This window comes from Massilia agri (assembly GCF_024753255.1).
GTDB lineage: Bacteria > Pseudomonadota > Gammaproteobacteria > Burkholderiales > Burkholderiaceae_D > Telluria > Telluria agri.
Genome location: NZ_JANUHA010000001.1, coordinates 169,829 through 397,966, shown reverse-complemented (window position 1 = coordinate 397,966; position 228,138 = coordinate 169,829). Strand labels below are relative to the sequence as shown.

At 66.9% G+C, this 228,138-nt stretch carries 198 protein-coding genes and 1 pseudogene (2 of these 199 only partly in view); 96 read left to right on the top strand and 103 right to left on the bottom strand.

Annotated elements, in window-relative coordinates; translation table 11 throughout:
• The 10 genes from fliO to fliF form a co-directional block, all read right to left on the bottom strand.
• Window positions 1-424 carry the 5' portion of a flagellar biosynthetic protein FliO gene (gene fliO, locus NX780_RS25305; RefSeq protein WP_258826153.1) on the bottom strand. Its footprint begins 212 nt before the window's first position, so the window shows 424 of its 636 coding nt (coding positions 1-424); its start codon is at window positions 422-424; its stop codon lies off the left edge, out of view.
• 245 nt (window positions 425-669) lie between these two features.
• A complete protein-coding gene (fliN, locus tag NX780_RS01780; protein ID WP_258826152.1) occupies window positions 670-1,107 on the bottom strand; it encodes a flagellar motor switch protein FliN in 438 nt (145 codons plus the stop codon).
• Window positions 1,108-1,150: 43 nt separating this feature from the next.
• Window positions 1,151-2,134: a flagellar motor switch protein FliM gene (fliM, locus tag NX780_RS01775; protein WP_258826151.1), complete on the bottom strand. Its 984-nt coding sequence runs from the start codon at window positions 2,132-2,134 to the stop codon at window positions 1,151-1,153.
• Between the two features lie 28 nt (window positions 2,135-2,162).
• Window positions 2,163-2,693, bottom strand: a complete 531-nt coding sequence (gene fliL / locus NX780_RS01770) for a flagellar basal body-associated protein FliL (protein ID WP_258826150.1) — start codon at window positions 2,691-2,693, stop codon at window positions 2,163-2,165.
• Between the two features lie 177 nt (window positions 2,694-2,870).
• On the bottom strand, window positions 2,871-4,172 hold the full coding sequence (locus NX780_RS01765; protein WP_258826149.1) for a flagellar hook-length control protein FliK: 1,302 nt from the start codon (window positions 4,170-4,172) through the stop codon (window positions 2,871-2,873).
• A gap of 31 nt (window positions 4,173-4,203) precedes the next feature.
• Window positions 4,204-4,647, bottom strand: coding sequence for a flagellar export protein FliJ (fliJ, locus tag NX780_RS01760; protein ID WP_258826148.1), 444 nt, complete (start codon window positions 4,645-4,647; stop codon window positions 4,204-4,206).
• A gap of 46 nt (window positions 4,648-4,693) precedes the next feature.
• Window positions 4,694-6,100 (bottom strand): flagellar protein export ATPase FliI, encoded by a 1,407-nt coding sequence (gene fliI / locus NX780_RS01755; protein ID WP_307732571.1) that lies wholly within the window; start codon window positions 6,098-6,100, stop codon window positions 4,694-4,696.
• A gap of 219 nt (window positions 6,101-6,319) precedes the next feature.
• Complete coding sequence (fliH, locus tag NX780_RS01750; protein WP_258826147.1) at window positions 6,320-7,051, bottom strand: flagellar assembly protein FliH; 732 nt, start codon at window positions 7,049-7,051, stop codon at window positions 6,320-6,322.
• On the bottom strand, window positions 7,051-8,055 hold the full coding sequence (gene fliG, locus NX780_RS01745; RefSeq protein ID WP_258826146.1) for a flagellar motor switch protein FliG: 1,005 nt from the start codon (window positions 8,053-8,055) through the stop codon (window positions 7,051-7,053). Before fliG ends, fliH begins: the two co-directional genes overlap by 1 nt.
• On the bottom strand, window positions 8,048-9,745 hold the full coding sequence (gene fliF, locus NX780_RS01740) for a flagellar basal-body MS-ring/collar protein FliF (RefSeq protein ID WP_258826145.1): 1,698 nt from the start codon (window positions 9,743-9,745) through the stop codon (window positions 8,048-8,050). The genes fliG and fliF overlap by 8 nt, the downstream gene beginning before the upstream one ends.
• 197 nt (window positions 9,746-9,942) lie before the next feature.
• Here fliF and fliE point away from each other — a divergent pair, with 197 nt between their 5' ends.
• Window positions 9,943-10,311 carry a flagellar hook-basal body complex protein FliE gene (gene fliE / locus NX780_RS01735; RefSeq protein WP_258826144.1) on the top strand — a complete coding sequence of 123 codons (369 nt, stop codon included), beginning with the start codon at window positions 9,943-9,945 and terminating at the stop codon, window positions 10,309-10,311.
• An 86-nt stretch (window positions 10,312-10,397) separates the two neighbouring features.
• Here the strand turns inward: fliE and NX780_RS01730 are convergent, their stop codons facing one another.
• Window positions 10,398-11,006 carry a PH domain-containing protein gene (locus NX780_RS01730; protein ID WP_258826143.1) on the bottom strand — a complete coding sequence of 203 codons (609 nt, stop codon included), beginning with the start codon at window positions 11,004-11,006 and terminating at the stop codon, window positions 10,398-10,400.
• A 226-nt stretch (window positions 11,007-11,232) separates the two neighbouring features.
• Between NX780_RS01730 and NX780_RS01725 the strand changes: the two genes are divergently transcribed.
• Window positions 11,233-11,754, top strand: coding sequence for a hypothetical protein (locus tag NX780_RS01725; protein ID WP_258826142.1), 522 nt, complete (start codon window positions 11,233-11,235; stop codon window positions 11,752-11,754).
• On the opposite strand, the gene NX780_RS01720 is transcribed toward NX780_RS01725, so the two are convergent.
• A complete protein-coding gene (locus NX780_RS01720; protein ID WP_258826388.1) occupies window positions 11,751-12,212 on the bottom strand; it encodes an RrF2 family transcriptional regulator in 462 nt (153 codons plus the stop codon). The two genes, NX780_RS01725 and NX780_RS01720, sit on opposite strands and share 4 nt — an antisense overlap.
• A 162-nt stretch (window positions 12,213-12,374) precedes the next feature.
• On the opposite strand from NX780_RS01720, the gene NX780_RS01715 reads away from it, so the two are divergent.
• Window positions 12,375-12,995 (top strand): response regulator transcription factor, encoded by a 621-nt coding sequence (locus tag NX780_RS01715; RefSeq protein WP_258826141.1) that lies wholly within the window; start codon window positions 12,375-12,377, stop codon window positions 12,993-12,995.
• Between the two features lie 9 nt (window positions 12,996-13,004).
• Here the strand turns inward: NX780_RS01715 and NX780_RS01710 are convergent, their stop codons facing one another.
• Window positions 13,005-13,469: a carboxymuconolactone decarboxylase family protein gene (locus tag NX780_RS01710; RefSeq protein WP_258826140.1), complete on the bottom strand. Its 465-nt coding sequence runs from the start codon at window positions 13,467-13,469 to the stop codon at window positions 13,005-13,007.
• A 181-nt stretch (window positions 13,470-13,650) separates the two neighbouring features.
• On the opposite strand from NX780_RS01710, the gene NX780_RS01705 reads away from it, so the two are divergent.
• Window positions 13,651-14,604, top strand: coding sequence for an IS1595 family transposase (locus NX780_RS01705; RefSeq protein ID WP_258826139.1), 954 nt, complete (start codon window positions 13,651-13,653; stop codon window positions 14,602-14,604).
• A 54-nt stretch (window positions 14,605-14,658) separates the two neighbouring features.
• On the opposite strand, the gene NX780_RS01700 is transcribed toward NX780_RS01705, so the two are convergent.
• The 14 genes from NX780_RS01700 to NX780_RS01635 all read right to left on the bottom strand — a co-directional run bounded on the left by NX780_RS01700 (window position 14,659) and on the right by NX780_RS01635 (window position 30,240).
• Window positions 14,659-16,290, bottom strand: coding sequence for a PAS domain S-box protein (locus NX780_RS01700; protein ID WP_258826138.1), 1,632 nt, complete (start codon window positions 16,288-16,290; stop codon window positions 14,659-14,661).
• A 103-nt stretch (window positions 16,291-16,393) separates the two neighbouring features.
• Window positions 16,394-17,143, bottom strand: a complete 750-nt coding sequence (locus NX780_RS01695) for a flagellar brake protein (protein ID WP_258826137.1) — start codon at window positions 17,141-17,143, stop codon at window positions 16,394-16,396.
• The gene (locus tag NX780_RS01690; protein WP_258826136.1) at window positions 17,136-17,495 is read right to left on the bottom strand and encodes an EscU/YscU/HrcU family type III secretion system export apparatus switch protein; all 360 of its coding nucleotides are present in this window, start codon (window positions 17,493-17,495) and stop codon (window positions 17,136-17,138) included. The genes NX780_RS01695 and NX780_RS01690 overlap by 8 nt, the downstream gene beginning before the upstream one ends.
• Complete coding sequence (gene fliK, locus NX780_RS01685) at window positions 17,492-18,631, bottom strand: flagellar hook-length control protein FliK (protein WP_258826135.1); 1,140 nt, start codon at window positions 18,629-18,631, stop codon at window positions 17,492-17,494. The genes NX780_RS01690 and fliK overlap by 4 nt, the downstream gene beginning before the upstream one ends.
• 26 nt (window positions 18,632-18,657) lie before the next feature.
• Complete coding sequence (locus NX780_RS01680) at window positions 18,658-18,987, bottom strand: flagellar protein FliT (RefSeq protein WP_258826134.1); 330 nt, start codon at window positions 18,985-18,987, stop codon at window positions 18,658-18,660.
• A gap of 3 nt (window positions 18,988-18,990) precedes the next feature.
• The gene (gene fliS / locus NX780_RS01675; protein WP_258826133.1) at window positions 18,991-19,455 is read right to left on the bottom strand and encodes a flagellar export chaperone FliS; all 465 of its coding nucleotides are present in this window, start codon (window positions 19,453-19,455) and stop codon (window positions 18,991-18,993) included.
• Window positions 19,456-19,476: 21 nt separating this feature from the next.
• Entirely contained in the window at window positions 19,477-22,149 is a 2,673-nt protein-coding gene (gene fliD, locus NX780_RS25300; protein ID WP_258826132.1) for a flagellar filament capping protein FliD, read from the bottom strand.
• 156 nt (window positions 22,150-22,305) lie between these two features.
• The gene (locus NX780_RS01665; protein ID WP_258826131.1) at window positions 22,306-22,665 is read right to left on the bottom strand and encodes a flagellar protein FlaG; all 360 of its coding nucleotides are present in this window, start codon (window positions 22,663-22,665) and stop codon (window positions 22,306-22,308) included.
• A gap of 75 nt (window positions 22,666-22,740) precedes the next feature.
• A complete protein-coding gene (locus tag NX780_RS01660; RefSeq protein WP_258826130.1) occupies window positions 22,741-24,225 on the bottom strand; it encodes a flagellin N-terminal helical domain-containing protein in 1,485 nt (494 codons plus the stop codon).
• A gap of 321 nt (window positions 24,226-24,546) precedes the next feature.
• A complete protein-coding gene (gene fliB / locus NX780_RS01655; RefSeq protein WP_258826129.1) occupies window positions 24,547-25,773 on the bottom strand; it encodes a flagellin lysine-N-methylase in 1,227 nt (408 codons plus the stop codon).
• 54 nt (window positions 25,774-25,827) lie between these two features.
• Complete coding sequence (locus tag NX780_RS01650) at window positions 25,828-27,402, bottom strand: GGDEF domain-containing protein (protein WP_258826128.1); 1,575 nt, start codon at window positions 27,400-27,402, stop codon at window positions 25,828-25,830.
• A gap of 131 nt (window positions 27,403-27,533) precedes the next feature.
• Window positions 27,534-28,187: a response regulator gene (locus NX780_RS01645; RefSeq protein ID WP_258826127.1), complete on the bottom strand. Its 654-nt coding sequence runs from the start codon at window positions 28,185-28,187 to the stop codon at window positions 27,534-27,536.
• The gene (locus tag NX780_RS01640; protein WP_258826126.1) at window positions 28,184-29,635 is read right to left on the bottom strand and encodes a sensor histidine kinase; all 1,452 of its coding nucleotides are present in this window, start codon (window positions 29,633-29,635) and stop codon (window positions 28,184-28,186) included. Before NX780_RS01640 ends, NX780_RS01645 begins: the two co-directional genes overlap by 4 nt.
• Entirely contained in the window at window positions 29,632-30,240 is a 609-nt protein-coding gene (locus NX780_RS01635) for a hypothetical protein (protein WP_258826125.1), read from the bottom strand. Before NX780_RS01635 ends, NX780_RS01640 begins: the two co-directional genes overlap by 4 nt.
• Window positions 30,241-30,299: 59 nt before the next feature.
• On the opposite strand from NX780_RS01635, the gene greB reads away from it, so the two are divergent.
• From greB to NX780_RS01620, 3 genes are all read left to right on the top strand, one after another.
• The gene (greB, locus tag NX780_RS01630; protein WP_258826124.1) at window positions 30,300-30,869 is read left to right on the top strand and encodes a transcription elongation factor GreB; all 570 of its coding nucleotides are present in this window, start codon (window positions 30,300-30,302) and stop codon (window positions 30,867-30,869) included.
• 46 nt (window positions 30,870-30,915) lie between these two features.
• Window positions 30,916-31,509 carry a biliverdin-producing heme oxygenase gene (locus NX780_RS01625; protein WP_258826123.1) on the top strand — a complete coding sequence of 198 codons (594 nt, stop codon included), beginning with the start codon at window positions 30,916-30,918 and terminating at the stop codon, window positions 31,507-31,509.
• A gap of 106 nt (window positions 31,510-31,615) precedes the next feature.
• Window positions 31,616-32,041, top strand: coding sequence for a YciI family protein (locus tag NX780_RS01620; RefSeq protein WP_258826122.1), 426 nt, complete (start codon window positions 31,616-31,618; stop codon window positions 32,039-32,041).
• A 4-nt stretch (window positions 32,042-32,045) separates the two neighbouring features.
• On the opposite strand, the gene NX780_RS01615 is transcribed toward NX780_RS01620, so the two are convergent.
• Entirely contained in the window at window positions 32,046-34,250 is a 2,205-nt protein-coding gene (locus NX780_RS01615; RefSeq protein ID WP_258826121.1) for an O-linked N-acetylglucosamine transferase, SPINDLY family protein, read from the bottom strand.
• A 255-nt stretch (window positions 34,251-34,505) separates the two neighbouring features.
• On the opposite strand from NX780_RS01615, the gene NX780_RS01610 reads away from it, so the two are divergent.
• Both NX780_RS01610 and NX780_RS01605 read left to right on the top strand, forming a co-directional pair.
• A complete protein-coding gene (locus tag NX780_RS01610) occupies window positions 34,506-36,110 on the top strand; it encodes a methyl-accepting chemotaxis protein (protein WP_258826120.1) in 1,605 nt (534 codons plus the stop codon).
• 72 nt (window positions 36,111-36,182) lie between these two features.
• Window positions 36,183-36,749 carry a hypothetical protein gene (locus NX780_RS01605; RefSeq protein ID WP_258826119.1) on the top strand — a complete coding sequence of 189 codons (567 nt, stop codon included), beginning with the start codon at window positions 36,183-36,185 and terminating at the stop codon, window positions 36,747-36,749.
• A gap of 90 nt (window positions 36,750-36,839) precedes the next feature.
• On the opposite strand, the gene NX780_RS01600 is transcribed toward NX780_RS01605, so the two are convergent.
• From NX780_RS01600 to NX780_RS01585, 4 genes are all read right to left on the bottom strand, one after another.
• Window positions 36,840-39,080 carry a RelA/SpoT family protein gene (locus NX780_RS01600; RefSeq protein ID WP_258826118.1) on the bottom strand — a complete coding sequence of 747 codons (2,241 nt, stop codon included), beginning with the start codon at window positions 39,078-39,080 and terminating at the stop codon, window positions 36,840-36,842.
• A gap of 197 nt (window positions 39,081-39,277) precedes the next feature.
• On the bottom strand, window positions 39,278-39,481 hold the full coding sequence (gene rpoZ, locus NX780_RS01595; protein WP_005665923.1) for a DNA-directed RNA polymerase subunit omega: 204 nt from the start codon (window positions 39,479-39,481) through the stop codon (window positions 39,278-39,280).
• A 53-nt stretch (window positions 39,482-39,534) separates the two neighbouring features.
• The gene (gene gmk, locus NX780_RS01590; protein ID WP_258826117.1) at window positions 39,535-40,179 is read right to left on the bottom strand and encodes a guanylate kinase; all 645 of its coding nucleotides are present in this window, start codon (window positions 40,177-40,179) and stop codon (window positions 39,535-39,537) included.
• Window positions 40,180-40,365: 186 nt separating this feature from the next.
• Entirely contained in the window at window positions 40,366-41,253 is an 888-nt protein-coding gene (locus tag NX780_RS01585) for a YicC/YloC family endoribonuclease (protein WP_258826116.1), read from the bottom strand.
• 95 nt (window positions 41,254-41,348) lie between these two features.
• Here NX780_RS01585 and NX780_RS01580 point away from each other — a divergent pair, with 95 nt between their 5' ends.
• From NX780_RS01580 to rph, 3 genes are read left to right on the top strand one after another with little or no spacing between them, the layout of a single operon-like run.
• Window positions 41,349-42,335 carry a serine/threonine protein kinase gene (locus tag NX780_RS01580; protein ID WP_258826115.1) on the top strand — a complete coding sequence of 329 codons (987 nt, stop codon included), beginning with the start codon at window positions 41,349-41,351 and terminating at the stop codon, window positions 42,333-42,335.
• A 27-nt stretch (window positions 42,336-42,362) separates the two neighbouring features.
• A complete protein-coding gene (locus NX780_RS01575) occupies window positions 42,363-43,283 on the top strand; it encodes a PP2C family protein-serine/threonine phosphatase (RefSeq protein ID WP_258826114.1) in 921 nt (306 codons plus the stop codon).
• Window positions 43,284-43,294: 11 nt separating this feature from the next.
• Complete coding sequence (rph, locus tag NX780_RS01570) at window positions 43,295-44,029, top strand: ribonuclease PH (protein WP_258826113.1); 735 nt, start codon at window positions 43,295-43,297, stop codon at window positions 44,027-44,029.
• Window positions 44,030-44,038: 9 nt separating this feature from the next.
• On the opposite strand, the gene NX780_RS01565 is transcribed toward rph, so the two are convergent.
• Window positions 44,039-44,632, bottom strand: coding sequence for a tetratricopeptide repeat protein (locus NX780_RS01565; RefSeq protein WP_258826112.1), 594 nt, complete (start codon window positions 44,630-44,632; stop codon window positions 44,039-44,041).
• Between the two features lie 130 nt (window positions 44,633-44,762).
• On the opposite strand from NX780_RS01565, the gene rdgB reads away from it, so the two are divergent.
• Window positions 44,763-45,347: an RdgB/HAM1 family non-canonical purine NTP pyrophosphatase gene (gene rdgB, locus NX780_RS01560; RefSeq protein ID WP_258826111.1), complete on the top strand. Its 585-nt coding sequence runs from the start codon at window positions 44,763-44,765 to the stop codon at window positions 45,345-45,347.
• Window positions 45,344-46,585 (top strand): radical SAM family heme chaperone HemW, encoded by a 1,242-nt coding sequence (gene hemW, locus NX780_RS01555; RefSeq protein WP_258826110.1) that lies wholly within the window; start codon window positions 45,344-45,346, stop codon window positions 46,583-46,585. The genes rdgB and hemW overlap by 4 nt, the downstream gene beginning before the upstream one ends.
• A 4-nt stretch (window positions 46,586-46,589) precedes the next feature.
• On the opposite strand, the gene NX780_RS01550 is transcribed toward hemW, so the two are convergent.
• The 3 genes from NX780_RS01550 to NX780_RS01540 all read right to left on the bottom strand — a co-directional run bounded on the left by NX780_RS01550 (window position 46,590) and on the right by NX780_RS01540 (window position 48,807).
• Window positions 46,590-47,309, bottom strand: a complete 720-nt coding sequence (locus tag NX780_RS01550) for a zinc-binding metallopeptidase family protein (RefSeq protein WP_258826109.1) — start codon at window positions 47,307-47,309, stop codon at window positions 46,590-46,592.
• A gap of 108 nt (window positions 47,310-47,417) precedes the next feature.
• Complete coding sequence (locus NX780_RS01545; protein ID WP_258826108.1) at window positions 47,418-47,858, bottom strand: thioesterase family protein; 441 nt, start codon at window positions 47,856-47,858, stop codon at window positions 47,418-47,420.
• A 52-nt stretch (window positions 47,859-47,910) separates the two neighbouring features.
• The gene (locus tag NX780_RS01540) at window positions 47,911-48,807 is read right to left on the bottom strand and encodes a LysR substrate-binding domain-containing protein (protein ID WP_258826107.1); all 897 of its coding nucleotides are present in this window, start codon (window positions 48,805-48,807) and stop codon (window positions 47,911-47,913) included.
• Between the two features lie 123 nt (window positions 48,808-48,930).
• On the opposite strand from NX780_RS01540, the gene NX780_RS01535 reads away from it, so the two are divergent.
• Window positions 48,931-49,326 carry a RidA family protein gene (locus tag NX780_RS01535; RefSeq protein ID WP_258826106.1) on the top strand — a complete coding sequence of 132 codons (396 nt, stop codon included), beginning with the start codon at window positions 48,931-48,933 and terminating at the stop codon, window positions 49,324-49,326.
• A complete protein-coding gene (locus NX780_RS01530) occupies window positions 49,326-50,447 on the top strand; it encodes an NADH:flavin oxidoreductase (protein WP_258826105.1) in 1,122 nt (373 codons plus the stop codon). The genes NX780_RS01535 and NX780_RS01530 overlap by 1 nt, the downstream gene beginning before the upstream one ends.
• A 269-nt stretch (window positions 50,448-50,716) precedes the next feature.
• On the opposite strand, the gene NX780_RS01525 is transcribed toward NX780_RS01530, so the two are convergent.
• The 3 genes from NX780_RS01525 to NX780_RS01515 are packed head-to-tail and all read right to left on the bottom strand — an operon-like array spanning window position 50,717 to window position 56,643.
• A complete protein-coding gene (locus NX780_RS01525; protein ID WP_307732560.1) occupies window positions 50,717-52,144 on the bottom strand; it encodes an efflux transporter outer membrane subunit in 1,428 nt (475 codons plus the stop codon).
• Complete coding sequence (locus tag NX780_RS01520; RefSeq protein WP_258826104.1) at window positions 52,141-55,302, bottom strand: efflux RND transporter permease subunit; 3,162 nt, start codon at window positions 55,300-55,302, stop codon at window positions 52,141-52,143. Before NX780_RS01520 ends, NX780_RS01525 begins: the two co-directional genes overlap by 4 nt.
• Before the next feature lie 27 nt (window positions 55,303-55,329).
• Window positions 55,330-56,643: an efflux RND transporter periplasmic adaptor subunit gene (locus NX780_RS01515; RefSeq protein WP_258826103.1), complete on the bottom strand. Its 1,314-nt coding sequence runs from the start codon at window positions 56,641-56,643 to the stop codon at window positions 55,330-55,332.
• 155 nt (window positions 56,644-56,798) lie between these two features.
• Between NX780_RS01515 and NX780_RS01510 the strand changes: the two genes are divergently transcribed.
• Window positions 56,799-57,419: a TetR family transcriptional regulator gene (locus NX780_RS01510; protein ID WP_258826386.1), complete on the top strand. Its 621-nt coding sequence runs from the start codon at window positions 56,799-56,801 to the stop codon at window positions 57,417-57,419.
• Between the two features lie 174 nt (window positions 57,420-57,593).
• Here the strand turns inward: NX780_RS01510 and tal are convergent, their stop codons facing one another.
• The 6 genes from tal to pgi form a co-directional block, all read right to left on the bottom strand.
• Window positions 57,594-58,535 carry a transaldolase gene (tal, locus tag NX780_RS01505; protein WP_258826102.1) on the bottom strand — a complete coding sequence of 314 codons (942 nt, stop codon included), beginning with the start codon at window positions 58,533-58,535 and terminating at the stop codon, window positions 57,594-57,596.
• 21 nt (window positions 58,536-58,556) lie between these two features.
• Complete coding sequence (msrC, locus tag NX780_RS01500) at window positions 58,557-59,054, bottom strand: free L-methionine (R)-S-oxide reductase MsrC (RefSeq protein WP_258826101.1); 498 nt, start codon at window positions 59,052-59,054, stop codon at window positions 58,557-58,559.
• Window positions 59,055-59,111: 57 nt separating this feature from the next.
• Window positions 59,112-59,966 (bottom strand): SIS domain-containing protein, encoded by an 855-nt coding sequence (locus NX780_RS01495; protein WP_258826100.1) that lies wholly within the window; start codon window positions 59,964-59,966, stop codon window positions 59,112-59,114.
• A 15-nt stretch (window positions 59,967-59,981) separates the two neighbouring features.
• Complete coding sequence (gene zwf / locus NX780_RS01490; RefSeq protein ID WP_258826099.1) at window positions 59,982-61,451, bottom strand: glucose-6-phosphate dehydrogenase; 1,470 nt, start codon at window positions 61,449-61,451, stop codon at window positions 59,982-59,984.
• A 218-nt stretch (window positions 61,452-61,669) separates the two neighbouring features.
• On the bottom strand, window positions 61,670-62,569 hold the full coding sequence (locus NX780_RS01485; protein WP_258826098.1) for an SMP-30/gluconolactonase/LRE family protein: 900 nt from the start codon (window positions 62,567-62,569) through the stop codon (window positions 61,670-61,672).
• A gap of 20 nt (window positions 62,570-62,589) precedes the next feature.
• On the bottom strand, window positions 62,590-64,233 hold the full coding sequence (gene pgi, locus NX780_RS01480; RefSeq protein ID WP_258826097.1) for a glucose-6-phosphate isomerase: 1,644 nt from the start codon (window positions 64,231-64,233) through the stop codon (window positions 62,590-62,592).
• Window positions 64,234-64,459: 226 nt separating this feature from the next.
• Between pgi and edd the strand changes: the two genes are divergently transcribed.
• From edd to NX780_RS01465, 3 genes are read left to right on the top strand one after another with little or no spacing between them, the layout of a single operon-like run.
• A complete protein-coding gene (gene edd / locus NX780_RS01475; protein ID WP_258826096.1) occupies window positions 64,460-66,379 on the top strand; it encodes a phosphogluconate dehydratase in 1,920 nt (639 codons plus the stop codon).
• A 20-nt stretch (window positions 66,380-66,399) separates the two neighbouring features.
• Window positions 66,400-67,023 carry a bifunctional 4-hydroxy-2-oxoglutarate aldolase/2-dehydro-3-deoxy-phosphogluconate aldolase gene (eda, locus tag NX780_RS01470; protein WP_258826095.1) on the top strand — a complete coding sequence of 208 codons (624 nt, stop codon included), beginning with the start codon at window positions 66,400-66,402 and terminating at the stop codon, window positions 67,021-67,023.
• Between the two features lie 52 nt (window positions 67,024-67,075).
• Complete coding sequence (locus NX780_RS01465; RefSeq protein WP_258826094.1) at window positions 67,076-67,585, top strand: Rhs element Vgr protein; 510 nt, start codon at window positions 67,076-67,078, stop codon at window positions 67,583-67,585.
• On the opposite strand, the gene NX780_RS01460 is transcribed toward NX780_RS01465, so the two are convergent.
• Window positions 67,564-69,165 (bottom strand): diguanylate cyclase domain-containing protein, encoded by a 1,602-nt coding sequence (locus tag NX780_RS01460; protein ID WP_258826093.1) that lies wholly within the window; start codon window positions 69,163-69,165, stop codon window positions 67,564-67,566. The genes NX780_RS01465 and NX780_RS01460 overlap by 22 nt on opposite strands.
• A gap of 51 nt (window positions 69,166-69,216) precedes the next feature.
• Window positions 69,217-69,657, bottom strand: coding sequence for a response regulator (locus tag NX780_RS01455; protein ID WP_258826092.1), 441 nt, complete (start codon window positions 69,655-69,657; stop codon window positions 69,217-69,219).
• Between the two features lie 402 nt (window positions 69,658-70,059).
• Between NX780_RS01455 and NX780_RS01450 the strand changes: the two genes are divergently transcribed.
• The 3 genes and pseudogenes from NX780_RS01450 to NX780_RS25295 form a co-directional block, all read left to right on the top strand.
• A complete protein-coding gene (locus tag NX780_RS01450) occupies window positions 70,060-71,067 on the top strand; it encodes a cyanophycinase (protein ID WP_258826091.1) in 1,008 nt (335 codons plus the stop codon).
• Window positions 71,068-71,293: 226 nt separating this feature from the next.
• On the top strand, window positions 71,294-72,121 hold the full coding sequence (locus NX780_RS01445; protein WP_258826090.1) for a hypothetical protein: 828 nt from the start codon (window positions 71,294-71,296) through the stop codon (window positions 72,119-72,121).
• A gap of 84 nt (window positions 72,122-72,205) precedes the next feature.
• Window positions 72,206-72,607 (top strand): annotated as a pseudogene (locus NX780_RS25295) (DUF1203 domain-containing protein); the annotation flags it as partial.
• Window positions 72,608-72,713: 106 nt separating this feature from the next.
• On the opposite strand, the gene NX780_RS01440 reads toward NX780_RS25295, so the two are convergent.
• The 4 genes from NX780_RS01440 to NX780_RS01425 are packed head-to-tail and all read right to left on the bottom strand — an operon-like array spanning window position 72,714 to window position 76,342.
• Complete coding sequence (locus tag NX780_RS01440) at window positions 72,714-73,151, bottom strand: GNAT family N-acetyltransferase (RefSeq protein ID WP_258826089.1); 438 nt, start codon at window positions 73,149-73,151, stop codon at window positions 72,714-72,716.
• A complete protein-coding gene (locus NX780_RS01435; protein WP_258826088.1) occupies window positions 73,144-74,367 on the bottom strand; it encodes an ABC transporter permease in 1,224 nt (407 codons plus the stop codon). The genes NX780_RS01440 and NX780_RS01435 overlap by 8 nt, the downstream gene beginning before the upstream one ends.
• On the bottom strand, window positions 74,364-75,113 hold the full coding sequence (locus tag NX780_RS01430) for an ABC transporter ATP-binding protein (protein WP_258826385.1): 750 nt from the start codon (window positions 75,111-75,113) through the stop codon (window positions 74,364-74,366). The genes NX780_RS01435 and NX780_RS01430 overlap by 4 nt, the downstream gene beginning before the upstream one ends.
• The gene (locus tag NX780_RS01425) at window positions 75,113-76,342 is read right to left on the bottom strand and encodes an efflux RND transporter periplasmic adaptor subunit (RefSeq protein WP_258826087.1); all 1,230 of its coding nucleotides are present in this window, start codon (window positions 76,340-76,342) and stop codon (window positions 75,113-75,115) included. The genes NX780_RS01430 and NX780_RS01425 overlap by 1 nt, the downstream gene beginning before the upstream one ends.
• A 151-nt stretch (window positions 76,343-76,493) precedes the next feature.
• Here NX780_RS01425 and rpiA point away from each other — a divergent pair, with 151 nt between their 5' ends.
• Together rpiA and NX780_RS01415 are read left to right on the top strand one after the other, a co-directional pair.
• Window positions 76,494-77,171: a ribose-5-phosphate isomerase RpiA gene (gene rpiA, locus NX780_RS01420; protein ID WP_258826086.1), complete on the top strand. Its 678-nt coding sequence runs from the start codon at window positions 76,494-76,496 to the stop codon at window positions 77,169-77,171.
• A gap of 14 nt (window positions 77,172-77,185) precedes the next feature.
• On the top strand, window positions 77,186-77,533 hold the full coding sequence (locus NX780_RS01415) for a hypothetical protein (protein ID WP_258826085.1): 348 nt from the start codon (window positions 77,186-77,188) through the stop codon (window positions 77,531-77,533).
• A 6-nt stretch (window positions 77,534-77,539) separates the two neighbouring features.
• Here the strand turns inward: NX780_RS01415 and NX780_RS01410 are convergent, their stop codons facing one another.
• The gene (locus NX780_RS01410; RefSeq protein ID WP_258826084.1) at window positions 77,540-79,360 is read right to left on the bottom strand and encodes a phytase; all 1,821 of its coding nucleotides are present in this window, start codon (window positions 79,358-79,360) and stop codon (window positions 77,540-77,542) included.
• Window positions 79,360-81,852, bottom strand: coding sequence for a TonB-dependent receptor (locus NX780_RS01405; RefSeq protein ID WP_258826083.1), 2,493 nt, complete (start codon window positions 81,850-81,852; stop codon window positions 79,360-79,362). Before NX780_RS01405 ends, NX780_RS01410 begins: the two co-directional genes overlap by 1 nt.
• A gap of 278 nt (window positions 81,853-82,130) precedes the next feature.
• Between NX780_RS01405 and NX780_RS01400 the strand changes: the two genes are divergently transcribed.
• The gene (locus NX780_RS01400) at window positions 82,131-82,991 is read left to right on the top strand and encodes a GGDEF domain-containing protein (protein WP_258826082.1); all 861 of its coding nucleotides are present in this window, start codon (window positions 82,131-82,133) and stop codon (window positions 82,989-82,991) included.
• Window positions 82,988-84,016 carry an AraC family transcriptional regulator gene (locus NX780_RS01395; protein WP_258826081.1) on the top strand — a complete coding sequence of 343 codons (1,029 nt, stop codon included), beginning with the start codon at window positions 82,988-82,990 and terminating at the stop codon, window positions 84,014-84,016. The genes NX780_RS01400 and NX780_RS01395 overlap by 4 nt, the downstream gene beginning before the upstream one ends.
• 42 nt (window positions 84,017-84,058) lie before the next feature.
• Here the strand turns inward: NX780_RS01395 and NX780_RS01390 are convergent, their stop codons facing one another.
• Together NX780_RS01390 and argA are read right to left on the bottom strand one after the other, a co-directional pair.
• A complete protein-coding gene (locus tag NX780_RS01390) occupies window positions 84,059-84,334 on the bottom strand; it encodes an oxidative damage protection protein (protein ID WP_258826080.1) in 276 nt (91 codons plus the stop codon).
• Window positions 84,335-84,387: 53 nt separating this feature from the next.
• Window positions 84,388-85,701, bottom strand: coding sequence for an amino-acid N-acetyltransferase (argA, locus tag NX780_RS01385; RefSeq protein ID WP_258826079.1), 1,314 nt, complete (start codon window positions 85,699-85,701; stop codon window positions 84,388-84,390).
• 55 nt (window positions 85,702-85,756) lie between these two features.
• Between argA and hrpA the strand changes: the two genes are divergently transcribed.
• Window positions 85,757-89,938 carry an ATP-dependent RNA helicase HrpA gene (hrpA, locus tag NX780_RS01380; protein WP_370663569.1) on the top strand — a complete coding sequence of 1,394 codons (4,182 nt, stop codon included), beginning with the start codon at window positions 85,757-85,759 and terminating at the stop codon, window positions 89,936-89,938.
• A 70-nt stretch (window positions 89,939-90,008) separates the two neighbouring features.
• Here the strand turns inward: hrpA and NX780_RS01375 are convergent, their stop codons facing one another.
• From NX780_RS01375 to NX780_RS01340, 8 genes are all read right to left on the bottom strand, one after another.
• A complete protein-coding gene (locus tag NX780_RS01375) occupies window positions 90,009-90,683 on the bottom strand; it encodes a PRC-barrel domain-containing protein (protein WP_258826078.1) in 675 nt (224 codons plus the stop codon).
• Window positions 90,684-91,040: 357 nt separating this feature from the next.
• Window positions 91,041-92,069 carry an SDR family oxidoreductase gene (locus NX780_RS01370; RefSeq protein ID WP_258826077.1) on the bottom strand — a complete coding sequence of 343 codons (1,029 nt, stop codon included), beginning with the start codon at window positions 92,067-92,069 and terminating at the stop codon, window positions 91,041-91,043.
• Window positions 92,070-92,152: 83 nt separating this feature from the next.
• Window positions 92,153-93,868, bottom strand: a complete 1,716-nt coding sequence (locus tag NX780_RS01365) for an MFS transporter (protein ID WP_258826076.1) — start codon at window positions 93,866-93,868, stop codon at window positions 92,153-92,155.
• A gap of 39 nt (window positions 93,869-93,907) precedes the next feature.
• A complete protein-coding gene (gene nagA / locus NX780_RS01360; protein ID WP_258826075.1) occupies window positions 93,908-94,996 on the bottom strand; it encodes an N-acetylglucosamine-6-phosphate deacetylase in 1,089 nt (362 codons plus the stop codon).
• On the bottom strand, window positions 94,997-95,764 hold the full coding sequence (locus NX780_RS01355) for a DeoR family transcriptional regulator (protein ID WP_258826074.1): 768 nt from the start codon (window positions 95,762-95,764) through the stop codon (window positions 94,997-94,999).
• Between the two features lie 35 nt (window positions 95,765-95,799).
• Window positions 95,800-97,125, bottom strand: coding sequence for a D-tagatose-bisphosphate aldolase, class II, non-catalytic subunit (locus NX780_RS01350; RefSeq protein ID WP_258826073.1), 1,326 nt, complete (start codon window positions 97,123-97,125; stop codon window positions 95,800-95,802).
• 12 nt (window positions 97,126-97,137) lie between these two features.
• Window positions 97,138-98,076, bottom strand: coding sequence for an ROK family protein (locus NX780_RS01345; RefSeq protein ID WP_258826072.1), 939 nt, complete (start codon window positions 98,074-98,076; stop codon window positions 97,138-97,140).
• A complete protein-coding gene (locus NX780_RS01340) occupies window positions 98,063-99,199 on the bottom strand; it encodes an AgaS family sugar isomerase (protein WP_258826071.1) in 1,137 nt (378 codons plus the stop codon). The genes NX780_RS01345 and NX780_RS01340 overlap by 14 nt, the downstream gene beginning before the upstream one ends.
• A 323-nt stretch (window positions 99,200-99,522) precedes the next feature.
• On the opposite strand from NX780_RS01340, the gene NX780_RS01335 reads away from it, so the two are divergent.
• The 5 genes from NX780_RS01335 (at window position 99,523) to NX780_RS01315 (ending at window position 109,315) form a co-directional block, all read left to right on the top strand.
• Window positions 99,523-102,831 (top strand): TIM-barrel domain-containing protein, encoded by a 3,309-nt coding sequence (locus NX780_RS01335; RefSeq protein WP_258826070.1) that lies wholly within the window; start codon window positions 99,523-99,525, stop codon window positions 102,829-102,831.
• 93 nt (window positions 102,832-102,924) lie between these two features.
• Entirely contained in the window at window positions 102,925-104,286 is a 1,362-nt protein-coding gene (locus NX780_RS01330; protein WP_258826069.1) for a Gfo/Idh/MocA family protein, read from the top strand.
• Between the two features lie 53 nt (window positions 104,287-104,339).
• Window positions 104,340-105,593 (top strand): DUF3472 domain-containing protein, encoded by a 1,254-nt coding sequence (locus NX780_RS01325; protein ID WP_258826068.1) that lies wholly within the window; start codon window positions 104,340-104,342, stop codon window positions 105,591-105,593.
• A 37-nt stretch (window positions 105,594-105,630) separates the two neighbouring features.
• On the top strand, window positions 105,631-108,603 hold the full coding sequence (locus tag NX780_RS01320) for a TonB-dependent receptor plug domain-containing protein (RefSeq protein ID WP_258826067.1): 2,973 nt from the start codon (window positions 105,631-105,633) through the stop codon (window positions 108,601-108,603).
• Between the two features lie 82 nt (window positions 108,604-108,685).
• Window positions 108,686-109,315, top strand: coding sequence for a TetR/AcrR family transcriptional regulator (locus NX780_RS01315; protein ID WP_258826066.1), 630 nt, complete (start codon window positions 108,686-108,688; stop codon window positions 109,313-109,315).
• 194 nt (window positions 109,316-109,509) lie between these two features.
• Here NX780_RS01315 and NX780_RS01310 read toward each other — a convergent pair whose 3' ends face one another.
• On the bottom strand, window positions 109,510-110,412 hold the full coding sequence (locus tag NX780_RS01310; protein ID WP_258826065.1) for a LysR family transcriptional regulator: 903 nt from the start codon (window positions 110,410-110,412) through the stop codon (window positions 109,510-109,512).
• Window positions 110,413-110,516: 104 nt separating this feature from the next.
• Here NX780_RS01310 and NX780_RS01305 point away from each other — a divergent pair, with 104 nt between their 5' ends.
• Window positions 110,517-111,737 carry an MFS transporter gene (locus tag NX780_RS01305; RefSeq protein ID WP_258826064.1) on the top strand — a complete coding sequence of 407 codons (1,221 nt, stop codon included), beginning with the start codon at window positions 110,517-110,519 and terminating at the stop codon, window positions 111,735-111,737.
• Here NX780_RS01305 and NX780_RS01300 read toward each other — a convergent pair.
• From NX780_RS01300 to NX780_RS01285, 4 genes are all read right to left on the bottom strand, one after another.
• On the bottom strand, window positions 111,721-114,477 hold the full coding sequence (locus NX780_RS01300) for an Hsp70 family protein (RefSeq protein WP_258826063.1): 2,757 nt from the start codon (window positions 114,475-114,477) through the stop codon (window positions 111,721-111,723). The genes NX780_RS01305 and NX780_RS01300 overlap by 17 nt on opposite strands.
• Window positions 114,474-116,312, bottom strand: a complete 1,839-nt coding sequence (locus NX780_RS01295; RefSeq protein ID WP_258826062.1) for an Hsp70 family protein — start codon at window positions 116,310-116,312, stop codon at window positions 114,474-114,476. Before NX780_RS01295 ends, NX780_RS01300 begins: the two co-directional genes overlap by 4 nt.
• A gap of 2 nt (window positions 116,313-116,314) precedes the next feature.
• Window positions 116,315-116,896, bottom strand: a complete 582-nt coding sequence (locus NX780_RS01290; protein WP_258826061.1) for a DUF2760 domain-containing protein — start codon at window positions 116,894-116,896, stop codon at window positions 116,315-116,317.
• Window positions 116,897-117,115: 219 nt separating this feature from the next.
• On the bottom strand, window positions 117,116-118,633 hold the full coding sequence (locus NX780_RS01285) for a BCCT family transporter (protein WP_258826060.1): 1,518 nt from the start codon (window positions 118,631-118,633) through the stop codon (window positions 117,116-117,118).
• Window positions 118,634-119,067: 434 nt separating this feature from the next.
• Between NX780_RS01285 and NX780_RS01280 the strand changes: the two genes are divergently transcribed.
• Window positions 119,068-119,265 carry a hypothetical protein gene (locus NX780_RS01280; RefSeq protein WP_258826059.1) on the top strand — a complete coding sequence of 66 codons (198 nt, stop codon included), beginning with the start codon at window positions 119,068-119,070 and terminating at the stop codon, window positions 119,263-119,265.
• Window positions 119,266-119,396: 131 nt separating this feature from the next.
• Window positions 119,397-119,783 carry a VOC family protein gene (locus NX780_RS01275; RefSeq protein WP_258826058.1) on the top strand — a complete coding sequence of 129 codons (387 nt, stop codon included), beginning with the start codon at window positions 119,397-119,399 and terminating at the stop codon, window positions 119,781-119,783.
• Window positions 119,784-119,795: 12 nt separating this feature from the next.
• On the opposite strand, the gene NX780_RS01270 is transcribed toward NX780_RS01275, so the two are convergent.
• Entirely contained in the window at window positions 119,796-120,695 is a 900-nt protein-coding gene (locus NX780_RS01270; protein WP_258826057.1) for a DUF2145 domain-containing protein, read from the bottom strand.
• A gap of 124 nt (window positions 120,696-120,819) precedes the next feature.
• Window positions 120,820-121,293 carry a hypothetical protein gene (locus NX780_RS01265; protein WP_258826056.1) on the bottom strand — a complete coding sequence of 158 codons (474 nt, stop codon included), beginning with the start codon at window positions 121,291-121,293 and terminating at the stop codon, window positions 120,820-120,822.
• 141 nt (window positions 121,294-121,434) lie between these two features.
• Here NX780_RS01265 and NX780_RS01260 point away from each other — a divergent pair, with 141 nt between their 5' ends.
• The 3 genes from NX780_RS01260 (at window position 121,435) to NX780_RS01250 (ending at window position 123,843) form a co-directional block, all read left to right on the top strand.
• Window positions 121,435-122,103: a class I SAM-dependent methyltransferase gene (locus NX780_RS01260; RefSeq protein WP_258826055.1), complete on the top strand. Its 669-nt coding sequence runs from the start codon at window positions 121,435-121,437 to the stop codon at window positions 122,101-122,103.
• 113 nt (window positions 122,104-122,216) lie between these two features.
• Window positions 122,217-123,329 (top strand): endonuclease/exonuclease/phosphatase family protein, encoded by a 1,113-nt coding sequence (locus tag NX780_RS01255; RefSeq protein ID WP_258826054.1) that lies wholly within the window; start codon window positions 122,217-122,219, stop codon window positions 123,327-123,329.
• A gap of 16 nt (window positions 123,330-123,345) precedes the next feature.
• Window positions 123,346-123,843 (top strand): hypothetical protein, encoded by a 498-nt coding sequence (locus NX780_RS01250; RefSeq protein ID WP_258826053.1) that lies wholly within the window; start codon window positions 123,346-123,348, stop codon window positions 123,841-123,843.
• 126 nt (window positions 123,844-123,969) lie between these two features.
• Here NX780_RS01250 and hepT read toward each other — a convergent pair whose 3' ends face one another.
• Complete coding sequence (gene hepT / locus NX780_RS01245; RefSeq protein ID WP_258826052.1) at window positions 123,970-124,389, bottom strand: type VII toxin-antitoxin system HepT family RNase toxin; 420 nt, start codon at window positions 124,387-124,389, stop codon at window positions 123,970-123,972.
• A 19-nt stretch (window positions 124,390-124,408) separates the two neighbouring features.
• On the bottom strand, window positions 124,409-125,647 hold the full coding sequence (locus NX780_RS01240) for a putative Na+/H+ antiporter (RefSeq protein WP_258826051.1): 1,239 nt from the start codon (window positions 125,645-125,647) through the stop codon (window positions 124,409-124,411).
• Window positions 125,648-125,876: 229 nt separating this feature from the next.
• Here NX780_RS01240 and imuA point away from each other — a divergent pair, with 229 nt between their 5' ends.
• Both imuA and NX780_RS01230 read left to right on the top strand, forming a co-directional pair.
• Window positions 125,877-126,584 (top strand): translesion DNA synthesis-associated protein ImuA, encoded by a 708-nt coding sequence (gene imuA, locus NX780_RS01235; protein WP_258826050.1) that lies wholly within the window; start codon window positions 125,877-125,879, stop codon window positions 126,582-126,584.
• Entirely contained in the window at window positions 126,514-128,034 is a 1,521-nt protein-coding gene (locus NX780_RS01230) for a Y-family DNA polymerase (RefSeq protein ID WP_258826049.1), read from the top strand. Before imuA ends, NX780_RS01230 begins: the two co-directional genes overlap by 71 nt.
• Before the next feature lie 31 nt (window positions 128,035-128,065).
• On the opposite strand, the gene NX780_RS01225 is transcribed toward NX780_RS01230, so the two are convergent.
• Entirely contained in the window at window positions 128,066-128,605 is a 540-nt protein-coding gene (locus NX780_RS01225) for a hypothetical protein (protein WP_258826048.1), read from the bottom strand.
• Window positions 128,606-128,727: 122 nt separating this feature from the next.
• Between NX780_RS01225 and NX780_RS01220 the strand changes: the two genes are divergently transcribed.
• A complete protein-coding gene (locus tag NX780_RS01220) occupies window positions 128,728-130,116 on the top strand; it encodes a GntP family permease (protein WP_258826047.1) in 1,389 nt (462 codons plus the stop codon).
• A 162-nt stretch (window positions 130,117-130,278) separates the two neighbouring features.
• Window positions 130,279-130,719 carry a response regulator gene (locus NX780_RS01215; RefSeq protein ID WP_258826046.1) on the top strand — a complete coding sequence of 147 codons (441 nt, stop codon included), beginning with the start codon at window positions 130,279-130,281 and terminating at the stop codon, window positions 130,717-130,719.
• A 7-nt stretch (window positions 130,720-130,726) separates the two neighbouring features.
• Here the strand turns inward: NX780_RS01215 and NX780_RS01210 are convergent, their stop codons facing one another.
• Both NX780_RS01210 and arfB read right to left on the bottom strand, forming a co-directional pair.
• On the bottom strand, window positions 130,727-131,437 hold the full coding sequence (locus tag NX780_RS01210; RefSeq protein ID WP_258826045.1) for a GNAT family N-acetyltransferase: 711 nt from the start codon (window positions 131,435-131,437) through the stop codon (window positions 130,727-130,729).
• Between the two features lie 434 nt (window positions 131,438-131,871).
• Window positions 131,872-132,267, bottom strand: a complete 396-nt coding sequence (arfB, locus tag NX780_RS01200; protein WP_258826044.1) for an alternative ribosome rescue aminoacyl-tRNA hydrolase ArfB — start codon at window positions 132,265-132,267, stop codon at window positions 131,872-131,874.
• Between the two features lie 194 nt (window positions 132,268-132,461).
• Here arfB and NX780_RS01195 point away from each other — a divergent pair, with 194 nt between their 5' ends.
• The 3 genes from NX780_RS01195 to NX780_RS01185 all read left to right on the top strand — a co-directional run bounded on the left by NX780_RS01195 (window position 132,462) and on the right by NX780_RS01185 (window position 137,558).
• Window positions 132,462-134,846, top strand: coding sequence for a sensor domain-containing protein (locus NX780_RS01195; RefSeq protein ID WP_258826043.1), 2,385 nt, complete (start codon window positions 132,462-132,464; stop codon window positions 134,844-134,846).
• A 133-nt stretch (window positions 134,847-134,979) separates the two neighbouring features.
• Complete coding sequence (locus NX780_RS01190) at window positions 134,980-137,196, top strand: DOMON domain-containing protein (protein WP_258826042.1); 2,217 nt, start codon at window positions 134,980-134,982, stop codon at window positions 137,194-137,196.
• Window positions 137,197-137,237: 41 nt separating this feature from the next.
• Complete coding sequence (locus tag NX780_RS01185; RefSeq protein ID WP_258826041.1) at window positions 137,238-137,558, top strand: hypothetical protein; 321 nt, start codon at window positions 137,238-137,240, stop codon at window positions 137,556-137,558.
• On the opposite strand, the gene NX780_RS01180 is transcribed toward NX780_RS01185, so the two are convergent.
• Together NX780_RS01180 and NX780_RS01175 are read right to left on the bottom strand one after the other, a co-directional pair.
• A complete protein-coding gene (locus tag NX780_RS01180; protein WP_258826040.1) occupies window positions 137,555-138,679 on the bottom strand; it encodes a metallophosphoesterase in 1,125 nt (374 codons plus the stop codon). The two genes, NX780_RS01185 and NX780_RS01180, sit on opposite strands and share 4 nt — an antisense overlap.
• Window positions 138,680-138,706: 27 nt before the next feature.
• Window positions 138,707-139,399, bottom strand: coding sequence for an aspartate/glutamate racemase family protein (locus tag NX780_RS01175; RefSeq protein WP_258826039.1), 693 nt, complete (start codon window positions 139,397-139,399; stop codon window positions 138,707-138,709).
• A 223-nt stretch (window positions 139,400-139,622) separates the two neighbouring features.
• Between NX780_RS01175 and NX780_RS01170 the strand changes: the two genes are divergently transcribed.
• From NX780_RS01170 to NX780_RS01155, 4 genes are all read left to right on the top strand, one after another.
• Complete coding sequence (locus tag NX780_RS01170; RefSeq protein ID WP_258826038.1) at window positions 139,623-140,078, top strand: Hsp20 family protein; 456 nt, start codon at window positions 139,623-139,625, stop codon at window positions 140,076-140,078.
• 276 nt (window positions 140,079-140,354) lie between these two features.
• A complete protein-coding gene (locus NX780_RS01165; protein WP_258826037.1) occupies window positions 140,355-141,887 on the top strand; it encodes a Do family serine endopeptidase in 1,533 nt (510 codons plus the stop codon).
• A gap of 47 nt (window positions 141,888-141,934) precedes the next feature.
• Window positions 141,935-142,597: a response regulator gene (locus NX780_RS01160; protein ID WP_258826036.1), complete on the top strand. Its 663-nt coding sequence runs from the start codon at window positions 141,935-141,937 to the stop codon at window positions 142,595-142,597.
• On the top strand, window positions 142,594-143,997 hold the full coding sequence (locus tag NX780_RS01155; protein WP_258826035.1) for an ATP-binding protein: 1,404 nt from the start codon (window positions 142,594-142,596) through the stop codon (window positions 143,995-143,997). The genes NX780_RS01160 and NX780_RS01155 overlap by 4 nt, the downstream gene beginning before the upstream one ends.
• Here the strand turns inward: NX780_RS01155 and NX780_RS01150 are convergent.
• Genes NX780_RS01150 through NX780_RS01140 form a run of 3 tightly spaced genes read right to left on the bottom strand, consistent with a single transcriptional unit; the run spans window position 143,994 to window position 146,323 of the window.
• The gene (locus NX780_RS01150; protein WP_258826034.1) at window positions 143,994-144,425 is read right to left on the bottom strand and encodes a hypothetical protein; all 432 of its coding nucleotides are present in this window, start codon (window positions 144,423-144,425) and stop codon (window positions 143,994-143,996) included. The two genes, NX780_RS01155 and NX780_RS01150, sit on opposite strands and share 4 nt — an antisense overlap.
• A 30-nt stretch (window positions 144,426-144,455) precedes the next feature.
• Complete coding sequence (locus NX780_RS01145) at window positions 144,456-145,235, bottom strand: LytR/AlgR family response regulator transcription factor (RefSeq protein WP_258826033.1); 780 nt, start codon at window positions 145,233-145,235, stop codon at window positions 144,456-144,458.
• Window positions 145,232-146,323, bottom strand: a complete 1,092-nt coding sequence (locus NX780_RS01140; RefSeq protein WP_258826032.1) for a sensor histidine kinase — start codon at window positions 146,321-146,323, stop codon at window positions 145,232-145,234. Before NX780_RS01140 ends, NX780_RS01145 begins: the two co-directional genes overlap by 4 nt.
• A 149-nt stretch (window positions 146,324-146,472) precedes the next feature.
• Between NX780_RS01140 and NX780_RS01135 the strand changes: the two genes are divergently transcribed.
• The 4 genes from NX780_RS01135 to NX780_RS01120 all read left to right on the top strand — a co-directional run bounded on the left by NX780_RS01135 (window position 146,473) and on the right by NX780_RS01120 (window position 151,240).
• Window positions 146,473-148,623, top strand: coding sequence for a TonB-dependent receptor plug domain-containing protein (locus tag NX780_RS01135; protein WP_258826031.1), 2,151 nt, complete (start codon window positions 146,473-146,475; stop codon window positions 148,621-148,623).
• 93 nt (window positions 148,624-148,716) lie between these two features.
• Window positions 148,717-149,856, top strand: coding sequence for a branched-chain amino acid ABC transporter substrate-binding protein (locus tag NX780_RS01130; RefSeq protein WP_258826030.1), 1,140 nt, complete (start codon window positions 148,717-148,719; stop codon window positions 149,854-149,856).
• Window positions 149,857-149,868: 12 nt separating this feature from the next.
• Complete coding sequence (locus NX780_RS01125; RefSeq protein WP_258826029.1) at window positions 149,869-150,114, top strand: antitoxin Xre/MbcA/ParS toxin-binding domain-containing protein; 246 nt, start codon at window positions 149,869-149,871, stop codon at window positions 150,112-150,114.
• Window positions 150,098-151,240: an amidohydrolase family protein gene (locus NX780_RS01120; RefSeq protein WP_258826028.1), complete on the top strand. Its 1,143-nt coding sequence runs from the start codon at window positions 150,098-150,100 to the stop codon at window positions 151,238-151,240. Before NX780_RS01125 ends, NX780_RS01120 begins: the two co-directional genes overlap by 17 nt.
• 104 nt (window positions 151,241-151,344) lie before the next feature.
• On the opposite strand, the gene NX780_RS01115 is transcribed toward NX780_RS01120, so the two are convergent.
• The 6 genes from NX780_RS01115 to NX780_RS01090 all read right to left on the bottom strand — a co-directional run bounded on the left by NX780_RS01115 (window position 151,345) and on the right by NX780_RS01090 (window position 160,293).
• Window positions 151,345-151,542 carry a hypothetical protein gene (locus NX780_RS01115; RefSeq protein ID WP_258826027.1) on the bottom strand — a complete coding sequence of 66 codons (198 nt, stop codon included), beginning with the start codon at window positions 151,540-151,542 and terminating at the stop codon, window positions 151,345-151,347.
• A gap of 75 nt (window positions 151,543-151,617) precedes the next feature.
• Complete coding sequence (locus NX780_RS01110; RefSeq protein WP_258826026.1) at window positions 151,618-153,327, bottom strand: response regulator; 1,710 nt, start codon at window positions 153,325-153,327, stop codon at window positions 151,618-151,620.
• A complete protein-coding gene (locus NX780_RS01105; RefSeq protein ID WP_258826025.1) occupies window positions 153,314-154,804 on the bottom strand; it encodes an ATPase domain-containing protein in 1,491 nt (496 codons plus the stop codon). The genes NX780_RS01110 and NX780_RS01105 overlap by 14 nt, the downstream gene beginning before the upstream one ends.
• A 170-nt stretch (window positions 154,805-154,974) precedes the next feature.
• Window positions 154,975-157,380, bottom strand: a complete 2,406-nt coding sequence (locus NX780_RS01100) for a TonB-dependent receptor plug domain-containing protein (protein WP_258826024.1) — start codon at window positions 157,378-157,380, stop codon at window positions 154,975-154,977.
• A gap of 171 nt (window positions 157,381-157,551) precedes the next feature.
• Window positions 157,552-159,384 carry a M61 family metallopeptidase gene (locus NX780_RS01095; protein ID WP_258826023.1) on the bottom strand — a complete coding sequence of 611 codons (1,833 nt, stop codon included), beginning with the start codon at window positions 159,382-159,384 and terminating at the stop codon, window positions 157,552-157,554.
• A 114-nt stretch (window positions 159,385-159,498) separates the two neighbouring features.
• On the bottom strand, window positions 159,499-160,293 hold the full coding sequence (locus tag NX780_RS01090) for a PhzF family phenazine biosynthesis protein (protein ID WP_258826022.1): 795 nt from the start codon (window positions 160,291-160,293) through the stop codon (window positions 159,499-159,501).
• A gap of 99 nt (window positions 160,294-160,392) precedes the next feature.
• Here NX780_RS01090 and NX780_RS01085 point away from each other — a divergent pair, with 99 nt between their 5' ends.
• From NX780_RS01085 to NX780_RS01060, 7 genes are all read left to right on the top strand, one after another.
• The gene (locus NX780_RS01085; RefSeq protein WP_258826021.1) at window positions 160,393-163,587 is read left to right on the top strand and encodes an error-prone DNA polymerase; all 3,195 of its coding nucleotides are present in this window, start codon (window positions 160,393-160,395) and stop codon (window positions 163,585-163,587) included.
• Window positions 163,588-163,895: 308 nt separating this feature from the next.
• The gene (locus NX780_RS01080) at window positions 163,896-164,192 is read left to right on the top strand and encodes a PAAR domain-containing protein (protein ID WP_258826020.1); all 297 of its coding nucleotides are present in this window, start codon (window positions 163,896-163,898) and stop codon (window positions 164,190-164,192) included.
• Between the two features lie 18 nt (window positions 164,193-164,210).
• Window positions 164,211-164,453, top strand: coding sequence for a hypothetical protein (locus NX780_RS01075; RefSeq protein ID WP_258826019.1), 243 nt, complete (start codon window positions 164,211-164,213; stop codon window positions 164,451-164,453).
• Between the two features lie 81 nt (window positions 164,454-164,534).
• The gene (locus tag NX780_RS25375; protein ID WP_441294988.1) at window positions 164,535-164,810 is read left to right on the top strand and encodes a DUF2515 family protein; all 276 of its coding nucleotides are present in this window, start codon (window positions 164,535-164,537) and stop codon (window positions 164,808-164,810) included.
• Complete coding sequence (locus NX780_RS01070) at window positions 164,807-165,559, top strand: hypothetical protein (RefSeq protein ID WP_258826018.1); 753 nt, start codon at window positions 164,807-164,809, stop codon at window positions 165,557-165,559. The genes NX780_RS25375 and NX780_RS01070 overlap by 4 nt, the downstream gene beginning before the upstream one ends.
• Window positions 165,560-165,609: 50 nt before the next feature.
• Window positions 165,610-166,134 (top strand): gluconokinase, encoded by a 525-nt coding sequence (locus NX780_RS01065; protein ID WP_258826017.1) that lies wholly within the window; start codon window positions 165,610-165,612, stop codon window positions 166,132-166,134.
• A 120-nt stretch (window positions 166,135-166,254) separates the two neighbouring features.
• Window positions 166,255-166,764 (top strand): c-type cytochrome, encoded by a 510-nt coding sequence (locus NX780_RS01060; RefSeq protein WP_258826016.1) that lies wholly within the window; start codon window positions 166,255-166,257, stop codon window positions 166,762-166,764.
• A gap of 10 nt (window positions 166,765-166,774) precedes the next feature.
• On the opposite strand, the gene NX780_RS01055 is transcribed toward NX780_RS01060, so the two are convergent.
• Both NX780_RS01055 and NX780_RS01050 read right to left on the bottom strand, forming a co-directional pair.
• Window positions 166,775-169,075, bottom strand: a complete 2,301-nt coding sequence (locus NX780_RS01055; protein ID WP_258826015.1) for a penicillin-binding protein 1A — start codon at window positions 169,073-169,075, stop codon at window positions 166,775-166,777.
• Between the two features lie 227 nt (window positions 169,076-169,302).
• A complete protein-coding gene (locus tag NX780_RS01050) occupies window positions 169,303-171,003 on the bottom strand; it encodes a methyl-accepting chemotaxis protein (protein ID WP_258826014.1) in 1,701 nt (566 codons plus the stop codon).
• A gap of 304 nt (window positions 171,004-171,307) precedes the next feature.
• On the opposite strand from NX780_RS01050, the gene NX780_RS01045 reads away from it, so the two are divergent.
• The gene (locus tag NX780_RS01045) at window positions 171,308-172,642 is read left to right on the top strand and encodes an amidohydrolase (protein WP_258826013.1); all 1,335 of its coding nucleotides are present in this window, start codon (window positions 171,308-171,310) and stop codon (window positions 172,640-172,642) included.
• 102 nt (window positions 172,643-172,744) lie between these two features.
• Here the strand turns inward: NX780_RS01045 and NX780_RS01040 are convergent, their stop codons facing one another.
• The 3 genes from NX780_RS01040 to NX780_RS01030 all read right to left on the bottom strand — a co-directional run bounded on the left by NX780_RS01040 (window position 172,745) and on the right by NX780_RS01030 (window position 176,778).
• A complete protein-coding gene (locus tag NX780_RS01040) occupies window positions 172,745-174,430 on the bottom strand; it encodes a methyl-accepting chemotaxis protein (protein WP_258826012.1) in 1,686 nt (561 codons plus the stop codon).
• Window positions 174,431-174,575: 145 nt separating this feature from the next.
• Window positions 174,576-175,637: a M48 family metallopeptidase gene (locus NX780_RS01035; protein ID WP_258826011.1), complete on the bottom strand. Its 1,062-nt coding sequence runs from the start codon at window positions 175,635-175,637 to the stop codon at window positions 174,576-174,578.
• A gap of 7 nt (window positions 175,638-175,644) precedes the next feature.
• Window positions 175,645-176,778, bottom strand: a complete 1,134-nt coding sequence (locus NX780_RS01030; protein ID WP_258826010.1) for a YjgN family protein — start codon at window positions 176,776-176,778, stop codon at window positions 175,645-175,647.
• A 224-nt stretch (window positions 176,779-177,002) separates the two neighbouring features.
• Between NX780_RS01030 and pyrG the strand changes: the two genes are divergently transcribed.
• The 5 genes from pyrG (at window position 177,003) to NX780_RS01005 (ending at window position 181,604) form a co-directional block, all read left to right on the top strand.
• Window positions 177,003-178,682 (top strand): CTP synthase, encoded by a 1,680-nt coding sequence (gene pyrG, locus NX780_RS01025; RefSeq protein ID WP_258826009.1) that lies wholly within the window; start codon window positions 177,003-177,005, stop codon window positions 178,680-178,682.
• Window positions 178,679-179,533, top strand: a complete 855-nt coding sequence (kdsA, locus tag NX780_RS01020; protein ID WP_258826008.1) for a 3-deoxy-8-phosphooctulonate synthase — start codon at window positions 178,679-178,681, stop codon at window positions 179,531-179,533. The genes pyrG and kdsA overlap by 4 nt, the downstream gene beginning before the upstream one ends.
• An 87-nt stretch (window positions 179,534-179,620) precedes the next feature.
• A complete protein-coding gene (gene eno / locus NX780_RS01015; RefSeq protein ID WP_258826007.1) occupies window positions 179,621-180,904 on the top strand; it encodes a phosphopyruvate hydratase in 1,284 nt (427 codons plus the stop codon).
• 50 nt (window positions 180,905-180,954) lie between these two features.
• On the top strand, window positions 180,955-181,308 hold the full coding sequence (gene ftsB / locus NX780_RS01010) for a cell division protein FtsB (protein ID WP_258826006.1): 354 nt from the start codon (window positions 180,955-180,957) through the stop codon (window positions 181,306-181,308).
• A gap of 26 nt (window positions 181,309-181,334) precedes the next feature.
• Entirely contained in the window at window positions 181,335-181,604 is a 270-nt protein-coding gene (locus tag NX780_RS01005; RefSeq protein WP_258826005.1) for a helix-turn-helix domain-containing transcriptional regulator, read from the top strand.
• Window positions 181,605-181,667: 63 nt separating this feature from the next.
• Here NX780_RS01005 and NX780_RS01000 read toward each other — a convergent pair whose 3' ends face one another.
• Window positions 181,668-182,174 carry a Dps family protein gene (locus NX780_RS01000; protein WP_258826004.1) on the bottom strand — a complete coding sequence of 169 codons (507 nt, stop codon included), beginning with the start codon at window positions 182,172-182,174 and terminating at the stop codon, window positions 181,668-181,670.
• Between the two features lie 193 nt (window positions 182,175-182,367).
• On the opposite strand from NX780_RS01000, the gene NX780_RS00995 reads away from it, so the two are divergent.
• Complete coding sequence (locus NX780_RS00995) at window positions 182,368-183,111, top strand: hypothetical protein (protein ID WP_258826003.1); 744 nt, start codon at window positions 182,368-182,370, stop codon at window positions 183,109-183,111.
• 56 nt (window positions 183,112-183,167) lie between these two features.
• On the opposite strand, the gene NX780_RS00990 is transcribed toward NX780_RS00995, so the two are convergent.
• Genes NX780_RS00990 through NX780_RS00980 form a run of 3 tightly spaced genes read right to left on the bottom strand, consistent with a single transcriptional unit; the run spans window position 183,168 to window position 185,095 of the window.
• Window positions 183,168-183,590: an acyl-CoA thioesterase gene (locus tag NX780_RS00990; RefSeq protein ID WP_258826002.1), complete on the bottom strand. Its 423-nt coding sequence runs from the start codon at window positions 183,588-183,590 to the stop codon at window positions 183,168-183,170.
• A gap of 13 nt (window positions 183,591-183,603) precedes the next feature.
• Complete coding sequence (gene hslO, locus NX780_RS00985) at window positions 183,604-184,566, bottom strand: Hsp33 family molecular chaperone HslO (RefSeq protein WP_258826001.1); 963 nt, start codon at window positions 184,564-184,566, stop codon at window positions 183,604-183,606.
• 4 nt (window positions 184,567-184,570) lie between these two features.
• Window positions 184,571-185,095, bottom strand: coding sequence for a gamma carbonic anhydrase family protein (locus tag NX780_RS00980; RefSeq protein ID WP_258826000.1), 525 nt, complete (start codon window positions 185,093-185,095; stop codon window positions 184,571-184,573).
• Window positions 185,096-185,237: 142 nt separating this feature from the next.
• On the opposite strand from NX780_RS00980, the gene NX780_RS00975 reads away from it, so the two are divergent.
• From NX780_RS00975 to bamC, 10 genes are all read left to right on the top strand, one after another.
• Window positions 185,238-186,131: an alpha/beta fold hydrolase gene (locus tag NX780_RS00975; RefSeq protein WP_258825999.1), complete on the top strand. Its 894-nt coding sequence runs from the start codon at window positions 185,238-185,240 to the stop codon at window positions 186,129-186,131.
• 132 nt (window positions 186,132-186,263) lie between these two features.
• Complete coding sequence (locus tag NX780_RS00970) at window positions 186,264-186,935, top strand: hypothetical protein (RefSeq protein ID WP_258825998.1); 672 nt, start codon at window positions 186,264-186,266, stop codon at window positions 186,933-186,935.
• A gap of 8 nt (window positions 186,936-186,943) precedes the next feature.
• Window positions 186,944-187,489 carry a FlgO family outer membrane protein gene (locus NX780_RS00965; protein WP_258825997.1) on the top strand — a complete coding sequence of 182 codons (546 nt, stop codon included), beginning with the start codon at window positions 186,944-186,946 and terminating at the stop codon, window positions 187,487-187,489.
• A 91-nt stretch (window positions 187,490-187,580) separates the two neighbouring features.
• Window positions 187,581-188,408: a 3',5'-nucleoside bisphosphate phosphatase gene (locus NX780_RS00960; protein WP_258825996.1), complete on the top strand. Its 828-nt coding sequence runs from the start codon at window positions 187,581-187,583 to the stop codon at window positions 188,406-188,408.
• Between the two features lie 211 nt (window positions 188,409-188,619).
• The gene (gene htpX / locus NX780_RS00955; protein ID WP_258825995.1) at window positions 188,620-189,504 is read left to right on the top strand and encodes a protease HtpX; all 885 of its coding nucleotides are present in this window, start codon (window positions 188,620-188,622) and stop codon (window positions 189,502-189,504) included.
• Window positions 189,505-189,516: 12 nt separating this feature from the next.
• Window positions 189,517-190,140 carry an L-threonylcarbamoyladenylate synthase gene (locus NX780_RS00950; protein WP_258825994.1) on the top strand — a complete coding sequence of 208 codons (624 nt, stop codon included), beginning with the start codon at window positions 189,517-189,519 and terminating at the stop codon, window positions 190,138-190,140.
• 75 nt (window positions 190,141-190,215) lie between these two features.
• Window positions 190,216-190,869: a site-2 protease family protein gene (locus NX780_RS00945; protein ID WP_258825993.1), complete on the top strand. Its 654-nt coding sequence runs from the start codon at window positions 190,216-190,218 to the stop codon at window positions 190,867-190,869.
• Entirely contained in the window at window positions 190,866-191,444 is a 579-nt protein-coding gene (locus tag NX780_RS00940) for a class I SAM-dependent methyltransferase (protein ID WP_258825992.1), read from the top strand. Before NX780_RS00945 ends, NX780_RS00940 begins: the two co-directional genes overlap by 4 nt.
• 65 nt (window positions 191,445-191,509) lie before the next feature.
• On the top strand, window positions 191,510-192,391 hold the full coding sequence (gene dapA / locus NX780_RS00935) for a 4-hydroxy-tetrahydrodipicolinate synthase (protein WP_258825991.1): 882 nt from the start codon (window positions 191,510-191,512) through the stop codon (window positions 192,389-192,391).
• A 33-nt stretch (window positions 192,392-192,424) separates the two neighbouring features.
• A complete protein-coding gene (gene bamC, locus NX780_RS00930) occupies window positions 192,425-193,576 on the top strand; it encodes an NlpB/DapX family lipoprotein (RefSeq protein ID WP_258825990.1) in 1,152 nt (383 codons plus the stop codon).
• 152 nt (window positions 193,577-193,728) lie between these two features.
• Here bamC and NX780_RS00925 read toward each other — a convergent pair whose 3' ends face one another.
• The 3 genes from NX780_RS00925 to NX780_RS00915 all read right to left on the bottom strand — a co-directional run bounded on the left by NX780_RS00925 (window position 193,729) and on the right by NX780_RS00915 (window position 195,935).
• The gene (locus NX780_RS00925; RefSeq protein WP_258825989.1) at window positions 193,729-194,010 is read right to left on the bottom strand and encodes a hypothetical protein; all 282 of its coding nucleotides are present in this window, start codon (window positions 194,008-194,010) and stop codon (window positions 193,729-193,731) included.
• A 290-nt stretch (window positions 194,011-194,300) separates the two neighbouring features.
• The gene (locus NX780_RS00920; RefSeq protein ID WP_258825988.1) at window positions 194,301-194,789 is read right to left on the bottom strand and encodes a DUF7931 domain-containing protein; all 489 of its coding nucleotides are present in this window, start codon (window positions 194,787-194,789) and stop codon (window positions 194,301-194,303) included.
• Window positions 194,790-194,813: 24 nt separating this feature from the next.
• A complete protein-coding gene (locus NX780_RS00915; RefSeq protein ID WP_258825987.1) occupies window positions 194,814-195,935 on the bottom strand; it encodes a cupin domain-containing protein in 1,122 nt (373 codons plus the stop codon).
• Window positions 195,936-196,013: 78 nt separating this feature from the next.
• On the opposite strand from NX780_RS00915, the gene NX780_RS00910 reads away from it, so the two are divergent.
• Complete coding sequence (locus NX780_RS00910; RefSeq protein ID WP_258825986.1) at window positions 196,014-196,547, top strand: FKBP-type peptidyl-prolyl cis-trans isomerase; 534 nt, start codon at window positions 196,014-196,016, stop codon at window positions 196,545-196,547.
• Window positions 196,548-196,597: 50 nt separating this feature from the next.
• Here NX780_RS00910 and NX780_RS00905 read toward each other — a convergent pair whose 3' ends face one another.
• The gene (locus NX780_RS00905; RefSeq protein ID WP_258825985.1) at window positions 196,598-197,563 is read right to left on the bottom strand and encodes a hypothetical protein; all 966 of its coding nucleotides are present in this window, start codon (window positions 197,561-197,563) and stop codon (window positions 196,598-196,600) included.
• On the bottom strand, window positions 197,563-200,271 hold the full coding sequence (mutS, locus tag NX780_RS00900) for a DNA mismatch repair protein MutS (protein ID WP_441294987.1): 2,709 nt from the start codon (window positions 200,269-200,271) through the stop codon (window positions 197,563-197,565). The genes NX780_RS00905 and mutS overlap by 1 nt, the downstream gene beginning before the upstream one ends.
• 194 nt (window positions 200,272-200,465) lie before the next feature.
• On the opposite strand from mutS, the gene NX780_RS00895 reads away from it, so the two are divergent.
• A complete protein-coding gene (locus tag NX780_RS00895) occupies window positions 200,466-201,107 on the top strand; it encodes a PEP-CTERM sorting domain-containing protein (protein ID WP_258825983.1) in 642 nt (213 codons plus the stop codon).
• 14 nt (window positions 201,108-201,121) lie between these two features.
• On the opposite strand, the gene NX780_RS00890 is transcribed toward NX780_RS00895, so the two are convergent.
• From NX780_RS00890 to NX780_RS00880, 3 genes are all read right to left on the bottom strand, one after another.
• Entirely contained in the window at window positions 201,122-201,970 is an 849-nt protein-coding gene (locus NX780_RS00890; protein WP_258825982.1) for a MaoC/PaaZ C-terminal domain-containing protein, read from the bottom strand.
• Window positions 201,970-204,540 (bottom strand): cyanophycin synthetase, encoded by a 2,571-nt coding sequence (gene cphA / locus NX780_RS00885; RefSeq protein WP_258825981.1) that lies wholly within the window; start codon window positions 204,538-204,540, stop codon window positions 201,970-201,972. The genes NX780_RS00890 and cphA overlap by 1 nt, the downstream gene beginning before the upstream one ends.
• A gap of 75 nt (window positions 204,541-204,615) precedes the next feature.
• Window positions 204,616-206,790, bottom strand: a complete 2,175-nt coding sequence (locus NX780_RS00880; RefSeq protein WP_258825980.1) for a cyanophycin synthetase — start codon at window positions 206,788-206,790, stop codon at window positions 204,616-204,618.
• Window positions 206,791-207,103: 313 nt separating this feature from the next.
• On the opposite strand from NX780_RS00880, the gene NX780_RS00875 reads away from it, so the two are divergent.
• The 16 genes from NX780_RS00875 to NX780_RS00800 form a co-directional block, all read left to right on the top strand.
• A complete protein-coding gene (locus NX780_RS00875; protein WP_258825979.1) occupies window positions 207,104-209,380 on the top strand; it encodes a cyanophycin metabolism-associated ABC transporter in 2,277 nt (758 codons plus the stop codon).
• Between the two features lie 3 nt (window positions 209,381-209,383).
• Entirely contained in the window at window positions 209,384-209,851 is a 468-nt protein-coding gene (locus NX780_RS00870; protein WP_258825978.1) for a cyanophycin metabolism-associated DUF1854 family protein, read from the top strand.
• A gap of 67 nt (window positions 209,852-209,918) precedes the next feature.
• A complete protein-coding gene (locus NX780_RS00865; protein WP_258825977.1) occupies window positions 209,919-210,986 on the top strand; it encodes an SDR family oxidoreductase in 1,068 nt (355 codons plus the stop codon).
• Window positions 210,987-211,060: 74 nt separating this feature from the next.
• Window positions 211,061-211,942 carry an alpha/beta hydrolase family protein gene (locus NX780_RS00860; protein ID WP_258825976.1) on the top strand — a complete coding sequence of 294 codons (882 nt, stop codon included), beginning with the start codon at window positions 211,061-211,063 and terminating at the stop codon, window positions 211,940-211,942.
• Window positions 211,929-212,369, top strand: a complete 441-nt coding sequence (locus NX780_RS00855; protein ID WP_258825975.1) for a MarR family winged helix-turn-helix transcriptional regulator — start codon at window positions 211,929-211,931, stop codon at window positions 212,367-212,369. The genes NX780_RS00860 and NX780_RS00855 overlap by 14 nt, the downstream gene beginning before the upstream one ends.
• 91 nt (window positions 212,370-212,460) lie before the next feature.
• Window positions 212,461-212,997, top strand: a complete 537-nt coding sequence (locus NX780_RS00850) for a pyridoxamine 5'-phosphate oxidase family protein (protein ID WP_258825974.1) — start codon at window positions 212,461-212,463, stop codon at window positions 212,995-212,997.
• Between the two features lie 18 nt (window positions 212,998-213,015).
• Window positions 213,016-214,257 (top strand): glycosyltransferase, encoded by a 1,242-nt coding sequence (locus NX780_RS00845; RefSeq protein WP_258825973.1) that lies wholly within the window; start codon window positions 213,016-213,018, stop codon window positions 214,255-214,257.
• 81 nt (window positions 214,258-214,338) lie between these two features.
• Complete coding sequence (locus tag NX780_RS00840; protein WP_258825972.1) at window positions 214,339-215,070, top strand: PEP-CTERM sorting domain-containing protein; 732 nt, start codon at window positions 214,339-214,341, stop codon at window positions 215,068-215,070.
• 54 nt (window positions 215,071-215,124) lie between these two features.
• Entirely contained in the window at window positions 215,125-217,677 is a 2,553-nt protein-coding gene (gene uvrA, locus NX780_RS00835; RefSeq protein ID WP_258825971.1) for an excinuclease ABC subunit UvrA, read from the top strand.
• Between the two features lie 134 nt (window positions 217,678-217,811).
• Window positions 217,812-221,306 (top strand): response regulator, encoded by a 3,495-nt coding sequence (locus NX780_RS00830; protein ID WP_258825970.1) that lies wholly within the window; start codon window positions 217,812-217,814, stop codon window positions 221,304-221,306.
• A 50-nt stretch (window positions 221,307-221,356) separates the two neighbouring features.
• Complete coding sequence (locus NX780_RS00825) at window positions 221,357-222,148, top strand: CheR family methyltransferase (RefSeq protein ID WP_258826383.1); 792 nt, start codon at window positions 221,357-221,359, stop codon at window positions 222,146-222,148.
• Window positions 222,145-222,762 (top strand): chemotaxis protein CheB, encoded by a 618-nt coding sequence (locus NX780_RS00820; protein ID WP_258825969.1) that lies wholly within the window; start codon window positions 222,145-222,147, stop codon window positions 222,760-222,762. The genes NX780_RS00825 and NX780_RS00820 overlap by 4 nt, the downstream gene beginning before the upstream one ends.
• Window positions 222,759-223,973, top strand: a complete 1,215-nt coding sequence (locus tag NX780_RS00815) for a hybrid sensor histidine kinase/response regulator (RefSeq protein ID WP_258825968.1) — start codon at window positions 222,759-222,761, stop codon at window positions 223,971-223,973. The genes NX780_RS00820 and NX780_RS00815 overlap by 4 nt, the downstream gene beginning before the upstream one ends.
• A 386-nt stretch (window positions 223,974-224,359) precedes the next feature.
• The gene (gene ahpC / locus NX780_RS00810; RefSeq protein WP_258825967.1) at window positions 224,360-224,923 is read left to right on the top strand and encodes an alkyl hydroperoxide reductase subunit C; all 564 of its coding nucleotides are present in this window, start codon (window positions 224,360-224,362) and stop codon (window positions 224,921-224,923) included.
• A gap of 123 nt (window positions 224,924-225,046) precedes the next feature.
• The gene (ahpF, locus tag NX780_RS00805) at window positions 225,047-226,630 is read left to right on the top strand and encodes an alkyl hydroperoxide reductase subunit F (RefSeq protein WP_258825966.1); all 1,584 of its coding nucleotides are present in this window, start codon (window positions 225,047-225,049) and stop codon (window positions 226,628-226,630) included.
• Window positions 226,631-227,121: 491 nt separating this feature from the next.
• A protein-coding gene (locus NX780_RS00800) for a RecQ family ATP-dependent DNA helicase (protein WP_258825965.1) crosses the window boundary here: on the top strand, window positions 227,122-228,138 show its 5' portion. Its footprint extends 690 nt past the window's final position; only the first 1,017 of its 1,707 coding nucleotides appear in the window; the start codon lies at window positions 227,122-227,124; its stop codon lies beyond the right edge, outside the window.

The following is a 228,138-nucleotide window of genomic DNA, read 5'->3' as shown; positions in this document are numbered from 1 at the left end:
GCGCGCCAACGAGCTTGACGTTGGCGCCGCCCATCATGCCGCGCGGACCGAAGCGCTTCAGGAACCAGGCCAGGCCCAGCAGGATGCCGAGCACCAGCACCAGGGCGAGGATGGTCTGCAGCAGGCCGCCGGTGCTCGGCGCGGCGGACGCCGGCATCACGACCTGGGGCGGACGCTGTACGGGGGCGGGTTCGAGCGCGGGGGCGGTGGCCGGCGCTTCGGTGGCGGGCACGTTCGCGGGATCGGCCGGGCCGCTCACCTGGACCGGCGTCGAGACCGGGCCGGACGGGGCAGGGCGCGCCGGGGTGGCCGGGCGGCCGGCGGTGGTGGCGCCGCGCGGGAGCGGCTGGGTTTCCTGGGAAGCGGGAGCGGGCGCGGGGATCGGCGCGGTGGCAGCAGGAGCGGGAGCTGGTGCGGCCTGCACCGGTTGCGCAGTGGCCTGTTGCTGAACCGGAGCGCTTTGATCGGCAACCACCGGCGCGGCGCACGCCGCCAGAGGCAGCAGCAGAAGCGCCGCCGCAATCCGTAGGGGTAATCTGGTCCGGTGGACCAGATTACGCTTCGCCGACCGCGCGTTCAAATACACGGTGCAAACTGGCGCATCGTCCATCTTCGCGCTGTTTGAACGCGCGGACGGGAGACCCGTCCACCCTACGTGATTGCTTGGCGTCATTTATTCAGTTTTCTGATCCGTTCCGATGGCGTAATGATATCAGTGAGTCGGATGCCGAACTTGTCGTTCACGACGACGACCTCGCCCTGCGCGATCAGGCAGCCGTTGACGAGCACGTCCATCGGCTCGCCGGCCAGGCCGTCGAGCTCGACCACGGAGCCCTGGGCCAGCTGCAGCAGGTTCTTGATCGCGATCTTGGTGCGCCCCAGCTCCACGGTCAGCTGGACCGGGATGTCGAGGATGAAGTCGATGTCGTTCGGGGTCTCGTTGCGCGCGCCCTTGTTCGAGAAGTCCTTGAACACGGCCGCGGTCGGGGCCGCTGCCGCCGCCTGCTGCTGGCGCTCGAGCGCCGCCGCTTCGGCCGCGGCCTGCTCGGCAATCGCCGCGCCCCAATCGTCGTCGAGGCTGCCCTGGTCGTCCTGGGTATCAGACATGATGCTCTCCTGTTACTCGCCGGCGCGAGGCGCCGGCAGAAAATTATTTGTTGAAGCTGTCGCTGTTGGCCAGCAGTTTCTCGACCTTCAGGGCGTACTGGCCGTTGAAGACGCCGTAGCTGCAGTCCATCACCGGCACCCCGTCCACTGTCGCCTGCAGGGTCTCGGGGATGGTAATTGGAATCACGTCGCCGACCTTCATGTTGAGGATCTCGTCGAAGTTGGCCCGGCCTTCGCCCAGCACCGCCACCAGCTCGACCTCGGCAACCTGGATCTGCTGGGTCATCAGGCGCACCCAACGCTTGTCGACTTCCAGGGCCTCGCCCTGGATGCTCGAGGTCAGCGCATCGCGGATCGGCTCGATCATCGAGTAGGGCATGCAGAAGTGGATCTGGCCCGACACCGAACCGAGTTCGATGGTGAAGGTGCAGGACACCACGACCTCGTTCGGGGTCGCGATGTTGGCGAACTGCGTGTTCATCTCGGAACGGATGTACTCGAACTCGATCGGATACACCGGTTCCCAGGATTTCGCATAGGCCTCGAACACGATGTCGAGGATGCGCATGATGATGCGCTGCTCGGTCTGGGTGAAGTCGCGGCCTTCCACGCGGGTGTGGAAGCGGCCGTCGCCGCCGAACAGGTTGTCGACCAGCAGGAACACGAGGCCCGGGTCGAACACCATCAGCGCCGTGCCGCGCAGCGGCTTCATGTGGATCAGGTTGAGGTTGGTCGGCACCACCAGGTTGCGGATGAACTCGCTGTACTTGGACACCCGCACCGAGCCGACCGAGACTTCGGCGCTGCGGCGCAGGAAGTTGAACAGGCCCACCCGCAGATACCTGGCGAAACGCTCGTTGATGATCTCGAGCGTCGGCATGCGGCCGCGGACGATCCGCTCCTGCGTTGCCAGGTTATAGGTGCGTACCCCCGAGGTATCTTCAGGCGCCGCGATGTCGTCCTGATCGCCGTTGACCCCTTTTAAGAGGGCATCGACTTCTTCCTGGGAGAGGAAATTATCGGCCATGGTGCTTCAGTTTTACTCGATCAATGAATCACTGGATGATAAACGAGGTGAAGAGTACGTCGCTGACTTCCTGCTCGTCGCCACCTTTCTCGAAAGGATCGGTGACGACGGCCTGGATCTCGGCGGCGAGCTGCTGCTTGCCTTCGAGCGTGCTGATCTCCGATGCCTTCTTGCTCGACAGGAGCAGCAGCACGCGGTTGCGCACGATCGCCATATTGTCCTTGATGACGGTGGCCTGCTCGGCGCCCGCGACCTGCAGGGTGAACTGCACCTGCAGGTACTGCTCGCCGTTCTCCGGCTGCAGGTTGACGGTGAAGGCCTCGACCGGCACGTATTCCGGCTTGGCTTCCGGGTCCTTCTTTTTCTTCTTGCTTTCCTTCGACGGTTCCTCGTGCGCGGCCCCGGCGGCGCCATCCAGGAAGTACCAGGCCGCGCCGCCGCCGCCGCCCAGCAGCAGCACGGCTGCGGCGATGATGATGATCAGCTTTTTCTTGGAGCCGGCCGGTGCTGCTGGGGCTGCGTCTGCTGCAGGGGCGGCTTTCGGTTTTGCAGTTGCCATCAAAAATACCTTTTTACTGCTAGAAAGATTGTGTCCGTCATTATGGCATTATCGTGCGGGTCCGAAGACAGCCATGCCCGGAAAAGAGGGCATAACAGTCGGCAATCCCGACGATTGTTGCGCCAGGGAGATGACGGTTTAAACATTGGGCGGCTGCGGGCCGCCCATTCATGCGCCTCAGGCGAAGATATCGACCGCGCCGCGGTCGCCCACGGCCACGGTGCGCGTCACGGGACGGGCATTGTCGTTCGCGGCGACATTGCCCTGATCGACACCCGAACCGGAGCCATCGGCGCCATTGCCGCCACGGCCGCGGCGCTCGCCGTCCTGCTGCGCCTGGCGCTGGTCCGGGACGCCCGCATCCACGGTCGCATTGCCCAGGGCAATGCCGTTCTCGCCCATCATTTCACGCAGGCGGGGCAGGGCGTTTTCCAGGGCCTGGCGCACCTCCAGCTGGCTGGAGGAGAAGGCTACGCTGGCCTGGTCGTTGCTCACGTTCAGCACGATCTGCACCGGGCCGAGATCCGGCGGATTCAGGGTGAGGGTCGCGGCCTGTTCCTTGCCGACCATGTAGACGATGCGCTGGCTGACCTGGTTGTCCCAGGCCTGGGTGCCGACCCGTGCCGGGATGCGGTCGGACGGCGCGGCGGCAGGGTTGAGCGCCTCGAGCTTGGCGGCCTGGGCCTGCAGCTGGACGGTGGCCGGGGCCGGCGCGGACTCGGTCGTTGCGGCGGCCTGGGCGGCAGTCTCGCGCGCCTGGCCCTGCAGCTTGCCGGCGTCGGCCTGGACGGCGTTCTGGGCGCCTTGCTGGAGCGCGCGCAGGTCGGCGCTCTCGTCGGCGGCAGGCTGGACGCCCGCGCTCAGGGCAAAGCCGGTGTCGGCCTCCGCTTCGGTGGCGCCTGCCAGGCCGGCATCGGTGGCGGCGGCATCGGCGCCGTCGAGCTTGGCAAAAGCGGACTGGAGCGCGGCGAGCTGCAGATCGGCGCCGCCGGCGGCGAGGGGCGCCTCGGTGCCGGCCGGCGCTGCCTGGGCCGGCTGGGCCAGGCTGGCCATGAAGGCCAGCATGTCCGTGACCGGGTTGCTCGCGGCGGCGGCTGCCGACTCGGCTGCGGCGGCATCCTCGGCGCCGTCGGCGGACTCGGCCGACGCTGCCCCCGCCTGCGCCGTTGCCGGGGCATCGGTGGCGTCGTTCTGTTTCGCCGGCTCGCGCGCGGCGGCTTTCGGACCCTGGGCGGCCGGCTTGTCGGCGGCAGTCGGCTTGCCCTGGGCGCCCTGGGCCGGACGGTTGGCCTGGCTGGCGGGGGCCGGCGCGGCGTTCACGCCCGGCGCGGCCTGGCGCTGGGCGATCTCGCGCGAGAGCGTGGCGCCGAAGTTCGATTCGGGCGCCTGCATGCCGGCGGCCGCATTGCGCTGCGGCGGCTGGCTCAGTGCGTTGCCGCCGGAGACCTGGAACGGAAGGGTAGTCGTCTGCATCGTCATGGTTGTTCTGCCTCGGTTCGGCCCTGCTCGTTCAATTCTGCTTGTAGCGGGCGCCACGGGCCGCGTGGTCGTCCATCAGTTTCTGGTCGCGCTTGTTCTCGATCGCCAGCGCTTCCGCAGCCGCGCGTTCGTTCAGGGTGCGGTAGGACAGGCGCTTGCGCTCGCTTTCCTGCCATGCCTTCTTTTCCACATCCGCCTTGTACTTCGCATGCTTGATCACCTCGCGCTGGCCGATGATCGCGTTGTCCAGCTTGCCGATGAAGGCGACGAAGTTCTGGTAGGCGAAGGGCGTGATGCCGTTCATCTGAGCCGCGTCCAGCTTGCGCACGTACTCGTCGCGGTAGCCATCCAGCATCACCAGCTTCTGCTCGGCTTCCTCCACCGCCTTGAGGGCGACGCCCAGGCGCTTGGCGATCGCATCCGAATCGCGCTGCGCGAGGTCGATCAAGGTCTCTAAGGCGGAAGTCTTGGCCATACTTATTCACACTAAAGGAACACAGTATAGTTCCGCCCGGCATTTTTTAACCTTGGAATAGAGAGGTCAATTGCCCCAAGCTCTCCAGCATGCCCGCGTTGTCGTGGATTTCCTGGCACAGGAAATTCTCGATCTGCTCGTGCTTGGCGATGGCCTGGTCGAGCACCGGGTCGCTGCCGGCGGCGTAGGCGCCGACGCTGATCAGGTCGCGCGAACGCTGGTAGCGCGAGTACAGCTGCTTCAGCTTGCGCGCCGCCAGCTGGTGCTCGTGGGTGGTGATGCCGTGCATGGCGCGCGAGATCGACTGCTCGATGTCGATCGCCGGGTAGTGGCCGGCCTCGGCCAGGTGGCGGTTCAGCACGATGTGGCCGTCGAGGATACCGCGCGCCGCGTCGGCGATCGGGTCCTGCTGGTCATCGCCCTCGGACAGCACGGTATAAAAGGCGGTGATCGAACCGCCGCCCTCGACGCCGTTGCCGGCGCGCTCGACCAGCACCGGAAGCTTGGCGAACACCGATGGAGGGTAGCCCTTGGTCGCGGGCGGTTCGCCGATGGCGAGGGCGATCTCGCGCTGGGCCATCGCATAGCGGGTCAGCGAATCCATGATCAAGAGAACATTCTTGCCCTGCTCGCGGAAGTGCTCGGCGATGGCCGTGGCATAGGCCGCGCCCTGCAGGCGCATCAGGGGCGGGGCGTCGGCCGGCGCCGCCACCACCGCCGAGCGCGCGCGGCCCACCGGGCCCAAGATCTGCTCGATGAATTCCTTCACCTCGCGGCCCCGTTCGCCGATCAGGCCGACCACGATCACGTCGGCGGTCGTATAGCGGGCGATCATCCCCAGCAGCACCGACTTGCCGACGCCGGTACCGGCGAACAGGCCCAGGCGCTGGCCGCGGCCCACGGTGAGCATGGCATTGATGGCGCGCACGCCCACGTCCAGGGTTTCCGAGATCGGCGCGCGGTCGAGCGGGTTGATGGGGCGGGCATTCAGCGGGCCGACCTCATCGTTGCTGAGCGGGCCCTTGCCGTCCAGCGGGCGGCCGGCGCCGTCGACCACCCGGCCCAGCAGCTGCATGCCGACCGGCAGGTGGCGCGCGCGGTCGCTCGGGCGGCGGCGCGGGTGGGGCACGGAGCCCGGCTTCGGCAGGGCCGACTCGACCGGGAACACGCGCGAGCCCGGCACCACGCCCTCGACATCGCTCTGCGGCATCAGGAACAGGCGCTCGCCTTCGAAGCCCACCACCTCGGCCTCGATCCTCAAGCCGTTGGCGACGGGGATGGTGCAGGCGCTGCCGACGGCCAGTTTCAGGCCGACGCACTCCATCACCAGGCCGGCCACGCGCGTGACCCGGCCCGAGACCTGCATCGGCTCGGCAAAGCCGACGAGGGCGTCGCAGTCCTTGATAAACGATTTCCAGCGGGCGGTGTGGCGGTCGGGAGTAGCGGTGGACATGGGGTGGCGGGATCCGGAATGGGGGAAGCATCGCCATTATTGCGCAGGAGAAGGATTGCGCAAGGAGAGAAAAGCGGCGGATTTACCCGCTTTCTCGTAGGGTGGACGGCTCTGCCGTCCGCGCGTTCAAATCACGGCCGAGCAGAGTATCGTTTATTCAAGAGCCGGTTGAACGCGCGTTCGGCGAAGCGTGGTTCAGTCCACTGGACTGAACCACCCCTACGACCCCAGCCACTCGATGTTCTGGCCCAGCGAATGTGTCAGGCGCTGCCACCGGGCCGTCGCCTGGGCATCGATCTGGTTCGACGCCGTGTCCACCTTGCAGCCGCCGCGCGCCATCGAGGCATCCTCGGCGATGCGCCAGCCGCCCTTGATCAGTTCCTGGCCCATGGCGTCGCGCACGATCTCCGCGTCCTGCGGGTTCAGGGTGAGCACTGCCGGCTGGGCCAGCACCGGCAGGTAGCCGATCGCTTCCTGCACCACCGGCAGGATCAGTTCCGGGCGCACGTCGAAGGCCGTGCGCACCATGCCGCGCGCCAGGCGCAGGGCCAGCTCCAGCACGTCGTGGGCGATGGTCTCGTCGGCCTGCACCACGGCGTCGCTGAAGGTCGCGGCGATCGCGCGCAGGTGTTCGAGTTCGGCGCCGGCTTCCTGCTGCCCCTGCGCGGCGCCTTCGGCATAGCCCTGGGCATGGCCTTCGGCGCGGCCTTCCGCCAGGCCCTCGGCGTACCCTTCCGCGCGCGCCTGCTCGCGGATCGCTTCCAGTTCTTCCGCGGTCGGCAGGGCCACGTGCGGAACGACCTCGATCGGTTCCGCAGGGGGGGCAGAAGCGGGAGCGGGGGCGGGGGCGGGCGCCATGGCGGCGCGGCGCGCCACGGTACTCGGGCGTTCGTCGCCGAACGAGGTCATTTCCCAGCGCTGGTAAGCGCTTTGCTGTTCCTTCGGGATCATCAGACGAACGAATCCTCACCCTTACCACCCAGCACGATCTGGCCTTCGTCCGCCAGGCGGCGCACGATCTGCAGAATCTGTTTCTGCTGGGATTCCACTTCCGACAGGCGCACCGGACCCTTCGACTCCAGGTCTTCGCGCATCATCTCGCTGGCGCGCTGCGACATGTTCTTGAAAATCTTGTCGCGCAGGTCCTGTGATGCGCCCTTGAGCGCGATGATCAGCATCTCGGACTGGACTTCGCGCAGCAGCAGCTGGATGCCGCGGTCGTCGATGTCGATGATGTTGTCGAACACGAACATCTCGTCCATGATCTTCTGCGCCATGTCGTTGTCGTAGTTCTTGATGTTGTCCATGACGGCCGCTTCCTGCTCGCCGCTCATGAAGTTCAGGATCTCGGCCGCGGTGCGCACGCCGCCCAGCGACGATTTCTTGATGTTCTCGTTGCCCGACAGGAGCTTGGTCAGCACGTCGTTCAGTTCGCGCAGTGCGGCCGGCTGCACGCCGTCCAGGGTGGCGATGCGCAGGACCACGTCGTTGCGCAGGCGCTCGGTGAAGTTGGCCAGGATCTCGCAGGCCTGGTCGCGCTCGAGGTGCACCAGGATGGTGGCGATGATCTGCGGGTGCTCGTTGCGGATCAGTTCCGCCACCGACGGCGAGTCCATCCACTTCAGGCTTTCGATGCCGGAGGCGTCCTTGCCGCCCAGGATGCGGTTGAGCAGCACGGCGGCCTTGTCGTCGCCCAGCGCCTTGGTCAGCACCTGGCGGATGTACTCGTCCGAATCCAGGCCCACGGTCGAATGCAGGTTGGTCTCTTCCACGAACGCTTCCAGCACCTTGACCACTTCGCCGTGCTGCACCGCCTTCATCTGCGCCATCGCGGCGCCCAGCTTGAGCACTTCACGCGGGCCCAGGAACTTCATCACCTCGGCCGCTTCGCCCTCGCCCAGGGCCAGCATCAGGATCGCCGCCTGGGTTACGCCTTCCTTGTCCTTGTCACTCATTTGATCCCAACCATGCTTTCACAACGTTAGCCACGATACGCGGGTCCTGGCGGGCCAGCTCCTGCGCCATTTCCAGGTTCTTCCGATAGCCCTGGTTCCTGCGTTCGACTTCCTGTTCTTCCAGTTCTTCCTCGGCCAGCTCGGCCGCGATCTCTTCGGCGATCTCGTCTTCGACTTCCGGTTCCGGTTCCGGCGGCAGCGCGGTGACCTCGTCGAACTTCTTGATCGCCGGGCGCATCAGCGGCAGCAGGATGCGGTAGTAGAGGAAGGCCAGCACCGCGAACAGCAGCACGTACTTGCCGATCTCCTTGGCCAGCGGCAGGTTGGCCGGGTCGCGCCACCAGTCCGGCGCCGGCGGGGTGTCGTCCGGACGGTCGATGCCGTCGAAGGGGGCATTGGTCACGTTCAGGGTGTCGCCGCGCTGCTGCGAGTAGCCCATGGCCTGCTTGACCAGTTCATTGATCTGGGCGACCTCGGCGGCGGACAGCGGCTTGATGGTGATCTTGCCGGTCTTCGGATCGACGCTGCGGCGGTAGTTCACCACCACGCCCACGGTCAGGCGCTTGATGCCGCCCATCTGGCGCTGTTCGTAGCGGATGGTCTTGTCGACTTCGTAGTTGGTGGTCGCGTCCTTGCGGGTCGGGCCGGCGGCCGGGGCAGGGGCCACCGGCGCCTGTCCGTCGATCGGCGCGGTGGCCACGCCCGGCGGCTGGTTCGACAGCGCGCCCGGGATGCCCGAGGCGCCCGCGCCCGGCTGGGTCGATTCCGAGGTCTGCTGGCTGCGGATCGCCTGCGGCTCCGGCGGCGAATTCGGCTTGTACATCTCGGCGGCGGTGTCGACCTGGGCGAAGTCGATCTCGGCGGTCGCTTCGGCGCGCACGTTTTCCTTGCCGACCAGCGGGGCGATGATCGATTCGACCTGCTTGATGATGTTGGCCTGGACCTGGTCGACGTACTTCAGCTGGGTCGGGTCGAGCTGCTTGGCGCCCGGGGTCTTGTTCGAGGTATCGGACAGCAGGTTGCCGGTCTGGTCGACGACGGTGACGTTACCGATGGTCAGTTCCGGCACGCTGGAGGCGACCAGGTGGACGATGGCGCTGACCTGGCCCGGATCGAGGGCGCGGCCGGCCTGCAGGTTCAGGACCACGGAGGCGGTGGGCTTCTGCTGCTCGCGCACGAAGACCGAGGGTTTCGGCATGGCCAGGTGCACGCGCGCCGAGCTCACCGGGCCCAACGACTGGATCGAGCGCGCCAGCTCGCCTTCGAGCGAACGCTGGTAGTTCACCTGCTCGACGAACTGGGAGGTGCCCAGCTTCTGGTTTTCCAGCAGCTCGAAGCCGACGTTGCCGCCCTTCGGCAGGCCTTGGGCGGCGAGCTTCAGGCGCAGGTCATGGATCTGCTCGGCCGGGACCAGGATGGCGGTGCCGCCTTCCGAGAACTTGTACTGGACTCCCATCTGGTCGAGCGAGGCGGTAATCGCGCCCCCGTCGCGGTCGCTGTAGTTGGAGAACAGCACGCGGTATTCCGGCGCCTGGCTCCACATCCAGAGCGCGACCATGATGGCGACGACGAGGGCGATGCCGCCGCCGAGCGCGACGCGCTTGCCCATGGTGGTCTGGAAAAAGCCTTGCGGACCCGTCTGTTCGGCGGGCGCCGGGGTGTCGATCAATTCTTCAGCAACTGCTGCCATGGTGGTCGGTTGGTTCCAGGATGGAGGGAGTAATTACGGACTAAACGGAATTATGAAGCCGTAGGGCAACATTCAAACCCTGAAACAGGGGGGAGTTTCCCCTCTTCTTCGAGTGAGGAAGTTGCCGGGGGACTGGTATTCTGACAGCCTGAAACAAGCGATGTGCAAAACGTGCCTTCGACGAGCAGGAGAAAACGATGAGTATTGGTGGAATCGGCGGAATCGACAGCAGCCGCATCCAGGCGATGATGGAGCAACTCAAATCGGCGGCGACCAGGCCGGCCGCGAGCCCTGTCGCGCCTGCGGGCCTTGGCGGTGTCGCGCCCCAGGGCGGCGTGGCCAAGCTCGATTTCGCGGATGCGCTGAAGACCTCGCTGCAACAGGTCAGCAATACCCAGAAGCATGCGCAGGAACTGGGCCAGCGTTTCGCGATGGGGGATGATACCGTGAGTTTGTCGGACACGATGATCGCCATGCAGAAATCCAGCATCGCTTTCCAGGGAACGGTGCAAGTACGCAACAAACTGGTAGCAGCCTATCACGACATCATGAACATGCAGGTGTGAGGCTGGCAAGCAGCTTCCATTCTTGCGAGGATGAACCGGCCGCATGGCCGGTTTTTTTTCGTCCTGGGTACTTGGCCCACTGCGTATCAGTTGTGGATGTACTTCGCGAACACGTCGCTGAAGTCGCGCTTGGTGTGCGTATCCAGCATGGCCGTGTTCAGGGCCTCCAGCAGTTCGCCGTACTGGCTGACCAGGGTGCCCGCACCCGGGGCGATGTTCAGCTTGTGCACCGAGGCCGTGGCGTCCAGGGTGCGCAGGGCGTTGTCGCGGCAGACCGCGTCGCGCTTTTGCTGCTTGCCGATCGAGATCAAGGCCTTGTAGATGTCCTTGAGCTGTTCGATGTGGGCCTTCTTGACGTCGATCGAGAAGCGCACGTCGTCCAGGTTGAACTTGAGCTCGATGTCCAGGTCGAGCGTGCCGGCGGTCTCGATGCTGACGTTCGACACGGCATGGGAGGCATAGTCGTAGCGCTTGATCGAGCGCTTCGAGGACACGGCCGAGTCGCCGTCGACGTGGATCAGGGCCAGGTTGGTGAAGCAGTACTCGTCCTTCTTGCTCTTGATGAGGAAGAAGATCTGCTCGCCGTCCTCGTTGAACAGGTAATCGTCCGCGTCGACCTTGCTGTAGTCGGCAGGGCCGACGATGACGCCGATATCGCTGATGCCCAGTGCTTCCGCCGCCAGTTTCTTGAACATGTCCGTCCTCCCGTGATGAAAGCGATCACATTAGCACTATTTGGTTACGGCAACTATTTTATCGACGGCCGATTGTGTGTCCCGACACGGCGAGGACGCGATCCTATGCCGCGTGCATGCTGCGTCGCGAATGAGAGGCGCGATCACAGGAAAATGGTGAGTTTTCGTTAGCTTTTTCCGTAATGCAACTGTTAAGCTTGGCATTTTTACCTTGCAACGATTGCCCATGCCTGCCGCACCTTCCAAGCCGCCCGCCGTTTTCTCTCCCCGGACCGTCCTGCTGTGGACCGGGCTCATCGTGGCAATGCTGCTGCCCGTCTGCGCCGGCCTCCTGCTGGGCTTGAGCTCGCTGATGCCCGGCTGCCATGGCGGCGGGTCGAGCGGCTCGGCCATGTCGGGTTGCGAGCTTGGCGGTTTCAATCTCAACTGGCTGCTCGAGCTGCTGACGCCCTCCATGCTTCTGTCCCTGGTCACGATCCCGGTGGGCCTGCTGCTGTGCCTGGTCGGCCTGTTCATGCCGAGGAAGAAGGCGGCCGTGCCGGCCGTGGACAACGAAGTCGAGACCCAGGTGCTCGCCGCCCTGCGCGACCTGCGCGAGGGTCGTGCGGCCCGCACCCGCTGCCCGCGCTGCCGCGCCGTCATCCTGCTCACGGCTGGCCGGACGCCGGATGGCGCGCTGCGGGTCAATTCCGCCTGCGCCTGTGGCGCCTGCGATGACAGTCTCGAACTGGCGGGGAAGGCGGCTTAGGCGGCCTGTTCTTCCTTGCGGTGGAAGGTGATGGGGATCGCGCCGTCGCGCGGGGCCGGCTCCGGCAGCAGGGAGGCCAGGGTGTGGCGGTCGAGCTCGGCCAGATAGGCCGCCGTGGCGTTGCTCAATACGCCCTTGAGGGAGCAGTCCTTGACCAGGCCGCAGGGATTACCGTTCGGGTCGAAGCACTCGGCCATGTAGAAGTCGCTCTCGCTCTGGCGGACGACGGCGCCGATATTGATGTCCTCGGGTTTGTGCGCCAGGCGGAAGCCCCCGTTGCGGCCACGGACGGTTTCGATGACGCCGTTGCGGCCCAGCTCGTGGACCACCTTCATGAGGTGGTTCTTCGAGATGCCGTGCAGGTCCGCGATCTCCTGGATGGTCACCAGGCGGCCCGGATTGCTGCCCAGGTGGAGCAGGGTCCGCAGCGTGTAATCGGTAAAGGAAGTCAGGCGCATCGAGGGAGTATACCCCATTGCCCTCGTGATCGCCCGACATGCATATAAACCAGCAATTACAAACGATTACTTGTCTTCCTGTTCTTGCCGTTTCAATATGTCGGCAGGCGGGGACCGCGTGCGGCCGCGCCGTTGTCCGCTGCCAGATGCAGGAGTATGCACATGCAACCGCTTTCTACCGCCGTCCACATCATGCATGCCGACCCGATCATGACGGTTGGCATCCACGCCGTCCTGGCCGACCAGCCGGGACTGCGCGTCACTACCCACCTGCGCCAGCCGGAGGCGCAGCGCGTCGCCCGCGTGCTGGTGACCGACTACGACAACGGCGTCGCGCTGGCGCGCCAGGCCGGCGCCGCCAGCCAGGCGCCCGGGGTGCTGGTCGTGACCCAGTTCGACAAGGAGTGGGAGGTGCGGCTGGCGATGGACGCCGGGGTGGCCGGCTACCTGCCGCAGTCCTGCGGCCCGGACGAGCTGGCGCACGCGGTGGACCTCTTGGTGCGCGGCCAGCGCTACCTGAGCGAATCGATGACGCGCAGCGTGGCCGACAGCCTGACCCGCGAGGCGCTCACCGGCCGCGAGACCGACGTGCTGCAGCTGCTAGCGCAAGGCTGCTGCAACAAGTCGATCGCCCGCAAGCTCGGCATCGGCGTGGGCACCGTGAAGACCCACGTCAAGGGCGTGATGAGCAAGCTCGACGCCACCGCGCGCACCCACGCGGTGGTGGTGGCGACCCAGCGCGGCCTGATCCGCCCCGGGGCGGGTTCCGCGATCCAGCTCTGACCCGGCCGTTTACATGCCCGGCGCCGGATGTTCCGGCATCGGGTTGCGCAGGCTGAAGTTGAGCGCATTCCAGCCGCGGATGGCGGCGATCGCATAGCCCAGCTCCGCGATCTCCGTGTCGCTGAAGTGCTCGCGCAGGGCGGGCCAGGCGCTGTCCGTGTCGTCGCGGCCGGGCAGGGCGTTGACGGCGTCGGCCCAGGCCAGGGCGGCGCGCTCGCGGGCGCTGAAGAAGGGCGCCTCGCGCCAGGCGGACAGGGCGTTCAGGTGGCGCGGATCGAGGCCTTGCTTGACCAGGTCGCGCCAGTGCATGTCGACGCACACCCCGCAGCCGTTCACCTGCGAGACGCGCAGCTGCACCAGTTCCACCAGGCGCGGTCCCAGCGAGCTGTTCTTGGTGGAGGTGGACAGGGCGATCATCGCCTTCAGGTTGTTCGGCGCCAGGGTGAAGAGGTTGATGCGGGCGGCTTGCGTCATGATGTTGTCCTTTCAGGTTGGAAGAGAGGCGCACCGTGCGCCCTCCATGCCTGCAAGACGAGCCAGCCGCGCACGGTGTGACATGCGCCGCAAAAAAATGGCTGTGTTCGCGCTAATTGGGTGAACCAAATTGTGTTGTCGAAGTCTTACGCATCGTCGCGTTAACTCATCCGGAGTGACGATGCAAAGCCTGAGCTTCGACGAATTGTTCGCCTGCCTGTCCGCAGCGCCACTGTCCAGCACCGATCTGGCCCGGCTGCGCGAGTGGGTCGACAGCATCCGCGACCCGGCCGAGTGCCTGGCGCTCATCGAAGCGGCCGCAACAGGCCGGCCATGTCCGCATTGTGCTTGCGCTCGCCTGCACCGGTCGGGCTTTGCCAGCGGCCTGCAGCGCTTTCGCTGCCTGGCTTGCCACCGTTCCTTCAATGCGCTGACCGGCACGCCACTGGCCCGGCTGCGCAAGCGCGAGTGCTGGCTGCCCTATATCCAGTGCTTGCTGGAATCGCGCACCGTGCGCGACGCGGCGCTCGCCACCGGCGTGCATCGCACCACCAGCTTTCGCTGGCGCCACCGGTTCGCGCCGGGCGCCGCGCGCCACCGTCCGGTTATCCTGTCGGCAATCGTCGAGGCCGACGAAACCTACCGGCTGGAATCGCAGAAGGGGTCGCGCAGCCTGACGCGCCCGCCGAGAAAGCGCGGTGGCCTTGCCCGTCGGCGCGGCATCAACCGCGAGCATGATTGCCTGCTGGTGGCGCGCGACCGCAGTGGTGCGACGCTGGATTTTCATACGGGACGGGGTCCCGTGACCGCGCCGCAACTACGCAGCTGCCTGCAACCGGTACTGCCCCACGACGGGCTGCTCATCAGCGATGGCGCCGCGGCCTATGTCCGGTTTGCCGCCGACGCCGGGATCACGCACGAGCCCGTCAATGTCCGGGCTGGGCGGCGCGCGCGCGGCGCGATCCACATCCAGAACGTGAATGGCTGGCACAGCCGCTTCAAGGGTTGGCTCGTGCGCTTCAAGGGTGTGGCCAGCCGCTACCTGGCGAACTATTCGGGATGGCGGCGATTACTGGACGCGCAAGCGTTGCGTACGCCAGCGCAGTGGCTGTGTACTGCGGTACGACAAGCTTAGTGAAGGTAGCTGCGAGAGCAGAATTAACGCGAACACAGCCAAAAAAATCGACATTCAGCCCGGACGCACCGTCCACTCGCCGCGCCGCCCGAAGGCATAGCGGTTCTTGCCCGCATTCTTGGCCGCGTACATCGCCGCATCGGCGCGCGCCAGCAGGGCGTCGACGCCTTCGCCCTGGGCGGCGATCGCCAGCCCGATGCTGGCGCCCAGGGGTGTGCGCCCGTCCAGCTGGGGGTAGGGCTGGGCGGCGGCGCCGAGGATGGCCGCGCACAGCGGCTCGGCCCCGTCCCCCGTCTCGAGCAGGACCACGAACTCGTCGCCGGCCAGGCGCGCCACCTGGCCCCGCTCCCGCACCGCCCCGGAGAGGCGCCGCCCGAACTCGATGAGCACCGCGTCGCCCGTCTCGTGGCCGCAGATGTCGTTGACCGCCTTGAAGCCGTCCAGGTCGATGAACAGCAGGGCCGGCGCGGCGCCAGGGAGCGCGAGGCTGCGCTGCAGGCGGTTCATGAACTCGTAGCGGTTGGGCAGGCCGGTGAGGAAGTCGTGGGTGGCGCGATAGTGCAGCTGGTCGGACATGCGGCGCTGCTTCGAGACGTCGCGGAGAAAAGCGTGGAAATAGGGTTCGCCGTCGAGCTGCACCACGCCCACCGTGAATTCGACCAGGATCTCGCTGCCGTCCTTGCGCAGCGCCGGCACCTCCACGCGCTTCCTGGCCTCGCGCGTGCCGGCGCGCAGGAAAGCCGCCACGCCGTCGAGGTGGGCCTGGCGCAGGCGCGCCGGCGCCAGCAGCTCGGCCATCGGCTGGCCGATGGCTTCCCCGGCGCTCCAGCCGAAGGTGGTTTCGGCCTGGCGGTTCCATTCGGTGATCGAGCCATGCCGGTCCATGCCGAGGAAGGCGTCGTTGGCGTGTTCGATGAGCAGGCGGATCTTCTGCTCCTGGCCGCGCAGGCGCGCCTCGTTGTCGATCTGCTCGGTGACGTCGCGCCCCGAGCAGAACATGGAGCCATTGGCCGCGATCCGGGTGCTCCATTCGATCCAGCGCCAGCCGCCATCCGCGTGGCGGACACGGTTGCGAAAGCCGCGCACCTGGCCGCCCCCGGCCATGCGTTCTACAGCCTCGCGCGTGCGCGCGAGGTCCTCGGGATGGAGCAGGTCGTAGAAGGGACGCGCCTTCAGGGCGGCGTCGTCCCAGCCGAGCAGCTCGTGCCAGGCGGGATTGACCTGGAGCAGGTAGCCCTCCGGACTGCTGATCGCCAGCAGGTCGGGTGACAGCGCGAACAGGGCGTCGCGTTCTTCCAGCGCGTGCTTCTGCGCCGTGATGTCGACCACCTGCACGATGAAGCAGTGGGGCGCGCCGTCCGCGCCGCGGCTGAGCGTGACGCTCAGCAGGCCCCAGACGACGGCGCCGCCCGGCTGGCAATAGCGCTTCTCGACCTGGAAGGACGCGATGTCGCCGGCCAGCATGCGCTCGGTCAGCGCCAGGTCCTGCGCCAGGTCGTCGGGGTGGGTGACGTCGTGGAAGGTCAGCTCGAGCAGCGCCTCGCGCCGGTAGCCGAGCATGGCGCACAGGGCCGCATTCACGTCCAGCCAGTGGCCCTGCAATCCGACCAGGGCCATGCCGACCGCCGACTGGGCGAAGGCGGCGGCGAAGTGCTCGGGCGAAGGGAAGCTGGTCGGCATCGGCATGGCATCGACATCGTCGTAAACGGAGTCGCGTAGTGTAGCCGAATTAACTTGCCGGCAAGCGCCAACCTTGCTACGTAGCAATACGTAGAGATCGACGGAAACGTCAGGCCAGGCCGGCCAGGCGCGCGTTGCGCTCGCGCTCGAGCTTGGTGATGTAGCGCTGCACGGCGGCATCGCCGCCGCGCGACATGTCGATGAACTGCAGGCCGATGCGGCGGCTGGTCTTGTTGTTCAGCATGGTCACGTCGAGCGAGTTGCGGATCTGCAGCGTCACCGTCACTGGCCCGATCTCGGGTAGCTCGATGCGGCAGTTCGGCAGGTTCTCGCCGATGACGGTGCTGAGCTGGTTCTTGTGGTCCATTACCGCGATGCCGCCGCAGCTGATGTCGTGCAGCGGGAAGACGGCGGTGCCCAGGCCCAGTTCGGCCGGCAGCGGCAGGATAGCGCGCACCGGGTTCGAAACCGGGGTCTCCATGCGGTAGTACTCGCGGCGCTGCAGGCGGATCAGGGTCGGCGGGATGTCCGCGCGCAGCGCGGCATTGCCCTCGAACAGGGTCGGGGCCAGCTCCTCGGCCGTGAACAGGATGCGGATCTTGTCGAGGTAGGTTTCGCAGCGCACCCGGCCGGCAGCCACGATGCGTTCGTTCTGCTCGCGGTCGATCGAGCGGTCCAGCACGACGGTATTGGTGTCGGGATCGACGTCGAGGATGGAGGTGACGCAGACGTCGGCCTCGCCCTTGACCAGCATGCGGATCAGCTGGTTCTTTTCGCCGATCTGGCGCAGCAGGGCAACGATCTCACGGCGCGACTCCACCTCGTAGTCGTGCCAGTTCTCCAGTTCCTGATTATTCATTGCTTGTATCGGCCTTGGCCGCATCTTCCAGGTTGAGGTGGGGCGTCGGATCGGGCGGGGGCGGCAGGGGCGCTCCCTGTTTTTGAGCCGACTCAATATGATATAGCCACGCCAACAGTTCCGCAATTGCGCGATACAGGGCGGGCGGAATCTCGCGGTCGAGGTCCACGCCCATCAGGAGCTGGACCAGTTCCTTCGATTCGTGCACGAAGACGCCGGCTTCCCTGGCCCTGCGCATGATCTGTTCGGCGACCAGGCCCTGGCCCTTGGCCACGACCTTCGGCGCCGGGTCGCCCTTGCCATAGGCGAGCGCGACGGCGCTCTGGCGCCGCTTGTCCTGGGGCGCGTTCACGGCTTGCCCTTGTCCGGTTCGCCCGTGCTGCGCACCTCGAATGCGGCCAGCGGCGTGCCGGCGGCGTCCAGCGCGCCGGCCAGGCTCGGCTGGTTGTGGCGCAGCAGGGCGGCGCTGTCCTCGCTGGCGGACACGCGCAGCTGCAGGGCGCCGCCGACCAGGGTCAGGCGCGCATCGACGTCGCCGAGGCCGGGGAAGGTCAGGCGCAGGCGGCTGTGCCAGGCGCGCGCCGCGGCTTCCTCGCCTTCGCCTTGTCCTTCCTGTTCCTCGTCCACTTCGCGCCGCACCTCGAGCTGCATCGGCTGGCCGGGCCACAGATTGCCCTGCCAGCTCAGGTGCGCCTGCTCCTGGGTGGCCAGCTGGAGGTTGATGAACTGGGCCGTGGCCGGGTCCGTCGGAAGCGGGCGCTGGCCTTCGCGCGCGGCCTGCTGCTGCGGTTCGGCGTTCAAATCCGCGAGCGCACGGGCGCCCTGGGCCCACTCGGCCACGTGCGATTCGTAGAACAGGCCGCTTTTGCCCACGGCCTGCTGCAGGCCCTGGGCGATGCTGGCGGCATCAAGGCTGGCCGCGGCCACGACGGGCGTGCGCCCGAGCGCCGCCGTCTGCGGCGTCTCGGCCTTGGCGGCGGCCGCCAGTACCCCGCCGATGGCCTGGCCGGTCCGGCTCAGGGTGGTGTGCCGGCTTTCCGCGCCGCCCGCCAGGCTGGCTGCGCCGGCTGCCGCGGCCTGCAGCAGGGCGGCGGCGCGGCCGACGCCGGCGGCCGTGGCGCCCTCGCGCATGAGGAGCGGCGCCTTGGCCGGATCGGCGCCCTCGGGCAGGGGCGGTCCGGCTTCGCTGAACACGGGCGTGCCGGTGCCGATCTGGAAGGTCGGGCGCGGCTGCACCGCGACCAGGGTCAGGGGCACGTCGGCGCCGACCCTGGCCCCGGGCGGGAGCAGCATGCGGGTGGGGATGTCGGCGACCTTGACGACGAAGCTGCCGTCGGTCAGTTTGGCGAGGACCTCGCCGTGCAGCGCCTTGCCCAGCTGGGGGGCAAGGGCGCGCTGGAGGGCTTGCTGGCGCGGATCGGCGAGCTGCTCGGCCGGACGGCCGGGCGTGATCGGGCCGACGGTGGAGACGAGCTCGCGCGGCAGCATGCTGTGCTACAGGAGGGCCGGGGCCCCTAGATACCGTAGGCGCGCGCGACGCGGCGTTCGGTCGAGGTGTTGCCGATCATGGCCGACAGCTTGGCCATCCATGGCGTGGTCAGGTCGCGGATCTGGCGGTCGGCGTCGAGCATGCGGCGGATCGCATCGACCTTCTTGACGCGCTGGGCGCCGGCCAGTGGCTGCGGCTCGCTTTCCTTCAGCTGGCGCACGTGCAGGGCGCACTGCTGCTCCAGCAGGGCCAGGCGGTCCCAGTCGTTGTCGTTGGCGGCGCGCAGCATCTGGTCAGTGATGACCGCCATGGTCTCGTAGGTGTCGACGATGTCGTCGCTGGTCATGTGCGGCATGGTTCAGGCACTCATCAGGGTCGGGGCGCGCAGCGGCGCGGTCGGGGCGGCGGCGGCCGGCGCGGCGGCCTGGCCGGCCTGCGGGTCGATCGCGTTCCAGGCGTCGCGCAGGTCGGTCAGCAGGGCATGGGCTTCGTCCAGGATCGCCGGGTCGTTTTCCAGGTTGGCCTTGAACAGGCGCGCGCTGATGTACTCGTACAGGGCGTCGAGGTTCTGGGCGATCTCGCCGCCCACCTTCTTGTCGAGGGCGGCGCGCAGGCCGTTGTCGACGATGTTGATGGCTTTCGAGATGGCGGCGCCCTTGGCGGCGACGTTCCCGGATTTCAGGTTGGCGGCGGCGTTCAGGATCGACACCAGGGCGCCGTCGTACAGCATGACGATCAGCTTGTGGGGCGAAGCCGCGCTCACGCCGGTTTCGAGACCGACCTTGGCATAGGCGTTGACGCCGCGTTGCATGGAACCAAACATATTCTTCTCCAAAAATATGGATTAACTATTGGCCGCCAGGGCGGCCAGTTGCTGCGTGAGGTAACTCGAGGTGGCCTGCATCGAAGCCAGCATCGAGTCGAGCGCGGTGAACTGCGCCCGGTAGCGTTTTTCGGTTTGCTCGAGGCGTTCGGTGAAGCGCACGCGCTCCTTGTCGACCGCCTTGATCGAGACGTTCAGGCCGTCGGCCTTGTTGGTGATCAGGCCTTCCTTGCCCAGGAAGCTGGTGGCCAGGTTGTTCAGCTGGTAGGCGTAGCCCTGGGTGAAGCTGATGGTGCCGCGCTCGCCGGCGACGCCGTCGGTCACGTCGATCTTCAGGCCCTCGGCCTTCGAGCCGGCGGCGGCGGTCAGGGTCTGGCCGCTGCCGGTGGCGGGCGCGCCGCCGATGGTGCCGGCCACGTCCTTGCCCTTGTTGAACACGGCGCCGGCGCCGAACACATCGTCCACCGAGCTGCCGGTCATGGGCTCGATCTTGAGGTTCGAGCCGCTGCCCCAGCGGGTCGAGGAAAGCGACAGCTTGCCGTCCTCGATCTTGGTCTCGACCGTGTCGCCGTTCTCGACGAAATTCGAGTTGCCGTTGATCGCCGCCCGGATCATCGAGGCCAGCTCCTCCGGCGTGTAGGTGCCGGCATTGAGCTTGACGGTCGCGGTGCGGCTGGCGGTCTCCGGGTCGGTCTGGTTCAGCGTCACCATCCAGCTGGTGTTGGGGGCGATGGTCGTGGTGGCGCCCAGCGCCGCGGTGCTGGTGACATTGCCCTTGCTCGCCATCTCGGTGATGCTCACCGCGTAGGTGCCCGGCTGGGTCTTGGAGGTCGAGGCGTTGAACTTGATGTTGGCGTCCGAGGCCTTGCCGACCGCCGCGAACAGGCCGGCGATCTCGCCGAAGTTCTCGGTCATCGCCTTGTTCAGCTTGCTCGAATCGACGGCCAGGCTGCCGTCCTTCTGGAAGGTGATGCCGACCTGGCTCAGGGTGTTCAGCTTGCCTTCACCGACCGCGTTGCCGAGCAGGCCGCGCAGCTGGGTCTGCACCGAGCGCACGGTCGAATCGCCCACCAGCGGGCCGCCCTTCTTGGTTTCGGGGTCGTAGCTGGTCAGGCTTTTCATGGTGCTGTTGAGCGTGTTGTAGGCCTTCACGAAAGCATCGACGCTGGTCTTGACCGCGTTGGTGTCCTTGGCGATCGTGACGTTGCTTTTGCCGGTCTGGCTCACGTCCAGGGTCACGCCCTGGATCGCACCGCTGATGTTGTTGGTGTCGCTGGTGACGGCCACGCCGTTCACGTCCAGCTTGGCGCTCTGTGCCGCGCTGGTCTGTTTCATGCCCTGGGCGCCGGCCGGGTCGTAGCCGAGCAGGGCCTGCAGCGCCGGGTCGGCCGTGGTGCCGTTTTCGCCGCTGAGGGTGATCTTCATCGACGACTTCTCGCCGGTCTTGGTCGAGGTCAGCACCAGGCGGTAGGGCGAGGCGCTGCCGTCCGAAACAATGCTGGCCTGCACGCCGATATTCGCCTTGTTGATGGCGTCGCGGATGCCCTGCAGGGACTGCTCGCCAGGTTCCAGCGTGACTACGCCACTGGCCTTGTCGCCGTCCTGGGCGAAGCTGGCGCCCAGGTAGCTGCCGTTGCTGCCGGCGGCGAGGCCGGCCAGGGACGGGTTGCTGCCGGCGACCGAGATCGCGCTGCCGTTGTTCGAGCTCAGGCTGATGCCGGCGGTGACGGTGGTCGTCATGCCGTTGTTGGCCGTGCCGCTGTTGTTCAGGCCACCGGTGACGCTGCCTTCGACGCTCTCGCTGACCGTGATGTTGGCGCCTTCGACCGAGAAGAACTGCAGGTCGCCGTTGGCGGCGGAACCGGTGAACGTGATGCCGGCCGCGGCCAGCGCCTGCGTGGTCGCATTGTTGCCGGTAAGGGCGTCGTCGATCGACGCCGCGCTCACGCTGCCGGCGGCGCCGGCGGCGATGCCGGCGGCCTGGGCGGCGATCTGGACACCGCCCACGGACAGCGAGTAGCTGGCGCCGGCAGTGGTGGTCACACCGCCGAAGCTGGCGCTTCCCGCGCCGCCGAACAGGGTCGCGCCCGTCGCGGTCTGCTGGGCGACGGCGGTGACGCCGGTGTCTTCGGTTTCCGCATTGATGGCCGCCGCCAGCGCCTGGGCGCTGCGGGTGGTGTTGCTGGTGGTGATCGCGGTGCCGTTGATGGTGAGCGAACCGTTGGCAATGCCCGTGGTCGCCACCGCGCCGGACAGGGCGCTGGCATCGACGCCATAGCGCCCGCCCGAGGTGGTGCCGAACTGGAAGGTGAGGGTGGTCTTGGCGCCACCGCCGATCGAGGACGTCATGCTGGCATAACCGGCGCTGTTGAGTGTCTGGGCCTGGGCCAGCTGGTTGACCGAGACCTTGTAGGTGCCGGCCGCCGCTTCCGCGGTGGCGCTGCCCTTGAGCACGTCGCTGTTCGAGACGCTTGCGCTCAGGGCCTTGAAGGTCGCGCTCGAGGTCAGCGAGGACAGCGAGCCCTGGAAGCTGCCCACGGCGCTGCTCAGCTTGCTCAGCGCGTCGAGCTTGGTCTGGAAGGCGGCGGTGCGCGCATCGTATTTGGTAAGCGGCGCAGACTCGGCCGCCATCAGTCTACTGACGAGGTCGTCTACATTGAGACCGGAACCGATGCCGGCTGAGGAAATGGCCACTTGTTTCTCCTACGAAAGTAGATAATGTAAGTCATTATCGACAGGAGCAAACGGGACTTGAGAGCAGGAATTACCTGCTTATTTGTGGCTTGGGAAATTCGTACAAGAAACACAACGCGCCCTCCGTAGGGGAGGGCGGCGTCGGCAAGCCGGGAATCAGGCTTTCTGGCTGATCAGGCGGCCCATCGCCTTGTCGAGCGACTTGGCGATCTCGAGCGCTTCGACCGAAGGAATCTGGCGCACCACTTCCTTCGTGCTCAGGTCGATGATCTTGACGACGGTCTGCTTGCTCTCGTCGTCGACCGAGAATTCCAGGCTCTGCGAGGAAGCGGGCAGGGACTGGTTGATCTTCTTGACCGCTTCGTCGAGTTCCTTGCGCGAAGGCTGCTGTGCTTCCTGGCCGGCACGGGTTTCCTCGGGCTGGCGCGCAGCGGGTGCGCGGGTGGCGATGCTGTCGGGTGCCGGCCGTTCGTCGAGCTTCGGCGTGGCGGGCGCACCAAAAGGCTGGATGTTCATCGTGGGACCCCAAAGTGAAAAACCCCGGCTGATCGAAATCAGCCGGGGAGCTTACAGCGCTAGGTTGTCAGCGGATTAGCCACGCAGCAGGGACAGCACGCCGTTCGGCAGCGAGTTGGCCTGGGCCAGCATCGCGGTACCGGCTTGCTGCAGGATCTGGCCGCGGGTCATGTTTGCGGTTTCAGCTGCGAAGTCGGTGTCGACGATACGGCTCTTCGATGCCGACAGGTTCTCGGTGCTCGACTGCAGGCTCGAGATGGCCGACGAGAAGCGCGATTGCAGTGCACCGAATTCGGCGCGCTTGGTGTTCACGGTGCCCAGTGCGGCATCGGCAATCTTGATGGCTTGCTGTGCGCCGGCGAAGGTGCTGATGTCCAGCGAAGCAACCGACTTCAGTTCCGAGCCCTTGCCGTTGACAGCGAGGCCCGATGCGTTTGCAGCGTCGACCATCGCGAAGCTGCCTTCCGAATCGAAGGTGACGTGGCCGTTGGCGACAATCCGGTCGTTGGCAGTGCTCATGCTTACCGCGGTACCAACCAGTTCGCCCTGGGTGGTGGTAGTGTCGGTCTTGTAGTTCGACACGTCCAGCTTGGTGTTGCCGCCGGTCTTGACGTTCTTCAGGTCGATGTTTTCGCCGCTGGCATGGGTCAGCTTGATGCCTTTGCTCTTGGAATCGTACTCGGCGGTCACGCCAGTTTCGGCCGAACGGGCATTGAAGGCTGCGATACCGGCTTGCATGTCGGTAGCCGAGGTGCCGGTGCCGGTCGTGAAGGAGATCTTCACGGCGGTGCCATTGTCGCCTTTCAGTTCCAGGCTGTAGCTTTCGTTGGTGGCCAGGCTCAGGTTGGTCTGGGTCTGCGCGCTGGCGCTGACGCCAGTGGTGCCCGAGTTCTGGTTCGTCGAGGCGGCAATCGCCTTGGCACTGGTGCCGCTGACGGTCGCGCTGCCACGCGAGCCATTGATGGTGATAGCGGCGCCCGACGCCAGGTTCGAAGTGGCGCCCGCCGTGCTCAGAGCGACTTGTGCCGCATCGACTGCCACCTGATTGTTGCCGTAGGCGCTGGTGGTGAAGTTCGAGCCCGACATCGAGATCAGTTCGTTCGCGTTGGCGCCGACCTGGAAGTTCGAGGTGCCGCCGGTGCCGTCCAGCAGTTGCTGGCCGTTGAACGAGGTGGTGTTGGCGATGCGGTTCAGTTCCGAGGTCAGCTGGGTGACTTCGGTCTGCAGTGCCTTGCGGTCGCCGGCCGAGTTCGAGGCGTTCGAGGACTGGACTGCCAGTTCGCGGATACGCTGCAGGATGTCGCCCGAGTTAGCCAGAGCGCCTTCTGCGGTTTGGGCCATCGAGACGCCGTCGTTGGCGTTACGGGAAGCTTGGTTCATCCCGCGGATTTGCGAATTCATGCGGTCCGAAATCGCCAGGCCGGCTGCATCGTCCTTGGCGCTGTTGATGCGCAGACCCGAGGACAGACGCTGCAGGGAAGTGGTCAGCGAGGTCTGCGACGAGGTCAGGTTACGTTGCGAGTTGAGCGAAGCGATGTTGGTGTTGATGACGGATGCCATGGTAATTCTCCAGACTTACTACTTTATGGGGCGGGCGACTGTACCCTGTTCACTTTGGTGCGCCACGCTGTTCCGTGACGATCACACCGCTGTTGATGCTGGTAACGGAGTGCCCCGTAAAAGCTTTATGGTGGGCAACGAAAATAAATCGCGAAAGTTTTGCTCAAGTTTGCCGACGCGGCGCGTCTAGACGACGGGGTTTGGGGGAACTTTAGGGCCAAAAAAAATTTATTTTTTCTTCGGAAAAGGCCTCAAGCGAGTGGCGCGGGCATAAAAAAACGCGGCCGGAGCCGCGTTTCGATGCCATCCTGCCAAGGAAAATCAATGGCGCAGGAAGCCGTAGAGCTTGTCCAGGCTGTCCCAGCCCTCGCTGCGCAAGGCCTCGCTGGCGCGCCGGGCGAACTTCGGGTCGTGGCGGAAGCGCCGGCAGAAGACCTGCACGGTCTCGACCAGCGTGTCGGGATCGGGCAGGGGACCCTCAGGGACGCAACGGGCCGCCAGCATCAGGCGCAGCAGGCCATAGCGCGACACCAGCTGCAGGTAGCTCTCGTAGGCGTCGCGGGCGTCGAAGGGGAAGACGTGCAGGAACATCTCGTTCAGGAGGTAGTGTTCCAGCAGGTGGGGCGCCGCCGCCAGGGCCTGCGGCAGGCGCTGCACGCCGCGCGTGTAGGCGGCGACCAGGTCGTCGATCGCCGTGACCCCGGTCTCCGGGTCGGCGCCGAGGTTGCCTGCCACCGCGTCGATCACGGCGCGCTGGCGCGCGGTGCGGCCGGGCGCCTCCTTTTCGCTCCATAGCGTGGCGAAGACGATGGCCTGGGCCGCATGGTTCGGCTGCAGCTGGCCCAGGGCGTCCAGCATGGCCCCGCTTTCGACCAGGCGCGCGAATTCATCCATCAGCGGCGCGATACCGGCTGGGCCGGTCTTGCTCAATTGTTCACAGAAGACTCCCAGCATGGCCAGGCGTTGCCACAGTTCGATTCCCTCGGCGCGCATCAGCTGCAGGCAGAAGATGCGCACGTCGCGCAGCAGTTCGCTGCCTGCCTGTCCCGAGGCCTGCACACTGCCGAGTTCGCCGCTGCGGACGGTGATCCTGTCCTCGATGAAGTCGAAGGCGTCGGGCGCCAGCAGGGCCTGGCGCGCCGCTTCGGGGCAGGACAGCTGCAGGGCCTGCTGGACCTGGCCGCCGAGGCTGGTGGCGATGCGGGGATAGGTAAAGCAGGTGTTCGACAGGTGGCTCTCATCCATGTGCTTCTGCACGCCGCACAGGCCGCCCTGCATCAGGGGGCAGGCGATGTCGCCGGCGGTCATCTCGATGCGGCCGTAGTTCAGGTCGCTGCCCTGGCTGCGCTGGCGGCGCAGGCTGGTGTCGAAGATGTCCTTCAGCTCCGGGTGCCGGCTCTGGCGATAGGCGGTGAAGGTTTTCTTGTCGAGGGTAACCGACCAGCCGGTGCAGCAGGTATCCGGGCAGGCCGAACCGCTGCAGCGGAAACGGCTGACGTAGCGCGGCAGCAGGGCGGGATAGGTGCGGGTCGGATGCAGGATGGCCATGGTGCGGGCGAGGAAGAGGAGAATGCGGCCAGTCTACCTTCCCCCCGTCCGGCATCAATCGGCGATCACCACCCGATTCTTGCCGCTATTCTTGGCTTGGTACATGGCGCGGTCGGCGCGCGCGGTTAGGCTGGCCTGGTCCTCGTTCGGGTGGCGCAGCGCGACGCCACAGGAGAAGGTGATCAGCATCTTCTCGTTGTCGTGCAAGAAGAAGTGGCGGGTCAGCTCGCGCTGCACGCGCACCATGGCGGCCGCGGCCGCTTCGACCGTGGTCTCAGGCAGCAGGATGAGGAATTCCTCGCCGCCGAAGCGGGCGATCACATCCATCGAGCGCAGGGTGTCGCGCACCACTTTGACCAGGTGTTTCAGGGCGCCGTCGCCGGCCAGGTGGCCGTAGGTGTCGTTGAGCTTCTTGAAATTGTCGAGGTCGAGCATGGCCACGCACAGGGGCATGTTGCGGCGGTCGGCGCGCGCGCTCTCGCGCTCGAACACATCGTCCAGGCCGCGGCGGTTCAGGCTGCCGGTCAGCTGGTCTTCGCGCACCAGCTCGCTCATATGCTGGAGTTCGGATTCCAGGACACGGATGCGCTCCTCGGCTTCCTGCACTTCCTGGTGCACCTGCACCATCCGGTCGCGCGAGGCCAGGGCCTCGTCCTGGGCCGCGCGCATCTCGCGCAGCACTTCTTCCATCACCTCGTTCAGCTCGCCGATATTCGCCGCGCGGCCGATGCGCTCGGCGTAGCCGGCCAGCTTCGCGTGGTGGTCGCCCGTCGACGCCGCCACCGAGCCGAGCCGGTCGATGAAGGTCATCATCATGTTCTTCATGGTGGCGCGCACGTCGGAGATGCTGTGGCGCAGCTGGCCCTGCTTGAGGATGACGTCCTTCAGGCTGCGGGTCGCGTCTTCCAGCGCGCGCGCGTCCAGGGGGCCGGCGATCAGGTCCTGCACGGCGGCGATCTGGCCGCGCATCCAGCTGTCGTCGTCGAGCAGCTCGGTGACGTTGTCGAGCAGCAGGCGGAACAGGCGCAGCAGCAGTTCCTGCTCCTCGGCCGAGTCGCCGCTGCGCAGTTCGATCTGGTAGCACAGCTGCTTCAGGCGGCTGGACAGTTCAGCCATGTCGGCTTCGCCGCGCGCGACCTTGACGGCGGCGCCCAGCGATTCGGCTTCCGCCACCTGCTGCGGGTCGCCGGCCAGTAAAGTGGCCAGGGCATAGACCAGGGTGCGCCCCAGCATTTCGCGCAGGTGGCGCGCATCGGGATCCTCGTCGCCCAGCGCCATCACCGGGGTGTTGCGGCGCAGGTGGCGCTCGGCAACCTGGCTCAGGACCTGGGCATAGCCGGTCCAGTCCTCGGTCTTTGCCGCGCGCAGCAGGCGGCGGCCGTATTCGGACACCTCGCCCGGCGTGTCGGCCAGCTTGCGGGCGAAGGTGGAGAGCACTTCCGCGGCGCCACTTCCTGCCGGGGGCGCCGGTGCGACCGGCGGGATGCCGGCGATCTCGTCGTAGATGGCCCGGTAGGCGTCCGGCGTCGGCGCGATGCGCCGCGTCGCCAGGCGACGGAAGGCTTCGCGGGCGATGTCAGCGGGATTCAACTTCGGGTTGACGGACGACGGGGACGACGTGATGGACATGACTGTAATGACGCGAATGGCGGGCTGTCGACATGATAAGCAGCTTTCTTGCCAACCATCAATTAAAAAACGGTAACAAAATCCCCTTATCCCGCTTTACAACACACCATCCGTGGTGGAAACGTGCTTTTTCAGCCGACCAACTGGTTGCGAATGGCGTAATGCGTCAGTTCCGCGCTGTTCTTCAGCTTCATTTTCACCAGCAGCCGCGCCCGGTACTCGCTCACCGTCTTGACCGACAGCGACAGCTCGCGCGCGATGTCGCTGACCGACATGCCGGAGGCGATCATGGTCAAGGTCTGGTACTCGCGGTCCGAGAGGGTTTCGTGCAGCGGCGCCTCGTGGTCCTCCCCGATCTGGGCGGCCAGGGTCTGGGCCAGGGCGGCGCTGACGTATTTCTGGCCCGCCGCCACCTGGCGGATCGCCGTGACCAGTTCCTTCGGCGCGCTCTGCTTGGTCATGTAGCCGGCCGCGCCCGCTTTCAGCGAGCGGATCGCGTACTGGTCTTCGCGGTGCATGGACAGCATCAGCACGGCCAGTTCCGGCTTGTCCTTGCGTACCTGCTTGAGCACCTCGATGCCGTTGCGGTCGGGCAGGGAGATGTCGAGCAGCATCACGTGCGGCCTGGCCTTGCCGACCAGCTTGACGGCGTCCAGCCCGGTCTCGGCTTCGCCGGCCACGATGATGTCGCGCTGCTCGGCCAGGATCTGCTTCAGGCCTTCGCGGACGATGGCATGGTCGTCGGCGATGAACACGCGGATAGTTGCTGTTGCTTTGTCACTCATTCTTCTTTTGCAATGGCGCTGGCCAGCCTGATCTTGATAGTCACCATCGTGCCACCTCCAGGCGATTGCGACAAGGCCAGCGTGCCGCCCAGGGCCTTGGCGCGCTCGCTCATGCCACGCAGGCCGAAGGAGTGGGGCTTGAGGCGGTCGGCCGCCTGGATGCCGCGGCCATTGTCGCAAATGCTGAGTGTCAGGTGGGCGCGCTGGCGCCGCAGGCTCACCGTCACCCGGGTGGCGCCGGCATGCTTGGCGATATTGGTGAGTGCTTCCTGGAAGATGCGGAACAGCGCCGCCGTGTGGTCGTCGTCCAGGTTGACGTCTTCATTCGGGCCGCGGAACACGCAGGCGATCCCCATCTGCTTCTCGAACTCGCGCGCCTGCCATTCCAGCGCCGCGACGATGCCGAGATCGAGCATGGTGGGGCGCAGGTCGAGCGAGATGCGGTGCACCGCCTCGATGGTGCGGTCGACCAGGTCGTCGAGGTAGTTCGCCTTTTCCAGCAGCTGGGGCTGGTCGTCCGGCAACCGCGCCGCCAGCATGGACAATGCCATCTTGATGGCGGTGAGGTTGCCGCCCAGGTCGTCGTGGATCTCGCGCGCGATACGGGTGCGCTCCTGTTCCTTGACCTGCTCGATGTGCTCGGTGAGCTCGGCCAGGCGGGCGCGCGAACGGACGACCTCCTGCTGCTCCAGCTTGCTGGCCGTGATATTGCTCATGATGCCATCCCATTGCACCGCGCCGTCTTCGAGCAGGTGGGGCGTGGCGCGCAGGTTGATCCACTTGACGTCCTTCCAGGCGTCGATCCAGATCCGGCCTTCCCAGTTCCAGCTGGAGAGGTTGTCGCGCGAGGCGCGCATGCAGTCCAGGTAGCCCTTGCGGTCCTCGGGCAGGATCAGGCCCTCGAACAGGGTGGCATCGTGCTGCAGTTCCAGGCTCGACAGGCCGAGCAGGGCCGAGCAGCCATCGCTCAGCCAGGGGAAGGCCATGCGCCCGTCCGGATAGAGCAGGAACTGGTAGACCAGGCCCGGTGTGTTGCGGACCACCGCGTCGAAGCGCGCCTGCGACTGGACCAGCGCCAGGGCGGCGGCGTCCTGCAGGGTGAGGTCGTCGGCGATCGCCAGCAGCAGGGCATGACCGTCGCGCACGATGCGCAGGAAGGTCAGCTTGACCGGATAGCGGCTGCCGTCCAGGCGCTGCAGCTGGGCGCGGATACCCACCTGGGCGCCGATTTCCTCGCCCAGGCTTCCCAGGAGCTGCGCCAGTTCGGCGCGCTTGATCCCTGGTGCGATGGCGTAGAAATCGCGCGCCTGGAGCGCGGACGCATCCATCTGCAGGTTCAGGCGCGCCGCCTGGTTGGCGTCGACCACGGCCAGGGTCGCGGCATCCAGCAGGTAGATTTCGGAGGCGGCGCCCTGCATTTCGGCGGCCAGGGTGGGGGAAGGACTCATGGACGTTCGGAATCAAGCTGTTCCTGGCGGCGCATGTGCCGGCGCGCCCGGAAGCGGGTGGTGAAGCGGCGCAGCACGCGCGCCAGGTGGCTGGGCTGGCGGCCGGCGCGGCGCAGCAGCCGGCGGCCATTGCGGCGGATCGCGGCGACCGCGGCGCGGGTGCTGCGCCAGAAGCGGCTGGCGCGCAGCAAGCCCAGCCAGCGGTCGCGCAGCGCCAGGAAGCCGCCGTGGCAGCGCGCGAACCAGCCCAGGGTGAGCAGGGTCGGCAGGGTCAGCACGTAGATGCGCGCCACCACCACCGCGCCGCCCAGTTTGGCGGCAACAAACGCGGCGACGCCGGACAGGGCGTGGCCGTGGGCGATGGCAAGCAGGGCCAGCAGTTTGACGGGAAACAGCAGCAGCCCCGGCAGCACGAAGGCCGACAGGGCGGCCCAGGGCGGCAGGACGCGGATCCGGCTTTCCAGCCAGCGTAGCGGACCCCAGCGTGCCATGGCGGCGGCGATCCGGCTGCCGGTTTCCCAGAACCAGGCCTCGGCGAGCAGGACCAGCGCCGCCAGGTGGACCAGGGGCGCGAGCAGGCGGGGGCGCTGGTGGGCTCGTCTCATGCTGCGCATGATACGGCAAGCATGGGCGGAAGGGCGCCAGTTGCCGTTAGAATAAGGCCATGAACAAGGCATTCGTAAAAGAGAGCGACAACGATGACGACGACGCGGACGCGTCGGCGCTGGCCCAGGCCATTCCCGCCGGGGCCAAGAACTACATCACCCCGGCCGGCTACAAGGCCATCAAGGACGAGCTGCTGCAGCTGATCGACGTCGAGCGGCCCGAGGTGGTCAAGGTCGTGCACTGGGCGGCCTCGAACGGCGACCGCTCGGAAAACGGCGACTACATCTACGGCAAGCGCCGGCTGCGCGAGATCGACCGCCGCATCCGCTTCCTCACCAAGCGCATGGATTCGGCCTTCGTGGTCGATCCGAGTGTGCACTATGGCAACGACCAGGTCTTCTTCGGCGCCACCGTCAGCTACCTGAACAAGGCGGGCGAGGAGCACACCGTCACCATCGTCGGCGTCGACGAGCTCGACCCGCTCAAGGGCAAGATCAGCTGGGTCTCGCCGGTGGCGCGCGCCCTGACCAAGGGGCGCGAAGGCGATGTCGTCACGCTGCAGACGCCGCTCGGCGTCGACGAGCTGGAGATTCTTTCCGTCGACTATCCGGAACCCGTCACCGACTGAAGCGGCCGGCTGGTAAGATAGGCGATTCGCCGCTTACCACGCACTCATGAACCGTCCCATCGACTCCGCGCGCGACACCGATGTGTTGGCCGCGCTGCGGACCGCGACTGCCTCGCGGCACGAGCGGCTCGACAGCGGCCTGCCGCTGTCCGCACCCGATCCCTCCCTCGACGACTACGCCGCCCACCTGCGCATGGTGCGCGACTGGCTCGCGCCGCTGGAAAGCTGGCTGGCCGGCTTCGCCGACGGACCGCAGGTAGAGCCCGCGTTGCCGCCCCTGGGGCGCCTGGCGCTGATCCAGGCCGACCTGGCCGAGCCGGGCATGCCGGAGGTCCCGCCGATGCGGCCGGGAGCCGCCTGGCCGCCGGACGCCAGCCCCGCATGGCGCTGGGGCGTCGCCTATGTGATCGAAGGCTCGCAACTGGGCGGCGCCGTGCTGTATAAAAGTCTGGCGGCGCGCTTCTCTCCGCACCCGCTGCGCTACCTGCGCGGCGAGGAGGGCGGGCCGGGGCCGCGCTGGCGCGTTTTTCTGGGAGCCTTGCGCACGCAGGTCGACACCCCGGAAGCGATCGCGGACGCCTGCTCGGGCGCCTGCGCCGCCTTCGACGCCATCCTCGCGCTGGCGCCGCTGAAAAAATAGTGGTGAAAAATCCGGAAGCCGTGTCGAATCCGCGCCATCCGGATCGTCGTACTGTCAAAGGCGGGCCAATCACGCCGATTGTTCAAACAACCAGACGGAGGATGCGATGCGTTTCATGATTTTGCTGAAAGCGGACAAACACAGCGAAGCGGGCGAGATGCCCGACGAGGCACTGCTCACGGCCATGGGCAAGTTCAACGATGAACTCATCCAGGCCGGGGTGATGGTCGGCGGCGAGGGCCTGCATCCGTCCTCGCGCGGTGCGCGGGTACACTTCAGCAAGGACGGCGGCGTGCGCGTGACGGATGGTCCCTTCGCCGAAACCAAGGAATTGCTGGCCGGTTTCTGGATCTGGCAGGTCAAGTCGAAGCAGGAGGCGATCGACTGGGTCAAGCGGGTCCCGATGCCCATGCTCAGCGGCGAAGCCGAGATCGAGATCCGCCAGATCTTCGAGATGGACGATTTTGGCGAGGCAATGACGCCGGAACTGCGCGAACAGGAAGAACGCCAGCGCGCCGCCCTGGCCGGCTGAAGCCTCAGCCCTGCGCTGCCGGCTGCGTCGGCGGCAGCGTTACTGCGAAGCTGTCGGCCGGCAGGCCGGCGCACCAGCGCCGCCACATCGCGCGCAGCGCGAGCTCCACGCCGTCGGCGACGCGCCGCATGGCATCCTCCGTGGGCCTGGCCATGTGGGCGCGCATCTTCGCGCGCATATTCGTCAGGCCTGCCAGCCTCCCCGGGAAGCTGAGCCCGCGCTCCACGAACTCGTCGAGGTTCGGGGCGGCGTACTGGGGCAGCCCGTTCTGGCGCAGGATGGTGGCGCTCTGGCGTCCGGCCGGCGTGTCGCCCTCGACGGTCAGGGTCGGCACGCCCATCCACAGCGCGTGCAGGGTCGTGGTGCCGCCCGAATAGGGGAAGGTGTCGAGGTTGACGTCGACCTCGTTGTGCAGGGCCAGGTAGTCGCGCATGCCGGTGCGCGGGTAGAAGCGCACGCGTTCGGCGGCGATGCCTTCCTCGGCCAGCCAGCCCAGCAGCTCCTGGTGACCGCCGCCTTCGGGCATGCCGGCCACGACCAGGCGGGCATCCGGGATGCCGCGCAGGATGCGGCTCCACACCGCGATCACGGTGCGGCTGATCTTGCTGAGCCGGTTGAAGCTGCCGAAGGTGAGGTAGCCGTTCGTCGCCATCGGCGGCGGCACGACGTCGGGCGCGTCCGCCGCCGGCTGGAAGGGCGCCGTCACCGGCAGGTGCAGCAGCTTTTCCGTGAACAGGTGGTCGTATTCGCCGGGCGGCATGCTCACGCGGTCGGTGAAATAGTAATCCATGGTCGGCAGGCCGGTGCTGAAGGGGTAGCCGATCCAGGTCGCCTGCAGCGGCGCCGGCTTGCGCGCGAACACGCGCATCCGGTTGTGGGCCGTGTGGCCGGACAGGTCGACCAGGATGTCGATGCCCTCGCGGCGCACCAGGTTTTCCAGCGCCGCATCGTCCAGTGCCGCAACGTTGTGCCAGACTGCCATGTAGCCGCGCAGGCGCGCGCTCGTCGCATCTTCGTGCACGTTGGTATGGTAGGCATGGAGCCGCAGGCCGGGCCGCCCGGCCAGGCGTGAGAGCACCGGCTCGAGGAAGCTGACCACGGCATGGTGGCGCAGGTCGCCCGAGACGAAGCCGACCCGTAGCACACGCTCCGGGTCGCGGCTGTTGGGCCAGGGCTGCGGAGGGCCCAGGCGTCGCGTCAGTTCCTCGCCGTAGCGGCGATGTTCCTCGAACAGATCGGCGGGCGCGATGCCTTCCATCTGGCTCAGGCAGAACAGCAGATTGCTGTACGCATCCGCATGCGCCGGATCGAGCCGCAGCACGGTGCGGTAGGCCGCGACGGCATCCCGGGCGCGGCCCTGGCGCGCCAGCACCACGGCCAGGCTGTTGCGGGCCTCGACGTGCTGCGGGTCGCAGGCCACCGCCTGCGCGGCGCTGGCATGGGCCTCTTCCAGCCGCCCGGCCTCCGCCAGCACCACCGCGAGATTGTTGTGCGCCCCGGCGCTCCCAGGCCGCAAGGACAGATCCCGGCGTGCGACCTGTTCCGCTTCCTCCAGCCGGCCTGCGTGCTTGAGCAGCTGGCCCAGGTTGCCGAGAGTCTCGGTGTCCACGGGTCCCAGCAGCGCCGCCGCGGCCATGGCCTCGATGGCGCCCCGCAGCTCGCCCTGCAGGTGGCGCACGGCGCCGAGCAGCTTGAAGCCGAAGGGGTGCCGGGGGAAGCGCTCGCACAGCAGGCGCGCCGCCTGCGCGGCCGCCTCCAGGTGGCCCGTGGTGAATAGGGAAGTGGCCGCGTCGGTCTCTTGCTCGCTCGGTGCGCCAGGCGCGGTGAGTTGCTGCGCGATCGCGTCGACCGCCGCGCCCTGCAGTCCATGCTGCCGGCCCAGTGCGAGCAGCTCGCGGGCGGTGTCGAACTGGCGCGCCTCCATCAAGGCTTCCAGATAGGCGATCCAGTAGTCTTCGCGGGCAGGATCGGCCTGGAGCGCCTGCGCGCAATGCGCGATCGCATCGGGCAGGCGCCCGGCCTGCCGCGCGAGCAGCGCGAGCCCGGCATGCGCGCCGCCGTGGCCGGGCAGGAGCGTGAGAACGCCCTCGTACAGGGCGGCCGCCTGTGCGAAGCGGCCGGACTCGATGTCGCCTTGTGCGGAATGCATCGCGTCCCGCGCGAGCTGCTGGATGTCGTCGCCGGAGGCGGTGCTGGTCGAATGGTGCATGGGGCTACGATAGTGGATGGCCCCATGAGGGTCAAGGCCGGGGCTGCTCATGCCAGGCGCCAGTCCGGGCTGTGAATCCGTAAAAACCCTGAGTTGCGGATATGCCGCAATACGGCCAGGTTTCCGTACGGCAATGCTATTCTTCGGCGCTGCGCCGCGGTCCGGCCGCGCGCACCATCAGACGACGGACTCCCGTCAACGATTCATCCATTTCCCGGTCGCCGCATGGCGCCGCATCCCAGAAGGAAACCCGCTGTGAAAAACCTCAAGATCGGTGCCCGGCTCGGCATTGGTTTTACCGTCGTCCTCGTCCTGCTGCTCGTCGTGACCGTGACCGCCCTGGCGCGCATGCAGACGGCCGGCGACCTCACTTACCGCCTGGTCAACACCAGCATCAAGAACCAGCGCAATGTGGCCGAATGGGCCAAGCTCATCGAGATGAACAATCTTCAGCTCGAAACCGCGATCATGGTGAGCGATCCGGCGGTGGCCGCCGACGTTGCCGAGCGCATGAAGAAGGTGTCGGCGCGTTCCACCGAGCTGCAGAACGACATCGAAAAATCGCTGCGCAATCCCGGCGTGAAGGAGCAGTTCAAGGTCGTGAAGGAAGAGCGCCTCGCCTACCTGGCCGTGCGCGATGCCCTGTTCAAGGCCAAGTTCGCAGGCGAGGACGCACTGGCGGCCACGGTCTTCCGCGAGCAGCTCAAGCCGCGTGCGGCATCGTATTACGCGGCGATCGACAAGTTCGCGAAGATGCAGATCACCGCGGCCGACGGCGTGGCCGCCTCCATTCTCGATTCCTATGCCAGCACCCGCGTGATCCTGATCGCGCTGGGACTGGCCGCCGTCGCGCTGGGCGTGGCCTGCGCCTGGTGGATCGGCCGCTCGATCACGCTGCCGATCCGCGAAGCCGTCGCCGTGGCCGAACAGGTCGCCAGCGGCAACCTCTCCAGCCACATTGTCGCCAGGAGCCGCGACGAAACCGGCCAGCTGATGCGCGCGCTTGGCAAGATGAACGACAACCTGGCCGCCATCGTCGGCCGGGTGCGCACCGGCACCGGCACCATTTCGGTGGCATCCGGCGAGATCGCGGCCGGCAACCAGGACCTGTCAAGCCGCACCGAGCAGCAGGCCAGCGCGCTGGAAGAAACCGCGGCCTCGATGGAAGAGCTGACCTCGACCGTGAAGCAGAACGCGGACAATGCGCGCCAGGCCAACCGCCTGGCGGGCGAGGCCGCGATGATCGCCGACCAGGGCGGCGACATGGTGGCGGAAGTCGTGTCGACCATGGGTGCGATCAATGAGGCCTCGCGGAGAATCGCCGACATCATCGGCGTCATCGACGGCATCGCCTTCCAGACCAACATCCTGGCGCTGAACGCGGCGGTCGAAGCGGCGCGCGCCGGCGAGCAGGGCCGCGGCTTCGCGGTCGTGGCTTCCGAAGTGCGCAACCTGGCCCAGCGCTCGGCCGCGGCGGCGAAGGACATCAAGGCCTTGATCGACGATTCCGTGGCCAAGGTCGAGGAGGGCAGCGGACAGGTCGACCGCGCAGGCGTGACGATGAAGGAGATCGTGCGCAGCATCGGCCAGGTGAGCACCATCGTGAACGAGATCGCCGACGCCAGCGAAGAGCAGCGCGCCGGCATCGAGCAGGTGAACGGTGCGATCGTCGAGATGGACCGCGTGACCCAGCAGAACGCGGCCCTGGTCGAAGAAGCGGCCGCCGCGGCGGTGGCGATGCAGGAGCAGGCGGCGGAACTGTCGGCGCTGGTCGGGACCTTCCAGCTCGAGCGCGAGCCGCATGGGCTGCGCGCCCGCCCTGCGCACGGGCAGCTGGCCCTGGCCGCGCAGCCGGCCTGACGCCCTTGCGATTGCCAGGCGCTTGCCCCACACTGGCGCCTCACGACACGAGCACTCGAAAGGACGCAGCACATGGGCTATTCCATCGCCTGGATTCTGGTACGCGGCAAGACGAAAGAAGACATCCTCGCCCAGCTGGCGCTGGCCGACACGGGCGCGCCGGATGAGGCGAACGAAAGCCCGGTGTCCGGGGCCGCGCTGCCGGACGGAAGCTACCTGCTGTTCTTCAACGACATGGCGCACGCGGCCACCCAGGCGCCGAACATGACGCGCTTGTCCGATGGATGCGAAGCGCTGGGCTGCCAGGTGGAGGAAAATGTCATGGCGAGCGCCGCCTTCCTGTACAAGGACGGCGTCAAGGCATGGGACGTCGTGCACCTGGCGGACCAGGGCCTCTACCACCTCGCGGTGGACGGGGCGCCGCCTGCGCTACTCGACACCATCCATACCGAAATGAAGGCGAGCCAGGACGAGGAGGGCGGCGAGGACGCGCAGGTGGACTGGCTGTTCGAGGTGCCGCTCATGCTGGCCACCGCGCTCAGCGGCTACCGCCACGACGAGGCGGCGCTGCTTTCCGGTGACACGCTCGTGTTCACGGAACTGGTTCCGGCGACGCCGGACGGCGGCCGCCGGCACTGATGACCCGGCAGCGGCAGGCCGTTCTCCTGGTCGAAAGCGTCGTCGAGCCAGCGTTCGGCCAGGATGTCGAAGGCCGCGCCGACCACCGCTTCAGGAGCGTTCGCGCTCGACCCGGTTCACGCCCGCGACGCGCCGCAGGTTGCGGATCAGCTGCGCCAGGTGCACCCGGTCCTTCACCTGGATGGTGAAGCGCAGCTGCGTCATCAGGTGTTCGTCGTCCTCGTCCATGCCCACATAGGTGATGTTGGCGTCGGACTCGCCGATCTCGGCGGCGACACGGGCCAGGATGCCCTTCTCGTTGTTGATGAGCAGGCGAATGCGGCAGTCGAAGCGGCGGTTCAGCTCCTCGCCCCACTGCACGGCGATCCAGCGGTCCGGCTCCTTGGCGCGGATGCGCTTGGCCGGCAGGCAGTCCTCGGTGTGCACCACCAGGCCCTGGTCGCGGCGCAGCTGGCCGGTGATCTGGTCGCCCGGGATCGGCAGGCAGCATGGCGCCAGCTGCACCGACACGCCTTCGCTGCCGTAGATGGTGACCGGGTCGATGTCGCTGGAAGGCAGCGGCTGGGCCGTCGGCATGAGCTCCGGGTCGCCTTCCATCAGGCCGAAGATGTGGCGCGCCACCAGGGCCGGCATGCGCTTGCCGATGCCGATGTCGGCGTACAGCTCTTCCATCGACTTGGCCGAGGATTCGGCCAGCAGCTTTTCCACCGTCGCCGGCGGCAGCTCCGGACCGATGTTGCGCGCGGCGAGGGCGCCGGCCAGCAGTTCCTGGCCCAGCTCCACCGACTCGTTCACGTTCACGGTGCGCAGGTAGTGGCGGATCGCGGAGCGCGCCTTGCCGGTGCGGACGAAACTCAGCCAGGTCGGGCTCGGGCGCGATTCCGGATCGGTCACGATCTCGACGATGTCGCCGTTGTGCAGCTCGCTGCGCAGCGGGGCCGGCTCGTTGTTGATGCGCACCGAGACCGTGTGGTCGCCGATGCCGGTGTGGATCGAGTAGGCGAAGTCGAGCGCCGTGGCGCCGCGCGGCAGGGCGATGATCTTCGACTTCGGCGTGAACACGTAGACCGAATCCGGGAACAGGTCGACCTTGACGTGCTCGAGGAACTCGGCCGAGTCGCCGGTCTGCTGCTGGATGTCGAGCAGGGACTGCAGCCAGGCGTGGGTGCGCTGCTGCAGGTCCGACATGTTCGAATCGCCGGTTTTATACAGCCAGTGCGCCGCCACGCCGCTTTCCGCGGTGCGGTGCATGTCCTGGGTGCGGATCTGGAACTCGACCGGGGTGCCGTAGGGGCCGATCAGGGTGGTATGCAGTGACTGATACCCGTTGATCTTGCGGATCGCGATGTAGTCCTTGAACTTGCCGGGCATCGGCTTGTACAGGGCGTGCAGGGTGCCGAGCGCCACGTAGCAGTTCGGGACCGTGTCGACCACCACGCGGAAGCCGTACACGTCCAGCACCTGCGAGAAGGACAGGTGCTTGTTGCGCATCTTCTTGTAGATGCCGTACAGGGTCTTCTCGCGGCCGTAGACCTCGGCCTGGATGCCGCTTGTCGCCAGCTGGTTCTTGACCGCCTCGAGGATCTTCTTGACCACTTCGCGGCGGTTGCCGCGCGCCGCCTTGATGGCCTTGGCCAGCGTGAAGTAGCGCAGCGGGTAGAGGTGCGAGAAGGACAGGTCCTGCAGCTCGCGGTAGATGTCGTTCAGGCCGAGGCGATGGGCGATCGGCACATAGACTTCCATGGTCTCGCGCGAGATGCGGCGGCGCTTGGCCGGGACCATCACGCCCATGGTGCGCATATTGTGCAGGCGGTCGGCGAGCTTGATCAGGATCACGCGCACGTCCGACGCCATGGCCAGCAGCATCTTGCGGAAGTTCTCGGCCTGGGCCTCGATCTGGCTCTGGAACTCGATCTTCTCGAGCTTGGACAGGCCGTCGACCATGTTCGCGACCTGGGCGCCGAAGCGCTCGATCAGCTCGTCCTTCTTGACGTCCTGGTCTTCGATCACGTCATGCAGCAGCGCGGCCATGATGGCCTGGGCGTCGAGCTTCCACTCGGCGCAGATTTCCGCGACGGCGATCGGATGGGAGATGTAGGGTTCACCCGACTTGCGGACCTGCCCGAGATGCATCTCGTCGGAGAAGCGGTAGGCTTCCTTGACCTTCTTGAGCTCGGCGGGAGTGAGGTAGTCGGACAGCTTGTTGATGAGCTGCGTGACCGAGGCGACGCCCGGCGCGGGCGCCGGTGCCTCGGCGTCTTGCGGTTTGCCCGGTCGCTTGGAGCGGGCAGGGGTTCCTGGATGGGTCGAATCCGGGGAAGACAAACTCATATGTAATATCGATCAGCCAGTGTAGGCACAGAATAACAGAATATCGATATACCTAAACCCGCCATACTAGAAGGGGGGGGCGAGAAACCGTAGCGAGCGGCAGCGATGTTGGTTGAGAAGCGCAGCTGTACGAGTAGTACAGCGAGCATCGCAAACCGACAGCGCAACGCGCAGTAGGTTTATCGAGCCCCCGGGTATTACATCGGAACCTTTTTGAGCATCTCCAGGCCGACCTTGCCGGCGGCGATCTCGCGCAGGGCGACGACGGTCGGCTTGTCTTTCGCTTCGACCTTCGGGGTGTGGCCCTGCAGCAGCTGGCGTGCGCGGTAGGTCGCGGCCAGGGTCAGCTGGAAGCGGTTCGGGACGTTCTTGAGGCAATCTTCGATGGTAATGCGGGCCATGTTCACTCCTGAAAGTACAAATGCGGCATGCCTTGCGGCGCCGCTGATGGGTATTACGTAGGTTGTTGCGCGTGGATTCCCAGCTGGGCAAACAAGTCGGCGTTGCGCGCGGCCTGTTGGGCGAAGCGGCAACGTGTCGCTTTGACAATCGCCTGCAGTTCCGCGAGGGCGACGTTGAACTCTTCGTTGATGATAGCATATTCGAACTCCGGAGCGTGAGCCATCTCCCCACCGGCGGCCAGCAGGCGGCGGGTGATGATGTGGGGCTCGTCGGTGCCGCGCTTGTGCAGGCGCTCCTCCAGGGCTTCGATCGACGGCGGCAGGATGAAGATGCCGGCCGCGTCGGGGAACTGCTTCCTCACCTGGCGCGCACCCTGCCAGTCGATCTCCAGCAGGATGTCGGTGCCGAGCTTCATTTCCTGTTCCACGGTCAGGCGGCTGGTGCCGTAGTAGTTGCCGTGCACTTCCGCCCATTCCAGGAACTCGCCGCGGTCGGCGCGCGAGACGAAATCTTCCGCCGTCGTGAAGTGGTATTCGCGGCCATCCTGCTCGCCCGGACGCGGCGGGCGGGTGGTGGTCGAGATCGACAGCTTGATGCCCGGCTCCAGCTTCAGCAGGGCGTTGACCAGGGTCGATTTACCGGCGCCGCTGGGGGCGGCGACGACGAACAGGCTGCCGGAGAGGGCGGGAGTGATCATGTTGTATTCCTTGTTACGTTCATTCGTTGCGGTATCGATGGCCGCTTGGTGTTCATCATAAGTTTGAACGCGTGGGCGGGAAACCCGCCCACCCTACGAAAACCGCTTGGCTGTTCGTAGGGTGGGCGGTCCCCCGCCCACGCGTTCAAATCACCGTCGCGCTGTTGCGCAACGACAACAATCTAATTATTCGAGGTTCTGGACCTGTTCGCGCATCTGCTCGATGAGCAATTTGAGCTCCATCGACGCATCCGCCAGCTCCTTGACGGAAGCCTTCGCGCCCAGCGTATTCGCCTCGCGGTTCAGCTCCTGCATCATGAAGTCGAGGCGCTTGCCGACCTGGCCGCCTTTTTTCAGGATGTGGCGGGTTTCGTTCAGATGGGCCGACAGGCGCGACAGCTCTTCGGACACGTCGATGCGGATGCCGTACAAGGTCACTTCCTGGCGGATGCGCTCCAGCACTTCCTGGCGGCTCAGCACCGAAGGATTGCCGTGGCCGGCCAGGCCCAGCGCGTCCTGCATGCGCTCGACCGCCTTCTGCTGGAACTGCGAAATCACCTGCGGGATGAGCGGGGTGATGCGCTTGACGATGGCTTCCATCGATTCGATGCGTGACAGCAGCATCGTCGCCAAAGCCGCGCCTTCGCGCCTGCGGCTGTCGACGAAGGCGGCGACCGTGGTGGCGGTGAGGGCGGCGACGTCCGCCTGCAGCGACTCCTGGCCCACGGTCGATTCCTCGATCACGCCGGGCCAGCGCAGCAGTTCGGCCACCGTCATCTGGGGGGCGGACGCGAAGTGTTTCGTGATTTCGCTCTGCAGGCGGGCGAGGTCGGCCAGCAGCTCCTGGTTCAGCGCCTGCGAACCGCCGGCCGTCTTGCGGCCGAAGGAGAGGCGCACTTCGACCTTGCCGCGGGTGATGGCGGCCATGATGGCCGAGCGCAGGTCGGGTTCCAGGGCGCGCAGGTCGTCATTGATGCGGAACTGGAGATCGAGGAAGCGCGAGTTGACGCTCTTGATCTCGATCGTGAGGGTGCCGGCAGCGCCTTCGCTGGTGGCAACCGCATAACCTGTCATGCTAGAAATGCTCAAAGGGATCCCCGGTTTTTATTCTTTACAAGGCCGACATTTATCCCACACAATTGCCCTGTTAAGCAAGGAAACCTTCCCGGATGGCCGCACAGAATAACGCACCCCTGCCTGATGGGCTGGAAATTGCTGGATATCGCATTGTAAAGAAAATTGCGTCCGGTGGGTTCAGTATTGTTTATCTGGCATATGACCCCGAAGGCAATGCGGTGGCCATCAAGGAATACCTGCCCAGCCAGCTCGCCCTGCGTGCGCCCGGCGAGCTCGCGCCGACCGTCTCCAAGCCCAATCTGCCGGTGTTCCGTATCGGCCTGAAGTGTTTTTTCGAGGAGGGGCGGGCGCTCGCGCGCATCGTCCATCCGAACGTGGTGCGGGTGGTGAACTTCTTCCGCGCCAATGAGACGGTGTACATGGTGATGGCCTACGAATCCGGCCACACCCTGCAGGACCACATCGCCCGCCTGCACGCCAAGGGCAGCCGTGTGAACGAGACCGCGCTGCGCCAGCTCTTCAACGGCGTCTGCGCCGGCGTGCGCGAAGTCCACGCGAACAAACTGCTGCACCTGGACCTGAAACCGGCCAATATCTACCTGCGCAGCGACGGTTCGCCCCTGCTGCTCGACTTCGGCGCGGCGCGCCAGACGATCAACATCGACGCGCCCATGCTGGCGCCGATGTACACGCCCGGCTTCGCCGCTCCCGAGCTGTACAGCAAGGCGCAAGCGCTCGGCCCCTGGACCGACATCTACAGCATCGGCGCGGCCATGTATGCCTGCATGACGCGCGCCATGCCGCAGCCGGTCGAGGCGCGCAAGGCCGAGGACAAGTGCGAGGCCCAGCTCGCGAAACTCGAGGGCAGCTATTCGCCGGAGCTGGTCGACATGGTGCGCGCCTGCCTGGCCCTCGATCCTTTGCTGCGTCCGCAGAGCGTGTTCGCGATGCAGAAGGTGCTGCAGGCGCCGCCCACGCTGGCGCCGCAGGTGGAGGCGGCACCGGAACCGGAACAGGCGCCGGGAGGTTGGCGCGGCATCGCCCAGCGCATCGGCTTGAAGCGCGGCGCGCGCGGTTAACGCACACAGGAGCACACAGGAGGCAGCATGCAGTTTTCCGTCTACCAGCAGACCCACATCGGCGGCCGCAAGGTCAACCAGGACCGCATGGGCTACAGCTTCACGCGCGACGCGCTGCTGCTGGTGCTGGCCGACGGCATGGGCGGGCACCTGGGCGGCGAGATCGCCGCCACCATCACCCTGCAGACCCTGTCGATGATGTTCCGCATGCAGGCGCGCCCCTACGTGAAGAAGCCCGAGCGCTTCCTCGAAGAAGCGCTGATGCAGGCCCACTGGGACATCCTGAGCTATGCCGAGACACACAAATTGCCCGAGACCCCGCGCACCACGGTGGTGGCCTGCCTGGTCCAGCACAACTGCGCCGTGTGGGCCCACTGCGGCGACTCGCGCCTGTACTGGGTGCGCCGCAACCAGGTGCTGGCGCGCACGCGCGACCACTCCCACCTCGAATACCTGATCGAACGCGGCCGGGCGACGGAGGCCCAGCGCAATACCCACCCGGACCGCAACAAGCTGTACAACTGCCTGGGCGCCGGCCAGTCGCCCAGGATCGAGATCTCGAACCAGGCCAGCCTGGAAACAGGCGACACCCTGCTGCTGTGTTCGGATGGCCTGTGGTCGATGCTGCCGGAGACCGAGATCGTGCACCGCCTGTCCACCTCGACCGTCGTGCAGGCCGTGCCCGACATGGTTGCGATGGCGGCCGCGATCGGCGGCGCGCGCGCCGACAACACGACCGCGCTGGCCATCACCTGGCAGGGCGCGGGCGCGAGCAATGCGCCCGGCGTGATCTCGACCCAGATGCTGCCCGAGAACGAGGTCAGCTCGACCATCACGACCGGCGAGCCGCTGCCTTCCGGTGCGGACGCCTTCGACGAAGACGAGATCGAAAAAGCGATCGCCGAGATCCGCCAGGCGATCGAGAAGTCTTCCCAATTACTCAAATAACAAGGACATCCATGAGCTTCGAACAACGCCCGAGCGGCCGCGCGGTCGACCAGCTGCGCGCCATCCGCATCACCCGCCAGTACACCAAACACGCCGAAGGTTCGGTGCTGATCGAATGCGGCGACACCAAGGTGATCTGCACCGCCAGCATCGAAGAAAAGGTGCCCGGCTTCCTGAAGGGGAAGGGCCAGGGCTGGCTGACGGCGGAATACGGCATGCTGCCGCGCTCGACGCACACCCGCATGGACCGCGAGGCCGCGCGCGGCAAGCAGTCCGGCCGCACCCAGGAAATCCAGCGCCTGATCGGCCGCTCGCTGCGCGCCGCCTTCGACCTGGAAGCCTTCGGCGAACGCACCCTGCACCTGGACTGCGACGTGATCCAGGCCGACGGCGGCACCCGCACCGCCTCGATTACCGGCGCCATGGTGGCGGCCTATGACGCTTTCCAGGCGCTGGTGGGGCAGGGCCTGCTCGCGGCCGTGCCGGTCCGGCATTTCGTGGCCGCGATCTCGGTCGGCGTCTACCGCGGCATGCCGGTGCTCGACCTGGACTACGTCGAGGATTCGGATTGCGACACCGACATGAACGTCGTCATGACGGAAACCGGGCACTTCATCGAAGTGCAGGGCACGGCGGAAGGCGCGGCCTTCGACCGTGCCGGGATGAACCGCCTGCTGGACCTGGCCCAGGGCGGCATCGCGGAACTGGTGCGCCTGCAGAAAGGCGCGCTCGGCCTGGCCGCCTGATCCGGCGTTTCAGCAGCCGAAGTCCTCGTAGGACAGCTTGGCCGGCTGGTCCTTTTGCGCCAGGTCGGCCCATGCGCGGCCGGCCTTGACGTCTTTCCCGACGCCTTCGCCGGCGCACAGCTTGATCGCCACGCTGGCCATGGACGAGACGAAGCCGTGCTTCGCGCCGGCCAGGTAAAGGGCGTAGGCGCGGGCGTCGTCTTTTTTCGCAAACTTCGTATCGCGGTTATAGATGTCGGCGAGCCGTTCGTGGGCCACCGGATGGCCGGCCTGCACGGCGCGCTCGAACAGCTCGATCGCGCGCTGCTTGTCGCGACAGCCGCCCAGGCAATACCAGAGCCAGGTGCCCAACAGGTACTGGGCGGCCGGCACGTTGGCGTCGGCCGCCATGCCGATCAGCTCATAGCCGCGGTCGAAGCGTCGCTCGGCCATCATTTCATAGGCCAGCTGCACGGTGGCGGGCATGTCCCGCTGCGCGTGCAGCCGTTCGAGGGTGGCGGTGTCGAGATCGCGGACACGGTCGAGGTAGGGATCGGACCACTCGGTGGCGCAGGCGGCCTGCGCGGCGAAAGCGAGGCCGAGGGTAAGCAAAAGTTTCTTCATGGGAACAATTGTACGCTTCGCCGGGTGTCGGGAAAACCCTGCTGTGTGCCGTCTGCAACGCTCCGGCAGGCCGATGTGGACCGGGCGGAAGCGGTAAAATACCTGCTTTGTCCATCCGCTTTCCCTCGCCATGACCCAACGCCTCGTCCTCGCCTCCAACAATGCCGGCAAACTCAAGGAGTTCGCCCAGATCCTCGCGCCCATCGGCTTCGAGCTGCACCCGCAAGGCGAATTCGACGTCCCGGAAGCGGAGGAGCCCTTCGGGACCTTTGTCGAAAACGCGCTGGCCAAGGCGCGCCACGCCTCGCGCCTGACCGGCCTGCCGGCGTTGGCGGATGATTCTGGCGTCTGCGTCAACGCGCTGGGCGGCGCGCCCGGCGTCTATTCGGCGCGTTTCGCCGGCGAGCCGAAGTCCGACGCCCGCAACAACGAGAAGCTGGTCGCCGACCTCGCCCGGCATGCGGACAAGTCCGCGTACTACTACTGCGTGCTGGTCTATGTGCGCCACGCCGACGACCCGCAACCGGTGATCGCAGACGGCATGTGGCGCGGCGAGATCATCGATACCCCGCGCGGGGCCAACGGCTTCGGCTACGACCCGCACTTCCTGATCCCGTCGCTCGGCAAGACCACTGCCGAGCTGGATCCGGCCGTGAAGAACGCCCACTCGCACCGCGGCCAGGCCTTGCGTGCACTGGTAGAAAAACTGAAATGATCCCGATTAAAGTCGCCGGCTCCAACCCTGCGCCGGGCGAACCCCGCTCTCCTGCGGCCACGGCCCTGCAATACCTGCAGCCGGGGGCGCTGAACCTGGCCGCACTGCCGCCGCTGTCGCTCTACATCCACTTCCCCTGGTGCGTGCGCAAGTGCCCTTATTGCGACTTCAATTCGCACGAGGCGAAGGGCGAGCTGCCGGAGAAGGAATACCTCGACGCCGTGCGCCTGGACCTGGAGCAGTCGCTGCCCATGATCTGGGGCCGCAAGATCCACACCGTCTTCATCGGCGGCGGCACCCCGAGCCTGATGTCGGCGGCGGGACTGGACCGCCTGCTGTCCGACGTGCGCACCCTGCTGCCGCTGGAGCTGGACGCCGAAATCACGATGGAAGCCAATCCCGGCACCTTCGAGGCCGAGCGGTTCAAATCCTACCGCGACAGCGGCGTGAACCGCCTGTCGATCGGCATCCAGAGCTTCAACGGCGCGCACCTGGCGGCGCTGGGCCGCATCCACGACGAGGCCGAGGCTTTGAAGGCGGTCGAGATCGCGCGCTCGACCTTCGACAACTTCAACCTCGACCTGATGTTTGCGCTGCCTTCGCAGACCCTGGACGAAGCCCGTCGCGACCTGCAAACCGCGCTGTCCTTCGCGCCGCCGCACCTGTCGATGTACCACCTGACGATGGAGCCGAACACGGTCTTCGCCAAGTACCCGCCGGCCTTGCCGGATGACGATACGAGCGCCGACATGCAGGACATGATCCTGGAAGCGACGGCAAACGCCGGCTACCAGCACTACGAGGTCTCGGCCTACGCCAGGGCCGGCCACCGCGCGAAACACAACCTGAACTACTGGCAGTTCGGCGACTACCTCGGCATCGGCGCGGGCGCGCATTCGAAGATCTCCTTCCCGCACCGCGTGCTGCGCCAGGCGCGCTACAAGCAGCCGGGCTCCTTCATCGAGGCGGCCAGGCGCGGCAATCCGGTGCAGGAAGAGCACGAGATCGCACGCGCCGACATGGGCTTCGAGTTCATGCTCAACGCCCTGCGCCTGACGGAGGGCTTCGACCCGAACCTGTTCGGCGAACGCACCGGCATGAACATCAGCGCCATCACGAAGGCCCTCAACGAGGCCGAAGCCAAGGGCCTGCTGTACCGCGACTTCAAGCTGATCAAGCCCACCGAGCTGGGCCAGCGCTTCCTGAACGACCTGCAGGAGATGTTCCTGGCGGCCTGATTCCTCAGGTGCGCTGGGCGCCCGCCAGGGCGCGGATGGTGCGCGCGAGCGCGTCGACGACGCGCGCCGTGGCCTCGTAGTCCGGTTCGCGCGTGGCGGTCTGGTGGTAGGGATAGCGCTGGAAGGCGGTGTCGGTCACCATCAGGCTGGAATAGCCTCCCGCCGCATGGCCGGATAGCGTGAGGCCCATGGCGTGTGCGGGGCTCGCCAGCCCCTGTGCCGGCGCATCCGGCTGGGCCGTGAAGGCGCCGAGGGCCTGGCGCACGCGGGCGGAAGCGGAGGGCGATCCGGCGAAGGCGATGAAACTGCCTGCTCCCTGTTCCAGGAACACCAGCCGGATTTCGGTGCCACGGCTGGGCGCCATGCCCTTGAGCAGGCGCGCCAGCTCGAGCAGGGCGGCCGCGCCGCTGCCGTCCCCGCCGGTGCGCACGCCGACGATGAACATGCGCTCCGGACGTCTGCCGGTCGCCGTGTTCGACAGTGCGGCCTCGATCTCCTTTCCCTCCCGCCGCAGGCGATAGCCATACGCGCCCAGCGTGGCGGCCAGATGCGGCACGGCAGCCTGTCCGCTGCCCTCGGCCAGCACCCGCGCATGCGCCTGCAGCCGCGCCGCGGTGCCAGGGGAGCGGTCCGCCGAGTCGGTTTCGAGCGTGAGGGTGGCCAGCGCGATCGCGACCAGGATCACGATGAGGGTCTTCCAGTGGGTTCGGGCGAATTTGCGCATGGCAGCTGGTCTTTCCAGGGCTTCAGCCCGCAGGCATTCATGCGTCCAGTGTAGCGAGCTTGCGCATCCGATACCGGTTCAATTCCGCGCTTCAATTCCGTGCTTCACTCAGCGCGCGCTGCCGGGCAGGACCTGGAAGTCCTCGGTGCGGTCGAGCGCGCGCAGCGGTTCGGCCAGGTTCGGCGGCGGCACCGCCAGCTTGCGCTGGCGGAGGTCGAACCAGCCGGCGGTCGAGGTCACGCGCGCGCACAGCGCGCCCTCGCGGAAGAACTCGTTCCGCAGCATCATGCGGCTGGCGTCGTCGGACAGTCCGGCCAGGGCGAGCGTGACGGTGATCTCGTCGAGCAGCTGGCATTCGCGGAAGTAGTCGATCTGGTCGCGCATCACAACGGGCCCGAGCTGCAGCCGCGCGAACTCCGACATCGGGAAGCCGTGCGCGGCGAAGTACATCATGCGCACGTCGGCCGACTTGTCGAGGTAGGCCGTGTTGCGCATGTGGGCATTGAAGTCCATGTCGCCCCAACCGGCGATGAGGGTTTGCTGGTACATGTCGTTCTCCTGTGCGTCGCCAGCCGTCACTATACCGCCTCACAAACCGGGGTCAGGCCTGACCCCGACCCATCTCGGCGCCCTGGACGCGCAGCCAGGCCTGGGCGGCCGCCACCTGCGGTTCCGGCGCATGTCCCGCGCTGCTGACCAGGGTATAGGTGTGTCCCGGTATCGCCGGACCCGGCAGCCGCACCAGGCGTCCCGCGGCGAGTTCGCCGGCCAGCAGTTCGAGGCTGAGCAGGGCGACACCCTGGCCGGCGAGCGCCGCCTGGATGGCGTGGCCCTCGTCGGAAAAGCGCAGCTGGCCCGGACGCGCCGGCCATGGCAGGCCGGCCGCCGCGAACCAGGCCGGCCAGGTGGGATTGAGCGGGTGTTCGCGTGTCCATTGGAATGCGATCAGCGGGGTCCCCGCGTCGGCGGGATCGGCGTCCCGCAGCGCCGGGCTGGCCAGCGGCGCGAAGCGATCCGCGAACAGCGGCTGCGCCACCATGCCGGGATAGGGGCCGCGCCCGTAGCGGATCGCCAGGTCGGCCTGCTCGCCGCCGAGTTCGACCAGCTGGTCCGATGCATGCAGTTCCAGGTCGATGTCCGGGTGCTGGCGGCGAAAGTCGGCGATCCGCGGCGCCAGCCAATGGGCCATGAAGGCGTTCGTCGCCGAAATCGTGACCGGCCGCGACGCCTGCGGCGCGCCGAGCCGGCGCAGCACGGTCTCGAAGGCGTTGAAGCCGTCGCGCAGCACCGGGTAGAGCGCGGCGCCGGCCTCGGTCAGGACCACCCTGCGCACCTGCCGGTCGAACAGCACCAGGCCGGTGTACTCCTCGAGAAAACGGATCTGGTGGCTCACCGCGGTCGGCGTGACGGCGAGTTCGGCCGCGGCCTGCTTGAAGCTGCCGTGACGGGCCGCGGCCTCGAAGGCACGCAAGGACGAGAGAGGAGGGAGGCGCCGCATATCGGGACGGGTGAGATTAATTCACCTTATGCCTGATAATTACTAGTTTGTCAACGTTTCGCTCCAGGCCTATCGTTCCGGTACCGGCACACGGCCGGCAACCACGTATCGAAAGGATTCATCATGCTGGAACGTATCGTCACCCAACCCGACAACTACGCCCCCTTCCTGCTGTCGCAGGGCATCCGCTTCGGCGAGCTGCTGTTCATCTCGGGCCAGGCCGGCGCCGGCGACGACGGCAGGATCGTCGAGGGCGGCTTCCTGGCCCAGGGGCGCCAGGCCTTCTCCAACCTGCGGCGTGCGCTCGAGGCGGGCGGATCGAGCCTGCGCGACGTCGTCAAGGTCACCATCTTCGTCACCGACATGGGGCATTTCCAGGACGTGGTGGCGTTGCGCCGCGAGTTCTTTTCGGCGCCGTACCCGGCCGACACCATCGCCGAGATCCGCGCCCTTTATGATCCGAAGGCGATGATCGAAATCGAGGCCATCGCCGCGGTGCGCCGCGAAGGGGGAAACTGATGGGCGCGCGGCAGCCGCAGGAGCGCGGCCTGTTCGACACGCCGGCCATCGGCCGCATGGTCTTGCGCAACCGGCTGGTGGTGGCGCCCATGACGCGCGTCAGCGCGGAGGCCGACGGGCGGGCGAACGCGGCGATGCGGGACTACTACGCCGCCTTTGCCGAAGGCGGTTTCGGCCTGGTCATCACCGAAGGCATCTATACGGACGCGGCGTTTTCCCAGGGCTACCTGTACCAGCCCGGCCTGTCCGACGCCGCGCAGCGCGAGGCGTGGGCGCCGATCGTGCGCGCCGTGCATGCCGGCGACGCGCGCATCGTCGCCCAGCTGATGCATGCGGGCGCCCTGTCGCAGGGTAATCCGCACAGGAGCAGCACGCGCGGTCCCTCGGCTGTCAAGCCGCGGGGGGAGCAGATGTCTTTCTATCGCGGCAGCGGCCCCTATCCCGTTCCGCAGGCGATGAGTGATGCCGAGATTGCCGAAGCGATCCGCGGCTTCGCCGATGCCGCCGCCAGGGCGCGCGAGGCTGGCTTCGACGGCGTCGAGATCCATGGGGCAAACGGATACCTGCTGGACCAGTTCCTGAGCGAGGGGATCAATCAACGCTGCGACCACTACGGCGGAAACGTGGCCCAACGCGTCACCCTGATCGCCGAGGTCGCGCGAGCAGTGCGTGCCGCCGTCGGCGCCGATTTCACGGTCGGGGTACGGATCTCGCAGGGCAAGGTCAACGATTTCGCCCACAAGTGGCGCGGCGCCGAGGCCGACGCGGCGCAGGTCTTCGGCGTCCTGGGCCGGCTGCCGGTCGACTATGTTCACACCACGGAATTCGAGGCCTGGAAAGGCGCCTTCGGCGACGGCCCGAGCCTGGCGGCGCTGGCCAAACAGTATGCGGGCCTGCCGGTGATCGCCAACGGCTCTCTGCACGATCCGGCGCATGCCGCGGCGATGGTCGCAAATGGCGAGGCCGACCTGGTGTCGCTGGGGCGCGGAGCGCTGACCCATGCCGACTGGCCCCGTCGCGTGCGCGAGGGCAAGACTATTCTCGATTTCGACCGCGAGATCCTGTCGCCGATCGCGGACCTGGACAACGCCGCACGCCGCCGGCGCGAGCGGCAGGCGTAAAAAAACCGGGCCACACAGGGCCCGGTTCGATTCACACCAAGCGGTGTCAGGTCTGACATTCGGACACAGGCTCAGCTGGAACACCAACCGGTGTCAGGTCTGACATTCGGACACAGGCTCAGCTGGAAAGGACTGAGCGTCTGACGCCTTGATGGTTCAGCTCGTGTCTGAATGTCAGACCTGACACCGAGGTTGTGGGCTTGGTACTGAAGCGGCGGGCGAAAAAAAACCGGGCCACAGAGGGCCCGGTTCGATTCAGGTGATGACGCTCAGCGTGCCGCCACCGGCTGCGCCGGCTCGCTCCAGCCGCCGCCCAGCACGCGGTAGAGCGTGACCTGGTTCTGCAGGCGCTGCAGGTTGGCCTGCACCGCCTGCTGCTGTGCCTGGAATAGCGAACGCTGGGCGTCCAGCAGGTCGAGGTAGCTGGCTGCGCCGTTCTTGTAGCGCAGGTCGGCCAGGTTGAAGCGGTCGGCTTCGGCCTCGGCCACGGCGCGCTGGGCGCGCAGCTGCTCGCTGAAGGTCGACTGGCCGGCCAGCGCATCCGCCACTTCGCGGAAGGCTTGCTGGATCGAGCGCTCGTACTGCGCCACCGCGATGTCGCGCTGTGCGCGAGCGCTGCCCAGCACGGCGCTGTTGCGGCCGTAGTCGAAGATCGGCAGCACCGCCTGCGGCGCGAAGGTCCAGCCGTAGGAGCCGGACTTGAACAGGCCGGACAGCTCGGTGCTGGCGCTGCCCACCGACCCCGTCAGCGTGATGCGCGGGAAGAAGTTCGCGCGCGCCGCGCCGATGTTGGCGTTGGCCGCGATCAGCTGCTGTTCGGCCGAACGGATGTCCGGACGGTTGGCCAGCAGATCCGAGGGCAGGCCGGCCGGCAGGTCGGGCAGCTCGGTCTGGGCCAGGGTGGCGCCGGCCGGGCTGTCGCCCACCGGTCCCCCGACCAGCAGGGTCAGGAGGTTGACGTCCTGGGCGCGCTGGCGCTGGGTCGCGGCCAGCGTGGCCAGCGCGGTTTCCACCAGCGAGCGGGCCTGCTGCAGTTCGAAACGCGAGGACACGCCGTTGTCGAAGCGCAGCTGCGTCAGGCGCAGCGATTCCTGGCGGGTCTCCAGGGTCTGCTGGGTAATGCGCAGCAGTTCCTCGTCCGCCAGCAGCTGCAGGTAGGCGTTGGCCACCGACGCGACCAGGCTGATCTGGGTCGCCTTGCGGGCTTCCTCGGTCGCCAGGTACTGGGCCAGGGCCGCGTCCGACAGGTTCTTCACGCGGCCGAACAGGTCGAGCTCGAAGGCCGACACCGACAGGCCGGACTGGTAGAGGCTCTCGATCGGCTGGTCTTCGCCGGTGGTCTGGCGCTGGCCGCTGATGCCGAAGCCCACCGAAGGCAGGCGGTCGGCGCGCTGGATGCGGAACTGCGAACGGGCCTGCTCGATGTTGGCGATGGCCACGCGCAGGTCGCGATTATTGCTCAAGGACTGCTCGATCAGGCCGCGCAGGCGCGCGTCCGGGAAGAAGCGCTGCCAGGCCAGGTTCACCGGCGCCTCGTTCGCCAGTTGGGCGGCCGGGGCATTGGCCGGCTTCGGCAGTTCCGGGAAGGCCTGGGCCACCGGCGCTTGCGGACGCTCGTACTTCGGCGCCAGCGACATGCAGCCGGCCAGGCTCATGGCCAGGACCAAGGGGGTCAGTTTTTTCATCGTATCGATCATGGTTGTTTTCCTTCGACGGCCTGGGCTTGTTCCGCGTGGTGCGCGTACTTCTCCTGCTGGCGCTTGCTGCCCTTGAAGATCTTGCGCACGACGACGAAGAACAGCGGCACGAACAGCACGCCCAGCGTGGAAGCCGTAATCATACCGCCCATCACGCCGGTACCGATCGCGCGCTGCGATGCCGAGCCGGCGCCGCCTGCGATCACCAGCGGCAGCACGCCGAGGATGAAGGCCAGCGAGGTCATGATGATCGGGCGGAAGCGCAGGTGCGCCGCCTCGATCGCCGCTTCCGCCGGCGACTTGCCCTGCGCCTGCAGGTCTTTCGCGAACTCGATGATCAGCACCGCGTTCTTCGCCGCCAGGCCGATGATGGTCACCAGGCCGATCTTGAAGTACACGTCGTTCGGGTAGCCACGCATCATGGCCGCCAGCACGGCGCCCAGGATACCGAATGGCACCACCAGCAGCACGGACACCGGGATCGACCAGCTTTCATACAGCGCCGCCAGGGCCAGGAAGATCGCCAGCAGCGAGAAGGCCATCAGGATGCCCATGGTGCCGCCCGAGAGCTGTTCTTCGCGCGACTGGCCGGTCCACTCGAAGGCGAAACCCGGCGGCAGCTGGCCTGCCAGACGCTCCATTTCTGCCAGCGCGTCACCGGTCGAATAGCCCGGTTTGGCGTCGCCCGAGATGCTCATCGCCGGATAACCGTTGTAGCGCAGCGTCTGCATCGGACCGGTCACCCAGCGCGTCGTCGCGAAGGAAGACAGCGGGACCGGCTGGCCCTGCACATTGAGCGCATTCAGGCGCAGCAGGTCGTCCGGCTGCATGCGGGCGCTCGCCTCGGCCTGCACCACCACGCGCTGCAGGCGGCCGGCGTTCGGGAAGTCGTTCACGTAGGACGAGCCCAGCGAAGTCGAGATCGCGGTGTTGATCGCGTCAAAAGTGACACCCAGGGCCTGTGCCTTGTCGCGGTCGATATCGAGCATGACTTGCGGCGCGTCTTCCAGGCCTTCCGGACGCACGCCGGTGAGGATCTGGCTCTGCGCGGCCATGCCGAGCAGCTGGTTGCGGGCTGCCAGCAGGGCGTCGTGGCCGTTTCCGCCGCGGTCCTGCAGGCGGAAGCTGAAGCCGGTGCCGCGGCCCAGTTCGGGGATCGGCGGCGGCGACAGCGCGAAGATGAAGGCGTCGCGCACGCCCGACAGGCCGCCGATGATGCGGCCGGCCAGGGCCTGGGCGCTCGAACCCTCGCCCTTGCGCTCGTCCCAGTCCTTCAACGGGATGAAGGCCAGCGCCATGTTCTGGCCCGCGCCCGAGAACGAGAAGCCCAGCACGCTGACCATGTTCGCCACTTCCGGCTGCTTCATGATGAAGGCTTCGGCGGTGCGCATTACTTCGTTGGTGCGTTCCAGCGTCGCGCCAGGCGGCAGCTGGATGTTGGCGATCACGTAGCCCTGGTCTTCGTTCGGCAGGAAGGAACTCGGCATGCGGGTGAAGAACAGCGTCACCAGGCCGCAGACCAGCACGAAGGCCACCAGCGCGCGGCCCGAGCCGCGAATCAGCTTGCCGACCCAGCCTTCGTATCCCTTCGCGGTCGCCGCGAACTTGCGGTTGAACCAGCCGAAGAAGCCGCGCTTCTCGTGGTGGTGACCCGCTTCCACGGGTTTCAGCAGGTGGGCGCACAGGGCGGGGGTGAGCGACAGCGCCAGGAAGGCCGAGAAGGCGATCGAGGACACCATGACGACCGCGAACTGGCGGTAGATGTTACCCACGGCGCCGGCGAAGAAAGCCAGCGGCACGAACACCGACATCAGGACCACGGTCACACCGACGATGGCGCCCGAGATCTGGCCCATTGCCTTGCGGGTCGCCTCTAACGGCGGCAGCCCCTCTTCGGACATGATGCGCTCGACGTTCTCGACCACCACGATGGCGTCGTCGACCACGATACCGATCACCAGCACCATGCCGAACATGGTCAGCACGTTGATCGAGTAGCCCAGCGCCAGCAGGGTGCCCAGCGACCCGAGCAGGGCGACCGGCACGACGATGGTCGGGATGATGGTGTAGCGGAAGTTCTGCAGGAACAGGTACATCACGAGGAACACCAGCACCAGCGCCTCGACCAGGGTATGCAGCACCTGCTCGATCGAGATGTCGATGAACTTCGTACTGTCGAACGGCACGGTGGCCTTCATCCCGGCCGGGAAGAACTTCGCCAGTTCGTCCACGCGTTCCCGCACCAGGCGCGCGGTCTCGAGTGCGTTGCCGGTCGGCGCCAGCTGCACGCCGATACCGGTGGACGGCTTGCCGTTCAGGCGCGCCGAAGTCGAATACGCCTGGCCGCCGATCTCGAGGCGGGCCACGTCCTTCAGGCGCACGGTAGAGCCGTCCGGGTTGGCGCGCAGCACGATGTTGCCGAACTGTTCGACGGTCGAGAGCTGGCCGGTCACCACCACGGTCGCGGTGATCTCCTGGCCTTGGGCCAGCGGCAGGTCGCCGATGGTGCCGGACGCCACCTGGGCGTTCTGGCTGCGGATCGCGTTGTTCACGTCGGCCGGCGACAGACGGAAGCCCACCAGCTTGGCAGGGTCGATCCAGACGCGCATCGCGCGCTCGGTACCGAACAGCTGCGCGGTACCGACGCCCTTGATACGCTGGATTTCGGGCAGGATGGTGCGCGAGGCGTAGTCACCCAGCCTGATCGGATCCCAGGCCGGATCGTCCGAGGAGATGATGGTGAACAGCAGGAAGTTCGCACGCACCTTGTCGACGCGCACGCCCTGTTGGTTCACGGCCGCCGGCAGGCGCGGCGCCGCGCGCGACAGGCGGTTCTGGACGTCCACCTGGGCGAGCTCCGGATTGGTGCCGGTTTCAAAGGTCAGGGTGATCGAGCCGCTGCCGTTGGCGGTGCTGCTCGATTCCATGTAGACGAGGCCCGGCGAGCCGTTCATCTCGCGTTCGATGACGGAGATGACCGAGTCTTCCAGGGTTTGCGCCGATGCGCCAGGATAGGCGGCATTGATCACGATCGATGGCGGAGCCACGTTCGGATACTGGGCGATCGGCAGCTGGGTGATCGACACACCGCCGATCACCATGATGAACAGCGCGATCACCCACGCAAAAATGGGGCGGTCAATAAAAAAACGTGCCATGAATATGTCCTGTTCTGTTCCGGCGGATTACTTGCCAGTCGAGGCAGCGGCCGGCGCGGCGCCGGCGGTGGAACCCGACGGGGCCGAAGCCGGAAGCTGGCGCGCATTGTTGGCGGCGGCTGCGCCGGCGTTCGCGGTGGCCGGCGCCGGGGCGGCGCCTGGCGCAGCCTGCGCCGATGCCTGCCATGGCACTGCCTTGACCGGGGTACCCGGCGGCAGCATCTGCAGCTTCTGGAAGCCGTCGACCATCACGCGTTCGCCTTCCTTCAGGCCTTCGGTGACGACCCAGCTCGCGCCCTGTTGCGATGCGATCTTGACGGTGCGCTGGGCCGGCTTGTTGTCGGCGCCGACGACCATCAGCGTATCGCCCTGCGGGCCGCCGCGGGTCACGGCCTGCTGCGGCACGACGATGCCGTTCGGGATCTGGGCCTGGGCGATGCGCACGCGCACGTACTGACCCGGCAGCAGGGAGTTGTCCGGGTTCGGCACGGTGGCGCGCAGGGTGACCTGGCCGGTGCTCGGGTCGACGGTGACGTCCGAGAACAGCAGCTTGCCGCGTGCGCCCAGTTCGGTGCCGTCGTCCAGGATCACGGTGACCGGCACGTCCTTGGCGTTGCCGCCGTTCTGGCCGGCCTGCTTGCGCAGGCGCTGCAGTTCGGAAGCCGACTGGGTGATGTTCAGGTACATCGGGTTGGTCTGCTGGATCAGCGCCAGTTCGGTCGCCTGGGCCGCCGAGACGATCGCGCCTTCGGTCACCAGGGCGCGGCCGATGCGGCCCGAGATCGGGGCGTAGACATTGGCATAGCCCTGGTTGATCTGGGCGATGCGCACCTGCGCCTTGGCGGCGGCCACGGCGGCTTCGGCCTGCTTCTGGGCGGCGACGGCGTTGGTGTATTCCTGCTGGCTGATGGCGTTCGCTTCCACCAGCGGCTTGTAGCGGTTGGCCTGGGCGGCGGCCTGGGTCAGTGTGGCCTGGGCGCGGCCGAGGTCGGCCTGGGCGGCGGCCAGCTGGGCCTGGTAAGGCGCCGGGTCGATCTGGAACAGGGACTGGCCCTGCTTGACTTCGCTGCCTTCGGTGAACAGGCGCTTCAGGACGACGCCGTCGACTCGCGCGCGCACCTGCGAGGTGCGGACCGGCTCGGCGCGGGCCGGCAGTTCGGTCTGCAGCGCGACCGGTTCGAATCGGGTGGTGATGACGCCGACTTCCGGCGCCGGCATGCCGCCGCCGGGGCCGCCAGCGGCCGGAGCGTCTTTCTTGCCGCAGGCCGAGAGCAGGGTCACAGCCACGAGCGTGGCTGCTGCGATCCGGGTCAGGGAAATGGAGGAGTGGTCTGAGCGCATTACGTATGCTTCCTTCTCGTTATTAATTCGACTACCGCAGGCAGACACTTCGACCGCTTACGAATCGTCACTGGCAATTGGGGACAGTTTTATATACTATCACGGCTGTATGTTTATTGCTGGAGCACCCCTTCAAATGGGAGGGCAACAAAAAAATGGCACGTAAGACGAAAGCGGAAGCCGCGGTCACCCGCGACAGCATCCTTGATGCAGCTGAAAAATTGTTCGCGCAACAAGGAGTTTCAAGAACGACTTTACAGCATATTGCAAGCGCTGCGGGCGTGACGCGCGGCGCAATCTATTGGCATTTCCTGGACAAGGGCGCGCTCTTCAACGCCATGTTCGACCGCGCCAAGATGCCGATGGACGAGGCGATGCAGGTCCTCGACAACCAGCGCGACGTGAAAGACCCGCTGCAATGCCTGCGCGACGACATGATGACCGTGTTGCGCATCGTGGTCGAAGACGAGAAGGCGCGCCGCGTGTTCGAGATCGCGACCCTGAAGACCGAGTTCATCGACGAGGTGGATTCGGTGCGCGCGCGCCGGCGCGAATCGATCGGGCTGTGGCAGGACCGGATGGAAGGGCACCTGAAACTGGCGCAGGAGAAGGGGATGTTGCGGCCCGGGGTAAGCACCCGCGAGGCCGCGCAGGGCGGCTGGATCATGGTCGATGGGCTGATCCGCAACTGGATCTTCGAGCCGACCATGTTCAATTTGCAGGAGCTGGGTGGAACGGTGATCGATACCTACCTGGCTGGCCTTAGGGTCTCGTAGGGTGGTCGGGGTAATTTCGGGCAATGTCCGAAATTACGAACGACCGCGCGTTCGACTCCGGTATGCTTTGCTACTACGCGTCCGGGAGCTGAACGCGCGGTCGGCATAGCGTGGCCCAGTCCACTGGACTGGGCCACCCCTACAAAAAACCCGCCATTTGGCGGGTTTTCTTTTTTACTTCTTCAGCTCTTCGATCATCTTCTTCAGCTTGATCGAATCCGCCACGAAGGCGCGAATACCCTCGGACAGCTTCTCGGTCCCCATCGCGTCTTCGTTCAGCATGAAGCGGAAGGTCTTCTCGTCGACGGCGATCTTCTCGATATCAACAATCGCCGCATTCGCGTCCGCCACCAGCTTGCGCTCGACCGGCGCATCCGAGTCGGCCAGCTTCTGCAGCAGGTCCGGCGAGATGGTGAGCAGGTCGCAGCCCGCCAGTTCCAGGATCTGCGAGGTGTTACGGAAGCTCGCGCCCATCACTTCGGTGTCGTAGCCGAACTTGCGGTAGTACTGGTAGATGCGCTTGACCGACTGCACGCCCGGGTCTTCCGCGCCCTGGTAGTCGGTGCCGGTCGATTTCTTGTACCAGTCATAGATGCGGCCCACAAAAGGCGAGATCAGCTTGACGCCCGCTTCGGCGCAGGCGATCGCCTGGCACAGCGAGAACAGCAGGGTCAGGTTGCAGTGGATGCCTTCCTTCTCCAGGATCTCGGCGGCGCGGATGCCTTCCCAGGTCGAGGCGATCTTGATCAGCACGCGCTCGCGCGCCACGCCGTTCTTTTCGTACAGGGCGATCAGTTCGCGGCCCTTGGCGACGGTGGCTTCGGTGTCAAAGGACAGGGCGGCATCGATCTCGGTCGAGACACGGCCCGGCACGTACTTCAGGATCTCGACGCCGAAGGCGATCAGGAGGTTGTCGACGATTTCCTCGGTGCTCGCGTGCGGCGCGTCGGCGATGGCCTTTTCCAGCAGCGGACGGTATTCCGGCTTCTGCACGGCTTTGAGGATCAGCGAAGGATTGGTGGTCGCATCCTGCGGCGCATAGGCCTTGATCGACTGGAAGTCGCCGGTGTCGGCGACCACGGTGGTGTACTGCTTGAGCTGTTCGAGTTGGTTCATGGCGGGAAGGTGGGTTACAGATTAAAAATCGGTGCCGTCGATGAAGGCGGCAAGCATTTCTTCCAGGCCGGCCCGGTCTTCTTCCGAGAAGCGGTCCGGGACGGGGCTGTCGATATCGAACACGCCCAGCAGTTCGCCGTCCTTGATCACCGGGATCACGATCTCCGAGCTTGACGCCGAATCGCAGGCGATGTGGCCGGGGAAGGCGTGCACGTCCGGCACGACGATGGTCTTGCGCTCCACGGCGACGGTGCCGCAGACGCCGCGGCCGAAGGGGATGCGGGCGCAGGCGGGTTTGCCCTGGAAGGGGCCGACCAGCAGGTCTTGTCCTTCACCCTTGCGGGCCGGGACGGTGAAATAGAAACCCGCCCAGTTCAGGTCGGCCAGGGTGTCGTAGACGAGGGCGGAAAACTGCGCGGCGTTCGCGGTCAAGCTGCGTTCGCCTTCGAGGACGCTCTCGACCTGGCGCACCAGCAGGGGGTAGTCGGGACGGGAGCTGCGTTCTGGATTGATGTGCATGGGCATACCCGGGAATGCGATGGAAACCGGGTATTTTACACCTGTGGCGGGTTTGGCTTAACCGATGAAAGAATCAAACTGCATATCGAATTCCTGCAAGGCCTTCTGGGCGTTCTGCATTTTCTTGCGGAATTCCGGCCCGCGCTGCAGGGCCAGGCCCACGGCCAGCACGTCGATCACGACGAGGTAGGCCAGGCGCGCCGAGATCGGGGTGTAGGGGTCGATCGCGAATACCAGGTCGATCGGGATGAACAGGGTCGCGATCTCGGCCAGCGGCGTGCCTGACGGCGCCAGCACGATCACGTCGGCGCCGCCACGGCGCGCCAGCTTGGCCGACCGGGTAAGGGCGGGGTTATTGCCGCGTTGCGAAATCGCCACCACCGCGTCGCCTTCGCGCAGCAGGGCCGCGGCGATCGAGTGGATCGCCGGGTCGGTGTAGGCCACCGTCGGCACGCCCGAACGGAAGAACTTGTGCTGGGCATCGGCGGCCACGAAGCCGGAGGAGCCCTGGCCGTAGAACTCGATCTTGTTGGCGCGCGAGAGGATGTCGAGCGCCTTCTGGATCAGTTCCGGCTTGAGGTTGTTGCGCAGGTCGAGCAGGGTGTTGATCGAGCGGCTGCAGATTTTATTCACCAGGTCCGAGGCCAGGTCGTCCGGCGCCGGCTGCTCGTTCGCGCCGGGCAGGGCCAGCGCCAGGCCCTGGGCCAGCTTGAGCTTGAACTCATGCCAGCCGTCGTAGCCCAGGGTGCGGCAGAAGCGCACCACGGTGGGCTCGGACACCTGGGCGCTCTTCGCCAGCGCCGTGATGTTCTGGGTCACGATGACGTTGGGCGCGGCCAGCACCGCGAGCGCGACCTTGCGCTCCGATTTGGAGAGCGAGTCGAGCTGGGTGCGGATGGAATCGAGCAGCATGGCGTTTTTTGACCCTCAGTCTTCGGGCAGCACTTCTTCGCGCCACTGCAGGCCGTCGCGGCCGATCAGCGCGCTCGAGGCGGCGGGGCCCCAGGTGCCCGAGGTGTAGGGCACCGGCGCGCTGTCGTCCTGCTCCCAGTGCTCGAGGATGGGCTCGACCCATTCCCAGGCCGCTTCCAGCTCGTCGCCGCGCATGAACAGGGTCAGCTGGCCGCGCAGCACGTCGACCAGCAGGCGCTCGTAGGCTTCCATGCGCGGGCTCTTGAATTGCTCGCGGAAGTCGAGTTCGAGTTCGGCCTGCTTCAGGCGCATCGAGTCGCCCGGGGTCTTGGCCATCAGGTTCATCGACAGGCCTTCGTCCGGCTGCAGGCGGATCACCAGGCTGTTCGGCTGGAAGCTCGAAGTCGGCTGGTTGAAGATCGAATGCGGTATCGGCTTGAAGCGCACCACGATCTCGGCCAGGCGGTCAGCCATGCGCTTGCCCGTGCGCAGGTAGAAGGGCACGCCGGCCCAGCGCCAGGTGTCGATCTCGGCCTTCATCGCAACGAAGGTCTCGGTCTTCGACTGCTTCGGCGCGTCCGGCTCGTCGCGGTAGCCCGGCACCGCCTGGCCGTCGACGTAGCCGCTGCGGTACTGGCCGCGCACGATGTTCTGCGACAGGGCGGTCGGGGTAAAACGCTTCAGCGAGCGCAGGACCTGCAGCTTGGCGTCGCGCACGGCGTCCGGTGCGATTGAGGTCGGCGGCTCCATGGCGACGATACACAGCAGCTGCAGCAGGTGGTTCTGCAGCATGTCGCGCAGCGCGCCCGAGGTGTCGTAGTAGCCCAGGCGGTTGCCCACGCCGATCTTTTCGGCGATGGTGATCTGCACGTCCGAGATCCATTCGCGGCGCCACAGCGGCTCGAACAGGATGTTCCCGAAGCGCAGGGCCAGCAGGTTCTGCACGGTCTCCTTGCCCAGGTAGTGGTCGATCCGGTAGATCTGCGACTCGGCGAAGACCTTGCCGACGTCGAGGTTGATCTGCTTGGCCGAGGCCAGGTCGCGGCCCAGCGGCTTTTCCAGCACCACGCGCGAATTCGGCGTCGCGAGACCCGTGGCTGCCAGGTTGTCGCAGATGGTCGCGAACAGGTGGGGAGGCGTCGCCAGGTAGTAGACGCGGGTCAGCGATTCGTCCTTGCGCAATACCTCGACCAGTGGGGCATAGGTCTTCACGTCGGTGGCGTTCAGGGCCACGTAGACGATGCGTTTCAGGAAGCGCGCCCAGGTCGCCTCGACAGGCGTTTCCTTGATGTTCGGCTTCGAGTTCTTCTCGACGAACTGGAGGAAGTCTTCCTGCGAGAAGTCGTCGCGGCCGACGCAGATGATGCGGGCGGTGTCGGGCAGGTCGTCGCAGACGTCACGCGCGTACATCGCAGGGAGCAGCTTGCGCATCGCAAGGTCGCCGCTGCCGCCGAAGAAGACGAGATCGAAATCAGAAAGGGCCATGGGTTTCTTCAGAAGGGAATGAGAGCTTTGTGTAAATTTACTACACGAATAAGCGTCAGGCAAGAAAATCTACTACGGAATGGCTGGGTTTCGTAGGGCGGTCGGCTTCGCCGACCGCGCGTTCAACCAGCGTGAAAATGGACGGTTCGCCTCATCTCACCGTGTATTTGAACGCGCGTTCGGCAGAGCGTGTTCCAGTCCACTGGACTGGAACACCCCTACCGGTGCACGTACTCTGGTTCTTCGCGGCCAGCAACGTCGACACGGATCGACAGCACCTTGCCGCTGAGCGGGTACTGTTCCAGTTCCGCAGCCGGGCGGCCGTGGCTGGCGCTGGTGATGTAGAGCGTGCGCAGGTCCGAGCCGCCGAAGGCGACCGAGGTCGGGCAGCGCACGGGCAGCAGGATCTCGCGCAGGATCTCGCCGTCCGGCGCGATCCGCAGCACGCGGCCGCCTTCGAACATCGCCACCCAGTAGGCGCCTTCGCTGTCGATCGTCGCGCCGTCCGGACGGCCGCCGTAGTCGGCGGCCGATTTGTCGGTCGAGAAGGTCTTGATGGTGCGTCCGTTCGAATGCGCGCCGCTTGCCGGGTCGTAGTCGTAGCAGTCGATCCGGTGCGTGGTCGTGTCGGCATGGAACATGGTGCGGCCGTCCAGGCTCCAGGCCAGGCCGTTCGAGTTCGTCATGCCCCCCGCCCAGGCCCGGCGCAGCTGGCCGCGCTCGAGCACGTACATCTCGGCCGCCGGCTTGTCGCGCGGCTCGTACATGGTGCCGACCCAGAAGCGGCCCGCCGGGTCGACGCGGCCGTCGTTGAAGCGCACGATCTTCGTATCGTAGGGCGCGTCGGCGATCGGGGTTTCCTTGCCGCTGGTCGTGTTCAGGCAGATGAGGCCCGTGCGCGTCGAGACGATCAGGTTGTTGTCGCCGTCGACGGCCAGCGCCGAGGGCTCCGACCCCATCTTCCAGTAGCTGTACTTGCCGCTTGCCGGGTGGACCCGGTTGACCGTGTGGCCGTTGATGTCCACCCAGTACAGCGCCGACTCGACCTCGTGCCAGGTCGCCGCTTCGCCGACGAGCATGGGCGCGTCGTGCACTACCTCGAATTTATCCGTTGCCATGTAAGAGTAAATGGATAGGTTCAGAACGCGGCCTTGGCGCGGGCGATCAGGCCGTTGGTGGAGCTGTCGTGGTTCGCCGGCTGGGGTTCGCCCAGAAGCTCGGCTTCGATCTTCTTCGCCAGCACCTTGCCCAGTTCAACGCCCCACTGGTCGAAACTGTTGACATTCCAGATCACGCCCTGCACGAAGGTCTTGTGCTCGTACAGCGCGATCAGGGCGCCGAGGGTGCTCGGCGTCAGGCGTTCCATCAGGATGGTGTTGCTCGGACGGTTGCCCGGGAAGGTCTTGTGCGGCGCCAGGCGTTCGATCTCGTCAGCCGGCAGGCCCTGGGCCTGCAGATCGGCGCGCACCTCGTCGATGGTCTTGCCCTTCATGAAGGCTTCCGACTGGGCGAAGCAGTTGGCCAGCAGGGCGGTGTGGTGGTGTTCCATCTCGTGCGCGGGGCGCAGGGCGGCGATGAAGTCGATCGGGGTCAGGTCGGTGCCCTGGTGCAGCAGCTGGAAGTAGGCGTGCTGGCCATTGGTGCCGGGTTCGCCCCAGATCGCCGGGCAGGTCGGGGTGTCGACCGGCTCGCCTTCGCGGGTGACGCACTTGCCGTTGCTCTCCATGTCGAGCTGCTGCAGATAGGCGGGGAAGCGGTTCAGGTCCTGGTGGTAGGGCGCGATGGTGACCGAATGCGCATCCAGGAACTCGCGGTTCCAGAAGCCGACCAGGGCCAGCAGCATCGGCATGTTCTGCTCGATCGGGGCGGTACGGAAGTGCTCGTCCAGGGCGTGGGCGCCGGCCAGGAAGTCACTGAAGTAGCCGAAGCCGACGGCCAGCGCCACCGACAGGCCGATCGCCGACCACACCGAGTAGCGGCCGCCGACCCAGTCCCAGAAGGGGAACATATTGGCCGGGTCGATGCCGAAAGCCTTGATGGCCTCGGTATTGGTCGAGACCGCGACGAAGTGCTTCGCCAGCGCTTCTTCGCCGGCGCGCTCGAGGAACCAGCTGCGCGCGGTTTGCGCGTTCATCATGGTCTCGGCCGTGGTAAAGGTTTTCGACGCGACGATGAAGAGCGTGGTTTCCGGATCGACCTGGGAGAGGGCCGCGTCCATGTCGTGGCCGTCGACGTTCGACACGAAGTGCATCTTCAGGCGTGGATGGGTGTAGTGGCGCAGGGCCAGCACGACCATCTTCGGACCGAGGTCGGAGCCGCCGATGCCGATGTTGACGATGTCGGTGATCGGCTTGCCGGTATGGCCCAGCCATTCGCCGCTGCGCACCGCGTCGGTGAAGGTCCTGATGCGGTCGAGCACCGCGTGCACGTCGGCATTCACGTCCTGGCCGTCGACCACCAGCTTCGCGCCGCGCGGTGCGCGCAGGGCGGTGTGCAGGACGGCGCGGTTCTCGGTATTGTTGATGCGTTCGCCAGCGAACATCGCGTCGCGGCGCGCCTCCACGCCGCGCTCGCGCGCCAGCTCTGCCAGCAGTTCAAGCGTGCGCCCGTCGAGGCGATTTTTTGAATAGTCTAGGAAGAGCCCCGCGGCCTCGACCGAGAGTTTCTCGAAGCGCTGGGGATCGGCAGCGAAGAGGCTGCGCATTTCCCAGTCTTCCGCCTGGGCGGCATGGTTTTCGAGGGCTTGGAAGCTGGCGGTGCTGGTAAGGGAGGGCGTGCGCATGGGGTCGGTATTGAAGAAACAATATTGTCAAGTGCAGATTATCGAATAATACAGGAAGCCGGCGTAAATTCACTACATAAAAATGTAGCCGATTACCAAGGGTGGTCATCGCGCGAAATCCCGAGTGCTGATGCGTTTGGTCAGCCGTGATAGGGAAATTGCGCTTTCTGCGCTGGCTTCAAATCTGTAGTAAAATTTCAGATACCAAATTCAAGAAGGAACGATCATGGCGCTGCACCCCGTAGTCGAACAGGTAACGAACCGGATCATCAAGCGAAGCCGCCCCTCGCGCGCGGCCTATCTCGCCCACCTCGAAGCGGCCCGCATCCAGGGCGTGCAGCGCGGCGCGCTCTCGTGCACCAACCTCGCGCACGGCTTCGCCGCCTTCCCGGCCAACGACAAGCTGAAACTCAAGGAATACAAGAAGCCCTCGGTCGCCATCGTCTCGTCCTACAACGACATGCTGTCGGCCCACCAGCCCTTCGAATACTTCCCGCAGGTGATCAAGGAAGCCGTGCGCGAAGTCGACGCGGTGGCCCAGTTCGCGGGCGGCGTGCCGGCCATGTGCGACGGCGTGACGCAAGGCCAGCCGGGCATGGAGCTGTCGCTGTTCTCGCGCGACACCATCGCCATGGCGACCGCCGTGGCGATGTCCCACAATATGTTCGACGCGGCCCTGTACCTGGGCATCTGCGACAAGATCGTGCCGGGCCTGCTCATCGGCGCGCTGCACTTCGGCCACATCCCGGGCATCTTCGTGCCGGGCGGTCCGATGACCACCGGGATCTCGAACAAGGAAAAGGCGGCCATCCGCCAGCGCTACGCCAAGGGCGAAGCCACCCGCGACGAGCTGCTCGAGGGCGAATCGAAGTCCTACCACGGCGCCGGCACCTGTACCTTCTACGGCACCGCCAACAGTAACCAGATGCTGATGGAAATGATGGGCCTGCACATGCCGGGCGCCGCCTTCATCACCCCGGGCACCCCGCTGCGCGACGCGCTCACCCGGGCCGCGTCCCAGCAGGCGGTGAAGATCTCGCAGCAGGGTGGCGAGTACATGCCGATCGGCCGCATCGTCGACGAGAAAAGCATCGTCAACGCCATCGTCGCGCTGCACGCGACCGGCGGCTCGACCAACCATACGCTGCACCTGGTGGCGATCGCGCGCGCTGCGGGCATCGTGATCGACTGGAACGACTTCGACGAGCTGTCGAAAGTGGTGCCGTCGCTGACGAAGATCTACCCGAACGGCGAAGCCGACGTGAACCACTTCCAGGCCGCCGGCGGCCCGGGCTTCATCATCCGCGAGCTGCTGGACGCGGGCCTGGCGCATGAAGACGTCAACACCATCCTCGGCCACGGCCTGCGCGCCCACTGCAAGGAACCCTTCCTGGGCGAGGACGGTAAGGTGGTGTGGCGCGACGTTCCCGAACAGTCGGGCGACGAAGCCGTGCTGCGCCCGGCCAGCAACCCCTTCGCCAACAACGGCGGCATGGTGCTGGTGCAGGGCAACCTGGGCCGCGCCGTGATGAAGATCTCGGCGGTGAAGTCCGACTACCACGTGATCGAGGCGCCGGCCATCACCTTCGACTCGCAGGAAGCCTTCATGGATCGCTACAAGGCCGGTGAACTGAACCGCGACTTCGTGGCCGTGATCCGCTTCCAGGGCCCGCGCGCCAACGGCATGCCGGAGCTGCACGCCCTGACCCCGGCGCTGTCGAACCTGCAGGACGCCGGCTTCAAGGTCGCGATGGTGACCGACGGGCGCATGTCGGGCGCTTCCGGCAAGGTGCCGGCGGCGATCCACGTCTCGCCCGAGATCCTGGCCGGCGGCCCGCTCGGCCTGGTGCGCGACGGTGACCTGATCCGCGTGAACGCCACCACCGGCGAACTCGACGCCCTGGTGCCGGATGAGGTATGGGCGTCGCGCAGCATGGCGACCGCCGACCTGTCCAAGAGCCACATCGGCATGGGCCGCGAACTGTTCGCGATGTTCCGTGCCCATTCCAGCCCGGCGGAGCAGGGGGCGGCCAGCTTCCCGCTGCCATCGCCGATCGACACCACCGTACCGCTGCACGAAGGCGCCCACGTCGAAGAAGGGCAGCCGGGTTCGGACGAAGACTTTCTCTTCAGGACGCAAAAATAATGGGACAAACCATGGGACAAATGAGCTTACTTGAAATCATGCGCTCGGCGAGCGTCATCCCCGTCATCGCCATCGACGATCCCGAGCACGCCGTTCCGCTGGCGAAGGCCCTGGTGGCGGGCGGCATCCGCGTGCTGGAAGTCACGCTGCGCACCGAGCACGGGCTCGGCGCCATCCGCGCCATGAGCCAGGTCGAAGGCGCCATCGTCGGCGTGGGCACGCTCACCCAGCCGCACGAGTTCGAAGCCTCGCGCGATGCGGGCGCGGTGTTCGGCGTGTCGCCGGGCCTGACCGCCACCATGATCGAAGCGGCGAAGAAGAGCGGCCTGCCGCTGCTGCCGGGCGTGATGACCCCGTCCGAAGTGATGGCCGCGCGCGAGCACGGTTTCAAGCAGTTGAAGCTGTTCCCGGCGGTGCCGGCGGGCGGCGTCGGCATGCTCAATGCCATCGCCGGCCCGCTGCCGGACGTGACTTTCTGCCCGACCGGCGGCATCTCGATCGAGACCGCGCCGAAGTTCCTGGCCTGTAAGAATGTGGCCTGCGTGGGCGGCTCCTGGCTCACGCCGAAGGACCTCATCGCGGCCGGCGACTGGGCCGGCATCACCGAACTGGCGAAAGCGGCTTCCGCGCTGCGTGCTGCATAACAGCGTAGAGAAACGGCCCCGTTCCCGTCCCTTGACGGCGAACGAGATCGCGATGGCGTCGCTGCTCTTCGGCGACGCCATCGACTACCGGCGCGTCCGTATCCACGGGCGCCGCTACATGCCCTTCCAGCCGAAGAACTGCTGCATGACGCCGAACGGCAGCATGTACTTCCACCGTTCCTGTTTCCTCCCCGACTACACGCGCGGCGACCCCGGCGCGATCCACTGGTTCATGCACGAGATGGTGCACGTGTGGCAGCACCAGCTGGGCTACCCGGTGCGCCTGCGCGGCGCGGTGCGCATCGGGCTGCCCTATGCCTACACGCTGCGCGAGGACGCCACCCTGGCGGATTACAATATGGAGGCCCAGGGCGACCTGCTGGCCGATTACTTTGTATTGAAATTCCTGCGTAAACCCGGCGCCATGCGCCAGGGCCGCTACCGCGACAGCCTGGCGCTGTACGAGCGCGTGCTCGCCTCTTTCCTCGACAATCCGCGCAGCCGCAGCCACCTGCACGGGCGCCTGGCGCGCCGCGCCGCCTACTGGACCGCCGGGCGGTAGCGCAAGGCCACTTCCGTGCTGCTGGCCGCCTGGGGCGTCGACAGTTCCTTTACCGTATATCCATCACGCCCGGCCCGCTTGGTGCGGTACAGGGCCGCATCCGCGTGCTGCAGCAGATCGCCCACCGCGGGCACCGGAAAGCGCGACACCGCGATGCCGATGCTGGTCGTGACGACCAGCGGCGCGCCCTCGAACTCGAAGGGCCGGCGGATCGCGCGCAGGATCTTGGCGGCGAAGCGGCGCGCATTCTCGGCCGTCTCGAGCCGTTCCGACACGATCACGAACTCGTCGCCCGCCAGGCGGTAGCTGCGATCGGTGGGGCGGGTCAGGCCGCGCAGGCGCCGGCCGAATTCGCGCAGCACGGCGTCGCCGGCCGCATGGCCATAGGTGTCGTTGATGGCCTTGAAGCAGTCGACGTCCAGAAAAGCGATCGCCATGCCGAAGCGGTAGCGCGCGGCCTGCTCGGCCAGCAGGGCGACGTCGTGGTCGAACTGGCGGCGGTTGCCAAGCTTGGTGAGCGGGTCGGTCAGGCACAGTTCCTTGAGCTGCTGCTCGGCGAGCTGGCGCTTGAGCGACAGCGAGTGGAAGGCCCGGCCGAGCGCGCCGACCTCGTCTTGCCGGCTCAGGTCCAGCACCTCGATCCCCGCCTCCTCGCGCTCCACCGCATGCACGTGGCGGCGCAGGGCGCGCAGCGGCTTGAGCAGCACCAGCATGGTGGCCCAGCCGATGGCGCCCGCGAGCAGGGCGATGCCGACCGCGCAGATCCAGGCATAACGGCGCGCCTTGGCGATGCCGGCGAAGGCTTTGTCGGCGGGGAAGATCGAGCCGAGCACCCAGTCCACGCCGCGCACCTGCTTGTAGGTGACGAGCGATTCGGCGCCATCCCTGTCCCTGCCTTCGGCCCAGCCTTCCCAGCCGCGCAGGGCGGAGCGGACCGAGCCCTCCAGCACGGCCTCGTCCTCGACGCTGCGCAGCAGGCGGCCGCGGTCGCGGTGATGCAGATTGACGCCGCCGCGCGTGAAGGCGAACAGGTGACCGGTGGCGTCCGGGCGCAGGCGCGCAAGCTGGGCGAAGAAGGACGAGTCGCCCAGGTCGATCCCGGCGCACAGCACAAAGGCGACCCGGCCGCCGGCATCCAGCGCGGGCTCGGCCATGAGGACGACGGCGCCCCCCGTCTCACGGTCCGCGATGGGTTCCGACACCAGCCCGCGCCCTTCGCGCAGGGTCTTCTGGAAGCAGGAGGCGGCGGCGAATCGCGCACCATGCAGGTAGCCGCCGCGCTGGCTGGCGAGCACGCGTCCCTCGGCGTCCATGAGGGCCAGGTCCGCGAAGGCGCTGCGCAGGCCCGGGTGCCGCGCCAGCACCTCGTGCAGGCGGCTTCGCTCCGGCTGCGCCATCAGCTCCTCAGCGAGCGTGCGCAGCAGCATGCGCTTGGTGTCCAGTTCGGACTCGAGATGGGCGGCCGCACTGGCCAGCATGGCGTACTGCTGGCGCCCGGTCGCCTCGCGCATCTCGCGGTAGGCGATGTCGAGCGCCACGGCGGCCACCAGCACGCAGGCGCCGGCGACCAGCGCCGTCACGGCGGCGGTGAGGCGGCCCTTGAGGGTCTTCGGAAAAATACGCTCTCCTTGCTAGGCGACCGCGCCACGGCCTTGCGCCGCGCAAGCGATGACGTCGAAGATCTCCGCCAGGTAGGGCGGCTTGACCAGGTGGCGGTCGAAGCCCGCCTCCACGACGGCCACCCTGGTCACTTGGTCGTTCCAGCCGGTCAGGGCGGCGACCACGACGTTGGACAGGCCGGGGAGGGCGCGCAGGGCGCGGACGACTTCGAAGCCGCTCATGCCGGGCATGACGAGATCGAGGAAGACCACGTCCGGGCGGAAGCGTTCGGCGGCGGCCAGCGCGTCCGCGCCGTTGTGGGCGACTTCGACGCTGTGCCCGTACTCGCTCATCGTCATGGCCAGCACGGTGGCCGTACCGACGTCATCGTCGACGATCAGGAGGCGGCGCCGGCATGCCGGTGCGGTATCAAGCCGGGGAGTGATGGGGCTTTTGCTTGGATTGGCTTGCACGATGGTTTCCTGGGCGGGTAATCGGCGGGACACCCCGCGGCGGAGCCGGTATCGGGATGGACTCCTCGTGGCCGGCTTGTCCGCATTCTAAAAGCGTTTTTCCCTGTGGTGAGCGGCCAGGAATCGCTTCCCCCACCCATGGTGGAAGTTGCCCATAAGATACAAATTTGCGACAAATCCAACAGTCTTGAAACCGATGCAAGTCGATGGCGCATGTCGCCTGCGGCGCCAGGCGGATGGCGACCTTCGGCCGGCAGCGCGCGACAAGGCGCCTTGAGCAAGCGGGCACGCCAGGTTTGTATGCAGCACGGTTGATCCGGCCCGATTGCGCGACCGGCCGGTTGTGTGCGCTTCGTTTTCGGTGCGAGAATGGGTTTCCGCTTTCTCATCTGAAAGGGTCTCATGAACACCTCGCTCTTCTCGCGGCTCTCCCGCATCGTCCTGTTCACCCTCGCATTCGGCGCTTCCCACACCGCCCTCGCGGGAAAGCCCTACCAGCACTTCGTCACCGGCGACGGCGGCAACGTCGTTCTTCCCAAGCCCGTCTATCCCTCGCTTGTGCTGATGGGCGGCGGACCGGATGTCGACGCCGCCTTCAAATGGATGATCCAGAAGTCGGGCGGGGGTAATTTCGTCGTGATCCGCGCAACCGGTACGGATGCCTACAACCCCTATATCTACGCTATGGGCGGGGTGCGTTCGGTCGAGACCCTGATCATCCCGAGCCGCACCGCGGCGAGCGACCCTTTCGTGCTGGAGCGCGTGCGCAATGCCGAAGCCGTGTTCATTGCGGGCGGCGACCAGAGCGACTACATGCGCTACTGGAAGGACACTCCGCTCGATACGGCGCTGCAGGAGCTGGCCAACCGCAACATCCCGATCGGCGGCACCAGCGCCGGCCTGGCGGTGCTGGGCCAGTTCATCTACACGGGCGAGAACCAGTCGGTGACCTCGCCCGAGGCCCTGGCCAACCCCTACGGCAAGAACGTCACGCTGGGACGCGACTTCCTCACGCTGCCAACCATGGGCCGCGTGATCACGGATTCACACCTCGACACGCGCGACCGCATCGGCCGCCTCGTGGCCTTCCTGGGTCGTATCGTGCAGGACGGCTGGAGCGGCACGGCGCGCGGCCTCGGCGTCGACGTCGAGACGGCGCTGCTGGTCGAGAACGGCCAGGCCCAGCGCGTCGGCCTGGGTTCGGTCTACTTCCTGCAGACCGTCGGCCTGCCACAGGTCTGCGCGCCGAAGACGCCGCTCACCTACCGCAACGTCGGTGTGCAGCGCCTGTCGGGTAGCGGCATCTTCGACCTGAACAACTGGGCTGGCTACGGCTCCACCACCAACTATGCGATCTCGGCGGTGCAGGGCGTGCTGAGTTCGACCCAGCCAGGTGGATCGGTGTACTAGGCGAGTACCCGGCGGGTGACGCGGCAGAAAAACGACATCCGCCGTCATGCAAGATAAATAGTGCTTATTAGCAACTAATGTTGCATAGTAGTATGTGCACGCTTATTGAGAGGTGTGCATCTTGCAAAAATTTTATAAAACAGAACTACTCGACCTGCCCCGGCACCGGGGCGCAGTCCGCTATCTGAAAGTCTGGGACTTCTGGAGCCATCTGCTGCAGATCCTTGTGCTCTGGGTCGTCGCGAGCATTGCGGTCCACGCGGTGCTGAGCGCATGGGCGCCTGCGGCGGCGGCCGACAAGGTATTCGTGATCATCGGAGCGGCCCTGGTGTACGCCGTGCTGAGCGTATACAGCGCCTTGACGGCGCAAGGCGTTGGCGGCGCCATGAGTGCCCTGGGCATGATAGGCGGAGCCGCATACTACCTGTACTACGACAAGACGGGGGATCTGCAGGGCGCGGCGCTGCTCTTCAGGATGCTGCAAGGCTTCGGAATCGGCCTGCTTGCGGCGGTCGGTGTCTTCTTGCTGGAGATCGCCGCACTTCTCGTCGCCATCGTGTGCACCTGCGTCAACTGGCTGCCTGCCTTCGCCGCGCGGCTGGTCTTCAACATCTGCTTCCCGGCCTGGAAAGGTGTGGTCCACCTGGGCCCGAGCGGCTACGAGAGCCTGAATCCGGGCGCCCTGCGCGAGCCGCGTTCCTTCGTGATCAACAAGAAGCTGCGCCGCAACGGGGAAGCCGCACGGGTGCTCGGCATTCCGGTCTTCACCTGGAACGAACTGCACCAGCAGGGACATGTCGGCCGGGTCCTGCAACAGTGGATCGACGCGCCGCAGCACGACATGTCGGGCGTGCTGGCCGGCGCCGCGGTCGGGGCGGGTGGCGTCGCCCTGATGAATATGGAAGAGCTCCAGAGCATGATCACGGAAATCAATCCGGCGAGCGGCTTGCCCATGATCGATGGCATCGGCGGATTCGACGTCGCAGGCAATACCTACGGGCACAACGAGGCGTTTGGCTCGGCAATGGACATGCACTCCACGCACGAGACCTGACCGCGCATTGCGCAGCAAGAAGCGGAGTGCGGCCTGCGGCGCCAGCGCCCATCATGCGTGTTTTCGACACACGATACCGCCGACATGAACGCACCCGCATCCCACCTTCCCGCGACGCCCGCAGCAGCGCTGCGCATCGTCGCGCTGCCTTCCGATTTCCTGGCCCGCGCCCGGGCCGGCCTCGACGACCTGGGGCAGCCCGTCGAGCGCCATGTCGCCAGCGGCGGCGAACCCCTGCGCGACTGTCTGCGCCGGGCGAGGCCGGGCGAGGCGATCCTGCTGGCGAGCTACTGTCCGTTCACGGTCGCCGGGCCCTACAAGGAATACGGCCCGGTCTTCGTCTCGAGCGAGGCGCAGGCCATGCCCGACCTCGACGGCTTGCCTGTGCACGGTGGGCGGCCCTATCTGGGCGCCAGCTTCGTGCTGCGTGCCTACTCGCGCGAGGAGCGCATCGTCGATGCTTGCCTGAGCAGTCCCGAGGCCGCCGCGGACGACCTGGCGAAGCTCTTCGGACGCGAGGACACCGCCTTCGTGCTGGCACGCTTCGGGCCTACGGCTGCTACGCGCTGCGTCTCGAACGCGCCTGAGCTGTTCAGGGCCGGGGGCGTTCGAGGACGAAGCAGACTTCCCTTCCCGCGCCCGCCGTCCGGGTCCAGCCCTGCGCGGCGTAAAAACGGTCGGCGCGGGTGCCGGGCGTGGTGCCCAGCGCGATGCGTGGGTGGCCGAGTTCGAACAGCCAGCTCGTTGCCAGGTGGAGCAGGGCTTTTCCCAGTCCGCGGCCTTCGTATCGGGGACTGATGAACAGCGCCCAGATCGACGCTTCGTGGCGGTCGGCGTAGCTGAAGCCGGCGATCTCGCCGTCCATTTCCGCCACCCAGCCGCGCCCATCCCTGTCGAGGTAGTCCTCGTACATCTGCAGGGTGACGCGCGTCGGATCGGACAGCACGTTCTCGGTGACGGACAGCCTGATCGCCGACATCGCGGGGATGTCGGCGCTGCGGGCCCTCCGCAGCACGAGACGCTCACTCATAGCGCAGGCAATCCACCGGCAGCAGGCGCGATGCGCGGCGCGCCGGATAGAAGCCGAAGAACACGCCCACCGCGGTCGAGAAGCCGCAGGCCACGACCACGCCCTGGAAGCTCAGGAAGACGTCGAACTGGCCGGTCGAGGTGATCGCCGCGGCGCCGGCCATGGCGATCGCCACGCCCACCAGGCCGCCGGCGATGCAGATCACGACCGACTCGGCCAGGAACTGCATCAGGATGTGGCCGGGCCTGGCGCCGATCGCCATACGGATGCCGATCTCGCGGGTACGCTCGGTGACCGAGACCAGCATGATGTTCATGATGCCGATGCCGCCCACCAGCAGCGAGATGGCGCCGATCAGGCCGAGCAGCAGGGCGACGCCGGCGCTGATCTTGTTGGCGGTTTCCGCGAAGGAGGCGATGTTCTCGACCCGGAAGTCGTCCGGATCGTCGACACGGATGCGGTGGCGGCCGCGCAGCAGTTCCTTCATGTCTTCCACCGCTTCGTCGAGCGAGAGCCCGGGCTTGCCCTGCGCCGCGATGTAGTGGACGTTCTGAGGGAAGGGCGTGCGGATCAGGTTGGCGCTGGCGGCCGTGATCGGCACCAGCACCATGTCCGCGATATTCCCGCCGTCGATCTGCTTGCCTTCACCGGCCAGCACGCCGATCACCTGGAAGGCGACGTTCTCGATGCGGATGGTGCGCCCCAGCGGGTCGGCTTTATAGAAGAACTGGTCGGCCACCTTCTGCCCGATCACCACCATGCGCGCCGAGGCACGCACGTCGGCTTCGCTGAAGCTGTCGCCCTGGTCGAGCTTCCAGTTGCGGATCTTGAACATGGCCGGCGTGACGCCGTGCACGGTGCTGTTCGACGTTTCGTTGCCGGCGCTGAGCTTGAAGCTGCCCTGCAGGGCCGGCGCGGCGCCGACCAGGCTCGGAAGGCGGTTCAGGCTTTCCGCGTCGGCCATGGTGATCGACTGGATCGCGCCGGCGCGGGCGCGGCGCTCGGTGGTGCGGTCGCCGCCCGGGAACACGTAGAGCATATTGGTGCCGAGCGCCTGCAGCTCCTTGCCGATGAAGCGCTGCATGCTGTCGCCGATCGCCAGCAGCAGCACCACCGAGGCGATGCCGATGACGATGCCGAGCATGGTCAGCGCGGTGCGCAGGCGGTTGGCCGCCATCGAGCGGAAGGACTCGACCAGGATCTGGATGAAGTTCATGCCGGCACCTCAGGAGAAGAGAGATGCGGGCTCGCCGCCAGCTGGCGCAGTCCTTCGGCAGACGGGCCGTCGTACAGCACGCGGCCGTCCTTCAGGCGCACCAGGCGCCGGCTGTAGGCGGCGACGTCGGCCTCGTGGGTGACGAGGACGATGGTGATGCCGCGCTCCTTGTTCAGCTGGCGGAAGCTGTTCATGATGTCGTCGCTGGTCTGGGTGTCGAGGTTGCCGGTCGGTTCGTCGGCCAGCAGCAGGGGCGGGTCGGTGGCCAGGGCGCGGGCGATCGCCACGCGCTGCTGCTGGCCGCCCGAGAGCTGGCTCGGCGTACGCTTGGCCAGCCCGCCCAGGCCGACGCGCTCGAGCTCCTGCACCGCGCGCGCATGCGCCTTGCCGCGGCTGGCGCCGGCATAGATCAGCGGCAGCGCCACGTTCTCGGCCACGCTCATGCGCTTGATGAGGTTAAAGCTCTGGAACACGAAGCCGATGCTGCGGTTGCGGATGTCGGCCAGCTGGGCGCGCGACAGCGAACGGGTGTCGGTCCCACCCAGCAGGTAGCTGCCGCCGGTGGCCTGGTCGAGGCAGCCGAGGATGTTCATCAGGGTCGACTTGCCGGAGCCCGACTGGCCCATGACGGAGACGAAATCGCCGCGCGCCACCTGCAGGTCGATCCCGTGCAGGACGCGGGTCTCGACGCTGCCGCTCAGGTAGGTCTTGGTGACGCCGCGGATATCGATCAGGGAGGCGCCCATCATTCGTTCCTGGACTCCGCCAGGGTACGCGTGACGATCCTGTCGCCCGCCTTCAGGCCGCCGGACACCACTTCGGTGTAGCGGAAGTTGGACAGGCCGACGCGGATGTCCACGGGCTGCGGCTGGTTCATCGCGTCGAGGCGGTAGACCTTGAACATGCGCGCGGTTTCGGCGGCGCTGCGGAAGGCCAGGTCATCGTCCGGCGCCGGGGCCGGGCTCAAGGCCACCTGCTTCACGCCGCTTTCCTTTTCCTTCTTGCGCAGCTTTTCCTGTTCTTCTTCGGGCAACTGGAAGCGCAGGGCGGTGGTCGGGATGCGCAGCACGTTGGGGCGGTTGGCCACCACCAGGCGCACCTGGGCGGTCATGCCGGGTTTCAGCATCTCGTCCTTGTTGTCGACGTCGAGCACGACGTTGTAGGTGACGACGTTCTGCACCACGTTGGCGGCCAGGCGGAACTGGCGCATGGTGGCGTGGAACTCGCGGTCCGGATAGGCATCGACCACGAAGCGCGCGGGCAGCCCGTCTTTCAGCGCGCCGACGTCGGCTTCCGATACGCTGGTGTCGATCTGCATCTTGGTCAGGTCGCGCGCGATCTGGAACAGGTTCGGCGTGTTGAACGAAGCCGCCACCGTCTGGCCCAGGTCGATGGTGCGCTTGATGATGACGCCGTCGATCGGCGAGCGGATCACGCTGTTGTTCAGGTCCGCCCTGGCGCGGTCCAGCTGGGCTTGCGCCAGCTGCACGTTGGCGCGGGCGACGTCCATCTCGCGGCGCGACTGGTCCAGCGCCGTGCTGGAGACGAAGTTCTGGGCCACCAGCTGCTGGTTGCGGGCGTAATTGGCTTCGCCCAGCTTCAGGTTGGCCATGGCGGAGGCGCGGCTGGCCTCGGCCTGGCGGATCTGGGCGTTGAAGATGGTCGGGTCGAGTTTGAGCAGCACCTGGCCCTTGCTGACGCGGTCGTTGAAGTCGGCGTTCAGCTCGACCACGGTGCCGGAGACCTGGGAGCCGACGTTCACCAGCGCCACCGGATTGATGGTGCCGGTCGCCGTGACGGTCTGGTTGATGGCGCCCGTGTCGACCACCGCTGTGCGGTATTTCGAGGGCGGCACCTTCGGCGCGCCTTTCGGCGCCAGCCAGGCGGCGGCCGCGCCGCCGACCACGACCACCGCGGCCGCGATGGCCACCCGCTTCTTCGTGAAGAGTTTCATCTTGCCTATGTAGAGAGCCATGAAAATCGCAGTGTGCGGTGTGGATGACACCTTGGCAATGCACGATGCATCGACTGGCGATCTGGTGCGACGAACGGTCAAATTCGAGGGGTGAACTGCGTGATCCGCTAAAATGGCGCATTCTTTTCCACTTCACTTTTCCTTTCGCATCATGACCCAGGACGAACTCAAGCAAGCCGTGGCCCGCGCCGCCATCGATTATGTGGTGGACGGCGAGATCATCGGCGTCGGCACCGGCTCGACGGCCAACTTCTTCATCGACGAGCTGGCCAAGATCAAGGACCGCATCAAGGGCACGGTCGCCTCCTCGGAAGCCACCGCGGCGCGCCTGCGCGGCCACGGCATCCCGGTATTCGACCTGAACGAGGTCACCTCGATGGCGGTCTACATCGACGGCGCCGACGAGATCACCAGCACCGGCGCCATGATCAAGGGCGGCGGCGCCGCGCTGACCCGCGAGAAGATCGTGGCCTCGGTCGCGAAGAAATTCGTCTGCATCGCGGACGGCTCGAAGCTGGTCGAGACCCTCGGCAAGTTCCCGCTGCCGGTCGAAGTGATCCCGATGGCGCGCGCATCCGTCATGCGCCAGCTGGCGGCGCTGGGCGGCGAGCCGCGCCTGCGCCTGAAGGCAGGCACGCAGGACGCCTACATCACCGACAACGGCGGCGAGATCATCGACGTGGTCGGCCTGTCGATCACCGATCCGATTGGCCTGGAAGAGAAGATCAACCAGATCGTCGGCGTGATCGCCGTCGGCCTGTTCGCCAAGGCCGGCGCCAACGTCTGCCTGCTGGGCACCCCTGAAGGCGTCAAGACCCTGACTTTCTGATCGGAGAAGGATCGATGAAACGCGCGCTGGTACTGGTGGTCGCCGTCATGCTGGGCGGCTGTTCGCTGTTCAAGGGCAAGCCGGAGCCGGTGCGCCGTCCCGTCGCTGTCGTAAAGCCGGCTGCGCCCGGCCTGCAGGATCCGAACGGCACGCCGATCGAGCGCGTGCCCTTCCGTACCGGGGTGTCTTCCGCCACCGTCGAGAAGATGGCGAAAGAGCAGGGATGTACCGGTGGACAGGGCGCCGGCCTGATGACCGAGGCGGGGCCGGTCGAGGTCTACCGCATGCGCTGCGAGGATGGCGCAATGCGCGGCAAGGTGTTCACCGCGCGCTGCGAGCTCAGGCAGTGCAAAAGGATGTAAGGCAGCTCATTGTCTCGTGCCGCTGTCCAGCTTCAGGGCGGCGGCGATATCTTCCCAGGCCACGCCCTTGAAGTTCTGCGGTCCGTCGGGCATGCGCTTGAAACCGTCCTGCACCACCAGCATCCCCTTGCCGTACACCCCGCCCAGGTTCGCCGACGTCACCTCCAGCCCGTCGGTCTCCGACGCGCCGTCGATGCCCTTCGCCGCATCCATCCCGATCCGGAAGGCCCCGCGCACCGTGAACGGCGCCGCCGCATCCAGCACCACATAGCTGTTGTTCCCCTGGCTCGACACCACGAGCCAGCTCTTGTCCGCGCCATGGTAGATGCCCATGCCTTCGACGTCCGCATGCAGCAGCGGACCCACCGGCATCACCATCGTCAAGGTCGCCGGCTGGTCGGCGCGCGCCGAGGTCACCCACAGACCGCGCTTTTCCTCGCCCACGAAGAGCAGGCCGCTCCTGTCGTCCGCGACGCAGCCTTCCGGCTGGGATGCCAGCCTGAAGGTGCGTACCAGCCTGGCGCCGAAACGGCCATCGGCGCGGGTGATCCGGTAGTGCTCGTAGCGGCCGTCCTTGTCGTTGACGAAGGCATCCAGGCCTCCCTCGGCAGTGCGGAACGCGCAGGTGCCGTAGATGTCGCCCAGTCCGGTCGGCAGGCGCGCTGCTTCACGCAGTTCGCCCTTTGTGTCGATGGTGAACAGCACCATCGCGTTCTCGTCGCGCTGGGTGGCCACGGCCAGGTCGAAACGCTCAAGGCCGAAGCGGATGTCCTGGCGCAGGTCGACGTTGTTCAGGCGGCCGGATTCGAGCAGCTGGGTCTGGCGGCCCTGGAGGTCGTAGACCAGCAGGCCCTGCTTCTTGTTGGTGCCGAGGACACGCGACTGAGTCGGGTCAGTCGGGTGCACCCAGATGGCCGGGTCGTCCGCCGCATCGCCGGCGCGGGCAACGGGTTCGGTCTGCATACGCGGCAGGACGACCGGCAAGGCCGGCGCCGGCGCCGTGCCGGCCTTCCAGTTGAGTAGGGGCGCTTGCCAGCCTTTGCCGGTCTGCACCAGCAGCGAATTGGATGCCAGTTGCCGCGCACCGAGCGGACGCGTCGGCAGGGCGCGCCAGCTGGCGCCTTCGCGGCGCCAGCTCAAGAGAGCGCCCTTGTCGTCGATGGCGGCCAGGCCGCCCGGCAGCACGGCCAGCGCGCCGACCGTCTCCTTCAGCTTGCCCCAGGGCGCGTGCAAAGCGACCGGCGTGCGCGCGGACGGTCCTTCCGCTTCGGCGCCGTAGGCCCAGACGCCCATCTCTTCCTCGGACACGAAGAGGGTCGCATGCGCATCGTCGACGCGGCAGTGCTCGACGCCGGTCGGCAGCGCCAGGCGGCGCACCAGGCGCGGCTCACTGCCCAGCAGCCACTGCTGTGCCTGGCCATCCTTGGCGACCAGGAAGGCGTGGTCCAGCCCCTGCCGGTCGCGGTACATGCAGGCCGCTTCGATGCCGAAGCCGGTGTCCGGCAGGGCGGGCAGGACGGCCAGGGTGCCGGCGCGGGTATCGACGCGCACCGGCAGCAGGCGCTCGGCATTCGAGTCGATCACGATGGCCAAAGCGCCGCCGTCGGCGGGACGCAGGTCGAGCTGCTCGCCGCGGAGCAGCAGGCTGGCGCGCTCGCGGCCATCGGCAGCCACGAGGCGCAGGCCGCGCTTGTCGAGGGACAGCCAGGCGCCGCCGGGCAGCGCGGCCAGTTCTTCGGCCTTGTTCAGGGCGGCAGGCACCTCCGCTGCGGTCGCGGGAGCGGCCAGCAGCAGGGCCAGGATGCTTGGAATGAGGCGTCGTTTCATCAGAAGATGCTCGCTTTCAGGCCGATCTTGTAGGTGCGGCCATATTGTTCGTGCTGGGCGTTGCGGTTCTTGTCGCCCTGGTAGACATAGTATTTTTCGTTGTTCAGGTTACTTGCGTCGAAGGTCAGCTGCCAGCGCTTGTTCAGGCTCCAGGACATCGACAGGTCGAGCTGCTTCTGGGTGTCGACCCAGCGGTCCTGGCCGGCGTCGAGCACGTCCTCCCCCAGTTCAAGCAAATAAGGCGATTTGTAGTTCATGGCCAGGCGGGCGCTGAAGGGGCCGCGCTCGTAGCCGACCATGATGTTGCCGACCCGGTTCGACTGGCCCGGCATGCGGATGGTGCGGCTGGCGCGCACGCCATCGTCATCCGCGCTGTCGATGTGGGCGCGCGAGTGGGTCAGGGTGGCGTTCACGCCCACCAGCAGCCCGTTGAAGGGTGACGGCAGCATGCGCAGCGGCTGCTGCCAGGCCAGTTCGATGCCGCGCACCTTCGCATCGTCACCGTTGGCATAGGAGAGGGCGCTCGCGTATTCAAGCCAGGCGCCCGAGCCGGCCAGGTTGGTGGCGTAGGTGAAGTCGCGGATCTTCTTGCTGAACACATAGGCCGACATCACGCCCTCCCTGCCGACCAGGCGCTCCAGCCCGAAGTCCAGGTTGTGCGAGCGCAGCGGGGCCAGCTCCGGGTTGCCGATGGTGGCTTCGTCGCCGTCGATGCTGATGGCCGGCGCCAGCTGGCTGAAGTTGGCGCGCACCACGGAATTGGTCCAGGCGGCGCGCACGCTGGTCGATCCATCCAGGTCGACGCGCAGGTGCAGGCCGGGCAGCCAGTTGGTATGGGAGCGGCTGGCATTGCGGGCTTCGATCTCGTCTTCCGACACCTGGAAGCCTCTGGCGCCGAAACGGGTGCGCTCGGCGCGCACACCGGCCAGCAGCCACCAGGCGCCGCTGCGCAGGCTGGCCTGCAGGTAGGCGGCGTCGATGTCTTCCTTCATGCGGAAATCATCCAGCGCCGATTCGGCGTCCAGGCGGGCGCCGGCGCGGTCGAGGCCTGCAATGCGGGCGCGCACCAGGGCCGGGTCGATCGCGTAGCCGATGCGGCCCAGCCTGTAGTCGAGCTGCCGCGTCCCGACGAAGGAGGAGAGCGATGTGGAGCCGGCGCCGAAGTAGTCGCCGTCCTCCGGGTCATCGCTGCCGAATTCCCACTGCTCGGATTCGTTGTTCTTGTCGCGGCGGGTCGCCTTGGCGCCGAATTTCAGGGCGCCGCTCCAGTCGCCTGCGGCGAAGTCGCGCTGCAGGTCCAGGCGCAGCTGGCGGGTCTTGTCCTTCGCGTAGCTGCGTTCCAGCGCGAAGCCGCGCAGCTCGTAGTTGGCCGCATCGAAGGCCGCTTCCGGGGCAATCAGGTGCGGCACGCGGCCATTGGTGAAGCCGATGCCGGAGAAATCGTCGATATTGCGAAAGCGCGCATCACCCAGCGCGTCCGGGGTTTCGTCGGTGGCCTGGCTGGCGGCCGCCTCGAGGTGCAGCCTCCAGCCGTCACCGAAGCGCTTCTCGAACGCGCCGGTGAGCGAGCGGATCTCCTGCGTGTACTTGCGCTGGCGCAGGCGGCGTTCCAGGCGGGCGGTGCCCAGTTCTCCCTCGGCGACGTCGTCGTCTTCGAAGTCGCCGACGGTGAGGCGGTCGCGCGATTCCTCGTCCGAGAAGCGGCTCACGAAAGCGCGCAGGGCGACGCTGGTCTGCGCATCGGGACGGTAGTCGAGGTTGACGGCGCCGGCGCGGCGTTCGCGCTGCGGCAGGTAGTCGCGCAGCTCGAAGCCCTCCAGGCGCTCACCGGACCAGGCGCCGCCGGTTTCCACGTTGTCGGAGCCGAACTTGCGCTTTTCTCCGGACAGGCCGGCCGCGATGCCCAGCTTGCCGTCCATGAAGCGCTGGGCCCACAGCAGGTTGCCCTGCGGGCTGTACTGGCGGGTGTTGCCGTCGCGGCCGACTGCGGCGCCGACGCTGAACAGGGTGCCGGGCAGGTCGAAGGCGGACAGGGTCTTGACCTCGACGCTGCCGCCGAGCGAGTTCGCATCCTGGTCGGGCGTGGAGGATTTCGACACTTCCAGCGAGCGCACCAGCCCGGCCGGCAGCACGTCCAGCGCCACGGCGCGGCGCGAGGCTTCCGGCGACGGCACCAGGGCGCCGTTGATGGTCACGCTGTTGTAGTCGGCGTCCAGCCCGCGCACCACGACGTAGCGGCCTTCGCCCTGGTCGCGCTGCACCGACACGCCCGGCATGCGCGCCAGCGCTTCGGCGGCGTTCTTGTCCGGCAGGTGGCCGATGTCGTCGCTGCTGACGACGCTGACGATGTTGCTTGCTTGCTCCTGGGCGGCGATGGCGCGCGCCAGGCTGGCGCGCTGGCCAATGATGATCACGCTGGGCTCGTCGGCGGCGTGGACGCCGGCCGAGGCAAGGAGGCCGGCGGTGAGGGCGGGGAGGGCAAAGTAGCGCATGGGGGCACCGTGTTGTTGGAATGCGGCGGATTCTGGTGCCCGAATATGACGAAGCGGTGACGTCGTTCCCGCTGGCAGAGCCCGGCGGCCTGGAATGAGCCGAATTGACCCGTCGTCCACGGCGCTTCATCCTGTGCCGGCACGCATGGCGGCACAGCGTTGCGTCACGCCGGTGAGCCGTTCGGACCCGTGCGCCGATGCCACGGCCTTGCCGTCCTGTCATGCTGCCGTCACGCGGCTGCGCTAGGGTAGGCCGATCCACGTTCCGGTTTCCGTCCATGATGTTCGCCTTCCGCCCTGTGCTCCTCGTCGCCGGCCTGCTGTGCAGCCTCCTCCTGCTGTTCGCCGCCACCGGCACTGTCCTGCCGCTCGCGCAGTGGAACTGGATGGACATCGCGGGCGAGGGCGGCACGGCGCTGCTGGCGGCCGTGTGGTGCCTGATCGTCCTGGGCAGCCGCCCTGACGGGCGCGTGACCCGCCTGCTGGCGGGTGGCCTGGCCTGCATCATGCTGGGTTCCTGGGCCGACTGTCTGGACGAGGCAATCGACGTCGACAAGCGCTTCCTGTGGGACAACGCCCTGGAGGCCCTGCTGCCGCTGGGGATGCTGGTGCTGACCGTGGGCCTGTACTACTGGCGCCAGGAGCAAGCCACCCTGTCCGACCACATGCGCAAGCGCGAACGGCTGTTCCGCAGCCACCGTCCCTTCGACCGCATCACCCAGCTGGCCGACGCCGCCTACCTGCGCGAACAGCTGCGCCTGGAGATCCGGCGCGACGGCGGCAACGGCTGCGTGCTGGTGCTCTTCGATATCGACGGCTTCCACCGCATCAACCGCGAACACGGCCACGCGGAGGGCGACCGCGTGCTGCAGGCGGTGGCGCACATGCTGCTGCTGAACCTGCGCAATGAAGACCTGCTGTGCCGTTATGCCGGCGACCGCTTCGCCGTCCTGATGCCGGGCCTCGGCGTGGAGGAAGCGGCCGACGCGGCGCGCCACCTGTGCGGCATGGTGTCGGCGATGCGCCACCATGCGCCCGGCGGGCCGTTGGCGATCACGCTGCGCCACGGCTGCGCGCCGACGCGCGGGGCGCCGGATGCGCTGCTGGCCGACCTGTGCCGCCGGATGGATGCGGCGTGATCGCCTGGCAGCCGGCGGGAGAACCCTCGATCCCGGCGCGCCAGCAGCCGGCGCTGGCCCTCGAATACGGGCGCTCGCGCGACGCGCTTGACGATGAGCTGCTGCGCGATACCGGCCTGCTCACCGGCCTGGCGCCAGACGGCCTGGTTTCGCCGAGCCAGTATCTGCAGCAGCTCACGAACACCCTGCGCGCGCTGGACAGTCCGGACACCAGCTTCATGCTGGGACAGCTCCTGCTGCCGGGGCATGACGGCGCCGTCAGCCACGCCCTCGTGCAGGCCCCGACTTTGCGGGTGCTGCTGGAAACCCTGTGCCGCTTCCATGCGCGCCTGACACCCTTGCTGCGGCCGCGTTTCGAAAGCTGGGACGGAGTGGCGCTGGTGTACTGGGTCGATGCCTTCGGTGCGCCAGGCGTCAAGGCGGCCCTGGTCGAGATGCACATGACGGCCCTGGTCGGCCTGTGCCGCTGGCTGGGCGGCGAGCGCCTGCCGTGGCGCTTCTGCTTCAACCGGGGCGCGCCGCGCCACGTCGAGCAGCACCACGTCCACCTGGGCACCGAGCTGCGCTTCGGCTGCCAGCTCGACGCCATGCTGCTGCCATCGAGCTGGCTGGACCGCCCGTGGCCGCGCGCGAGCGAACTGGCGGCGCGCCTGGCGCTGCAGGAAGCCGCGCTGGAAGCGCCACGTGCGCCGGGCATCTTGGCGGCGCTCTACGATTACCTGCTGGAGAATGTGCGCGCCGCGCCGACGCTGGAGCGCGCGGCGAGCGACTTCGGCGTCAGTCCCGCCACCTTCAAGCGCCAGCTGCTGCGCCACCATACGCACTTCCAGGGTGAGCTGGACCAGGTGCGCACCCACGTGGCGCTATGGCTGCTGCAGGTGGAGCGGGCGGACAACGAGGCGGTGGCGCGCTATCTGGGCTTTCACGACGCGGCCAATTTCAGGCGCTCGTTCAAGCGTTGGACGGGTTTGACGCCGGGGCCGATCAGGGCGGCGCTGGATGGGGAGCTGGGGTGGGTGGGCTAGCGGCAGCGCGTGCCGCCAGCCGGTGGGACTTGCTGACTGTCTTCAGGCGGTCGGCGGCACGTAGCCCTGTGCCTGGTCGGCGGCGCCGTCGCCGAAGAAGTGACGCTCCATCTGGGTCGCCAGGTACTTGCGTGCGCGGTCGTCCGCCAGGTTCAGGCGGTTTTCGTTGATCAGCATGGTCTGGTGCTTCAGCCATGCCTGCCATGCCTCTTTCGAGACCGACTGGTAGAGCTTCTTGCCCATTTCGCCTGGAACCGGCGGGAAGTCCAGTCCTTCGGCTTCCTTGTTCAGTTTGATGCATTGGACGGTGCGGGCCATGGTGTACTCCTGTAATCCTGTTAATAGCGCAATGAATGCGGGTCAGGCCGTCATTATAAGGTTTTGATCAGGACCTGTGATCGGCGCTGCCAGTTATACATGTGCTGGCGATCCTTGGGCAGATCGTCCACGGTGGCCGGCACGAAGCCGCGCTTCTTGAACCAGTGCGCGGTGCGGGTGGTCAGCACGAACAGTTTCGTCAGGCCGGCGGCGCGGGCGCGGTTTTCCATGTGCTTGAGGATGCGCTCGCCATCGCCCTGGGTCTGGGCGTCCGGGCTCACCGTCAGGCAGGCCATCTCGCCCATCTTCGACTCCGGGAAGGGGTAGAGGGCCGCGCATCCGAAGATCACGCCGTCGTGGTCGATGACGGAGAACTGGTCGATTTCGCGCTCGATGAGCTCGCGGCCGCGATACACCAGGGTGCCGTCGGCTTCCAGGGGCTCGATGAGCTTGATAATTCCGCCGACGTCCTCAATTGTGGCCTGGCGCAGGCTTTCCAGGTTCTCGTGCGAGATCATGGTGCCCACGCCGTCGTGGGTGAACAGTTCGAGCAGGGCCGAGCCGTCCATCTCGAAAGGCACGATGTGGGCGCGGTCCACGCCGCTGTTGCAGGCCTTGATGGCGTGCTGCAGGTAGAAAGCGGCGTCGGCCGGCAGGAAACCGGCCTGCAGCACGGCTTCGGCCTGGTGCGAGGACAGTTCGCGGATCTCGGCGCCGGCGGCGTCCTGCATCATCGGGGTCTCGGTGATGAAGATCAGCTTGTCGGCGTGCAGGGCGATCGCGGCCGAGGCGGCGACGTCTTCCATTGTCAGGTTGAAGATCTCGCCGGTCGGCGAGAAGCCCAGCGGGGACAGCAGCACCAGGGTGTCCTCGGTCTGCAGCATCGGCTGGATCTTCTCGGCGACGATCTTGCGGGTCACGCCGGTGAGTTCGAAGTCGACGCCGTCGATCACGCCCAGCGGGCGGGCGACGACGAAGTTGCCGGACACGATGCTGATCTGGGCGTTCGACATCGGGGTGTTCGGCAAGCCCTGGCTGAAGGCGGCTTCGATGTCGAGACGCAATTCGCCCGCGGCTTCCTTCGCGCATTCGAGCGCGGCGGAATCGGTGATCCGGATACCGTTATGGAAGCGGCCCTCGACGTTACGCAGTTCGAGCTGCTCGGCCACTTGGGGACGCGAGCCGTGCACCAGCACCAGGCGGATGCCGAGACCCAGCAGCAGGGACAGGTCCTGGGCCAGCACCGGCAGGGCGCCGGAGGTGACCAGTTCGCCCGGGAAGGCGACAACGAAGGTCTTGCCGCCAAAGGCATGAATATACGGCGCGACGGAGCGCAGCCACTGGACGAATTGGGTAGGATTTTCCATTTGCCGCATTATAATTCGCTGCGCGATGTGCGCACCAAATACCTTGTAAAAATCAATGTCTGAACAGAGTAACAAGCCTTCGCCGCACACGGCGCGCGCCGCTTCCCAGAACACTTCCCCATCCGAACCGCGCAAGCCGCGGCCGGCAGGAGACCTGCGCGCGCCCATGACGCAGACGCGCGATGGCGAATTGCAGACCAAACAAGCGGGTAGCGCCGAGCAGGGCAGGGCGCGTGAGCCGCGCCGTGCGCCGCCGCGTACCCAGGGCGAACGCCCGCCGCGCGACGAGCCGAGGACCCCGGATGGCCGGACCCCGGATAGCCGGACCCCGGATGGCCGGACCCCGCCCTTCCGCAACCCGCTCCCGGCCATCACCTTCCCGGAAGACCTGCCGGTTTCAAGCCGCCGCGCCGAGATCGCGAAGGCGATTGCGGAGAACCAGGTCGTCATCGTCTCGGGCGAAACGGGTTCCGGTAAAACCACCCAGCTGCCGAAGATCTGCCTGGAGCTCGGCCGCGGGCAGGCTGGCCTGATCGGCCACACCCAGCCGCGCCGTATCGCGGCCTCGTCGACCGCCAAGCGCATCGCCCAGGAATTGGGCTCGCCGCTGGGCGAGCACGTGGGCTTCAAGGTGCGCTTCAACGACACCCTGCAGAAGGGCGCCTCGGTCAAGCTGATGACCGACGGTATCCTGCTGGCCGAAACGCAGACCGATCCGCTGCTGCGCGGCTACGACACCATCATCATCGACGAGGCGCACGAGCGCAGCCTGAACATCGACTTCCTGCTCGGCTACCTGAAGCAGCTGCTGCCGCGCCGTCCGGACCTGAAGGTCATCATCACCTCGGCGACCATCGACGCCGAGCGCTTCGCGCGCCATTTCGGCACGAACGAGAAGCCGGCGCCGGTGATCGAGGTCTCGGGCCGCCTGTACAAGGTCGAGGTGCGCTACCGTCCGGTGGACAAGGACCCGGTCACCATCCAGCCGAAGCCGGGCGAACCTGCTCCCAAGGCCCAGGTCGCGCGCGACAAGCGCGACCTGATGGACGCGGTGGTCGACGCCGTCGATGAGCTGTGCCGCATCGGCCAGGGCGACGTGCTGGTCTTCCTGCCGGGCGAGCGCGAGATCCGCGATTGCGCCGAGGCGCTGCGCAAGCACCATCCGCCGCACGTGGACATCCTGCCCCTGTTCGCCCGCCTGTCGGTGGAAGAACAGGACCGCGTCTTCAAGACCACCAATGCGCGCCGCATCGTGCTGGCGACCAACGTGGCCGAGACCTCGCTGACGGTGCCGGGCATCCGCTACGTGGTCGACACGGGCCTCGCACGCGTCAAACGCTACAGTTTCCGCAACAAGGTCGAGCAGCTGCAGATCGAGCCGGTGGCGCAGTCCTCGGCGAACCAGCGCGCCGGCCGTTGCGGCCGCGTGGCCGACGGCGTCTGCATCCGTCTCTTCGAGGAAGACGATTTCAACAAGCGTCCGAAGTTCGCGGACCCGGAGATCCTGCGTTCCTCGCTGGCCTCGGTCATCCTGCGCATGAAGTCGCTGCACCTGACCGACGTCGAGACCTTCCCCTTCATCGAGCCGCCCCAGGGCCGCGCGATCGCCGACGGCTACCAGCTGCTGCAGGAAGTCGGCGCGGTCGACGACGGCAACGCGCTCACGCCGCTGGGCAGGAAGCTCGCGAAGCTGCCGCTCGACCCGCGCGTGGGGCGCATGATCCTGGCCGCGGTCGACAACGACTGCCTGACCGAGATGCTGATCGTGGCGTCGGCCCTGTCGACCCAGGATCCGCGCGACCGGCCGATCGAGTACCAGCAGCAGGCTGACGAGAAGCACAAGAAGTTCGCGGACGAGAAATCGGAATTCCTCAGCTACCTCAAGATCTGGGCCTGGTTCGAAGACGCGATTGCCCACAAGAAGAGCAACCGCCAGCTGCAGGAAAACTGCCGCGCCAACTTCCTTTCGCAGCTGCGCCTGCGCGAGTGGCGCGACGTGCATTCGCAACTGCTGACGGTGGCGCGCGAGCAGGGCTGGCGCCTGAACGCCGCGCCCGCGACCTACGAGCAGCTGCACATGGCGCTGCTCACCGGCCTGCTCGGCAATATCGGCTTCAAGGCCGAGGACGAGCCGGTCTTCCTGGGCGCGCGCGGCATCAAGTTCCACATCTGGCCGGGTTCCTACCTCGCCAAGAAGCCGGGACGCTGGGTGATGGCGGCCGAACTGGTCGAGACCACGCGCCTGTATGCGCGCACCATCGCGCAGATCCAGCCGGAGTGGGTGGAGAAGATCGGCGGACACCTCTTGAGGAAATCCTGGGGCGAGCCGCGCTGGGAAAAGCGCCAGGCGCAAGTCACGGCGCTGGAGCGCGCGACGCTGTACGGCATCGTCGTCTACAGCAACCGCCGCATCAACTACAGCCTGCACAACCCGGTCGAGGCGCGCGAGATCCTGATCCGCGACGCCCTGGTCGCCGGCGACTACGAGACCCGTGCGCCTTTCTTCGCGCACAACCACAAGCTGGTGCGCGAGATCGAGAACCTCGAGCACAAGTCGCGTCGCCTGGACGTGCTGGTGGACGAGCAGCTGATCGCGGCCTTCTACGACAAGGAGATCCCGCACACGGTCGTCAACGGCGCCGGTTTCGAGAAGTGGTACAAGGACGCCTCGCGCGACAACCCGAAGCTGCTGTTCCTGAACCGCGAAGAGCTGATGCGCCACGAGGCGGCCGGCGTCACCACGGAACTGTTCCCGAAGACGATGAACGTCACCGGCATCGAGATGGGGCTGACGTACCACTTCGAGCCGGGCAGCCCGCGCGATGGGGTGACCCTCGCCGTGCCGCTGTTCGCACTGAACCAGATTCCGCAAGAGCGCGCGGCCTGGCTGGTGCCGGGCATGCTGAAGGAAAAGGTGCACCTGCTGCTGAAATCCCTGCCGCAGAAGCTGCGCCGCCACTGCGTGCCGCTGCCGGACTACGCGGCGAAGTTCTTCGAGCGCCACCAGGACCCGCTGCGCTTCGGGCGCGGCGACCTGATCGACGCCCTGATCGCCGACATCCACATGCACACCAGCGCGCGCGTGCTCACGACCGACTTCAAGCTCGAGACCCTGCCGGCCCACCTGTTCATGAACTTCAAGGTGATCGACGAGCACGGACGCCAGCTCGACATGGGCCGCAACCTGGCAACGCTGCAGGCGGAGCTGGGCGGGCAGGCGCGCCAGAGCTTCCAGAAGATGGCGGAAGCGACGCCGACGGCCGCGCCTGCGAAGCTGCAGGCTGCCGCGCCGGCGGCGCCGCCTGCGCCTGCCAAGGGCAAGGGCAATGCGCCGGTAACGAAGCCGGCTGCGCAAGCCGCAGCCCCCGCACCTGCGGCTGGCGCGATCCAGCATACGGGCCTCACTACCTGGAGCTTCGGCGAGCTGCCGGAGCTGCTGGAGATCACCCAGGGCAAGCTGACCCTGATCGGCTTCCCGGCCCTGGCCGACAAGGGCACGCACTGCGACCTGGAAGTGTTCGACGACCCGAACGTGGCGGCGCGCACCCACCGCGTCGGCCTGCGCCGCCTGTTCGCGCTCCAGCTGAAGGACCAGCTCAAGTTCGCGGAGAAAAACATCCCGGGCCTGCAGGGCATGGGCATGCAGTTCATGAGCGTGGGCACGCAGGAAGACCTGCGCGACCAGATCATCGCCAAGGCGATCGACATCGCCTGCCTGCAGGATCCGCTGCCGATCAATTCCGGGGAGTTCAACAAGCGCAAGGACGAGGGCAAGGGGCGCATCGGCCTCCTGATCAACGAGATCGCGCGCCTGGTGGGTTCCATCCTGTCCGAGTTCCACGGCATGCCCAAGCGCATCCAGAGCCTGCCGCCGGCGGTGCAGGCGGACATCCAGTCGCAGCTGCAGGGGCTGATCCACAAACGCTTCATCGCGGACAACGAGTACAGCCAGCTGTCGCACTTCCCGCGCTACCTGAAGGCGATCAATGTGCGTCTCGAGAAGCTGCGCGGCAATCCTTCGCGCGACGCCCAGCTGATGGCGGAATGGCAGAACGCGGCCAGCCAGTTCCAGCGCACGCTGAAGAACCAGGCGGGCAAGAACAACGATCCGCGCATGCTTGACTTCCGCTGGATGCTGGAAGAGCTGCGCGTGTCGCTGTTCGCGCAGGAGCTGAGGACGCCGATGCCGGTGTCGGCGAAGCGCCTGCAGAAGGTGTGGGAGTCGATGATCCGCTGACCGCGGTTTGCACGGTGGGCGTTTGTAGCCCCGGGCATTGGCCCGGGGTTACCCCACCCACCATATGACATCAACCGATATTGCTGCCGCGGATACGGCTCAGGTCCTTGTCGTCGCCGTCATGCCCGGGACGCGGGTCGGGGCTGCCACTGACCCCGTACGAGTCCCCATGCAGCGTCCCGCTACAGGCGCCGCCGCTCAGGCCGCTGCCGGCCCCGGTGCTGCTGCCCGCCGAGCCGGCCCCCATGCCTGACCCCATCCCGCTGCCCATCGCCGAGCCGGCTCCCATGCCGCCACTCATACCGCCCATGCTCGACCCCGGCCCCATCGTCGGTGCGCCCGAGCGTGCCGGGTCGGTGCCGTAGAAGGAGTGGATGCCGCTGGCCCAGCTCACGTCGCTCATGTCGGGCCAGGCGTCCTTGTCGAAGCCGGGGGCGTTCTTCAGGCGTTCCTTTTCCACATTGAGCACCATGCGTTTGTTGACGGTGTCGAGGTGCAGCGCCTGCCAGGGCACGGCGAACAGCTTCTCGCCCAGCCCGAGGAAGCCGCCGAAGGCCAGCACGGCGTAGGCCACCTGGCCGGTCTGCATGTCCAGCATGATTTCCTTGATGTCGCCCAGGTCTTCCTCGGCGGCGTTGACGACGCTGTCGCCGATCAGGGTGTCGGCGCCCATCAGCGCCGGGCCCGGCCCGGTGCTGCGCGTATTCCGGTACATCCCGTATTTGTCACGATCTGCGTAGCTCATGGCTTGTCTCCCTGTTGGGTTGGCTTTGCAAGGCGGGCATACCCGTCAAGGATAGGGCCCGGCCCTGCGTTTCGGATGATATGACTCAATCGCGTGGAGGCGCGCGCGGCAGGCGTGGCGCTATGCGAACTGGCGCACAGAAGAGTTATTGCAACGTGGTTATTGTGCTAAGCAATGTTTCGGAGAGAAAAGAAATGACTGTCACATCGCGCTGCAATTACGCCGGGCCGCTGGGCAAACTGATCCCGACCCGCTCGCTGAATTCCCTGTTCGCCCGCCTGAGCTGGTTCAGCCGCCGCTGAGCCGGGGCGTCGCGCGCGGGCTGGCCCCAGCCCGCGCGCGCCAGTCTCGGGACTTTTATTGACCGTTGCCACCGGAGACGCCGTAGACGTGTCCGGTGGTAAAGCTCGATTCGTCCGCCGCCAGCGTCACGTAGGCCAGGGCCAGTTCGGCCGGCTGGCCCGGACGCTTCATCGGCGTATCGCCGCCGAACTTCTTCAGGTTCTCCTGCGTCTGCCCGCCCGACACCTGCAAGGGCGTCCACACCGGCCCCGGCGCCACCGCATTGACACGGATGCCTTTCGATGCCAGCTGCTTGGCCAGCGATTTCGTCAGCGCCACTTCCGCCGCCTTCGTCATCGAATAGTCCACCAGGTTCTCCGACGGGTCGAAGGCCTGCTGCGAGGCCGTGTTGATGATGCAGCTGCCCGCCTTCATGTGCGGCACCGCCGCCTTCGTGATCCAGAACATCGCATACACATTGGTCTTGAAGGTCCAGTCGAAGTCCGCCGTCGAGATGTCGAGGATCGAGTCGCTTGATTTCTGACGCGAGGCATTGTTGACCAGGAGGTCCAGCCCGCCCAGCTGGCGCACGGCCTCGTCGACCAGCTTGCGGCAGAAGGCTTCGTCGCGGATATCGCCGGGAATCGCCACCGCCTTGCGGCCGGCCTGGCGGATCAGTTCCACGACCTCCTTGGCGTCAGGCTCTTCCGCCGGCAGGTAGTTGATGGCCACGTCCGCGCCTTCGCGCGCGAAGGCGATCACGGCGGCGCGGCCGATGCCCGAGTCGCCGCCCGTTACCAGGGCCTTGCGTCCCGCCAGGCGCCCACTGCCGCGATAGGTGGTCTCGCCGTGGTCGGGACGCGGTGTCATCTTGCTGGCCAGGCCCGGCCAGGGCTGCGACTGGTTGGGGAAGGGCGGCGCCGGATAGCGTTTCGCCGCCTCGCGGGCGCGGCCCGGCGGCGGCTGGTTCGCCATGTCGGCGCCTGCCTGCTGCGCCATCGCCGGCGCGACCGCGGCGGAGGCCGCGATACCGGTGGCGACAGTGCTGACGAAGCGCCGGCGCGAGGGTGCGACGGCGTCGGGTTTGTTCTGGTCCGAATCCATGCTGGCTCCTGAAGATCAACGGGACCAGCGATGGTAGACCTTATCGAACAGGCATGGTGCCAGCTAGCTCGGCAGAAAGAAACTCATGTCGCCTGGGGCTTGCCTGCACCGGTAAAGTGCAGTTCGATCTCTTCCAGCGTCTTGCCCTTGGTCTCGGGCAGCAGGAAGGCCGCCGTCAGGAAGTAGAGCACCGAGAAGCCCGCGCCGACGAAGAACACGGTCGAGTAGCCGTAGAAGCCGACCGTGGGCAGGAACATGGCCGCGATCACGGTCGAGACGAACTGGTTGATGAGCAGGGCGATGCTCATGCCGTTCGAGCGGATCCGGGTCGGCATCAGCTCGGACAGGGCCAGCCACACGCACACGCCCGGGCCCACGGCGAAGCCGGCCACGAAGAGGCAGATCGCCAGCGCCACCTGCCAGCCGTGCGCTTCGGCCGGCACCGTGCCGAGCCAGGCGCGCTCGATGACGAGGGGCGCGGCACGACCGTCGGCCGGGTCGGCGAAGGGGTTCAGGTGCCAGCGGCGCAGGGTGGCGCCGATCACGCTGTCTTCCGAAATGGCGTCCTCGCGCTTGAGCAGGACGGTGGGCAGCAGGGGATCGTCGCTGCGCAGCGACTTCACATTGGTGAAGGGGCCGTAGGCGTAGGCGACCGTCAGCTGCTGGGGCGCGCTGCCGCGCGCGCCGAGCGTGGCCAGCAGGTCTTCGTCCAGGCGCAGCGCCAGGCTGTTGTCGCGCACCCGGGCCTCGATCAGCGCACGCACATCGACCTGCGTGCCCTCGGCGCCGCGGAACAGCAGCCCGGCCGACACCAGGGCCACGACGATGGCGCCGCTGCCCAGCATGAGCAGGAACTTGCGGCCCTTGCGGTCGACCAGCACCACGGCCACGACGGTCATCACGGCGTTGAGCACCTTGAGGGCCACGTCGGCCGTGTTGGCGGTGGCGCCGGGCAGGCCGGCCTGGTTCAGGATGGTGACGACGTAGGCCAGCACCGAGTTGATGCCGGTGGCCTGGGTGAGCGCCAGCACCAGGCAGGCCAGCAGGAAGGGCAGCACGTAGCGGCGGCTGGCCAGCGAATCGCGGGCCGGGGCCGGCGCGCTGGCGGTCTTCACCTTCGCGCCGCTGCGCAGGGCCAGCCAGCGCGGCGACTCCTTCAGCGCCAGGCTGCCGACGGTGAACACCACGCCCGGCGCCAGGCAGAGCCAGAAGATCGTGCGCCAGGCATGGTCCTGGGCCGCGAACACCATCGCGCTGCGCTGCGCGGGCGCCAGCGAAGCGGCGGCCTGGGTCACCGCATCGACCTGCTGCGCCTGGGTGAGTCCGATCACGGCGGCGCCCACCAGGCCGATGGTCAGCATCAGCTGGAACAGGGCGGCGCCCCTTCCGCGCCCGTCCGCCGGCAGCGACTCGGCCAGGTAGAGCGGCACCACGACGCCGATCAGGCCACCGCTGATGCCTTGCAGCAGGCGGCCCAGCAGCAGGGGAACGTAGCCGTCGGACAGGGCGATCATCGGAATGCTGATGGTGAAGAGGGCTCCCGCCAGCACCATGCACCAGCGCCGCCCGACCAGGTCGGCCAGCGCCCCGGCGAACAGCGAGGACAGCACGGAACCGAGCAGCACCGCCGCCACGATGAAGGAAAGCTGCTGGGTGCTCAGCTTCCAGGCCAGGGTGGCGGTCGACTCCAGGTAGGGCAGGGCGCCGGCGATGATGCCGACGTCGATGCCGTACAGCAGGCCGCCCATGCCGGCGATGAACAGCAGATAGCGCCGCGCGCGCTCTGGCGTAGTGATCATGTTGTCTCCGTGTTGTTGTGCTTGTGGTGCTTGTACTTCTTATTGTGCGAGCGCGATTGCTTCGCCTTCGACATACACGCCGACTGGCCGCAGTGCTTCATCCAGCACCACGATGTCGGCCCAGGCGCCGGGGATGAGCCGCCCGCGTTCGTGTTCGCCCAGGTAGTCGGCCGGATACAGGGACAGGCGCCGCGAGGCGTCGGCAAGGTCGAGGCCCAGCTCGACGAAGTTGCGCAGGGCCTGGTCCATGGTCAGCACGCTGCCCGCCAGCGAACCGGTCGCCAGGCGCACGCAGGCGCCGCACTTGAACACGCGCTGGGTGCCGAGCGCATATTCGCCGTCCGGCATGCCGGTCGCCGAGGTGGCGTCGGTCACGCCGTAGAGGCGGGGAATGGAGCGCAGGGCGGCGCGCAAGGCGCCGGGGGCGACGTGCTGCAGGTCGGGGATGACTTCCGCGTACTCGGCATGGGCCAGGGCGGCGCCCACCATGCCGGGTTCGCGGTGATGCAGGCCGCTCATGCCGTTGAACAGGTGGGTGAAGCCCGCCGCACCGGCGTGCAGCGCGGCTACACCGTCTTCGTACGTGCCGGCGCTGTGGCCGATCTGCACGCGGATGCCGAGCGCCGCCAATTGCGGGATCAAGAGGAGATTGTTGTCGACCTCGGGCGCCATGGTCAGCACCCGGATCGGGGCGATGGCGTGCAGGCTGCGCACCAGGTCAAGCCGGGCGGGGACCACGTCGGGCGGCTGGGCGCCCAGGCGCTGCAGGTTCAGGAAAGGCCCTTCGAGGTGCACGCCCAGCATGCGCGCGGCCCCTTGCGGGCGCTGCGCGATCACGCCGGCCATGCCCTCCAGGGCGCGGCGGATGTGGTCTTCTTTCGCGGTCAGCGTGGTGCCGAGCAGGGAGGTGGTGCCATGGCGCGCGTGGGTACGGGCCACGACTGCGCCGGCATCCCCGCCTTCCATGATGTCGGTGCCGGCCGCGCCATGCACGTGCAGGTCGACGAAGCCGGGGAGGATGGTGTGCCCGCTTGCGGCAGGGCCTTCGATGATCCGGTGGATGCGATCGCTGAAATCGATACTGCCTGTGATCCAGCCGGAAGGAGTCAGGATTCTGCCGCTGAGCATTTAGTCCGCTATGAGTAATTCGATGCCCAGCTTCTGCAAGCCCTCGCGGTACTCCGGGCTGATGCTGGCATCGGTGATGACGGTATGGACCCGGTCCAGCTGCACGATGCGGTGCAGGCTGACCCGGCCGAACTTGGAGGCGTCGGTGAGCACGATGATCTTCTTCGCGCGCTCGACCATCTTGTGGTTCAGGCTCGCCTCGGCTTCATGATGGGTGGTGACCCCGAACTGCAGATCGAAGCCGTCCACGCCCAGGAACAGCTTGTCGAAGTTATAGGCCTGCAGCGTCGCCTCGGCCTGGCTGCCCTGGATCGACAGGGACTGCTTGCGCAGCAGGCCCCCGGTCAGGATCAGCTCCACGCCGGCAGTGTCGGCCAGCTCCCAGGCGATGTTCAGGCCATTGGTCATGACGGTGACGCCGTTGGCCTCGCGCAGGTGGCGCGCCAGGTAGATCGTGGTGGTGCCCGAGTCGATGATGATGTTGTCGCCATCCTGCACCAGGGTGGCGGCCAGGGCGCCGATGCGGTCCTTCTGCTCCTGGTTGATCGCATCCTTCTGGCGGATCGACTGCTCCGGCGGCGGGGTGCGGGTGAGCGTCGCGCCGCCGTGGCTGCGCGTGGCCAGGCCCTGTGTCTCCAGCGCACTGAGGTCGTTGCGGATGGTGACCGCCGAGACGCCGAACTCCTGCACCAGGTCGGTCACCTGGACCGATCCCTTGCGGGTCAGTTGCTGGAGGATGGCTTCGCGGCGTTGGGTCGTGTTTCGCATGGTGGCGGCTCGGTTGGCGTTCAAAAACGCCGAGCTTAACAGATCGATGCTGTCGTGTTGACAGGCGCCGCAGCATTCCGGTTGCAGGCCCGCGCGTACTGGGCCAGCACGCGGCCGACCTTGTGTTCCAGCAGGGCGCGCGGCTTCGCCTCGAGCTGGCCCTGCAGCACTTCCAGGTACTGCTCGTGCAGGTGCTGGCTCAGGAGCGGCAGCGGGATCTCGATCGCATCGAGGTTGGCGCACAGCGTCTCCACGGCGGCCGCCACCGGGGCCTCGTTCCAGTAGTAGCGGCAGCGGTCCGACAGGCCGTAGCGGCGCATCAGGCGCTGTTCTTCGCTGCTGCCCGGATAGTGCTTGCGCCAGTGCTCCGGCTTGGCCAGCATGACTTCGTCCAGCACGCCCATCAGGCGCGAGGCGCGTTCAGGGGGCAGCAGCTCGTCTTCGATCTGGCACAGGGCCAGCAGGCCTTCGCGCAGGGCGAAGGTAGCGGCCGGGCCCACCTTCAGGATGGCGAAGTGGTCGCGCACCATCTGGTGCAGGCTGGATTCGCGCTGGTAGTCGGTGGAGTGGGCCTCGAACACCAGGCCGGGCTGGCCGGCCACGAAAGCCGACAGGTCCGCGGCCTGGGCGGCGTCGTAGTGCTGGATGTGGCTGGCGTCGAAGTCCACGCCGGGCTGCACCACCATCGCGATCACGCGGCGCCAGGCGGCATGCAGGCCCGCGTCGAGGAAGGCGCGGCAATGCACTTCCAGGGTACGTGCGGCCGCCCCGGGCGAGGTCGGTGCGCCGGCGTCGCTGAGTGCCGATTCGCCGCCCGGCACCGGCACTTCGGTGCCGATGACATAGACCGGCGGCGGATGGCCGGCATTGGCGGCCGCCGCTTCCGCGATCGCCGCCAGGCGCGCCGAACGCGCCGCCACGGTTTCGTCGTCGAGCGTGGCCGGGTCGTCCGCGCAGCGCATGCTGCAGTCGAGGTGGATCTTGTGGAAGCCGGCGGCCGCATAGGCGGCGATCAGCACGTCGGCGTTCGCCATCGCTTCGAGGGCCGGGCGTGCCTGCCAGGCGTTGGGGCCGAGGTGGTCGCCCCCCAGCACCAGGCGTTCGAGAGGGAAACCGCGCTCGTGCGCCAGCTGGTGCACGTAGCTGCGGAACTGTTCCGGGTTCATGCCCGTGTAGCCGCCGAACTGGTCGACCTGATTCGAGGTCGCTTCGACCAGCAGCAGGGTATCGTAGCGTTGCGCCACCTGCATGGCGGCCGTGAGCACCATCGGATGGCTGCAGCAGACGCTGTACAGGCCGACCGGCTCGCCGCGGCGGTGGGCCTTGACGAGTTGCTGGATGGGGGAGAGGTCCTGGTTCATGTGCGCTCGCGTTCAGTTCGAAGGGATGTGCTGGCGCGCCAGCAGGGCCGCGCCGCGCGCGCCGCCGGCGTTGCCGAAGCGCGGCGGCAGGACGGGCGGCACTTGCGCGCCCGGGAAGAGGTGGCGGCGCACCGCGGCCGGCAAGTGCTGGTAGAGATGCGGCAGCTGGGACAGGCCGCCGCCCAGCACGATCGCGTGCGGATCGAGCCCCAGCACCAGGCTTGACAGGGCGTGGGCCAGCAGGTCGAGGTGGGTGGCGAGGGTCGTCTGCGCCAGCGCGTCGCCGGCATTCGCGCGCGCCGCGATGACCATCGGTTCCGCGCCATCGCCGCCGAGGTGGCGGTGCAGCATGCTCATGCCGGGGCCGGAGACGTAGCGCTCGAAGCAGCCCTGGCGCCCGCAGGCGCAGGGGATGACGGGCAAGCCGTAGCGGGCCAGCAGGTGGGCGGGGACGGACCAGTGGCCCCATTCGCCGGCCACGCCGTTGAAGCCGCGCTGCAGCAGGCCGCGGGCGCAGTAGCCGCCGCCGGCGCCGGTGCCGAGGATGGCGCCGAACATGGTCGGCAGTCCGTCGGCCGCGCCTCCCTGCGCTTCGGACAGGGCGAAGCACTGGCAGTCGTTGCCGATCACGACCGGCCGGCCGAGCGCTTCTTCGAGCGCGGGCGCGACCAGGCGGCCGTTCAGGGCCGGCACGTTGGAGCTGAGCTGGCGGCCGGTCTGGGCGTCGGCGACACCCGGCAGGCCGATGCCGACGGGTGCAGCGAAGCCCAGCGCCGCATCCGCGCGCCTGACCAACCCGGCGACGGCCTGCACGAAGGCGAGGAAGTCATGGCCGGGCGTGGCGACGCGCTCGCGGAAGACTTCAAGGAAGGCCGCATCGAAGGCGACCAGCTCGATCTTGCTGCCGCCGATGTCGATGCCATGGTAGCCGCGCGTTTCAGTGTTCGTCATGGCGATAGATGGTGACGCCCTTGACGACACGGTTGACCGTGCCGCTGGCGAAAGGATTGTCGGGACGCAGCTGCAGGGCAGCCGACTGGTGCAGGGCGATCTGCTGGGCGACCAGCAACCACAGCGGCGCCAGCCAGGCATCGGGCCAGTCGGGTGCGTCGATGCCGATGTCGCCATTCACACCGATGGTCAGCACCCGGCCGGCCACGCCGTCGCGGCGCAGTTCCTCGACCAGGTCGGCCTCGTAGCGCTGCGACAGCGCCTTGCTGCTGCCGTAGACGAAGACCAGGGCGTCCTCCGTCAGCACCGACTTGGGCCCGTGGCGGAAGCCCAGCGGGGTGTTGGCGATGGCCGGCACGCGCCCGGCCGTCAGTTCCAGCAGCTTCAGGGCGCTTTCCTTGGCCAGGCCCTCGAGGGGGCCGCTGCCGAGATAGACCACCCGTCCGGCTTCGACGGCGGCCAGCTCCGCGACGGGCGCTTCCCAGGCCTGCATGGCCGTCGAGGCCAGGCCGGCCAGGGTGTCGATGCGATCGGGCGGGACGTCCTTGCCCAGCACCGCCAGCGCGGCCAGCAGCATGCAGGTGAAGCTGCTGGTCATGGCGAAGCCGCGGTCGCAGCTGGCGGCCGGCATCAGGAGGTTGAAGGCATCGGCGTCCAGTGCGCTTTCGCGCGCCAGCCGGCCTTCCGGATTGCAGGTGATGTTCAGGAGGCGGGCGCCGGGCACCAGGTCGCGCACCAGGTGCACGGCGGCCAGGCTTTCCGGGCTGTCGCCGCTGCGCGCGAAGGAAACCAGTAAAGTGGGCGCGCCGGCTTCCAGGTAGAGCTCGGGGTGGGTGAGCAGGGTGGTGGTGGCGATCGCGCGCACCTGGGCCGGCCAGGCCGCATTGAGTTCGTCGGCAATGATCTCGCCAACATAGGCCGAGCTGCCGGCGCCGGTCAGGATCACCCGCTGCAGCGGATTGGCGAGGCTGTCGCCCAGGAAGGCGGCGACTGCTTCCCGCCCGTCCTCCAGGCTCGCGGCCAGTTCGCGCCAGAGCGCGGGCTGGTGTGCGATCTCCTCGGCGGTATGCAGGCCACCGATGTCGCGCCACGCTTGTTGGCTTCGCTGCAGAAGAGTAGTCATCGAAAGATATCTAAAGAGTTTTCAGTGTCGTGAATCTTAAATAGAAAGTTTGCGAAAGTCAAATACGAAAGATATCGAAAGTTAGCCGAGCGTCTCAGTCCCATGCATGCGGCATTTCCTGCAGATGGCTGTGCGTTTTTCGCATCATCCTTCACTCGTTTCGAAAGCTATCCGAGCAATAATTCCGTGAAACGAAAGGTTTAAAGCATGGTTCGCACGTCATTTCGAACTTTTTTGTATTTTTTCTTTCCTTTTTGTTGACCAGCTTTGTTTTTGTTCATACATTATCTTCATCAAAACGCAACACGAACCAAAAGACCGTCATGAAATATACGTCCCGTCTGCGCCCTTCCTTTACTGTACCCGCGCTGGTGCTGGCCCTGCCGGCCCTTGCCTTCGCGGCGCCACTCGGCAAGCTGCGTACGGTCAGCCCCGGGAATGCCGACGGCCCGTCCTGGGACCTGGTCTCGGAATCCGGCGCAAAGGTGCGGGTCAGCCTGCCGCGCGCGGACGTGCTGCACATCCAGGCCGGCCGCAAGGCATTGAGCGGTCCGGGCGACAAGGCGGCGCCCATCGTGGTGGCGCAGGCGGCAAGCGACGTGCCGCACGAATTCAAGGAAGAGAACGGCCAGCTGGTGCTGCGCACCAGCGCCCTGACCCTGCGCGTCGACCGCGCGCCGCTGCGCTTCACTCTTTACCGCACCGGCGAAACCCAGCCGCTGTGGCGTGAGCTGCAGCCGCTCGACCTGGAAGAGAAGCAGAATGTGCAGGTACTCTCCAGCAGCAAGGACGAACGCTTCTATGGCGGTGGCCAGCAGAACGGGCGCTTTGAGTTCAAGGGCCGCGAGCTGCCGGTCTCCTATTCGGGCGGCTGGGAAGAGGGCGACCGCCCGAACCCGGCGCCCTTCCTCATGAGCTCACGCGGCTGGGGCATGCTGCGCAATACCTGGGCGGACGGGAACTACGACCTGCGCGAGGACGAGCAGGTCACCCTGCAGCATGCGGAAGGCCGCTTCGACGCCTATTACTTCGTCGGCAAGTCGATGCGCGAGGTGCTGGCCCGGTATACCGAATGGACCGGCCGTGCGCGCATGCTGCCGCGCTGGGCCCTGGAGTACGGCGACGCCGACTGCTACAACGACGGCGACAACGTCAAGAAGCCGGGCACGGTGCCGAAGGGCTGGACCGACGGCCCCACTGGCAAGACGCCGGACGTCATCGAGAGCGTGGCGCGCCAGTACCGCGAACACGATATGCCGGGCGGCTGGATCCTGCCCAACGACGGCTACGGCTGCGGCTATACAAACCTGCCCGAGACCGTGAAGGGCCTGGCGAAGCATGGCTTTCGCACCGGCCTGTGGACCGAGAACGGCGTCGACAAGATCGCCTGGGAAGTCGGCCAGGCCGGCAGCCGCGCCCAGAAGCTCGACGTGGCCTGGACCGGCAAGGGCTACCAGTTCTCGCTGGACGCCAACAAGGCCGCCTACGACGGCATCCTGAACAACTCCGACAGCCGCCCCTTCATCTGGACCGTGATGGGCTGGGCCGGCACCCAGCGCTACGCGGTGGCCTGGACCGGCGACCAGAGCGCCAGCTGGGACTACATCCGCTGGCACGTGCCGACCCTGATCGGCTCGGGCCTGTCGGGCCAGGCCTATGCGACCGGCGACGTCGACGCCATCTTCGGCGGCAGCCCCGAAACCTATACCCGCGACCTGCAGTGGAAGAGTTTCACGCCGGTGCTGATGGGGATGTCGGGCTGGTCGGCCAGCGCGCGCAAGCATCCCTGGTGGTTCGACGAGCCTTACCGCAGCATCAACCGGCGCTACCTGAAGCTCAAGATGCGCCTCACCCCTTATATGTACACGCTGGCGCAGGAGGCCGAGCAAAGCGGCGCGCCGCTGGTGCGTGGCCTGATGTGGGACTACCCTAACGACCCGGCCGCGCTCGGCGAGACGCACAAATACCAATTCCTGCTCGGGCGCGATCTGCTGGTCGCACCGGTCTACCGCAGCCAGGCCGTCAGCCAGGGCTGGCGCAAGGGAATCCACCTGCCGCAGGGACGCTGGATCGACTACTGGGACGGACGCCAGGTGGTGGCGGGCGAGCAGGGACGCGACATCGACCTGCAGGTCACGCTGGACAAGCTGCCGGTCTTTGTCCGCGCCGGCGCCATCATCCCGATGTACCCCGAGATGCTCTACGACGGCCACAAGCCGAAGGACCGCCTGACCCTCGACCTCTATCCGGAAGGGGACTCCGAGTACGTGCTGTACGAGGACGACGGCACTACCCGCAAATACCAGGCAGGCGCTTCCAGCCGCCAGAAGATCACGATGCGCGAGGCCGGCGGCCGCGTGGATGTCGCCATCCATCCGGTCGAGGGGAGCTATGACGGCCAGGAAGCGCGCCGCGGCTACAGCCTGCGCCTGCCGAGCCGCCGGCAGCCAGGCGGCGTGACGTTTGGTGCGGCGGCCTTGAAGCAGGCCGCCAGCCGCGCCGAGTTCGATGCGATGGACGCCGGCTGGTTCTTCGACGCGGCCGAGCGCCTCGGCACCGTGCACGTGAAAGCGCCGAGCCAGGACATCCGCCAGCCGCTTGCCTTCACGCTGCAGGGCATCGCCCGTCCATCGGTTGATGACGCCTTCCCGGCTGCACCGAAACCGGGCCGCGCGCTTCCGCCGGATGCAATGATCGTCGTGAACCGCCCGGCCGAAGAAGCGGGCCATCCGCTTGAAAACGCCTTCGACGGCAAGCCAGACACCTGGTTCCGCACGGTGCGCAGCCAGGCCGTCAAGAGCGGCGCCCACGAGTGGACCATCGGCTTCACCGACCGTCGCCTGGTGGACGGCATCGAGATCGCGCCGAGGAACGACAAGAACTGGAAGCACGGCCAGGTGCGCGACTACGAGATCTACATCGCCGACAGCAATGGCGAGTGGGGCGCGCCGGTACAGCGCGGCACCCTGAAGCTGCAGGAAACCACGCAGGCGATCGCCTTCCCGGCCGCCGCCGGTCGCCTGCTGCGCTTCCGCGTGCTGAGCACCCAGAACCCGGACGGCAGCGGCGCGTCCAATATTGACCCAATGGTCACCGCGGCGGGCGGCAGCGCCCCGGCCCGCGCTTTCGACGCCTCCGCGCCGCTCGAGGTGTCGCCGATCACGCTGTCCGAATTCCGTGTGCTCGAACACCAGCTGCCGGAAGGCCGCGAGCTGCGCAAGTATGTCAGCGAGCTGCCGCTGCCCAAGAACCTCAAGCGCGACAAGCCGGCCAGCGGGGCCGCAGAGATGCGCATGAACGGCCTGCGCTTCAACAAGGGTGTCGGCGTCGGCCCCAACAGCCGCCTCGATCTCGACCTGAGCGGCAACTGGCAGCTGCTGCGCGCCGACCTCGGCGTCGACGACAGCTGCCGGACTGCGGGCAGCATGCGCTTCCAGGTCTGGAGCGGCGAGCGCCTGCTGTACGACAGCGGCATCGTCAAGGCGCCGGCGGTCGTGAAGCCCGAGATCGACGTGCGCGGCCTGCGCCAGCTCAGCCTGCGCACCCTGGGCGACAAGGCTTCCCGAACGTGCGGTAACTGGGCCAACGCCGCCTTGACCGGTACGGAAGGCGCCACGCTCAAGCTGCGCTAAGCCACCTCACACACTTGCAGTCAAAGAGCCCCTCCGCGGACGGGGAGGGCCTCTTACATCCTTCGACCTCTGAAAACAGAACGGAAACAGCATATGAAGCGACGCAATTTTCTCTCCCTCGGTTCGGCATTGGCGGGCAGCGCCCTATATGCGGGCGCCATGCCCGGCGCGGCGGCAGCTGGCCGTGACCGGCTGCGCATCGGCATGATCGGCACCGGCATGCGCGGCCAGGTGCTGCTGCGCGAGCTGGTGCGGCGCGACGACGTCGAGGTGGCCGCGCTGTGCGACATCGAGCCGATCATGCTGGGCCGTGCGGTCCAGATGGTCACGGCCGCAGGCAAGCCGGCTCCCGCGACCTTCGGCGAGAACGGCGACGGCTACGCCTACCGCCGCATGCTGGATTCGGGCAAGCTCGATGGCGTGATCATCGCCACGCCTTGGGAATGGCATGCGCAGATGGCGATCGACGCGATGCAGGCCAAGGTCCCGGTGGGCTGCGAAGTAGTCGCCGGCGTGAGCCTGCAGGACCACTGGAACGTGCTCGACGCCCAGCTCAAGACCGGCACGCCCTATATGCTGCTGGAGAACGTGTGCTACCGACGCGACGTGCTGGCCGTGCTGCGCATGGTGCGCTCCGGCCTGTTCGGCGAACTGGTGCACCTGCAGGGCGGCTACCAGCACGACCTGCGCGCCGTGAAGTTCAACAGCGGCGACCCGACCAAACCCTATGGCGGCGGCGTCGAGTTCGGGGCGAAAGGATGGTCGGAAGCGCGCTGGCGCACCGAGCACTCGGTGCGCCGCAACGGCGAGCTGTATCCGAGCCACGGCATCGGCCCCTGCGCGATGTACACCAACATCAACCGCGGCAACCGCTTCACCCGCATCAACGCCTTCGCCAGCAAGGCCGCCGGCCTGCACGACTATGTGGTGCGCAACGGCGGCGAAGACCATCCGAACGCCCGCACCCGCTTCCAGTTGGGCGACATCGTCACCACCACCCTGGCCTGCGACAACGGCGAGACCATCATCCTGCAGCACGACACCTCGCTGCCGCGCCCCTATTCGCTGGGCTTCCGCGTGCAAGGCACGCGCGGCCTGTGGATGGACCTGAACCGCTCGGTGCACGTGGAAGGCATCAGCAAGCCCCACGAATGGGACGACGCCAGGGTCTGGTTCGAGAAGTACGACCACCCGCTGTGGCGCAAGTACGGCGAGCAGGCGGCCGGCGCCGGCCACGGCGGCATGGACTTCTTCGTGATCCACGCCTTCATCGAGGCGCTGAAGGAGAACGCGCCGATGCCCATCGATATCTATGACGCCATCACCTGGAGCGCGATCACGCCGCTGTCCGAGCAGTCGATCGCGCTCGGCTTCCATACCCTGGACTTCCCCGATTTCACGGGCGGCAAATGGCGCACCCGCAAACCGATCTTCGCCTTCGACGACCGTTATTGATTCGACACTGAAGCCACCGCATCACCGCTTTTCCACCTTCCCGGGAGAACAAGATGAAACGCTTGAAGCTGATGTTGAGTACCGCCCTGTTTGTATTCGGTGCAGGCAGCCTGCCTGCCTCCGCCCAGACCCCCGCCACCGTGGCCCTGCCGGGCAACGGCTTCGTCACCAAGCCCGGCACCGGCGCGACGGAGATCATCACCACGAGCGGCCTGGCCAACTGGACCACCAAGTCGACCGTGAGCAGCGTGTGGTTCCGCATGGCGGAGGCTGGCGTCGCGACCATCGGCCTGGACGCCAGCCTGGCCGGCAGCAATACGAGCACGGTGAAGGTGACGGTGAACGGCACGCCTTTCCAGGTCAACCTTACCAAAGGCGCGCTGAAAACCTATGAGGTCGGCACCCTCAGCCTGCCGGCCGGCTACATCCGGGTCGACCTGCAGGGCGTCAGGAAGGACGGCGGCTACTTCGGCGACGTCTCCGCCATCAAGGTCACGACGAACTCGCCCCTCAACTATGCGAACGATGCGGCCAACTACTACTGGTCGCGGCGCGGACCCTCGGTCCACCTGGGCTACGCCGTGCCCGCCAACACGGAGTACTTCTACAGCGAAGTCACGGTGCCGAAAGGCCAGGATGCGATCGGCTCCTACTACATGGCCAACGGCTTCAATGGCGGCTACTTCGGCATCCAGGTGAAGTCGCCCTCGGAGCGCTGGGTGCTGTTTTCCATCTGGGATGCGGACAACGGCGCCAAGACGACGCTGGTCAGCAAGGGCGCCGGCGTGATCGACAACGGATTCGGCGGCGAGGGCACGGGCGGGCAGACCTACCTGGTCTACAACTGGGTGGCCGGTAACACCTACCGCTTCATCACCCGCGCACGGCCGGACGGCGCCGGCGGCACCGACTTCTCGGCCTGGTTCTTCGCGCCGGAGACGGGCGCCTGGCGCTACATCGCCACCTGGAAGCGCCCGGCCACGACGACCTACCACGCCGGCGTCTATTCCTTCCTCGAGAATTTCATCGACACCAAGGGCTACCTGGGCCGCCAGGCCGAACACGGCAACCAGTGGGCGCGCAGCACGGCGGGCGCCTGGACCGAAATCACGAGCGCACGTTTCACCGGCGACGCCACCGCCGCCAACGGCCAGCGCATGGACTATGCGGGCGGCCTGCGCAACGGCCGCTTCTACCTGCGCAACGGCGGCTTCTTCAGCGACACCGTCCCGATCAACCAGAACTTCACCCGTCCCGCGACCGGCAGCGCACCCGCGGTGAACGTCAGCACGCTGCCGATGCAATAAACAAAAGAGACCACTTATAACAACAGGAGAGGTACACATGCAACTCAAGAAACTGATGGCCGCGCTGGCGGCCGCCGGGCTGGCCACGACCAGCCTGGCGCAGGAAACCGCCACCAAGCCGGAGGAGACGAAGGACGGCAAGATGGCGCGCGTGGAAGTCACGGGCTCGAGCCTGAAGCGCATCAACGCCGAGACCGCGTCGCCGGTGCAGGTGGTGGACGCCAAGCAGATCGAGAACATGGGGGCGCGCACGCTGATGCAGGTGCTCGACAACCTGCCGGCGGCGCGTCCGGCCCAGCAGGACTTCCGCTCGATGTTCACGGGTTCGGACGGCGGCTCGCAGGCCAATCTGCGCGGCCTCGGCGCCCAGGGCACGCTGGTGCTGCTCAATGGCCGCCGCCTGTCCTTCTACGGCGCGCCGTCCGGCTTCCAGACCATGTTCGTGAACATCGACGCGATTCCGGCCGCGGCGATCGAGCGCATGGAGATCCTGACCGACGGCGCCTCGGCGGTGTACGGTTCGGACGCGGTGGCGGGCGTGATCAACGTGATCACCAAGAAGAACTACCAGGGCCTGGAAGTGCGCGGCACCTACGATATGTCGGAGCGGGTCGATTCCTATGGCGAGAAGCAGGGCGGCATCGTGTTCGGCACCGGCGACCTGGCCAGCCAGGGCTTCAACGTGATCGGCTCGCTCAACGTCTACCAGCGCGACCGCATCGCCCTGGCCGACACCTACGACAAGCGCCCCGACCACTTCTACGTCAACAACCCGAACTACATCCCGAACATGCGCATCGGCGTCGGCAGCGAACCGGGCCAGCTCAATCCGGGCACCTTCTTCGTCTTCGACCCGAATCGCAACAATGCGCGCGTGCAGCGCGCGGTGGGCGGCTGCCCGACCCAGATCACCGAGGCTTCCGGCACGCGCTGCGTCTGGAACACCCTGCCCAACGGCCTGGACACCGGCCCGAGCTCGGACCGCGCGACCGGCTTCCTCTCCGGCCGCATGCGCTTCGGGGACGGCTTCGAAGGCTTCGCGGAAGCCGCCTACACCCACATCAAGATGGTCGGCCGCAACGGTCCGACCTCGTTCAACAGCGGCAGCACCAGCAACTGGTTCTCGCGCAATACCGGCACCAGGCTCAACACCTTCACCACGCCCTACCTGGGACCGAACAACGTCTACCTGAAGGGCAGGCTGGCGCCGGAGATGGCCGCGCTGATGGGCGGGGCGTCCGGCCTGAACTACCTGCTGCAGGACGCCACCAACCACTTCGGCCAGAAGAACACCGACCAGAGCTACCGCGCCCTGGCCGGCGTGCGCGGCCCCGTGTTCGGCGACTGGGAGTTCGAGACCGCGGTCGCGGTGGCGGGCAGCCATTCGACGCTCTACCAGACCGTCAACATCAATACCAAGGGCTTCGAGAAGGCCTTCGGTCCCTTCACCAAGGATCCGGTGACGGGCCGCACCTACATCTCGGACAATCCGGCCTATAAATTCGGCGAGATCAGCGAAGCCAATGCCGCGCTGATCCGAGAAGCCTATCCGACCTTCGACATCCAGTCCTGGACCAAGCTGATCACCTGGGACGGCAAGATCGAGGGCACCTTGGCCAAGATCGGCGACCGCGAAGTGCGCGCCGCCTTCGGGGCCAGCCTGATGCGCGAGAGCTTCGAGACCCCGGGCAATGCGGACGCCGCCAACGGCCTGATCACCCAGCAGGGCGGCTCCTGGTTCGACGGCGAGCGCACCATCTCGGCCCTGTTCGGCGAGGTCGTGGCGCCGCTCACGGAGACCCTGGAACTGAACGTCGCCGCGCGCCTCGACAAATACCCGAACTTCAGCGCCAACCTGGCGCCGAAGCTGGGCGTGGTGTGGCGCGCGCGTCCCGACGTGATGGTGCGCGGCACCTATTCGCATGGCTTCCGCGCACCCAACCTGGCCGAATCCGGCGAGGGCGGCGTGTTCGCCCAGGTGGGCGGCATCCGCGACACCGTGCGCTGCGACGAGACCAACGCCATGGCGCGGCTGCTGCAAAAGTCGGTATCGAGCGCCGAGGTCGACCTGGGCCGCAGCCTGCTCAACTCGAACTGCTCGACCACGGTGGGCGGCCTGACGCCGCCGAATCCGGACCTGAAACCCGAGAAGGCGAAGATCGCCACCCTGGGCGTGGTGCTGCAACCGGTGCGCGACGTCAGCGTCTCGCTCGACTACTGGTACATCAACCGCCGCAACGAGATCGTGCGCCAGGACTTCAACCAGCTGTTCACCCTGCTGGTTGCCGAGCATGGCCCGGCCCTGGCCGGCACCACCCAGGCGATCCGCAACGACCTCACCGACGCCGACCGCGCCAATATGGCGGCCGTGGCGACGATGTGCGCCAACCCGGCCAACGCGGCGGCCTGCGCCGGCCCGCTGCCGACCTACTCGGTGGGCAACCTGGGCGGCCTGATCAACTCCTACCTGAACCGCGGCGGCACCCTGGTCGACGGCTTCGACATCGATGCGCGCACCCGCGTCGGGCTGGGCAACTATGGCCGCCTGAACCTGGGCGCCGCCGTGACGATCCGCCGCCGCGAGACCTACGACTACGAGGATGGCAGTGGCTTCTCGGGCAACTACGTCGGCTACTACGGCTCGCCGCGCCTGCGCGGCACCTTCAATGCCGACTGGGTCTACCGCGATTTCACCACCAGCCTGTTCGTGAACTACACGGGCAAGACCAAGTGGGCCTACGACCAGTTCGATACCGTCAACACGCCGGAGAGCTGCCTGGCCGCCGGCGTTTCGCTGCCGGAAAACCTGTGCGGCGGGGCGCCTTCGTTCACGACGGTGAACCTCGGCTTCAACTGGAAACCGATGAAGAACCTGAACCTGGGCCTCAACATCAAGAACGTGCTCGACAAGAAACCGTACTACGACCCGAACGGCTGGGAAGGCTATAACCACAGCCAGAACCTGTTCGGCCGCCAGTACGCCTTCTCGGCCAGCTACAAATTCTGGTAAGCGGGAAGGGGGCCGGTTTCCGGGTTCGGGGACCGGCCCCGATTTTTCTTGTGGTTTCGCACAGGTGTGCTAAAGTGGGTGCATGGACACTACCGTCAAAAGCGCTACCGCCAAGAGCGAAGCCACCTACGCGACCATCCTCGCGGCCGCCTACGACATGGCCGGGGCCGAAGGGCTGGGCAAGGTGTCGCTGGGCGAACTGGCCAAGCGCACCGGCATCAGCAAGAGCGGCATCTTTTCCCGCGTCGGCTCGCTGGAAGCCCTGCAGTCGGCGGTGCTGGACGAATACGACCGGCGCTTTTCGGAGGAGGTGTTCCTGCCTTCGCTGGAGGTGCCGCGCGGCCTGCCGCGCCTGACGGTGCAGGTCGAGCTGTGGCTGAACAAGATCGGCAACGAGACGGCGCGCGGCGGCTGCCTGTATACGGCGGGCGCCTTCGAGTTCGACGACGTGCCGGGCCCGCTGCGCGACCGCATCGAGGAGGGCGTCAATCGCTGGCGCGCCTCGATGCGCAAGACGGTGCTGCAGGCGATGGAGCTCGGACACCTGCGGCCGGATACGGAACCCGGGCAGCTGGTGTTCGAGATCTACAGCCTGGCCATCGGGGTCATGCACGATGCGCGCTTCCTGCGGGCCGACGCCACACCGCGCAGGGCGCAGCGGGCCTTCAACCGGCTGATATCGACCTACAAGAGTTTCGGCGACCTGGATTAAGGAGTTGTTGGTGGACGGGCATGCCCGTCCCTTTTTTTGGATTGATTTCGCACAGGTGTGCGAAATCTTGTGTGCAAGGAGATTGTCATGTCTGCCCTTTGGTTGCTGTTACTCCCCGTTGCCGGTTTCGCCTGGCGTTTCGTCGCTTCCGTGATGCGCCTCTGCCCGGGCTGCAATGAAGATTTCGTGTTCTGCTAGCTCAGCCACGGCTGGCGGCGCAGGGCGTCGGCCAGGTAGCCCACCATCGATTCGATCTTGGCCGACACCGCGGAGTGGCGGTAGTACACCGCCTGGATCGGCCGGCTCGCCGGGATCGTCAGCTCGGGCAGCACCTCGACCAGGCGGCCCGCCTCCAGGTCGGCCCAGGTGTGGAAATCGGAGAAGCTGGCGATGCCCATGCCTTGCAGGGCGAGCTGGCACAGGGTTTCGCCGCTGGACGATTTCAGGGTCGGCTCGATCCGCACCCGCTTGCCGTCCGGGTCGCGCAGCGGCCAGACGTTCAGGCTATCCGGTTCGCTGAAGCCCAGCAGTTCGTGGCGTATCAGTTCCGCGATGGTCGTCGGCGTCCCGTGCGTTTGCAGGTAGCCGGGGCTGGCGACCAGGCGCAGGCGCGCATGGCCCAGCAGGCGGCTGTGCAGCGTCGAGTCCTTCAGTTCGCCGATCCGCACCGCCAGGTCCACGCGCCGTTCCAGCAGGTCGATGAAGCCTTCGTTGCTGCTGAGGGTGAGCGTGACGTTCGGGTGCAGGGCGCGGTACTCGGGTATCAGGGGCACCAGCACGTGCAGCATGAAGGGCGTCGCCGCATCGATGCGCAGCTGTCCCGACAGCTGGCCGCGCCGCTCCACCAGCCGGTCTTCGGCGGCCTGCACGGCGTTCAGGATGCCGCGCGCGTCAGGCACGAAGGCATTCCCCTCGTCGGTGAGGTCGAGCCTGCGCGTGGTCCGGCGCAGCAGGGGCGTCGCCAGCTTCTCTTCCAGCCGGCCCAATAGCCGGCTCACCGTCGATACCGGCTGGCCCAGGCGCTCGGCGGCCGCCGTCATCGACCCCGTGTCCACGATTGCCAGGAACACGACCAGTTCATCCAGCTCGATCTTCATTTTCTCGATTTTCTCAATTCTCGCAAAAGTATTTCTTGGATTGCCTACTTTATCCGAAAAATGATTGTCGAGATAATGCTCGGCCCGTTACATGAAAGCCGAGTATGCACGCATCATCTTCTTCAACCGATCTCTCTTCTCCTGCAAGCGCCGAGCGCGGCGCCGGGTTCGCGCTGCTGGCGCTGGCAGTCGGCGCCTTCGGCATCGGCACCACCGAATTCGGCCCCATGGGCATGCTGCCGACGATCGCCGGCGGTGTCGGCGTTTCCATTTCGGCGGCCGGCATGCTGGTGTCCGCCTACGCCATCGGCGTCATGGCGGGCGCGCCCGTCATGAGTCTGCTGCTGGCGCGCTGGCCGCGGCGCCGGGCCCTGATCGCCCTGATGGCCATCTTCGCCATTGGGAACATCCTGTCGGCGCTGGCGCCGCAGTACGCCAGCCTGATGGCGGCCCGCGTGGTCACCAGCCTGGCCCACGGGGCCTTCTTCGGTATCGGCTCGGTCGTGGCGGCGAGCGTGGTGCCGCGCGAGCGGCAGGCCAGTGCGGTGGCGATGATGTTCCTGGGCCTGACGATCGCGAACATCGGCGGCGTGCCGGCGGCGACCTGGCTCAGCGAGCACCTGGGCTGGCGCGAGTCTTTCGCTGCGATCGGGGTGCTGGGCGTGATCGCGATGGCCGCGCTGCTGATGTTCCTGCCGGCCGGGAGCAAAGGAGAGGCGCTGGAAGTGCGGCGCGAGCTGAAGGTGCTGGCGCGTCCGGTGGTGCTGCAGGCGCTGCTGACGACGGTGCTGTCCTCGGCCGCCATGTTCGCCCTCTACACCTACATCAATCCGGTGCTGCAGACCTTCACGCAGGCCTCCCCCGCATTCGTCACCATGATGCTGGCGCTGATCGGCATCGGTTTCACGGTGGGTAACACCATCGGCGGCAAGATGGCCGACCGCTCGGTCGACAAGACCATCCTGTTCTTCCTGGCTGTCGAAGCCGTGACCATGATCGCCTTCCCATGGCTCGCGGCGAGCGAAGCGGGCGCCGCCATCGGCCTGTTCGTCTGGTCCGCCGCGGCCTTTGCCCTGGTGCCGCCGGTTCAAATGCGGGTGATGCGCGCGGCGAGCGAAGCGCCGGGGATGGCGTCGTCGGTCAACATCGGCGCCTTCAATCTGGGGAATGCGATCGGCGCGGCGCTGGGCGCAGCGATCCTGAATGCGGGTCTCGCGTATCCGGCGGTGCTGTTCGGCGGCGCGGCCGTGAGCATTCTGGCCTTCCTGCTGGTGGCCTGGGCCGCGAACAGCAGGTCGGCAATGTCGCCTAGCGCAGCAGCTTGAGGCCCGGCGGCAGCGCGTCGCCCAGCATCCGCGTTTCCACCGCCTGGTCGAGTTCCACGACGTCGCGCACCATCGCGGGCCAGGCGGGTGGGGCGCCGCTCGCGGACAGCTTGCGCAGCACCTCCTCGCGCACCGCCTGTCCGATGTCGCGCGAACGGTCGCCCGTCATGCGGGCGATGTGGGCGGCGGCAAAGCCCGCAGGCTCGATCTTCTTCCAGTCGAGCGTGAGCAGCTGGCCCAGCCAGCTTTCCGCCGACGCAGCCGGCGCCACTTCATGCGCGGCGCCATGGAAGGACTGGCGTGCGCCCACGCGGCCCAGCGCCCACAGGTAGCGCGCGTAGCGCGCCGTTGCCCGGGCATCGATCTTCGGCCCGGTCGGCATGACCATGATCTGCTCGATCAGCCAGTCGCCGATCTCGGCCTTGTAGGCAGAGGGGATGCGTTCCAGCGAAGCACCCATGCGCAGCATGTCGTCCTCGCTGCCGTCGACCAGCGTCACCGGGCGGCGGCCGCGCTCGGATTCGTCGGCCTGCAGGTTGAAGGCGAAATCGTCCAGCAGGCGCAGCTGCGCTTCGGTGGACAGGCCCCCTGCGACGCGCCGCCACAGCGTCCACCACTCGGCGCGCACCTGGCTGTCCTTGTGGTACTGCGCACCCAGGTCGAACATGGCCCACAGCTGCTCGATGCGCCATTCGTCGAGCGGGTGGCCGAAGCCGGGGCGCAGGCAGTAGCCTGCCAGGTTCAGCCATACGCGTTCGTGTTCGGCCGAGCGGCGGCGTCCCTTGGCGCGTGCGAGCAGGGCGTCGAACAGGCGGCGCAGCAGCGGCGTGGTCCAGCGTTCGCGCCCGCCCAGCAGCTGTTCCAGCGTGGCGCGCAGCTGGCGCACCTCGCGCGGGTCGACCTGCTGCGAGCGGTTGCCGAAGATGCGATCGATGCGGGCGATGGCGTCGTCGAGCTCCATCGGCAGCACGGCATCTTCTTCAGACGCTTCTCCCTCGCCGCGCAGCTGGAACTCCAGGCGCCAGCGCTGTGATGCGTCGTCCTCGGCCACGCAGAAGACTTCCAGCGTGCCGACCTCCGACAGCAGCGTGGCCAGCTGCACCGGGATGTCGCTCGTGCGGGAGCTCCTCAGTACCGTGGAGATGGCGGGAAGGCGCACGATGCTTGCTACGGGCAGGTCGAACAGCTCGCCGGCCTGCGGCAGCTTGCCGTCCGGGTCGCCGGTGGACGAGACCAGGTGGAAGCGCACCGGCCGGCCCAGGCGCAGGGCGAAGCTGCGCTCCGTGAGGCGCACTTCCTCGCCGGCCGGCGCACCGCGCGGCAGCAGGCAGACCGCGCGCACCGTGTCGCCGGACTGCTCGGTATCGAGCACCAGGTAGTAGTTGCGCGCCGAACCGCTTTCGATGCCCGGCGCCTGGCCCGCGCGCGCCAGCGAATAGGCGACGCCGCCGCGCGCGACGGCCACGTCCGGATCGTCGTTGTGCAGCACCGTGACCGGCGCGCCGCGCCAGTTCGACAGCACGGTGGCGAGGCGCTCGGCCAGGGCCGCGCCGCGGAACACGCCGCCGTTGAGCAGCAGGGTGTCGGGCACGCCCTGCGCATGCTGGCGCAGGAAGGCGGCCAGGTGGCGCGTGATCGCGGCGTCGCTCGCATACGGCAGGCCGAATTCGACGATGCCGGCGCGGGCCCGTTTCGGGCTCTCCTGGGTTTCGTTCAGGGGGAAGAAGCCGTCCAGCACGATTCTATCGACGTCTTCGCGCGTGATGGTGGCCGAGCGGCTGGCGCCGATCAGGCGCGAGCCGGCGCCGAGCAGGGTGACGGTGACCTGTTCCGGCGCGTCTTGCGCCAGCAGCTGTTCCTTGGCGGCGCGGCAGCGCTCCATCAGCTGGGCCAGGCGGCTGGCGCTCAGGCGTTCCGGGTTCCCCAAACGCGATTCGGCCAGGTGGGCCAGCGCCAGGTCCATATTGTCGCCGCCGAGGATCAGGTGGTTGCCCACGCCGATGCGGGTGAGTTTCGGCTGGCCGTCCTCGCCCAACTCCACCTTGACCAGGCTGAAGTCGGTGGTGCCGCCGCCGACGTCGGCCACCAGCACCAGCTTCGTTTGCGCCAGGTCCTGGGCCAGGTTGGCGCGGTGGCGGTACAGCCAGTCGTAGAGGGCGGCTTGCGGTTCTTCGAGCAGGCGCAGCTCGGGCAGGCCTGCCATGCGCGCCGCCTCGAGCGTGAGCGCACGCGCACCTTCGTCGAAGGAAGCGGGAACGGTGAGGACGATCTGCTGCTTTGCCAGGGGCGCCTTGGGGAAGCGCTTGTCCCAGGCGGCACGCAGGTGGGCGAGATAGCTGGCGCTGGCCGCCACCGGCGAGACCTTGGCAACGTCGGCATCCTCGGCGCCCCACGGCAGGATCGGCGCCATGCGGTCCACGCCCGCGTGCGAGAGCCAGCTCTTGGCACTGGCCACCAGCCGGCCCGGCGTCTGCGCGCCAAGCACGCGCGCCAGGCGTCCGACGGCGACACGTTCCACGCCGGCCGGATCATCGAACGTCCACGGCAGCTGAAGCTCTCCGGCCGCGAGCTCGCCCTCGGCCGGGTGGTAGCGCATCGAGGGCAGCAGTGGCGAACCGGCGACTTCGCCGGGCGCGACCAGCTGCTCGATGGATAACAGCTCGACCTGCGCCTTGTTCTGCGCAACATAGGCGAGCACCGTATTGGTGGTGCCCAGGTCGATGCTGACGAGGTACTTCACTGCTGGCGGACGTCGAACTCGATCTTCCAGCGCTGGCCTTCACGCGAGACGGCGGCCAGTTCCAGCGTGCCCGCATCCGTTGCGAGCGCATGCAGCCTGACCTGCACCACGTCGCCCGCCACACGGCCTTCCGCCGGCAGGGTGGCCTGGATCTCGCCCAGCTCCTGCAGTTCTTCCGGACCCCAGAAGTCGAGCACCTCGCCGATACGGTCCTGGCGGCGCGTGGTCGAGCCGAAGAAGCGGAAGTTGACCGGCTCGCCGACCACCAGGCCGAACTCCTGGCCCGGCAGCTCGAGTTCGCTGCCTTCCTCCATGCCGAAGGGCGCCACGCACAAGGCTTCGATCGGCGGCTCCATGCCCGGAATCGCCGGCATCGACGACTCCACGCCCACGTAGTAGGAACGGGCCGTGCCGCCGCGAATGCGCACGCCGCCGCCACGGCGGGCATAGCTGAAGTAGGCCGCGCCGCGTGCCACTGCCAGGTCCAGGTCGGCGCCTTCCAGCATGCGCGCCGGTTCCGCGCCTTCCATATAGAGCCAGTCGTTGATGGTGTCCATCACGCGCCGGGCCAGGATGTCGGACTTGAACACGCCGCCGTTGAACAGCACGGCACTTGGGTGCAGGAAGCTGTGGTCCGCGTTCACGGCACCACTAAAACCTTCCAGTTCCGCGGTGGCGCCGGCCTGGCGCGCCAGGAAGGCGGCCAGGTGCTTCGTGATTGCGGCGTCCTGCGCATAGGGAAGGCCGACCTGGGTCAGGCCGGCGCGGGTGCGCACGGCAGGACGTGCGGCGGCTTCGACGCGCGGGAAGAAGCCGTCGGTAATGAAGGCCGTGACTTCATCGCGCGTGAGTTCGGTGCGGATCGAACCGCCGATGAGCTTCGAGCCGCGGCTCGGCACCACGATCGGCCAGACGGTCGCGTTGGCGTCGGCCAGCAGGTGTTCCTTGGCGCTGCGGCAGCCGTAGGTGAGGGCGCGCATCTGCCAGGCGTCGAGCTGGGTGCCGTTCGCCTGCAGCTTGCGGGCCACGAAGTGGGCCAGCGCCAGGTCCATATTGTCGCCGCCCAGCAGGATGTGGTCGCCCACGGCCACGCGGTGCGGTTCGAGCTTGCCGTCGCGCTCGAGGATGGCGATCAGGGAAAAGTCGCTGGTGCCGCCGCCCACGTCCACGACCAGCACGATGTCGCCGGCCTTGACCTGCTTGCGCCAGGAGCCTTTGCTACCCTGGATCCAGCTGTACAGGGCGGCCTGCGGTTCTTCCAGCAGGGTGGGCTGGAAGCCGGCATTGCGCGCCGCGTCAAGCGTCAGTTCGCGCGCGCCCGGATCGAACGATGCCGGAATCGTGACGGTGACTTGTTGTTGATCGAAGGGCGCGTCCGGATGCGCCGCATTCCAGGCCTGGCGCAGGTGGGCCAGGTAGCGGGTCGACGCTTCGAGCGGCGAGACGCGCGCGACCTCTTCCGGCGCATCGTGCGGCAGGATGGCGGCGCGGCGGTCCACGCTCGGGTGGCTCAGCCAGCTCTTGGCCGAGGACACCAGGCGGATCGGGGTGGTGGCGCCGCGGCTGCGCGCCATTTCGCCGGCCACGAAGCCTTCGCCGTCCGCATTCCAGGGCAGGCCGAGCTCTCCCGGCGCCAGTTCGTCCGGGTGCGGCAGGTAGAGGAAGGAGGGCAGCAGCGGCAGCGCTTCCACCGTACCCGGCGCGGTCAGCTGCGGAACGCCCAAGACGCCGTCGACGGTCTTCTCGCCGTCGCTGGCCTGCAGGTCGACATAGGACAGGGCGCTGTGCGTCGTGCCCAGGTCGATGCCGATGGCGTAACGTGCATTGTCAGGCATGCTCACAGTTCCACCTCCGCCGGCGCCAGCACGCGCGCGTCGTGCTTCTCGGCCAGTTGCGGCAGCTCGACCTTGGTCGCGCGCCAGCCGCGGTGCGACAGCGTGCCCTTGAACGGGGCCTGGCCGACGACGTTGCCGGTCAGGCGCACGCTGGCGGCGTCGAAACCTTCTTCCAGCGTGAGGCGCGAACCTTCGGCTTCACTGCGCACCGGCTCGATGATGAAGTGCTCGCGCAGCACGCGTGCGCAGCCTTCGTGCACGACGCGGGCGGCGGCGCCGATGTCGGCGTCGGAATAGGCGGCCAGGTTTTCCTGGGTGAAGTCGATCAGGCGCGCCTCACGCTGGAACAGGCTCAGCAGTTGCAGGGCCGATTCGGCGGTCGGGGCGCGCAGCACCGGGGCCGGCGCGGGCGCCGGTGCAGGCGCCGGGGCAGGTGCGGGCGCCGAAGGTGGTGCCACAACGGGGCCGACACCGTCATCGCGCACGCGCGCGGCAAATTCCGCGTCACCGAGCGACTTGAAGAAGGCGCCGAAGGCGATCGAAAGCCGGCTAAAGAAGCCGGGCAGCTGGTTTGGTGTGTTCATTCTTGATGTTCTGTAGGGTAAGGGACCAGGCGCACTGTCGGACAGCGTCCGGGGCCAGGGTCCGGAAAACGCGCATGATACCAGTTCAGCCACATGGGAGGCACGCGCGTCCATTGCCGTTTGTAGGGCGGTCGGCTTTGCCGACTGCGCGTTTAAACGGTGTTTGCGTAACCACTGCGCATGTGGGAGTTGGACGCGCGCACGGCAAAGCCGTGCACCCTACCGCGATGCCATCTCGCGCATCTTGCGCCGGATTTCGCGCTCCCGCCGCGCTTCCGCCAGCCACTCCTCGCGCAGCGCGCGCCACAGCGCGATCACCATCAGCACGATCACCAGCGCGAAGGGCAGGGCGAACAGGATGGTGGCGGTCTGCACCGCGTCGATGCCGCCGGCCAGCAGCAGGCTGATGGCGATGCCGGCGATCAGGGCGCCCCAGATCAGCTTGGTGCGGGTCGGCGGATTCGGATCGCCGTTGCGGCTCATCATGCCCAGCACCAGCACGGCCGAATCGCCCGAGGTCACGAAGAAGACCACCACCAGCAGGGTCGCCACCACCGACATGATGTTCCCGAAGGGCATGGCGTCGAACATCGCGAACAGCGCGGTGGCCACGTCGGCCTTGACCGCTTCGGACAGCGGCACGTGCTGCCAGATTTCCATGTGGAGCGCGGTGCCGCCGAAGATCGAGAACCAGACGAAGGCCGCGAGCGAGGGGGCGAGCACGGTGCCGACGATGAATTCGCGGATGGTGCGCCCGCGCGAGACGCGCGCGATGAACAGGCCGACGAAGGGCGACCACGCGATCCACCAGGCCCAGTAGAAGATGGTCCAGTTGGCGACCCAGCTGCTGTCGCGGAAGGGCGTCGAGCGCAGGCTCATGCGGACGAATTCGCTGGCATAGCTGCCGAGGGTATTGGTCAGGGTGTCGATGATGGCCACCGTGGGGCCGATCAGGAACACGGCCAGGGCGAGCAGCGCGGCCACGCGGATGTTCAGGTTGGACAGGAACTGGATGCCCTTGTCGACGCCGCTGACGGCCGAACCGATGAACATGGCGGCGGTCACGAGGATGATCGCGACCTGCGAGGCGGGGCCGATCTCGAGCCCGAACACGGCGTTCAGCCCGCTGTTGATCTGCAACGCGCCGACGCCGAGCGAGGCGGCGACGCCGAAGGCGGTGGCCACCACGGCCAGGCCGTTGAACAGTCCCGACATGGCGCGCACCGGGCGCCAGGGCAGGGAATCGGTGACGGTGCTGATCAGGGAGTTGCCGCCGCGCCGGTACTGGAAGAAGGCGATTGCCAGGGCGACCACGCTATAGACGGCCCAGGGGTGGATGCCCCAATGGAAAAAGACGTAGCGCATGGCGGCGTTGGCGGCCTCGGGCGTGCCCGCGGTGATGCCCGGCGGCGCGGTGACGTAGTGCGATACCGGCTCGGCCACGCCCCAGAACACCAGGCCGATGCCCATGCCGGCGGCGAACAGCATGGCGAACCAGCTGCTCATGCTGAACTCGGGCTCCTCGTCCTCTCCGCCCAGGCGCAATTGCCCGTAGCGGCTGAAGGCGACGTAGGCGGCGAACAGCACCAGGCCGAGCACGACCCAGAGGTAGAACCAGCCGAAGTTGCGGGTGAGGGAGGCGAGCAGGGTGGTGAACACGCTCGCCATATTGCTTGGTGCGATGATGCCCCATAGGACGATCAGGAAGATGAAGCCCGCAGAGCAGAGCATTTGCATGGTGCCTCCTTGTCAGTGCATGCGGCGCCGTCCGGCGGGGCGCGGCAAAGCGCGCGGCCAGGACCGGAATGGCGGGGTTGGCGGCACGCCGGATCCCGCGTTGCGGGCATGTCCCGGTATCGGTCGGGCAGGCGTGCGTGGTCTGGATGCGCCCATGGATGGGCGAGTGGAATTGCGGGCTGGCAAAGGCCAGCTGAGCCGTAATTGTAGCGGAAACAACATATTTGCACAAATGCAGCTGTGGTGTCTGCGCAGCACGCGCTGCTGTCCTGGTAGTTGGCCGGGATGCCTTGGCTCTCTCGTTCCATAGGGAAACGAAAGCTCGTTGGCCAAGTTAATGGTTTGGTGAATGGCGATCATCATGGATCGCAATTTGATTTCTATCTGGAAGCGACCATACTGGAGGTATCCAAAAATTTTCCTGAGAGAACATCATGTCCACTTCCCTGCCGGTTTCCGCCAACGTTGCCAGTGTCGCCTTCGGTTTCATCGCACGCCTGTTCGGGACAAAGCCGGCGGCGCGCAGCACCGAAGGGGCGGACCTCCGGACCCTCTACAGCCTGAGCCGCGGCCGCGACTCCGTGTCCCCCGCCGTGCTGCGCGAGCTGGACAAGCACGCCGCCGCCGCTTAAGCCGCGTTCGCCTGCGCCACGACGACGCCCTGCCTCGCGCAGGGCGTTTGTTTTTCCGGCAAAGGATGCTTGCGCCCGCGGCTGCGGCGGTTATGCTTACACGGGAAGCTGACAATCTTGTGAAGGCGACGATGCTGGCACATGCGGATGCGATTGCAACGGTGGGCGTGCGCGATATCGAGGCGGCGCGCGAGTTCTACGGCAATGTATTGGGCTTGCAGGAAGGCGAGCCCGGCGACTGCCCTCAGCCCGATGTCCTGATCTTCAGGAGCGGCAACACCTGGGTCCAGGTCTACCGTTCCGACTATGCGGGGACCAACCAGGCCACCGCCATCACTTGGGACGTGGGCGAGCGCATCGTGGAAATCGTCGACGGCCTGAAGGCCAAGGGCGCCACCTTCGAGCGTTACGACGTCCCGGGCATGCGCCTGGAGGGCGAGCTGTACGTGACGGAAGGGTTCAAGGTGACGTGGCTGAAAGACCCGGACAGAAACATCCTGAGCATCAACGGCAAATAGAAACAGGCGCCTTCAGGGCGCCATGGGGATGACCTCGTCGCCCGGCCCCGGCTCGCAGGCGGCGCCCAGCGGCTCCCAGCCGCGCCGCACGACGATGCGGCCATTGGCGTGGCAGAGCTCGACCCGCCTGGTCTGCGGCGCCTGCTTGTGGACGAAGGCTTCGATCGAGGCCGGCACGCTCACGTGCAGGGCCAGCGCGTGGGCATCCTCGAGGGGATGGTCGTTCAGGTGCACCAGGGGCACGAACTGGCCGGCGAACATCAGCCAGTGCGAGGGAATCCTGACGGGGCCTGCCGTGTAGCCCTGTTCGCGCAGCCACTGCTGTGCGTGCTCTCGCGCATGTTCGCCCGTATCCAGCCGGCCCCAGGCGCTGGCAATCAGCTCCGCCACCCAGCCGTTGCAGTTCTGGTAGCGGGTGCCGAAGGCATAGGCGTTGGCGCTGTACTTCCCGGCCAGCAGGGACAGGGCCAGGCGCTTGTCGAGCGCAGCTTGTTCCAGCGGGGCGGCCGCTTCTTCGGGCGGGAACAGCAGGGCGATGTGGCCGCGTGAAGGGGCATCGGCGCCGAGCGCGAAGCCGGAGATGCCCTGGTCGAAGAGCTGGGGACGCGATTCCTCGCAGGCGTAGTAGAGCTGGCGCACGGCCCAGGGGCCGCCGGGATTGTCGCGCAGGGCGATGCCGGCGTGGGAATAGAGCAGGCCGAAGCGGCTCAGGTCGAGCCCGGCGCGGGCGATCACGGCGACGCGCGATCCGGAACGATGCAATTCGTCCTTGACGGCGCCGGCGAAGCGCAGCACGCGGTCCTGCTCGGCGGCCGAGATGTCGGTCGAGCGTTCGCAGAAGGTGGGCAGGCCTGCCCATGCGCCCGCGCTCGCCGTCAGGAGCAGCGCGGCGAGCGCGGAGCGGAGGAACATTAGGGAACCCCGCAAAACCGTCGCGAGCGGCAGCACTGTCGGTCGAGAAGCGCAGCTGTACGAATAGTACAGCGAGCATCGCAGACCGACAGTGCAACGCGCAGTAGGTTTGGCGGGGTTTCCATTAGATGGTGACTTTGCGGGAACCGAGTTCGCGGTACCAGTCGTCCTGCAGGGCCAGGAAGAAGGAGCGCTTGGTGTCGGCGTGGGCGAACTCGTAGCCATAGGCGCGTTCGTTCACCTGCACCAGCTCGCCGGTGGCGACAGGGCGCGCGGCCAGGGCGCGGTTCGGCACGTCGAGGTGGAACTCGCGGGTGGCACCTGGAGCGGTGGCGCGCAACGTCATGCGGGTGGCGTCCGGCTTGGTGGGCGCCTGGGCCACGTTGATCACACGGTATTCACCCGCGGCCACGCGCTTTTCTTCACCGGAATTGCTGGAGCTGCCGAAGGAATCGGAAATGCTGTCGGAGATGCTGGCCGAGGAGGCCGAGCCCGCGCTGGAGGCCGAGGAGGTGAAGCTGTCGGCCTGGACCGGGGCGGTGACGGCGGCTGCGAAGGCGGCGAGGCCAAGCGCGCGCAGGATGGTGCTGAAATTCATGGTGCTCTTTCTTGCTTGTTCTGGACAGGGACTATGGTACAAGGCGGAGCAACGGTTGAGAAGCGGCTGGCTGTGGGATTTGTGTAAGTTCCTGTAATAAGAACGAGCCGGGCATAATGGAGGAACTTACTCGGAGTTCCCATGTCTGCACACACCGACGCCGCCGTCCTCGCTTCCTGGTCCCGCAATGCCGATCCCTGGGTGACGGCCGTACGCGAGAATGAAATCGCCTCGCGCGTGCTGGTCACCAATGCCGCCATTGTCGATGCGGTGCGCGCCCGGCATCCGCGCACGGCGCTCGACCTCGGCTGCGGCGAAGGCTGGCTGGTGCGTGCGCTGCCGGAAGTGCGCATGGTCGGGGTCGATGCCGTTCCCGAACTGGTGGAGGCGGCCCGGCGGGCCGGCGGCGGCGAGTTCCGCCGGCTGTCCTATGAGCAGATCGCGGCCGGCGAGCTCGATCTCGCGGTGGACCTGGCCGTGTGTAATTTCTCCCTCATCGGCAAGGAGGCCGTCGACGGCCTGTTCCGTGCCGCGCCGACTTATCTGCGCAAGGGCGGGACCCTGGTCGTGCAGACGGTGCACCCTCTGGCGTCCTGTGGCGACGCCCCCTATGAGGATGGCTGGCGCAGCGGAAGCTGGGCCGGCTTCAACAGCGGTTTCGCCGACGCGCCGCCGTGGTATTTCCGAACGGTATCAAGCTGGCTCGCCCTGTTCACGGCCCACGGCCTGCGCCTGGTGGAGATGCGCGAGCCGCTGCATCCGGAGATCGGCAAACCGGTGTCCCTGATCCTGGTCGGCAGCCTGGGCTGAGGCGCCCCGGGCGTGTTCGCGGCGCGTTGTGCACGCTAGCGCACAGACTGTCGCGTTGGGACGGCGCATGCTTCTGACATTGCATTCTGTTATGAGTATTCGCCGACACTGCCATGTTTCCCACTTTCGAGATCCTGGTTGCCCTGATCGTGTGCGCGACGCTTCTGCCGCTGTCGCGCTGTACGAAATGGTGGATCCGCGACCTGGATTTCCCGCGTTTGCAGCTGGCCATCCTGTCGCTGGTCGTGCTGGTGGCGCAATGCATCCTGCTCGACTGGAGCGACAGCCTTTTTCACCTGCTGGCCCTGGTGAATGCCGCCTGCCTGGCCTACCAGGCCTGGTGGATCATCCCCTATACGAAACCGTTTCCGAACGAGGTCAAGATGTCGGTGGGTGCCGCGCCCGACCGCCAGATCCGCATCCTGACGGCGAATGTCTACACGCCGAACCGCAACACGGACGGCCTGATCGCCCTGATCCGCGAGCACCAGCCCCACATCTTCGTGACCCTGGAAACGGATTCCTGGTGGCAGGAGCGGCTGGACGTGCTCGACCCTGACTATCCGTATTCAATCAAGTGCCCGCTCGACAATCTGTACGGCATGCACGTGTATTCGCGCCTGCCGCTGGAGGACAGCGAGATCCAGTTCCTGGTGGAGGACGACATCCCTTCCATGCATACCCTCGTGACACTGAAATCCGGCCACAAGGTGCGCATGCACTTCCTGCACCCGACGCCACCCAGCCCGACCGAGCACGAGGAATCGACCCAGCGCGACGCCGAGCTGCTGGTGGTGGCGAAGAGCGTGGCGGGGCTCGACACCCCGGTCATCGTCGCCGGCGACCTGAACGACGTGGCGTGGTCGACCACCACCCGGCTGTTCCGCAAGATTTCCGGCCTGCTCGACCCGCGTATCGGGCGCGGCATGTTCAATACCTTCCACGCCGACTTCTGGTTCGCGCGCTGGCCGCTGGACCACCTGTTCCACAGCCAGCATTTCACGCTGTCCTTCATCCGGCGTCTGCCGTCCTTCGGCTCCGACCACTTCCCGATGCTGGTCGAGCTCACTTACGACCGCGCCAACGGCATGGAGCAGGAGGGCCTGGAGGCCGACGAGGAAGACCATCAACTGGCGGACGAGAAGATCGCGGCCGAGCCGGTGGAAGTCGACGATGTGCACGAGCCCGAGCCCCAGGGTGTCCCGGCAAGAGGAATCTCAACCTGAATAGGAGTAGGAATCAATGAATATGCGCAGCCTGCTGTCTTCCGTCCTGATCGGCGCCGTCGCCAGCGCGCGGTCCATGACGCCCATGGCCACCATCGCGACGGCGCGCCTTGCGCACCGCAAGACGCCGGGAGAACTGTTCCTGCTGGACCGTCCCTTGTTCAAGTACGGCGCCCTGGCCATGGGCCTCGGTGAACTGGCCGGCGACAAGATGAAGACGGCGCCCGACCGCACGGTCTTCATGGGCCTGCTGGCGCGCGTGATGAGCGCCGGGATCGCGGGCGCCGCCCTGGCCCCGCGCGGGAAGGAGAAGGCGGGCGCGGCCGTTGCGATCGCGACCGCCGTCCCGCTGGCCTACCTGACGCTGGCCGGCCGCAAGCAGGCGATGGCGAAGATCGGCCAGACCAAGAGCGGCCTGATCGAAGACGCGCTGGTGGTCGCGGCGGGCAGTGCGATCGTGGCATTGTCGACGCAGCCGAAGCCCAATATGCCTGTACAGATGTCGTACCGATAACCCGTAGGGTGGACGGCTCTGCCGTCCGCGCGTTCAACTCACGAATGCATTGTGGCGACACTATTTTTAGTTGAACGCGCGGACGTTCGTACTTCAGGCCACTAGCCTGAAGTACGAACGTCCGCCCTACGATTGGGTCCCCGCGCCGGCGACCAGCGCCTGCGCATACACCCCGAAATCATCCAGCCCGCGCTTGATGATGGTCACCAGCGCCGGCAATGGCGCCTCCTGGTAATCCCATTCCGCGCGGCAGAATTCGCCCGTGCGCTTGAGGTCTTCGGCCAAGGTCGCGTCGATCCAGCCGTGCTCGGCCAGCAGGGTGATGACTTCGCGCTCGTCATGCGGCAGGCCGAGCCTGGCGTTGCCGATCACGTAGTCACCCATCTCGATGGCCGCTTCCCACGCGCGGATGACGTTGAGGGTGGCCGCATCCTGGCGTGTGACGTCGCTCACGAACGTGGTCGGGTCCTTCTCGTATTCTTCGCGGGCGCGCCGGCAGCAGCGTTCGATGGTGCCGGCCTTGCTTACCAGGATGTCGTCGTCCATTGCGTTTCCCTTTCAGGTCTTACAGGAGGAACAGCGCCGCCGCCACGCAGGTCGGGGCCAGCGCGCCCAGGAACAGTCCGCCCATGCCGATCGAGCCTTCATCGAAACCGTCGCGCAGCAGGGCGGCGCCGGCCGGATTCGGGGCGTTGGCGATCACGGTCAGGCCGCCGCCGCCGACCGCGCCGGCCACCAGCATGTACTTGGCATGGTCGGACAGCCCCTCGATCAGCGAACCGAGGTAGGTCAGGGCCGCATTATCGGTGATTGCCGTGAGGGCCAGCGCGCCGAAGAACAGGGCGGTCGGCTCCAGGCTCGAGACCAGGGGCTGCAGCCACCATTGCTGCATCCCGCCCAGCACCACCAGGCCGGCCAGGAAGAAGCCCACCAGCAGGCCTTCCTTCAGGATCAGGGGCGACTGGTGTTTCGGGTAGGCCTGGGTATAGCCGAGGAAGAGCAGGAACAGGCCAATGAACAGCACCGGATGGTGGGCCAGCAGCACCACGCCCGCGAGCAGGGCCAGGTGCACGCTCGACACCACCCAGGGCATCCTGACGTCTTCGACCACCGCGCGGGGCGCCAGGTGGCGGCGCAGCAGCAGGGTGATGACGGTCGCGTTGAAGCACACCGCCACCGCGGCGCGCCAGCCGAAGGTGGAGGCCATGAAAGCACTGTCCCAGCCCCAGGTGCCGGCCACCATCAGCACCGGCGGCGCGGCATAGGAGGTGAGGGTGCCGCCGATCGAGACGTTGACGAACAGGACGCCGAGCGCGCCGTACTTCATCCATTCGGGAATGCCGGGCCGGAATACCTGGGGCGCCAGCATCAGGGCCGCCAGCGTCATCGCGGCCGGCTCGGTGATCAGGGAACCCGCCAGCGGCACCAGGGCCAGGCCGAGCCAGCACAGCGCCACCTCGGTGCGCACCGGGGCGAATCGCGCCAGCAGGGCGAGCAGGTCGCGCACGGCGTCCAGCACCGGGCGCGAGGCGGCGATCACCATCACCACGAAGACGAACAGCGGTTCGGTATAGTGCCGCGATTCGACGTAGCCGATCGCGTTCCCGCTCCCGGCCAGCAGGGCCATGGCGAGCACCAGCACGAAGGCCCAGAAACCGAACACGACTTCGACTTCACCCAGCAGGTGGAAGAGGCCGGCATGGCGAGGGTGGCGCTGGGCCAGGGAGTGAAACAGCTTGGTGGAAAAGGTATGGACGAGGGCGATGGCGAACAGGATGGCGCCGACGAGCTGGATCGTGGTCACGGATGCACTCCGTGGCGTGCGGGAGACAGATTGGTCATTGTCTTGCTGCTAATGAAGAAGCCAACATTATTCCACGTTTTCCGCGCCAGGCCTGACTTTCAGGAGGATGCGGCACCTTTAGCTTCTGTCAATACCAATCGGTAACTGGTATAGCCTGTTTGAATACACCTTGCCAAATCCGGGCTCAGCGAGTACTGTATGTTTATACAGTATATTTTGCCAACACCCTATGATTTGCTCATCCATTTCCACTGCGCCGGAGACATTGCATCCTGCGCTCTGGCGGGCATCGCAGCTGGCGCGGGGCAGCACGCGCTGCGTCGATACCGGGCATGCGCCGCTCTCGTCCCAGCTGCCCGGCGGCGGCTGGCCGGTCGGCACCCTCGTCGAACTGCTGCAGCAGCAGCCCGGCATCGGCGAGATGCGCCTGCTGCGCCCGGCCCTGCAGGCCTGCGCCGAGCGCCGCATCGTCCTGCTGCAGCCGCCGCATCCGCCGCAAGCCCTGGCGCTGGCCGCGCTGGGCCTGCCGCCCTCGCAACTGCTATGGCTGCGTACGCAACGCAGCGCCGACGCCCTGTGGGCGGCCGAACAGGTGCTGCGTAGCGGCAGTTGCGGCGCCTTGCTGTTCTGGGCCAACCATGTGCGCGGCGAAAGCCTGCGCCGCCTGCACCTGGCGGCCCAGCATGGCGAAACCCTGTTCTTCATGCTGCGCCCGCTGGCCGCGGCGCAAGACGCTTCACCCGCGCCGCTGCGCCTGGCGCTGCGCCCGGCGGCCGGCGGCATGAGCATCGACTTCGTCAAACGCCGGGGACCGCAGCGCGACGCGCCGCTGTTCCTGCCCCTTACTCCTTCTTTATTGCAACGACATGCGTTTGTGGATCGGCCTGTCCCTGTCCCAGCTGCCGCTCGAGGTCTTCAGCCCCAACTGGTGCAGTGACCCCGGCAGCGTGGTGCTGGAGCAGGAGCGCGTGCTGGCCCTCTCGCCGGCGGCGCGCGCGGCCGGCATCGGGCGCGGCATGCGGCGCGGCGGCGTCCTGATGCTCCTGCCCGAGGCGCGCCTGTACGAGCGCGACCCGGCGCGCGAGGCCGAGGCCCTGGACGCGGTGGCGCTGGCGATGCTGCAGTACACGCCCCAGGTGGCCTTGGCCGAGGAGGCGACGCTGTTGATGGACATCGGCGCCAGCCTGCGCCTGTTCGGCGGCATCCGGGCCCTGTGTGCACGAGTTCGCGCCAGCCTGCGCGCGCTCGGCTTCACCGCCGCGGTCAGCTGTGCGCCCACGGCGCGCGCGGCCTGGTTGCTGGCGCGTTACGGCGGGCAGCACGGCGGGCGTGGCGGGGCGTACGGCCGTGTGCCGGGACGTTCCCTGCGCATGGCCTCGCTCGAACGCCGGCTCGACCGCCTGCCGGTGGCGCTGCTGCCGCCGGCGCGGCTGTACGCGGCCTGGTTCGAAGGCCTGGGCTGCGAGCGCCTGGGCGAGCTGCGCCGCTTGCCGCGTCCCGGACTGCAGCGCCGCTGCGGACGCGAGCTGCTCGACATGCTCGACGCCGCCTACGGCCTGTGCCCGGAACTGTTCGACTGGGTGGCGCCGCCCGAGAGCTTCCGGGCCCGGCTCGAACTGTTCGACCGCATCGAGCAGGCCGACCTGCTCCTGGCCGGCGCCGGGCACCTGGTGCTGCAGCTGGTCGGCTGGCTGTGCGCGCGCCAATTCGCGGTCGAGCGCATCACCCTGCTGATGGAGCACGAACGGGGGAGGGTGGCGATGCCGCCCACGCCGCTCGAGATCGCCCTGGCCGAGCCCACCTGGCGCGACGAGCACCTGATGCGCCTGCTGAAGGAACGCCTGGCCAAGCAGGAATTACCCGCACCCGTGATCGGGCTGGCGCTGGAAGCGCTGCAGGTGCGGGCCATGGCGCCGCCCACGGAGTCGCTGTTTCCCGAACCCGGCGGCACGGAAGAAGATCGCATGCGCATGCTCGAGCTGCTGGTGGCGCGCCTGGGGCCGGAAAACGTGCTGCAGGCGCTGCCGCAGGCCGACTATCGGCCCGAGGTCGCCAACGAATGGGTGCCGGTGCAGCAGAAGGTGCGGCCCTCCGAGCGCGCAGCGCGCCTGCCGCCGGATGTGGCCAGCCTGCCGCGCCCGAGCTGGCTGCTGGCCAAGCCGATCGCACTCCTGATGCGCAACCACCGGCCTTTCTATGGTTCGCCGCTCAAGGTCGCCTCGACACCCGAGCGCATCGAGGCGGGCTGGTGGAGCGAGACGCAGACGCGCGACTATTTCATCGCGGAAGGGCAGGACCATACGCTGTACTGGATCTACCGCGAACGCATCGTCGGGTCCGGCGCGGATGCCGAGCCGCGCTGGTATTTGCATGGTCTGTTCGGATAGCGGGGGCGTACTTTCAGGCAATACAGCTATATCAGGCCTGGACGACAGTGATGCGTGCGAAGCTCAGGTTGTCGAACACCCGGATGCGGCCTTTGAGCGGCCACCAGTCGTACAGGAAGATCTGTACCGGCCGCCACATTGCGACCCACCCGATGATGGTCAGGCTTTCGCGGATGATCGACCTGGCGGGCCCCGTCATGACGGTCACCGCAAGCTCGGCGAGCAGCAGGCAGGCGCATACAAATGCCAGGCCGATCGCCAGACTGGTGCGGCCCTGGCGCAGCAGTTGGCGCAGTTCGGAACGCACCAGTTCGGTCTTGTAGCCGTAATAATTATGGATCGCCTCCGACAGCAGTTCGCTGGTTTGCTCCGCGGAATCGAGCCGTTCCACGCGTATACTCAGGTGCAGGCGGCTCTCGTGAGGCAGGGCCAGCGCCCAGCTTTCGATATAGGCTTCGCAGGTCCGGTCGAGGTCCTTGTTGAGGAAGGGCGAGGGATCGAGTGAATTGAAAAGCTGTCCCGCTTCGCGCACGTGCAATTCGAGGGTATGGATGGGATGTCCGGCATGCATGCGGCAAGGGTAGCGCAGTCGGCCGGTGTACGCCAGTGTCCCTCGTCTCGGCCGTGCTGCCGCCAGGGATGGATATACTTGCGTTCACTCATCCGCCGCCAATCTTGCAAGGAGCATCGCACATGGAAGTCCTGGTCGTCCTCTCTGCCCTGGCGCTACTGATGCTGGCCGCCTACCGCGGCTACAGCGTCATCCTGTTCGCCCCGGTCTGCGCCATGCTTGGCGTGCTCGTGACCGATCCCGCATCCGTGCCGGCCATGTTCAGCGGCGTCTTCATGGAAAAGCTGGTCGCTTTCGTCAAGCTGTATTTTCCCGTATTCGTGCTGGGAGCGGTATTCGGCAAGCTGATCGAGCTGTCGGGGTTCTCCCAAGCAATTGTCAAAGCCGTTATCCAGGCAGTGGGACGCCAGCGGGCCATTCTTTCCATCGTCCTCGTATGCGCGGTGCTCACCTACGGTGGCGTCTCCCTGTTCGTGGTCGTCTTCGCGGTCTATCCATTTGCGGCTGAAATGTTCCGGCAAGGCGATATTCCCAAACGGCTGATACCGGCCACCATCGCCCTCGGCGCATTTACCTTCACCATGGCCGCCATGCCGGGCTCGCCCCAGATCCAGAACATCATCCCAACGACCTTCTTTGCGACCAGCACCTGGGCCGCACCCTTCCTCGGATTGGCCGGTTCGGTCTTCATTGTCGCGGTGGGGGTGCTCTACCTGGAGTCCCGCCGTCGCCAGGCCGCGCGCAAGGGCGAGGGATACGGGGAGGGGCACCGCAACGAGCCTGAAACGTTTCCGGACCTGAGCTTGCCCCATCCGCTGCTCGCCATCTCCCCCCTTGTCGTCGTCGGCGTGCTGAACGCATTGTTTACCCACCTGATCCCGCTGTATTTCGGCAGCACGGTCACGCTCGAGCCGGGCGGTCAGCCATTGGTCGTGGAAGTCACGCCCATGGTCGCGATCTGGGCGGTGGAAGGCGCGCTGCTCGCCGGTATCGCCTGGATCCTGCTGTTTGCCTTCCGCTCCGTCGCGTCACGTTTCGCCGAAGGCTCCAGCAGCGCAGTGGCGGGCGCCCTGCTTGCATCGCTGAACACGGCATCCGAATACGGCTTTGGCGCGGTGATCGCCGCCTTGCCAGGTTTCTCGAGCATTACCGCCGCCCTCGAACGCGTGCCGAATCCTTTGATCAACGAAGCGGTGAGTGTGAGTGTTCTCGCAGGCATCACCGGTTCCGCTTCCGGAGGCATGAGCATCGCGTTGGCAGCGCTGTCCGATACGTTCATCGCCGCCGCCAGGGAAGCACATATTCCAATGGAAGTGCTGCACCGTGTGGCATCGATGGCCAGCGGCGGCATGGATACCCTGCCGCACAACGGTGCGGTCATTACCCTGCTTGCTGTGACGGGGCTGACGCACCGGCAATCCTACCGGGATATCTTCATGGTGACGGTCCTGGTCGCCACCTCGGCCGTACTGCTGGTGATCGCCCTGTATTACATGTTCGGCATCGTTTAGCAGGGAGAATGCCCGCCACTCGTTCTGCGCCGCATCTCGCGTCCGCGGCGTTAACCGGGCGCTTCGATTACCCATCTTGTCTGATACTATGCCCATCCGCCGCATGCGCAGTCATGCGCGGACAGCCAGCAATTCCACGACGGAGGACAAGTGTTTGGAGCAATGCATAGCCGCATGTTTGTGGGCAAGGGGCAGCCGCCCCTGGGGCCCCGCGGCGCCCCCGTGTCCAGGCAGGATGCGGAGGGGGAGGTAGGCCGCGTTCGCAAGGTGCTGGTCGTCGACGACGAGCCCGACGTCGCAGACATGGCCGAAGTCCTGCTGGCGGCCCATGGACTGGAAGCCATCGTCGCCTATTCGGCCGCCGATGCCCTGCGCATGCTGGCCGCCCATCCCGACATCGACGCCGTGGTCAGCGATGTCATGATGCCCGGCATGAACGGCCTCGAACTGGCCGAGCAGATCGACGAGCAATATCCTAAAGTAAAGGTCGTACTGGCATCGGGCTATATGGCGCCAGACATGACCCGGGGGCAGCCGCTCAAGCGCCTCTTCCTCGCCAAGCCCTACCGCATCGAGCAGCTGCTCCAGCTCCTGCGCACCTGAATCCGCCTTAGCCGGCCCGCATCACCCGCGTCAGGTGCAACTGATTACGCACCACATAGCCCAGCGATTCGTACAGCGCGATCGCACCACGGTTGCTGGGATAGACGTGCAGGAAAGGCAGGCGGCCGCCAGCCGCAATGCGCCGGGTCCGCTCCGCCAGCAGGTGGCGCGCATAGGCCTTTCCCCGGTACGCCGGATGCACGCAGACGGCGCTCACCTCGATCGCACCATCCGGGCGCATCCGCTCTCCCGTCATCGCGGCCAGCTCCCCGCCTTCGCGGATGCCGATGAATTCGCCGAGTTGATGGGTACGCGCGGCAAACGGTCCCGGATTGGTCAGCCCGGCAAGCACGCGCATCGCTTCCACATCCGCTTCGCCCAGTACCGCGAAGGGCAGGGACGAGGCCGGCAACTCGCGCGTGGCCGCCATCTGCAGCACCGGCTCGAGCGGCGTCGAGACCAGCCCCGCGTCCGCCGGCGCCGCGGCCGGGCCCGGCGTCACCAGCATGGCCGCCTCGCCCGGTAGCAGCAACTCCGCCAGCGCCATCCAGGCAGGCGGATCCTCGCTCGCCAGCGCGGCGAAGGGCCCGATGTCGCGCGGGTAGCGCTGCGCCAGCGGTCCGCCGAGGGCGAGATGGCGATGGCCGCCGTTCAGGGACGACCAGACCGGCCGGTCCAGTGCCGCATGCAGGGAAGGGGAGAGGTCGAACGGGTTCATGCTGTCCAGGCAAAATGGTTGAGCAGGAGTCCTCCGATGATACCGCGCCTGAGAAAGTCCGCGCTAGTCGCCGACCTTGCCGCAACCCCGGTGTCAGGTCTGACATTTAGACACGGTCTCAACCATAGGCCCGGCTGCCAATGACGAGGCCGTGTCCGATTGTCAGACCTGACACCAAGGGGTGACACCAAGGGGGAAAGCCCGCGCTAGTCGCCGACCTTGCCGCGCAGCGCCTTGATGCGGCCGCTTCGCGCCTTGGCGTCCAGGCGCCGCAGCTGGGAGCCGCGGGTCGGGCGGGTGGGGCGGCGCGCAACCCCGGTGTCAGGTCTGACATTTAGACACGGTCTCAACCATAGGCCCGGCTGCCAATGACGAGGCCGTGTCCGATTGTCAGACCTGACACCAAGGGGTGACACCAAGGGGGAAAGTCCGCGCTAGTCGCCGACCTTGCCGCGCAGCGCCTTGATGCGGCCGCTTCGCGCCTTGGCGTCCAGGCGCCGCAGCTGGGAGCCGCGGGTCGGGCGGGTGGGGCGGCGCACGGCACGCACCACGCCGGCCTCGTCGACCAGCTCCTGCAGGCGCCGCAAGGCGTCGAGCTTGTTCTGTTCCAGGCTGCGCGAGGCCTGGGCTTTCAGCACGATCACGCCTTCCTGGGTGATGCGTCCGTCGCGCAGCGCCAGCAGGCGCTCCTTGATGTGGTCCGGCAAGGACGAGGCCGCCACGTCGAAGCGCGCATGCACCGCGCACGAGACCTTGTTGACGTTCTGCCCGCCCGGGCCTTGCGCCCGGATCGCGCTGAACTCGACTTCCGCCGGATTGATCGTTGCCATCTTCTGTCCTGTATCCGCCCAGGCCGCATTGTACGGCCCGCGGCGCTCCGTGCCCTGTGCCGCACGACAACAGCGGGCATTCGCTTGCGACGGATTGCTGCGCTATCATGTATTTACGGATTGACCACTGCAAGCCCGCAGCGCCGGTCCCACCGGCCTGGAGAGCCTGGATACCTGGACACGCTGGAGACCCCTTGAACCTCTCGCCCCTGCCTCTCGCCGTCTTCGTCGTCGATGCTTCCGGCGCCGTCGCCAGCTGGAACAAGGCTTGCGAAAAGCTGGCCGGCTACGACGCGGCCGCCATCCATGGCATGACCATCGAACGCATCATCGAGTTCGACGATCCGCCGGGCACGCATCCGCGCATGGCGGCACGCGCCGACGCCGAGAACGAGGCCGTGCTGGTCTGCGCCGACGGCCGTCGCCTGCCGGTCCGGGTGATGGTGGCGCCGCAATCCTTCGATCTCGAACAGCCCGGCACCTACAGCGTCATCGTGATCCCGCGCGCCGGCGAGCTGCCGCCGCGCTATGCCCTGATCCAGGACCTGCCGGTAGGCGACATCATTGAGGCGCTGCCCTGCGTGTTCTACGTCATCGACCAGAGCGGCCACCTGCTGCTGTGGAACCGCCAGCTCGAGGAAGCGCTCGAGATGCAGGCCGAGGAGCTGCCCACCACCAACGTCAAGTTCTTCTTCGACGAGAAGGACCGTCCGGGGATCGTCGAAAAGATCCTGAGCGCCTTCGAGCGGGGCGGCTCCTGGCACGAAGCCGAGATGATCGGCAAGCACGGCAAGCGCACCACCTTCCTGTTCCAGTGCGCCCGTTCGAGCCTGGGCAACGTGCCCTGCGTGTTCGGCACCGGCGTCGACATCACGGCGCGCAAGCGCAGCGAGCACGCGATGCTGGTGCGCGAGCGCGCCATGTCCTCGAGCCTGAACGCGATCGTGATCACCCAGTGCGAGGAGGGCGAGCACCGCATCGAATACGTCAACCCGGCCTTCGAACAGATCACCGGCTATCCTTTCGCCGAGATCAAGGGGAAGGACCCGCGCTTCATGCGCGCCGACGGCCACGACCTCGACGAGCGGCGCCGCATCCGCGAGGCCCTCAAGCGCAAGGAGGGCGTGCGCGCGGTGCTGCGCAACGTGCGCAAGAACGGCGAGATCTTCTGGAACGACCTGCGCATCGACCCGGTGGCCAACCTCGACGGCGAGATCACGCACTTCGTCGGCGTCATCAACGACATCACCGAGGCGCGCCACTACGAGCGCCGCCTGCACCACCTGGCCCACCACGATCCGCTCACCGGACTGGCCAACCGCACCCTGCTGCAGGAAAAGCTGCGCACCGCCATCGAGCACACCATGCGCAACGAGAGCTGCGGCGCACTGGCCTTCCTCGACCTCGACAACTTCAAGCACATCAACGACAGCTTCGGCCACGAGGCCGGCGACGCGGTGCTGCGCGAAGTCGCCCGGCGCCTCAGCGAGAACATGCGCGAGGAAGACACCATCGCCCGCTTCGGCGGCGACGAATTCGTCCTGCTGGTCTGTCACGTCGCCAGCCGGGAGCGCCTGGCCGACCTGCTCGAGCGGGTGCGCCGCAGCGTCATGCGCCCGGTCCACGTCGACGGCCAGGAGATCTTCCCCGGCACCAGCATCGGCGTCAGCCTCTTCCCCGACGATGGCGACAACTCGGACAAGATCTTGCGCGCCGCCGACGCCGCCATGTACCACGCCAAGACCCTCGGCAAGAACAACCTCCAGTTCTATTCCGAGGAGCTGAACCAGATCGTGCACGAGCACCTGCTGCTGGAAGCGAGCCTGAGCCGCGCAATCCGCGACCATCAAATGGTGCTGGACTACCAGCCCAAGGTCGACCTGCGCACCGGCAAGGTGGTCGGCGCCGAGGCCCTGGTACGCTGGCGCCATCCGGTCGATGGCATGATCGCGCCCGACCGCTTCATTCCCGTGGCCGAGGAGACGGGCCTCATCGTGCCGCTCGGCGAATGGGTCATCGACGAAGCCTGCGGCGCGCTCAAGGCCATGCGGATGCTCGGCATCGAGGACTTCGTGATCTCGGTGAACCTGTCGGCGCGCCAGCTGCGCCAGCGCGAGTTCGCCGACCGCCTGGGGGCCACCCTGGAGCGCCACGGCGTCGAACCGTGCAAGCTCGAGCTCGAGGTCACGGAAAGCCAGCTGATGGACCATCCGGACGACGCACTGGAAGCGCTGGCCCAGCTCAAGGCGCTCGGCGTGCGCCTGTCGATCGACGACTTCGGCACCGGCTATTCCAGCCTGAGCCACCTGCAGAAGTTCCCGGTCGACTACATCAAGATCGACCGCTCCTTCCTGGGCAACGTCGGACATGACGGCCACCTCGTGATCACCCGCGCTATCATCGCGCTCGGCCACAACCTCAAGCTCAAGGTGATCGCGGAAGGCGTCGAGACCCGCGAGCAGCTCGCCTTCCTGCGCAAGCACCAGTGCGACGAGATGCAGGGCTACTATTTCAGTCCCGCGCTGTCGAAGGAAACGCTGCAGGAAATGGTGACACGCGACACCCGTCTGCCGGACTAGGGCCGGCTCTGCCATCCGGAGGAGGCGGGCGCTCGCTGCGCAGTGCTAGACTGCCGGCCCGCCGTTTCGACTCAAGATTTCACGCGTGCCCGGTTTCCCCTATCGCCTTCCTTCCGTCCTTCTTGCCAGTAGCATGCTCGCCGGGAGCGCCCTGGCCGCCGCGCCGGAGCTCGACGACAAGCGCCGCGGCCTGCTCGCGCACCGGAGCAGCGCCCCGGCGCCGCTCGCCATCGACGGCCGGCTCGATGAAGCGGCATGGCGGGATGCGCCGTCTTTCGAAGACTTCCACAAGCACGCTCCGCGCGACGGCAAGCCCCTGGATGCCGGCCTGCGCACGACGGTGAAGATGCTGGTCCGGGAGGACGCCCTGGTGTTCGGCATCCGCGCCTGGGACGAGCGCCCCGAACGCATGCGCGGCTCGCTGGCGCGGCGCGACAAGGTCGCCCTGGACCAGGATTTCATCGGAATCTGGATCGACCCGGTCGGCCATGGCCGCGCCGCCCAGTTCGTGCGGGTGAACCTGGCCGGTGTCCTCAGCGATGGCCTGCATCGGGCGGACGACGATGAATCGGACCTGGGGCCAGACTTCCCGATCGACGCGGGCGTGCAGCAGCTTCTAGATGGCTACAGCATGGAAGTGCGCTGGCCGCTGTCGAACCTGCGCTTTCCCTACGCCGGCGGCAAGGACTGGCAGGTGCTGGTCGAGCGCAGCGTGCCGCATGCCGATGGCCTGCTGCTGGTGAGCGCGCCGCTGCGCACCGACGCACTGAGCCACCTGTCCTTCCTGCGCGAGGTCGGCGGCATGGACACGACCGTGGCCGCCGTGCGCGACCGGCGCTTCCTGGAATTGCGGCCCGAGCTGACCGTGCGCGGCGACCGGGCCAGGGCCGATGGCCTGCGCCATCGCAGCCAGGCCGCCGAACTCGGGCTCGAGATCAATGCACGGCCGCGCGCCGACTGGGTGTTCAACGCCACCATCAACCCGGACTATTCCCAGGTCGAGGTCGACCAGCCGGTGTCCCAGGGCGCCGGCAACATCGCCATGAGCCTGCCCGAGAAGCGCGGCTTCTTCCTCGAAAGCGCCGACGTCCTCGGCCTGCCGCTGCCGGCCTTCTATTCGCGCACCGTGGGCAACCCAAGCTGGGGCCTGCGCGCCACCTGGCGCGCGGCCGATGCCGGCGCCACGGCCATGAGCCTGCGCGACCAGGAGGGCGGACTGGTATTGCGCGGCCGTCCCTACGAGACGCTGGAAACGCTCCAGGAGCGGCCCACGCGCGCCAGCCTGCTGCGCATGCGCTGGCATGGCGAGGGCCTGCTGCTGGGGGCGCTCGCTTCGCAGCGGAAGGTGGCGGGAGGAGGGGGCAACGACGTCCTCGGCCTGGACATGCAGTGGCGCGGCACGGGCAAGGACGGCGTGCAGCGCCAGGCCATCGTCACCGCCATGCATTCGCGCACCGATGGACGCAATGGCGCCTACCTGCACGGCAAGGTCATCCACAGTTCGGAGCGCTGGTGGAACGAGGCGATGGTCGAGGCAATCGGGCCGGGCTTTGTCAACGACAACGGCTTCGTGCCGCAGGCCGGCATCGTCAAGCTCGATGCGGAACTCAATCGCGTGCTGGGACAGCACCGCGTCGCCGGCCTGGACATGTACGAGTTCGAGCTTCACTTCGGCCTGCACGAGATCCGCACCCTGCACGACCGCAGCCTCGGCCAGCCGGGGAACGAGGTCGTCGAACGCAAGCTGCGGCCGGGGATCTGGTTCGCGGCCGGACGCCAGACCGAGTTCTGGACCCAGCTCGGCTTCGACCGGCAGCGCGCCCGCACCGGCGGCAAGCTGCACGACACACGCGCGCTGCACTTCGGTTTCGAAACCACGCCTTATCCCTGGGTGACGAAGATCGCCGGCGAAGTGACGCTCGGCCGCCAGCTCGACGTTGACGCCGACCGCGTCGGTCCGGGCGGCAACGTCACGCTGGACGCGGGCCTGCGCTTTCCGCTGGTGCGCGGCTGGGCGCTGGAACTCGACCACCACGTGAACCGCGCCTGGGTCCGCGGCACCCTGGGGCAAGCGGCGTTCGCCGACACCTCCTGGCGCTGGCTCGCCATGCTGCACCTGACCCCGCGCGACTCGCTGCGATTGCTGGCCCAGAACACCTGGTCCGCGCGCCGCGACGACGGCGTGACCCAGCTGGAAGCCTGGAACGAGCGCCAGGTGCACCGCTCCTTCCTGTACCGCTACCTCTGGCGCCATGGACGTTCGGTGTCGGCGGGGTATGTCGACGAGAAGATGCCGCTGGTGGGCAATCGCAGCAAATCGCTGACCTTCAAGCTGCAGTGGGAGGTCTGAGGCGGACGGCCTGCCGGATCGCCATCGGGTAGAGTAGGCGCATGCCTGCTTATCCTCACACCCCGGACGGCCGCTATTTCGTGGTGAAAGGCCGCCTCTGGCGCACCAGCAATCCCCATCTCGCACCCGAGGAACGGGAGCGCCTTGTCAAGCGCCTGATGGATGCGCGCAGAGAAGTCGGGCGTGCGAAGAAGGCCGGCGACGAGATTGCCGAGCGCGCCGCGCGCAGCCAGGTCGACGCGGCCAAGCGGGCGCTGGGCGAACGCGGGCCCGTCTGGTGGGACGACGGCGCGCCGGACTACGACCGCAGGATGGCCGTGAACACGCCCTATGCCGCGTGGTACGCCGCGCTGGAAAACTAGGCGGAAGGCGCCTGGCGCGGCGCGCGCAAGGTCAGCTTGATGATCTCGCCCGGCTTCCACAGGCGCATGCGCGGCCCCCAGCTGCCGGCGCCGCGCGTCACGTACAGCATCATGCCCCCGACGTCGTAGGAGCCCGCGTACTTCGGGAAGCGCCGCGCGACGGCATAGCTGAAGGGCCAGATCTGGCCGCCGTGGGTGTGCCCGGACAGCATCAGGTCCACGCCGCGCCGGCTCGCCTCCATGACGACGGGGGTGGCGGGGATGTGCGACATCAGGATGGTCGCCTTGTCCTCTTGCGCGCCCAGGGTGCCGGCCAGGCCCGTGGTGAGGCTGCCGCCGCGGCGCATGGTGGCGCCGATGTCCTCGATCCCGGCCAGCACCAGTCCCGGCGCCAGTTCCACCTGGCGGTCGCGCAGCCAGCGCACGCCGCCTTCCGCAAATTCGGACACCGTGGTCTCGGCGTCGCCGTAGAACTCGTGATTGCCCGTCACGGCCCACACGCCCAGCGGCGCGCGCAGGCCGCGCAACACGCCGGCCAGTTGGGGCTCGCCCACAGGCTCGTCCTCGACCAGGTCGCCCACCAGCAGCACGGCGGCCGGCTTCAGGGCGTTGATCTGTTCGACGCGCGCGGCCATCCAATCCGAGCGGCGCTGGGCGCCCAGGTGGATGTCGCTGACGGCGGCGATGACAGTGCCGTCCAGCGCCGGCGGCAGGCCGCGCAGTACGACTTCCTGTTCGACGATGACGGGCGCGCGCATGCCCTGGAACAGCGCGAAAGCCGCGAGCAGCACGCCGGCGACGGCGCCCCCCAGACGGATCGTTTGCGTATGCGCGCGCCACCAGAAGCCGAAGCCGCTCAGCAGGTCGGCCGCCAGGAGGCACATCGACATCAGGAAGGTGATGCCGAGCCAGGTAACGGCGAACTGCCCCGGCCACCAGCGCCAGTCGAGCGCCGCGTCGCCCACGTGGACGCCGGCGATGTAGACGAACCAGAGGAGGAGGGCGCCGATCCACCAGGCGCGCGCCGGGATGCGGCTCTTGACTGGGGCGAGGGCGTACAGGCGGGCGACGACGTAAAGATGGAACAGCGAACCGACGATATTCAGGACGATCGAAAACATGCGGAAGCGGTCAAGGTGCAGGGACCGTCACATTAAAGCAAATTCGGCCGCCTTGCGCGCGTGCAGTGCGGTGGTGTCGAAGACCGGCACCGGGCTGTCGGCCTGCTGGACCAGCAGGCCGATCTCGGTGCAGCCGAAGATGATCGCTTCGGCGCCGGCGTCGACCAGCTGCCTGATGACGGCCCGGTAGCCTTCGCGCGAAGCATCGCGTACCTGGCCCTGGCACAGCTCCTCGTAGATCACGCGATGCACCAGCGTGCGCCCGGCATCGTCAGGCACCAGCACCCGCAAGCCATGCTCCTTCTCCAGGCGCGCGCGGTAGAAATCCTGCTCCATCGTGAAGCGGGTGCCCAAGAGGCCCACGGTACGCAAGCCGGCGGCGCGGATCTCCGAGGCCGTCGGGTCGGCGATGTGCAGGAGCGGGATGCCAGCCAGCGCCTCGATCGCGGGCGCCACCTTGTGCATGGTGTTCGTGCACAGCACCAGGAAGTCGGCGCCCGCCAGGGCCAGCCTGCGGCCGCAGTCGCCCAGCAGGCTGCCTGCCGTGTCCCAGTCGCCCAGGCGTTGCAGGCGCTCGATCTCGTCGAAGTCCACGCTCACCATCACGATCTTCGCCGAGTGCAGGCCGCCGCGCAGGGCGCGCACGGTTTCGTTGATGCTGCGGTAGTAGGGAATGGTCGATTCCCAGCTCATGCCGCCGAGCAGACCGATGGTCTTCATGGTGCCGCTTTCATTCGAAAAAAACAGGCGGACGAGTCTAGCACGCAGTCCATGGGGTAAAAATTGGACCAAAGCATGAATGCAAATAAAATTTGCATAGTGACCTAAAAATCCGTATTTCGTATGCCTTGAAAATCCATTGGCCGGGTATTAGATTGGACTCACCGGATGCTCACGATGAGGTCCGGCAACATATCGCTTAACTTTTACGAGGATATATACCATGCGTACTTTTGACCTGACTCCCCTGTACCGTTCCGCCATCGGTTTCGATCGCCTGGCCAGCCTGCTCGAGCAGCGCAGCGAGCCGAGCTACCCGCCGTACAACATCGAACTGGTGAGCGAAGACAATTACCGCATCGTGATGGCCCTCGCCGGCTTCACCCGCGATGAGGTGGAAATCGTGACCGAGCGCGACACCCTGCACGTCACCGGCCGCAAGCAGAAGGACGAGACCCAGCGCACCTTCCTGCACCGTGGCATCGCAGCCCGCGACTTCGAACAGCGCTTCCAGCTGGCCAACCACGTGAAGGTCACCAGCGCTTCCTTCGATAACGGCATGCTGACCATCGAACTGGTGCGCGAAGTGCCCGAAGCCTTCAAGCCGCGCAAGATCGCGATTGGCGACGCCAACGGCAACACCAACAATGTGCAGACGCTGGAACAGCGCGCCGCATAAGGTACTAGCAGCAGCTTGAAAGAGGGCGCCCAGGTGGCGCCCTTTTTGACGATCGGGCCGCGTTTTTGTAGGGTGGTCGGCTTCGCCGACCGCGCGTCCAACTCACGGATGCGCTGTGACTGCGCGAGCCGGAGCTGAACGCGCGTTCGGCGGAGCCGAACACCCTACTTAAGAGACGTCTAAGTATCAAATTAAGCATGTTCTAAGCCAGCTTTGGGAAGATAAGCCCATCGATAGACACCATCATCGGTCAACCATTTTCATCAGGAGCACAATATGCCTAACCAAGGTGCCGTCACTGCCATCACTGCCAAACGCCTCACGCTGGCCTTGTGTGCCGCGGGCGTCGTCGGCGGAGCGGTGGGTGCGCTTGCAGTCAACCACAACAACGTCGCGGCCGAAACCGCAGCCGCGGCAGCCGCAGCTCCTGCGCCCGCGGCCAGCGTGGCGCCAGCCCCCAGCGTTGCGCCCGCCCCGGCGGCCACGGTGACCCTTCCTGATTTCACCCGCATCGCCGCCACCAACGGCAAGGCGGTGGTGAACATTCGCGTCGTCGGCGGGATCAAGACCGGCAACCGCGCCGATGTGCCGTCCCTGCCGCGCAATCACCCTTTGTATGAGTTCTTCCGACAGTTCCAGGATCCGCGCTTCGGCGGCGGCGGTGGTCGCGAAGCTCCCGTTTTCGGCGCCGGATCGGGCTTCATCGTAAGCCCGGACGGCGTCATCCTGACCAACGCCCACGTCGTGAAAGGCGCCGACGAAGTCACCGTCAAGCTGCAGGACCGCCGCGAATTCCGCGCCAAGGTCCTGGGCTCGGACGCGCGCACCGACGTGGCCGTGCTGAAGATCGATGCGAAAAACCTGCCGGTCGCGCCGCTCGGCAAATCGCGCAATCTGGCTCCCGGCGAGTGGGTGCTGGCCATCGGCTCGCCCTATGGCCTCGAGAGCACCGTCACCGCCGGCGTGGTGAGCGCCACCGGCCGCAACCTGTCGGACGGCCAGGTGCCCTTCATCCAGACCGACGTGGCGATCAACCCCGGCAACTCGGGCGGCCCGCTGTTCAATACCCGCGGCGAGGTGGTCGGCATCAACTCGCAGATCTACAGCCAGACCGGCGGCTACCAGGGCCTGGCCTTCTCGATCCCGATCGACGTCGCGGTCAAGATCAAGGACCAGATCATCGCCACCGGCAAGGTGCAGCATGCCAAACTGGGAGTGAGCGTGCAGGAGATCGGCCAGGACTTCGCCGATTCCTTCGGGCTCGAGTCGCCCGACGGCGCACTGATCGCGAGCGTCGAGCGTGGCAGCCCGGCCGAGCGCGCCGGCCTGAAGTCGGGCGACATCGTCCGCCGCATCAACGGCCAGCCGATCGTGTCCTCGCTCGACCTGTCCAGTAACATCGCGCTGTCCAAGCCGGGCGAAAAGGTGGCGCTCGACGTCTGGCGCGACGGCAAGCTGGTGCGCATCGATGCGACCCTGGGCGACGCCAACGAGAAGGGCCGGCGCGCGCCGCAGGAAGAGCTGGCCTCGAACTCGGACAACAGCGCCAGGCTGGGCCTGGCCCTGCGTCCGCTCGAGCCCATCGAGCGCCGCCAGAGCGGCATCGCCAGCGGCCTCGTGATCGAGGACGCCTCGGGCGCGGCAGCCATCGCCGGCGTCGAGCCGGGCGATGTACTGATTTCGGTTAACGGCCGCCCGGTGAACACGGTCGGCCAGGTCCGCGACGTGGTGGCGAAAGCCAGCAAGTCTGTGGCCTTGCTGATTCAGCGCGGGAGTGACAAAATCTTCATTCCTGTGCGGATTGGGTAAGGAAGCGTAGCGTCCGCCGCTAGTACGGTTTCAAGAACGGGGAATTCATGCGGCTACTGCTGGTGGAAGACGATACGATGATCGGCGAAGTAGTGCTCGACCTGCTAAGGGCCGAGCACTACGCCGTCGACTGGGTCAAGGACGGCGAGATGGCCGACACGGCCCTCATGCAAAACCAGAACTATGACCTGGTCCTGCTCGACCTTGGCCTGCCGCGCAAGGACGGGCTCGACGTGCTGCGCTCGATGCGCTCGCGCAAGGACCGCACGCCGGTACTGGTCGCCACCGCGCGCGACTCGGTGGCCCAGCGCATCGCCGGGCTGGATGCCGGCGCCGACGACTACGTCCTCAAACCCTATGACCTCGACGAACTGCTGGCGCGCATCCGTGCGCTGCTGCGCCGCGCCGCCGGGCGCGGCGAGCCCGTCTTCGAGTACAAGAACATCTCCATCAATCCCGCCACCCGCGAGACCCTGGTCGACGGCGCACCGGTCGCCCTGTCGGCGCGCGAATGGGCCGTTCTGGAAGCCCTGGTGGCGCGTCCCGGCGCGGTGCTCTCGCGCGCCCAGCTGGAAGAAAAGCTGTACAGCTGGCGCGACGAAGTCTCGAGCAATGCGGTCGAAGTCTACATCCACGGCCTGCGCAAGAAGCTGGGCAGTGACCTGATCCAGAACGTGCGCGGCGTCGGCTACATGGTGCCGAAGGCATGAAGCTGAAGTCCAGGGTCACGCACTCGCTGCGCGGCCGGCTGCTGTGGTACCTGCTGGCGGCGATCACCATCGCCGCCCTGGCGCAGGCCTCGATCGCCTATCGCACCGCGCTGCACGACGCCGACCAGATCTTCGACTACCACATGCAGCAGATGGCACTGTCGCTGCGCTCGGGCACCCCGCTGTCGAACACCGAGGCGCAGCAGCGCATCGCCGCCCAGGCCGCCGAAGGCGGCGCCCAGGCGGCGGGCGGCGAGGGTGGCAACAGCAGCGACGACATGGTGGTGCAGATGTGGTCCCCCGACGGGGTGCAGGTCTTCCACAGCGTCTCGCGCGCCAAGCTGCCGCAGCGCGCCGTGCTGGGCTTTTCCAATGTGAAGTCGAACGGCACCACCTACCGCGTGTTCTCGATCCAGACCGCGAACCAGACGGTGCAGGTGGCCCAGGACCTGGCCGTGCGCCGCAACATGGCCGGCAACCTGGCCCTGCGCACGCTCGGTCCCATCGCGGTCATGATGCCGATCCTGATGCTGGTCGTGTGGTGGGTCGTGAGCGGCTCGCTGGAGCCGGTCGCGCGGGTGCGCTCGCAGGTGGCTTCGCGCCAGGCGGACGACCTGTCTCCCGTATCCGACAACGGCCTGCCGGACGAGGTGCGACCCCTGGTACAGGAACTGAACCTGCTGTTCGGGCGCGTCAAGACCGCCTTCGATGCCCAGCAGACCTTCGTGGCCGACGCGGCGCACGAGCTGCGTACGCCGCTGGCCGCCCTGCGCCTGCAGGCCCAGAGCCTGGACCGCGCCGAGTCGCTTGAAGCGCGCAAGCTGGCCGTCTCGCGCCTGACCGCGGGCATCGACCGCGCCACCCGCCTGGTCGAGCAGCTGCTGGTGCTGGCGCGCCAGGAAGCCACGGCCGCCGGCGGCGCGGCCACCCGTCCGGTGGACATGTCGGAACTGGCGCGCCGCACCGTGGCCGATCTCGCCGGCGTGGCGGCCGCCAAGGGCGTCGACGTGGGCGTCCAGCAGGCCGACGCGGCCCAGGTGGAAGGGCAGCCGGACGCGCTGCAGATCCTGCTGCGCAACCTGGTGGACAACGCGATCAAGTACACGCCGAGCGGCGGCACCGCCGACATCTCGGTAAGGAACGAGGTGGTGGATGGCGCCGCGCAGGTCACGGTCACGGTCGAGGACAGCGGCCCCGGCATCCCGGCGGAAGAACGCGAGCGCGTGTTCGACCGCTTCTACCGCGTGGCCGGCAGCGAGGCCGCCGGCAGCGGACTGGGGCTGGCCATCATCAAGGCCATCGCGGAGCGGCACGGCGCCAGCCTGGCCCTGGGCCAGTCGGCGCGCCTGGGCGGCCTCGCGGCCACCGTCACCTTCCCGCTTCCCGCTGCGGCGGCTTAACAGCCCAGCTTGCGGAAGCGCTTGCGCAGGATGAAGAGGTCCTGCTGGATCGATTCCATCATCGCCGCGCGGGCGCGGCGTTCCGCCTGTTCCGATTCGAGGATGGCCGACCCCAGCAAGCGGCATTCGCGCTGGGTGGCGAGGTCCGGCTTGCGGCGCCGGACCGCGGCGACTTCCAGGCGCTGCGCGTTCGCGCAAGCCTGTTTCGGCGAGCCGGACTTGACCCCCGCCTGGCAAATGGGGGCGGCGTAGCGGGGCGAGGAGGGCTGGGCCTGGACTGCGGCGGCCGCGCCTGCGAGGACAATGGCGGCCAGCGACGCGCCCTGGGCGCGTCGGATCGAATGGGGTTTGATGGTGGTCTCCGGATACTGGAGGGCTGCCCGGCGGCGCCGGCCCTCTCTCTTTTTGGTCAGCCGGCGAGCATACAAGAGTTCGCGGCGCCGGATTCTATCCAATTGTCACGGCCGCTGTCCAGCCTGTAGCGCCAGCTTCAGGGCCGCCACATAGCGCTCGCTGACCGCCACCGTGCCGCCGCCACGCAGCGTCAAGGCATAACCGCCGTCGCCGCCGCTTTCCAGGCGGACGATTTCCGCGCACCGCACGATGGTTCCCCGGTGTACGCGCAGGAATTCGCCCGGCGGCAGCAGACCTTCCAGCCGGCTGATCGTCATCCGGTGCAGCACCGTGCGCCCGGCCAGGTGCAGCTCGACGTAATTCCCCGCCGATTCGATGCGCAGGATGTCGCTCACCTTGACCTGCTCGATGCGGCCGACCGAGCGCACGCTGATGGTGTCGAGCGGCCGGCCTCCTTTGCCCGCCTTCACGTAGCGGCGCAGCGCCGCGCCATAAGCTTCGCGCTGGCCCAGCATCGCGGCCGCGCGCTCGACGGCCTGGGCCAGGCGTACGTCATCGATGGGCTTGAGGAGATAGTCGAGGGCGTGTACATCGAAAGCATCGATGGCGTGCTCGCTGTAGGCGGTCACGAAAATGACCAGCGGCGGCTCCGGCAGGCGGCTGATGTCGCGCGCCAGTTCGAGGCCCGATTGTCCCGGCATGCGGATGTCGAGGAAGACCACGTCCACCGGCTGCTTCTCCAGCGCGGCGCGGGCGGAGGCGGCCCCACCGCACTCCGCGGCGAGCTGCCAGCCAGCATGCGCGGCCATGGCCAGGCGCAGGTTGACCCGGCCCGGCATCTCGTCGTCGACGATCAGGTAGCGGATGGCATGGATGGTATTCATTCGGCCAGCGGCAGCCGGATCTCGGCGACGAAGCGCTCGCCCTCCAGCTGCGTGCGCAGCCGCGCTTCGGCGTGCATGAGCCGCAGGCGGTCGCGGGTGTTGGGAATGCCCAGTCCCGCGCCCGGGTTGGCCTTGACCCCGCGCCGCGCCGGATTGGAGACGCGCACCAGCATGGCGCCGTCTTCCCGGACGAAGGAGAGGCGGATGTCGCTGGCATCCTCGCAACATTCGAGGTCGTGGCGCAGCGCGTTCTCGACCAGGGGTTGCAGCAGCAGCGGTGGGCAGGCGACGCCGGCCAGGTCTTGCGCATCATCGACATGCACCTGCAGGCGCTCGCCGTAGCGCAGGCGCTGCAGGTCCAGGTAGTCCTGCACGAAGCGCAGTTCCTCCGCCAGGGTGGCCGTGTTGCGCGCGCTGGCGGAGAGCACATAGCGCAGCAGCTCGCTCAGGAGATTGATGCCGTGCAGGGCCAGCGGCTTGTCGTCGCTGCGCACCAGGGCGCTAATCGCGTTCAGGGCATTGAAGAGGAAGTGCGGCTCGAGCTGGCCGCGCAGGGCCAGCATGCGCTGTTCCTCGAGCGCCAGCCGCAGGTTGAGCATGTCGGTCTGCGAGCGCTGCCAGGCCAGTTCGCGTTCTTTTGCCCGGCGCGAATAGAACCAGGCGAGGACGGCCGCGAAGGTGCCCGTGGTCGAGAACCAGCCCACCAGCAGCATCTTCATCAAGAGCCGGCGCGCATCGTCCAGCGTGGCGATGTCGAGGTAGCCGCGCTGCCAGGCCATCCAGGTCCACTGCAAGGGCTGGAACAGCAGCACCAGCGCGGCGAACAGGAACACCACGTTGCGCGGCCGGTCGAGCAGGGCGGGCCAGCGCGTCAGCGTCATGGACAAGGACCAGCTCAGGACGATCAGGGGCACGGCATATTCGACGAACCAGGTCTGCAATAGCGCCGGGTAGTGGCTGTCGGCGCCGGCGCGCAGGTTGTCGCTGTAGGTCTGGAGCGCCCCCAGCACGCTGATCGCCGTCCACAGGCAAAGCACGGTGACGGCGATCCTGAGGGAGGGCGGTATGCGGTGGGCGAAGGACGTCATCGGAAAAGTATAGCAGCGCGGTCGTGCCCCACGCCCCGGCGGCGGCAAGCGCCATCCCACGGAAACGCCGATTCGTCACACAGCTGGTGGCGCGCCGCCTCCCTGTACGCACAATGGGGTCAACCATCGAGAATAGGGCGTCATCACACATGCGAATCACCCGAACCGCCTCTGCCTGCGCGCTGCTGCTCGCCGCCTGCTCCAGCGCCTGCGCCCAGACCGCCGTCGAACCCATGCAGCAGGTCGTCGTCAGCGCCGCAGCCGCGGGCGAGCAGCAGCAGCGCGCGCAGTCGACCACCACTGCCATCATCGTCGGACGCGAGGAACTCCTGCGCCAGGGCGACGCCAGCCTGGCCGACGTATTGAAACGCCAGCCCGGCGTCACCGTCGACGCCAGTCCCGGCAAGGACGCCCAGGTCCGCATGCGCGGCCTCGGCAACGGCTACGTCGCCATCCTGCTCAATGGCTTGCCGGCGCCCAGCGGCTTTTCGCTGGAATCGATCAGCCCGGATCTCATCGAGCGCATCGAGATCCAGCGCGCGGCCACGGCCGAGACCAGCAGCCAGGCGGTGGCGGGCTCGATCAATGTGATCATGCGCCGCGCCGGGCCGGCCAAGGGCGCGCCCGCGAACGAGATCAAGGCCGGCAGCGCCTTCCAGCGCGGCCACGCGGCGCCGCAGCTGCTGGCCCAGCACAGCGGCAAGCGCGGCGCGCTCGCCTATACGCTGGCGGCAACGCTCAAGCGCAACGTGAACCCGATCGCGGCCCGCAGCACCGAGGAAGGCTCGGCGCCGGCCCTGCTGCGCCATACGGATTGGACCGATCACCTGGTCGAGGATGTCGCGGAACTGGCGCCGCGCCTGTCCTGGCAGCCCAGCGCCGTCGACAGCATCAGTTCGCAGAGCTATGTGCGCTGGCGCTACATCCACAACGTCAAGCGCGAAAGCGAAACGCTCGAGGTGGGCGCGCCGACGGCATTCCCGCATAACTGGCAGCGTTTCGAGACGCGCCCGCTGCACCTCTACGCCGACCTGGCCTGGACCCGCAAGTTCGCGGGCGGCGCCCGCTTGAGCAACAAGCTGGCGGGCTTCCGCATGCGGCGCGAGGGCGACTTCGTGTTCCACGGCATGGACGGCCTGGACCGGCTGCGCGAATCCCATCTCGTCGCCTCCGGCCCCGTCGAGCGCGAATGGACCTTCAGCGGCAGCTGGCGCCAGCCGCTGTGGGGCAGCCACTCCCTGGCCGCCGGCTGGGAGTTCGGGCGCAAGGACCGCAGCGAGTACCGGCGCGAACGGCACCTGGATGCCGAAGGCAGCCAGTTCTACACCAGCGACGAGGATTACTTCGCGGAAGTCGACAGGAGCGCCTTCTTCGTCCAGGACGAGTGGGACATGGGCGCCGACTGGTCGGCCTATCTCGGCCTGCGCCGCGAAGACCTGACGACCAAGGGACAGGGCAACGCGGCCGCGCCGGTCGACGTCGATGCGGGCGCCTGGAGTCCTGTCTTCCAGCTGCTCTTCAAGCCGCAGCAGGGACAGGAGGATGGCAAGCCGCGCGACCAGTTCCGTTTCGCCCTCGGTCGCACGTACAAGGCGCCGAACATCGTCCAGCTCATGCCGCGCCGCTACACGGTCGACAACAACAACAGCGCCACCAACCCGGACCTGCAGGGCAATCCGGACTTGCGGCCCGAACTCGCGACAAACGTGGACCTGGCCTGGGAGCGCTATTTTGGCAAGGCGGACATGGTCAGCGTCAGCGCCTATCACAAGCGCATCCGCGACAAAATCCTGACCCGCATCGCCCTGCAGGGCGGCGCGTGGACCGCCACGCCGGACAACCACGGCGGCGCGACCGCGCGCGGCCTCGAGTTCGAAGGCCGCATCACGCGCGGGTCGCTGGCCGCGCGCGTCAACCTGGCGCGCAACTGGTCGCGCCTGGACAGCGTGCCGGGCCCCGACAACCGCATCGAGGACCAGCCGGCATGGAGCGGCAACCTCGGGCTGGACGTCAGCGCGCCTTCCAGCCGCCTGGAGGCCGGCGGAACCTTCAGCTACCGCGGCACGGTCGCCAGCCGCGCCGGCAGCCCGGTCTTCAGCCTCGACGCCCCGCGGCGCCAGCTCGACCTGTACGCGCTCTGGAAGTTCGACACCCAGGCGCGGCTGCGCCTGGCCCTGTCCAACCTGGGGCAGCGCAGCTACCGGGAGCGCCTCGTCTACGAGGGCGCCGCGCCGCTGGCGCGCACCAGCCTGTACCAGGTCCGTCCGACCGTGCGCCTGGTGTGGGAACAGTCCCTGTGACGATTGCCCTGTGCCGTCCTGCAACGCGATTGCTCTGAATGTAAAATGGGCCGTTTGGCGCGAGCCCGGATTTACAGAATTGACGAGGAATCGATGAAGAAGCAAGCAGTCGCGTTGGCCGCAGGTTTGGCCGCCATGTCCCTGGCCGGCGCGGCCTCGGCCCAGGAAGTGGTGAAGATCGGCCATGCGGCCGCCGTGACGGGCCCGGTGGCCTACTTCGGCAAGGACACCGAGAACGGCGCCCGCATGGCGATCGAGGCGCTCAATGCGAAGGGCGTGACGATCGGCGGCAAGAAGGTGAGCTTCCAGCTGATGGCGGAAGACGACGGCGGCGACCCGAAGCAGGCGACCTCCGTGGCGCAGAAGCTGGCCGACGCGAAGATCCACGGCATGGTGGGCCACGAGACCTCGGGCACCACGATCCCGGCCTCCAAGATTTACCACACGGCCGGCATCCCGCAGATCTCGCCCTCGACCACCGGTCCGAAATACACCCAGCAGGGCTTCAACACCACCTTCCGCGTGGTGGCCAACGACATCCAGCTCGGCCAGGCGCTGGGCCGCCACGCCGTGGGCGAGATGAAGGCGCGCCGCGTCGCCGTGGTGGACGACCGCACCGCCTATGGCCAGGGCCTGGCGCTCGAGTTCTCGCGCAGCCTGCAGAAGCAGGGCGGAACCGTGGTGGCCAAGGAGTTCACCCACGACAAGGCGACCGATTTTTCCGCCATCATCACGCGCATCCGCGCATCCAAGCCGGACCTGGTCTTCTTCGGCGGCATGAGCGCCACCGCCGGCCCGATGCTGCGCCAGATGAAGCAGCTCGGCATGAACGTGCGCATGATCGGCGGCGACGGCATCTGCTCGGACGAGATCCACAAGCTCTCCGGCGGCACCATGCTTGATAACCAGGTCGTGTGCGCGGAAGCGGGCGGGGTGCAGGGCGAAGCGCGCGCCGCGCTGGATAAATTCCGCGCCGACTACAGGAAGCGCTTCGGCATCGACGTGCAGATCAACGCGCCCTACGCCTACGACGCCGTGATGACGATGGCCGAGGCGATGGTCAAGGCCGGTTCTTACCAGCCGGCGAAATACCTGCCGGTGCTGGCCAAGATCCAGTACAAGGGCGTGACCGGCCCGATCGCTTTTGATGCGCGCGGCGACATCAAGGACGGCACCATCACCCTGTATACCTTCAAGGGCGGCAAGCGTTCGCTCCTGACGGTCACCAAGTAAGGAGCGCGCGCCATGGCCGACGAAGACCGCGTCACGCCCGACGCTTTCGCCGCGCTGCAGGCCAGGTTCGGCCAGCAGTCGAAGAAGGCGCAGGCCTACTACACCGTCATGCACGCGGCGCGCGGCGCCTTGAAGAGCGACGAGGCGGCGAGCAGCTGGATGGAAGCGCCGCTGGCGGCGCTGGGCGGCAAGTCGCCGGCGCAGGCCGTGGCCGAAGGCCGGGTCGACGAGGTGCTGGTCCATGCGCGCGCGCTGTAAGGCGCTGCTGCCGCTGGCCGCGCTCATGGGGGCGCTGCAGGCAGGGCCCGCGCAAGCGGCGCAGCCGACGCTCATCTACGCGGGCCGTGTCTTCGACAGCGAAGGCGGTCGCATGCTGGGTCCGCGCCTGATCCTGGTGCAGGACGGCAGGATCGCCGAGATCGGCTCGGCGATCGCCGTTCCTCCGGGTACGCGACGCATCGACCTGCGCGCCTACACGGTGTTGCCGGGACTGATCGAATCCCACGCCCACCTGCTGGTGGACGATTCCGCACCCCCGGCCGCGGCGGGCGAATCGCTGCGCGCCCTGCGCGGCGCGGGGCATGCGCGCAGCTATCTCGAGGCCGGCTACACGAGCGTGCGCAATCTCGGCAAGGCAGGGCGTTATGCCGACGTGGCGCTCAAGCGGGCGATCGAGGAGGGCAGCGTGCCCGGTCCGCGGCTGTTCGTTTCCGGCCCCGCGCTGGCGCCTGGCGCCGCGGGCGGCGACGAACGCATCGTGCGCGGGGCGGACGACGCGCGCGCCGCGGTGCGCGAACATGCCGGGCAGGGCGTCGACCTGATCCGCATCGACGCCGACGGCGTGGATGACACCATGCTGTCGCTCGAGGAAATGCAGGCGGCGGTGGGCGAGGCCCATGCGGCAAAACTGAAGGTCACGGCCTATGCCACGAGCGACGCGGCGATCGCGCGTGCGCTCGAAGCCGGCGTCGACGCCATCGAGCATGGCGAGGCCGCCTCAGGCGAGACGCTGCACAGGATGCGCCAGGAGTCGGTGCCCATGGTTCCGCTCCAGCCCTTCGGCGAGCGCCTTCGACGGGCCCGGGCCGCCGGGGTCACGCTCGCCGCGGGTTCCGACGCAAGCGCTCAGCCGCGACGCGGCGACGCCGCCCGGCACGCCTTGCTGGCCTGGGTTGAGGCGGGGCTGGCGCCGCGCGACATCCTGCAGGCCGCCACCATCAACAGCGCGCGCCTGCTCGGCGTGCCGGGGCTGGGCGTGATCGAGACGGGCGCCCACGCCGACATCATCGCGGTGCAGGGCGATCCGATGGTGGAGCTGGCGGCCCTGAACCGCGTGGTCTTCGTCATGAAGGCCGGCCAGCCGGTGCGCGCGCCAACTCCCTGAAGCGCCCTAGAAGACGCCGAGCACCAGCAGCACCAGCAGGGTCAGCACGGCCGACACCAGGATCGAGCCCAGGCAGCCCAGCTTGTTCGAGAAGAACAGGAACATCAGTCGCCCGGTCCTTCGCCCGGCATGGTGTCCGCCATCAGCCGCAGCTCGTCCGGCGTCAGCTCTTCCGGTTTCTTGTTCTTCAGGCCGTCCACGTCCGGCGCCTTCGCTTCATTGCCCTGTTGCTGGCCCTGTGCCTGATCCTGCTGCTGGCCCTGTTGCACCTGCTGGTCCTGGGCCTTCTGTTCATTGCTCATGATTGACTCCTCGTTGCATGCGACTGCTTTGCGACGAGTGTGGCACGAAGTCGATTTCAGTGGCGTCCGCCACCGTCAGTGGCCGCGGTCGAGCGCCCGCTCGACACTGGCCGCCAGTTCGGCCAGCTGGAAAGGCTTGCGCAGCAGGATGTCGCTGCCGAGCACCTGGTCGATCGCGTGCATGTCCGCATAGCCGGTGGCGATGATCATCGGCATGCCGGGGTAGATCGCGCGCGCCTGCCGCATGAGTTCCGCGCCGGTGATGCCAGGCATCAGGTAGTCGGTGATGAGCAGGTCGGGCCGCGCCTCGGCCAGCGCGCGCAGGCCGGACTCGCCGTCCGAGGCCTGGGCCACGGTATGCCCGAAGGCTTCGAGCGAGGACACCATCGACTCGCGCACGATCGCGTCGTCTTCGACGACCAGGATGCTGGCGCCGCCGCGCGCATGGAACAGGGCGGCGGGCGCATCCTCGGCATGCATGTCCGCCTGGCCGCCGCCCCAGGCGCGCAGCCAGATCTCGACGGTGGTGCCGAAGCCCGGTTCGCTCAGGATGCGCGCGGCGCCGCCCGACTGGCGCGCCATGCCGTATACCTGGCTCAGGCCAAGGCCGGTGCCCTTGCCGACCTCCTTGGTGGTGAAGAAGGGTTCGAAGACCTTGGCGACCAGCTCCGGCGTCATCCCGGGGCCGCTGTCGGTGACGGCGATGCGCACGTAGTCGCCCGGCGGCAGCAGGCCGGGAGGCGGCGCGGCCGGGCCCGCGTGGAAGGCCAGGTCTCCGCCGCCGTCCATGGCATCGCGCGCATTGATGGCCAGGTTGAGCAGGGCCATCTCCATCTGGTTGGCGTCGGCCAGCACGCTCGGACAGTCCGCCTCGATATCGAAACGCAGGCGGATCGCCGAACCCACCGAGGTCGCGACCAGTTCGCGCACGCCGTCGAACAGGGCCGGCAGCCAGGCCTGGCGCAGGTCGAGGTTCTGGTTGCGCGCGAAGGCCAGCAGCTGGCCGGTGAGCTTGCCGCCGCGCTGGCAGGCGCGTCGCGCGATCTCGGCGCGCTGGCGCGCCACCTCGTCCTTGGACAGCAGCAGGATCAGGTCCATGCTGCCCTGGACCACGTTGAGAAGATTGTTGAAATCGTGGGCAATGCCGCCGGTGAGGCGGCCGATCGCCTCCATCTTCTGCAACTGGACCATGGCCTGCTGCACCCGCTCGCGCTCGATGACCTCGTTCATCAGGCGGTCGTTGGCCTGGGCCAGCGCGCGGGTGCGTTCCTCGATGCGTGACTCGAGGGTTTCGTTGAGGCTGAGCAGGTCCTGCCGGCTCTGGCGCAGGCTGGCGGCGCCGGCTTCGCGTTCGGCCAGCAGGTCGCGCGCCTGGTACTGCCGGCGGCGTGCCCGCAGCGCGGAGCTGGCGGCGCTGCGCAGGGTCTGGGCATTGAGCGGACGCTCCAGCAGGATGATGTTGCCCAGCTGGTCGAGGCGGGCGCGCGCGCCGTCGGCCGGCAGGCCGATCTGCCGGGCCAGCAGGATCACGAAGGGGAAATCGGACCAGGGGGCCTGGCGCGCCAGCCAGGCATGCAGGGGCGCGGCGTCGACACCATGCAGCGCCTCCTCGGCGACGATGGCGGTGCCCGCACCTTCGGCGATGGCGGCGGCCAGGCCGGTGAAATCGGGCACCACCGCGCAGGCGGCGCCGTCCTGCGCCAGGACCGAGCACATGACTTCCGCGTCGCGTCCGCGCGGCGCGAGGAGCAGGATGCGCTCGTCGTGCGGGCTAGCTGTCTGCATCCGGCACGATCGCCATCATGGGCGTGGAACCGCGGTAGCTGGGAAGGCCGCTGAGCACGCCGTCGAAACCTTCCAGCGCCTCGCCGATGCGGATGCCGTCACGGCCCAGCTGCAGCTCGTGGATGGTGAGCGAATGCGCGGCCGCGCGGCTCTTGATGACCGTGATGGCGCGGCGCAGGCGGCCGTTCGATTCGAAGAAGCGCATCAGGAGCGTGCTGTCGCTCAGGTAGCTCAGGTCGACATCGGACTTCACCTCGCCCACCATGCCGTGCTGTCCCAGCACCAGCAGCGTCGTGACGCCCTGCTGGTTCAGGTAGGACAGCAGTTCGTGCATCTGCAGGACCAGGTACTGCTCGCCCGGCATCGCCTGCAGGTAGGCGTTCAGGCTGTCGATGACGATGAATTCGGTGCGGTGCAGCTCGACGGCATCGCGCAGCATCTGGGCGAACTCGCCCGGCGCCAGCTCGGCCGGGTCGATGTGGTGGATCGTGAACTGGCCGCTGTCCGCGTAGGGCCGCAGGTCCATGCCGAGTGCCAGGCAGCGCGCGAAGAAGGTGCCGAGGCCCTCGTCGAAGAGGTAGAAGGCGGCTTTCTCTCCGCGCTCCAGGGCCGTCAGGAGGCAGCGCGTCGACACCGTGGTCTTGCCGATCCCGGAGGGGCCGACGATCAGGGTATTGGTGCCGCGTACCAGGCCGCCGCCGAGCAGGGCGTCGATCCCTTCGGCGCCGGTGGCGCGCACCGCCGGCACGAAGTCGCGCAGGTGCTCGGACGCCACCAGGCGCGGAAACATCGTGATGCCGCCGGTATTCAGGATGTAGTCGTGGTAGCCGCCGCGGAAGCGGATGCCGCGCATCTTGATGATGTTGACGCGGCGGCGCTCCTTGCCGAATTCCTTGGCGATCTGCTCCAGGCTGATGACGCCGTGCGCGATCGAGTGCAGGTGCTGGTCGGACTGGCTGGTCTTGTCGTCGAGCAGCAGCACGGTGCAGTCGCGCGCCGTGAAGAACTGCTTGAGGGCGAGGATCTGGCGCCGGTAGCGCAGCGGGTTCTGCGCCAGCAGGCGCATCTCGGACAGGCTGTCGAAGACCACACGTACCGGCTTCACCTCGTCGACCTTGTCCATCACGTTGCGGGTGGTCTCGCCCAGCTCGACTTCGGAAGGGTGGAAGACCGACTGCTGGGCGTCGATGTCGAGCGCGGTCTCGCCGGCCAGCTCGAACACCGACAGGACATCGATCGACCAGCCATGGCTGCGCGCCACCGCCGCCAGCTCGTCGGCCGTCTCGGACAGGGTGATGTACAGGCCGGACTCGCCGCGGGACGCGCCGTCGAGCAGGAATTGCAGGCCGAGCGTGGTCTTGCCGGCGCCGGGCGAGCCCTCCACGAGGTAGACACGCTGCGGCGTGAGTCCGCCACCAAGGATGTCGTCGAGGCCGGCAATGCCGGTGGAAATGCGGGTCGTATCAGCGGTGTTCATCAGCGGCCTATCGGTGCCGCGCGCAGGCAGACAGGGAGAGATGCAAGGCATTATACGCATCCCTCCCATGAATTCGGTGCCCTTCCTAACGCAGCTCATCCGTGTATGGAAACGATCGCCGCAAAGAAAAAAGGGCTCCTGAACGGAGCCCTTGCGGGAGTGGCGGACGATCAGAAGCGGTGCGACAGGCGCGCGAACCAGGCCGCGCCGTTCAGGCCGAACTGCACGCTCTCGTACTTGAAACCGTTGTCGGTCTCGTTCGGATCCTGCGCCGTCGGCTTCACGTTGAAGATATTGGTGCCGCCCAGCGTGAACTTGGTCTTCTCGGTGAACGCCCAGGTGAAGGACAGGTCGGCCGAGGTCTTGGCCTTGTAGTGCTGGTTCGGCACCGGCGGGCCCGAGAAGGTGCCCAGGGTCTGCGGACCGAAGTGGACGATGCGCAGCCCGGTCTCCAGCTTGCCGATGGTGTGGTCGAAGCCCAGCGTGGCCTTGCGGCGCGGCGCGCCTTCCTCGATGAAGAGGCGCTCGCGCTCGGACAGCAGCACGTCCTCGAAGCCGGCCAGGCTGCTGGGCGCATGCACGCCGGTGACTTCGGTCTTGCCGAAGTTCAGGGCCAGGAAGGCGTTCAGCTTGCCGGCGCCCAGGTCCATGCGGTGCGACATGGTGATGTCCAGGCCCTGGGTCTTGGTGTCGACCGAGTTCACGAAGAACTGCGCCTGGCCCACGCCCAACTGCTGCAGGGTGGCGCCCAGCGCCGGGTAGTTGTCGGCGTCGAAACGCCCCGACAGCACGATGCGGTCGTCGATGTCGATGCGGTAGAGGTCGGCCGTGATCGAGGTCGATTGCGTCGGGGTGAAGGTGACACCAAACGTGAAACTCTTCGACTGCTCGTCCTTCAGCTGCGGGATGCCGGCGGCGTTCGCCACCCGGCCGCCGGTCGGCGCCAGCACCACGTCGAGCGGCTGGCCGCTGACGAAGTCGGTGAAGGTCGAGGAGAAGTAGGCCTGCTGCAGCGAAGGGGCACGGAAGCCCGTGCTGGCCGAGCCGCGCAGCAGCACGGTCGGGTTGATCCGGTATGCGCCGGCCAGCTTGCCGGTGGTGGTCGAGCCGAAGTCCGAATAGCGCTCGTGGCGCAGCGCGGTCTGCAGCTTGAAGCGGTCGGAGAGGTCGGTCTCGATGTCGAGGTAGGCGGCGCTCGAGTGGCGGTCGGCGTCGGTCTGGTCGCCCGGCTGGAAGCCCGGGAAGCCCTGGCTGCCGGCATTGCCGCCCACGCCCACACCGTCGGCGTCGATCCAGGAGCCGGTTTCGCCGGCGAAGATCTTGTAGTTCTCGCGGCGGTGCTCGAAGCCGAAGGCCACGTTCATGCCGTTCGCGATGCCGTTGTAGAAACGCGAGAAGTCCAGGTTGGTGGTGGCCTGGCGGAAGGAGAAGCCGCCCGCGTCGAAGCTGCTTGCGCTGCGTCCCGGCCCGCCGCCCAGCAGGTCGAGGTTGGCGATCGAGGCGTTGAGCGTGTTCGCGATGGTGTACATCAGGCGGTTGTAGCCGTAGGTCTGCGACAGGTCGGCATTCCATTCGCCCAGCTGCCAGCGGTAGCCCACGGTGCCCCAGCGGTCGTCGACGTCGCCGTTGATGAAGGGGACGAAGCCGTTCGGGTACATGGCGGCCGAGTTGCGCGAGGGGATGTCCTCGGAACCGATGCCTTCGCGCGCCCAGGCGGCCGAGGAAGCGTCGCGGCGCTGGGCGCCCGCGGTGAAGTACAGCTTGCCGGGGCCGGCCGGGAACTCGCCGTTCAGGTAGACGGTCTGGTTCTGCGACTTGGTGTCGCCGATGATGCGCGGGCTGTCGGCGTCGGCGCGGTTGGAGCGGCCGCGGTCATAGTATTCGCCCGTGATGCCCAGCACGCCGCCGCCGACGGCCACACCGCAGTAGGCCGAGGCCAGCCAGTTCTCGCCATCGCCTTCGGTGTACTGGCCGTAGCCCAGCACCGATTCGCAGCCCAGGGTCTTCTTGAGTTCGATGTTGATCACGCCGGCGATCGCATCCGAGCCGTATTGCGCGGCGGCGCCGTCGCGCAGCACCTGCACGTTACGGATCGCCATCAGCGGGATCGCGTTCATGTCGGTGCCGGTGTTGCCGCGGTTGCGCGCGCCGAACAGGTTGACCAGGGCGACCGTGTGGCGGCGCTTGCCGTTGACCAGCACCAGGGTCTGGTCCGAGCCGAGGCCGCGCAGGGCGGCCGAGTCGACCAGGTCGGCGCCGTCGGCGCCGGTCTGGCGGGTCGAGTTGAAGGAAGGGGAGACGTTGTTCAGGACCTGGGCCAGGTCGAACTGGCCGCCCTGTTCGGTGGCCTTGGTCATCGGGATGAAGTCGACCGGGACCGCGGTGTCGGTGGACGAGGCATTACCGACACGGCGCGAGCCGACCACACTCACGCTCGGGATGACCTGGTCCTGGTTCTGGGCCGTCGGCGCGCTGGGGGCGTCCGTGGTCTGTGCCTGGGCGGCGGGAGCGAAGGCGAGGGCGCTGCCATATAGGGCGAGCAGCACGGCGTGCGGTAACAGTCTCAGTTTGAACACGGATATCTCCAAGGGCAAAATTGCATATTAATCAAATTTGTATATACCCAAGGTGGTCATGTATTAATAACGCAACATTGTCATGACATAGTCAAAATTCATACGGTCCATCAAACAAAAACCGCGGCGCCGGGAGGACCGGGGCCGCGGTTCGCATGGAACAGGAGAGGATTACGGCTTCTTGGCTTCTTCCTTCGGCCAGGCCACGCCGGTCCAGGCGGCGTTCATCGACTGCTGGGTGGCGCTCGGCTTGTCCAGGGTCTTGACCTTGGCCTTGCCCTTCGGCTGCTGCACCGGGGTGATCGGCAGCTCGACCAGTTCGTCGCGGCGGAACAGGTGGACCTTGAACGGACCGGTTTTCGACAGCGACATCTTGTCGCCGATGTCCTTGGCGGAGACGCGCAGGCCGTTCACCGCCAGCAGGGTGTCGCCCGAGACCACGCCGGCCTTCCACGCCGGGCTGTCACGCTCGACGACGGTGACGACGGCCGGGTCGCTGCCTTCACGCAGGGTCCAGCCGGCCCACCATTCGGTCTTCTGTTCCTGGTCCTTCGGCACGTCGATCAGCTTCCGCAGGCCGACCTGGGCGAGCAGGGTGTCGAAGGGGATCTCGGCGGTGCCGTCCACGTACTGGCTCCACCAGCCGCTCCAGTCCTGGCCGCTCACGCTGCGCAGCGCGGCGAGGACGGCCGGCACGTCGTAGCCGCCCTGGGCGGTCGAGTGCTTCTCGAACAGGATGCGGTGCACGTCTTCCAGGCCCTTCTTGCTGCCGGTCTGGCGGCGCAGTTCGATGTCCATCATCAGGGCCAGCAGCTGGCCCTTCGAGTAGATGTTGACCGAGGCGTTGCGGGCGCGCTCGCCGCCGACCGCGATCCACTCGTCGAAGCTGGAATCGGCGGCGCTCTGCTGGAAGCGGCCAGGCTGGTGCTGGTAGTCGTCGATCAGCTTGGCGTATTCCTCGTAGAACTCGTCGCGCTTGACCAGGCCGGCGCGCAGCACGATCAGCTCTTCGAAGTAGGAGGTGTGGCCTTCGGCGACCCACAGCAGGCGGTTGTAGTTCTCGTTCTGGTAGTCGTAGGGCACCATCTCCTTCGGACGGTAGGCCTTGACGTTCCAGGTGTGATAGAACTCGTGGGCGGCCACGCGCAGGAAGCCCTGGTATTGCTTGCGCGGCGCGAAGGTCCAGCGCGGCTTCTGGATGACGGTGGAGTTGGCGTGCTCGGTGGCGCCGCCGGCGCCGTCGGTCGCGTGGACGATGAAGAGGTAGCGCTGGAACGGGTACTTGCCGTTGTAGAGTTTCGCGGTTTCATGCACGATCTTCTTCAGGTCGGTCATCATCTGCTTGCCGTCGTGGTTGCCGCGGCCCCAGATGGCGAGTTCGATGGTGCGGCCATCGACTTTATCGGTGTAGAACTCGTGCAGGCCGGTCTCGATCGGCGCGTCGATCAGCACGTCGTAGTCGGCGGCGACGAAACAGTGGTCGCATGCCCCGCTGTCCATCCCCGAGCGCGACTTCCAGCCCTGCGGCACGTCCAGCTTGACGTTGACCTTCTCCTTGCGGAAGGGCGCGGCGTAGACGAACACGCCGCTCGCGTCCAGGTAGGCGTGGGTGTCGTCGATGTGGCGGGTACGCTCGCCCAGGGTGTTCGCATACAGCTCGTACTGCACGGTGACCGCGTCGCCCGGTTTCGTCTTGACCTGCCAGGTGCCCTTGTCGGTTTTCTCTACCGGCAGCGCCGCGCCCTTGGCGTCGAAGGCCTTGAACAGGCGCACGCCGTTGGCCAGGTTCAGCATGTTGTAGCGGCCGGTGCGCCAGTTCGGCATCGAGACGTCCAGCGTGGTGCCGGTGGCAGCCGGGAAGGTGGCGCGCACTTCGGCCAGGTGCTGGGCGGCGTTGGTGATTTTCAGCTGGTAGTCGACGTCGGCGCGCGCGGTGGCGCTGGCGCCGAGCAGAAGGGGAGCGAACAGCGCGGGGAGGGCGTAGGCAAGGAAGGTAGGTTTCATCTCTGCGGTCTGGTATGCGCCCGGGATAGGCGCTTTATTGTGCGCGAAAGTGTATACCAGCTTGCCAGGGGAGAACAGCCAAATTTCCCTGTAAGTACGGGCGGCGTTGCGGATTCAGCGTCCGGCGAAGGAGGTGACGACGGCCGCCGTTTCGGCGCGTCCGCCCACCAGGATGGCGCCGTCTTCGATGCGCGTGGCGATCAGGCAGTGCTGGCCTGTCGCGCGCCCCTGCAGCAGCACGAGGCCGTGTCCGAGCAGGGCCGTGAGCGCGCCCGCGGCGACACCGGTGGCCGCGTCTTCGAGCAGCGGGTCGAGGTGGTTGAAGTTGCGGCCTTCGAAGCGCCCGTCGGGACGACGGCACCAGGCATAGATGCCGTTGATGCCCGCCTCCTTGCCCCAGGCCGTGATGGCTTCCAGGTCGGGGCGCAGGCCGTGCAAGGTGGCGGCGTCCGGCACTTCGACCAGCAGCTTAGGGCTGCCGACCGAGGCCACGCGCGGCGTCGACGCGAGATGCAGGCCTGGCATGGCGAGCAGGCGTGCAGGCAGGCTTGCTTCGAGCGTGGGCTGGGCCACGTCCTGCGCCTGCAGGCGGATGAAGAAGGCTTCGCCATCGCGCACCAGTTCCAGCCCCTGGCCACGCATCGCCGTCGTCACTGCGAGCAGGGGCGCGTCGGGCCGGCGCGCGAACAGCACATGGGCCACGGCCAGCGTCGCGTGCAGGCACAGGGGGCTGCGCGTATGTGGGTAGTAGAAGTCGACGACGTCGCCATCGAGGAAGACGCAGGTGGTATTGCGGGAGCGGGCGAAGGCGCGGCGCGCTTCTTCGCCAGACGCGTCGCCTTCGATGACGAGGGCCGGATTGCCGTCGCCCGGGCCTTCGCCGAAACACTTCAATGCATGGACCTGCATGGCTTTCCCCTTGTTGTGCGACACGCGTCGGTTATACTGTGTTTTTATACAGTCTTGCTACTTTGATTGCATTGTAGCCCCTTTGTTCCAGCCTTGCCGATGACCGATCCGCTCCAGCCGCCCAACCCCGCAGTTCCCCAGGCGTTGCCTCCCTATGCGGAGCTGTTCTGCCTGTCGAATTTCTCCTTCCTCGAAGGGGCGTCGCATGCGGAGGAACTGGTGGCGCGGGCGGTGCAGCTCGATTATTTCGCGCTGGCGCTCACCGACGAATGCTCGCTGGCCGGCGTGGTGCGCGCCCATGCCGAAGCGAAGAAGGCCGGCCTGCCCCTGGTGATCGGCGCGCACTTCCATCTGGAGCACCGCGACGGCAGCCCGGCCCTGTCCCTGATCCTGCTGGCCCAGAACCGCAACGGCTACGGCAACCTCTCCGAGTTCATCACCCTGGGCCGCACCCGCGCCGAGAAGGGGAGCTACTTCCTTACGCTTGACGACCTGGCCGAGCCCGCGCCCGAATACGCCCACCTGAAGCACATGCCCGACTGCCTGGCGATCCTGCTGCCGGCCTACCCGGGCCACGAGGCCCAGGACGTGGACCGCCTGCACGCGCAGGCCGCCTGGGTCGCGAATACCTTCCCGGGCCGCGCCTGGCTCGGCCTGACCCTGCTGCACCGCGCTTTCGACGAAGCCCACCGCGCCACGGTGGAAGAGGTGGGCTGGCAGCACGGCCTGCCGATCACGGCGCTCGGCCACGTGGTGATGCACGTGCGCTCGCGCAAACCCCTGCAGGACACGCTCACCGCCACGCGGCTAAGAAAGCCGGTGGCCGAATGCGGCTACGGCCTCGCGCAGAACGCCGAGCAGCACCTGCGCGCGCGCCTGCGCCTGGCGAACATCTATTCGCGCGAGGCGCTGGCCGAGACGGTGCGCATTGCGCGCCTGTGCACCTTCTCGCTGGATGAACTGCGCTACGAATACCCGGACGAGGTGGTCCCGCCGGGGCACGATGCGACCAGCTACCTGCGCCTGGAAACGTATATCGGCGCGCACCGGCGCTTCCGCGAGGGCATTCCCGCCAAGGTGCAGGCCCAGATCGAGCACGAGCTTGCCCTCATCGCCGAGATGAAGTACGAGCACTACTTCCTCACCGTCTACGACATCGTGCGCTTCGCGCGCTCCCAGCACATCCTCTGCCAGGGACGCGGCTCGGCCGCCAACTCGGCGGTGTGCTACTGCCTCGGCATCACCGAGGTCGACCCGGCGCGCGCCAGCCTGCTGTTCGAGCGCTTCATCTCCAGGGAGCGCAACGAGCCGCCCGATATCGACGTCGACTTCGAGCACCAGCGGCGCGAGGAAGTCATCCAGTACATCTATGCGAAATACGGGCGCGAGCGCGCGGCCCTGGCCGCGGTGGTGATCAGCTACCGTCCCAAGAGCGCACTGCGCGACAGCGGCCGCGCGCTCGGCATCGACCTGGCCATCGTCGAGAAGGTGGCCAAGACCCATCACTGGTTCGACAGCCGCGCGGACCTGCTGGGCCGCCTGGCCGAGGCGGGCCTGGATCCGGAATCGCGCCTGGCGCAGCAGTGGGCGACTTTGGCGGAGAAGCTGCTGAACTTCCCGCGCCACCTGTCCCAGCACCCGGGCGGCTTCGTCATCGCGCGCGGCAAGCTCTCGCGCCTGGTGCCGATCGAGAACGCGACCATGGCGGAGCGCAGCGTCATCCAGTGGGACAAGAACGACCTCGAGGAACTCGGCCTGATGAAGGTCGACGTGCTGGCCCTGGGCATGCTGTCGATGATGCGGCGCGGCCTGGAACTGGTCGGCCAGCGCCACGGCAACCTGTTCGAGATGCAGGACATCCCGGCTGACGACACGGCCACCTACGACATGATCTGCGCGGCCGATACCGTGGGCGTGTTCCAGATCGAATCGCGCGCGCAGATGAGCATGTTGCCGCGCATGCGGCCGCGCCGCTTCTACGACCTGGTCATCGAAGTGGCGGTGGTGCGCCCGGGGCCGATCCAGGGCGGCATGGTCCATCCCTATCTGCAGCGGCGCCAGGGCTTCGAGCCGGTCGTGTATCCGAGTCCGGAGATGAAGGTGGCGCTCGAGCGCACCCTGGGTGTGCCGATCTTCCAGGAGCAGGTGATGCAGGTGGCCATCCTCGGCGCCGGCTTCACGCCGGGCGAAGCTGACCAGCTGCGCCGCGCGATGGCGGCCTGGAAGCGCAAGGGCGGGCTCGAAAAATACTACGAGCGCATCGTGAAGGGCATGCTGGAGCGCGGCTACACGCTCGAATTCGCCGAGGCCATCTTCAGCCAGATCCAGGGCTTCGGCGAATACGGCTTCCCCGAATCGCATGCGGCCAGCTTCGCCCTGCTGGCCTATGCCAGCTCCTGGCTCAAGTGCCACGAGCCGGCGGCTTTCCTGTGCGCGCTGCTCAACAGCCAGCCAATGGGCTTCTACAGCCCTTCGCAGCTGGTGCAGGACGCGCGCCGCCACGGCATCGAGGTGCGCCCTTGCGACGTCACCATCAGCGGCTGGGACTCGACCCTGGAAGAGCTGGACCCGGTCGACCGCTCACGCCAGCCCGCGGTGCGCCTGGGGCTTTCGCTGCAGCGCGGCCTGAAGCAGGAGGCGGCAAGCCGTATCGAAGATGCGCGCGCCATCCGGCCTTTCGAGAGCGTGGCCGATCTCGCGCGCCGCGCCAACCTCGATCGCGCCGACCTCCAGGTGCTGGCGGCGGCGAATGCCCTGCGTTCGCTGGCAGGGCACCGCCGCGAAGCCCTGTGGCAGGCGGTGGGCGCGGTGCCCGACCGCGACCTGCTGCGTCCCACCACGCCGCAGGAGGAAACGCCGCTACTCTCGGCGCCGTCCGAGGCCGACGAGATCGTCGGCGACTACCGTTCCCAGGGATTGACGCTCGGCCGCCATCCGCTGGCCCTGCTGCGCGAAGGCCTGCTGGCCAAGCGCTTCATGCCGGCCTCGATCCTGATGGATTACCAGGATGGCCAGCTGGCGCGCGCCTGCGGCCTGGTGACGGTGCGCCAGCGGCCCGGCACCGCCAAGGGCGTGCTCTTCATGACCATCGAGGACGAGACCGGGAACGTCAACGTGATCGTCTGGCCGACCCTGGTGGAGCAGCAGCGGCGCGAGGTGCTGAACGCGCCGCTGCTCGGGGTGTATGGCGTGTGGCAGCGCCAGGGCGAGGTGCGTCACCTGGTGGCCAAGCGCCTGGTTGACATGTCGCACCTGCTGGGCAAGCTGCGCACACCGAGCCGCGACTTCTGCTGATCGCAGGCACGGCAGGCTTTGCTTCCTCTCAACGCCTACACCGGTGTCCGCCTACACCGGTGTCAGGTCTGACATTCGGACACGAACGCGCCTACACCGGTGTCAGGTCTGACATTCGGACACGAACGCGGCTGTAGCGCCGCATCGCTTCCAGAGCAGCGGGCAGTTATTGTTCAGCTCGTGTCTAAATGTCAGACCTGACACCGAGGTTTGCGGGTTTGTGGCAGGCTTTGCTTCCTCTCAAGGCATTCGAGGCGGTCCGCCCTTAGATTGGCTGGTCATGATCAGCCGGCAAAGGAGCAGGGACCATGATCAAACGCTACACCATCACGCTCGGCGCCGGCACCACCGCCGGCGGCAAGGTGATCTCGGCCAGCCACCTCGACACCATCGACGGCGTCGGTGTCGCGCTCGAAGGGGACAGGGTGCAGTGTCCCGGCTGCGATTCGGAGGGAGTCATCGCCCTCGACGGACCGCGCCTGCCCGAGCGCTACGAGGGACGGGAAGTCGCCCTCGGCGACGACCTGTGCCTGTGCGGATGCAGCCCGCCGCCGCGCCTGGTCGCCATCCAGACCTTGGCCTGCCAGGTCTTGTCTGCCGATTGATATGCGCAACAAACCGAGGTGGCGACCCAGGCGGCGGCCGGATTCAATGCGCTTGCCGACGCCCCGCCGGAACGCGCTCCGTTCGTGCTGCGCGATATCGATACCCAGGAACCGTTCCGCGGCAAGGCCTACCGGCTGCAACTCGCGGACAAGGTCATTTCGGGCACGCTCGACCAGAATGGCGCCACCCGACCATTGACGGCCGCCGAGCGCGCCGCCATCGTCGCCTGGCACGTCGACGGCGCGCACACCTCCGATTGAAACGCCATGCTGGCCTTCCCGAAGCACAAGTACCACGGCATTCCGGTCTAGCGGAACGTCAAGCCTGTCAAGGAAGGCAAGGTGCTGCTTGCTTGGAATCAGTTCGCATGGGCGACTGAATTCCCTAGCGGGTATTACCAAGAAATTGCATTGACGCTTTCAGCGCAATGCAAGGCCGCGCGGGGCTGGACCACCTGGTTTTCACGGAACAAAAACGCAAAGCTATGGGTAGCCGAAGAACGTATGCGATTCGTGTTGAACGCTGCACGTCGTTTCGACACGCTCCTTAACGGATCGCAGCGTTCTCAGGTCGAGGTGTCCATTCGCGAGATTGCTGCTGGGGGAGGGCTGACGTGAAACGCATTTGGCGCCGACGAGTTTTCGTAGTCTGCCTGCTTGTCGCTGTAATCTGGTGGCACAACTATATACCTGACGCAACAGTGCTTTCATTCCGCATTGGCCAGTCTTTCGAAGAGGTTGCCAAGAATTCGACTTATCCTGTTTTGGAGCGATCAAACCGACCAGCGGACGATCCGGGGCGTAATCGCTTCGGGGTCACCTGGGTCACGAAGCCTGCTGTCATCATCCACTTCAATGATCCACGCCATGGCTTCAAGCTGCCGCCGACAAAGTTCGCAGCCTTGAGCTACCAGGACAATCGCGCCGTAACGCTTGCCACGTCGCCGATGCTGGAAAAGCTGTCCTTCGACGAAGCCGTCGTCGTCCTTGAAGACCTGCAGAATCAGTTCAAGTCCGGCGGCTGGATCCTGTTCGAAACAGATGGAAGCACGTGGTTCGATTTCACACCCGAAGGGAAAAAGCGCTTGTTCGCTCACCTGCTGGAACGGGACATGCGAACACTCAGCCTGTATGTCCCAAAAAAATACGGTATGACCTTCCGCATCTGGTGCGCGCATGGTTGTGCCAGAGGCAAGCCGCCCTACCTTTTCATGATCGACGTCGGTGTTGGTACGGATACCTACACATGGGAGCCCGGAGAACCGAAATTCTGGGACAAACCATCTCCCGCTACACCAGCCGCATCATCCCCCGCACCAGACCGCCCGCTAAGAAGCCACAGATCACGAACAAATTCAGTAAAGTAAGCACCTGGCAATTCGCTTGAACACAATAACTGAAACGTGGATACCTCCGAATGAGACAAACTGCCTGGGTCGTGATGGGCGTGAGCGGATGCGGCAAGAGCGCGGTGGGCGCCCGCCTGGCGCAGGCCCTGGGTGTGCGCTTCATCGAAGGCGACGCTTTTCACCCGCCGGAAAACGTGGCGAAGATGAGCGCCGGCGTGCCACTGGACGACACCGACCGGTACGGTTGGCTGGCTACCTTGCGCAGCAAGATCGCGCGCGCCATGGAGGCGGGAGAATCGGTGGTGCTGTCCTGTTCCGCGCTCAAGCGCGCCTACCGCGACATCCTGCGCGGCAACGGTGCGAATCGCGACGATGTACGCTTCGTCCACCTGCATGGCGACCGCGCCCTGATCGCGCAGCGCATGGCCGCCCGGCCGGGACACTTCATGCCGCCGTCCCTGCTCGACAGCCAGCTGCGCGACCTCGAGCCGCTGCAGCCGGACGAAGCGGGCATCACGCTGGACCTGCGCGATCCGCCGGACAGGCTGGTCGAACAGGCGCTGGCAGCCTTGCGCGACACGCGTCCGGACTGATCCCCCCTGCGTGGGGCTGTCGCCGGGCTCCGTGTCCGGATATCTTCCTGCACATCAAAACCATGCGCGGCCGGATGCCGCACCATTGGCATGGACAACGATATCCAGAACGGAGCCCCCATGATCACCAACACCACCACGCGCGCCGCCCTGCTGCTGGCGCTGATGCTGCCCGCCGCCGCCTTCGCGGCGCAGGAGAACCAGCCGCTGGCCGGCACCTCGGCGCATGGCAAGTACATCGAACGCGGCCGCTACCTCGTCAAGGTCGGCGGCTGCAACGACTGCCACACGCCCGGCTACGGCATGAGCGCCGGCCAGGTGCCGGAAAAGGAATGGCTGACCGGCGACGGTCTCGGCTGGCGCGGCCCCTGGGGCACGACCTACCCGACCAACCTGCGCCTGTCGATGAACGCGGTCAAGGAAGACGACTGGATTCGCATGGCGCAGTCCATGAAGACGCGCCCGCCGATGCCCTGGTTCACCCTGCACGCGATGGACAAGGAAGACCTGCGCGCGATCTACCGCTACGTGCGTCACCTCGGCAAGGCCGGCAAGCCGGCCCCCAGCTATGTGCCGCCCGAGCGTACCCCGGCCGGTCCCTTCATCCAGTTCCCGGCGCCGCCGAAGTAAGCGGCAAGCCTCAGGGCAGCTGCACGCTGACCGGCGCCGCGCCGGCGTCCTGCACGGGCGCCGGTGGTGTTTCCTGGCTTGGGGCCTGTTCGGCGAACTCCGCATACACCCAGTCCTCGCCCGAACGCACCACGCCTTCGGGCACCAGCGGCGCGCGCTCCGGCACCTTCGCCAGCGCCACCCGCATGTAGTCGATCCAGGCCGGCATCGCCACCGTCGCGCCGTACTCGTGGCTGCCGAGCGAGCGCGGCTCGTCATAGCCCATCCAGGCCACCGCCACCACCTTGCCGCCGTAGCCGGCGAACCAGCCGTCGACGGCATTGCTGGTGGTGCCGGTCTTGCCGGCGATATCGCCGCGCTTGAGCTGCCTTACCGTCTCCGCGCCGGTGCCGTAGCGGGTCACGTCGCGCAGCATGCTGTCGGTGATGAAGGCGTTGCGCGCGTCCAGCACACGGGCCGCTTCGCTAAGTAGCGCAGGGCGCTTCGCCTCGAACACCGGCTTGCCCTCGCGGTCCAGGATGCCCGTCACCAGATACGGTTCGACCCGGTAGCCGCCATTGGCGACCACGGCATAGGCGCCGGCCAGCTGCAGCGGCGTCACCGTGCCGGTGCCCAGGGCCAGGCTCAGGGTCCTGGGCTGGCGCGCCGCGTCGAAGCCGAAGCGCGTCAGGAAATCACGGGTGTAATCCATCTCGAGGGTGCGCAGCAGGCGCACGGCCGGCACGTTCTTCGAATGCGCCAGCGCGTAGCGCACCGTGATCGGCCCTTCGAAGCCGCCGTGGTCGTTGCGCGGCGACCAGTCGGCATAGGCCGGCTCGGCGGAGAAGTCGATCGGCTCGTCGAGGATCTGGGTACCCGGGAAGAAGCCGCGCTCGAGCGCCGCCGAATACACGAAGGGCTTGATGGCGGACCCCGGCTGGCGCCAGGCCTGGGTCACGTGGTTGAACTTCTGCAGGCCGTAATCGAAGCCGCCGACCATGGCGCGGTAGGCGCCGGTCTGGGCGTCCAGGGCGACAAATGCGGCGGCCACCTGCGGCACCTGGCTGATCGCCCAGCTTTTGCCGGTACTGCTGATGCGCACCACGGCGCCCGCGGACAGGCGCTGGCCGGCCTTCGCCTTGGCCGAGAGGGCGGGCGCGGCCAGGGCCAGGCCGGCGCCGGTGATCTCGACCGTGTCGCCGTCGCGCAGCGCGACCTTGACCCGCTTCGGCGAGGCCGCCAGCACGACGGCCGGGGTAAAACCGTCCACCGCAGGGCGCTTCTGCAGGGTTTCGGCGATCGCTTCCTCGCGCGCCTTCTCGTCCTTTGGCAGCGTGATGCGCGCTTCGGGGCCGCGGTAGCCGTGGCGGCGGTCGTAGGCGATGGCGCTCGTGCGCACGCCGTCATAGGCGGCGCGTTGTTCGGCCGCGAGGATGGTCGTGGTGACGCTGTAGCCGCGCTCGTAGGCCGCCTGGCCGAAGCGCGCATGCACGGCCTGGCGCGCGATCTCGGCGACGTATTCGGCGCCGGGCAGGGGCCCGCCGCCGTCGCGCCGCACGACCAGGGTTTCGGCCAGGGCGCGGCGGTACTGGCTTTCCGTGATGTGCTTCAGCTCGAACATGCGGCGCAGGACGATGCGCTGGCGCTGCTGTGCGCGTTCGGGATTCGCGACCGGATTGTGGCGCGAGGGATTCTGCGGCAGCCCGGCCAGCATGGCCATCTCGGCCAGCGACAGCTGGTCCAGGCCCTTGCCGAAATAGGTGCGCGCCGCGCTGGAAAAACCGTAGGCGCGCTGGCCCAGGTAGATCTGGTTCATGTAGACCTCGAGGATCTGGTCCTTGCTCAGGGCCTCTTCGATCTTGTAGGCGAGGGCGACTTCGGTCAGCTTGCGCGGCAGGGTCTTGTCGCGGGTGAGGAAGAAGTTGCGCGCCACCTGCATGGTGATGGTCGAGCCCCCCTGGCGAAAGCTCCCGGACAGGTTCGCCTTGGCGGCGCCCAGCGCCCGGATCCAGTCGATCCCGCCGTGGTCGTAGAAGCGCGCGTCCTCGATCGACAGGACGGCGGCCTTCATCAGGGCGGGGATTTTCGCGATCGGCACGAATTCGCGCCGCTCGGCGCCGAATTCGCCGATCAGGACCTTGTCGGCCGAGTACACCCGCAGCGGGATCTTGGGCTGGTAGTCGGTGACGGCCTTGATGTCCGGGACGTCGTCCAGGATGCCGGCGCCGGCCGGCGCGGCAGCGAGGGGAGACAGCAGGGCAAGGATCAGGGCGGCGGGCAGGGCGCCGCGGCGCAGGACGGTGGTAGGAAAAGGCCGGTGGTTGGTGTGCATGGTTCCGTGTCGCAGGTATGGGGGGGCGCATCGCGCCGCCCGATCCGGCGGCTGTAATGCGGGGCCGATCATAGCGCCACCGGGCGCGGCGCGCATCCGGAACCGGCAAGGTAGCGCAAGGCGCCTTGCCGGGGAGCGCGAAACGCTACCTGTCTTGCCCATGAATTGACAGCGCAAGTAAAAAGCCCGGCAGTTTGCCGGGCTCTTTGTGATTCAGGAAGCGAAAATCAGAATTCTTCCCATTCGGTCTGCGCGGTCTGGGCAGTCTGCGCGGCCTTGGCGCGCGCCGCCTGCTTGGCCGGGCGCGCCGCAGGCTTCGCGGGCGCCGCCAGTGCGCGTGCAGGCGTCGGCTTTGCCACCGTGCGGGCCGCCTCGTCCCGCGCGTCGAGCTTGAACACGCCGACCACCTGGGCCAGCTTGGCGGCCTGGTCCTGCATCGAGGTCGCGGCGGCTGCCGATTCCTCGACCAGCGCGGCGTTCTGCTGGGTCACTTCGTCCATCTGGCCGATGGCGGCGTTGACCTGCTCGATGCCGCCGGTCTGTTCCTGGCTGGCGTGGGTGATCTCGCCCATGATGTCGGTGACGCGGCGGATCGATTCGACCACCTGCTGCATGGTCGCGCCGGCCTGGTCGACCAGACGAGTACCCGCATCGACCTTCTCGACCGAGTCGCCGATCAGGCCCTTGATTTCCTTGGCGGCGGCGGCCGAGCGTTGCGCCAGGGTGCGCACTTCGGAAGCGACCACTGCGAAGCCGCGGCCCTGTTCGCCGGCGCGCGCCGCTTCGACCGCCGCATTCAGCGCCAGGATATTGGTCTGGAAGGCGATGCCGTCGATGACGCCGATGATGTCGACGATCTTCCTGGCCGAATCGTTGATCGAGCCCATGGTCGTGATGACCTCGCCGACCACCGCGCCGCCCTGGGCCGCCACTTCCGAGGCGGCGATCGAGAGCTGGTTGGCCTGGCGCGCATTGTCGGCGTTCTGGCGCACGGTGGTGGTCAGTTCTTCCATCGAGGCGGCGGTTTCCTCCAGCGCGCTGGCCTGCTGTTCGGTGCGCGCCGAGAGATCCAGGTTGCCGGCCGAGATCTCGCTCGATCCGGTGGCGATGGTGTCGGTGCCGCTGCGGACCTGGCTGACGATGGCCACCAGGCTGTCGTTCATGTGGCGCAGGGCGCGCAGCAGGGCGCCGGTTTCGTCCTTGCCGGACGCGTCGATGCGGCGCGTCAGGTCGCCGCCGGCCACGGTCTCGGCCACTTCGACGGCAGTGCGGATCGGGCGGGTAATGCCGGTGGTGAGCAGCCAGGACAGGATGGCGCCGAGGGCCACCGCGCCGGCGGTCAGGACGGTGATGGTGGTGGTGCTGCGGCCGGCGGTCGCGTCGATCGCTTTCGCGGTCTCGTCGATGCTGCTGCGCTGCATGACCACCAGGTCGTGCAGCAGATTCTGGTATTTGGTCGCGGCCGGCGTGAATTCCTGGTCGAGGATGCGCGCCGCTTCCTCGGCATTGCCGTCCGCCTTGGCTTTCACGGCGCCGTCGCGCGAGGCGCTGTAGACCTTGCGCTGCTCGAGGATGGCAGCGAACAGCGCCTTCTCGCGCTCGCCCGCGACCAGCGGCTCGATCTGCTTGAGCAGTTCGGCGGCCTTCTTGACCGACGCTGCGGCGTCTTCCTTGAAGTAGGGGCCGAGCGCCGGATCGGTGCTCTTGACGATCGCCGCGGTACGGCGGATCGAGGCGTAGTTCAGGCTGTACCAGTCGGTGATCAGGCGCTCCTTGGTCAGCGGGGCGGCCATCATGTCGCGCGTGGCGGAGGCGACTTCGCTCAGGCGCCAGACGCCCGCGGTGGCGATCAGGACGGTCATCGCCAGGATCATGGCAAAGCCCAGTCCCAGGCGCTTGCCGATCTTGATGTTAGAAATGAAACCCATGAAGCTTCCTTCGAATGTGCTAGGAGAGAGTGGGCCGGCGGGAACCGGCTGCGCAGGGTCCCGCCAGCGGCACCGGGCGGTGCGGACGCGGGACAAATGCGGAACAAGGCGGGAATTGTACGGGCTGATCGGGTGTTGCGGAAGAGAAAAAGTGATGTAGAGAAATTTTTACGACACTTTTACACAGAAGGGGTGCTATGTTAATTGTTAAATATTGCTGCGACATACCGTGGCTGTTACGCTTTTGACCCGCCTGTGATCCGCATGCCGGGTCAGGTACCTTTTCGTCCACATCGAGCAATTCATGAAACCAACGATTCGCCTCATCCCCCATTTCGTCGCCGCCGCCTGCGCCTTCGCCGCCGCCGGCGCCCAGGCCCAGACCTCCCTCCCGCCGGCCATCGCCGCCCAGCTCGACAAGGACTATCCCGCCATCGAGGCCATCTACCAGGACCTGCACCGCAACCCCGAGCTCGCCTTTGCCGAGCACCAGACCGCGAAGAAGCTGGCCGAACGCGTCAAGGCGCTGGGCTTCGACGTGACCACCGGCGTCGGTGGCACCGGCGTCGTGGCGATCCTCAAGAACGGCCCAGGCCCGGTCGCCATGCTGCGCACCGAAATGGATGGCCTGCCGGTCCAGGAAAAGACCGGCCTGCCGTTCGCCAGCACGGCGACCGCCAAGAACGCCGCCGGCGAAACCGTCTCGACCATGCACGCCTGCGGCCACGACGTGCACATGTCGGCCTGGTACGCAACCGCCAAGCTGATGGCGGAAAACCGCAAGCTGTGGAGCGGCACGCTGATGCTGGTCGGCCAGCCGGCCGAAGAGCCGCTGACCGGCTCCGAAGCCATGCTCAAGGACGGCCTGTTCAAGCGCTTCCCGAAGCCGGACTACGCGCTGTCGATGCATGACGAAGGCACGCTGCCGGCGGGCCAGGTCGGCTACCGCGCGGGCCACTTCCGCGCCTCGGCCGACACCGTCACCATCACCCTGTTCGGCCAGGGCGGCCACGGCGCCACGCCGCAGGAAACCCGCGACCCGGTCGTGCTGTCGGCCCGCGTCGTGATGGCGCTGCAAACCCTGATCTCGCGCGAGAACAACCCGGCCGACCCGGTCGTCATCACCGTCGGCAGCATCCACGGCGGCACCCAGGCGAACATCGTGCCGGACCAGGTCAAGCTGCAGCTCACCGTGCGTACCTTCAAGCCGGAAGTGCGCAAGCGCGTGCTGGCCAGCATCCAGCGTGAAGTGAAGGGCGAGGCGATCGCCTCCGGCATGCCGAAGGAGCCGCTGGTGGAAATCAAGCCGGGCGCCGACTCGGTCTACAACGATCCGGAACTGACCGCGCGCGCCGTCAAGGCGGTGCAGGGTGCACTCGGCGCCGACAAGGTGGTCGAGATGCCGGCCAAGATGACCTCGGAGGACTTCGCCAACTACGGCCAGGCCGGCGTCAAGGCCGTGCTGCTGCACGTGGGCGCCGTGGAGCCGGGCAAGCTGGCCGCGGCGCGCGCCGCCGGCAAGTACCCGCCGGGCACCCACTCGCCGCAGTGGGCGCCGGACTTCAAGCCGACCGTGCGCTCCTTCATCACCGCGGAAACCGCGATCCTGCTGGACCTGCTCAAGCCGGGCCAGAAGTAATCCGAAGGCTGCTTCCGCCAGCGCGGAAGCGGCCGGACGAAAAAAAACGGATCCACGTTCGACGTGGATCCGTTTTTCTATTTCGGCTTCAAGGCAGCCGGATCAGAAGGTTTCCCACTCTTGCTCGGATACCTTGCTGCCGGCGCGCGCAGGCGCCGCGGGCCGGGCGGCCTTGGCGGGGGCGGGGCGGGCCACGACGGCCAGGGCGCGCGCGGGCATTTCCACTTTCGACGCCATGCGCGCGTCGAGCTTGAACACGTTCACCAGGCCGGCCAGGCGCGCGGCCTGTTCCTGCAGGGCGCCGGCTGCGGCTGCCGATTCCTCGACCAGGGCGGCGTTCTGCTGGGTCGATTCGTCCATCAGGCCGATGGCCTGGTTGACCTGGTCGATGCCGTGGATCTGCTCCTGGCTGGCCGAGGAGATCTCGGCCATGATGTCGGTCACGCGCTGGATCGCACTCACTACCTGGTCCATGGTCTCGCCGGTCTGGTCGACCAGCCTGGTGCCCGCTTCGACCTTTTCCACCGAGTCGCCGATCAGGCCCTTGATTTCCTTGGCGGCGGCGGCCGAGCGCTGGGCCAGGGTACGCACTTCGGAAGCGACGACCGCGAAGCCGCGGCCCTGTTCGCCGGCGCGCGCCGCTTCCACGGCGGCGTTCAGCGCCAGGATATTGGTCTGGAAGGCGATGCCGTCGATGACGCCGATGATGTCGACGATCTTCTTCGACGAATCGTTGATCGAGCCCATGGTGGCGATGACCTGCTCGACCACGGTGCCGGCCTGGGTCGCGACGCTCGAGGCGGTGATGGCCAGCTGGTTGGCCTGGCGCGCGTTGTCGGCGTTCTGGCGCACGGTGCCGGTGAGTTCTTCCATCGAAGCGGCGGTTTCCTCGATCGATGCGGCCTGCTGCTCGGTGCGGCTCGAGAGGTCCATGCTGCCGGCGGCGATCTCGCCCGAGGCGGTGCCGATGGTATCGGTGCCGCTCCGCACTTCGCTGACGATCCTGGCCAGGCTGTCGTTCATGTGGGAGAGGGCGCGCAGCAGGGCGCCGGTCTCGTCGCGGCTGTTCGATGCGATTCTCACCGTGAGGTCGCCCGCGGCCACGGTCTCGGCGGCCTGCACGGCTTCGCGGATCGGACGGGTGATGCCGCGCGTGAGCGTCCATGCGAACAGCGCGCCCAGCAGCACCATCAAGGCGGTGAGGCCGGCGATCCAGTTCTCCCCGCGCTCGGCGGTCGCATCGATCTCGGCGGCGGTGAAGGTGATGCTGTCGCGCTGCATGGCCAGCAGTTCATGGATCGAATCCTGGTAGGCCTTGGAGACCGGCGTGAATTTCTCGTCGAGGATCTGGTCGGCCAGCGCCTGGTCGCCCGCTTCCTTGGCCTTGACGGCATTGTCGCGCGCGGCGCCGTACTGCTTGCGCTGCTCCATGATGCGCTGGAACAGGGCGGTTTCCTTCTCGCCCGCGACCAGCGGTTCGATCTGCTTGACGAGGTCGGCGGCGGCCTTGGCCGTCACGGCCGCGTCTTCCTTGAAGAAGGCGGTGAGCGAGGGGTCGCTGCTCTTGACGATGGCGGCGGTGCGGCGCACGGCGCCGAAGATCTGGGTGTGCCACTCGGCGATCAGGCGTTCCTTGGCCAGCGGCGTGGCCAGGGTGACGCGGGCGGCGGTGGCAACCTGGTCGAGGCGCCACATGCCGGTGCCGGCGATCAGGACGGCCATGAACAGGGTCAGGGCGAAGCCGGCGGCAAGCCGCACGCCGATGGTGAGATTGTGAAAGGTGCGCATGGGTCGGTCGGGCTGGCGCCCCGTCGGCAGGCGCCGCTTACTTTCTCAAGAACGAAAAGTAAGAATTATTGCCCAACCGAAATGTAAACGCACTCAGAATGTGCATTCACCCATGCTCGTATAGACGATTAGCAACAATTGGTGATCATTCCGACAGCGCTTCTTCCGGCTCGGGCGCGGCTTCGCGCAGGCGCTGGCTGCGCGCATAGCCGTCCGGGTGGGTCGAGGCATAGGACATCGCCTGGCGCAGCATCTTCGGCGTCGTCTTGTCCGCCTGCTCGTCCAGGTGGTCGAACAGGTCGGCCAGCGGCAGGGTGGAGATGCCGCGCCTGTGCAATGCCGCCGCCGCGTAGCCGTCGGCGGCCAGCTCCATGTCGCGCGAATACTCCATATTGCCGAGCAGGGCCGGCAGGCCGGCGGCGACCGCGCTGAAGTCGCCGAACAGGGTCGCCGACAGGGCTGCCGTCAGGGAGGCGCGCGTCATGCTGCGCACGCTGTGGCGCATCTCGATGTGTCCGACCTCGTGCGCCAGCACGCCGGCCAGCATGGCGGCGGCCCTGGCGTCGAGGTCGCCGCTTTCGCCGAGGGCGGTGCGCACCAGCTGGTCGGTGAGGACGATGGTCCCGTCCGGGAAGGCCAGCGCGTTCGGTCCGAGCAGGGGTGCATCCACCACCTTCAGGCGCAGCGGAATGCGCGGCGATGCCGGCTGGACCCGCTGCAGGAGGCCCTGCAGCGCCGCCAGGCGGTCCTCGCTGAAACGCGAGGGCTGCAGGAGGTTCTGTTTCTGCAGCAGGGCGAGGGCATTCTCGCCCAGGGCCTGGTCGGCCGAGGGCGGCACTTCGCGCGACAGGCGCTCGGCCGCCGCCGGCAGGCCCCAGAACCAGGCGGCCACGATCAGGGCCACCAGCAGCGCCAGCGCAAGCAGGCTGGCCGCCATGTGTTCCTGCCAGCGCACGACCCAGGATTTGCGGTAGCCGAGCGCCTCCATCAGTTGCGGGCGCACGCCCGGGTCGAGGACCTCGGCATGGCTGCCGTCCTTGAAGTAGAGGACGGTCGGGGCGTGCTCGAAGGGTTCGGCCAGGCGCGTGCCGGCCAGGGAATAGCTGCGCGTGGTCTCGCCGTGCAGGTGGATGGCGCCGTTGCCGGTGCTGAGCTGGACGACGTGCAGACGGGCGCTGTGGCCGTCGAAATAATGGGCTGCGCTCATGATGTCCTTACCAGGAAAGGTCGATGCCAAAACCGTCGGCGGCGCCGTCGCCGGCCGCGCCGCCGCGTTTCGCGACGTGGGTGGCGAAGGCTTCGATGTCGCCGTCGACCTCGATTTCCACGTGGGCGAGGCGGAAGCGGTAGACGCTCACCACCGCGAAGGGGCGGTACAGGCCCAGGGTGAGCAGGGTGAGCAGCACGTTCTTCGTTTGCAGCTTCATGAAGGCGCGCGCCGGCAGGGTGGAGCGGATGCGCACGCCGGGGAAGGTGGTGTTCGACCAGGCGAGGTTCGAGATCCGCACCACCATATAGGGTCCGGCCAGCAGGTACATGACGTACACCGTGATGACGGCGGTCAGCAGGCCGGCGACCATGCCGGCCTGGCGCGGGCCTGCGATCATCGCCCCGGCGACGCCGACCAGGATGCCAGCCGTCATCACCACAGCGATTCCCAGCGAGCCTGCGACAAGATATGGCTTGTAGAAGCTGCGCGCCTTGACCGCGTAGCTGGAATGCTGGTCGCCCAGCAGCAGGTGGGCATGCTGGAAGCGGCGCAGCTGGGCGTGCATCAGCGGCCAGGCCAGGTAGAAGGGCAGCGGCAGCGCCGCCAGTTCCGGGCGCTCCGGATAGAGCGCGAGCAGCACGCCCGGCAGCAGGAAGACCAGGGCCGGTGGCAGCCAGGCAAGGTAGGCCTGGGTGATGGAACCGTCGAAGCCCAGCCACAGGCCGCGGTAGCTGGTGTTCCCGAGGCGAAAGCGCAGGGCGCCGCGCATCAGGTAGGGGAAGGCCGCCAGCAGGCCGAGGATGACGGCCAGGCCAAAGGCGGTCGAGAAACCGAAGGCGTAGTGGTAGGCGCCCAGCAGCACGACCGAGAGCAGGCGCCCGACCAGCACTGCCCGTGGGTTGCCGTGGAAATCGAAGGTGGCGCCGGCGAGAATGGTGTTGCGATCGAAATACTGCAGGCGCCGGACCTTGGCCCAGGCCGAGTAGATGCCGAGCGTGGCCAGCGAGAGCAGCAGGTTGACCACCCAGATGCGGAAGTACTCGCGGCCGTCGCCGGTGAAGGAGAGGGCCAGGGTGCGCGGTCCGGGATCCGGTGGAGCGACGATGGCGTCGGCGGGCTGGTCGATGAGTGTATGCATGGCGGCGCCACAAAAAATCGCAGTATAGGATGCGCCCCCACCCGGCGGTCAATTTGCCAGGCATAGAGTGAAGTCGGGGCCGGCTCTGCTATTGGGGAGACAGCGGCGTACTTTCCGCCAGATGGACGCTTTTATCACGATTTGGCCGGGCGGCCGGGAGTATTTGCGCCGTTTAAGGTATAATTTCTATTTCCCGCGCGTGCCATTCGGCACCTTCAGTACAAATGACCAAATTCGTATTCGTCACTGGCGGCGTCGTGTCTTCCCTGGGCAAGGGGATCGCGGCCGCTTCCCTAGCCGCGATCCTCGAATCGCGCGGCCTCAAAGTCACCATGCTCAAGCTCGACCCGTACATCAACGTGGACCCGGGCACCATGAGTCCTACCCAGCACGGCGAAGTGTTCGTCACCGACGACGGCGCCGAGACCGACCTGGACCTGGGCCACTACGAGCGCTTCATCAGCACCCGCATGAAGAAGGTGAACAACTTCACCACCGGCCAGATCTACGAATCCGTGATTCGCAAGGAGCGCCGTGGCGAGTATCTCGGCAAGACCGTGCAGGTGATCCCGCACATCACCAACGAGATCCAGGACTACATCCGCCGCGGCGCCGAAGGCGTGGACGTGGCGCTGGTCGAGATCGGCGGTACCGTCGGCGACATCGAATCGCTGCCCTTCCTGGAAGCCGCGCGCCAGCTGTCGCTGCGCTCGGGCCGCAAGGGCGCCGCCTTCGTGCACCTGACCCTGGTGCCTTACATCGCATCGGCCGGCGAACTCAAGACCAAGCCGACCCAGCACTCGGTGCAGAAGCTGCGCGAGATCGGTATTTCGCCGAACGCGCTGCTGTGCCGCGCCGACCGCCGCATCCCGGACGACGAGCGCGCCAAGATCTCGCTGTTCGCCAACGTGGAAGAGCAGGCCGTCATCTCCGTGTGGGACGTGGACACCATCTACAAGGTGCCGCAGGTGCTGTGCGACCAGGGCCTGGACGACATCATCCTCGAAGCGCTCGGCCTGGAAGCACCGAAGGCCGACCTGTCGATGTGGACCAGGCTGATCCACACCCTGGAAAACCCGAAGCACGAAATCACCATCGGCATGGTGGGCAAGTACGTCGACCTGATCGAGTCGTACAAGTCGCTGACCGAGGCGCTGCGCCACGCCGGCATCCACACCGAGAGCCGCGTCAACATCGAATACCTCGACTCGGAAGAGATTGAAAGCAAGGGTTGCGATCATCTGGCCAAGTACGACGCCATCCTGGTGCCGGGCGGCTTCGGCAAGCGCGGCGTGGAAGGCAAGATTCAAGCTGCCCGCTACGCCCGCGAGAACAAGATCCCCTACCTGGGCATCTGCCTGGGCATGCAGGTCGCGCTGATCGAATACGCGCGCCACGTGGCCGGCCTGCCGAACGCGAACTCGACCGAATTCGATCCGGAAACCGACCAGCCGGTGGTCGCCCTCATCACCGAGTGGCAGAACCATGACGGCAAGGTCGAGAAGCGCGACGTCAACTCGGACCTGGGCGGCACCATGCGCCTGGGCGCCCAGACCTGCGCGGTGAACCCGGGCACGCTGGCCGCCGAGATCTACGGCAATGTCGTGACCGAGCGCCACCGCCACCGCTACGAAGGCAACAACTACTACCTGCCGAAGATCGAAGCGGCGGGCCTGGTGGTGTCGGCGCGTACCCCGAACGAAGACCTGCTGGAGATCATGGAACTCCCGCGCGACGTCCACCCCTTCTACATCGGCGTGCAGTTCCACCCGGAGTTCAAGTCGACCCCGCGTAACGGCCACCCGCTGTTCACCTCGTTCATCCAGGCGGCCTTGAAGCACCAGGCCGCCAACACGAATGTCGCAGCCAACTCGGCATCTGCATTGCAAGGAGACGCAGCATGAAACTCGCCGGTTTTGAGGTCGGCCTTGACAAGCCGATCTTCCTGATCGCAGGTACCTGCGTGATCGAATCCCGCCAGATGGCGCTCGACACCGCCGGCACCCTGAAGGAAATCACCAGTAGCCTGGGCATTCCCTTCATCTACAAATCGTCGTTCGACAAGGCCAACCGCTCGTCCGGCAAATCCTTCCGCGGCCCGGGTCGCGAGAAGGGCCTGGAGATCCTCGCCGACGTGCGCAAGCAGCTCGGCGTGCCGGTCCTGACCGACGTCCACGACGAAGAAATGATCCCGGAAGTGGCCAGCGTCGTCGACGTGCTGCAGACCCCGGCCTTCCTGTGCCGCCAGACCGACTTCATCAACGCCTGCGCGCGTTCGGGCAAGCCGGTCAACATCAAGAAGGGCCAGTTCCTGGCGCCGGGCGACATGAAGAACGTGATCGACAAGGCGCGCGCCGCCGCACGCGAAGCCGGCCTGCCGGAAGATAACTTCATGGCCTGCGAGCGCGGCGCCTCCTTCGGCTACAACAACCTGGTGTCGGACATGCGTTCGCTCGCCATCATGCGCGAATCGAACTGCCCGGTGGTGTTCGACGCGACCCACTCGGTGCAGCTGCCGGGCGGCCAGGGCACCTCGTCCGGCGGCCAGCGCGAACACGTGCCGGTGCTGTCGCGCGCGGCGGTTGCCGCCGGCGTCTCGGGCCTGTTCATGGAAACCCATCCGGACCCGGCCAACGCCCTGTCGGACGGCCCGAACGCCGTGCCGCTCGGCCGCATGAAGGAACTGCTTACGACCCTGGTCGAGATCGACCGCATCGTCAAGAAGACCGGTTTCCTCGAAGCCGACTTCAAGTAACTGCACCAACAGCCGCGCGCGCCCTGCGGCTGGGGCGCGTGCGCGTACCCGAATACACTGACTTTTTACTTCCGGAGACTGTAGAACATGAGTGCCATCGTTGATATTATCGGCCGTGAAATCATTGACTCGCGCGGCAATCCGACCGTCGAGTGCGACGTGCTGCTGGAGTCGGGCGTGATGGGCCGCGCCGCCGTGCCCTCGGGCGCCTCGACCGGTTCGCGCGAAGCGATCGAACTGCGCGACGGCGATCCGTCCCGCTATTTCGGCAAGGGCGTGCTGCAGGCCTGCGAGAATATCAACACCGAGATCTCCGAAGCGATCATGGGCCTGGACGCCAATGAACAGGCTTTCCTGGACCGTACCCTGATCGACCTCGACGGCACCGAGAATAAGAGCCGCCTGGGCGCGAACGCCATGCTGGCGGTCTCGATGGCGGTGGCCAAGGCCGCGGCCGAGGAAGCCGGCCTGCCGCTGTACCGCTACTTCGGCGGTTCGGGCGCGATGCAGATGCCGGTGCCGATGATGAACGTCATCAACGGCGGCGCGCACGCGGACAACAACCTGGACATCCAGGAATTCATGATCATCCCGGTCGGCGCGCCGAGCTTCAAGGAAGCGATCCGCTGGGGCGCCGAAGTGTTCCATTCGCTGAAGAAGATCCTGCACGACAAGGGCCTGGCCACCTCGGTGGGCGACGAAGGCGGCTTCGCGCCGAACGTCGGCAGCCACGAGGAAGCGATCCAGCTGATCATGCAGGCGATCGAGAAGGCCGGCTACGTCGCCGGTCCGCAGATCGCGATCGGCCTGGACTGCGCCGCGAGCGAGTTCCACAAGGACGGCAAGTACGTCCTGGAAGGCGAGGGCCTGTCGCTGTCGGCGACCGACTTCACCAATATGCTGGCCACCTGGTGCGACAAGTACCCGATCATCTCGATCGAGGACGCCATGGCCGAAGGCGACTGGGAAGGCTGGGCGACCCTGACCGCCGCCCTGGGCAAGAAGGTCCAGCTGGTGGGCGACGACCTGTTCGTCACCAACACCAAGATCCTGAAAGAGGGTATCCAGAAGGGCATCGCCAATTCGATCCTCATCAAGATCAACCAGATCGGCACCCTGACCGAGACCTTCGCCGCCATCGAGATGGCCAAGCGCGCCGGCTACACCGCCGTGATCTCGCACCGTTCGGGCGAGACCGAGGATTCGACCATCGCCGACATCGCCGTGGGCCTGAACGCCCTGCAGATCAAGACCGGCTCGATGTCGCGTTCGGACCGCATGGCCAAGTACAACCAGCTGCTGCGCATCGAGGAAGACCTGGGCGACGTCGCCAGCTACCCGGGCCGCGACGCCTTCTACAACCTGAAGTAATGTAAAGCCGACCGGCCTCGCTGTTCAAGGCCGGTCTTTTCGTCTCCGTCATGCGACTCATCACCATTGCGCTCGCCGCCCTGCTGATCCTGATCCAGTACCCCCTGTGGCTGGGCAAGGGCAGCTGGCTGCTGGTCGCCGACATGCGCGACCAGGTCGAGGCGACCCGCCTCAAGACCGAACAGCTCAAGGCGCGCAACGCCATGCTCGAATCGGAAGTGCGCGACCTGCGCGACGGTTTGGGGGCGGTCGAGGAGCGCGCGCGCTTCGATCTGGGCATGATCAAGCAGAACGAAATCTTCGTGCAGGTGCTGCGCAAGGACGAGCAGCCCGTGGTCTCGATGACCGTGCCGCCGCCACCACCCGAGCCGAAGAACAAGGACAAGCAGAAGGTGACGCACTGAGCGGCGTCACGGAATCACGGAACATCATGAGCGCAACCAGGAACCAGGGCGGACTCGATTCGCTCGACGCGATCGCCGATCTGCTGGCCGATGCCTTCGAGGACGGCGATGGCGCCGCCATCTCGGCGGCCATGAGGGCCGTGGCCCAGGCGCCGGGCCTGGGCGAACTGGCGGCAAGCGTCGGCATGCCGCGCGAGGAACTGCAGGCGGCATTGATGGCCGAGGAGTTCAACCTCGACCTCACCCTCGAGATCATGAAGGTGGTCGACCTGCACATGTCGGGAGGGCGGGGCTGAAACGTCCTTCCGCTCAATGAAAAACGCGCCTTCCGGCGCGTTTTTCATTGGGGCCTTCGCCGCTCAGTCCGACGAAGCGTCGCCCTGTTGCGCGCCGGCGCCCTGCTCCAGGAAGGAGCGCAGCATCCAGGCATTCTTCTCGTGTACTTCCATGCGGGTGGTCAGCATGTCGGCGGTCGGATAGTCTTCCAGCTCGTCGGCAACCTTGACGCCCGCGCGCAGGGTGCGGATCAGGGTCTCGTTGCCGTCGACCAGCTGGCGCAGCATGTCCTTGGAGGAGAGCACTTCCGGCTCTTCCTTGATGCTCGACAGCTCGGCATAGCGCTTGTACGTGGCCGGCGCGAAGTGGCCCAGGGCGCGGATGCGCTCGGCGATTTCGTCCAGCGCATTCCACTGTTCGGTGTACTGTTCCTCGAACATCACGTGCAGGCTCGAAAACAGCGGGCCGGTCACGTTCCAGTGGAAGTTGTGGGTTTTCAGGTAAAGCATGTAAGCATCGGCCAGTACCGTCGAGAGGGATTCGACGATCTTGGCACGGTCTTCGGTGCTGATTCCAGTATCCATGTGCATCGCATTTCTCCTGTGGTGAGTACTGCAGTGTTTGTATAAATCGACAACACTGTCAAAGATGCATCAGCTTATCACCGCTGAAAAAAACGCGTATTTCGAGTGTCCCGGTTCATCAGCGGGTCGTGACGATGTGCGCATTTTCGGTCCATGGAAGTCTTTACAATCCACGGATCGAAATCCTGATTGGAGACGCATGAAACCCTTGTCGATCATGGCCGTCCTGCTGACGATGGCCGCTCCCGCCTTCGCCCAGGACGCGGCAATCCAGGACACCCCTGCTGAACAGGTTCAGGTCAGCAGCATCAAGGACCCCGAGCTGCAGCCCTACCGGCACATGGTGCGCGGCCTGGACGTGTGGGATGAAAAGCGCGCGCGCCTGGCGCCCCAGGCCAGCCTGCGTTTCGAGCTATGGACAAGGGACGGTAAGATGGCGAACGCCGAGGGCCTGCAGCTGCGCCTTGCCGGCAACACGGTCGATATCGCGCTGCCGCTCGACAAGGACGCTACCTTCGTGCTGCCGCGCAGCCAGGAAGCGCTGTCGGACAATGCGGACCTGATCCTGAACCGCAAGAAGGAACAGTTCCGCTGGCGTCCGCGCGTGAACACGCCCGGCGTGCCGGCGAACGCGCGCCGGCTGGGCGACCTGCGCCTGGAGTGCGAGGTCCGGGCGGCGGTGCGCAAGGAAGAGATTCCCTTGATGTACCGCGCCGGCGCGGTAGCCGCAGGCGGCATCTGCAACCTGCCGATGACGGCCTACCTGTATCGCGCGCCGCAGCGCCTGCTCTCGGCCGTGGTGGTTTCCGGAGACCGCAAGTCCGGCCTGCCGCTGCGTGACAACGGCCATGTGTTCCAGACGCCGCTGCGCGACAAGAGCTGGGACAACGATGCGCTGATCGTGTACACCTTCGCGGAGCCCGAACCTGCCGCCACGCCATGACATGGCCGGATCGGTTTGCAGGGTGGGCGGGGACCGCGGGGCCGCCCGGACCCACCCTACAAAACCTTCTCCAGGACGGCGCGCGTCGCGGCGGGAATCGGCGTCGGCCGGTTGGTGGCGCGGTCCACGTAGACGTGCGTGAAGTGGCCGGCGGCCGAGGGCAGGGGATCGTCGTTGCGGTACAGCGCGATCTCGTAGCGCACGCTCGAGTTGCCGAGCTTCGCCACGCGCACGCCGGCATGCACGGTATCGGGGAAGGAGATCGAGCTGAAATACTGGCAGCCGGTTTCCACCACCAGGCCGACCACACCGCCCTGGTGGATGTCCAGCCCCCCTTGCTCGATCAGGTGGCGGTTGACCGCCGTGTCGAAGAAGCTGTAATAGTTGACGTTGTTGACATACCCGTAGCTGTCGTTGTCCATCCAGCGCGTGGGAATCGCGAGGAAGTGGGGGAACTGGCTACGGGGCGTGTCGCGCATCGTCGTCTGGTCCTTACTGGATGCTGCCGCTGGCCGGCATCATGGTTTCCACCGGGGTGTCGCTGGCGAACAGCTGGGCGCAGTCGACCTTGTCGAAGGCGTAGTGCTTGCCGCAGAAGTCGCAGTTGATGCCCAGTTCGCCCAGGTCGGCCAGCGCCGACTCGACTTCCGGCTGGCCCAGCATCTTGAGCATGTTGCCGACCTTTTCGCGCGTGCAGCTGCAGTGGAACTGCGGGTGCTGCGGGTCGAAGACGCGGATGGTCTCTTCCCAGAACAGGCGCTTGAGCAGGGTTTCGATGGAGGTGGCCAGGAGTTCGTCGCGTTTCAGGGTCTGGCCCAGCATCACGGCGCGGTTCCAGGTCTCCAGGTCTTCCGCTTCCGAGGCCTGCTTCTGCTGGTCGTCCTTGCCGCTGTGGCGCGGGAGCTTCTGCAGCAGCAGGCCGCGCGAGACGCTGTCGTCGGCCGCCAGCCACAGGCGCGTGTCCATCTGCTCGGAACGCAGCATGTAGTTCTCGATGACGGTCGCCATGTCCTCGCCGATCAGGGGCACCACGCCCTGGTAGGGCTGCTGGCCCGGCACCTTGTCGGCCGGGTCGAGGGTGATCACGAAGCGGCCCTTGCCGTTTACATTGAACATGTCGGTCAGCGAGGCGGTCTCGGGAATCTCGGCGTCCGGGGCGAGCTTGGCCGTGGCGCGGATGCGCAGCTGGGCGTCGCATTCGACCACCAGCAGGCGCACCGGGCCGTCGCCGAAGATCTGCATCACGATGGCACCGTTGAACTTCAGGTTGGCCGAGAGCAGGGCGCTGGCCGCGACCATCTCGCCGAGCGCCGCGCGCACCGCCTTCGGGTAGGCGTGGCGCGCCTGGATCTCGCGCCAGGTGTCGGAAATCTCGATCAGCTCGCCGCGTACGGCGGCGTTGTCGAAGATGAATTTTTGCAGGGTGTCGCGCGGGGTGGTCATTGCTTCAGTCATTGTCTTATCCGATTTGCTTGAGCTGCGCCTTGAACAGCTGGCCGCGCGCCACATAGCTCGCGGCGCTGGCCTGCAGGCGCAGCATGTCTTCTTCCGTCAGGGTGCGCACGACCTTGGCAGGCGAACCCAGGATCAGCGAACCGTCCGGGAACTCCTTGCCTTCGGTAACCAGGGCGCCGGCGCCCACCAGGCAGCCCTTGCCGATCTTCGCGCCGTTCAGGATCACGGCCTGGATGCCGATCAGCGAGCCATCGCCGACCGTGCAGCCATGCAGCATGGCCTGGTGGCCGACCGTCACGTTCTTGCCAAGGGTGAGGGGAAAGCCCATGTCGGTATGCATCACCGTGCCTTCCTGCACATTGCTGTTCTCGCCGATGGTGATGCGTTCGTTGTCGCCGCGCAGCGTGGCGCCGTACCACACCGAAGCGTTGGCCTCGAGCGTGACCTTGCCGATCAGGGTAGCCGAGTCGGCCACGAAGCTTGAAGCGTCGATCTCGGGCGCATGCTCGCCCAGCTGGTAAATCGCCATGGATGTGCTCGCGGAAGGTTGAAATGCCGCTATTGTAAACCCTGCGTCCGCCATCGTCCGGTCGCCAGCAAATGGGGGCATCCCGTGCGAAATCAAGTTCGACGCCGTATAATGCGAACGATCGTTCTTTTATTGAGAAGCCATGCAAGCCTCCCGTTCCGAATTCCTGGCCATTCGCGGCCTGAAGTGCCACGTGCGCCACTGGGGCCGCGAGGGTGCGCCGAAGATCTTCATGCAGCATGGCTGGATGGACGTGGCGGCTTCCTTCCAGTTCGTGGTCGACGCGCTCAAGGGCGACTGGCACGTGATCGCCTTCGACTGGCGCGGCTTCGGCCTGAGCGAGCGCACCCATGGCGACACCTACTGGTTCCCCGACTACCTGGCCGACCTCGAAGCCGTGCTCGACCATTACGCGCCGGGCGAGGCTGTGAACCTGCTGGGGCACAGCATGGGCGGCAATATCGTCAGCCTGTACGCGGGCATCCGTCCGGCGCGCATCGCGAAGCTCATCAACCTGGAGGGCTTCGGCCTGCCGGCCACGCGCCCTTCGCAGGCCCCGGGCCGCTACGCCAAATGGCTGGACGAACTGCGCGCCAAGCCCGAGATGCGCGGCTACGCCAGCCTGGAGGAGGTGGCCGGCCGCCTGCAGAAGACCAACCCGCGCCTGTCCGGCGAACGCGCCGCTTTCCTGGCCGGGCACTGGTCTGCCAGGGACGCCGACGGCCAGTGGCGCATCCTGGGCGACCCGGCCCACAAGATGACCGGGCCGCTGCTCTACCATGCGGACGAGGTGCTGGCCTGCTGGACCCAGATCACGGCGCCGGTGCTGTGGGTCGAGGCGGAAGAAACGGAAATGTGGCGCTGGATGGGGCCGAAGGAGCAGGCGAGGGCGGAAATCGACCGCCGCCGCGAGCACCTGGCGAAGGTGACGGCGCGCATGATGCCGGGCGCCGGGCACATGTTGCATCATGACCAGCCGGAGTTGCTGGCGGCCATGATCGAAGCCTTCCTGCTTGACGCCGAGGTCCCAGGCTGAGCCTCGAGCGTTGTTGGCAGCCATCACAGCCATATGGCGTAATTGCTGTAGGGAAACTCCTGTGCTACAGTCCCATCCCGAACCCGCGCCGTTCCGGCGCCATCGAGACAGACTGACAGGACCTTCATCTTCATGCGATTTCGAGCCGGCCTCGCGCTTCTGGGCGCCCTGCTGACGGCAGGCTGCGCCGTCCCCTACAGCCCGGCCCCGGTGGCCACCAATTTTCCGAGCACCCAGCAGGACAAGCTGCAGGCGGCCGCCCACTGGGGCGTCATCGCGCGCCACATGGCGGGCCAGCTGGCGCCTTCGCTCAAGGTGAACGCCAAGCGTCCGCTCTACGTGACATCGCAGCAGTCGAGCGCTTTCGCCCAGGGCGTCAGCTCCCACCTGGTCACGGCCCTCGTCAATCAGGGCTATGCCGTGGTCAAGGTGCCGGACGCGAACGCGCTGCGCATCGAGCTCGACACCCAGGTGGTGGCCTTCTCGCCCAAGCGTCCGCAATACAAGTTCGCGGGCGAGCGCACCGCCCTGGTGGCCGGCGCCTGGGTGCTGACCGGCGTCGACCATACCGTCGAATGGCTGGCCACGGTCGCGATCGCCGGCCACGATGCCTACACCTGGTTCCGCTCGCAGTTCGCCACCGGCGACACGCCCAGGACCGAGATCATCGTCAACCTCTCGCTGGCCGACGATTCGCGCTACTACGCGCGCAGCACCATGGTGTACTACACGGTCGACTCCGACCGCGCCCTGTACGACGCCGCCTTCCAGCCATCGAAGACCTTCGCGGTCCGCAACTATTGAGCCCAATGATGCGATCCCCGCTTATCCGCGCCGCCTTCCTGGCCCTGCCGCTGCTGCTGGGCGCCTGCTCGACCCAGCAGGCGGACACCGATTACACCTCGGTCTCGGCGAACGCCTTCGTCGCCGCCAATTACCGCGCCGCCGATGCACTGGCGCTGCAGCTGCGTGGCAAGCTGTCTGACGAGAAGCCCCTGATCATGGCCACCATCGTCAACATCGACGCGCTGGAGCAGACCTCGATGCTGGGCCGCCTGGTATCCGAGCAGCTGTCTACCCGCCTCGCCCAGGGCGGCATGAAGATGCTGGAAATGAAACTGCGCAACAGCGTCTACCTCAAGCGCGGCCAGGGCGAACTCATGCTCACGCGCGAGATCGGCGACGTGGCGCACACCCACAATGCCCAGGCGGTCGTGGTCGGCTCCTATGCCGAAACCCGCGAAGCCGTGTTCGTGAACATCAAGGTGATCCAGCCGACCACCAACCTCGTGCTTGCCGGCCACGACTACGTGCTGGCGAAGGAGGCGACGGTGCGCTCGATGCTGCAATCCAACTAGGATTCTTCCACCGCGGCCCGCGGGAAGCGGAACAGGCCATTGACGCGTACAATGCCATGTTCCGCTCTACTGCTTTTGCGAACTGCCGCACATGAAAGTCGATCTCCACTGCCATTCCAGCGTCTCCGACGGCGTGCTCGCCCCCGCCGCGGTGGCGGCCTACGCCCGTAAAAGCGGCGTCGATGTGTGGGCGCTCACCGACCACGACGAAGTCGGCGGCATCAAGGCCGCGCGCCAGGCGGCCGGCGAGCTCGGCATGCGCTTCGTGTCCGGCGTCGAGATTTCCGTCACCTGGGCCAATGAGACCGTGCACATCGTCGGCCTGCAGATCGATGAAGACAACCGCGCCCTGATCGAGGGCCTGGCCGCGACCCGCAACGGCCGCCAGGCGCGCGCCATGGAAATCTCGGCCCAGCTGGAAAGCGCCGGCATCCCCGGCGCCTACCAGGGCGCGCTGCGCTACGTCGGCAACCCGGACCTGATGTCGCGCACCCATTTCGCGCGCTATCTCGTCGAGATCGGCGTGTGCGCCACGCCGGCCGAGGTGTTCCGCAAATACCTGACCGAGGGCAAGCCGGGTTATGTGCCGCACCGCTGGGCCACGCTCGAGCAGGCGGTCGGCTGGATCCGCGGCGCCGGCGGCATCCCCGTGATCGCCCATCCGGGGCGCTATCCCTTCAGCGATACGGCCGAAGGCGCGCTGTTCGACGAATTCCGCCAGCTGGGCGGCACCGCCATCGAGGTCGTGACCGGCAGCCACACGCCGGACCAGTACGGCGAGTATGCCGAGAAGGCGCGGCGCTACGGTTTCCTGGCTTCGCGCGGAACCGATTTCCATGCGCCGGGCGAGTCGCGCGTCGAGTTTGCGGAGCTGCCGCCCTTGCCGGGCAATTTGACACCGGTCTGGCACGATTGGTAGGGGTGGTTCGGTCCAGTGGACCGGAGCACGCTTCGCCGAACGCGCGTTCGACTCCCGCATGAACAGACGCTGCCTCTGCGCTTGCACGGTTTGAACGCGCGCACGGCAGAGCCGGCTACGCGCCCCGGTCCACCCTACGTCCTTGAGTTTTTCGATCTCATCCCTATCTTGGCAGCCTGACATCGTTTTTCATCTGCCAGGAGGCTCGTCCATGAAACGTATCGTGTTGTTCCTCGCCACCAACCTTGCCGTCGTGCTGGTGGTGTCGCTCGTGCTCAACCTGCTCGGCGTGGGCCGTGCCGTCACGGGGGAAGGAATCAACGTCGGCGCGCTGGCCGTGTTCTCGCTGGTGGTCGGCTTCACCGGATCCATCATCTCGCTCCTGATGAGCAAGCCCATGGCCAAGTGGTCCACTGGCGCGCGCGTCATCGAGCAGCCCACCAACAGCACCGAGCGCTGGCTGGTGGACACCGTGCGCCGCCTGTCCGAGCGTGCCGGCATCGGCATGCCGGAAGTGGCCGTCTACGATGGCGAGCCGAACGCCTTCGCGACCGGCGCTTTCAAGAATTCCGCCCTGGTGGCCGTGTCCACGGGCTTGCTCGCGAACATGAACCAGGACGAGGTCGAGGCCGTGATCGGCCACGAGGTCGCGCACATCGCCAATGGGGACATGGTCACGCTCACCCTGATCCAGGGCGTGGTCAACACTTTCGTCGTGTTCCTGGCGCGCGTGGTCGGTTTTTTTGTGGATAAGGTATTGTTCCGCAGCGAAGACCGCGGCCCCGGCATCGGCTACATGATCACCGTCTTCGTCTGCGAGATCCTGTTCGGTATCCTGGCCTCGATCATCGTCGCCTGGTTCTCGCGCCAGCGCGAATTCCGCGCCGACGCCGGTTCCGCCAGGCTGCTGGGCTCGTCCGTACCGATGCAGCATGCGCTGGCCCGCCTCGGCGGCCTCGTGCCCGGCGCGCTGCCTTCGTCGATGGCCGCCTCCGGCATCTCGGGCAGCGGTGGCGGCTGGGGCGCGCTGTTCTCCACCCACCCGCCGATGGAGCAGCGCATTGCCGCGCTGCAGGCGCTGCGCCAAGGCGCGTAAAGAAAGGTTGCGATGGCCCAGCATTTCCAGATCCACCACGAGAATCCCCAGTCGCGCCTGCTCAAGCAGGCCGCCCAGATCATCGGCAGCGGCGGCATCGTCGCCGCGCCGACCGACTCGGCCTATGCCCTGGTCTGCCGCCTGGACGACAAGGCCGCGGTCGAGAAGCTGCGCCGCATCCGTGGGGTCGACGACAAGCATCACCTGACCCTCCTGGTGCGCGACCTGTCCGAGATCGCCCACTTCGCGCGCGTCGACAATGCCCAGTACCGCCTGCTGAAGGCCGCCATGCCGGGACCGTACACCGTGATCCTGGAGGCGACGCGCGAAGTGCCGCGCCGCCTGTCCCACCCTTCGCGCAAGACCATCGGCGTGCGCGTTCCCGAGAACCGCATCCTGCTCGGCCTGATCGAGGAGCTGGGCGAACCGCTGATCGGCACCACCCTGCAGCTGCCGGGCGACGACCACATGCTGTCCGACCCGGACGAGGTGTTCGAGCGCCTCGGCAAGCAGATCGAGCTCGTCATCGACGGCGGCGCCGGCACGCTCGAGCCGACCACCGTGGTCGACCTGACCGGCCCCACGCCGGAACTGGTGCGCGAGGGCAGGGGAGATCCGGCCGCCTTCGGCTTATAAGCGGGCCAGATAAGCTGTCCTTAAGCTTGCCTGAAGGCACAGACTGCGGGCAATCGGCTCTGATAGAATCCCGGTATGGATGAAACGATACGCAACATCGCTGTCTACGCGCTCCCCGTTCTTTTTGCGATTACCCTGCACGAAGCCGCCCACGCCTACGTCGCCCGCTATTTCGGCGACAACACCGCCTATGCCGCGGGGCGGATGACCCTGAATCCCCTGGTGCACATCGACCTGTTCGGCACCATCGTCATTCCCCTGGTCCTCTACCTGACAACGGGTTTCGTGTTCGGCTACGCCAAGCCGGTGCCGATCGATTTCGGCCGCCTGCGCAATCCGAAGCGCGACATGGCCTGGGTGGCCCTGGCCGGACCCGGCGCGAACTTCATCATGGCGCTGGGATGGCTGATCCTGGGCATCCTGCTGGTGGCGCTGAACGTGGACGAGGCCTTCCCGCACAAGGTGGCGCAGGCCGGCATCATCGCCAATCTGCTGATGTTCGCCTTCAACCTGCTGCCGATTCCACCGCTGGACGGCGGGCGGGTGCTGACCAGCGTGCTGCCGAATCGCCTGGCTTACAAATACGCGCGCATCGAGCCCTACGGCTTCTACATCGTGCTGGCCCTGCTGTTCTTTAACCTGCTGTCGTTCTGGGTCATGCCGGTGATGCAGCTGGGCCGCATCCTGATCCAGCTGTTCGCCTCGCCGTTCTCGTTGCTGCTCACATGAATCCCATGTTGAACCTGCCGGTGTCGCCGTGGGTCGCACGGTTCGCCCCGCTCGTCAGCAGCGGCGAGGCCCTTGACCTGGCTTGCGGCAGCGGCCGCCATACGCGCTACCTGGCCGCGCGCGGCCTGCGGGTGCTGGCGCTGGATCGCAACGCCGAGCTGCTGGCGCCGCTCGCGGGCGACAATGTGCAGACGTGGGAACACGACCTGGAAGCCGAGGGCGCCGCCTGGCCCTTCGAAGCGGGGCGCTTTTCGCTGATCGTGGTCACCAACTACCTGCACCGCCCGCTGTTCGCGGACCTTGCGCGCAGCCTGGCGCCCGATGGCATCCTGATCTATGAAACCTTCGCCCAAGGGAACCAGATCTACGGCAAGCCGTCGAATCCGGCCTTCCTGCTGGCGCCGGAGGAGCTGCTGGGCCTGGCGCGCGAGGGTGGCCTGCAGGTGCTGGCCTACGAGGACGGCCACGTCGACCGGCCCAATCCGGCCCAGGTGCAGCGCCTGTGCGCGGCCGGCCCGGCCTTCGCCAAAACCGAGGCGAAGCTCGACCATAATCTGGTAGCGAATGAACCATAGAGGCGGGTGATCCGCTACAATCAGCGTTTTATGTATTTTCTTAACTAACTGGCAGCGTCACGCATATGATTAAGGGCAGCATCGTAGCAATCGTCACCCCGATGTTCGAGGACGGCAGTCTTGACCGCGACTCCCTGCGCAAGCTGATCGACTGGCACATCGCCGAGGGCACCGACGGCATCGTCATCGTCGGCACCACGGGCGAATCGGCCACCGTGTCTCCGGAAGAACACGGCGAACTGATCAGGCTCGCGGTGGAACACACCGCCGGCCGCATCCCGGTGATCGCCGGCGCGGGCGCCAACTCGACGGTCGAGGCCATCGCACTGACCCGCCACGCCAAGGAAGTGGGCGCCGACGCCACCCTGCAGGTGGTGCCGTACTACAACCGTCCGACCCAGGAAGGCATGTACCGCCACTTCCGCGCCATCGCCGAAGCGGTGGACCTGCCGGTGATCCTGTACAACGTGCCGGGCCGCACCGTGGCGGACATGGCCAACGAGACCGTCGTGCGCCTGGCCCAGATCGACAATATCGTCGGCATCAAGGACGCCACCGGCAACGTCGGCCGCGGCATCGAACTGCTGCGCAGCGTCGACAGCTCCTTCGCGGTCTACTCTGGCGACGACCCGACCGCGATGGCCCTGATGTTCTGCGGCGCCGCCGGCAATATCTCGGTGACCGCCAACGTCGCCCCGCGCGCGATGCACGAGCTGTGCGCCGCCGCCATGGCCGGCGACGTCAAGCGCGCCGTCGAGATCAATAACCGCGTGCTCGACCTGCACGCCAAGCTGTTCGTCGAGCCGAACCCGGTGCCGGTGAAGTGGGCGCTGGCCGAAATGGGCAAGATGCCGGCCGGCCTGCGCCTGCCGCTGGCGCCGCTGTCTTCGTCCTGGCACGATACCGTGCGCGGCGCACTGGCCCAGGCGGGCCTTCTCTCTGCCTGAACCCGCGAGGGTTCCTTACCTGATATCGAACACATGACTAAACGCACTATCACGACTCCTGCCGCCGCGCGCGTGCTGACGCTTACCGCGATCGCGCTGAGCGTCTCGGCCTGCACCACCATCTTCGAATCGGACAAGGTCGACTACCGTGGCGCCAAGCGTTCCGCCGACCTGGCAGTCCCGCCGGACCTGACCGCGCTGCAGCGCGACAACCGCTATGCCATCCCTGACGGCAAGGGCGTCGCGACCGCCTTGGGCTACCAGCAGCAGGTGGGCGCCCAGGCGGGTGCGCCAGTCGCCGGCGCGCCGGGCATCGCCGGCACCGTCGGTCCGATCTCGACCGATGCCGTCAGCGTGCAGCGCAACGGCGACCAGCGCTGGCTGGTGGTCAAGCAGACCCCGGAGCAGCTGTGGCCGCAACTGCGCCAGTTCTGGGAAAACCAGGGCTTCGCCGTCGCGACCGAGTCGCTCACGACCGGCACCATGGAAACCGACTGGGTCGAGAACCGTTCGAAGATCCCGCAGGACTTCATCCGCAACGCCATCGGCAAGGTCTTCGACCGCGCCTACTCGACCGGCGAGCGCGACAAGTTCCGCACCCGCCTCGAGCGCCTGCCGGACGGCTCGACCGAGATCTGGATCAGCCACCGCGGCGCCGAAGAGGTGCTGCAGGGTAGCCAGAAGGAAACCACGATCTGGACCGTGCGTCCGAACGATCCCGGCCTGGAGTCGCAGTTCCTGAGCCGCCTGGTGGCCCAGCTGACCGGCCAGAAGGAAACCAAGCAGGCCGAGACCATGGTCGCCAACGCACCGGTCGCCGCCCCGCAGGCCAAGCTCGAAGGCGGCGTGATCCGCGTGGACGAGGGCTTCGACCGCGCCTGGCGCCGCGTCGGCCTGGCGCTCGACCGCGTCGGCTTCACCGTGGAAGACCGCGACCGCGTACAGGGCGTGTATTTCGTCCGCTACGTCGATCCGGACGCCACCAACAAGGACGGCTTCTTCAAGCGCCTGTTCACCTTCGGCGCCGACGAGAAAGCCAAGGAAGCCCAGCGCTACCGCGTGATCGTCAAGGCCGAGCAGGGCGCCGCAAGCAGCGACGTGACCGTGCAGACCAACGACGGCAAGACGGAAACCGGCGAGACCGGCGCGAAGATCCTGCGTCTGCTGACGGACGAGCTGAAGTAATCAGTTTCAGCGCTTCGAATGAAAAACCGGCCTGAGGGCCGGTTTTTTTATGCGCCGTTGTCCGGTGGGCGGATTCCGCCCACCCTACGATAAACCTACAGGCGTAAAAAAACCGGCCCGCAGGCCGGTCTTTCGAATCGAGCTTGCGCTGATTACTTGGTAGCAGCAGCGTCAGCAGCTTGCGAAGCAGCGGTCGAAGCAGCAGCAGCAGCGTCAGCAGCGGTCGAAGCAGCAGCCGAAGCGGCAGCAGCAGCGTCAGCCGGAGCGGTGGTAGCAGCAGCGTCGGTAGCGGCCGGGGTGGTAGCAGCTGCGTCGGTGGTTGCAGCAGCCGGTGCTTCGACAGCAGCCGGAGCGGCCGGAGCGGCTTCTTCTTTCTTGCTGCAAGCAGCCAGAGCAACAGCCATCAGGGAAACGATCAGCAGGGATTTTTTCATGATTTTCCTTAATATCTTAAAAAGTAAGTACTGCTTGTTTGAATAATAATTACCGGTAATTATTGCTCAGAGGAATTCTCGCGCTTTCATATGAGGCAATACTGCCGCATAAGCAACGGAATCTCCTGACCTGATATTATAGCCAAATTTACTGAATCGCAACAGAAAACTCATGCTCTGGCGAAAGTATTTTGTGCATTGCCAAGGTTTATCTTGTTACAAGATGCAACCGCAGCAAATTCCCAGGTAACTGAGCTGTTAACGGACTGATCAAGGGATCGGTTGACAGGCTATAAACCTGTCGTGGTCGGCTGCAGAACCGGACGTGATTCCGCCCAGATCGCCTCGAAGCGGTGACGCGGCACATCGACGGCGCCCGGCGCGTCGAACGCCATCTCGCCGCGCATATGGTCGCTATGAAAACGCCGGAGCACATGCCGGTTGTCGACGATGCAGAAGGAATCGGTCAGATTGTGCAGTGCTTTCGGCGTGGCGCGGCACTCGACGGCATGGCTGTAGTCGCGCAGCAGGCGCAGCAGGCGCGGATAATGTCTTTCGATGTGAGCCGGCAAATGCATGGCGAGGCGCAGCATGCCGCCCCGCCCCAGGAAGGCGCGCAGCAGGGTGTCGGTCTCAATGCTCCCGAGCGGGAAGACCGCGAAATCCGGATCGAAGAGGTCGAGCGTGACGTGGGCGGCGGCCAGGCAGGCACGCAAGTGGGTCTCGAGCTCGGCGCGGGTATCGAAGCGCGCGCTTCCTTCCTTGGTCGGTTCCTGCATGCCTGCCTCCTTTTCAGCCCCTCATCAGCCCAGTTCCACCCAGCCGTCCTGGTACCAGGTGTAGAGCGCTTCCAGCACGTCGTCGGTCGCGTTCGCCAGGACGGCGCCGTCGAGACGGCGCTCGTTGGCCAGCACGTCCAGCACCGCCTTGTCGGCGCGTCCGACGGCGAAGGATTCGCCGTTGATGAAGACGTTCTTGCCGCGGTAGAGCATCAGGGTCTTGCTCGACAGTTTCAGGCCGCGCTTGGCGGCAGTTTCCATGAAGCGGCCCACGGTCAACGGCTTGGCCGGTCCGGTGAAGAAGACGTTGTGCTTCGGCTCGGACAGGTATTCGCCCAGGAAGATGGTGACGTCTTCCTCGTCCCAACGGACCTTGTTGAGCTCTTCCGTAATGGTGCTCAGCATCTCGCGCGGGATTTCGGCCGGGCTCTTGGCCGGCTGCAGATCCGGATCGGCATAGCGGCCCGGCAGGTCGATCGAGTCGGCCATGAACTGCAGGAAGGCTTCGCCCAGTTCCTGGAAGGAGGGCGAGCGGAAGCCGATCGAGTAGGTCATGCATTCGCCTTCGGCCACGCCATCGTGGGCGTAGTGGGGCGGCAGGTAGAGCATGTCGCCGGGCTCGAGCACGAATTCTTCTTCCGGCTCGAAATTCGCCAGGATCTTCAGCGGCAGGCCTTCGACCAGGCTCAGGTCCTGCTGGGCGCCGATGCGCCAGCGGCGCTTGCCGTGGGCCTGCAGCAGGAACACGTCATAGGAATCGAAGTGGGGGCCGACGCCGCCGCCGTCGGTGGCGAAGCTGACCATCAGGTCGTCCAGGCGCGCATCCGGCACGAAACGGAACTGGCGCAGCAATTCGTCGGCACGCTCGTCGACCAGGTTGACGCCCTGCACCAGCATGGTCCACTCGCGCTCGCTGCGTGATGGCAGTGCGGGCAGCGGGCCGTGCTGCATGTCCCATTGGCCATCCTTCATGGTCACGAGGCGCGACTCGACATGGTTCTGGGTGGCGAGCTCGGCGAGCTTCTCGAATTTCAGTAAAGGCTTGAAACCCGGGATGGCGCCGCGGATGAGCAACGGTTTTTTATGCCAGTAATCGCGCAGGAACTGGGCGGGAGTAATATTCCCAAGGAGCTGTAATTTTTTCATGCGCCATTATAACCAGCGAAGCCAAAGCCACGGCCGGGCAGGGGTTATAATCCCGACCTCACAACGAAAGGATTTGCGATGAAAATTGCCAAGGATACGGTCGTGACGGTGAACTACAAGCTGTCGGACGCCCAGAACAACCTGATCGAGGAGGGCTCCCAGCCGATGGTGTACCTGCACGGCGGCTACGAGAACACCCTGCCGAAGATCGAAGAAGAGCTCGACGGCAAGGAAAAGGGCTATTCGTCGACGATCCAGGTCGAGCCGGAAGACGCGTTCGGCGACTACGACCCGGCGCTGGTGAAGGTCGAAGACCGCAAGCGCCTGCCGGAGCCGCTCGAAGTCGGCATGCAGTTCGAAGGCGTGGCCGAAGGCGTGGACGAAGAGCCGACCATCTTCACCGTCACCGACATCGCCGACGACAAGGTCGTCCTCGACGGCAACCACCCGCTGGCCGGCATGGCCCTGCGTTTCGAACTGTCGGTGGTGGACGTGCGCGCCGCTTCGGACGAAGAGATCGCCCACGGCCACGTGCATGGCGAGCATGGTCACCATCATGCGATGGACGACAGCGACGAAGGCGACCACTTCCGCAGCCAGCCGCTGAACTGATCAAGGCGATGCCTGCGGCGTTGACCAGCGCCGCGGGCGTGCCTGCGCCTTCAGCGCAGCACGTCGCCCAGGCTGAACACGTTCTTCCCATCCTCCGCCACGCGCACCTCGACCGCGTGCGCCCCGACGGACAGATGTCCCATATTGCCGTGCCACTCGATCGCCGGCTTCGCTTCCTTCGGCAGCCCCGCGCTGTCCACCACCAGCACCTGGCCCGGGAACTTTGCAGCGCGCATCTGCACCTGGCGGCGCGTGTCGGCGAAACCGTCGTAGCCGGTCGGTGAGCGCTGCAGCAGGGCGCGCAGGCCGTTGGCCGGCTGCAGCAAAGGCTGCATATTCCCTTCGGCGAACAGCACCATCGCGCTCACCTTGTCCTGCTTGGCGATCGCGAACAGGCGGTTGAGCCAGAAGCGGTTGGCCACCGCGCGGTCTTCGAACTCGCTGTTGCGCCCCGCGGCTGGCAGGTAGTGGTTGTTCGGCGCCGGCAGGTTGATGGTCGCGTACAGCACCTTGCCGACCCGCCAGTGCGCGTTCTCGGCATAGCTGCGAAAGCGCGGACTGCTCGACAGGCGCGTCATCGGAATCTTGTCCTTGCCCAGCGATTCGGGCTCGCCATAGAACAGTTCGCGCAGGCGGTTCAGGCGTTCGATGGCATTGGTGCGGCCCGCCGAATTGCGGCAGCCGGTCCAGTCGTTCCCAGACAGCGAGAGGATCACCGGGCGCCTGGCCTTGTCGAAGAGATCGCGCCGTTTCTGGTAGACGCGGTCGCCGCAGGCTTCGTTCGCGCCCTTGATGCCGGTGACGACGACGAAGGCGAGATCCTCGTCCTTCGCGTCGTCGAGGGCGCTCTTCAAGCCGTCCTCACCCCCGTTGGCGGCGCGGTGGCCGACGACGGCGAAGTGATGGGCGTTGCCGTCCTTGTCCTTCTTCCTGTCGCGCGCGGCGCCAGCGCCGCCGCTGGCGAGCAGCGCGGCCGCCAGCACCGCGGCGAAGAGGAAGGGACGGTGCGCCCGCATCAGGCGGCCAGCCGTTTCAGCTCGTAGAGCCGTTCCAGCGCTTCGCGCGGCGTGAGCGCATCCGGATCGATCGCGTCGAGCGCGGATTTCAGCGCGTCATCAAGGGCGGCTTCCATGACGGGTGCGGGCGCTTCGCCCGCAGCGTCGTCGCCCGGTGCGGCGAACAGGTCGAGCTGCGGCGTCGCATCCAGCGCCTGCGACTCGAGCCGCGCGAGGTGCTTGCGGGCCGCGCGGATCACGGCTGGCGGCACGCCGGCCAGCTGGGCCACTTGCAGGCCGTAGCTCTGCGAGGCCGGGCCGTCCTGCACGGCGTGCAGGAAGACGATGCTGTCCTTGTGCTCGACCGCCGACAGGTGCACGTTGAGCGCGCTCGGATGGGTCTCGGGCAGCTGGGTCAGCTCGAAATAGTGGGTCGCGAACAGCGTGAAGCTGCGGCTGGTCTCGATCAGGTGGCGCGCGATGGCCCAGGCCAGCGCCAGGCCATCAAAAGTAGAGGTGCCGCGGCCGACTTCATCCATCAGCACCAGCGAGTGCTCGGTGGCGCCGTTCAGGATGGCGGCCGACTCGGTCATCTCGACCATGAAGGTCGAGCGGCCGTTGGCCAGGTCGTCGCTGGCGCCGATGCGGGTGAAGATGCGATCGATCGGGCCGATCGTCGCGCTGGTCGCCGGCACGTAGCTGCCCACATAGGCGAGCAGCGTGATCAGGGCGACCTGGCGCATGAAGGTCGATTTACCGCCCATGTTCGGGCCGGTGATGAGCAGCAGGCGGCGGTCGTCCGACAAGCGGCAGTCGTTGGCGATGAAGCGTTCGATCTGGTTCTCGACCACCGGGTGGCGGCCCTCATGGATGCTGAGGCAGGGCTCGTCGACCAGCTGGGGGGCGCACCAGTTGTTGCGCACCGCGTGGCTGGTGAGCGCAACAAGGGTGTCGAGCTGGGCCAGGCCACCGGCGACCGACTGCAGGGTCGTGATGAAAGGGGCCAGCTCGGCGAGCAGAGCGTCGTACAGCATCTTCTCGCGCGACAGGGCGCGGTCTTGCGCCGACAGGGCCTTGTCCTCGAAGGCTTTCAGTTCCGGCGTGATGTAGCGCTCGCAGTTCTTGAGGGTCTGGCGGCGCTGGTAGTCGACCGGCACCTTGTCGGCCTGGCCGTTGGTGACTTCGATGTAGAAGCCGTGCACGCGGTTGTACTCGACGCGCAGGTTGGCAATCCCGGTGCGGGCGCGCTCGCGCGTCTCGAGGTCGACCAGGAACTGGCCGGCGTTCTCGGACAGGGCGCGCAGTTCGTCGAGCTCGGCGTCATAGCCGCGCGCGAACACGCCGCCGTCGCGCACCTGCACGCTCGGCTCTTCCGCGATCGCGCGGCACAGCAGGTCGACGCAGCTTGCTGGCGGCTCGAGCAGGTCGTGGATTTCGCGCAGCAGGGAGGTGTCGCCCGGGACGAAGCAGCGCGCTACCTGCTCGCGCAGCAGCGGCAGTTGTTTCAGGCCGTCGCGCAGGCAGGACAGGTCGCGCGGGCGCGCCGACAGCAGGGCGATGCGGGTGGTGATGCGTTCGATGTCCGGCACGTTCGCGAGTGTCGCGGACAGGCCATGCGTGGCTTCGGCCTGCGCCAGCGCGGCAATGGCTTCGTGGCGCGAACGCGCGACGCGCTGGTTGCGGCGCGCATGGTGCAGCCAGTGGCGCAGCAGGCGCGAACCCATGGCGGTGCGGCAGCCGTCCAGCAGCGAGAACAGGGTCGGCGACTCCTGGCCGCGGATGGTCTCGGTCAGTTCCAGGTTGCGGCGGGTGGCGGCGTCCAGGCCGATGTATTCGTTTTCCTGTTCGCAGGCCAGGCTCTTCACGTGCTGCAGGCCGCGGCCTTGCGTCGACTGCGCGTAACGCAGCAGCGCGCCGGCCGCGCCGAAGGCGGCGCCCAGGCCGTCGGCGCCGAAGCCGGTGAGGGTGGCCACGCTCAGCTGGTCGAGCAGGGCCTGGTGGCCCTTGAGGACGTCGAAGTGCCACTCGGGCATGCGCTGGGTATGGGCCACCGGCTCGGATTCGAACAGGTCGGCGCAGTCGGCGCGCAGGATCTCGGCCGGGGCGATGCGCTCCAGTTCGTGCGCCAGGCGCGACTCCACCGCGCGCTGCTCGCCCGAGAACTCCATCAGGCGCAGCACGCCGCTGGCCAGCGACAGCCAGGCCATGCCGACCGTGATGGTCTTGCGCTGGCTGTGCATGCACAGGGCCAGCAGCGGACGATCGGCCTTTTCCGGCAGCAGGTCGCTGTCGGTCAGGGTGCCGGGGGTGACCACGCGCACCACCTTGCGCTCGACCGGGCCTTTCGACAGCGCCGGGTCGCCGATCTGCTCGCAGATCGCGCAGGATTCGCCGATCTTGACCAGCTTGGCCAGGTAGCCGTCCAGCGAATGGAAGGGCACGCCGGCCATCTTGATCGGCTCGCCGTCGGACTTGCCGCGCGCGGTCAGCGTGATGCCGAGCAGGCGCGCAGCCTTCTCGGCGTCGTCGAAGAAGAGTTCGTAGAAGTCGCCCATGCGGTAGAACACCAGCATGGTCGGGTAGCCGGCCTTGATGCGCAGGTACTGCTGCATCATCGGGGTGTGCTTTTCGGCCGTGCTGGCCTTGAGGGCGGCAGAGTTGATCTCGGAGGGAGCGTTCATTTCTTCGGTGGTCGTGCGGCAAAGCGGGGCGGAGCCAAGGCTTGTCATTTTACCGCGATCGGATGAGCGGGGGCTGCAAAAGGGACAATTCGGCCAGCGTCCTTCTGGTGCACTACACTGTCGAGAAATTTTACACTCGGAAACCGTTCTATTCGAGCAACGCGCGTAAGTGTTTGTAATTAAAAAGGAAGTGCTAGTTGGTGCGAAAATTGCTTGTACTAAGGAAATTTTATAGGATGTTTATGAAAGCAATCAGCTCACTCTTTACCGGCATGGCCTTGATGCTTGCTGCAGCCAGCGCGCAGGCCGGCGTCATCTATACCGACAAGACCTACCGCGACTTCGACGCCTCGTCGGCCTACGTCACCTTCAACGTCACCACGCACGGCCTGATCGACGACCTGAATATCGCCGTCGAGTTCTCGAAATGCGACAACCCGTATATCGATCCGGCGGGCAGCGCCTGCGTTGGCCGGGACACGCCTTTTGAGAACGAAATCGTCATGCGCCTCGTCGGCCCGGATGGCCGCATCCTCAGCCTGATCGAGCCGAATACCTTCGACCAGGGCGATACGCCTGGCATCGGCCGCATCACCCTGACCTTCGATGACGAAGGCGCCAGCCTGGGCAAGCGCGTGCAGGGCGGCGCATTCCGGCCGGTGCAGGCCTTGAGCCTCTTCGACGGGATTGACATGTTCGGTCAGTGGAAGCTGTATTTCGGGGATACCACCGGCAGCGATCCGCTCGAGGTGTTCTCCTCGAGCCTGATCTTCAACAGCGCGGATGCGCCGGCCGACGTGCCGGAACCTGCCGGCTTCGCCGTGTTCGGCATCGGCCTGTTCGCACTGGGCGCACTGCGCCGCCGCCAGCGCCGCGAGGCCTGACCCGCGCTTCGCAGTCAAGCCAGCGCGATCGATCCCGTCACCGCCGGCTTGCCGGCGGCTGCGACCACGAATTCGCTTGACGCCGCGTCGAACGACAGCGCCACCGTACTGCCCAGCGCCACCGGCGCACGGAAGCGGCAGTCGATGGCGCGCGCGTGCCGGCCCGCCGCACGCTCCAGCGCCGCGCAGGCGCTTCCCAGGGTGTGCATGCCATGGATGATCGGCGCGCGCATGCCCATGAGCCGTGCGCTCCAGCGGGTCAGGTGGATTGGATTCCAGTCGCCCGACAACCGGGCGTAGCGGCGGCCGGCATCGCTGGCCAAGCTCCACTGCGTCAGCGGCGTACCCTGCGGCGTGACTGGTTCCTCCTGCTTTGCACCGCTACGCGAGCCGCGCCGGACCAGGTAAGTGCTGGTGCAACTGAACACTGGTGTGTCATCGCTGCTGCCAGTGGTCTCGAGCACGCAGCGCAGGGCGCCGCCGGCGGAGGGCGGCAGCAGGCGCAGCACGGTATCGATCAGCATGGGTTGGCCGGCAGCGGGCGCTTGATACGCGCGCAGCGCGTTGTCCATGTGGACGAGCCCGGCGATCCGGAAGGGAAAGCCGGGCGCCAGCATGGTCGCCAGGTGGGCGCGCTGTGCCAGCAGGTACCACCAGGTCAGCGGAATATGCCTGCCTTCGAAGCCGAAGGCCGTGCGGTAGCGGGCGATTTCGTCCAGCGGCAGCCCGTCGAGACGATAGCTGCTGGCGAGTTCCGGCAACGAGCCGGGAAGAGGATGCCGCGGGCGCTTGAGCAGGGCCCGCAGCAGGATGCCGATACCCATGGCCGGCAGCGCCGGCACATGCGGCGAGGAGGCGGGCATCAACCCTCGGCGACGCGGCGTGCGATGTGCGCCAGGGCTTCGTCGACCTGGTCGATCAGGATCAGGCACAGGTCGCCGGCTTCCAGGCGCGACAGCGCCCGGTCGATGGCGACGAACTCGCCGTTGATTTCCTCGACGTGGCTGGTGCGGGTGGCCCCGTCCAGGCCGCGGCGCAGCAGGGCGAGCACTTCGCCATCCGCGCGGCCGCGCTGGCACTGGTCCTGGTAGAGCAGCACATCGTCGAAGGCCTTGCCGAGGATCTGGGTCTGCTGCGTGATGTCCTGGTCGCGGCGGTCGCCGGCGCCGCTGATTACCACCGAACGGCGCTTGGCCGGCATCGCTTCCACGGCATTGGCCAGGGCGGCGATCGCGTCCGGGTTGTGGCCGTAGTCGGCGATCACGGTCGCGCCGCGGTAGTCGAACACATTGAAGCGGCCCGGCGCATTGTCGCTTTCGCCCACAAACGTTTTCAGGCCGACGCGGATGCGGTCCCAGTCGATGCCCACGGCCCAGGCGGCGGCCACCGAGGCCATCACGTTCTCGACCTGGAAGCCGATGGCGCCGTTGCGGGTGATCGGCACCTCGGCCAGAGGCACGCGGTGTTCGATCTTGCCCTGCGCCGCCACCAGGTGGCCGTCTTCCACGAAGACGACGCGGCGGCCCTGGGCGCGATGCATCGCCATGAGGGCGTTGTTCACGTCGAGGGCGAAGAAGGTGACGTCGCCGCGGGTGACTTCGGCCATCGCCGCCACCACCGGATCGGCGGCGTTCAGCACGGCCATCCCGCCGTCGGCCACGTTCTGCACGATCACGCGTTTCAGTACGGCCAGGTCTTCCAGGGTGGTGATGTAGTTCAGGCCCAGGTGGTCGCCCGCACCGATATTCGTCACCACCGCCACCTGGCAGCGGTCGAAGGCCAGGCCTTCGCGCAGCAGGCCGCCGCGCGCGGTCTCGAAGACGGCCGCGTCGACGTCCGGGTGCAGCAGCACGTTGCGCGCGCTGCGCGGGCCCGAGCAGTCGCCGCTGTCGATGCGGCGGCCTTCGATGTAGACGCCGTCGGTATTGGTCATGCCGGTGCGCAGGCCCGAGGCGGTCAGCAGGTGGGCGATCAGGCGCACGGTGGTGGTCTTGCCGTTGGTGCCGGTCACGGCCACCACCGGAATGCGGCCGTCGTCGCCTTCCGCGAACATGGTCGAGACGATGGCTTCGCCGATCGGGCGGGCCTTGCCGAAGGAGGGCGAGAGATGCATGCGCAGGCCCGGCGCGGCATTGACTTCGACGATGCCGCCGTGCTGCTCCTCGATGGGTTTGAGCACCGAGTCGCACACCAGGTCGACGCCGCAGATGTCCAGGCCCACCATGTGGGCGGCCGCGATGCAGCGCGCCGCGACGTCCGGGTGGACGTCATCGGTCACGTCGGTGGCGGTGCCGCCGGTCGACAGGTTGGCGTTGTTGCGCAGGACCACGCGCTGGCCCTTGTCCGGCACGGAATCGGCGTTCAGGCCGCGCGCGGCGAGGGTCGCCAGCGCGATGTCGTCGAAGCGGATCTTCGTCAGGGAAGTGGAATGGCCCTCGCCGCGGCGCGGGTCCTTGTTCACTTCCTCGACCAGCTGGCGCACCGTGTGCACGCCGTCGCCGACCACGAAAGGCGGATCGCGGCGCGCGGCGGCCACCAGCTTGTCGCCGATGACGAGCATGCGGTAGTCGTGGCCCGGCAGGTAGCGCTCGACCAGGATGTCGTCGCGGAACTCGGAAGCGGTGTGGAAGCCCGCGGTCAGCTGTTCTTTCGTCGTGACGTTGACCGTCACGCCCTTGCCCTGGTTGCCGTCCTTGGGCTTGATCACGACCGGCAGGCCGACTTCGAGCGCGGCCGCCCAGGCGTCTTCCGGATCGCTCACGCTGCGGCCCATCGGCACCGGCACGCCGGCGGCGTCGAGCAGCTTCTTGGTCAGTTCCTTGTCCTGGGCGATGGTCTCGGCGATGGCGCCGGTGGCGTCGATCTCGGCGGCCTGGATGCGGCGCTGCCGGCTGCCCCAGCCGAACTGCACGAGGCTGCCCTCGGTCAGGCGGCGGAAGGGGATGTTGCGGGCGACGGCTGCCTGCACGATGGAGCCGGTGGACGGGCCGAGGCGCACGTCCTCGTCGACTTCACGCAGGCGCGCGAGTGCGCCCGCCAGGTCGAAGGGGGCGTCCTTGCGGGCGGCGTCGACCAGCTGCTCGGCCAGTTCGAGGGCCAGGCGGCCGACGTCTTCCTCGCTGTACTCGACGACCACCTGGTAGATGCCGCGTTCGATGGTGGCGGTGGTGCGGCTGAAGGTGACGGGGCAGCCGGCTTCGGCCTGCAGGGCCAGGGCTACCTGCTCGAGTACCTGGGCCAGCGACACGGTGTCGTCGTGGCCATAGGGCTGCAGCTCGCCGACTTGAGGGAAGCGTGCGCGCAGGCGGGTCTCGAAGCCGTCCAGTTCGCGGATCGATTCTTCTTCAGGCGTGCACGAAACGATCGCCTCGACCGAGGTGTGGTGGCTCCAGAGGTTGGGGCCACGCAGGGCCCGTACGCGTGATACTTCCATAAACCTTCATTCCTTTCGCGGCGCCCGCCGCAGTGTCGAAGGGCGCCAGTGCCCGCACACCGGGCATCGAGATGTTTAGTAATTCGTTTTCTTCGGCGTCGCGTCGAATGCGCGCAGGCCGCCGCAGATCAGGTCGGACGGCACGCCCAGCGCCCAGGCCGCGGCCACCGCCGCCAGCACGCTGTCCGGATGCTTCACCGTCGCCGGCTGGATCTTCGACAGTTCGAGCAGGATCGTTTCCTCGCTGCCCTCGGCCAGCACGATGCGGTTGTCGCGCACGAACACGATGCGTTCGCCTTTGGCGCGGTGCTCCGCCATGACCGGATTGGTTTCGTCCAGCGCATAGAAGATCACGCGGCCGTCGGACAGTTCGGCCAGCGCGGCGACGCGCTCGTTGGCCGCGTTCAGGACAGCCGCGCCTTCCGGCAGCACGACGTCGACCTGGCTGCGGATCACGTTGTACTGCGCGTCTTCGTCGCGGACGTAGAACTCGTCCAGTTCGGCCAGGCCTTCCATGTCGGTGACGATGCCGACCAGGCAGCGATCGTAGGGCAGGCCCTCGGCCAGGATGGTGCGTGCATTCGATTCGAACACGGCCGTCTGCACGGTGCGGTTGATCAGGAGGCGCTGGCCGGCGTCGAAGCCGGTGGCGTCCTTGTTCGTCACCCGGCGCGCGTCCAGGTAGAGTCCTTCGCCGTTGGCGACGCCCACGTGCTTGCCGGTGATGTGGACCAGGCAGCCGACCAGGCGCGCGATCAGGCTCGCGCCAAGCGTGCCGGTGACGCCGACCACCGGGATGCGGCCGGTTTCCCCTTCCGCGAACAGGTTGTCGACGATCGCCTTGCCGACGTTGCGCGGCGTGCCCTTGGCCGGCTTGATGTGGGCCAGCAGGCCCGGGCTGGAATTGACTTCGATGATGGCGCCGCGCTGTTCGGCCAGCGGGCGCGAGATGTCCTCGCACACCAGGTCAATGCCGGCGATGTCCAGGCCGACGACGCGCGCAGCCAGCGCCGCCACGTGGGCGACCTCGGGGTGGACCAGGTCGGTGACGTCGTCGGCGACGTTGCCGTTCGGCTGGATCAGCACCTTCTGGCCGGCCTGCGGCACCGAGCCGGGCGTGAGGCCCTGGCGCTTCAGGTCGAGCATGATCTCGTGGTCATGCGGATTCACGCGGCCCAGCGGGTGCTCTTCGCTCTCGCCGCGGCGCGGGTCGGTGTTGATCTGGCTGTCGCACAGCTGCAGGACGGTCGATTTGCCGTCGCCCGTCACCCACAGCGATTCGCCCCTGGCGGCGGCGACGACTTCACGGCCGACCACCAGCAGGCGGTGCTCGTTACCGGGGATGAAACGCTCGACCAGCACGGCGTTGCTGTCACCCGCTTCCGAGGCGATCGCGTAGGCGGCCGTTACGTCCGCTTCGCTCATCAGGTTCAGGGTCACGCCGCGGCCGTGGTTGCCGTCGACCGGCTTCACCACCGCCGGCAGGCCGATGTCCTGGGCTTCTTCCCAGGCCGCTTCGGCACTGCGTACCAGGGCGCCTTCCGGCACCGGCACGCCACAGGAGGCGAGCAGGGTCTTGGTCAGGTCCTTGTCGCTGGCGATGCCTTCGCCGATGGCGCTGGTGCGGTCGGTCTCGGCGGTCCAGATGCGGCGCTGGGCGGCGCCGTGGCCGAGCTGGACCAGGTTGCCTTCGGTGAGGCGGATCGAGGGAATGCGGCGATCGGTGGCGGCATCGACGATGTGGGCCGTCGACGGACCCAGGCACCAGCGGTCGACCAGCCCGGTCAGGTGCGCGACGGTCGCAGGCAGGTCGAAGGGCGTGTCGTTAATCGCCGCCATCATCAGTGCGTGGCCGGCTTCCAGCGCGGCGCGGCCGACCGTCTCGTCGCGGGTGCGGAAGGCCATCTTGTAGATGCCGTGCTCGCCGGTGGAGCGGGTCTTGCCGAAGCCGGTCTTCATGCCGGCCAGGTTCTGCAGCTCGAGCACGATGTGTTCGAGGATGTGGCCGGCCCAGGTGCCGCTCTCCAGGCGTTCGATGAAGCCGCCGCGGTGGCCGACGCCGCAATGGTGTTCGACCAGGCCGGGCAGCCAGGCGACCAGGCGTTCGGTAAAGCCGGGCAGGGTATTCGAGGGGCAGTCTTCGAGTTCGCCGATATCGAGCCAGGCTTCGATCACCGGTCGGTAGGTCCAGATGTTCGGGCCGCGCAGATGACTGACGCGGAGGAACTTGATGTCGTTCTTCTTGTTCATGAAGTTGTCTTTGCCGGCGGCGATCGTGTTCCGCATCGCCGGCGTTTTACCTATATTTGCCTGCCTGTCACCACGGTACCGAAAGAAGAAATACCGCAGCGCACATCTTGTATACTTGCCGGCCCGCTGCTTGCTGGGCCGAAACCTTTTCTGCCAGCACCATTCCTGTCATCCAAAGGATACGTTGGAACGTTATGCCTGTTTGTGGAGCGTTTCACGCAAACAGCCGACCAGCCTCTTTTTTGTGCGCTGGCGAGCCGACAGCCTTGTCCTCCCCCTACCAGAATGAAAAGCCTGATCTCGGGCGCAATACATGACAACTCAACAACTTGCTATTCCGTCGTCCCTGGCGGTATCCGCCGGACTCTTGCCTGAACATTGGCAAAATGACGTTACGAAACAGCTTGCACCAGGGGAAAACGTTTTAGCCAGCGTGGAGGTTGACCTCGACGCGAAATTACGTTTCACCAAGGGCTTGGTGGTGGTCACTAACCGCCGCCTGCTCGCGCGCGCGCCCGGCGAAGAGGCCTGGGCCGACTGGGCTTACCGTCCAAATCTTGAACTGCACCACCACGACCACGCCGGCATCGGCCACCTTGAACTGGTGGATGAACACAGCCGCTTGGGCGCCTGGCGCTTCACCCTTGGCCAGAACCTGCACGCCGTGCGTGTGGTCGACCATTTCACGGAACAGGCGAAGAGCCACGCCACCGGGGTGCCGGTGGTCCCGCCCGAGCAGCATACTTGTCCGAGTTGCAAGGCCCCGCTTGAAGCGGACGACGCCGAATGCGCCGTCTGCGCCAAGGTGCTCCATACGCCGCCCTCGACCTGGACCCTGTTCCGCCTGTGGCGCTTCGCGAAACCGTACAAGGGCCAGCTGCTGCTCGGTTTCCTCCTGATGGTGGGCTCGACGGGCGCGCACATGATTCCGCCCTACCTGACCAAGCCCCTGATGGACAACGTCCTGATCCCCTACCAGAACGGGCAGGAAATCAACACTTCGCTCATCTATCTCTATATGGGCGGGCTGCTGGGCGCCTCCCTGCTGGCATGGGCGCTGGGCTGGGGCAAGACCTATGTACTGGCGCTGGCGTCCGAACGCATCAGCGCCGACCTGCGTTCGACGACCTATGAGCACCTGCTGCGCCTGTCGCTCGAATTTTTTGGGGGCAAACGCACGGGCGACCTGATGTCGCGCATCGGCAGCGGCTCGGACCGGATCAGTGTCTTCCTGTCGCTGCACCTGCTCGACTTCCTGTCGGACGTCCTCCTGATCATCATGACGGGCGTAATCCTGTTCAGCATGAATCCCTGGCTGGCGCTGGTCACGCTGGTGCCGTTGCCTTTCATCGCCTGGATGATCCACGTGGTGCGCGACAGGCTGCGCACCGGTTTCGAGAAGATCGACCGGGTCTGGGGCGAAGTGACCAATGTGCTGGCCGATACCATCCCCGGCATCCGCGTGGTGAAGGCCTTTGCCCAGGAAAAGCGCGAAGCGCGGCGCTTTCGCGAGGCGAACAAGCACAACCTGGCCGTCAACGACAAATTGAACAAGGTCTGGTCGCTGTTCTCGCCGACCGTCTCGCTGCTGACCGAAATCGGCCTGCTCGTGATCTGGTGTTTCGGCATCTGGCAGGTCTCGCGCGGCGACATCACGGTCGGCACGCTCTCGGCCTTCATCGCCTACAGCGGCCGTTTCTACGTGAAGCTCGACTCCATGAGCCGCATCGTGTCCGTCACCCAGAAGTCGGCATCGGCGGCCAAGCGCATCTTCGACATCCTCGACCACGTGTCGAGCGTGCCGGATCCGGCCAACCCGGTGAAGGTCGACAAGGTACAAGGCAATATCGAGCTGCGCGAAGTCGGTTTCCGCTACGGCAACCGCGCAGTCAACCGCGGCATTTCCCTGAAAATCAGGGCGGGCGAAATGGTCGGCCTGGTCGGCCACTCGGGTTCGGGCAAGAGCACCCTGGTCAACCTGATCTGCCGCTTCTACGATGTGGCCGAAGGCGCCATCCTGCTCGACGGCACCGACATCCGTTCGTTTGCGGTCAGCGATTACCGCCGCAACATCGGCCTCGTGCTGCAGGAGCCTTTCCTCTTCTTCGGCACCATTGCCGAGAACATCGCCTACGGTAAACCAGGCGCTACCCGCGAAGAAATCATCGCCGCGGCGCGCGCGGCCCATGCCCACGAGTTCATCCTGCGCCTGCCGCAGGGCTACGACTCGATGGTGGGCGAGCGCGGCCAGGGCCTGTCGGGCGGCGAGCGCCAGCGCATCTCGATCGCGCGCGCGCTCTTGATCGACCCGCCGATCCTGATCCTCGACGAGGCGACGTCCTCGGTGGACTCGGAAACCGAGAAGGAAATCCAGAAGGCGCTCGACAATCTTGTGCAGGGCCGCACCACGATCGCCATCGCCCACCGCCTGTCGACGCTGCACCGCGCCGACCGCCTGGTGGTGCTGGACCGCGGCGTGGTGGTGGAAGAGGGCAGCCACGATGAGCTGATGGCGCGCGAGGGCGCTTACCACCGCCTCTACGAAGCGCAGGCGCGCAACGTGGACCAGGACCCGGACGACAAGGAATAAAGCATGACCGTGAATTTTCAGCTGCGCCGCGACCCATTCGGCAAACTCGTTCTCACCACCGCAGAAGGTGAAGAACACGTCGGTGTCATCCCGGTGCGCGCCTTCCCGATCCAGGCGCCTACCCGCGGCATCTCGCTGGTGCGCGACGGCGGCAAGGAAGCGGCCTGGATCGACGACCTGGAAGACCTGCCGGAGCAGATCCGCGCCCTGGTGCAGGAAGAGATCGAAGGCCGCGAATTCATCCCCGAGATCCTCACGATCAAGGACGTGTCGAGCTTCGCCACGCCCTGCACCTGGTATGTGACCACCGACCGCGGCGATACCGAGTTCGTGCTGAAGGTGGACGAGGACATCCGCCGCGTCGGCGAGACGTCGCTGCTGATCGCGGACAACCACGGCATCAACTTCCTGGTGCGCGACATGTTCCGGATCGATAAGCACAGCCGCAAGATCCTCGACCGCTTCCTGTAGTTCCCTTTGAAGCGCGGTGCTTCTCGCGCCCGTGCTATGGTCTTCCTCCTGAATGGAGGCGGCGGCGATGAAGCGAACGGCACTGGTGGTGGGAGCAAGCGGGATCGGCGGCAGCTACACGGCCCGGGCGCTGCTCGAGCAAGGGTGGACGGTCTACGGGCTGGCGCGCCGGCCGGATACCGGCATGCCGGGACTGCAGCCGGTCGCGGCCGACCTGCTCGATCCGGGCGGCCTCGCCACTGCGCTGGCCGATGTGGCGCCAACCCACGTTTTCATTACCACCTGGATGCGCCAGGACACGGAAGCGGAAAACATCCGCGTCAACGCAGCCATGGTGCGCAACCTGCTGGACGCCTTGTCCGGCAAGGGCACGGTGCGCCACGTCGCCCTGGTCACGGGGCTGAAGCACTACCTCGGTCCTTTCGAAGCCTACGCCGCCTCCGGCACCCTGCCGGACACGCCGCTGCGCGAAAGCCAGCCGCGCCTTCCCATCGAGAATTTCTATTACGCCCAGGAAGACGAGGTCTATGCGGCCGCCGCACGCGACCGCTTCAGCTGGACCGTGCACCGTCCCCATACCGTCATCGGCATGGCGGTCGGCAATGCGATGAATCTCGGCACGACCTTGGCCGTGTATGCCACCATCTGCAAGGAAACCGGGCGGCCCTTCCAGTTTCCCGGTTCAGGCGCGCAGTGGAACGGCCTGTCCGACGTGACGGACGCACGCATGCTCGCCAGGCAGCTGGTCTGGGCGGCCGATACCGATGCCGCCCGCAACGAGGCATTCAACATCGTCAACGGCGACCTGTTCCGCTGGAGCTGGCTGTGGGGCCGCATCGCGGACTGGTTCGGCGTGCAGGCCGCGGGTTTCAGCGGCACGGTCCAGCCTTTGGAAGCGGCGATGGCGAACGACCACGCCCTGTGGCGCGACATCGCGGCGCGCCATGGCCTGCTTGAACCCGACCTGGATCGCCTGGCGTCGCCCTGGCACACCGACCTCGACCTCGGCCGGCCGATCGAGGTGATGACCGACATGGCGAAGAGCCGCAAGCTCGGCTTCAGCGCTTACCAGGCCACCGACGAATCCTTCTTCGACCTGTTCGCCCAGCTGCGCGCCGCCCGCCTGATTCCCTGAACCGCTTGCGCCGGCCGCTTGCGCGGCCGGCTCCGTTGCGCTAAAGTCGTTAACACGTTAACTAAATCCGCGCCATGGAACCCGAAACCCTCTCGATCTGCGCCCCCGACGGCACGCCGCTCGGCGCCAGCTGCTGGACGGTGCCCGATGCCCGCGCCACCGTCATCCTGCATCCCGCCACGGCCGTGACCCAGGCCTATTACGCGGCCTTCGCCGGCTACCTGGCGGGGCGGGGCTTCAACGTCCTCACCTACGACTACCGGGGCACCGGCCGCTCGCGCCCGCGCAGCCTGCGCGGCTATCACGCCACCATGCGCGAATGGGTCGACGAGGACGTCGGCGCCGTCACGCGCTGGGCCGCGGCCTGCTTTCCGAACCTGCAGCTGCTGGCGGTCGGCCACAGCGTGGGCGGCCATGCGATCGGCCTGTCGAGCGAGACGGCGCGCCTGCGTGCGGCCGTGCTGGTGGCCTCGCACGCGGGCGTCAGCGCCCTGGTGCGCGGCTTCGGCGAGCGGCTGCGGGTGCGCTTCGTGCTGCGCGTGCTGGCGCCGGTCCTGTGCGCACTGTTCGGCTACATGCCGGGCCGCCGCATCGGTCTCGGCGAAGACCTGCCGCGCGGCGTGATGCTGCAATGGGCGGGATGGACGGCGATGCCGCGCTACTTCTTCGACGACCCGGCAGTCGATGCGGCGCGGCGCATGGCGAGGGTCGACATTCCGCTACTGGTCCTGGGTTTCGAAGACGACCCCTGGGCCAACCGCCAGGCCGTCGACATCCTGCTGTCGCACCTGCCGAATGCAAGCATCGAGCGCCGCAACATCCATCCCCGCGAGGCCGGGGTACCGGCGGTCGGGCATATGGGATTCTTCCGCCGCCGCTGCGAGGCGGTGCTGTGGAAGTCGGTCGGTGACTGGCTGCTGGCCAGGGTAGAGGAGCCGGCACATGCCGCCGGTTAAGCACCGTTTCGTCCAGCTGCTGAACCGCGCCCAGCGCGCCACCCAGCGCTGGATCGAGGGGCGTCCGGAAGCCTGGGAAGGCATCAGCGCGGCCCAGGTCGGCCTGCTGTTCGTCCTGAGGTCGCGTGGCGACGCGGCCATCGGCGAGATCGCCCAGGACCTCGGCGTGGCGCCTGCCGCCGTGACCAATCTCTCCAAGCGCATGCAGGCTGCCGGCCTGGTCGAGCGTGTCGCCGACGCAAGCGATGCGCGCCTGACCCGGCTGCGGATGACCCCGACCGGCCTCGGCGCGGCCGAGCTGTCGCGCAGCGCGCTGGCGGACCTGAACAGCCGCCTGGCGGCCGGCTTCACGAAGGAGGAGTTGCAGACGGTGGCGCGCTGGCTGGCCCAGGCCACAGCGCTTGAGGACGAGCTGCCGCGCGATTGACCCGCATCTGTGGACGGGCAGCGTACGCACGCCCACAGACCGGCTGCCGGATCGCAGCTAGAGTCGGCAATCATTGCCAACCGGAGCCACCATGGATTCGATCAACCGTAACCAGCCCGAAGCCAACCGGCGCGACCTGAGCGGCCCTGATGCCGCAGAACGCCTGCGCGACATGGCGCAGGATGCCGACTCCTGCTTTTTCGTCACCCAGGGTGGCCTGAGCGACAACCGCGGCGTGCGCCCGATGAGCGTGCGCGAGGCGGACGAGCGTGGGCATCTGTGGTTCCTGAGCGCCAGCGACAGCCACAAGAACGCCGAGATCGAGGCCAATCCGGCCGTCAAACTCTACTTCCAGAAGAACGCCCACGCGGGCTTCCTCGAAGTCGAGGGCCACGCCGAGATCGTGCAAGACCGCCAGCGCATCAAGGACCTGTGGAACTTCATGCTGAAGACCTGGTTCACCGAAGGCGAGGACGACCCGCGCATCACGGCGATCCGCGTCACCCCGCGCCGCGGCTACTACTGGGACAACAAGCATGGGGACGCGGTGGCGGGCGCCAAGGTGGTGGTCGGCGCCGTGATCGGCAAGACCCTCGACGATTCGATCGAGGGCAGGCTGACCTTCTAGCTCTTGAGCACTAGAAGCGTGCCGCACTTCCTCGTCGTCACCATCGGCTCGGCCGGCGACCTGTTCCCCTTCATGCGGGTGGCGCTGGCGCTCAAGGGCGCGGGGCACCGGGTCACCATGCTCGGCCCCGAGCAGCACCGGCCCTTCGTCGCGCCGACCGGCCTGGCCTTCCAGGGCCTGCCGGCCGACGAAGCGGTGCTCGACCATCCGGACCTGTGGCACCCGACGCGCGGCCTGGCCGTAGTATGGCGCGCCACGCGGCCGGCGATGGCGCAGATCCCGGCCTTCGTCGCCTCGCTGCCGCCGGCCGAGCGCCTGGTGCTGCTGGCCCATCCCCTGGCCCTGCCCGAAGCGGACCTGTGCCGCGCGCGCCGGCCGGGCCTGAAGGTGGCCGCGGCCTACCTGGCGCCGTCGAACCTGCCCACCGTGCACGATCCGCTGCTGCTCGGGCCCTACCCGGTGCCGCGCTGGGTGCCGCTGAGTGCGCGGCGCTGGCTGCTGCGGCGCTTGACGGCCGTCCTGATCGACCCGGTGGCGCTGCCGGACGTGAACACCGCGCGCGCGGCCCACGGCCTGGCGCCGGTCTCCAGCCTGGTCGACCACATCATGGCGGTGCCGGACCTCTCGATCACCCTGTTCCCCGACTGGTTCGCGCCCACCCAGCCGGACTGGCCACAGCCCCTGGCGCGCATCGGCTTTCCGCTCTACGACCCGTCGCCGGATGCCGGGCTGTCCCCGGAGGTGGCGCGTTTCCTGGAAGCGGGCGCGCCGCCGGTGGTGTTCACGCCGGGCACCGGCAACCGGCAGGCGACGTACTACTTCCGCTGCGCGCTCGACGCATCGGCGCGGCTCGGCCTGCGCGCCATCCTGCTCACGCCGCACCGCGAGCAGCTCCCCGGCCACTTGCCGACGCCCGCGCTGTGGCAGGACTATGTGCCGCTGCGCGCGCTGCTGCCGCACGTCGCCGCCCTGGTGCACCACGGCGGCATCGGCACCACGGCCGAAGCCCTGCGCGCAGGGACGCGCCAGCTCGTCGTGCCGCTGGCGCACGACCAGTTCGACAACGCGGCGCGGGTGAGGGCGCTCGGCGTCGGCGACAGCCTGCATGCATCCGGCCTGACCGCCGGGCGGCTGCGCCGGCAGCTGGGGCGCCTGATGGGCGACGCCGCCATGCTTGAAGATTGCCGCAGGGTGGCGGCGATGACGGCGCCGGCCGAGCTGGGGCCTTTGTTCTCGCAGTTGACGCAACTTGCCGCGTGACGAAAAAGCGACGCGTCCGGCAGGTGTGCGCCGTGTAGGAGCGCCTGGTGCTAGCTTGTTGTGATCGAAGGGGAGGGGCCCATGAAAGCTTGCCTGGCTTCACTGACTATCGCCGCGAGCCTGTGCGCCGTGCCTGCCGCCGCCCAGGAATCCATCACCTTCTCGAGCTGGGGCCAACTGATGGTCGTCGACGACGGTCTCGGCCTGTTCGGCCCGGCGGGAATGTCCCATGAAGGACTGGGCTTTTCGTCATCGATCACGATCGACACCGCCGGCCTGCTCGGGACCGTCTCTCCCGGCTATGCCTGGTTCCGTCCCGGTGGCGATAGCGTCGGCCATGTCTTCGGTGTCCTGAACCTGCACAGCCAAACCTTTTACTGGGGCTTCGACGGCGATGTCGAGGCCGGCCTGAACCGGGAATTCAACAGCGCATTCGTCTTCGCAGGCGGCGTGGATACCACCACCGGCCTGGAGGTATACGCGCGTGCGGTGATCGAACCGGAAAGTGGCTCCGAGCAGTTCGTGGTGGCGGACGACTACCGCGAGGCCATCGACTTTTATGACGTGCGCAACCGGCGCGACGAGATGGGTTCCTGGCTCCCTCCGCTCTACCTGTCGCTGAGCGGCACCCTTCCTTGTGCCACGTGCCCCGGTGGAACGATTTCGGGCTCGACCCTGCTGGTGGCCGATGAGCCCGCCTATGCGCGCTGGGAGGTCAACCCGGTGCCGGAGCCCGCCCATTGGATGATGTTCGCAGGCGGCCTGGCCCTGCTGGCGGCCCGGCGCTCGCGACTGTGGGTGAGCGCACGGTAAATTTCCCGCAGATGAGGTGAAATACGGCATCGAGTCCAGGATGCCGGGGGCAGCATGCGCAAGAAACAGATGGAGGGGGCAGGCCAGCGGGCCGACCTGTCGGGCTACGTGCGGGTGCGCGGCGCCCGCGAACACAACCTCAAGGACGTCGACGTCGACATTCCGCGCGGCGCCCTGGTCGTGTTCACCGGGGTGTCCGGCTCGGGAAAATCCTCGCTGGCCTTCGGCACCCTGTATGCGGAAGCCCAGCGACGCTACCTGGAATCGGTCTCGCCCTATGCGCGCCGCCTGTTCCACCAGATGCCGGTGCCGGAAGTCGACGAGGTCGACGGCCTGCCGCCCGCCGTGGCCCTGCAGCAGCAGCGCGGCTCGCCGACGGCGCGTTCCTCGGTGGGCAGCGTGTCCACCTTGTCGAATTCCCTGCGCATGCTGTACTCGCGCGCCGGCGACTATCCGCCCGGCCAGGAGCTGCTCTACGCCGAATCGTTCTCGCCGAACACGCCGGAAGGCGCCTGCCCGCAATGCTCGGGCCTGGGCCGGGTCTACGAGGTGACGGAGCAGTCGATGGTGCCCGACGATTCGCTCACCATCCGCGAGCGGGCGGTGGCGGCCTGGCCGCCGGCCTGGCACGGCCAGAATTTGCGCGACATCCTGGTCACCATGGGTTATGACGTCGACACCCCGTGGCGCGACCTTCCGAAGAAGGACCGCGACTGGATCCTGTTCACCGACGAGACCCCGACCGTGCCGGTCTACGCGGGCTTGAGCCCGAAGGAAACGAAGGCGGCGCTCAGGCGCAAGGAAACGCCGAGCTACCAGGGCACCTTCACCGGCGCGCGCCGCTATGTGCTGCAGACCTTCGCGAACACGGAAAGCGCCTCGATGAAGAAGCGCGTGGCGCGCTACATGGTCAGCACCGAATGCCCGCTGTGCCGCGGCAAGCGCCTGCGCCAGGAGGCCTTGTCCGTCACCTTCGCCGGCATCGACATCATGGAACTGTCGCGCATGCCGCTGGCGCGCCTGGCCGACCTGTTGAAACCCTATGCGGCCGGCGAGGCCAGGGTCGACAAGGCGCGCGCGAAGGAACATCCGGAACAGATGATCGTCACCCAGCGCATCGCCCAGGACCTGTGCGCGCGCCTGAGCGTGCTGCTCGACCTGGGCCTCGGCTACCTGGCGCTGGAGCGCAGCACGCCGACCCTGTCGCCGGGCGAGCTGCAGCGCCTGCGCCTGGCGACCCAGGTGCGCTCCAACCTGTTCGGCGTGGTCTACGTGCTCGACGAACCCTCGGCCGGACTGCACCCGGCCGATACCGAGGCCCTCCTTGGCGCGCTGGCCCAGCTGAAGAGCGCCGGCAATTCCCTGTTCGTGGTCGAGCACGCACTGGACGTGATCCGGCGCGCGGACTGGATCGTCGACGTCGGCCCGCGCGCGGGCGAGCAGGGCGGGCAGGTGCTGTACAGCGGCGTGCCCGATGGCCTGAAGAAGGTCGAGGCCTCGCAGACGCGGCGCTACCTGTTCAACGAGGCGCCCCTGGCCCGGCGCACGCCGCGCGAGCCCACCGGCTGGCTGCGCCTGGAGGGCGTGCGCCGCAACAACCTCGACGGCATCGACGCCGCCTTCCCGCTCGGCGTATTGAGCGCGGTGACCGGCGTATCCGGTTCCGGCAAATCGAGCCTGGTCAGCCAGGTGCTGGTCGAACTGGTCGGGGCGGCGCTCGGCCAGGCGGCGCCGGAAGCCGAGGCAGCCGAGACGGAAGAGCCGGGCCTGGAACAGGAAGCGGCCCTGCCGCTCGAAGGCAGGATCGTGGCCGGGATGGAAGGAGTGCGGCGCATGGTGCGGGTCGACCAGAAGCCGATCGGCCGCACCCCGCGTTCGAACCTGGCCACCTATACGGGCCTGTTCGACCAGGTACGCAAGCTGTTCGCGGCCACGCCGGATGCGAAAAAGCGCCGCTATGACGCCGGCCGCTTCTCCTTCAATGTGGCCAAGGGCCGCTGCGAGCACTGCGCGGGGGAAGGCTTCGTGATGGTCGAGCTGCTGTTCCTGCCCAGCGTGTACGCGCCATGCCCGACCTGCGAGGGCGCGCGCTACAACGCCAAGACGCTGGAAGTGCGCTACCGCGGCAAGAACATCGCCGAGGTGCTCGGCATGACGGTGGGCGAGGCAATCCGCTTCTTCGAGGGCGAGCCCCTGGTCGAGCGTTCGCTCGAGGTGCTGGCGGAGGTGGGCCTGGACTACCTGCGCCTGGGCCAGCCGGCCACGGAACTCTCGGGCGGCGAGGCCCAGCGCATCAAGCTGGCGTCCGAACTGCAACGCGCCGGACGCGGCAACACGCTCTATGTATTGGACGAGCCGACCACCGGCCTGCACCCGGTAGATGCCGACCGCCTGATGCTGCAGCTGAACCGCCTGGTCGACGCCGGCAATACGGTGATCGTGGTCGAGCACACGATGCGGGTCGTGGCCGGCTGCGACTGGGTGATCGACGTCGGACCGGGCGCCGGGGACGAGGGCGGGAAGCTGATTTGCGCGGGGCCGCCGGCGGAAGTTGCCCGTTGCAAGGCCAGCCGGACGGCGCCTTACCTGGCCGCGCACCTGCCCTGAACCAGTATTACATTTGTCTCAATTAAATTTCTGTGCTTACAATGATTGTGTAGAAACAGACATTCAATCGTGTGGGGTGAAAGCAGGCTGATGCGTTACACTTAGGATATTTTTTTCCTAACTTTTCGTCACGCATGGCCGGCCCCACCATCGATAATTCACAGTTTCGCCGCATCCTGACCCGCAACGTCGCCCTGCCTCTGGGCATGAGCGTGGTGACGGCGATCGTCTTCGTCGGCCTGATCGCCTACCTGATCAATGTCCTGAACTGGGTCGAGCACTCCGAGCGGGTCATCGGCAATGCCCAGGAGGTCAGCAAGCTGTCCGCCGAGATGGAAACCGGCATGCGCGGCTACCTGATCGCCGACGACGAGGCCTTCCTGACGCCGTACAATCTGGCCCGCCAACGGATGGAGGATGGCTTGCGCAACCTCGCCTCCATGGTCGAGGACAATCCGGTGCAGGTCGAGCGCGTGCGGCGCATCCAGTCGGCCGAGACCCAGTGGGAGCAGTTCGCCGGCAGCATGATCGCCCTGCGCCGCGCCGACGGCGATTTCGTCGGGCCGGTGCGTTCCGGCGGCGGCAAGAGCCTGACCGACGAGATCCGCCGCAACTTCGAACTGTTCCTGGACGCCGAGCGCCGCATCCTGCAGGAGCGTAACGAACAGGCGCGCCGCGTCACCACCTGGTCGGTGGTCAGCTTCCTGCTTCTCAGCCTCGCGGTCGGCATCGGCCTGGCCCTGTTCGGCCGCCGCCAGCTGATCTCGCTCTCGACTTCCTACCAGGAGACGCTCGAGCACGAGGCCGAGCACAACGCCCAGCTGCGCCACCAGGACTGGCTGCGCTCCGGCCAGGCCGAACTGGCGGTCGCGAGCGCCGGCATCCATTCGCTCGAGCCGCTGGCCGATGCGGTGCTGGGCCACGTGACGCGCTACCTCGACGGCGTGGTGGCCGCCATGTACGTGAACGGCGAAGACGGCGTGCTGCGCCGCATCGGCGCCTACGGCTTCGCCTACGACAGCAGCGACGACAAGCAGGTGATCCAGCCGGGCGATTCGCTGGCAACCCGCGCGGTGCGCGAAAACCGCCTGCTGGTGCTGCACGACCTGCCGCCCGGCTACATCAAGGTGAGCTCGAGCCTGGGCGAGACCGCGCCGCGCGAGCTCCTGATCGCGCCGGTGCACAACCATGGCAAGATCAAGGGCGTGATCGAGATCGGCTTCCTGCATCCGGTCACGGATCGTGACCGCGAATTCATGGACCTGATCGCGCCGGCAGTGGGCGCCTCGATGGCCGCGGTGCTGTACCGCCTGCGCCTGCAGCATGCGCTGGAAGAGACGCAGACGCTGAACGAGGAACTGCAGGTGCAGCAGGAAGAGCTGCGCACCGCCAACGAGGAACTCGAAGAGCAGTCGCGCGCGCTGGAAGAGTCGCAGTCGGCGCTGGAGAACCAGCAGTCCGAGCTGCGCGCCACCAATGACCAGCTGGCCGAGCAGGCGCTCAACCTCGACATGAAGAATGCGGCCCTGACCAACGCCCAGGAACAGCTGCGCCAGCGCGCGCTGGAGCTGGAGCGCGCCAGCCGCTACAAGTCCGAGTTCCTGGCCAATATGTCGCACGAGCTGCGCACGCCGCTCAACAGCTCGCTGATCCTGGCCAAGCTGCTGGCTGACAACGCCAATGGCAACCTGAACGAAGAACAGGTGCGCTTCGCCCAGACCATCTACTCGGCCGGCAACGACCTGCTGCACCTCATCAACGACATCCTCGACATCTCGAAGGTCGAGGCGGGCAAGCTCGAGCTGGTGCCGGAAGAGGTGCCGCTGCGCCGCATGGTGGAGGGCATGGCCCGCACCTTCGAGCCGCTGGCGCGCCAGAAGCTGCTCGACTTCAGCGTGACGGTCGATCCGAACGTGCCGATGGCGATCACCACCGACCGCCAGCGCGTCGAACAGATCCTCAAGAACCTGCTGTCGAACGCGGTGAAGTTCACCGACAAGGGCGCGGTCAGCATGACGGTGTCGCTGACGCCGGAAGGCTGGGTGCAGTTCGGCGTGCGCGACTCCGGCATCGGCATCGCTCCCGAGCAGCAGGACAAGATCTTCGACGCCTTCCACCAGGCCGACGGCACCACCAGCCGCCGCTTCGGCGGCACGGGCCTGGGCCTGTCGATCTCGCGCGACCTGACCAACCTGCTGGGCGGCTCCCTGAGCGTGGCCAGCACGCCGGGCGAGGGCAGCCTGTTCACCCTCAGCCTGCCGCGCAACGGCGCGGTGGCGGCGACGCCGCCCGCCGCCCCTGCCATGCCGGCAGCCCAGCCGGCATGGCAGGGGCTGCCCGCGGCGCCCGCGCCAGGCGTCGCGGCGCCGGCTGCGGCAGCGGCAGCGGCCGACGTCGAGCCGCCGGCCGTGTTCCCGGATGACCGCGATGTGTCCGCCGATGGCGCGCGTACCGTGCTGGTGATCGAGGACGAACCCGAATTCGCGCGCATCCTCTTCGATTTGGCCCACGAGATGGATTACCGCTGCCTGGTGGCGCTGAGCGCCGGCGAGGGCCTGGCCCTGGCCGCCAGCCAGAAGCCGGACGCGGTGCTGCTCGACATCCGCCTGCCGGACAGCTCGGGTCTCTCGGTGCTGCAGCAGCTGAAGGACAACCCGGCCACCCGCCACATCCCGGTGCACATCGTCTCGAGCATGGAGAACGGCGGCGAGGCCCTGCACCTGGGCGCGATCGGCTATGCCCTCAAACCCACCTCGCGCGAACAGCTGGAAGAGGTGTTCCGCAAGCTGCAGGAAAAGTCGAGCCAGAAGATCAAGCGCGTGCTGCTGGTCGAGGACGACGAGCGCCAGCGCGAGAGCGTGGTGCAGCTGATCACGGACGCCGACGTCGAGATCCGCGCGGTCGGCACGGGCGGCGAGGCGCTCGAGCTGCTGCATGCCGAGATCTTCGACTGCATGATCATCGACCTGAAACTGCCCGACATGCAGGGCGGCGAGCTGCTCGAGCGCATGTCGCAGGAAGAGCTGTGCTCGTTCCCGCCGGTGATCGTCTACACGGGCCGCAACCTGACCCGCGACGAAGAGGCCGAGCTGCTCAAGTATTCACGCTCGATCATCATCAAGGGCGCCCGTTCGCCGGAGCGCCTGCTGGACGAGGTCACGCTGTTCCTGCACAAGGTCGAGAGCGAACTCTCGTCCGAGCGCCAGACCATGTTGAAGGCCGTGCGCGGACGCGACCGCGTGTTCGAAGGGCGTACCATCCTGCTGGTGGACGACGACGTGCGCAACGTCTTCGCCCTGACCAGCGCCCTGGAAGCGCGCGGCGCCAGGGTCGAAGTGGGCAGGAACGGTTTCGAAGCAATCGCGAAGCTCGACGAAGTACCGAATGTCGACCTGGTGCTGATGGACGTGATGATGCCGGGCATGGATGGCCTGGAGGCGATGCGCCGCATCCGCGCCGACGGCCGCTTCGACCGCCTGCCGATGATCGCCATCACGGCCAAGGCCATGAAGGACGACCAGGAGCAGTGCCTGGCGGCCGGCGCCAATGATTACCTGGCCAAGCCGATCGACCTCTCGCGCCTGTACTCGCTGCTGCGGGTGTGGATGCCGACCCTGGAGCGGATTTGAACCTGCCACCATTGACCCACCCGCCGGACGACTTCGACATCGAGCTGAAAATGCTCGTCGAAGCCGTCTACCTGAAGTACAACTACGACTTCAGGGACTACACGGGCGCCTCGCAGAAACGCCGCATCCTGGTCGCGATGCGCGAGATGGAGTGCGAAACCGTGTCGAGCCTGCAGGCCAAGGTCATGCACGAGCCGGATGGCTTCGCCCAGCTGCTGCAGTACCTGACGATTCCCGTCACCGAGATGTTCCGCGACCCGGAATACTGGCTGGCGGTGCGCGAGCAGGTGGTGCCTTTTCTTAAAACCTACCCGTCCCTGAAGATCTGGGTGGCGGGCTGCAGCACCGGCGAGGAAGTCTATTCGCTCGCCATCCTGCTGCAGGAAGAGGGCCTGCTCGAGCGCGCCATCATCTACGCCACCGACATCAATCCGGAATCGCTGGAGGCGGCGCGGCGCGGGGTGTTCAAGCTCGATGCCATGCGCCTCTACACCGAGAACTACCAGAAGGCGGGCGGCAAGCGCGCCTTTTCCGACTACTACACGGCAGCCTATGACGGGGCGCTGTTCGACCGGACCCTGGTCGAGAACGTGACCTTCGCCGACCACAGCCTGGCCACCGACAGCGTGTTCTCGGAGACCCATTTCGTGAGCTGCCGCAATGTGCTGATCTATTTCAACCGCAAGCTGCAGGACCGCGTGCTGGGCCTGTTCCACGAGTCGCTGTGCTACCGCGGCTTCCTGGGCCTGGGCAGCAAGGAGAGCATCGATTTCTCCAGCTATGCCAACCGCTTCGACGTGCTGGCGCGGCGCGAGCGCATCTTCCGCAAGGGCGCCGCATGAGCGCCAGCGCCGTCCTGCCGGAAGAAGCAAGGGAATTGCTGGCCGGCCGCCGCATCGAGCTGGTCGTGATCGGCGGCTCGGCGGGCGGCGTCGACGCGCTGATTGGACTGCTGCCGGTGCTGCCGTCCACCTTCCGTTCGAGCGTCGTGTGCATCCTGCACGTGCCGCCCGACCGCGACAGCCGCCTGGCCGAGCTGTTCGAGCTGCGCGCCGCGCTGCCGGTGCGCGAGGCGCGCGACAAGGAATCCATTGAGCCAGGCGTGATCTATTTTGCCGGTTCCGGCTATCATCTGTCGGTCGAGCGCGACCGCACCTTCTCGCTCAGCTGCGAGCCGCCGGTGCAGTTCGCGCGTCCGGCCATCGATGTATTGATGGAGTCAAGCGCGGACGCCTACGGCCCGGCCATGGCGGCCATCCTGCTGACCGGCGCCAATTACGACGGCGCCGACGGCATGTGCCGCGTGCGCGAGCGCGGCGGGCTGACGATCGTGCAAGACCCGGACGAGGCCCAGGCCAGCGCCATGCCGGGCGAGGCGATCCGCCGCTGCGCCCCGCACCTCGTCCTGCCGCTGTCCGGTATCCGGGCACTGCTTCCCCTGTTGGAGACACCATGAGCGTCCAAGATCCAAGTAAACTTCTCATCGTCGACGACCTGCCGGAAAACCTGCGCGCCCTCGACGCCCTGATCCGCGGCGAAGAGCGCCTGGTGTTCCAGGCCTCCGGCGGGGAAGAAGCGCTGGCGCTGATGCTGGAACACGAGTTCGCCCTGGCCATCCTCGACGTCCAGATGCCGGGCATGGACGGCTTCGAGCTGGCGGAGCTGATGCGCGGTACCGAGCGCACCCGCAACATCCCGATCGTCTTCGTCTCGGCCGCCGGCCGCGAGCTGAATTACGCCTTCAAGGGCTACGAGACCGGCGCCGTCGACTTCTTGTACAAGCCGCTGGATCCGGACGCGGTGCGCAGCAAGGTCAACGTCTTCGTCACGCTCGACCAGCAGCGCCGCCAGATGCAGCGCCAGATGGCCGCGCTGGAACGCAGCCGCCAGGAGCAGGAAACCCTGCTGCGCGAACTGAACCAGACGCAGGGCGAGCTGCAGCGGTCCCTGCGCATGCGCGACGAGTTCATGTCGCTGGTGGCCCACGAGCTGCGCACCCCGCTCAATACCCTGTTCCTGGAAACGCAGATGCGCAGCCTGCAGCTCAAGCGCGGCACCCTGGCATCGATCCAGCCGGAGCAGTTCGACGCCATGATCAAGCGCGACGAGCGCCAGATCAAGGCCATGATCCGCCTGATCGACGACATGCTGGACGTCTCGCGCATGAGGAGCGGGCAGCTCTCGATCCGCCCGGCCCAGGTCGAGCTCATGACCCTGCTGGAGCGCGTGGTGAGCGACCTGTCGCTGCAGGCCACCGCCACCGGCTGCAAGCTCTCGTTGCAGGAGCATCCGCCCGTGCAGGGCTGCTGGGACGAGTTCCGCATCGAGCAGGTGGTGGTCAACCTGCTGACCAATGCGCTGCGCTATGGCGGCGGCCAGCCGGTCGAGGTCAGCGTGCAGTACGCCGACAATATGGTGCGCATCCACGTGCGCGACGAAGGCAAGGGCATCGCGCCCCAAGACCTGGAGCGCATCTTCGAGCCCTACGAACGTGGCGCCCGCAATGGCGAGCCGAAAGGGCTCGGACTGGGCCTGTACATCTCGCGCCAGCTGGCCGTCTCCCACGGCGGCGAGCTGCGCGTGACGAGCAAGCCGGGGGAGGGTTCGACCTTTACCCTGAGCTTGCCGACCTGCGAGCAGACCGTTCCCGCGGCCACGACCGCTTGAATTCGTAGGGTGGCCGGCTCTGCCGACCGCGCGTTCAGGCAGCGTAAAAACGGACGATACGCGTCAATTCACCGTGTAGTTGAACGCGCGGTCGGCGAAGCCGACCACCCTACAATAGCTGCTGGGTCATGTCCCGCGCGCCAAAGAAATCTATCAATTTCCCCCGTACGATTGCCTCGTGGCTTGCATGCGGCTGTCGTTTCGTCCACACTTCACGGATCGCGCCGGCTCGCCGGCCCGGTTTTCCTTCGCAAGAGGGGGAAGCAATACTTGTTCGATAGCCAAAATCAATCGACTGTATCGTTTTAATCAATTTCACAAAAGACGTTGGCCTCGGTACACTGACGTCTATCAAATCTTTAACCACCCCGAAAACAGGAGATTACATGTCCCTCATCAACACCCAGATCAAGCCGTTCAAAGCAACCGCATACGCCAACGGCAAGTTCATCGATCTGACGGAAGAGAACTTCAAGGGCACCTGGTCGGTTCTGATGTTCTACCCGGCCGACTTCACCTTCGTCTGCCCGACCGAACTGGAAGACCTGGCTGCTTTCCAGCCTGAATTCGCGAAAATGGGCGTGAACGTCTACGGCGTGTCGACCGACAGCCACTTCGCCCACAAGGCATGGCACGACACCTCGGACGCCATCAAGAAAGTGAACTACCCGCTGATCGGCGACCCGACCGGCACCCTGTCGCGCAACTTCGAAGTCATGATCGAAGAAGAAGGCATGGCACTGCGCGGCACCTTCGTGATCAATCCGGAAGGCCAGATCAAGATCATGGAAGTGCACGACAACGGCATCGGCCGCGACGCATCGGAACTGATGCGCAAGGTCAAGGCTGCCCAGTACGTCGCATCGCACCCGGGCGAAGTGTGCCCGGCCAAGTGGACCGAAGGCGCTGAAACCCTGACCCCGTCGCTGGACCTGGTCGGCAAGATCTAAATAGCAGTTCAGTAGTACCTGTCCCGGGCCGCCGTGGCGGCCCGGTTCATTTCAGGAGCCACTTTCTGGTTCCAGGCACTGTCATACCCTTTTAAGAACAACGTCATAGTCAAGGAAAACATCATGCTGGACGCAACCCTCAAGAAGCAGTTGCAAGCCTATCTGGAAAAAGTGGTGCAGCCGATTGAGCTCGTTGCATCGCTGGATGATTCGCCGAAAGCGCGCGAAATGGATGAACTGCTCCGCGAAATCGCCGCGTTGAGCGACAAGATCACCGTGCGCAACGACGGCAACAATGCCCGCAAGCCCTCCTTCTCGATCAAGCGCGTGGGTACCGATATCGGCGTGGATTTCGCCGGCATCCCGCTCGGCCACGAATTCAGCTCGCTGGTGCTGGCCCTGCTGCAGGTGGGCGGCCACCCGATCAAGCTCGACGAAGCCGTCATCGAGCAGATCAAGAACCTGGAAGGCGACTACGTCTTCGAAACCTTCATCTCGCTGTCCTGCCATAACTGCCCGGAAGTGGTACAGGCGCTGAACTCGATGTCGGTCATCAACCCGCGCATCAAGGTCGTCGCCATCGACGGCGGCGTGTTCAAGAGCGAAGTCGAAGCGCGCCAGATCATGGCGGTACCGATGATGTTCCTGAACGGCCAGCACTTCGGCCAGGGCCGCACCAGCGTGGAAGAAATCCTGTCGAAGATCGACACCGGCGCCGGCGCCCGCAAGGCCGCTGAACTGAACAAGAAAGACCCCTTCGACGTGCTGATCGTCGGCGGCGGCCCTGCCGGCGCGGCCGCGGCGATCTACGCCGCCCGCAAAGGCATCCGTACCGGCGTGCTGTCGGACCGCTTCGGCGGCCAGGTGCTGGACACCCTCGCCATCGAGAATTTCGTCTCGATGAAGGAAACCGACGGCCCGAAATTCGCCGTCGCCCTGGAAGAGCACGTCAAGCACTACGACGTCGACATCATGAATACCCAGCGCGCAAGCAAGCTGGTCGAAGGCAAGCTGATCGAGGTGCACACCGAGACCGGCGCCGTGCTGAAATCGAAGTCGGTGATCATTGCCACCGGCGCCCGCTGGCGCGAGATCAATGTGCCGGGCGAGCGCGAGTACCGCAACCATGGCGTGGCTTACTGCCCGCACTGCGACGGCCCGCTGTTCAAGGGCAAGCGCGTGGCCGTGATCGGCGGCGGCAACTCGGGCGTCGAGGCGGCGATCGACCTGGCGGGCATCGTCAAGGAAGTGACCCTGATCGAGTTCGGCGCGGAACTGCGTGCCGATGCGGTCCTGCAGCGCAAGCTCTATTCGCTGAAGAACGTCACCGTGATCAAGTCGGCGCAAACGACCGAGATCCACGGCGACGGCAAGATCGTCAACGGCCTGTCCTACAAGGACCGCAATAGCGGCGAGCTGAAGAAGATCGACCTGGAAGGCGTGTTCGTGCAGATCGGCCTGGTGCCGAACGCCGAGTGGCTCAAGGGCACGATGGACCTGTCGGCGCACGGCGAGATCGAAGTCGACGCCAAGGGCCAGACCTCGATCCCCGGCGTGTTCGCCGCGGGCGACGTCACCACGGTGCCGTTCAAGCAGATCGTCATCGCGGTGGGCGAGGGCGCCAAGGCCTCGCTGGCGGCATTCGACTACCTGATGCGCCAGCCGGTGGAAGAGGAAGCGCTGACGGCTGAAGCCAAGGCAGCGTAAATCTGCGAGCGGGCCGCAAGGCCTGCTCCTCGCCTGACGTAAAAAACGCCATCTTCACGCGAAGATGGCGTTTTGTTTTTGTATCTTCGGCGAAGATGCGCCTTACACGGCTGCGCTAGCGTGCGCGCCCGATGCGGGCAAATGCCTTATGATCAGTGAAACGCGACCAGCAAGGCGCCTGTCAGTGCCTCGGTCTCCAGCAGCAGCCATGTCGCCGCACTGGCCAGCGCCAGGTGGACTGCGGTCCAGGTCTTCGGATGATGGCGTGCCATGATGGAGCTCCCTGATCGATCGATTCGTAGTGGTGATGGTGCCATCTTAGGCGCTCGGCCCATCCGTAGCCATCGGCAAAAACTCCGCGAGTTTGTAGGAATAGACCTTGTGACAATGTCGCGGCGACCACCCGACACGCTTAAAGTTGAGCTCCTACGGGTCAGGTAGGTTCCGTCCTATAGTACGCCCCATGCACCGGGCATACAGTAGCCAGCATCATGACCCGACACGAACCCAAGCTCCTGCACCGCGGCCTGCTCGCCGTGCGCCGCAACACCATCCGCCGCCTGCTGCGCTCCGTCTTCGGCATCGAGCAGCTGCGCGAAGGCCAGCAACGCGTGATCGACAGCGTCCTCGACGGCAAGGACACGCTGGCCATCATGCCTACCGGCGGCGGCAAGTCGCTGTGCTACCAGATCCCCGCCAAGATGCTCGAGGGGATCACCATCGTCGTTTCTCCCCTGATCTCCCTGATGAAGGACCAGCTCGAGAAGCTGGAAGAACTCGGCATCCGCTCGGTCCAGGTCAACAGCAGCCTGAACGCCGAGGAAGAAGCTGCCGCCATCGAAGCGATCGCGAACGAAGCCTGCGAGATCGTGTTCTGCACGCCGGAGCGCCTGGTCTCGCCCGAGTTCATCGCGGTGCTCAAGCAGGTCACGCTCGACATCGTCGTCATCGACGAGGCCCACTGCATCTCGCAGTGGGGCCACGATTTCCGTCCCGCCTACATCGGCCTCTCCGCCGCCATCGACGCCCTCGGCAAACCGCCGGTGCTGGCGCTGACGGCGACCGCCACCGAGGATGTCGTCGACGATATCTCGAAGCAGCTGGGCCGCAGGATGAACGTCATCAATACGGGGATCTACCGGCCGAACCTGCACTACGGCGTGGTCCAGGTCACCAACCAGCAGGAAAAGCTGGTCCGGGCCCTGGAGCTGGTGCAGCAGACCGAGGGCGTGGGCATCGTCTATGCCGCCACCGTCAAGGTGGCCGAGGAAATGCTGGCCGTACTCGAAGAAGCCGGCGAATCGGTCACGATCTACCACGGCAAGCTCGGCGCCGCCGAGCGCAAGCTGAACCAGGACATGTTCATGAACGGCGAGCGCCGCGTGATGGTCGCGACCAATGCCTTCGGCATGGGTATCGACAAGAGCGACACCCGCTTCGTCATTCACCTGCAGATTCCGGCCAACCTGGAATCGTATTACCAGGAATCCGGCCGCGCCGGCCGCGAC

Bases quoted from the DNA above. Each gene is read 5' to 3' on its own strand.
- NX780_RS00865 (WP_258825977.1), top strand. From the start codon at position 209,919: ATGAAGCGAACGGCACTGGTGGTGGGAGCAAGCGGGATCGGCGGCAGC.
- NX780_RS01725 (WP_258826142.1), top strand. From the start codon at position 11,233: ATGCCTGCCGCACCTTCCAAGCCGCCCGCCGTTTTCTCTCCCCGGACC.
- NX780_RS01405 (WP_258826083.1), bottom strand. From the start codon at position 81,852: ATGCGCTACTTTGCCCTCCCCGCCCTCACCGCCGGCCTCCTTGCCTCG.
- NX780_RS01290 (WP_258826061.1), bottom strand. From the start codon at position 116,896: ATGAACACACCAAACCAGCTGCCCGGCTTCTTTAGCCGGCTTTCGATC.
- NX780_RS01080 (WP_258826020.1), top strand. From the start codon at position 163,896: ATGATCAAACGCTACACCATCACGCTCGGCGCCGGCACCACCGCCGGC.
- NX780_RS01135 (WP_258826031.1), top strand. From the start codon at position 146,473: ATGCGAATCACCCGAACCGCCTCTGCCTGCGCGCTGCTGCTCGCCGCC.
- NX780_RS01440 (WP_258826089.1), bottom strand. From the start codon at position 73,151: ATGAGTGAGCGTCTCGTGCTGCGGAGGGCCCGCAGCGCCGACATCCCC.
- NX780_RS01700 (WP_258826138.1), bottom strand. From the start codon at position 16,290: ATGCCGATGCCGACCAGCTTCCCTTCGCCCGAGCACTTCGCCGCCGCC.
- NX780_RS01155 (WP_258826035.1), top strand. From the start codon at position 142,594: ATGAAGCTGAAGTCCAGGGTCACGCACTCGCTGCGCGGCCGGCTGCTG.
- fliJ (WP_258826148.1), bottom strand. From the start codon at position 4,647: ATGGCCAAGACTTCCGCCTTAGAGACCTTGATCGACCTCGCGCAGCGC.
- NX780_RS01390 (WP_258826080.1), bottom strand. From the start codon at position 84,334: ATGGCCCGCACCGTCCAATGCATCAAACTGAACAAGGAAGCCGAAGGA.
- NX780_RS01565 (WP_258826112.1), bottom strand. From the start codon at position 44,632: ATGAAGAAACTTTTGCTTACCCTCGGCCTCGCTTTCGCCGCGCAGGCC.
- NX780_RS01310 (WP_258826065.1), bottom strand. From the start codon at position 110,412: ATGAAGATCGAGCTGGATGAACTGGTCGTGTTCCTGGCAATCGTGGAC.
- NX780_RS01730 (WP_258826143.1), bottom strand. From the start codon at position 11,006: ATGTTCAAGAAACTGGCGGCGGAAGCACTGGGCATCAGCGATATCGGC.
- NX780_RS01575 (WP_258826114.1), top strand. From the start codon at position 42,363: ATGCAGTTTTCCGTCTACCAGCAGACCCACATCGGCGGCCGCAAGGTC.
- bamC (WP_258825990.1), top strand. From the start codon at position 192,425: ATGACTAAACGCACTATCACGACTCCTGCCGCCGCGCGCGTGCTGACG.
- NX780_RS00920 (WP_258825988.1), bottom strand. From the start codon at position 194,789: ATGCAGGAACCGACCAAGGAAGGAAGCGCGCGCTTCGATACCCGCGCC.
- NX780_RS01285 (WP_258826060.1), bottom strand. From the start codon at position 118,633: ATGCAAATGCTCTGCTCTGCGGGCTTCATCTTCCTGATCGTCCTATGG.
- NX780_RS01330 (WP_258826069.1), top strand. From the start codon at position 102,925: ATGAAGCGACGCAATTTTCTCTCCCTCGGTTCGGCATTGGCGGGCAGC.
- NX780_RS01365 (WP_258826076.1), bottom strand. From the start codon at position 93,868: ATGATCACTACGCCAGAGCGCGCGCGGCGCTATCTGCTGTTCATCGCC.
- NX780_RS01145 (WP_258826033.1), bottom strand. From the start codon at position 145,235: ATGAATACCATCCATGCCATCCGCTACCTGATCGTCGACGACGAGATG.
- NX780_RS01105 (WP_258826025.1), bottom strand. From the start codon at position 154,804: ATGAACACCGCTGATACGACCCGCATTTCCACCGGCATTGCCGGCCTC.
- NX780_RS00975 (WP_258825999.1), top strand. From the start codon at position 185,238: ATGCAAGCCTCCCGTTCCGAATTCCTGGCCATTCGCGGCCTGAAGTGC.
- NX780_RS01600 (WP_258826118.1), bottom strand. From the start codon at position 39,080: ATGAGTTTGTCTTCCCCGGATTCGACCCATCCAGGAACCCCTGCCCGC.
- fliK (WP_258826135.1), bottom strand. From the start codon at position 18,631: ATGCTGCCGCGCGAGCTCGTCTCCACCGTCGGCCCGATCACGCCCGGC.
- dapA (WP_258825991.1), top strand. From the start codon at position 191,510: ATGATTAAGGGCAGCATCGTAGCAATCGTCACCCCGATGTTCGAGGAC.
- NX780_RS01030 (WP_258826010.1), bottom strand. From the start codon at position 176,778: ATGCATACACTCATCGACCAGCCCGCCGACGCCATCGTCGCTCCACCG.
- arfB (WP_258826044.1), bottom strand. From the start codon at position 132,267: ATGGCAACGATCAATCCGGCGGAAGTCGAGTTCAGCGCGATCCGGGCG.
- NX780_RS01540 (WP_258826107.1), bottom strand. From the start codon at position 48,807: ATGCGGCGCCTCCCTCCTCTCTCGTCCTTGCGTGCCTTCGAGGCCGCG.
- hemW (WP_258826110.1), top strand. From the start codon at position 45,344: ATGATCCCGATTAAAGTCGCCGGCTCCAACCCTGCGCCGGGCGAACCC.
- htpX (WP_258825995.1), top strand. From the start codon at position 188,620: ATGAAACGTATCGTGTTGTTCCTCGCCACCAACCTTGCCGTCGTGCTG.
- eno (WP_258826007.1), top strand. From the start codon at position 179,621: ATGAGTGCCATCGTTGATATTATCGGCCGTGAAATCATTGACTCGCGC.
- NX780_RS01325 (WP_258826068.1), top strand. From the start codon at position 104,340: ATGAAACGCTTGAAGCTGATGTTGAGTACCGCCCTGTTTGTATTCGGT.
- rph (WP_258826113.1), top strand. From the start codon at position 43,295: ATGAGCTTCGAACAACGCCCGAGCGGCCGCGCGGTCGACCAGCTGCGC.
- NX780_RS01185 (WP_258826041.1), top strand. From the start codon at position 137,238: ATGCCTGCTTATCCTCACACCCCGGACGGCCGCTATTTCGTGGTGAAA.
- NX780_RS01065 (WP_258826017.1), top strand. From the start codon at position 165,610: ATGAGACAAACTGCCTGGGTCGTGATGGGCGTGAGCGGATGCGGCAAG.
- NX780_RS01605 (WP_258826119.1), top strand. From the start codon at position 36,183: ATGGGCTATTCCATCGCCTGGATTCTGGTACGCGGCAAGACGAAAGAA.
- NX780_RS01520 (WP_258826104.1), bottom strand. From the start codon at position 55,302: ATGGCACGTTTTTTTATTGACCGCCCCATTTTTGCGTGGGTGATCGCG.
- fliH (WP_258826147.1), bottom strand. From the start codon at position 7,051: ATGATCCCGAAGGAACAGCAAAGCGCTTACCAGCGCTGGGAAATGACC.
- hrpA (WP_370663569.1), top strand. From the start codon at position 85,757: ATGTCTGAACAGAGTAACAAGCCTTCGCCGCACACGGCGCGCGCCGCT.
- NX780_RS01410 (WP_258826084.1), bottom strand. From the start codon at position 79,360: ATGAAACGACGCCTCATTCCAAGCATCCTGGCCCTGCTGCTGGCCGCT.
- NX780_RS01415 (WP_258826085.1), top strand. From the start codon at position 77,186: ATGAAACGCGCGCTGGTACTGGTGGTCGCCGTCATGCTGGGCGGCTGT.
- NX780_RS01680 (WP_258826134.1), bottom strand. From the start codon at position 18,987: ATGCCGCACATGACCAGCGACGACATCGTCGACACCTACGAGACCATG.
- NX780_RS01660 (WP_258826130.1), bottom strand. From the start codon at position 24,225: ATGGCATCCGTCATCAACACCAACATCGCTTCGCTCAACTCGCAACGT.
- NX780_RS01130 (WP_258826030.1), top strand. From the start codon at position 148,717: ATGAAGAAGCAAGCAGTCGCGTTGGCCGCAGGTTTGGCCGCCATGTCC.
- NX780_RS01705 (WP_258826139.1), top strand. From the start codon at position 13,651: ATGCAAAGCCTGAGCTTCGACGAATTGTTCGCCTGCCTGTCCGCAGCG.
- NX780_RS01645 (WP_258826127.1), bottom strand. From the start codon at position 28,187: ATGAGTGACAAAGCAACAGCAACTATCCGCGTGTTCATCGCCGACGAC.
- NX780_RS00960 (WP_258825996.1), top strand. From the start codon at position 187,581: ATGAAAGTCGATCTCCACTGCCATTCCAGCGTCTCCGACGGCGTGCTC.
- argA (WP_258826079.1), bottom strand. From the start codon at position 85,701: ATGGAAAATCCTACCCAATTCGTCCAGTGGCTGCGCTCCGTCGCGCCG.
- NX780_RS00870 (WP_258825978.1), top strand. From the start codon at position 209,384: ATGACCGTGAATTTTCAGCTGCGCCGCGACCCATTCGGCAAACTCGTT.
- NX780_RS01550 (WP_258826109.1), bottom strand. From the start codon at position 47,309: ATGCGCAAATTCGCCCGAACCCACTGGAAGACCCTCATCGTGATCCTG.
- NX780_RS00910 (WP_258825986.1), top strand. From the start codon at position 196,014: ATGAAAATTGCCAAGGATACGGTCGTGACGGTGAACTACAAGCTGTCG.
- ftsB (WP_258826006.1), top strand. From the start codon at position 180,955: ATGCGACTCATCACCATTGCGCTCGCCGCCCTGCTGATCCTGATCCAG.
- NX780_RS01215 (WP_258826046.1), top strand. From the start codon at position 130,279: ATGCATAGCCGCATGTTTGTGGGCAAGGGGCAGCCGCCCCTGGGGCCC.
- kdsA (WP_258826008.1), top strand. From the start codon at position 178,679: ATGAAACTCGCCGGTTTTGAGGTCGGCCTTGACAAGCCGATCTTCCTG.
- NX780_RS01375 (WP_258826078.1), bottom strand. From the start codon at position 90,683: ATGAGCTACGCAGATCGTGACAAATACGGGATGTACCGGAATACGCGC.
- NX780_RS01270 (WP_258826057.1), bottom strand. From the start codon at position 120,695: ATGTTCCTCCGCTCCGCGCTCGCCGCGCTGCTCCTGACGGCGAGCGCG.
- hepT (WP_258826052.1), bottom strand. From the start codon at position 124,389: ATGGACGACGACATCCTGGTAAGCAAGGCCGGCACCATCGAACGCTGC.
- NX780_RS00875 (WP_258825979.1), top strand. From the start codon at position 207,104: ATGACAACTCAACAACTTGCTATTCCGTCGTCCCTGGCGGTATCCGCC.
- fliM (WP_258826151.1), bottom strand. From the start codon at position 2,134: ATGGCCGATAATTTCCTCTCCCAGGAAGAAGTCGATGCCCTCTTAAAA.
- NX780_RS00905 (WP_258825985.1), bottom strand. From the start codon at position 197,563: ATGCGGGCGCACCGTCCCTTCCTCTTCGCCGCGGTGCTGGCGGCCGCG.
- NX780_RS01485 (WP_258826098.1), bottom strand. From the start codon at position 62,569: ATGGCAACGGATAAATTCGAGGTAGTGCACGACGCGCCCATGCTCGTC.
- nagA (WP_258826075.1), bottom strand. From the start codon at position 94,996: ATGCTCAGCGGCAGAATCCTGACTCCTTCCGGCTGGATCACAGGCAGT.
- NX780_RS01295 (WP_258826062.1), bottom strand. From the start codon at position 116,312: ATGCCTGACAATGCACGTTACGCCATCGGCATCGACCTGGGCACGACG.
- NX780_RS01265 (WP_258826056.1), bottom strand. From the start codon at position 121,293: ATGAATTTCAGCACCATCCTGCGCGCGCTTGGCCTCGCCGCCTTCGCA.
- fliF (WP_258826145.1), bottom strand. From the start codon at position 9,745: ATGGCAGCAGTTGCTGAAGAATTGATCGACACCCCGGCGCCCGCCGAA.
- NX780_RS00830 (WP_258825970.1), top strand. From the start codon at position 217,812: ATGGCCGGCCCCACCATCGATAATTCACAGTTTCGCCGCATCCTGACC.
- greB (WP_258826124.1), top strand. From the start codon at position 30,300: ATGAACAAGGCATTCGTAAAAGAGAGCGACAACGATGACGACGACGCG.
- NX780_RS01435 (WP_258826088.1), bottom strand. From the start codon at position 74,367: ATGAACTTCATCCAGATCCTGGTCGAGTCCTTCCGCTCGATGGCGGCC.
- NX780_RS01710 (WP_258826140.1), bottom strand. From the start codon at position 13,469: ATGACGCAAGCCGCCCGCATCAACCTCTTCACCCTGGCGCCGAACAAC.
- fliB (WP_258826129.1), bottom strand. From the start codon at position 25,773: ATGGCCATCCTGCATCCGACCCGCACCTATCCCGCCCTGCTGCCGCGC.
- NX780_RS01225 (WP_258826048.1), bottom strand. From the start codon at position 128,605: ATGCATGCCGGACATCCCATCCATACCCTCGAATTGCACGTGCGCGAA.
- edd (WP_258826096.1), top strand. From the start codon at position 64,460: ATGGCGCTGCACCCCGTAGTCGAACAGGTAACGAACCGGATCATCAAG.
- NX780_RS00995 (WP_258826003.1), top strand. From the start codon at position 182,368: ATGAAACCCTTGTCGATCATGGCCGTCCTGCTGACGATGGCCGCTCCC.
- NX780_RS00820 (WP_258825969.1), top strand. From the start codon at position 222,145: ATGAGCGCCAGCGCCGTCCTGCCGGAAGAAGCAAGGGAATTGCTGGCC.
- NX780_RS00825 (WP_258826383.1), top strand. From the start codon at position 221,357: ATGCTCGTCGAAGCCGTCTACCTGAAGTACAACTACGACTTCAGGGAC.
- zwf (WP_258826099.1), bottom strand. From the start codon at position 61,451: ATGGCCCTTTCTGATTTCGATCTCGTCTTCTTCGGCGGCAGCGGCGAC.
- NX780_RS01255 (WP_258826054.1), top strand. From the start codon at position 122,217: ATGTTTCCCACTTTCGAGATCCTGGTTGCCCTGATCGTGTGCGCGACG.
- NX780_RS01045 (WP_258826013.1), top strand. From the start codon at position 171,308: ATGAAACCAACGATTCGCCTCATCCCCCATTTCGTCGCCGCCGCCTGC.
- NX780_RS01220 (WP_258826047.1), top strand. From the start codon at position 128,728: ATGGAAGTCCTGGTCGTCCTCTCTGCCCTGGCGCTACTGATGCTGGCC.
- NX780_RS01525 (WP_307732560.1), bottom strand. From the start codon at position 52,144: ATGATCGATACGATGAAAAAACTGACCCCCTTGGTCCTGGCCATGAGC.
- NX780_RS01320 (WP_258826067.1), top strand. From the start codon at position 105,631: ATGCAACTCAAGAAACTGATGGCCGCGCTGGCGGCCGCCGGGCTGGCC.
- NX780_RS00890 (WP_258825982.1), bottom strand. From the start codon at position 201,970: ATGCCCGCCTCCTCGCCGCATGTGCCGGCGCTGCCGGCCATGGGTATC.
- fliN (WP_258826152.1), bottom strand. From the start codon at position 1,107: ATGTCTGATACCCAGGACGACCAGGGCAGCCTCGACGACGATTGGGGC.
- NX780_RS01110 (WP_258826026.1), bottom strand. From the start codon at position 153,327: ATGCAGACAGCTAGCCCGCACGACGAGCGCATCCTGCTCCTCGCGCCG.
- pgi (WP_258826097.1), bottom strand. From the start codon at position 64,233: ATGCGCACGCCCTCCCTTACCAGCACCGCCAGCTTCCAAGCCCTCGAA.
- imuA (WP_258826050.1), top strand. From the start codon at position 125,877: ATGATTTGCTCATCCATTTCCACTGCGCCGGAGACATTGCATCCTGCG.
- NX780_RS01465 (WP_258826094.1), top strand. From the start codon at position 67,076: ATGGCGTCGCTGCTCTTCGGCGACGCCATCGACTACCGGCGCGTCCGT.
- NX780_RS00880 (WP_258825980.1), bottom strand. From the start codon at position 206,790: ATGAACAAGAAGAACGACATCAAGTTCCTCCGCGTCAGTCATCTGCGC.
- cphA (WP_258825981.1), bottom strand. From the start codon at position 204,540: ATGGAAGTATCACGCGTACGGGCCCTGCGTGGCCCCAACCTCTGGAGC.
- NX780_RS01650 (WP_258826128.1), bottom strand. From the start codon at position 27,402: ATGTCCATCACGTCGTCCCCGTCGTCCGTCAACCCGAAGTTGAATCCC.
- NX780_RS01345 (WP_258826072.1), bottom strand. From the start codon at position 98,076: ATGACGAACACTGAAACGCGCGGCTACCATGGCATCGACATCGGCGGC.
- msrC (WP_258826101.1), bottom strand. From the start codon at position 59,054: ATGCACATCAATCCAGAACGCAGCTCCCGTCCCGACTACCCCCTGCTG.
- NX780_RS01190 (WP_258826042.1), top strand. From the start codon at position 134,980: ATGCTCGCCGGGAGCGCCCTGGCCGCCGCGCCGGAGCTCGACGACAAG.
- NX780_RS01335 (WP_258826070.1), top strand. From the start codon at position 99,523: ATGAAATATACGTCCCGTCTGCGCCCTTCCTTTACTGTACCCGCGCTG.
- fliS (WP_258826133.1), bottom strand. From the start codon at position 19,455: ATGTTTGGTTCCATGCAACGCGGCGTCAACGCCTATGCCAAGGTCGGT.
- NX780_RS01005 (WP_258826005.1), top strand. From the start codon at position 181,335: ATGAGCGCAACCAGGAACCAGGGCGGACTCGATTCGCTCGACGCGATC.
- NX780_RS00980 (WP_258826000.1), bottom strand. From the start codon at position 185,095: ATGGCGATTTACCAGCTGGGCGAGCATGCGCCCGAGATCGACGCTTCA.
- NX780_RS01510 (WP_258826386.1), top strand. From the start codon at position 56,799: ATGGCACGTAAGACGAAAGCGGAAGCCGCGGTCACCCGCGACAGCATC.
- NX780_RS01620 (WP_258826122.1), top strand. From the start codon at position 31,616: ATGCGTTTCATGATTTTGCTGAAAGCGGACAAACACAGCGAAGCGGGC.
- NX780_RS01315 (WP_258826066.1), top strand. From the start codon at position 108,686: ATGGACACTACCGTCAAAAGCGCTACCGCCAAGAGCGAAGCCACCTAC.
- NX780_RS01180 (WP_258826040.1), bottom strand. From the start codon at position 138,679: ATGTTTTCGATCGTCCTGAATATCGTCGGTTCGCTGTTCCATCTTTAC.
- NX780_RS00915 (WP_258825987.1), bottom strand. From the start codon at position 195,935: ATGAAAAAATTACAGCTCCTTGGGAATATTACTCCCGCCCAGTTCCTG.
- NX780_RS01305 (WP_258826064.1), top strand. From the start codon at position 110,517: ATGCACGCATCATCTTCTTCAACCGATCTCTCTTCTCCTGCAAGCGCC.
- NX780_RS01165 (WP_258826037.1), top strand. From the start codon at position 140,355: ATGCCTAACCAAGGTGCCGTCACTGCCATCACTGCCAAACGCCTCACG.
- NX780_RS00970 (WP_258825998.1), top strand. From the start codon at position 186,264: ATGCGATTTCGAGCCGGCCTCGCGCTTCTGGGCGCCCTGCTGACGGCA.
- NX780_RS01715 (WP_258826141.1), top strand. From the start codon at position 12,375: ATGCAACCGCTTTCTACCGCCGTCCACATCATGCATGCCGACCCGATC.
- NX780_RS00855 (WP_258825975.1), top strand. From the start codon at position 211,929: ATGCCGCCGGTTAAGCACCGTTTCGTCCAGCTGCTGAACCGCGCCCAG.
- NX780_RS01055 (WP_258826015.1), bottom strand. From the start codon at position 169,075: ATGCACACCAACCACCGGCCTTTTCCTACCACCGTCCTGCGCCGCGGC.
- NX780_RS01095 (WP_258826023.1), bottom strand. From the start codon at position 159,384: ATGAAACCTACCTTCCTTGCCTACGCCCTCCCCGCGCTGTTCGCTCCC.
- NX780_RS01425 (WP_258826087.1), bottom strand. From the start codon at position 76,342: ATGGCTCTCTACATAGGCAAGATGAAACTCTTCACGAAGAAGCGGGTG.
- NX780_RS01625 (WP_258826123.1), top strand. From the start codon at position 30,916: ATGAACCGTCCCATCGACTCCGCGCGCGACACCGATGTGTTGGCCGCG.
- NX780_RS00990 (WP_258826002.1), bottom strand. From the start codon at position 183,590: ATGCGCGACACGCCCCGTAGCCAGTTCCCCCACTTCCTCGCGATTCCC.
- NX780_RS00850 (WP_258825974.1), top strand. From the start codon at position 212,461: ATGGATTCGATCAACCGTAACCAGCCCGAAGCCAACCGGCGCGACCTG.
- ahpC (WP_258825967.1), top strand. From the start codon at position 224,360: ATGTCCCTCATCAACACCCAGATCAAGCCGTTCAAAGCAACCGCATAC.
- NX780_RS01280 (WP_258826059.1), top strand. From the start codon at position 119,068: ATGTCCACTTCCCTGCCGGTTTCCGCCAACGTTGCCAGTGTCGCCTTC.
- fliL (WP_258826150.1), bottom strand. From the start codon at position 2,693: ATGGCAACTGCAAAACCGAAAGCCGCCCCTGCAGCAGACGCAGCCCCA.
- tal (WP_258826102.1), bottom strand. From the start codon at position 58,535: ATGAACCAACTCGAACAGCTCAAGCAGTACACCACCGTGGTCGCCGAC.
- NX780_RS01230 (WP_258826049.1), top strand. From the start codon at position 126,514: ATGCGTTTGTGGATCGGCCTGTCCCTGTCCCAGCTGCCGCTCGAGGTC.
- NX780_RS00925 (WP_258825989.1), bottom strand. From the start codon at position 194,010: ATGAAAAAATCCCTGCTGATCGTTTCCCTGATGGCTGTTGCTCTGGCT.
- NX780_RS01635 (WP_258826125.1), bottom strand. From the start codon at position 30,240: ATGAGACGAGCCCACCAGCGCCCCCGCCTGCTCGCGCCCCTGGTCCAC.
- NX780_RS01665 (WP_258826131.1), bottom strand. From the start codon at position 22,665: ATGAACATCCAGCCTTTTGGTGCGCCCGCCACGCCGAAGCTCGACGAA.
- NX780_RS01170 (WP_258826038.1), top strand. From the start codon at position 139,623: ATGCGTACTTTTGACCTGACTCCCCTGTACCGTTCCGCCATCGGTTTC.
- mutS (WP_441294987.1), bottom strand. From the start codon at position 200,271: ATGACAAGCCTTGGCTCCGCCCCGCTTTGCCGCACGACCACCGAAGAA.
- NX780_RS01085 (WP_258826021.1), top strand. From the start codon at position 160,393: ATGACCGATCCGCTCCAGCCGCCCAACCCCGCAGTTCCCCAGGCGTTG.
- NX780_RS01050 (WP_258826014.1), bottom strand. From the start codon at position 171,003: ATGGGTTTCATTTCTAACATCAAGATCGGCAAGCGCCTGGGACTGGGC.
- NX780_RS00965 (WP_258825997.1), top strand. From the start codon at position 186,944: ATGCGATCCCCGCTTATCCGCGCCGCCTTCCTGGCCCTGCCGCTGCTG.
- fliG (WP_258826146.1), bottom strand. From the start codon at position 8,055: ATGAGTGACAAGGACAAGGAAGGCGTAACCCAGGCGGCGATCCTGATG.
- eda (WP_258826095.1), top strand. From the start codon at position 66,400: ATGAGCTTACTTGAAATCATGCGCTCGGCGAGCGTCATCCCCGTCATC.
- NX780_RS01355 (WP_258826074.1), bottom strand. From the start codon at position 95,764: ATGCGAAACACGACCCAACGCCGCGAAGCCATCCTCCAGCAACTGACC.
- fliE (WP_258826144.1), top strand. From the start codon at position 9,943: ATGAGTATTGGTGGAATCGGCGGAATCGACAGCAGCCGCATCCAGGCG.
- hslO (WP_258826001.1), bottom strand. From the start codon at position 184,566: ATGACTGAAGCAATGACCACCCCGCGCGACACCCTGCAAAAATTCATC.
- NX780_RS01400 (WP_258826082.1), top strand. From the start codon at position 82,131: ATGATGTTCGCCTTCCGCCCTGTGCTCCTCGTCGCCGGCCTGCTGTGC.
- NX780_RS00940 (WP_258825992.1), top strand. From the start codon at position 190,866: ATGAATCCCATGTTGAACCTGCCGGTGTCGCCGTGGGTCGCACGGTTC.
- NX780_RS01615 (WP_258826121.1), bottom strand. From the start codon at position 34,250: ATGCACCATTCGACCAGCACCGCCTCCGGCGACGACATCCAGCAGCTC.
- NX780_RS01000 (WP_258826004.1), bottom strand. From the start codon at position 182,174: ATGCACATGGATACTGGAATCAGCACCGAAGACCGTGCCAAGATCGTC.
- NX780_RS01450 (WP_258826091.1), top strand. From the start codon at position 70,060: ATGAACACCTCGCTCTTCTCGCGGCTCTCCCGCATCGTCCTGTTCACC.
- NX780_RS01140 (WP_258826032.1), bottom strand. From the start codon at position 146,323: ATGACGTCCTTCGCCCACCGCATACCGCCCTCCCTCAGGATCGCCGTC.
- NX780_RS01125 (WP_258826029.1), top strand. From the start codon at position 149,869: ATGGCCGACGAAGACCGCGTCACGCCCGACGCTTTCGCCGCGCTGCAG.
- ahpF (WP_258825966.1), top strand. From the start codon at position 225,047: ATGCTGGACGCAACCCTCAAGAAGCAGTTGCAAGCCTATCTGGAAAAA.
- NX780_RS01035 (WP_258826011.1), bottom strand. From the start codon at position 175,637: ATGAGCGCAGCCCATTATTTCGACGGCCACAGCGCCCGTCTGCACGTC.
- NX780_RS01765 (WP_258826149.1), bottom strand. From the start codon at position 4,172: ATGACGATGCAGACGACTACCCTTCCGTTCCAGGTCTCCGGCGGCAAC.
- NX780_RS01120 (WP_258826028.1), top strand. From the start codon at position 150,098: ATGCGCGCGCGCTGTAAGGCGCTGCTGCCGCTGGCCGCGCTCATGGGG.
- NX780_RS01115 (WP_258826027.1), bottom strand. From the start codon at position 151,542: ATGAGCAATGAACAGAAGGCCCAGGACCAGCAGGTGCAACAGGGCCAG.
- NX780_RS01210 (WP_258826045.1), bottom strand. From the start codon at position 131,437: ATGAACCCGTTCGACCTCTCCCCTTCCCTGCATGCGGCACTGGACCGG.
- rpiA (WP_258826086.1), top strand. From the start codon at position 76,494: ATGACCCAGGACGAACTCAAGCAAGCCGTGGCCCGCGCCGCCATCGAT.
- pyrG (WP_258826009.1), top strand. From the start codon at position 177,003: ATGACCAAATTCGTATTCGTCACTGGCGGCGTCGTGTCTTCCCTGGGC.
- NX780_RS01640 (WP_258826126.1), bottom strand. From the start codon at position 29,635: ATGAGTCCTTCCCCCACCCTGGCCGCCGAAATGCAGGGCGCCGCCTCC.
- rpoZ (WP_005665923.1), bottom strand. From the start codon at position 39,481: ATGGCCCGCATTACCATCGAAGATTGCCTCAAGAACGTCCCGAACCGC.
- rdgB (WP_258826111.1), top strand. From the start codon at position 44,763: ATGACCCAACGCCTCGTCCTCGCCTCCAACAATGCCGGCAAACTCAAG.
- NX780_RS01060 (WP_258826016.1), top strand. From the start codon at position 166,255: ATGATCACCAACACCACCACGCGCGCCGCCCTGCTGCTGGCGCTGATG.
- NX780_RS01350 (WP_258826073.1), bottom strand. From the start codon at position 97,125: ATGAACCAGGACCTCTCCCCCATCCAGCAACTCGTCAAGGCCCACCGC.
- NX780_RS01090 (WP_258826022.1), bottom strand. From the start codon at position 160,293: ATGCAGGTCCATGCATTGAAGTGTTTCGGCGAAGGCCCGGGCGACGGC.
- NX780_RS01515 (WP_258826103.1), bottom strand. From the start codon at position 56,643: ATGCGCTCAGACCACTCCTCCATTTCCCTGACCCGGATCGCAGCAGCC.
- NX780_RS01585 (WP_258826116.1), bottom strand. From the start codon at position 41,253: ATGACAGGTTATGCGGTTGCCACCAGCGAAGGCGCTGCCGGCACCCTC.
- NX780_RS00950 (WP_258825994.1), top strand. From the start codon at position 189,517: ATGGCCCAGCATTTCCAGATCCACCACGAGAATCCCCAGTCGCGCCTG.
- NX780_RS01040 (WP_258826012.1), bottom strand. From the start codon at position 174,430: ATGCGCACCTTTCACAATCTCACCATCGGCGTGCGGCTTGCCGCCGGC.
- gmk (WP_258826117.1), bottom strand. From the start codon at position 40,179: ATGATCACTCCCGCCCTCTCCGGCAGCCTGTTCGTCGTCGCCGCCCCC.
- NX780_RS01545 (WP_258826108.1), bottom strand. From the start codon at position 47,858: ATGTACCAGCAAACCCTCATCGCCGGTTGGGGCGACATGGACTTCAAT.
- NX780_RS01260 (WP_258826055.1), top strand. From the start codon at position 121,435: ATGTCTGCACACACCGACGCCGCCGTCCTCGCTTCCTGGTCCCGCAAT.
- NX780_RS00945 (WP_258825993.1), top strand. From the start codon at position 190,216: ATGGATGAAACGATACGCAACATCGCTGTCTACGCGCTCCCCGTTCTT.
- NX780_RS00840 (WP_258825972.1), top strand. From the start codon at position 214,339: ATGAAAGCTTGCCTGGCTTCACTGACTATCGCCGCGAGCCTGTGCGCC.
- NX780_RS01530 (WP_258826105.1), top strand. From the start codon at position 49,326: ATGGGCGCGCGGCAGCCGCAGGAGCGCGGCCTGTTCGACACGCCGGCC.
- NX780_RS00895 (WP_258825983.1), top strand. From the start codon at position 200,466: ATGAAAGCAATCAGCTCACTCTTTACCGGCATGGCCTTGATGCTTGCT.
- NX780_RS01250 (WP_258826053.1), top strand. From the start codon at position 123,346: ATGAATATGCGCAGCCTGCTGTCTTCCGTCCTGATCGGCGCCGTCGCC.
- uvrA (WP_258825971.1), top strand. From the start codon at position 215,125: ATGCGCAAGAAACAGATGGAGGGGGCAGGCCAGCGGGCCGACCTGTCG.
- NX780_RS01430 (WP_258826385.1), bottom strand. From the start codon at position 75,113: ATGGGCGCCTCCCTGATCGATATCCGCGGCGTCACCAAGACCTACCTG.
- NX780_RS01580 (WP_258826115.1), top strand. From the start codon at position 41,349: ATGGCCGCACAGAATAACGCACCCCTGCCTGATGGGCTGGAAATTGCT.
- NX780_RS01175 (WP_258826039.1), bottom strand. From the start codon at position 139,399: ATGAAGACCATCGGTCTGCTCGGCGGCATGAGCTGGGAATCGACCATT.
- NX780_RS01370 (WP_258826077.1), bottom strand. From the start codon at position 92,069: ATGGATTCGGACCAGAACAAACCCGACGCCGTCGCACCCTCGCGCCGG.
- NX780_RS01535 (WP_258826106.1), top strand. From the start codon at position 48,931: ATGCTGGAACGTATCGTCACCCAACCCGACAACTACGCCCCCTTCCTG.
- NX780_RS01720 (WP_258826388.1), bottom strand. From the start codon at position 12,212: ATGCGCCTGACTTCCTTTACCGATTACACGCTGCGGACCCTGCTCCAC.
- NX780_RS01695 (WP_258826137.1), bottom strand. From the start codon at position 17,143: ATGAATAATCAGGAACTGGAGAACTGGCACGACTACGAGGTGGAGTCG.
- NX780_RS01495 (WP_258826100.1), bottom strand. From the start codon at position 59,966: ATGCTGCTCGATTCCATCCGCACCCAGCTCGACTCGCTCTCCAAATCG.
- fliI (WP_307732571.1), bottom strand. From the start codon at position 6,100: ATGTCCACCGCTACTCCCGACCGCCACACCGCCCGCTGGAAATCGTTT.
- NX780_RS00815 (WP_258825968.1), top strand. From the start codon at position 222,759: ATGAGCGTCCAAGATCCAAGTAAACTTCTCATCGTCGACGACCTGCCG.
- NX780_RS01160 (WP_258826036.1), top strand. From the start codon at position 141,935: ATGCGGCTACTGCTGGTGGAAGACGATACGATGATCGGCGAAGTAGTG.
- NX780_RS01275 (WP_258826058.1), top strand. From the start codon at position 119,397: ATGCTGGCACATGCGGATGCGATTGCAACGGTGGGCGTGCGCGATATC.
- NX780_RS00860 (WP_258825976.1), top strand. From the start codon at position 211,061: ATGGAACCCGAAACCCTCTCGATCTGCGCCCCCGACGGCACGCCGCTC.
- NX780_RS01340 (WP_258826071.1), bottom strand. From the start codon at position 99,199: ATGACTACTCTTCTGCAGCGAAGCCAACAAGCGTGGCGCGACATCGGT.